This window comes from Rossellomorea vietnamensis (assembly GCF_008180615.1).
Classification (GTDB): Bacteria; Bacillota; Bacilli; order Bacillales; family Bacillaceae_B; genus Rossellomorea; species Rossellomorea vietnamensis_D.
Window position 1 is genome coordinate 115,344 of the sequence record NZ_VTEH01000004.1, and the last position, 227,324, is coordinate 342,667.

General features: G+C 43.3%; 201 protein-coding genes, 2 tRNA genes, 1 other RNA gene, 3 pseudogenes and 4 riboswitches (1 of these 211 only partly in view). Of the genes and pseudogenes, 152 read left to right on the forward strand and 55 right to left on the reverse strand.

Going from position 1 to position 227,324, the window contains the following annotated elements:
- Together FZC79_RS07715 and FZC79_RS07720 are read left to right on the forward strand one after the other, a co-directional pair.
- A protein-coding gene (locus FZC79_RS07715; protein ID WP_148946231.1) for a hypothetical protein crosses the window boundary here: on the forward strand, window positions 1-2,180 show its 3' portion. The gene continues 25 nt to the left of window position 1, outside the view; 2,180 of the gene's 2,205 nt are visible here — the last part of the coding sequence; its start codon lies beyond the left edge, outside the window; its stop codon occupies window positions 2,178-2,180.
- A 147-nt stretch (window positions 2,181-2,327) separates the two neighbouring features.
- The gene (locus FZC79_RS07720; RefSeq protein ID WP_148946232.1) at window positions 2,328-2,855 is read left to right on the forward strand and encodes a hypothetical protein; all 528 of its coding nucleotides are present in this window, start codon (window positions 2,328-2,330) and stop codon (window positions 2,853-2,855) included.
- Window positions 2,856-2,874: 19 nt separating this feature from the next.
- Here FZC79_RS07720 and FZC79_RS07725 read toward each other — a convergent pair whose 3' ends face one another.
- Entirely contained in the window at window positions 2,875-3,561 is a 687-nt protein-coding gene (locus FZC79_RS07725) for a hypothetical protein (RefSeq protein ID WP_148946233.1), read from the reverse strand.
- 242 nt (window positions 3,562-3,803) lie between these two features.
- On the opposite strand from FZC79_RS07725, the gene FZC79_RS07730 reads away from it, so the two are divergent.
- Complete coding sequence (locus FZC79_RS07730; protein ID WP_148946234.1) at window positions 3,804-6,365, forward strand: S8 family serine peptidase; 2,562 nt, start codon at window positions 3,804-3,806, stop codon at window positions 6,363-6,365.
- A 179-nt stretch (window positions 6,366-6,544) separates the two neighbouring features.
- Complete coding sequence (locus tag FZC79_RS07735) at window positions 6,545-10,606, forward strand: S8 family serine peptidase (RefSeq protein ID WP_148946235.1); 4,062 nt, start codon at window positions 6,545-6,547, stop codon at window positions 10,604-10,606.
- A gap of 102 nt (window positions 10,607-10,708) precedes the next feature.
- On the opposite strand, the gene FZC79_RS07740 is transcribed toward FZC79_RS07735, so the two are convergent.
- Both FZC79_RS07740 and secA2 read right to left on the reverse strand, forming a co-directional pair.
- Window positions 10,709-11,602 carry an accessory Sec system S-layer assembly protein gene (locus FZC79_RS07740; RefSeq protein WP_148946236.1) on the reverse strand — a complete coding sequence of 298 codons (894 nt, stop codon included), beginning with the start codon at window positions 11,600-11,602 and terminating at the stop codon, window positions 10,709-10,711.
- A gap of 12 nt (window positions 11,603-11,614) precedes the next feature.
- A complete protein-coding gene (secA2, locus tag FZC79_RS07745; RefSeq protein WP_148946237.1) occupies window positions 11,615-13,978 on the reverse strand; it encodes an accessory Sec system translocase SecA2 in 2,364 nt (787 codons plus the stop codon).
- Between the two features lie 406 nt (window positions 13,979-14,384).
- On the opposite strand from secA2, the gene FZC79_RS07750 reads away from it, so the two are divergent.
- Window positions 14,385-15,431 carry an MraY family glycosyltransferase gene (locus FZC79_RS07750; protein WP_148946238.1) on the forward strand — a complete coding sequence of 349 codons (1,047 nt, stop codon included), beginning with the start codon at window positions 14,385-14,387 and terminating at the stop codon, window positions 15,429-15,431.
- A 52-nt stretch (window positions 15,432-15,483) separates the two neighbouring features.
- On the opposite strand, the gene FZC79_RS07755 is transcribed toward FZC79_RS07750, so the two are convergent.
- Entirely contained in the window at window positions 15,484-16,515 is a 1,032-nt protein-coding gene (locus FZC79_RS07755) for an LCP family protein (RefSeq protein WP_148946239.1), read from the reverse strand.
- Between the two features lie 379 nt (window positions 16,516-16,894).
- Window positions 16,895-17,527, reverse strand: coding sequence for a YigZ family protein (locus tag FZC79_RS07760; RefSeq protein WP_148946240.1), 633 nt, complete (start codon window positions 17,525-17,527; stop codon window positions 16,895-16,897).
- A gap of 516 nt (window positions 17,528-18,043) precedes the next feature.
- On the opposite strand from FZC79_RS07760, the gene FZC79_RS07765 reads away from it, so the two are divergent.
- Both FZC79_RS07765 and FZC79_RS07770 read left to right on the forward strand, forming a co-directional pair.
- Window positions 18,044-19,159 (forward strand): sensor histidine kinase, encoded by a 1,116-nt coding sequence (locus tag FZC79_RS07765; protein ID WP_435873934.1) that lies wholly within the window; start codon window positions 18,044-18,046, stop codon window positions 19,157-19,159.
- A gap of 32 nt (window positions 19,160-19,191) precedes the next feature.
- Window positions 19,192-19,869 (forward strand): response regulator, encoded by a 678-nt coding sequence (locus FZC79_RS07770; RefSeq protein WP_148946242.1) that lies wholly within the window; start codon window positions 19,192-19,194, stop codon window positions 19,867-19,869.
- A 582-nt stretch (window positions 19,870-20,451) separates the two neighbouring features.
- Here FZC79_RS07770 and FZC79_RS07775 read toward each other — a convergent pair.
- A complete protein-coding gene (locus FZC79_RS07775) occupies window positions 20,452-22,143 on the reverse strand; it encodes a methyl-accepting chemotaxis protein (protein WP_148946243.1) in 1,692 nt (563 codons plus the stop codon).
- A gap of 203 nt (window positions 22,144-22,346) precedes the next feature.
- Entirely contained in the window at window positions 22,347-23,066 is a 720-nt protein-coding gene (treR, locus tag FZC79_RS07780) for a trehalose operon repressor (protein WP_148946244.1), read from the reverse strand.
- Window positions 23,067-23,179: 113 nt separating this feature from the next.
- Between treR and FZC79_RS07785 the strand changes: the two genes are divergently transcribed.
- A complete protein-coding gene (locus FZC79_RS07785) occupies window positions 23,180-23,764 on the forward strand; it encodes a nuclear transport factor 2 family protein (RefSeq protein WP_148946245.1) in 585 nt (194 codons plus the stop codon).
- Between the two features lie 518 nt (window positions 23,765-24,282).
- Here the strand turns inward: FZC79_RS07785 and treC are convergent.
- From treC to FZC79_RS07805, 4 genes are all read right to left on the reverse strand, one after another.
- Window positions 24,283-25,977, reverse strand: coding sequence for an alpha,alpha-phosphotrehalase (gene treC, locus FZC79_RS07790; RefSeq protein WP_148946246.1), 1,695 nt, complete (start codon window positions 25,975-25,977; stop codon window positions 24,283-24,285).
- Between the two features lie 180 nt (window positions 25,978-26,157).
- Entirely contained in the window at window positions 26,158-27,831 is a 1,674-nt protein-coding gene (locus tag FZC79_RS07795) for a glycoside hydrolase family 13 protein (RefSeq protein ID WP_148946247.1), read from the reverse strand.
- 126 nt (window positions 27,832-27,957) lie between these two features.
- Window positions 27,958-29,373, reverse strand: coding sequence for a PTS system trehalose-specific EIIBC component (treP, locus tag FZC79_RS07800; protein WP_148946248.1), 1,416 nt, complete (start codon window positions 29,371-29,373; stop codon window positions 27,958-27,960).
- A gap of 459 nt (window positions 29,374-29,832) precedes the next feature.
- Entirely contained in the window at window positions 29,833-30,687 is an 855-nt protein-coding gene (locus tag FZC79_RS07805) for a MurR/RpiR family transcriptional regulator (protein ID WP_148946249.1), read from the reverse strand.
- A gap of 160 nt (window positions 30,688-30,847) precedes the next feature.
- Between FZC79_RS07805 and gnd the strand changes: the two genes are divergently transcribed.
- The 7 genes from gnd to FZC79_RS07840 all read left to right on the forward strand — a co-directional run bounded on the left by gnd (window position 30,848) and on the right by FZC79_RS07840 (window position 42,507).
- Window positions 30,848-31,750 (forward strand): phosphogluconate dehydrogenase (NAD(+)-dependent, decarboxylating), encoded by a 903-nt coding sequence (gnd, locus tag FZC79_RS07810; RefSeq protein WP_148946250.1) that lies wholly within the window; start codon window positions 30,848-30,850, stop codon window positions 31,748-31,750.
- Between the two features lie 592 nt (window positions 31,751-32,342).
- The gene (locus tag FZC79_RS07815; protein WP_148942308.1) at window positions 32,343-33,686 is read left to right on the forward strand and encodes a GntP family permease; all 1,344 of its coding nucleotides are present in this window, start codon (window positions 32,343-32,345) and stop codon (window positions 33,684-33,686) included.
- Window positions 33,687-33,760: 74 nt separating this feature from the next.
- A complete protein-coding gene (gntK, locus tag FZC79_RS07820) occupies window positions 33,761-35,296 on the forward strand; it encodes a gluconokinase (RefSeq protein ID WP_148946251.1) in 1,536 nt (511 codons plus the stop codon).
- A gap of 297 nt (window positions 35,297-35,593) precedes the next feature.
- Window positions 35,594-37,387 (forward strand): methyl-accepting chemotaxis protein, encoded by a 1,794-nt coding sequence (locus FZC79_RS07825; protein ID WP_148946252.1) that lies wholly within the window; start codon window positions 35,594-35,596, stop codon window positions 37,385-37,387.
- A 1,203-nt stretch (window positions 37,388-38,590) separates the two neighbouring features.
- Complete coding sequence (locus FZC79_RS07830; RefSeq protein ID WP_148946253.1) at window positions 38,591-39,496, forward strand: DMT family transporter; 906 nt, start codon at window positions 38,591-38,593, stop codon at window positions 39,494-39,496.
- 237 nt (window positions 39,497-39,733) lie between these two features.
- Window positions 39,734-41,437: a methyl-accepting chemotaxis protein gene (locus tag FZC79_RS07835; RefSeq protein WP_148946254.1), complete on the forward strand. Its 1,704-nt coding sequence runs from the start codon at window positions 39,734-39,736 to the stop codon at window positions 41,435-41,437.
- 224 nt (window positions 41,438-41,661) lie between these two features.
- Window positions 41,662-42,507: a DegV family protein gene (locus tag FZC79_RS07840; protein WP_148946255.1), complete on the forward strand. Its 846-nt coding sequence runs from the start codon at window positions 41,662-41,664 to the stop codon at window positions 42,505-42,507.
- Window positions 42,508-42,624: 117 nt separating this feature from the next.
- Here FZC79_RS07840 and FZC79_RS07845 read toward each other — a convergent pair whose 3' ends face one another.
- Together FZC79_RS07845 and FZC79_RS07850 are read right to left on the reverse strand one after the other, a co-directional pair.
- Entirely contained in the window at window positions 42,625-43,125 is a 501-nt protein-coding gene (locus tag FZC79_RS07845) for an AAA family ATPase (protein ID WP_148946256.1), read from the reverse strand.
- Between the two features lie 209 nt (window positions 43,126-43,334).
- Window positions 43,335-43,610 carry a hypothetical protein gene (locus FZC79_RS07850; RefSeq protein ID WP_148946257.1) on the reverse strand — a complete coding sequence of 92 codons (276 nt, stop codon included), beginning with the start codon at window positions 43,608-43,610 and terminating at the stop codon, window positions 43,335-43,337.
- A gap of 178 nt (window positions 43,611-43,788) precedes the next feature.
- Here FZC79_RS07850 and FZC79_RS07855 point away from each other — a divergent pair, with 178 nt between their 5' ends.
- The 13 genes and pseudogenes from FZC79_RS07855 to FZC79_RS07915 all read left to right on the forward strand — a co-directional run bounded on the left by FZC79_RS07855 (window position 43,789) and on the right by FZC79_RS07915 (window position 53,304).
- Window positions 43,789-45,243, forward strand: coding sequence for a DEAD/DEAH box helicase (locus tag FZC79_RS07855; protein ID WP_148946258.1), 1,455 nt, complete (start codon window positions 43,789-43,791; stop codon window positions 45,241-45,243).
- Window positions 45,240-45,950, forward strand: a complete 711-nt coding sequence (locus tag FZC79_RS07860) for a ComF family protein (protein WP_148946259.1) — start codon at window positions 45,240-45,242, stop codon at window positions 45,948-45,950. Before FZC79_RS07855 ends, FZC79_RS07860 begins: the two co-directional genes overlap by 4 nt.
- A 69-nt stretch (window positions 45,951-46,019) precedes the next feature.
- Entirely contained in the window at window positions 46,020-46,424 is a 405-nt protein-coding gene (locus tag FZC79_RS07865) for a TIGR03826 family flagellar region protein (RefSeq protein ID WP_148946260.1), read from the forward strand.
- A gap of 97 nt (window positions 46,425-46,521) precedes the next feature.
- Complete coding sequence (gene flgM, locus FZC79_RS07870) at window positions 46,522-46,785, forward strand: flagellar biosynthesis anti-sigma factor FlgM (protein WP_148946261.1); 264 nt, start codon at window positions 46,522-46,524, stop codon at window positions 46,783-46,785.
- Between the two features lie 18 nt (window positions 46,786-46,803).
- Window positions 46,804-47,295, forward strand: a complete 492-nt coding sequence (locus tag FZC79_RS07875; RefSeq protein ID WP_148946262.1) for a flagellar protein FlgN — start codon at window positions 46,804-46,806, stop codon at window positions 47,293-47,295.
- A gap of 33 nt (window positions 47,296-47,328) precedes the next feature.
- Entirely contained in the window at window positions 47,329-48,924 is a 1,596-nt protein-coding gene (flgK, locus tag FZC79_RS07880; protein ID WP_148946263.1) for a flagellar hook-associated protein FlgK, read from the forward strand.
- A 15-nt stretch (window positions 48,925-48,939) separates the two neighbouring features.
- Window positions 48,940-49,845, forward strand: coding sequence for a flagellar hook-associated protein FlgL (gene flgL / locus FZC79_RS07885; RefSeq protein WP_148946264.1), 906 nt, complete (start codon window positions 48,940-48,942; stop codon window positions 49,843-49,845).
- A 75-nt stretch (window positions 49,846-49,920) separates the two neighbouring features.
- Window positions 49,921-50,511, forward strand: coding sequence for a DUF6470 family protein (locus FZC79_RS07890; RefSeq protein ID WP_148946265.1), 591 nt, complete (start codon window positions 49,921-49,923; stop codon window positions 50,509-50,511).
- A gap of 17 nt (window positions 50,512-50,528) precedes the next feature.
- Window positions 50,529-50,972 carry a flagellar assembly protein FliW gene (gene fliW, locus FZC79_RS07895; protein WP_148946266.1) on the forward strand — a complete coding sequence of 148 codons (444 nt, stop codon included), beginning with the start codon at window positions 50,529-50,531 and terminating at the stop codon, window positions 50,970-50,972.
- A 4-nt stretch (window positions 50,973-50,976) separates the two neighbouring features.
- Window positions 50,977-51,198 (forward strand): carbon storage regulator CsrA, encoded by a 222-nt coding sequence (gene csrA, locus FZC79_RS07900; protein ID WP_148946267.1) that lies wholly within the window; start codon window positions 50,977-50,979, stop codon window positions 51,196-51,198.
- Between the two features lie 145 nt (window positions 51,199-51,343).
- Window positions 51,344-52,588: a flagellin gene (locus FZC79_RS07905; protein WP_148946268.1), complete on the forward strand. Its 1,245-nt coding sequence runs from the start codon at window positions 51,344-51,346 to the stop codon at window positions 52,586-52,588.
- 340 nt (window positions 52,589-52,928) lie between these two features.
- A pseudogene (locus tag FZC79_RS07910) lies at window positions 52,929-53,042 on the forward strand (flagellin); the annotation flags it as partial.
- Between the two features lie 67 nt (window positions 53,043-53,109).
- Complete coding sequence (locus tag FZC79_RS07915; RefSeq protein WP_148946269.1) at window positions 53,110-53,304, forward strand: hypothetical protein; 195 nt, start codon at window positions 53,110-53,112, stop codon at window positions 53,302-53,304.
- Between the two features lie 580 nt (window positions 53,305-53,884).
- Here the strand turns inward: FZC79_RS07915 and FZC79_RS07920 are convergent.
- Window positions 53,885-54,526, reverse strand: a complete 642-nt coding sequence (locus tag FZC79_RS07920; protein ID WP_148946270.1) for a hypothetical protein — start codon at window positions 54,524-54,526, stop codon at window positions 53,885-53,887.
- A gap of 411 nt (window positions 54,527-54,937) precedes the next feature.
- Between FZC79_RS07920 and FZC79_RS07925 the strand changes: the two genes are divergently transcribed.
- The 6 genes from FZC79_RS07925 to FZC79_RS07950 all read left to right on the forward strand — a co-directional run bounded on the left by FZC79_RS07925 (window position 54,938) and on the right by FZC79_RS07950 (window position 59,414).
- Window positions 54,938-55,804, forward strand: coding sequence for a methyltransferase domain-containing protein (locus FZC79_RS07925; protein ID WP_148946271.1), 867 nt, complete (start codon window positions 54,938-54,940; stop codon window positions 55,802-55,804).
- A gap of 188 nt (window positions 55,805-55,992) precedes the next feature.
- Entirely contained in the window at window positions 55,993-56,352 is a 360-nt protein-coding gene (gene flaG / locus FZC79_RS07930) for a flagellar protein FlaG (protein WP_148946272.1), read from the forward strand.
- A gap of 15 nt (window positions 56,353-56,367) precedes the next feature.
- Window positions 56,368-57,924: a flagellar hook-associated protein 2 gene (locus tag FZC79_RS07935; RefSeq protein WP_148946273.1), complete on the forward strand. Its 1,557-nt coding sequence runs from the start codon at window positions 56,368-56,370 to the stop codon at window positions 57,922-57,924.
- A gap of 334 nt (window positions 57,925-58,258) precedes the next feature.
- Window positions 58,259-58,663, forward strand: coding sequence for a flagellar export chaperone FliS (gene fliS / locus FZC79_RS07940; RefSeq protein ID WP_148946274.1), 405 nt, complete (start codon window positions 58,259-58,261; stop codon window positions 58,661-58,663).
- Window positions 58,664-58,770: 107 nt separating this feature from the next.
- Window positions 58,771-59,010, forward strand: coding sequence for a hypothetical protein (locus FZC79_RS07945; protein ID WP_187442689.1), 240 nt, complete (start codon window positions 58,771-58,773; stop codon window positions 59,008-59,010).
- An 8-nt stretch (window positions 59,011-59,018) separates the two neighbouring features.
- On the forward strand, window positions 59,019-59,414 hold the full coding sequence (locus FZC79_RS07950) for a hypothetical protein (protein ID WP_187442690.1): 396 nt from the start codon (window positions 59,019-59,021) through the stop codon (window positions 59,412-59,414).
- A 171-nt stretch (window positions 59,415-59,585) separates the two neighbouring features.
- On the opposite strand, the gene FZC79_RS07955 is transcribed toward FZC79_RS07950, so the two are convergent.
- Both FZC79_RS07955 and FZC79_RS07960 read right to left on the reverse strand, forming a co-directional pair.
- Window positions 59,586-59,819: a hypothetical protein gene (locus FZC79_RS07955; protein ID WP_148946277.1), complete on the reverse strand. Its 234-nt coding sequence runs from the start codon at window positions 59,817-59,819 to the stop codon at window positions 59,586-59,588.
- Between the two features lie 167 nt (window positions 59,820-59,986).
- Window positions 59,987-60,072, reverse strand: a riboswitch (cyclic di-GMP riboswitch).
- Between the two features lie 237 nt (window positions 60,073-60,309).
- Complete coding sequence (locus tag FZC79_RS07960) at window positions 60,310-62,865, reverse strand: EAL domain-containing protein (RefSeq protein WP_187442691.1); 2,556 nt, start codon at window positions 62,863-62,865, stop codon at window positions 60,310-60,312.
- Between the two features lie 465 nt (window positions 62,866-63,330).
- Between FZC79_RS07960 and hpf the strand changes: the two genes are divergently transcribed.
- Both hpf and FZC79_RS07970 read left to right on the forward strand, forming a co-directional pair.
- Entirely contained in the window at window positions 63,331-63,906 is a 576-nt protein-coding gene (gene hpf, locus FZC79_RS07965; RefSeq protein ID WP_148946279.1) for a ribosome hibernation-promoting factor, HPF/YfiA family, read from the forward strand.
- A 931-nt stretch (window positions 63,907-64,837) separates the two neighbouring features.
- Window positions 64,838-65,671, forward strand: a complete 834-nt coding sequence (locus tag FZC79_RS07970; RefSeq protein ID WP_148946280.1) for a DUF1028 domain-containing protein — start codon at window positions 64,838-64,840, stop codon at window positions 65,669-65,671.
- 130 nt (window positions 65,672-65,801) lie between these two features.
- On the opposite strand, the gene FZC79_RS07975 is transcribed toward FZC79_RS07970, so the two are convergent.
- The 5 genes from FZC79_RS07975 to FZC79_RS07990 form a co-directional block, all read right to left on the reverse strand.
- Window positions 65,802-66,365 carry a hypothetical protein gene (locus FZC79_RS07975; RefSeq protein ID WP_148946281.1) on the reverse strand — a complete coding sequence of 188 codons (564 nt, stop codon included), beginning with the start codon at window positions 66,363-66,365 and terminating at the stop codon, window positions 65,802-65,804.
- 99 nt (window positions 66,366-66,464) lie between these two features.
- Window positions 66,465-66,854 (reverse strand): M67 family metallopeptidase, encoded by a 390-nt coding sequence (locus FZC79_RS07980; RefSeq protein ID WP_286365360.1) that lies wholly within the window; start codon window positions 66,852-66,854, stop codon window positions 66,465-66,467.
- A gap of 7 nt (window positions 66,855-66,861) precedes the next feature.
- A complete protein-coding gene (locus tag FZC79_RS23025; protein WP_187442692.1) occupies window positions 66,862-67,017 on the reverse strand; it encodes a hypothetical protein in 156 nt (51 codons plus the stop codon).
- Between the two features lie 19 nt (window positions 67,018-67,036).
- Window positions 67,037-68,359, reverse strand: coding sequence for a hypothetical protein (locus FZC79_RS07985; protein ID WP_148946283.1), 1,323 nt, complete (start codon window positions 68,357-68,359; stop codon window positions 67,037-67,039).
- A 122-nt stretch (window positions 68,360-68,481) separates the two neighbouring features.
- Entirely contained in the window at window positions 68,482-69,645 is a 1,164-nt protein-coding gene (locus FZC79_RS07990) for a hypothetical protein (protein WP_148946284.1), read from the reverse strand.
- 162 nt (window positions 69,646-69,807) lie between these two features.
- Here FZC79_RS07990 and FZC79_RS07995 point away from each other — a divergent pair, with 162 nt between their 5' ends.
- The 11 genes from FZC79_RS07995 (at window position 69,808) to FZC79_RS08045 (ending at window position 85,737) form a co-directional block, all read left to right on the forward strand.
- Window positions 69,808-71,001 (forward strand): hypothetical protein, encoded by a 1,194-nt coding sequence (locus FZC79_RS07995; protein WP_148946285.1) that lies wholly within the window; start codon window positions 69,808-69,810, stop codon window positions 70,999-71,001.
- Between the two features lie 366 nt (window positions 71,002-71,367).
- On the forward strand, window positions 71,368-72,714 hold the full coding sequence (locus tag FZC79_RS08000; protein WP_148946286.1) for a hypothetical protein: 1,347 nt from the start codon (window positions 71,368-71,370) through the stop codon (window positions 72,712-72,714).
- Window positions 72,715-73,074: 360 nt separating this feature from the next.
- The gene (locus FZC79_RS08005) at window positions 73,075-74,130 is read left to right on the forward strand and encodes a YecA family protein (RefSeq protein WP_148946287.1); all 1,056 of its coding nucleotides are present in this window, start codon (window positions 73,075-73,077) and stop codon (window positions 74,128-74,130) included.
- 190 nt (window positions 74,131-74,320) lie between these two features.
- Window positions 74,321-75,790 (forward strand): methyl-accepting chemotaxis protein, encoded by a 1,470-nt coding sequence (locus FZC79_RS08010; protein ID WP_148946288.1) that lies wholly within the window; start codon window positions 74,321-74,323, stop codon window positions 75,788-75,790.
- 348 nt (window positions 75,791-76,138) lie between these two features.
- The gene (gene secA, locus FZC79_RS08015) at window positions 76,139-78,658 is read left to right on the forward strand and encodes a preprotein translocase subunit SecA (RefSeq protein ID WP_148946289.1); all 2,520 of its coding nucleotides are present in this window, start codon (window positions 76,139-76,141) and stop codon (window positions 78,656-78,658) included.
- A gap of 298 nt (window positions 78,659-78,956) precedes the next feature.
- Window positions 78,957-80,058, forward strand: a protein-coding gene (gene prfB / locus FZC79_RS08020) for a peptide chain release factor 2 (protein WP_148946290.1) whose coding sequence is annotated in 2 segments (ribosomal slippage) — window positions 78,957-79,028 and window positions 79,030-80,058 — 1,101 coding nt in all. Because the reading frame shifts where the segments join, the coding sequence is not laid out codon by codon here.
- A gap of 488 nt (window positions 80,059-80,546) precedes the next feature.
- Window positions 80,547-81,422, forward strand: a complete 876-nt coding sequence (locus FZC79_RS08025) for a YitT family protein (protein ID WP_148946291.1) — start codon at window positions 80,547-80,549, stop codon at window positions 81,420-81,422.
- Window positions 81,423-81,478: 56 nt separating this feature from the next.
- A complete protein-coding gene (gene cccB, locus FZC79_RS08030; protein ID WP_148946292.1) occupies window positions 81,479-81,835 on the forward strand; it encodes a cytochrome c551 in 357 nt (118 codons plus the stop codon).
- Between the two features lie 927 nt (window positions 81,836-82,762).
- The gene (gene ftsE, locus FZC79_RS08035) at window positions 82,763-83,449 is read left to right on the forward strand and encodes a cell division ATP-binding protein FtsE (RefSeq protein ID WP_148946293.1); all 687 of its coding nucleotides are present in this window, start codon (window positions 82,763-82,765) and stop codon (window positions 83,447-83,449) included.
- A complete protein-coding gene (gene ftsX, locus FZC79_RS08040) occupies window positions 83,439-84,323 on the forward strand; it encodes a permease-like cell division protein FtsX (protein ID WP_148946294.1) in 885 nt (294 codons plus the stop codon). Before ftsE ends, ftsX begins: the two co-directional genes overlap by 11 nt.
- Before the next feature lie 31 nt (window positions 84,324-84,354).
- A complete protein-coding gene (locus tag FZC79_RS08045) occupies window positions 84,355-85,737 on the forward strand; it encodes a murein hydrolase activator EnvC family protein (protein ID WP_148946295.1) in 1,383 nt (460 codons plus the stop codon).
- Between the two features lie 442 nt (window positions 85,738-86,179).
- Here FZC79_RS08045 and FZC79_RS08050 read toward each other — a convergent pair whose 3' ends face one another.
- From FZC79_RS08050 to FZC79_RS08060, 3 genes are read right to left on the reverse strand one after another with little or no spacing between them, the layout of a single operon-like run.
- Entirely contained in the window at window positions 86,180-87,403 is a 1,224-nt protein-coding gene (locus FZC79_RS08050; protein WP_187442693.1) for a Ger(x)C family spore germination protein, read from the reverse strand.
- Window positions 87,400-88,497 (reverse strand): GerAB/ArcD/ProY family transporter, encoded by a 1,098-nt coding sequence (locus FZC79_RS08055; RefSeq protein ID WP_148946297.1) that lies wholly within the window; start codon window positions 88,495-88,497, stop codon window positions 87,400-87,402. Before FZC79_RS08055 ends, FZC79_RS08050 begins: the two co-directional genes overlap by 4 nt.
- Window positions 88,494-90,023 (reverse strand): spore germination protein, encoded by a 1,530-nt coding sequence (locus tag FZC79_RS08060; RefSeq protein WP_148946298.1) that lies wholly within the window; start codon window positions 90,021-90,023, stop codon window positions 88,494-88,496. Before FZC79_RS08060 ends, FZC79_RS08055 begins: the two co-directional genes overlap by 4 nt.
- A 159-nt stretch (window positions 90,024-90,182) precedes the next feature.
- Here FZC79_RS08060 and FZC79_RS08065 point away from each other — a divergent pair, with 159 nt between their 5' ends.
- The 6 genes from FZC79_RS08065 (at window position 90,183) to FZC79_RS08090 (ending at window position 97,383) form a co-directional block, all read left to right on the forward strand.
- Entirely contained in the window at window positions 90,183-90,770 is a 588-nt protein-coding gene (locus tag FZC79_RS08065; RefSeq protein ID WP_148946299.1) for a hypothetical protein, read from the forward strand.
- Window positions 90,763-91,347, forward strand: coding sequence for a peroxiredoxin family protein (locus tag FZC79_RS08070; protein ID WP_148946300.1), 585 nt, complete (start codon window positions 90,763-90,765; stop codon window positions 91,345-91,347). The genes FZC79_RS08065 and FZC79_RS08070 overlap by 8 nt, the downstream gene beginning before the upstream one ends.
- Window positions 91,348-91,527: 180 nt before the next feature.
- The gene (locus FZC79_RS08075; protein ID WP_148946301.1) at window positions 91,528-92,661 is read left to right on the forward strand and encodes a trans-sulfuration enzyme family protein; all 1,134 of its coding nucleotides are present in this window, start codon (window positions 91,528-91,530) and stop codon (window positions 92,659-92,661) included.
- A gap of 571 nt (window positions 92,662-93,232) precedes the next feature.
- A riboswitch (SAM riboswitch) is annotated at window positions 93,233-93,346 on the forward strand.
- A 105-nt stretch (window positions 93,347-93,451) separates the two neighbouring features.
- Window positions 93,452-94,750 (forward strand): O-acetylhomoserine aminocarboxypropyltransferase/cysteine synthase family protein, encoded by a 1,299-nt coding sequence (locus FZC79_RS08080; RefSeq protein WP_148946302.1) that lies wholly within the window; start codon window positions 93,452-93,454, stop codon window positions 94,748-94,750.
- A gap of 3 nt (window positions 94,751-94,753) precedes the next feature.
- Entirely contained in the window at window positions 94,754-95,794 is a 1,041-nt protein-coding gene (gene metX, locus FZC79_RS08085; protein ID WP_148946303.1) for a homoserine O-acetyltransferase MetX, read from the forward strand.
- 146 nt (window positions 95,795-95,940) lie between these two features.
- On the forward strand, window positions 95,941-97,383 hold the full coding sequence (locus tag FZC79_RS08090; protein WP_148946304.1) for a S41 family peptidase: 1,443 nt from the start codon (window positions 95,941-95,943) through the stop codon (window positions 97,381-97,383).
- 35 nt (window positions 97,384-97,418) lie between these two features.
- Here FZC79_RS08090 and FZC79_RS08095 read toward each other — a convergent pair whose 3' ends face one another.
- Complete coding sequence (locus FZC79_RS08095; protein ID WP_148946305.1) at window positions 97,419-97,961, reverse strand: DUF402 domain-containing protein; 543 nt, start codon at window positions 97,959-97,961, stop codon at window positions 97,419-97,421.
- Window positions 97,962-98,157: 196 nt separating this feature from the next.
- Here FZC79_RS08095 and FZC79_RS08100 point away from each other — a divergent pair, with 196 nt between their 5' ends.
- From FZC79_RS08100 to FZC79_RS08165, 14 genes are all read left to right on the forward strand, one after another.
- The gene (locus FZC79_RS08100) at window positions 98,158-99,363 is read left to right on the forward strand and encodes a PDZ domain-containing protein (protein ID WP_148946306.1); all 1,206 of its coding nucleotides are present in this window, start codon (window positions 98,158-98,160) and stop codon (window positions 99,361-99,363) included.
- 142 nt (window positions 99,364-99,505) lie between these two features.
- Window positions 99,506-100,021, forward strand: coding sequence for a BsuPI-related putative proteinase inhibitor (locus FZC79_RS08105; protein WP_148946307.1), 516 nt, complete (start codon window positions 99,506-99,508; stop codon window positions 100,019-100,021).
- Between the two features lie 166 nt (window positions 100,022-100,187).
- Window positions 100,188-101,060 carry a GNAT family N-acetyltransferase gene (locus tag FZC79_RS08110; RefSeq protein WP_148946308.1) on the forward strand — a complete coding sequence of 291 codons (873 nt, stop codon included), beginning with the start codon at window positions 100,188-100,190 and terminating at the stop codon, window positions 101,058-101,060.
- Window positions 101,061-102,159: 1,099 nt separating this feature from the next.
- A complete protein-coding gene (locus FZC79_RS08115) occupies window positions 102,160-102,930 on the forward strand; it encodes an alpha/beta fold hydrolase (RefSeq protein ID WP_148946309.1) in 771 nt (256 codons plus the stop codon).
- A 56-nt stretch (window positions 102,931-102,986) separates the two neighbouring features.
- Window positions 102,987-103,637, forward strand: coding sequence for an HD domain-containing protein (locus tag FZC79_RS08120; protein WP_148946310.1), 651 nt, complete (start codon window positions 102,987-102,989; stop codon window positions 103,635-103,637).
- A 64-nt stretch (window positions 103,638-103,701) separates the two neighbouring features.
- Window positions 103,702-103,935, forward strand: coding sequence for a CsbA family protein (locus FZC79_RS08125; protein WP_148946311.1), 234 nt, complete (start codon window positions 103,702-103,704; stop codon window positions 103,933-103,935).
- A 248-nt stretch (window positions 103,936-104,183) separates the two neighbouring features.
- Entirely contained in the window at window positions 104,184-105,173 is a 990-nt protein-coding gene (locus FZC79_RS08130) for a serine hydrolase domain-containing protein (protein ID WP_148946312.1), read from the forward strand.
- An 83-nt stretch (window positions 105,174-105,256) separates the two neighbouring features.
- Complete coding sequence (locus FZC79_RS08135; RefSeq protein ID WP_148946313.1) at window positions 105,257-106,105, forward strand: alpha/beta fold hydrolase; 849 nt, start codon at window positions 105,257-105,259, stop codon at window positions 106,103-106,105.
- Between the two features lie 551 nt (window positions 106,106-106,656).
- The gene (gene uvrB, locus FZC79_RS08140; RefSeq protein ID WP_148946314.1) at window positions 106,657-108,639 is read left to right on the forward strand and encodes an excinuclease ABC subunit UvrB; all 1,983 of its coding nucleotides are present in this window, start codon (window positions 106,657-106,659) and stop codon (window positions 108,637-108,639) included.
- 6 nt (window positions 108,640-108,645) lie between these two features.
- Window positions 108,646-111,525 carry an excinuclease ABC subunit UvrA gene (gene uvrA, locus FZC79_RS08145; RefSeq protein WP_148946315.1) on the forward strand — a complete coding sequence of 960 codons (2,880 nt, stop codon included), beginning with the start codon at window positions 108,646-108,648 and terminating at the stop codon, window positions 111,523-111,525.
- Between the two features lie 279 nt (window positions 111,526-111,804).
- Complete coding sequence (locus FZC79_RS08150; protein WP_148946316.1) at window positions 111,805-112,119, forward strand: DUF4870 domain-containing protein; 315 nt, start codon at window positions 111,805-111,807, stop codon at window positions 112,117-112,119.
- Window positions 112,120-112,139: 20 nt separating this feature from the next.
- Window positions 112,140-113,282 carry a DUF4097 family beta strand repeat-containing protein gene (locus FZC79_RS08155; protein WP_148946317.1) on the forward strand — a complete coding sequence of 381 codons (1,143 nt, stop codon included), beginning with the start codon at window positions 112,140-112,142 and terminating at the stop codon, window positions 113,280-113,282.
- A 35-nt stretch (window positions 113,283-113,317) separates the two neighbouring features.
- The gene (locus tag FZC79_RS08160; protein ID WP_148941204.1) at window positions 113,318-113,500 is read left to right on the forward strand and encodes a PspC domain-containing protein; all 183 of its coding nucleotides are present in this window, start codon (window positions 113,318-113,320) and stop codon (window positions 113,498-113,500) included.
- Window positions 113,501-113,517: 17 nt separating this feature from the next.
- A complete protein-coding gene (locus tag FZC79_RS08165; RefSeq protein WP_148946318.1) occupies window positions 113,518-113,880 on the forward strand; it encodes a phage holin family protein in 363 nt (120 codons plus the stop codon).
- 514 nt (window positions 113,881-114,394) lie between these two features.
- On the opposite strand, the gene FZC79_RS08170 is transcribed toward FZC79_RS08165, so the two are convergent.
- The gene (locus FZC79_RS08170) at window positions 114,395-115,069 is read right to left on the reverse strand and encodes an N-acetylmuramoyl-L-alanine amidase (RefSeq protein WP_353733603.1); all 675 of its coding nucleotides are present in this window, start codon (window positions 115,067-115,069) and stop codon (window positions 114,395-114,397) included.
- A gap of 244 nt (window positions 115,070-115,313) precedes the next feature.
- On the opposite strand from FZC79_RS08170, the gene hprK reads away from it, so the two are divergent.
- The 5 genes from hprK to FZC79_RS08195 all read left to right on the forward strand — a co-directional run bounded on the left by hprK (window position 115,314) and on the right by FZC79_RS08195 (window position 119,443).
- Entirely contained in the window at window positions 115,314-116,249 is a 936-nt protein-coding gene (gene hprK / locus FZC79_RS08175) for an HPr(Ser) kinase/phosphatase (RefSeq protein WP_148946320.1), read from the forward strand.
- 162 nt (window positions 116,250-116,411) lie between these two features.
- Window positions 116,412-117,233: a prolipoprotein diacylglyceryl transferase gene (lgt, locus tag FZC79_RS08180; protein ID WP_148946321.1), complete on the forward strand. Its 822-nt coding sequence runs from the start codon at window positions 116,412-116,414 to the stop codon at window positions 117,231-117,233.
- A gap of 82 nt (window positions 117,234-117,315) precedes the next feature.
- The gene (locus tag FZC79_RS08185; protein WP_148946322.1) at window positions 117,316-118,263 is read left to right on the forward strand and encodes a nucleoside recognition domain-containing protein; all 948 of its coding nucleotides are present in this window, start codon (window positions 117,316-117,318) and stop codon (window positions 118,261-118,263) included.
- On the forward strand, window positions 118,260-118,913 hold the full coding sequence (ppaX, locus tag FZC79_RS08190) for a pyrophosphatase PpaX (RefSeq protein WP_148946323.1): 654 nt from the start codon (window positions 118,260-118,262) through the stop codon (window positions 118,911-118,913). The genes FZC79_RS08185 and ppaX overlap by 4 nt, the downstream gene beginning before the upstream one ends.
- Complete coding sequence (locus FZC79_RS08195) at window positions 118,910-119,443, forward strand: acyltransferase (protein ID WP_148946324.1); 534 nt, start codon at window positions 118,910-118,912, stop codon at window positions 119,441-119,443. Before ppaX ends, FZC79_RS08195 begins: the two co-directional genes overlap by 4 nt.
- A 568-nt stretch (window positions 119,444-120,011) precedes the next feature.
- Here the strand turns inward: FZC79_RS08195 and FZC79_RS08200 are convergent.
- Complete coding sequence (locus FZC79_RS08200) at window positions 120,012-120,254, reverse strand: hypothetical protein (protein ID WP_148946325.1); 243 nt, start codon at window positions 120,252-120,254, stop codon at window positions 120,012-120,014.
- Between the two features lie 346 nt (window positions 120,255-120,600).
- On the opposite strand from FZC79_RS08200, the gene FZC79_RS08205 reads away from it, so the two are divergent.
- The 15 genes from FZC79_RS08205 (at window position 120,601) to FZC79_RS08280 (ending at window position 134,641) form a co-directional block, all read left to right on the forward strand.
- Window positions 120,601-121,788 carry an ATP phosphoribosyltransferase regulatory subunit gene (locus tag FZC79_RS08205; RefSeq protein ID WP_148946326.1) on the forward strand — a complete coding sequence of 396 codons (1,188 nt, stop codon included), beginning with the start codon at window positions 120,601-120,603 and terminating at the stop codon, window positions 121,786-121,788.
- A complete protein-coding gene (gene hisG, locus FZC79_RS08210; RefSeq protein WP_148946327.1) occupies window positions 121,785-122,420 on the forward strand; it encodes an ATP phosphoribosyltransferase in 636 nt (211 codons plus the stop codon). Before FZC79_RS08205 ends, hisG begins: the two co-directional genes overlap by 4 nt.
- Window positions 122,421-122,435: 15 nt before the next feature.
- Window positions 122,436-123,704: a histidinol dehydrogenase gene (gene hisD / locus FZC79_RS08215; RefSeq protein ID WP_148946328.1), complete on the forward strand. Its 1,269-nt coding sequence runs from the start codon at window positions 122,436-122,438 to the stop codon at window positions 123,702-123,704.
- 112 nt (window positions 123,705-123,816) lie between these two features.
- A complete protein-coding gene (gene hisB, locus FZC79_RS08220) occupies window positions 123,817-124,410 on the forward strand; it encodes an imidazoleglycerol-phosphate dehydratase HisB (protein WP_148946329.1) in 594 nt (197 codons plus the stop codon).
- Window positions 124,411-125,040: an imidazole glycerol phosphate synthase subunit HisH gene (hisH, locus tag FZC79_RS08225; protein ID WP_148946330.1), complete on the forward strand. Its 630-nt coding sequence runs from the start codon at window positions 124,411-124,413 to the stop codon at window positions 125,038-125,040.
- On the forward strand, window positions 125,037-125,762 hold the full coding sequence (gene hisA / locus FZC79_RS08230) for a 1-(5-phosphoribosyl)-5-[(5-phosphoribosylamino)methylideneamino]imidazole-4-carboxamide isomerase (RefSeq protein WP_148946331.1): 726 nt from the start codon (window positions 125,037-125,039) through the stop codon (window positions 125,760-125,762). Before hisH ends, hisA begins: the two co-directional genes overlap by 4 nt.
- Window positions 125,756-126,514, forward strand: a complete 759-nt coding sequence (gene hisF, locus FZC79_RS08235) for an imidazole glycerol phosphate synthase subunit HisF (protein ID WP_148946332.1) — start codon at window positions 125,756-125,758, stop codon at window positions 126,512-126,514. Before hisA ends, hisF begins: the two co-directional genes overlap by 7 nt.
- Complete coding sequence (gene hisIE / locus FZC79_RS08240; RefSeq protein WP_148946333.1) at window positions 126,511-127,152, forward strand: bifunctional phosphoribosyl-AMP cyclohydrolase/phosphoribosyl-ATP diphosphatase HisIE; 642 nt, start codon at window positions 126,511-126,513, stop codon at window positions 127,150-127,152. Before hisF ends, hisIE begins: the two co-directional genes overlap by 4 nt.
- A 184-nt stretch (window positions 127,153-127,336) precedes the next feature.
- On the forward strand, window positions 127,337-128,851 hold the full coding sequence (locus tag FZC79_RS08245; protein WP_148946334.1) for a tetratricopeptide repeat protein: 1,515 nt from the start codon (window positions 127,337-127,339) through the stop codon (window positions 128,849-128,851).
- A gap of 201 nt (window positions 128,852-129,052) precedes the next feature.
- A complete protein-coding gene (gene trxB / locus FZC79_RS08250) occupies window positions 129,053-130,000 on the forward strand; it encodes a thioredoxin-disulfide reductase (protein WP_148946335.1) in 948 nt (315 codons plus the stop codon).
- 676 nt (window positions 130,001-130,676) lie between these two features.
- The gene (locus tag FZC79_RS08255) at window positions 130,677-131,135 is read left to right on the forward strand and encodes an NUDIX hydrolase (protein WP_148946336.1); all 459 of its coding nucleotides are present in this window, start codon (window positions 130,677-130,679) and stop codon (window positions 131,133-131,135) included.
- Between the two features lie 17 nt (window positions 131,136-131,152).
- Window positions 131,153-132,046 (forward strand): RNase adapter RapZ, encoded by an 894-nt coding sequence (rapZ, locus tag FZC79_RS08260; RefSeq protein ID WP_148946337.1) that lies wholly within the window; start codon window positions 131,153-131,155, stop codon window positions 132,044-132,046.
- Window positions 132,043-133,017 carry a gluconeogenesis factor YvcK family protein gene (locus tag FZC79_RS08265; RefSeq protein WP_148946338.1) on the forward strand — a complete coding sequence of 325 codons (975 nt, stop codon included), beginning with the start codon at window positions 132,043-132,045 and terminating at the stop codon, window positions 133,015-133,017. Before rapZ ends, FZC79_RS08265 begins: the two co-directional genes overlap by 4 nt.
- Window positions 133,018-133,407: 390 nt before the next feature.
- Window positions 133,408-134,355: a DNA-binding protein WhiA gene (gene whiA, locus FZC79_RS08275; RefSeq protein WP_148946339.1), complete on the forward strand. Its 948-nt coding sequence runs from the start codon at window positions 133,408-133,410 to the stop codon at window positions 134,353-134,355.
- A gap of 28 nt (window positions 134,356-134,383) precedes the next feature.
- Window positions 134,384-134,641, forward strand: coding sequence for an HPr family phosphocarrier protein (locus tag FZC79_RS08280; RefSeq protein WP_148941227.1), 258 nt, complete (start codon window positions 134,384-134,386; stop codon window positions 134,639-134,641).
- Window positions 134,642-135,039: 398 nt separating this feature from the next.
- On the opposite strand, the gene clpP is transcribed toward FZC79_RS08280, so the two are convergent.
- A complete protein-coding gene (gene clpP / locus FZC79_RS08285) occupies window positions 135,040-135,639 on the reverse strand; it encodes an ATP-dependent Clp endopeptidase proteolytic subunit ClpP (RefSeq protein ID WP_148941228.1) in 600 nt (199 codons plus the stop codon).
- 645 nt (window positions 135,640-136,284) lie between these two features.
- Between clpP and FZC79_RS08290 the strand changes: the two genes are divergently transcribed.
- Window positions 136,285-136,356 (forward strand) — tRNA-Arg (locus tag FZC79_RS08290).
- 158 nt (window positions 136,357-136,514) lie between these two features.
- Here FZC79_RS08290 and FZC79_RS08295 read toward each other — a convergent pair.
- Together FZC79_RS08295 and FZC79_RS08300 are read right to left on the reverse strand one after the other, a co-directional pair.
- A complete protein-coding gene (locus FZC79_RS08295; RefSeq protein WP_187442694.1) occupies window positions 136,515-136,949 on the reverse strand; it encodes an STAS domain-containing protein in 435 nt (144 codons plus the stop codon).
- A 21-nt stretch (window positions 136,950-136,970) separates the two neighbouring features.
- Window positions 136,971-137,543 (reverse strand): hypothetical protein, encoded by a 573-nt coding sequence (locus FZC79_RS08300; RefSeq protein WP_148946341.1) that lies wholly within the window; start codon window positions 137,541-137,543, stop codon window positions 136,971-136,973.
- A gap of 563 nt (window positions 137,544-138,106) precedes the next feature.
- Here FZC79_RS08300 and FZC79_RS08305 point away from each other — a divergent pair.
- From FZC79_RS08305 to eno, 9 genes are all read left to right on the forward strand, one after another.
- Window positions 138,107-138,766 carry a DsbA family oxidoreductase gene (locus FZC79_RS08305; protein ID WP_353733604.1) on the forward strand — a complete coding sequence of 220 codons (660 nt, stop codon included), beginning with the start codon at window positions 138,107-138,109 and terminating at the stop codon, window positions 138,764-138,766.
- A 682-nt stretch (window positions 138,767-139,448) separates the two neighbouring features.
- Complete coding sequence (rpoN, locus tag FZC79_RS08310; protein WP_148946342.1) at window positions 139,449-140,735, forward strand: RNA polymerase factor sigma-54; 1,287 nt, start codon at window positions 139,449-139,451, stop codon at window positions 140,733-140,735.
- The gene (locus tag FZC79_RS08315) at window positions 140,728-140,985 is read left to right on the forward strand and encodes a glutaredoxin family protein (protein ID WP_148946343.1); all 258 of its coding nucleotides are present in this window, start codon (window positions 140,728-140,730) and stop codon (window positions 140,983-140,985) included. Before rpoN ends, FZC79_RS08315 begins: the two co-directional genes overlap by 8 nt.
- Before the next feature lie 141 nt (window positions 140,986-141,126).
- On the forward strand, window positions 141,127-142,149 hold the full coding sequence (locus tag FZC79_RS08320; protein ID WP_148946344.1) for a sugar-binding transcriptional regulator: 1,023 nt from the start codon (window positions 141,127-141,129) through the stop codon (window positions 142,147-142,149).
- 53 nt (window positions 142,150-142,202) lie between these two features.
- On the forward strand, window positions 142,203-143,210 hold the full coding sequence (gene gap / locus FZC79_RS08325) for a type I glyceraldehyde-3-phosphate dehydrogenase (protein ID WP_148941232.1): 1,008 nt from the start codon (window positions 142,203-142,205) through the stop codon (window positions 143,208-143,210).
- Window positions 143,211-143,400: 190 nt separating this feature from the next.
- The gene (locus FZC79_RS08330; protein WP_148946345.1) at window positions 143,401-144,585 is read left to right on the forward strand and encodes a phosphoglycerate kinase; all 1,185 of its coding nucleotides are present in this window, start codon (window positions 143,401-143,403) and stop codon (window positions 144,583-144,585) included.
- Between the two features lie 16 nt (window positions 144,586-144,601).
- Window positions 144,602-145,363 (forward strand): triose-phosphate isomerase, encoded by a 762-nt coding sequence (tpiA, locus tag FZC79_RS08335; protein ID WP_148946346.1) that lies wholly within the window; start codon window positions 144,602-144,604, stop codon window positions 145,361-145,363.
- Window positions 145,356-146,891 (forward strand): 2,3-bisphosphoglycerate-independent phosphoglycerate mutase, encoded by a 1,536-nt coding sequence (gene gpmI, locus FZC79_RS08340; protein WP_148946347.1) that lies wholly within the window; start codon window positions 145,356-145,358, stop codon window positions 146,889-146,891. The genes tpiA and gpmI overlap by 8 nt, the downstream gene beginning before the upstream one ends.
- Window positions 146,892-146,917: 26 nt before the next feature.
- Window positions 146,918-148,210 carry a phosphopyruvate hydratase gene (gene eno, locus FZC79_RS08345; RefSeq protein ID WP_148946348.1) on the forward strand — a complete coding sequence of 431 codons (1,293 nt, stop codon included), beginning with the start codon at window positions 146,918-146,920 and terminating at the stop codon, window positions 148,208-148,210.
- Between the two features lie 426 nt (window positions 148,211-148,636).
- Here eno and fni read toward each other — a convergent pair whose 3' ends face one another.
- Genes fni through FZC79_RS08360 form a run of 3 tightly spaced genes read right to left on the reverse strand, consistent with a single transcriptional unit; the run spans window position 148,637 to window position 151,280 of the window.
- On the reverse strand, window positions 148,637-149,683 hold the full coding sequence (gene fni / locus FZC79_RS08350; RefSeq protein ID WP_252183285.1) for a type 2 isopentenyl-diphosphate Delta-isomerase: 1,047 nt from the start codon (window positions 149,681-149,683) through the stop codon (window positions 148,637-148,639).
- On the reverse strand, window positions 149,628-150,173 hold the full coding sequence (locus tag FZC79_RS08355) for a glycosyl-4,4'-diaponeurosporenoate acyltransferase (RefSeq protein ID WP_148946349.1): 546 nt from the start codon (window positions 150,171-150,173) through the stop codon (window positions 149,628-149,630). The genes fni and FZC79_RS08355 overlap by 56 nt, the downstream gene beginning before the upstream one ends.
- Before the next feature lie 3 nt (window positions 150,174-150,176).
- Window positions 150,177-151,280, reverse strand: a complete 1,104-nt coding sequence (locus tag FZC79_RS08360; protein WP_148946350.1) for a glycosyltransferase — start codon at window positions 151,278-151,280, stop codon at window positions 150,177-150,179.
- Window positions 151,281-152,156: 876 nt separating this feature from the next.
- Between FZC79_RS08360 and FZC79_RS08365 the strand changes: the two genes are divergently transcribed.
- The 4 genes from FZC79_RS08365 to FZC79_RS08380 are packed head-to-tail and all read left to right on the forward strand — an operon-like array spanning window position 152,157 to window position 157,063.
- Window positions 152,157-153,662 (forward strand): phytoene desaturase family protein, encoded by a 1,506-nt coding sequence (locus tag FZC79_RS08365; protein WP_148946351.1) that lies wholly within the window; start codon window positions 152,157-152,159, stop codon window positions 153,660-153,662.
- The gene (locus tag FZC79_RS08370; protein ID WP_148946352.1) at window positions 153,655-154,464 is read left to right on the forward strand and encodes a carotenoid biosynthesis protein; all 810 of its coding nucleotides are present in this window, start codon (window positions 153,655-153,657) and stop codon (window positions 154,462-154,464) included. Before FZC79_RS08365 ends, FZC79_RS08370 begins: the two co-directional genes overlap by 8 nt.
- A complete protein-coding gene (locus FZC79_RS08375) occupies window positions 154,464-155,591 on the forward strand; it encodes a glycosyltransferase (RefSeq protein ID WP_148946353.1) in 1,128 nt (375 codons plus the stop codon). Before FZC79_RS08370 ends, FZC79_RS08375 begins: the two co-directional genes overlap by 1 nt.
- Window positions 155,588-157,063 carry a phytoene desaturase family protein gene (locus FZC79_RS08380; protein WP_148946354.1) on the forward strand — a complete coding sequence of 492 codons (1,476 nt, stop codon included), beginning with the start codon at window positions 155,588-155,590 and terminating at the stop codon, window positions 157,061-157,063. Before FZC79_RS08375 ends, FZC79_RS08380 begins: the two co-directional genes overlap by 4 nt.
- Before the next feature lie 204 nt (window positions 157,064-157,267).
- Here the strand turns inward: FZC79_RS08380 and FZC79_RS08385 are convergent, their stop codons facing one another.
- From FZC79_RS08385 to FZC79_RS08395, 3 genes are read right to left on the reverse strand one after another with little or no spacing between them, the layout of a single operon-like run.
- Window positions 157,268-158,098 carry a phytoene/squalene synthase family protein gene (locus FZC79_RS08385; RefSeq protein ID WP_148946355.1) on the reverse strand — a complete coding sequence of 277 codons (831 nt, stop codon included), beginning with the start codon at window positions 158,096-158,098 and terminating at the stop codon, window positions 157,268-157,270.
- A complete protein-coding gene (locus tag FZC79_RS08390; RefSeq protein WP_148946356.1) occupies window positions 158,095-159,540 on the reverse strand; it encodes a phytoene desaturase family protein in 1,446 nt (481 codons plus the stop codon). Before FZC79_RS08390 ends, FZC79_RS08385 begins: the two co-directional genes overlap by 4 nt.
- Window positions 159,537-161,030 carry a phytoene desaturase family protein gene (locus FZC79_RS08395; protein WP_148946357.1) on the reverse strand — a complete coding sequence of 498 codons (1,494 nt, stop codon included), beginning with the start codon at window positions 161,028-161,030 and terminating at the stop codon, window positions 159,537-159,539. Before FZC79_RS08395 ends, FZC79_RS08390 begins: the two co-directional genes overlap by 4 nt.
- A gap of 745 nt (window positions 161,031-161,775) precedes the next feature.
- Between FZC79_RS08395 and secG the strand changes: the two genes are divergently transcribed.
- The 15 genes from secG (at window position 161,776) to FZC79_RS08470 (ending at window position 176,109) form a co-directional block, all read left to right on the forward strand.
- Entirely contained in the window at window positions 161,776-162,009 is a 234-nt protein-coding gene (gene secG / locus FZC79_RS08400; protein WP_148941247.1) for a preprotein translocase subunit SecG, read from the forward strand.
- A gap of 513 nt (window positions 162,010-162,522) precedes the next feature.
- Window positions 162,523-162,840: a helix-turn-helix domain-containing protein gene (locus tag FZC79_RS08405; protein WP_148946358.1), complete on the forward strand. Its 318-nt coding sequence runs from the start codon at window positions 162,523-162,525 to the stop codon at window positions 162,838-162,840.
- Complete coding sequence (tnpB, locus tag FZC79_RS08410; protein WP_148946359.1) at window positions 162,813-163,952, forward strand: IS200/IS605 family element RNA-guided endonuclease TnpB; 1,140 nt, start codon at window positions 162,813-162,815, stop codon at window positions 163,950-163,952. The genes FZC79_RS08405 and tnpB overlap by 28 nt, the downstream gene beginning before the upstream one ends.
- Before the next feature lie 293 nt (window positions 163,953-164,245).
- Window positions 164,246-164,992, forward strand: coding sequence for an alpha/beta hydrolase (locus tag FZC79_RS08415; protein WP_148941441.1), 747 nt, complete (start codon window positions 164,246-164,248; stop codon window positions 164,990-164,992).
- Between the two features lie 24 nt (window positions 164,993-165,016).
- Window positions 165,017-167,347: a ribonuclease R gene (rnr, locus tag FZC79_RS08420; protein ID WP_148946360.1), complete on the forward strand. Its 2,331-nt coding sequence runs from the start codon at window positions 165,017-165,019 to the stop codon at window positions 167,345-167,347.
- A 133-nt stretch (window positions 167,348-167,480) separates the two neighbouring features.
- The gene (smpB, locus tag FZC79_RS08425; protein WP_113926842.1) at window positions 167,481-167,954 is read left to right on the forward strand and encodes an SsrA-binding protein SmpB; all 474 of its coding nucleotides are present in this window, start codon (window positions 167,481-167,483) and stop codon (window positions 167,952-167,954) included.
- A gap of 179 nt (window positions 167,955-168,133) precedes the next feature.
- Window positions 168,134-168,496: a transfer-messenger RNA gene (gene ssrA, locus FZC79_RS08430) on the forward strand.
- Window positions 168,497-169,141: 645 nt separating this feature from the next.
- Entirely contained in the window at window positions 169,142-170,194 is a 1,053-nt protein-coding gene (locus FZC79_RS08435) for a phosphatidylglycerol lysyltransferase domain-containing protein (RefSeq protein ID WP_148946361.1), read from the forward strand.
- A 22-nt stretch (window positions 170,195-170,216) separates the two neighbouring features.
- Window positions 170,217-170,537: an MGMT family protein gene (locus FZC79_RS08440; RefSeq protein ID WP_148946362.1), complete on the forward strand. Its 321-nt coding sequence runs from the start codon at window positions 170,217-170,219 to the stop codon at window positions 170,535-170,537.
- 824 nt (window positions 170,538-171,361) lie between these two features.
- Complete coding sequence (locus FZC79_RS08445) at window positions 171,362-171,715, forward strand: hypothetical protein (protein ID WP_148946363.1); 354 nt, start codon at window positions 171,362-171,364, stop codon at window positions 171,713-171,715.
- A gap of 11 nt (window positions 171,716-171,726) precedes the next feature.
- Window positions 171,727-172,044: a DUF3784 domain-containing protein gene (locus FZC79_RS08450; protein WP_148946364.1), complete on the forward strand. Its 318-nt coding sequence runs from the start codon at window positions 171,727-171,729 to the stop codon at window positions 172,042-172,044.
- Between the two features lie 143 nt (window positions 172,045-172,187).
- Window positions 172,188-172,397 (forward strand): hypothetical protein, encoded by a 210-nt coding sequence (locus tag FZC79_RS08455; RefSeq protein ID WP_148946365.1) that lies wholly within the window; start codon window positions 172,188-172,190, stop codon window positions 172,395-172,397.
- Between the two features lie 126 nt (window positions 172,398-172,523).
- Window positions 172,524-172,907, forward strand: a complete 384-nt coding sequence (locus tag FZC79_RS08460; RefSeq protein WP_148941449.1) for a MerR family transcriptional regulator — start codon at window positions 172,524-172,526, stop codon at window positions 172,905-172,907.
- The gene (locus tag FZC79_RS08465) at window positions 172,907-174,430 is read left to right on the forward strand and encodes a class I adenylate-forming enzyme family protein (protein ID WP_148946366.1); all 1,524 of its coding nucleotides are present in this window, start codon (window positions 172,907-172,909) and stop codon (window positions 174,428-174,430) included. The genes FZC79_RS08460 and FZC79_RS08465 overlap by 1 nt, the downstream gene beginning before the upstream one ends.
- On the forward strand, window positions 174,427-176,109 hold the full coding sequence (locus FZC79_RS08470; RefSeq protein ID WP_148946367.1) for an acyl-CoA dehydrogenase family protein: 1,683 nt from the start codon (window positions 174,427-174,429) through the stop codon (window positions 176,107-176,109). The genes FZC79_RS08465 and FZC79_RS08470 overlap by 4 nt, the downstream gene beginning before the upstream one ends.
- A 37-nt stretch (window positions 176,110-176,146) precedes the next feature.
- Here FZC79_RS08470 and FZC79_RS08475 read toward each other — a convergent pair whose 3' ends face one another.
- Both FZC79_RS08475 and FZC79_RS08480 read right to left on the reverse strand, forming a co-directional pair.
- A complete protein-coding gene (locus FZC79_RS08475; protein WP_148946368.1) occupies window positions 176,147-177,349 on the reverse strand; it encodes an MFS transporter in 1,203 nt (400 codons plus the stop codon).
- Between the two features lie 150 nt (window positions 177,350-177,499).
- Window positions 177,500-178,039, reverse strand: a complete 540-nt coding sequence (locus tag FZC79_RS08480; protein ID WP_148946369.1) for a DUF6944 family repetitive protein — start codon at window positions 178,037-178,039, stop codon at window positions 177,500-177,502.
- A gap of 144 nt (window positions 178,040-178,183) precedes the next feature.
- On the opposite strand from FZC79_RS08480, the gene FZC79_RS23030 reads away from it, so the two are divergent.
- The 4 genes and pseudogenes from FZC79_RS23030 to FZC79_RS23035 all read left to right on the forward strand — a co-directional run.
- Window positions 178,184-178,327 (forward strand): hypothetical protein, encoded by a 144-nt coding sequence (locus FZC79_RS23030; protein ID WP_187442695.1) that lies wholly within the window; start codon window positions 178,184-178,186, stop codon window positions 178,325-178,327.
- Window positions 178,328-178,714: 387 nt separating this feature from the next.
- Window positions 178,715-179,107, forward strand: coding sequence for a hypothetical protein (locus FZC79_RS08485; RefSeq protein WP_148946370.1), 393 nt, complete (start codon window positions 178,715-178,717; stop codon window positions 179,105-179,107).
- A gap of 366 nt (window positions 179,108-179,473) precedes the next feature.
- Window positions 179,474-180,256 (forward strand): SMI1/KNR4 family protein, encoded by a 783-nt coding sequence (locus FZC79_RS08490; protein ID WP_148946371.1) that lies wholly within the window; start codon window positions 179,474-179,476, stop codon window positions 180,254-180,256.
- 175 nt (window positions 180,257-180,431) lie between these two features.
- A pseudogene (locus FZC79_RS23035) lies at window positions 180,432-180,598 on the forward strand (transposase); the annotation flags it as partial.
- Window positions 180,599-180,650: 52 nt separating this feature from the next.
- On the opposite strand, the gene FZC79_RS08495 reads toward FZC79_RS23035, so the two are convergent.
- Both FZC79_RS08495 and FZC79_RS08500 read right to left on the reverse strand, forming a co-directional pair.
- Window positions 180,651-180,959 carry a hypothetical protein gene (locus FZC79_RS08495; protein ID WP_148946372.1) on the reverse strand — a complete coding sequence of 103 codons (309 nt, stop codon included), beginning with the start codon at window positions 180,957-180,959 and terminating at the stop codon, window positions 180,651-180,653.
- A gap of 178 nt (window positions 180,960-181,137) precedes the next feature.
- Window positions 181,138-181,211 (reverse strand) — tRNA-Arg (locus FZC79_RS08500).
- A gap of 157 nt (window positions 181,212-181,368) precedes the next feature.
- On the opposite strand from FZC79_RS08500, the gene FZC79_RS08505 reads away from it, so the two are divergent.
- Together FZC79_RS08505 and FZC79_RS08510 are read left to right on the forward strand one after the other, a co-directional pair.
- Window positions 181,369-182,379 carry a permease gene (locus FZC79_RS08505; RefSeq protein ID WP_148946373.1) on the forward strand — a complete coding sequence of 337 codons (1,011 nt, stop codon included), beginning with the start codon at window positions 181,369-181,371 and terminating at the stop codon, window positions 182,377-182,379.
- A gap of 14 nt (window positions 182,380-182,393) precedes the next feature.
- Complete coding sequence (locus tag FZC79_RS08510) at window positions 182,394-183,296, forward strand: TIGR03943 family putative permease subunit (protein WP_148946374.1); 903 nt, start codon at window positions 182,394-182,396, stop codon at window positions 183,294-183,296.
- A 367-nt stretch (window positions 183,297-183,663) separates the two neighbouring features.
- On the opposite strand, the gene FZC79_RS08515 is transcribed toward FZC79_RS08510, so the two are convergent.
- A complete protein-coding gene (locus tag FZC79_RS08515; RefSeq protein ID WP_148946375.1) occupies window positions 183,664-183,969 on the reverse strand; it encodes a hypothetical protein in 306 nt (101 codons plus the stop codon).
- Between the two features lie 308 nt (window positions 183,970-184,277).
- Complete coding sequence (locus FZC79_RS08520; RefSeq protein WP_252183286.1) at window positions 184,278-185,294, reverse strand: DUF3231 family protein; 1,017 nt, start codon at window positions 185,292-185,294, stop codon at window positions 184,278-184,280.
- 174 nt (window positions 185,295-185,468) lie between these two features.
- On the opposite strand from FZC79_RS08520, the gene FZC79_RS08525 reads away from it, so the two are divergent.
- The 4 genes from FZC79_RS08525 (at window position 185,469) to FZC79_RS08540 (ending at window position 189,293) form a co-directional block, all read left to right on the forward strand.
- A complete protein-coding gene (locus tag FZC79_RS08525) occupies window positions 185,469-185,807 on the forward strand; it encodes a metal-sensitive transcriptional regulator (protein WP_148946377.1) in 339 nt (112 codons plus the stop codon).
- Between the two features lie 15 nt (window positions 185,808-185,822).
- Window positions 185,823-186,029 (forward strand): copper chaperone CopZ, encoded by a 207-nt coding sequence (gene copZ, locus FZC79_RS08530; RefSeq protein ID WP_148946378.1) that lies wholly within the window; start codon window positions 185,823-185,825, stop codon window positions 186,027-186,029.
- A 69-nt stretch (window positions 186,030-186,098) separates the two neighbouring features.
- Window positions 186,099-188,522: a heavy metal translocating P-type ATPase gene (locus FZC79_RS08535; RefSeq protein ID WP_148946379.1), complete on the forward strand. Its 2,424-nt coding sequence runs from the start codon at window positions 186,099-186,101 to the stop codon at window positions 188,520-188,522.
- A 120-nt stretch (window positions 188,523-188,642) separates the two neighbouring features.
- Window positions 188,643-189,293 (forward strand): nuclease-related domain-containing protein, encoded by a 651-nt coding sequence (locus FZC79_RS08540; protein ID WP_187442696.1) that lies wholly within the window; start codon window positions 188,643-188,645, stop codon window positions 189,291-189,293.
- Window positions 189,294-190,047: 754 nt separating this feature from the next.
- Here the strand turns inward: FZC79_RS08540 and pepF are convergent.
- Window positions 190,048-191,859 carry an oligoendopeptidase F gene (gene pepF / locus FZC79_RS08545; protein ID WP_148946381.1) on the reverse strand — a complete coding sequence of 604 codons (1,812 nt, stop codon included), beginning with the start codon at window positions 191,857-191,859 and terminating at the stop codon, window positions 190,048-190,050.
- A gap of 198 nt (window positions 191,860-192,057) precedes the next feature.
- Here pepF and FZC79_RS08550 point away from each other — a divergent pair, with 198 nt between their 5' ends.
- The 5 genes and pseudogenes from FZC79_RS08550 to FZC79_RS23830 form a co-directional block, all read left to right on the forward strand.
- Window positions 192,058-193,590 (forward strand): BCCT family transporter, encoded by a 1,533-nt coding sequence (locus tag FZC79_RS08550; protein WP_148946382.1) that lies wholly within the window; start codon window positions 192,058-192,060, stop codon window positions 193,588-193,590.
- 360 nt (window positions 193,591-193,950) lie between these two features.
- Window positions 193,951-194,760: a zinc transporter ZupT gene (gene zupT, locus FZC79_RS08555; RefSeq protein WP_148946383.1), complete on the forward strand. Its 810-nt coding sequence runs from the start codon at window positions 193,951-193,953 to the stop codon at window positions 194,758-194,760.
- 562 nt (window positions 194,761-195,322) lie between these two features.
- Window positions 195,323-195,458, forward strand: a riboswitch (cyclic di-AMP (ydaO/yuaA leader).
- 140 nt (window positions 195,459-195,598) lie between these two features.
- Window positions 195,599-196,255 carry a potassium channel family protein gene (locus FZC79_RS08560; protein ID WP_148946384.1) on the forward strand — a complete coding sequence of 219 codons (657 nt, stop codon included), beginning with the start codon at window positions 195,599-195,601 and terminating at the stop codon, window positions 196,253-196,255.
- 2 nt (window positions 196,256-196,257) lie between these two features.
- Window positions 196,258-197,601 carry a TrkH family potassium uptake protein gene (locus tag FZC79_RS08565; protein ID WP_252183287.1) on the forward strand — a complete coding sequence of 448 codons (1,344 nt, stop codon included), beginning with the start codon at window positions 196,258-196,260 and terminating at the stop codon, window positions 197,599-197,601.
- Window positions 197,602-197,757: 156 nt separating this feature from the next.
- A pseudogene (locus tag FZC79_RS23830) lies at window positions 197,758-197,835 on the forward strand (YjcZ family sporulation protein); the annotation flags it as partial.
- A 100-nt stretch (window positions 197,836-197,935) separates the two neighbouring features.
- On the opposite strand, the gene FZC79_RS23040 reads toward FZC79_RS23830, so the two are convergent.
- The 3 genes from FZC79_RS23040 to FZC79_RS08575 all read right to left on the reverse strand — a co-directional run bounded on the left by FZC79_RS23040 (window position 197,936) and on the right by FZC79_RS08575 (window position 198,952).
- Window positions 197,936-198,094 (reverse strand): hypothetical protein, encoded by a 159-nt coding sequence (locus FZC79_RS23040; RefSeq protein ID WP_187442697.1) that lies wholly within the window; start codon window positions 198,092-198,094, stop codon window positions 197,936-197,938.
- Window position 198,095: 1 nt separating this feature from the next.
- The gene (locus FZC79_RS23045) at window positions 198,096-198,248 is read right to left on the reverse strand and encodes a hypothetical protein (protein WP_187442698.1); all 153 of its coding nucleotides are present in this window, start codon (window positions 198,246-198,248) and stop codon (window positions 198,096-198,098) included.
- 386 nt (window positions 198,249-198,634) lie between these two features.
- Window positions 198,635-198,952: a thioredoxin family protein gene (locus FZC79_RS08575; protein ID WP_148946386.1), complete on the reverse strand. Its 318-nt coding sequence runs from the start codon at window positions 198,950-198,952 to the stop codon at window positions 198,635-198,637.
- A gap of 1,065 nt (window positions 198,953-200,017) precedes the next feature.
- On the opposite strand from FZC79_RS08575, the gene FZC79_RS08580 reads away from it, so the two are divergent.
- Window positions 200,018-200,398 carry a hypothetical protein gene (locus tag FZC79_RS08580; RefSeq protein ID WP_148946387.1) on the forward strand — a complete coding sequence of 127 codons (381 nt, stop codon included), beginning with the start codon at window positions 200,018-200,020 and terminating at the stop codon, window positions 200,396-200,398.
- Window positions 200,399-200,414: 16 nt separating this feature from the next.
- Here the strand turns inward: FZC79_RS08580 and FZC79_RS08585 are convergent, their stop codons facing one another.
- The 4 genes from FZC79_RS08585 to FZC79_RS08600 form a co-directional block, all read right to left on the reverse strand.
- On the reverse strand, window positions 200,415-201,509 hold the full coding sequence (locus tag FZC79_RS08585) for a Ger(x)C family spore germination protein (protein WP_148946388.1): 1,095 nt from the start codon (window positions 201,507-201,509) through the stop codon (window positions 200,415-200,417).
- On the reverse strand, window positions 201,506-202,600 hold the full coding sequence (locus FZC79_RS08590) for a GerAB/ArcD/ProY family transporter (RefSeq protein ID WP_148946389.1): 1,095 nt from the start codon (window positions 202,598-202,600) through the stop codon (window positions 201,506-201,508). Before FZC79_RS08590 ends, FZC79_RS08585 begins: the two co-directional genes overlap by 4 nt.
- Before the next feature lie 17 nt (window positions 202,601-202,617).
- A complete protein-coding gene (locus FZC79_RS08595) occupies window positions 202,618-204,123 on the reverse strand; it encodes a spore germination protein (RefSeq protein ID WP_148946390.1) in 1,506 nt (501 codons plus the stop codon).
- A 228-nt stretch (window positions 204,124-204,351) separates the two neighbouring features.
- Window positions 204,352-205,329 carry an ABC transporter substrate-binding protein gene (locus FZC79_RS08600; RefSeq protein WP_148946391.1) on the reverse strand — a complete coding sequence of 326 codons (978 nt, stop codon included), beginning with the start codon at window positions 205,327-205,329 and terminating at the stop codon, window positions 204,352-204,354.
- Window positions 205,330-205,549: 220 nt separating this feature from the next.
- Between FZC79_RS08600 and FZC79_RS08605 the strand changes: the two genes are divergently transcribed.
- The 5 genes from FZC79_RS08605 (at window position 205,550) to FZC79_RS08625 (ending at window position 209,513) form a co-directional block, all read left to right on the forward strand.
- A complete protein-coding gene (locus FZC79_RS08605; RefSeq protein ID WP_435873935.1) occupies window positions 205,550-206,524 on the forward strand; it encodes a FecCD family ABC transporter permease in 975 nt (324 codons plus the stop codon).
- A 3-nt stretch (window positions 206,525-206,527) separates the two neighbouring features.
- Entirely contained in the window at window positions 206,528-207,583 is a 1,056-nt protein-coding gene (locus FZC79_RS08610; protein ID WP_148946393.1) for a FecCD family ABC transporter permease, read from the forward strand.
- Window positions 207,584-207,667: 84 nt separating this feature from the next.
- Complete coding sequence (locus FZC79_RS08615) at window positions 207,668-208,486, forward strand: ABC transporter ATP-binding protein (RefSeq protein WP_148946394.1); 819 nt, start codon at window positions 207,668-207,670, stop codon at window positions 208,484-208,486.
- A complete protein-coding gene (locus FZC79_RS08620; protein WP_148946395.1) occupies window positions 208,483-209,265 on the forward strand; it encodes an IucA/IucC family C-terminal-domain containing protein in 783 nt (260 codons plus the stop codon). Before FZC79_RS08615 ends, FZC79_RS08620 begins: the two co-directional genes overlap by 4 nt.
- Entirely contained in the window at window positions 209,265-209,513 is a 249-nt protein-coding gene (locus tag FZC79_RS08625) for a DUF2573 family protein (protein WP_148946396.1), read from the forward strand. The genes FZC79_RS08620 and FZC79_RS08625 overlap by 1 nt, the downstream gene beginning before the upstream one ends.
- A gap of 816 nt (window positions 209,514-210,329) precedes the next feature.
- Here FZC79_RS08625 and FZC79_RS08630 read toward each other — a convergent pair.
- Together FZC79_RS08630 and FZC79_RS08635 are read right to left on the reverse strand one after the other, a co-directional pair.
- Window positions 210,330-210,671, reverse strand: coding sequence for a spore coat protein (locus FZC79_RS08630; RefSeq protein WP_148946397.1), 342 nt, complete (start codon window positions 210,669-210,671; stop codon window positions 210,330-210,332).
- A 16-nt stretch (window positions 210,672-210,687) separates the two neighbouring features.
- Window positions 210,688-210,954 (reverse strand): hypothetical protein, encoded by a 267-nt coding sequence (locus FZC79_RS08635; protein ID WP_148946398.1) that lies wholly within the window; start codon window positions 210,952-210,954, stop codon window positions 210,688-210,690.
- Window positions 210,955-211,225: 271 nt separating this feature from the next.
- On the opposite strand from FZC79_RS08635, the gene FZC79_RS08640 reads away from it, so the two are divergent.
- Window positions 211,226-212,143, forward strand: a complete 918-nt coding sequence (locus tag FZC79_RS08640) for a proline dehydrogenase family protein (RefSeq protein ID WP_148941483.1) — start codon at window positions 211,226-211,228, stop codon at window positions 212,141-212,143.
- A gap of 573 nt (window positions 212,144-212,716) precedes the next feature.
- Here the strand turns inward: FZC79_RS08640 and FZC79_RS23050 are convergent.
- Together FZC79_RS23050 and FZC79_RS08645 are read right to left on the reverse strand one after the other, a co-directional pair.
- The gene (locus FZC79_RS23050; RefSeq protein ID WP_187442699.1) at window positions 212,717-212,869 is read right to left on the reverse strand and encodes a hypothetical protein; all 153 of its coding nucleotides are present in this window, start codon (window positions 212,867-212,869) and stop codon (window positions 212,717-212,719) included.
- Between the two features lie 48 nt (window positions 212,870-212,917).
- A complete protein-coding gene (locus FZC79_RS08645; protein WP_148941484.1) occupies window positions 212,918-213,049 on the reverse strand; it encodes a YuzL family protein in 132 nt (43 codons plus the stop codon).
- 195 nt (window positions 213,050-213,244) lie between these two features.
- Between FZC79_RS08645 and FZC79_RS08650 the strand changes: the two genes are divergently transcribed.
- The 14 genes from FZC79_RS08650 to FZC79_RS08715 all read left to right on the forward strand — a co-directional run bounded on the left by FZC79_RS08650 (window position 213,245) and on the right by FZC79_RS08715 (window position 225,944).
- A complete protein-coding gene (locus tag FZC79_RS08650) occupies window positions 213,245-215,629 on the forward strand; it encodes a 3-hydroxyacyl-CoA dehydrogenase/enoyl-CoA hydratase family protein (RefSeq protein WP_148946399.1) in 2,385 nt (794 codons plus the stop codon).
- A 35-nt stretch (window positions 215,630-215,664) separates the two neighbouring features.
- Window positions 215,665-216,843, forward strand: a complete 1,179-nt coding sequence (locus FZC79_RS08655) for an acetyl-CoA C-acetyltransferase (protein ID WP_148946400.1) — start codon at window positions 215,665-215,667, stop codon at window positions 216,841-216,843.
- Between the two features lie 69 nt (window positions 216,844-216,912).
- Complete coding sequence (locus FZC79_RS08660) at window positions 216,913-218,697, forward strand: acyl-CoA dehydrogenase family protein (protein WP_148946401.1); 1,785 nt, start codon at window positions 216,913-216,915, stop codon at window positions 218,695-218,697.
- Window positions 218,698-218,830: 133 nt separating this feature from the next.
- A complete protein-coding gene (locus FZC79_RS08665; RefSeq protein ID WP_148946402.1) occupies window positions 218,831-219,613 on the forward strand; it encodes an SDR family NAD(P)-dependent oxidoreductase in 783 nt (260 codons plus the stop codon).
- Window positions 219,614-219,652: 39 nt separating this feature from the next.
- Window positions 219,653-219,955, forward strand: coding sequence for an ArsR/SmtB family transcription factor (locus FZC79_RS08670; protein WP_148946403.1), 303 nt, complete (start codon window positions 219,653-219,655; stop codon window positions 219,953-219,955).
- 114 nt (window positions 219,956-220,069) lie between these two features.
- Complete coding sequence (locus FZC79_RS08675; RefSeq protein ID WP_148946404.1) at window positions 220,070-220,426, forward strand: arsenate reductase family protein; 357 nt, start codon at window positions 220,070-220,072, stop codon at window positions 220,424-220,426.
- A gap of 69 nt (window positions 220,427-220,495) precedes the next feature.
- Window positions 220,496-220,879, forward strand: coding sequence for a glycine cleavage system protein GcvH (gene gcvH, locus FZC79_RS08680; RefSeq protein WP_148946405.1), 384 nt, complete (start codon window positions 220,496-220,498; stop codon window positions 220,877-220,879).
- A 93-nt stretch (window positions 220,880-220,972) separates the two neighbouring features.
- Entirely contained in the window at window positions 220,973-221,212 is a 240-nt protein-coding gene (locus FZC79_RS08685) for a DUF2553 family protein (RefSeq protein WP_148946406.1), read from the forward strand.
- A gap of 253 nt (window positions 221,213-221,465) precedes the next feature.
- Complete coding sequence (locus tag FZC79_RS08690) at window positions 221,466-221,822, forward strand: toprim domain-containing protein (protein WP_148946407.1); 357 nt, start codon at window positions 221,466-221,468, stop codon at window positions 221,820-221,822.
- 9 nt (window positions 221,823-221,831) lie between these two features.
- Complete coding sequence (locus FZC79_RS08695) at window positions 221,832-222,155, forward strand: thioredoxin family protein (RefSeq protein ID WP_148946408.1); 324 nt, start codon at window positions 221,832-221,834, stop codon at window positions 222,153-222,155.
- A gap of 181 nt (window positions 222,156-222,336) precedes the next feature.
- The gene (locus tag FZC79_RS08700; RefSeq protein ID WP_148946409.1) at window positions 222,337-222,690 is read left to right on the forward strand and encodes a hypothetical protein; all 354 of its coding nucleotides are present in this window, start codon (window positions 222,337-222,339) and stop codon (window positions 222,688-222,690) included.
- 424 nt (window positions 222,691-223,114) lie between these two features.
- Window positions 223,115-223,222: riboswitch (SAM riboswitch) on the forward strand.
- Between the two features lie 177 nt (window positions 223,223-223,399).
- Window positions 223,400-224,419 carry a methionine ABC transporter ATP-binding protein gene (locus tag FZC79_RS08705; RefSeq protein WP_148946410.1) on the forward strand — a complete coding sequence of 340 codons (1,020 nt, stop codon included), beginning with the start codon at window positions 223,400-223,402 and terminating at the stop codon, window positions 224,417-224,419.
- Entirely contained in the window at window positions 224,412-225,080 is a 669-nt protein-coding gene (locus FZC79_RS08710) for a methionine ABC transporter permease (RefSeq protein WP_148946411.1), read from the forward strand. Before FZC79_RS08705 ends, FZC79_RS08710 begins: the two co-directional genes overlap by 8 nt.
- A gap of 27 nt (window positions 225,081-225,107) precedes the next feature.
- A complete protein-coding gene (locus tag FZC79_RS08715; RefSeq protein ID WP_148946412.1) occupies window positions 225,108-225,944 on the forward strand; it encodes a MetQ/NlpA family ABC transporter substrate-binding protein in 837 nt (278 codons plus the stop codon).
- Between the two features lie 1,099 nt (window positions 225,945-227,043).
- Here the strand turns inward: FZC79_RS08715 and FZC79_RS08720 are convergent.
- Window positions 227,044-227,324 (reverse strand): transposase (locus FZC79_RS08720; RefSeq protein ID WP_148946413.1); only part of this gene is annotated, 281 nt, incomplete at its 5' end.

The window sequence follows — 227,324 nt, forward strand, 5'->3', positions numbered from 1 at the left end:
TACTACTTTTGGGATTCGGATTTTTAGTTGCACCCACAACCTCTGCTGCACCTAAAGATGGAATATACATAGGGGGAGAGGTAAATAAGTATTACTCAATAATTGAATTTATTAACAGCAAGACAAAAACAGAAGAAATGAATAAAGCTGGGTTGGCAAATGTTGTTCTATTCCAAGATGACATGATGGCAAGTGCAAGTAGTATCCTTTCAAAAGGAGGATTCACAAAAGCGCAAGTTCCTCATGAACATGGGAAGTTGCCTGGAAAATATAAAAAGGTTAATGGTGATTACATAATCCCGGAACCAGCTTTCACAAGCGGTCTTAATGGAAGCACAGATACTGTTTTCATTAATGAAGAACAACAGGTTGTTTTCCGAGTAGGCATTGAGGGAATCGCCGAGACAGTTGAATTGGTTAAAGTTGGAGAGAACAATAAGATAGAAGTTCTAACTGATTTAACGGACGATGGAAATGTATCCTCAGGGGATGATATTAAAGACGACGGAGTATACAGTGGTGTCTATGATATCATCGCAGGAAGCGAAGGGACATTGGGTTATAAAGTTGTGGTAGATTCCGAGCTTTATAGTGACTCTTATGAGATATCTGCTCTTAAACATCTAACAAATGAAGAGATAACTACTGCATCTGCACAGTCAGGTGAAACTGAACAAAAGTTTACAGAATTAAGTACTTCTTTATCAAAGGAAGAAGCGCAGGCGAAAACGGTTGAGTGGCTGAACTCTAAGGAAGAAGTAGTTTCTGCGGGCATTTCTGAAGACGGAGAGGGAATTTGGTATGAGTTAGACTCAGGTGTCCTTGGAGGAACGTTAATTAATGAGGATTCATCCAAGGGAGGCCGTAATGCTGCTACTTTAACAGAATCTCTTAACGATGCACCAATTGACTATAAAGAAAATATTGCAAACTTTGCTGCTATGAGTACTGATTCCTTAAGCGTAGGAAGTAAAAGGGCAGCAATCATTTCATCGTTTGCTTCTCAAGGTGGAGGTTTACAGCTTCCGAATGCTTCTTATGATAATGTTTCAAATTTATTTACTGCCACAGGCTTTAACGCAGATCGTTTAACTGATGGTGAGTCAGATATTGACCTGTTTAAAAACTTAGAGAATTATGGAGTAGTAGTAATAGATACGCATGGAGGAACTTTCTTTGCGCAAGGTGTTGGAGAGTATAACTCATCTCAAGTTATCTTTTTAACTGGTGAAAAAGCGACTCCGGAAAAAATCCAAATGTATGAGGCTGATCTAAAGAAGGGACGTCTGGCAGTAATTGCAGATTACTTTGCTATCACACCTTCATTTATTTCTCATTACAATGAATCGTTACCTGGAACGATCGTTTTCAACGGTTCTTGCCAAAGTACAAAGAATGACACTATGTCTAACGCTTTCTTAAATGATGGAGCTCAGACCTATTTTGGATACTCAGATAACGTCCTAGTTTCCTATGATAATAATGTAGTAAGTACGTTGTTTAATTCTTTAGTTGCTAACGGTATGACAACCGGAGAATCATTTGACCATGTTATCAATACTCATGGAACAAGTGATGGTTATGGCGCTTATTTTCAAATGAAAGGAAATAACAATGTAGTCATTTCCGTTGAAGGATTGGTTAATGGTAAATTTGAAGAGGGTAATCTCAATGGGTGGTTTGGAAATGGAGATGTAAGGCTTATTTCTAAATTAGGCCCTTTGTACTCGCCAGAAGGTAAATACATGTCCATTATAAGTACGGGATTGGGATCTGTTGGTGAGTCAGACAGTTATATCTCACAAACTTTTAATATTCCTGCTGGTATGACTACATTGTCATTTGACTATAATGTTATTTCAGAAGAACCAGATGAATTCTTAGACTCTGTATATGATGACAAATTCCAAGTAGTAATTGATCCATCATTTGGAGGCTTTGAACCCCAAACTCTGGTATATGAATCTGTGAATACCTCAGCTTGGCTCTTAGACTTTCCTATTGATATTGATTTCTATGGTGGAGATGACACTTCCTATGAAATTGGTTGGAAACATGTTGAATTTGATGTCAGCCATTTAGCCGGAAAAGGGTCAGTAACTTTAGACTTCCGAGTTTGGGATGAAGGAGATAGTGCTTATGATACTGCAGCATTAATCGATAACATCAGTTTAAATTAAATGTTTCTCTAGAATAAAACCCTCCTCGAGCTGGAGGGTTTTATTTTTAAACTATTTCATTTATATTCAATCCCCTTAAGTAAACTGGTAGTATAGGATTTAAGTGAAATTCAAAGTAAATAAAAACTTCAAGTCTAGAGGTAGCAAATGAAGAAACTAGCTATGATATATTTTCTGAATCTAATCTTATTAACAGGATGTGGTTTAATGTATTCAAACAACAATAATGCACCGAATAAAGAAAAAGATGAAGATTTAATAAATCATTCAATTACAATTTATTCAAATGGAAAAGAGCTAACCGTGGAAGAGCCCGCAGAAATATTAGAAGATTTAAAAGTAAGGATAGAAGACTATGCTTATAACTCTGATGATTCTTATAAGTTACTTATAGGGGAAGCAGAGTTAGAAGATTTAAAGTTAAGAGGAGAGTCTGTAGAATTAATTTATTTACAGTCAAAATTGAAAGAGATAAAGTATATAAAAGAATACTTTGGAAAAGAAGCAATTGAGGTGAAAATGATTCTAATTCCTCTATCAGAATCAATTTTGCCCAATAACTCTGTAGTTATTTACACAGCTGAAAACGAAAAGTATATTCTTGCAAATACAAAAGAAGAAAAACAACAATTAAAAGAAATCATAAGAAACCACGTGGAAAAAAGCAAGCACTGAAAAAGTGCTTGCTTTTCAATTAAAAATTAACTGAAAACTTATCAACTTCTTCATTGTTTTGTCCCCTGAGAATGATTTCCATTTGATCGTATTCTCCGTCTACTGCTTTTTCAAAATTTAGTTTTCCATTAGGAATTTCCTGTTTAAAAGACTTAGTTCCGATAATAAATTCAACTGATTTTACGGAAGAATCCAAGTTTGCAGAAACGGCATATAGATAGGTTTCCCCCATAAATAGAGCTCTTAAAGCCTCTAAGTCGGTCACTGGGGTGTTCGGTGACTGATTTTTCGCCTTTCCTTTTTGGGGTTTATCATCTTTTACCTTATCAATTTCTTTTTTTTCTTCTTCATTTGTCACTGAATTTTTAGGAAGAGCAGGCGTCTCTGTGGTATTTGTCTCAGTGGTATTGCTGTCTTCAGTTCTTTTGGTTTCTGATGGGCCTTTATCTGTCGTCTCCTCCTCATTTGAATTGGCTTGATCCTCACTTTCAGGACTGTCAGTAATACTGCTGTCTTTCTCAGAATCACTGTCGCTCTTGTTATTTGGACTGCCTGGACCAGACTCTTGATTATTAGCGACTGCTACAGCAGGCTTAACGTCCTCTGCTTTATCAATATTTCTACTTGATAGTGTGAACAGGATTACTATCGATACAATAAGTAAGCTGCTTAGAATCCCGATAACCCATTTCTTCCTTTTATTCATATAAAAAATCCCCCGTTTTTGGACTAATGCTTCCCTTAATTAGCCTCATAGTTTACTAGAATAGTTTCTACATCTCTATAATTTAAATTTTAACTTGTAAAAATATTCAAATCAATAGGAATTAGGAATAATAAATAATTTTAGTGAATTTGGCATGATGCTTTTGAACAAAATATTTACACTTAGTTGAATTGTGTCTAAAATTAAGTTATCAATAAACAGTGAAGGATAGGGGTAGAAAAATGAACAAAATTATAAACGCAGGAATAATATCTGTTACTTTCATCTTAGTTGTACTTACTTTATCTTCTGGAATAGCTGAAGCTAAACAAAACCATGGTGATAAAATTAAGTTCGCAGTTGACGAGGGTAATGAGGGGATATCCTATGGTAAAGATGAAATCATTGTCAAATATAAAGAGAAAACAACATTTAGTACTTCTGCTGTAAAAGTAAAACACAACCTTAACATAAAGAAAATAGATAGCAAGAATAATATTGAGTTATTAAAAGTTCCTTCAACAGTTTCAATAAAAAATCTGATCAGTGACCTGGAAGCGCATCCCGATGTTGATTTTGCGCAACCCAATTATATCTATAAGCCGGCCGATTTGCCCAATGACCCTTTACTTAGTATGCAATGGGGATTACATAATATTGGACAAGTTATAAACAATCAACCTGGGGTCGCCGGGATGGATATAGGGATTCAAGAGACGGGCAGGTACATGTCTGGTTTAAATGAGACAGTGGTTGCCGTTATTGATACAGGAATAGATGTAAACCACCCAGATTTACATGGGAATCTATGGGTTAATGAAGGTGAAGTACCCAATAACGGTATCGATGATGATGGAAATGGGTATGTGGATGATATTCATGGCTGGGATTTCGCTAATAATGATAACACCGTTTTCGATTCTTTTTCTGATGATAGGCACGGGACACATGTTGCAGGAATCATTGCAGCACGGAAAGATAATATGTATGGAGTAAAGGGCGCTGCACCTAATGTTAAAGTTGCAGCTTTAAAATTTATTAGCGGCAACAGCGGCAGTACCATGGATGCAATTGAGGCGATTAATTATGCTAAACATATGGGCTTTAAGATTTCTAATAACAGTTGGGGAAGAGAAATGTTAAATGAACATGATCATGCGCTTAACACAGCAATTAAGGATTCCGGAATGTTATTTGTTGCTGCAGCAGGTAATAACGGCAAAAACAATGACCTTATAAACTATTCACCAGCAGGACTGCCAGCTGAAAATATTATCAGTGTAGCATCAATTAATAACTCGGGTAATCTATCAAGTTTTTCAAACTTTGGAGTTAAAACAGTAGATGTAGCGGCTCCCGGAAGTTCAATCCTTAGTACAATTCCATTCATTAAGGCTCCTGCGAAAACTTCAGCGGTCTTTAATCAAGCAGAGAAGTATAGGACCATCTCACTAGGCTTCTGTTTTGAAGATATTTTAAGTGAAAATAGTAGGCAAAGGGTCATGAAGGATTTGGTTGGAAATCTAGGTTATATGCACGCTGACAGCTACTCTGTACTACTTATTAATGATACTGCATCTGAGAACTCATTGGGTTCTGATGAATCTCAGCTATATATAGAGGCCTTGAAGGCGCAAGGGTTGCCTGAAGGGAAGGTAGATCGGATTACTCTTACCATGGATCAAGATGGTCCTTCCGCCAGTGTTTTGAAAAATTATGATGTTGTTATCTGGTTTACTGGAAAATCATTCGGTTCTTATGGTATTTCTCCAATTAACGAAAATGATCAAAGGGAACTAGAGGTGTATTTATCAGGAGGGGGTAATCTAATTACTTCTGGCCAAGATACCTTCTACATGATGGAAGACACTTATTTTGTCAAAAATGTATTGGGAGTAAAGTTTGCAGGGGAAATGGAGGATTCTGAATTTCAATATGATAACATAAATCCTTCTAATTCAACGGACGGAATTAGGCATGAGATACAGACAACTGGCAGTAATGATTTTTTAGAGCCTTATATCCCTGTTTCTACAGCAAAGGGCTTGTTTGAATATTCAGGCTATCAAAATGATTTCGGATATTTAAGCGGCACTTCTATGGCGGCACCATTTGTCAGTGGAATCGCAGCAACGCTGATTGGAGGGGCAACAGATGTTATTGATGAGACTAAGAGGCTGATAATTGATAATGGAAAAACGTTGGATTCTTTAACTTTGAAAATTGCTTCAGGAAAACTCGTGAATCTGGAAAGCTCCTTAAAAGATGGAATGAAGCTGAGTAGTGGACTTATTTTACATGAAGATATATACAATACAACTAAATCAATCAAAGGAACTGCAATCCCCAACTCTTCAATCATTGTGAAGGTGGGAAAGAATACTATCGCAACTGAACTAGTGCAATCTGATGGAAGCTTTTCAATCACCATCCCTGATCAAGAAGTGGGTGCTACTATAAAAATTGAAAACATATATAATGAATTGGTTGTTGGTGACCCCCTAGTACTTGAGGTGAAAGGACCTGCTTACTCAAAACCCTTTGATGGTATATATATAGGAGGTTCAATTAACAAATATTATTCACTGATACAATTCATCAGCCAGCCTTCCAATATATCAGCAGAAGAAATGAATATAGCGGGTCTAAATCAAGTTTTCTTAGTACAAGAAGGTGAGATAGCATCTGCAACTGAAATATTAACATATTCTGGATGGAACAATGCCAGAAGAAATTATCATTATGGTGATTTAAATGAAAAGATTCATAAACAAGGAGGAGGGATTTTTTACTTAGTAAAATAGAATTAAATAGATTAGCAGAAAAGACCAAATCATATGATTGATGGTCTTTTTTAGGTCATAATATTTACTATCTATGTATTTTATGGTAAATTTAGAAAGTAATAATATTCTAAAAATTAAAGGAAGGGGGATTATTTGGAATTTTGTTTTAAAATAATAGGAGAAGGAAGGGTAAAAACTTGAATCTGAGAAAAAGTTTTATTTTTGTAGTAATGTTTTTCATGTTGCTTTCGAATGTTTCTCTAGCCAATGGACTGCCGGAAAGGGAAGCTCAACCAAACAATAAAAAGAATAATTCTACTATCAAGGAAACTAGTGAAGAACAATATGAAGATAATGATATTGTTCGAGTAATAGTTGAGTTGGAAAGTGCTCCTGCTATTGAATATGCTCAAGAAGCAGGGTTGTCTTATAGTGAATTAACAAGTGAAAAAAAGGGAAGTTTGAAAAATTCACTATTGAAGGAACAACAAGCTGTTAAATCCCAATTAAAATCTAAGAATATCAGTGTTGAGTATAAAAACAACTTTACTACTGTATTTAATGGATTTAGCGGGGAGACTGAATTCGGTAATCTAACTGAAGTTAAAAGTTTACCACAGGTTAAGGAAGTACATATTTCTCATGAATATGAGCGTCCTGAAGAGCAGCCTGACATGGTTTACAGTAAAGAACTAGTTGAGGCTCAAAAGACTTGGCAGAATTATGGTTATGATGGAGAAGGTATGGTTGTAGGAATCATTGACACGGGTGTAGATCCAAGTCATAAAGATATGATTCTTAGCGCTGATACAACGCCTGAAATAACTGAGCTAGCAGTGAACAAGTTTGTCGGTCAAGCACATATAGAGGGAAAATACTTTACTGAGAAAGTTCCATTTGGTTATAACTATGCTGACCAGAATAATGAAATTTTAGATTTAGGACCTGGAGCTTCTCATCATGGAATGCACGTTGCTGGTACAGTTGCAGCAAATGGTGATGAAGAAAATGGCGGTATAAAAGGTGTTGCTCCAGAAGCTCAGCTTCTAGCTCTTAAAGTATTTGGCAATGATCCTGAAATGCCTTCTACTTGGAGTGACATCTATGTAAAAGCTATTGATGATTCGATAGAATTAGGAGCAGATGTATTGAACATGAGCTTAGGTTCAACTGCTGCATTTGTAAGATCTGAAGATCCAGAGCAGCAAGCCATTGCAAGAGCTGTAGAAAATGGCGTTCTTATGGCTATCTCTGCAGGTAACTCCGCACACCTTGGTAACGGATGGTCAAACCCTTATGCTTCAAATCCGGATGTTGGGGTTGTAGGTTCTCCTGGACTTTCTACGGATTCTTTACAAGTTGCTTCTCTTGAAAATCAAAAGATCCAAGTTGATGGTTTCCAAGTTAAGTTAGATGGAGAAGTATATAAGACAATCGGGTATAAAAAGCAAGATACACCACTAATGTTGGATCTTTTCAAGAATAAAGAAATGGAAGTAGTTTATGTTGGCGACGGACAACCAGATAAGTATGAAGATAAAGATGTTGAAGGTAAAATAGTATTTGTAGTAAGAACCGGAGGCTTCTTCTATGCGCAAATTGAAGCTGCTGCTGAGGCAGCAGGAGCCGCAGGTGTTATTGTCAGAGGTGCGGAAGGTCACGGGGATTATGTAAGTATGGCTTTAGACAGCCCTACTATTCCTATGGTTTCATTAAGCATCTCTGATGGAAATGATTTGTTGGAAAAAGTAACAACGGAAGGTAAAGATTTTTCTGTGATTTTTGATGGTTCGATGATTGCGGCTAATAACCCTGCAGCTGGAACACTGTCTGCTTTCACTTCATGGGGAGTTACGCCTAACTTAGACTTCAAACCGGAAATCACAGCACCAGGTGGGCAGATTTATTCCACACTTCAAAATGATCAATACGGTATTATGAGTGGTACATCAATGGCTGCTCCGCATGTTGCTGGTGGTTCAGCCCTAGTAACACAACGTGTTGAAAAAGACTTTGCTGGAGTAACAGGTTTTGATAAAGTTCAGCTCTCTAAAAATATTTTAATGAACACTGCCGCTCCTGTTATCGATAAAGGATTGGTGAATGACTACTTCGGATGGGACCTTCCTTATTCTCCAAGACGTCAAGGTGCAGGTGTAATGCAGCTACATGCCGCAATGAGCACGCCTGTAGTTGTGACTGAAACCGGTTCTTCTGAAGGTAAAGTAGCACTTAGAGAAATTGGAAATATTACAACATTTAACCTGAGTGCAGAAAACTTTAGCTCTGAAGCAGTAAATTATGATTTAACAGCTAACGTTCAAACCGATTTTGCTGCAGAAAGTCTCCTTGGTTATGCGGCCGACGGTTTGGAAGCACAAAAAATTATTGATTCAACTGTGAAGTTCACAGTTAATGGTGAGGAAGTAACTTCAGTAAATATTCCTGCTAATGGCTCTGTGGATTTCCAAGTTGAAGTAGATGTGACGAATGCTAAGGTTCTAGCTGATGATTTGGTAACACCAGTAGCAATTGATGAAGTATTCGAAAATGGATACTTTGTTGAAGGATTTGTTTCATTAACTTCTAATGAATTGGTTTCTACGATGAATACAAATGCTACAGAAGCTAATTCTGTTTCAGAAGGAATTTATATCGGTGGAGAAGTAAACAAATATTATTCTTTGCTTGAATTTATGAACAGTTCTAATAAAGCAGAAGAGTTGAACGCTGCAGGGCTTGAAAATGTTAAGTTGTATCAAGAAGGTAAAATTGCTTCTGCATCTGATATTCTTGTTGATGGTGGATGGATTGCTGCTCAAGAAGATTATCAAGTAGGTGATCTGGCTGGAACATATACAAAGGTTGATGGTACTACTTACCAACCTGAACAGCCTGAATTTGTTGAAAAAGAAATTCACCCTGAACTTACAGTACCATTTGTTGGATTTAAAGGTGATTGGGGCGCGGCACCAATCGTTGATGGATCTGTTTATGAAGGAGCAGATAGTTTCTATGGGGCTACAGGCCTAGTAGCAAGAGATGGTGTAGCAGAAAATGGATCTCAAAATTATAGTTACCTAGGTTACAACCCTGCAAATGGTAACTTCAGCGAGGACGTTATAGCTATTTCACCTAATGGGGATGACGTTCAAGAAGAAGCAATCCCAATTGTTTCTTTCTTGAGAAATGCTAGTCTTGTAGAGTATAACGTACTTGATGAAAATGGAGAATTCCTGCGTAAACTGCGTAGTGAATATGATGTTCGTAAGCATTATTACGATGGCGGTGCTGCAAGCAACTATTCATTATCTCCTGTTAGAGAATGGGATGGAACAATCAAAGGTGAATTAGTGGAAGATGGTACTTACTACTACGAAATCAAGTCTACTTTAGACTTTACTGGAAAAGAAGCTCAATCTAAGAAATTCAAAGTAGTTGTCGATACAGTCGCTCCAACTGTAAGCGCGACTTTTGAGAATGAAACTTTAAACATTGATTACCAAGACCAAGGTATCGGTTCTGGTTATATTGATGTCCTTGTAAATGGTGAGTCTGTTCTTGAAGCACCTCTATCAAGCGAGACTGATGAGTACAAGATGTCTGGTATTTCTCCTTATGGTGCAATTGTTGAAGTTGTAGCATATGACTTTGCTGGTAACACTTCTTCATACACAATTGAAGGTGCTGGAGATACAACGATCCCTGCGATTATTGCAACGACTCCAGATGCACTTGGTGTATATGGGACTAGTGAAGTAGAAGTAGCTGGTTACGTAACAGATGGAAGTGAAATCACTTCTTTTACTATCGATGGTGAAGAGGTAACTCTTACAGAAGGCGAAGATGGGAAATGGTTATTCTCTAAGACGTTGACACTTCAAGACGGAGTTCACAAAATCTCTATTGCTGGTGAAGATCAGAAAGGTAACAAGATTGAATTTAAGAGGACAATTTTTGTTGACACAACTGCAGCAGAAATCACTGTAAACTCTGCACTAGAAGTAGCTAGCGATGCTACTACTTATGAATTGGATCTAACTCTTTCTGATAACTTTGAAGAAGTACGTCTATTCATTGATGGCAGTGAAGAGTATTACAATGCTCTGGCTGAGCCTTATGTAATGGAAGGTTTCACTCACAACTTCACTAAAACTGTTGAGCTTGAAGAAGGAACTAACACGTTTGTTGTAGAAGTTGAGGATCTTGCAGGACATGTAACAACAAAAACTGTTACTGTAACAAGAGCTGCTGAATAATTAAGGAAAGACAGGAGAATTTAATTCTCCTGTCTTTTTTATTAATAACCTAAACTTAATCGCACACCCCAATAAAAAAAGCAACTGCGCAGCTGCCTTTTTTCATTTAATGATTTTTATGCCCCATACACTATAATCAGGGTTGGATTTTTTTTTCATGTCTTTTGGAAATACAAAGGACCAAGGGGTAGAAGCATTTGCTTCAAGTTCAAAGTCACTTAAATTAAATACTCCTTCTGCCACCACTTCTTTTTTAGCATCCAATACAGCAATTGTTAATTGTCTTATCAGCAGATTTTTTCGCTGGCCATTTCTTAACAATCCTGTTATATGAAGGGACCCATCTTCTAAATCTTTAGCGGCTAAACCAATAACATTAAACTCTTTTTCTTTTAAAGGTGGGAGACCCTCAACAATTTGCTCAAGTTGCTCCTGCTGTTCACTAGGCATTTGTTTTTTCCAAGATTCATCTAAAACCAAGCGATGTGTTTGGAATCTTTGTATATTAAAAGCTAGTGTCCATTTTTCACTAGGAATATCGTGAGTCCTAAAGCTATCTTTTTCGAATATAAACTGCCAAGGTCTGCTGCTTCTGGCAGGTATTTGACCAATGGCGTTCAAATCAAATTCTTGGGTGGCAAGAACATTCTTCTTTTCATCTAGGAGAAAAAGTTCAACCTCTTCAAAGACGATAGGAGCAGGGAGGCCGTTCCTAACAAAAGAATTCACCAATACCTTCTCTTCTGTCTGTACTAATTCTACTCCAGAGAGGACGACCTGATTTGATTTAACGGGTGTTAAATCGTTATTCAAGAAGCGATATACATATTCATCTTCTTTGGATAAATTCCATGAGGGATGGAATGACAATTCTGTTTCTATTTCTCTAATTTCACCTTCATTCTTAGTGTTGAATAATTCCTCAGATGACACCGCACTGTCCTTGCCGTATTTCTTAATTTGCCCTCTTTTTTTATTTCGAAAAAATGGAAGCATGCTAGTCACTCCTTATTCTGATATTGTTGAAGCTTGTTTAATATAAGAAACAGCGTTTATTGAAATTTCATATTCTAGCGAATGGTAAGCATCTGTAAATAGCTCAAGGCCCTCTCTTTGATAAATTCTCATTGGGTCTTCTTGTTGATAGTACCTTAAACCTATACCTTCTTTTAATCTATTCATATTTTCAATATGTTTGGTCCAGCGCTTATCAAGGGCCCCAATCATAAAGTGCTTTACGAAGTCTAGAACATTTTCAGTATCTAGAGCTGCAGTAATGTTCTCTATCGTTGAATTTAGAGCAGGCGTTATCGGTTCCAAGACATCTTCTTTGGTTAGAAGCTCAGTTTTAAAGGTTACGATGTTATCAGTCAGTAATTCATTCACCTGGTTAAGTATCCGCTCTATTTGCCATTCCTCAGGCAAAAGTTCTTCTGAACAATTACTATTCACTATGTTATCGATCGTACTCGTAAGCATAGACCTTAATGTATTGAGAATGACCTTCTTGTTATTTGTGAGCAGCTTATTTCTTAAGTCATAGATAATATTACGCTGCTCGTTGATAACATCATCCAGTTTCAGGTTATACTCCCGGTAGGAATAATTAGCTCCTTCAACAATTCTTTGGGTTCTTTCGACAAACTCTGAGATATTATTGTTGAGAACGAGGGAATGAGAATCTAACTTTAATTTCTTTTCCATCTTATATAAGTCATCTTTAGCGTATCTCCTGAACATATCATCTTCTAAAGAGATAATGAACTGGGTAGATCCCGGATCACCTTGTCTTCCAGACCGGCCCCTTAGTTGATTATCAATTCTGCGACTTTCATGTTTTTCAGTTCCGATTACATGCAGCCCGCCCAGTTCGGGTACCCCTTCTCCCAGCATAATATCTGTGCCTCTTCCGGCCATATTCGTGGCAATAGTTATTTGCCCTCTTTGACCGGCATTCGAAATTAATTGGACTTCCTGTTCAACACTCTTTGCATTTAGAAGTTCAAAGGGCAGTCCCGCTTCTGTTAAATATCCTGCTACCTGCTCTGACTGAAGGATAGATGTTGTTCCAATTAATACAGGCTGTCCTTTTTTGTAAGAGGAATTGACTTGTTCAATCAACTCTTTATATTTTTCAGCTTTATATTTATAAACTTTGTCTTTCAAATCAGTGCGTATTTTTGGTTTGTTTGTTGGAATTTGTACTACTTCCATTCCATAAACTTCCCTAAACTCTTTCTCCTCAGTTTTTGCAGTGCCAGTCATCCCTGAAAGGGTGGGGTACATTCTAAAATAGTTCTGTATAGTAATTTGAGCCTGTGTTTTATTCTCTGGAGTAATTTCAACTCCCTCTTTAGATTCAAGGGCCTGATGCAGTCCATCACTTAAAGACCGGCCTTCCATTATTCGGCCTGTGAACATATCAACTAATTTAATTTCACCATCTTGAACAATATAGTCTACGTCTTTATGAAACATGACATTTGCTCTTACCGCTTGTATAACATAATGATACAAGGTCTGGTGTTCCAAGTCATACAGATTATCGACCCCAAAAGCCTTTTCAACCTTCTCAATACCTGTATCGGTCAAACTGGTTGCTTTAGTTTCTTCATCATATTCAAAATCGACTTCAACTTCAAAGCGCTTGGCGAGCTTCGAGGCAATAAAATACAGGTTTTTGCTTGACTTTACTTTTCCTGCAATTATTAAAGGAGTCTTGGCCTCGTCAATCAAAACACTGTCGATTTCATCGATGATTGCATAGTGGTAGGGGCGCTGAACTTTATCGGCTGAATTCCTGCACATATTATCACGAAGAAAGTCAAATCCAAACTCAGTTCCTAAACCATATGTTATATCTGCTAGATAGGACTGTTTTTTCTGTTCTGGTTCAATATTGGGGACATTTAGGCCCACTGAAAGACCAAGAAACTCATGGATTTTACCGATTTTTTCTTTATCACGTCTTGCCAGGTATTCGTTGACCGTAATAACATGAACACCTTTGCCTTCTAAAGCCCGAACATACGTAGGAAAAGAGGCTACTAGTGTTTTTCCTTCTCCTGTAGCCATTTCTGAGATATTTCCTTCAACAATCGCAAGTCCTCCTATTAGTTGAACATCATAGGGCCTCATGTTTAAGACTCTCTTGGAAGCTTCTCTTACTACAGCAAAGGCATCAATTGTAATATCCTCTATAGATTTACCGCTCTGTAAAAGCTCTTTAAATACGTTGGTCATATTTTGTAGTTGTTGATCAGTAAAAGACTTATATTTATCTTCTAGACTATTAATCTCATTTACCATCTTAAAGTAACGGCGTAAATATCGATATGAGTTATCCGTGGCTCTTGTTAGTAGTTTTATCATTGTGTCTTCTCTCCTTATTTATAGCCAAAATAAGACATTATTAGTTAATTCTATCATTTAAAACTTAAAAAAACTATACGGGTTATAAGATGTAAAAAATTGCATGTGTATAAAATAAGACTCATAGTCTCTCTTTGTAAAAATGTTTTGCTCCTTTTTAGTATTCGAATAAAATTTCTATAAATTACATAATTGTATTTTTAATTTGAAAGTCTGGGGTTTTTCTGACTTCTTAGGCATTTCATAAGCCTTGGTGCAATTGTTTAAATTCTGTAGTTAAGTCCAAAAAGGTATTTGGGTGGTTTTGCTATTAAGAATACAGGTTAAATACAAATATAAATGTGCCATAAAGTGACATCATTAAAATACACTGAAGAGGATAAATTATAAATGGAGGAGGGGTTACATGATTTACATCACGTTGGCGGTAACATTTATTGCCTCTATACTATTAACTCCTTTAATCAAGAGGTTGGCTGTGAAGGTTGGAGCAACTGATAAGCCAAACTATAGAAAGGTTCATGAAAGAGTCATGCCTCGTTTAGGAGGATTAGCCATATATTTGAGCTTCTTGCTTGGCATATTTTTAGTAAACCCTTCCAGTGAATACAAGTGGAGTTTGATTTTGGGTGCTTCCATAATAATTGTGACTGGAATCATTGATGATACAAGGGAATTATCTCCAAAAGTTAAGTTGGCAGGCCAGCTTTTAGCAGCTGTGGTGGTGGTCGTATTAGGAGATATTCAAGTTCAAACTGTAAATTTACCCTTTGGAGGCCAGATTGAGCCTGGGATATTCAGCATTCCGTTAACCATTCTTTGGGTGATTGGTGTTACAAATGCCATTAATTTAATTGATGGTCTAGATGGTTTGGCAGCGGGAGTATCCGCAATCGCTTTGTTTACTATAAGTATTATGGCTATGCTGATGGGCAATACATTTGTCATTGTGACAGCTTCCATCCTTCTGGTCAGTACAATCGGCTTTTTGTTTTACAACTTCCACCCAGCTTCCATCTTCATGGGAGATACAGGATCACTCTTCCTGGGTTTCATGATATCGGTGTTATCTTTATTGGGATTCAAGAATATAACGTTTATTTCTTTAGTCATACCGGTTATTATACTCGGTGTTCCACTTTCTGATACATTCTTTGCCATTATTAGAAGGTATGTAAATAAACAGCCTTTATCTGCACCAGACAAATCCCACTTGCACCATTGCCTGCTTAGGATGGGCTACTCACACAGGCAGACGGTATTGATTATTTATGCCATAGCCGCCATGTTCAGTTTGGCAGCCTTGATGTTCTCGCTTGCTACTCTATGGGGAGCACTTTTGATTGCACTGATTCTGCTTATTGCGATTGAGCTGTTCGTGGAAAGCATTGGTTTGGTTGGTACAACCTATAAGCCCTTGTTAAGATTTTTTAAAGAGAAGAACTCAAGCTGATATAGAATAAAACACCTTACAGGTAGTGATTGATAACCTGTAAGGTGTTTTATTAATTACTTCGTTCGTCAGATTCTGGATCATTTTGAACAAGAGGGTCCAATTCACTTTTTGACACTTCAAGATGACTCTTCAGAGTGGCTTTTACTTCTTCCAAAGCTGTTTCGTCTAAAGCGTAGTAGTAAACACCATCGATGTAATCATCCTGGCCTTCCAAAGTAACCGGATCAATTTTCACTTTACCGCTCGTACCATACTTCAAGAATGATTTCATTTCTGAAAAAGGAATATCTGTAGCCATGTTGTCGCCGATTGCTTCAATGACTTCATCATATTTGGAGATACCGCCTGCAGTAGTTGCCTTTTTCATGATAGCCTGCAGAACTTCTTGCTGTCTTTTTCCTCTTTCGATATCATTATCCTGTTTACGTGTGCGTGCATAAGCAAGTGCTTCCTCTCCATCCAATGTTTGTTCTCCAGGATCAAGTTGGATGGCGCCTTGTTCGTCCTTGGAATTTTGTTCGGTAATCTCATAAGGTACATCCACTTCAATGCCGTTGAGCGCATCAATTACGTCAATGAAGGCATGAAAGTTCATCTTGACATAATAATCCACTGGAATATCAAACAGGTTCTCAACTGTCTCAATGGTTGCTTTTGGTCCTCCAAAGGCATGGGCATGGTTAATCTTTGTATTGTACCCCACTTCAGGGATGTAAGTATAGGAGTCACGGGGAATGCTGACTAATTTAACCGACTTAGTATCATTATTCAATGTGGCAAGCATTAATGCGTCGGAACGTGTGGTATCCCCAAAGTCTCTAGTTTCACTCTCGTCTACACCAATAAATAGAATCGATACGTTATCGATATTCGGATCAACTTTTTCATCTCTCAAGGCGGATTTATCTCTTCCGTCTACCTCGTTATATGAACCGCTTAAAGCTTCTTCGGCCTTTTTATATAAATATGTCCCATATACGGTAAGGGATAAAGTGATAAGCAGCAGAGGGATGATTAAGAAAAAGATAATTCTTCTGCGGCGCTTTTTCTTCCTTTGTGATTTTATATCAATTCTATCCATATTTTATGTTTTGCTCCTTTGCTGACTTAAATTTATCATCTACAAAACAGTAAGACTTTAAGTGTTGAATTTCCCAGTTTTTTTCGACAATTAACACTAAGGTTTATTGTACTATTTATAGTATAGTTACGTAAAATAAATTTTTTATTACAATTTGTTTCATAGTGGTGATAATTATATTTTATGCCCATTCAATTGGTGGAAGAATGAGCATTCAAAAAATATATTAGTTTGCAGGAGGGATATGATGGAACCATTCGCAAAATTATTACTAATCGTTGAGTGGTTCTTAAGTTGTCTGATTATTTGATTTTAAAAAGAAGACCGTTTATGTCATTTTCGGAGGTTTACCGGATGCACTGCAATTGGCTTTTTATGGTTATGCATTTTCTTCTAGATACTCCGGTTCTCCTGCCGTAATTACTCCCTGTCCATTGGTCAACTCAGTCATCCACTCGACAAATTCCTCTTTCTTATCTTCTTCGACATACGTCTCGATTTCGACAGTGTCGAGGTAGTGGATTTCCTTCAAAGGATAATTCGACGTCCGCACTTCGTTTTCGACTTTTCCGAGCAAGGTATATTCGATTTTAGTCTTCATCACCCGCATCAGGGTTCTTTTGACAATGCCAACCGCGTTAAGTCCCTCTGAGACAGATTTACCGTAGGCTCTGATCAAACCTCCTGCCCCAAGCTTGATTCCGCCAAAATAACGTGTGACAACGACGACAGTGTCTTTCAAGTCACGCTTCTTAAGAACCTCCAGCATCGGTACTCCTGCGGTGCCGCTCGGCTCACCGTCATCGTTGGCTTTTTGTATAAGATTATGTTCGCCGATCATATAGGCAGAACAGTTATGGTTCGCGTTCCAATGTTCTTTTTTAATGGTATTTATGAATTCCTGGGCTTCTTCTTCAGATTCTGCCCTTTTTATATGAGCGATGAAGCGGGAGCGTTCTATGTTGATTTCGTGCTGTCCGGCTTCTTTCACAGTCAGATACTTCTGCAACAAAATCATTCTCCTCTCGTAGGGTTTATCTATGGTAAAATCGGGTATTGTTCATAATTCGACAAAAACAGCTTAATCTCTATTCTACTATACGAGAAGAGACAAAGCATTAATATTGTGTGTGTGCTTTAGTGCTTTAAAGTACGAAGAGGGACTGTCCCTTTTTTTGCTTTAGAGTGCTAAAGCGGTACAGGGTAATATGTAACGAAATTTTAATATCCGACAAAATATGACATGGTATAATAGATGTGCCTTTAGATGCTATTCAAGCAAAAATATGCCTAGATGAATAAAGGAATTTACTTATTACTGTTGAATTCTTACACTAACCGATTAAAACGGGGAAAGCTATATAGTAAATTGGATTCAGAAGCAGATGTGCAGTATGTGTCTTTTTATCTAAATTTGGCCTTTGTGCCGACTTTTAACTATTTTGAAATAGTGATGAAATATATTCCATGTACAATAGGCTTGGTATTAAGGAGGGTCCCCGTGTCTATTAGAAAGGTGAACACCAAGATGCTGGATAATATCTTAGAGCAGATGATCGACACGGTCGGCCGCAGTAAAAGTGATGTTTTTGAAATCGGCGAACAGTGTCGACAGGATTATGAATCAATAACAGAAGAATTGAAAGTGATTAGAGAGTCAGTATTCAAGGTCATCCAAGAAGGTGATGATCTTGAGAGGAAATCCAGGTTTGCTAGGAAAAGGCTCTCAGAAGTCAGCCAGCACTTTCAGGATTTCTCTGAAGAGCAGGTAAGGGAAGCTTATGAGCAGGCGCATGATCTGCAGATGAAGCTTTCCCTGAACAGACAGACAGAGGCCAGGCTCCGGGAACGCCGGGATGATATTGAGCGGCGCATCAAGAATCTTCAGGATACGATCGACCGTGCCGAACAGTTGAATTCGCAAATCTCGGTTGTGCTCAATTATCTGAGCAGTGACCTTAAGCAGATGGGTGCTGCCCTGGAGGATGCAAAAGAAAAGCATGATTTTGGGCTGCAGATCATTGAAGCGCAGGAAGAAGAGCGTAAGAAGCTGTCCCGGGAAATTCATGACGGTCCTGCTCAGATGCTGGCGAATGTGCTCCTGAGATCGGATCTGATTGACAGGGTATACCGTGAGAGCGGTCCTGAAGCGGCTTTAGGAGAGATCAAGGATCTGAAAACCATGGTCCGATCCGCGCTATATGAAGTCCGCAGGATCATTTATGACCTAAGGCCGATGGCACTGGATGACTTAGGATTGGTTCCGACCCTCACAAAATACTTAAGTACTATCGAAGAGTATCATATGAGTACTTCCATCAGGTTTGTGAACGTCGGGCAGGTCAAAAGGCTGCCATCCAAGTATGAAGTCGCGCTCTTCAGGCTCATCCAGGAATCAGTGCAAAATGCTCTGAAGCATGCTGAAGCGAAGGAGATCAAAGTGAAGCTGGAGATTTCCAAAAGCAAAGTAACAGTTATCATAAAAGATAACGGAAAAGGGTTCAACGCTAAAGAGAAGAAAAGCGGATCCTTTGGAATCATGGGAATGAGAGAACGGGTGGAGCTCCTTGAAGGGGAGATGAGCATCGATTCAAAAGCCGGCTCAGGTACCGTCATTCTTGTTCAGGTTCCATTAACAGCATAAATTTTTTCTCGTACACATAGGGGGGCGAAATCATGGCAACGAACATTGTCATTATAGACGATCATCAGTTATTTCGTGAAGGGGTCAAACGCATCTTAGAATTCGAACCAAGTTTTAACGTACTGGCAGAGGGAGATGACGGTTCTCAAGCCATTCGATTGGTTGAGGAACATCATCCTGATGTGGTATTGATGGACATCAATATGCCGGAAACTAACGGTGTTGAAGCCACAGCGCAGCTGGTGAAGAAGCATCCGGATACAAAGGTGATCATTCTTTCCATCCATGATGATGAAAATTATGTGAGCCACGCGTTGAAAACAGGTGCATTGGGATACCTTCTTAAAGAAATGGATTCCGAAGCTTTGGTTGAAGCTGTGAAGGTTGTTGCTGCAGGAGGTTCTTATATTCATCCTAAGGTCACGCACAACTTGATCAACGACTACCGCCGTCTGGCGAATTCCCAGGATACAGGCGGTTTCAAACAAACAGAAGTAAGGCGCCCTCTTCATCTGCTGACGCGCCGCGAGTGTGAAGTGCTTCAGATGCTTGCAGACGGCAAAAGCAACCGTGGGATTGGTGAAGCATTGTATATCAGTGAGAAGACGGTTAAAAATCACGTGAGTAATATTCTTCAGAAAATGAGTGTGAATGACCGTACTCAGGCTGTTGTTACTGGGATTAAGAATGGCTGGGTAGAGGTTAGATAACTTGAGAGCGGGTCCTTTATTGGGCTCGTTTTTTTGTTGTTTTGTTTGTGACCAAAGCAGTTTGATCTTCGTACATGAGTAGGTGGGAAATCGGTGCTCGAGACCGAAGCTTAGGGCATGTGCGGCATGAGTGTGGGGGAAATCGCGGTGCGAGACCAAAGTTGTGGACACATTATAAATGAGTGGATGGAAAAATTAAGCTAAAAAGATAAATCTAGATGATTATAGGGCAACTAAGAGCAAATACCATGCTAAAAATTCTGAAGCGCGGGGGATTATACATAAACGAGATCCAGAATTAGTGAATCCGAGCAATTAAACGGAATTCATAATCCTTAGTGAGCGGGTTATACATATATACGAGCGCTTTATTCATGTTTATGAGCGGGATATACAGTTATACGATCGAACTATGCATAAATGCGAGCGAAAATCAGAGAATACGAGCGGAGGGCTACACCTCCAAGCGGGTGACCGTCACTGATTAGTTTTTTAAAAGAAAATAAGCCAGGACACGTTCCCTTGCGAGCGGCTCCTGGCTTTTATGTCAGAAATAAACTGCTGGTATTTCTTAATCGTATTTTAAAACTTAAATCTTTCGAGCTGCTCCTGCAAATCTTGAGCCAGCTTGCTCAGTGACTCTGCGGAAGCTGTGATTTCTTCCATAGAAGCGGATTGTTCTTCGGCTAATCCAGCTACCGTTTGGGTGCGGGCGGAAGCATTTTCCGAGATGGAACTGAAGGCTTCAAAGGAGGCTGAAACCTGCTGTGCGCTTGCGGCCATCTGCTCGGATACGCCGGTTACTTCTTGAACCTGGCTGGCTACATTTTGAGCAGATTCGAGGATATCTTTAAACGTTTTGCCGGTATGTTCAATAAGTTCGACACCGGTGTTCACATCCTCTGTAACCTGGTTCATCTGGTCGACTGTCGTAAGAGTGTCAGCCTGGATGGAGTGAATCAGGCTCGTGATCTGCTGTGCTGAGTTGTTGGACTCTTCGGCCAGCTTTCTGACTTCATCAGCAACGACGGCAAATCCTTTGCCATGTTCACCTGCGCGTGCAGCTTCAATGGCAGCATTCAGTGCCAGGAGATTCGTCTGTGAAGAGATGTTAGTAATGGCGGCCACGATATTTTCGATTTCTTTCGAACGGTCGTCCAATTTCTTGATGGCATGAGCTGTTTTGCTCACATTCTCTTCTATGGTTCTCATCTGGCTGAGAGCTTGTGTGATATTATCCTCACCTGTCTGCGATTTTTGAGAGGTTTCATCGGATGATTTTGCCACAGAAGCGGACGTGTTAGCGATCAGTTGGATGCCGCCGGCGACTTCAGTGATAGCTTGAGTGCTCTCTTGAACTTGTCTGAGCTGATGTTCTCCTCCCGATGCAATTTCATCGACGGAAGCAGAAACCTGCTGTGTTGCTGTATTAGTTTGTGCAGCGCTGGCAAGTAATTGCTCAGAGGATGCAGCCACATTTTCACTCGCCTGATGAACGGACTGCAAAAGAGATTTCAGGTTGTGTGACATTTTATTGAAGGATTTTGTCAGAACAGCAACTTCATCCTTGGATTTTATTTCAAGTTCCTCAACATTTAAGTTCCCCTCGGCAATTTGCTGTGCAAGATGGGAAAGCTTTGATAAAGGCTGGATTCTTTTGAACAGAATGATGAATGTTGTAATAACCGAAGCCAGTACAAGGACGGCAGAAGCGATCATAATTATGTAGCTTGTCATAACCTTGTTTGCGGCTTGATCGACTTTATTCCCGGTCCACTTATCCAAACCGGACTCGAATTGTTCTAGTGGTTTGGCGATCATTTCTTTTCCATTATCATACTGGCTGCCGAAGACAAGTGACCTGGCAAGTGTCAAATCTCCATTTTTTACATACTCTATCGCTTCTTCTTCCAAAGCCACGAGGGTGTTTGATTTTTGCTGTGCTTCTTCTACCAGCTTCAATAGCGAGGCTGGTACATTTATTTGCTGAAATTCAGCGACAACTTTATCCCTTGTTTTTGTTTCATTGACTTCTTCCATGTAATTATCATAGAATTCTGTTTCTCCATACTGGGTATAAGCCCGTACCTGATTTGTTAAATAATCAGAAGCAGCTTGAAGTTCTACAGATAATTCGGATGATCTCTTTTCAAGCTCCATCGCTGCGTTTTGATTCTCCAGGCTGCTATCCAATGAATAGATACTCCATGCCAGAAAAATGAATAGAACAGTAATCCCGATAGCGGTGCGTTTCAATAATGTGTTTATTTTCATGTTTTCGTCTCCTTTTCTAGGTTGCAATGTAGCCACTATTTTAATATCGGTTTTGAAATCAGAAAGTTAATGAGAGTTGTTGTTTTCTTTGAAGAGGCTTAGTGATTAAAAAGAGGAAGCGGTCTAATCAGCCCGGATAGGGGAATGTTGCGATGAGTGAAATTCAAAAAAAAGGCTGCTCCTGATAAGGCGCAGCCTGTTCATCAATGCTTTCTGCGGGCAAAGTCAACGAAACGAAACTTATCGAGCCTGTGCCGGGATTCTGTGTATTGAAAGAGAGTCGTATCTTCAAGGTGTACATAGTTTTTGACGACAACCACATGGTCATAGCCGGACAGGTCCAGGTAGGAGCGGTCTTCTTCTGTACACTGTTCGACGACGATTTCTTTTTTGGCATAGGAGATTGGAAGCTTCAATTCGTTCTCCAGGTATTCATAGATGGATTTCTCGCAGATTTCCTTGGTCAGGAGAGGGACATTCTTTTTTAAAAAGAAGTCTTTATCCAATATGATGCGCTCTCCTTTAATATTTCGGGCACGGACGACCTTCCATACTTCATCATCCAGCTGGCATCCGAGCTGGTGGGCAAGGGTTTTATCAGGTTTGATCAGGCCGAAGTCATAGACAATTGTTTGCGATTCGCCCCCGAGCGAGCCTTGGAGTTCCTTGAAGCTGACGAGCCCCGATATGGGAAAGCTTAATTTTGATACATCTAGCACTAGCGACCCTTTTCCGCGGAGTTTTTGGATGAATCCGCGCTGTGAGAGGAGGGTGAGTGCTTTTCGTATCGTTTCCCGGGAAGTCTCGTAGAACTCAGAAAGTTCATTTTCAGATGGAAGTGTTTCGTTTGCGGGGAAGGTCCCATCCTGGATTTTATCTGCAAGTTCCTGGTAAATCTGCATATATTTATTGTTTTTTGTCATAATATCACCATATTTAGTTTACCATACTCCGGTAATTTCAATAAGAGGTTGAGAGTTTTGGGATTTTTCAGGTAAAATGGAGTTATCGCATATTTTAGAAAAGGGTGAAGGATTTGACTACACAGCTTTGGAAAAAATTCATGATAGGTCTTGGGGTAAGCAGTCTCCTGCTGGCAGGTTGCAGCAATAATGAGGGTGCGGACGAAACGGACAAGCCTGAAGAGAATACAGAAGAGCAGGCTGAGGAAGCTGATGCTGAAGATCAAACAACGGCATTGCTGGAAGAAACGTCAGAGCTGAAAGAGGCTGAGGATGTTCCGGAAGAGGAAAAACAAGCGATTCTGGATGCATTTAACGAATATATTGAGTCATTCAATGATGAAGATGTTGAAAGATATATGGCTTCTCTATCCGAAACTCCAGTGAACTTCGATCTGGAAAAGGAAGAAGAGGCAGTAAACAATATTTTCTCTAAGCTGGATGTGAGAAGAGAAGCTTCCAATGTGAAGATAGTAAACTACTCTGGTAAAAAAGCAGATGTTTACGCTGATCTGGAAGTTGTCACTTCAGACCCTGAAAGTGACAGGGAAGCTACGACGACTGGTAAGCAGCTGACGATTTTCCAGAAGACGGATGATGGCTGGAAGGTTTCAATGATTAAAGTGAAGCAGAATGTTGAACAGTCTGCTGAGGAATAGGTTATGGAAGTGTTACTAGATTAAAGAGACTCGTCTATTGGCGGGTCTTTTTGTTTTGTTTATATTTCGTTTGGGAGCGAGTGCATTTGCGTCGACTTTTGTATGGGGCTCGGGTTGCTTTGGTTGGGAAGGGGTGCTTTTAGAGGAGATATGTATGAAGTTGGAGCAGCTTCGGTCGGGAGGGGATGCTGTTTCGAGGAGATGTTTACGAAGTGAGGGCAGCTTCGGCCGGGAAGGGTTGCTTTTCCGATGACATGTGTATGAAGTGGGGGCAGCTTCGGCCGGGAAGGGTTGCTTTTCCGATGACATGTGTATGAAGTGGGGGCAGCTTCGGCCGGGAAGGGGTGCTTTTCCGAGGAGATATGTATGAAGTTGGGGCTACTTCGGTTGGGAAGGGGTGCTTTTCCGAGAACATCTGTATGAAGTACAGAAGCTTCAGCCATTACTGAAATCCAGAACTAGATGGGGGTTATTTCTAAACAAAAAAACACCCGCTGAAAATCAGCGGGCACCTCAATTTATTTCGTCAATCGATAAACCACAGACTCATACGGTCGAAGCTTAATCAGCTCAAGGTCCGTCTGGCTGTCTTCATAGTTGGAGAGCAGGATTTCGCTGTTCCAGCCGGCCAGATCCACCTCATCATTCGGCAGGTCAAAGATGGTTTTGTTGCCGTAGAAGTTATTGACGACAAGCAGCTTTTCGTTCTCGCCGTTGCGCACGTAAGCGAAGACATCGGCGTGTTCGGGAGTCAGCAATTGGTAGTCGCCGTCCGTGATGATGTCGTATTCCTTGCGCAGTGAAATCAATTTTTGATAGTGATAGAACACGGAGTCCTTGTCCTGCAGGGCTTTTTCGGCGTTGATTTCCGGATAGTTGCGTGCAACCGGAATCCAAGGTGTGCCGGTTGTGAAGCCGGCATGCTCGCTGTCATTCCACTGGACCGGTGTTCTTGAGTTATCACGAGATTTGTGGCGAAGGATTTCCAGAATTTCATCCTCGGATTTTCCTTGTTCTTTTAAGATATTGAAAATGTTGATCGACTCAACATCGCGATACTCCTCGATGCTGTTGAATTTCGGATTGGTCATCCCGAACTCTTCACCTTGGTAGATATAAGGCGTTCCCTGCATCATGTGAATCGTGGTTGCCAGCATTTTTGCTGACTGGTTCCGGTATTCACCGTCATTTCCATAACGGGAAACGATGCGCGGCTGATCATGGTTGCACCAGAACAGGGCATTCCAGCCGCCGCCTTTGTGCATTTCACTCTGCCAGGTTGAGAGGATATCCTTCAACTGCAGAAAATCAAAGTCTGCCACGGTCCATTTTTCACCGTTCGGGTAATCGACTTTAAGATGATGGAAATTGAACGTCATGCTGAGCTCGTTGCGTTCAGGGTTAGAGTATTCTATGCAGTTCTCGATTGTCGTCGAGCTCATTTCGCCGACGGTCATGATGTCGTAGTTTGAGAAGACCTCTTTGTTCATTTCGTTCATGAATTCGTGAACACGAGGGCCGTCTGTGTAAAATTTGCGCCCGTCTCCCGGTGCCACAGAGCCGTCATCATCAGGGAAGTCCTGGTTTTTGGAAACAAGGTTGATGACATCAAGGCGGAATCCGTCGACACCTTTATCGAGCCAGAATTTCATCATGTCGTATACTTTGGTGCGAAGTTCTTCGTTTTCCCAGTTAAGGTCAGCCTGTGTGACGTCGAACAGGTGAAGGTAATATTGGCCGGTTGCCTCATCGTACTGCCAAGCATTGCCGCCGAATTTGGACTGCCAGTTGGTCGGCTCGGAACCGTCTTCTTTACCGTCTCTCCAGATGTAGTAGTCACGGTAAGGGTTGTCCTTCGATTTGCGGGATTCGATGAACCACTCGTGTTCAGTCGATGTATGGTTGACGACGATATCCATGATGATCTTGATTCCTCTGTCGTGGGCTTGAGATAAAAGCTCATCAAAGTCTTCCATTGTGCCGTACTCTTCATGGATGTTGAAATAGTCGGCGATGTCATAGCCGTTATCGCGCTGAGGCGATTTGTAAATCGGTGTCAGCCAGACGACGTCGACGCCAAGCTCTTTCAAGTAATCTAGTTTCTCCGTGATTCCTTTGATATCACCGACTCCGTTGCCTGATGTATCGTTGAAGCTCTTTGGATAGATTTGATACACAACCGACTTCTTCCACCAAGGTTGCTGTTTCTTCATATTATAAACACCTGCCAATTCAGAATTTGTTTGTCATTTCGCTTTCGTCCTTTACCGTGCTAAGAGGGACAGTCCCTCTTCGTGCTTTAACGCGTCAACGCGGGATAGGGGACAGTCCCTTTTAGCACTGTAACGCGTCACTTCGCTATGAGGGACTGTCCCTTTCAGTGCTGTGGTGCGTTAAAGCTTGTAGACGATGGCTTGGTACGGCTGCAGTTTCATTTGTTTAGCCAGTTTGGTTTCGCCTTTATAGTTGGTGATGAGGGTGCTGGCGTTTTCGCTTACGACTTCCTCTGGAAGGTCGATTTCCAGGTCTTCGTCGTAGAAATTGCAGAGAACAAGCAGCTTTTCATCTCCCAGTGTTCTTGTGTAAGCGTACAGTTTTTCATGATCACCTAAGATCAGCTCGTATCTTCCGTACACGATGACTTCATGCTGTTTGCGCAGCTCTATCAATTTTTTATAGTAGTGGAAGATAGAGTCTTCATCGTTCACCTGGGCTTCTGCATTGATTTCCTTGTGATTCGGATTGACCGCAAGCCACGGTTCGCCTTCAGTGAAGCCTGCATTTCTGGAAGAATCCCACTGCATCGGGGTACGCGCATTGTCACGGCCTTTTACATAGATGCTTTCCATTGTCTTCTGGACCGGCTCGCCGGCTTCCATCTGCTCGTTGTAGAAGTTCAGTGTTTCGATATCCTCATACTCCTCAATGGAAGAGAAGCGGACATTGGTCATGCCGATTTCCTCTCCTTGGTAGACATAAGGAGTTCCTTTCATCATGTGAAGGATGGTCGCCAGCATCTTCGCGGATTCGCGGTGGTACTTGCCGTCATCACCGAATCGTGAAACGACACGAGGCTGGTCATGGTTATTGAAGTAAAGCGAGTTCCAGCCGTCTTTTTCGAGTGCTGTCTGCCAGTGTGTCAGGTTTTCTTTTAAATCAGGCAGATAGAGGGGCTTTAAGTCCCATTTCCCGTTTTTGCCGTTATCCAAGCTCATATGTGAAAATTGGAAGACCATATTCAGTTCATCGCGGTCCTTGCCGGTATACAGGCGGGCCTGCTCCGGGTTAACGCCAGGCATTTCCCCGACTGTCATGACATCGTAGTTGGAAAGGACTTCTTTGTGCATTTCCTTAAAGTAATCATGAATTTTCGGGCCGTTACGGTAGTACTTGCTGCCGGACGCATATTTTTTGCCGGGCTTCACTTCATCATCAGGAAGGCCTTCTACCTTGGAAATGAAGTTCACGACATCCATGCGGAAGCCGTCGATGCCCTTATCGAGCCACCATTTCATCATGCTGTAAACGTCTTCGCGAAGCTTCGGGTTTTCCCAGTTGAGATCCGGCTGTTTTTTTGAAAAAAGATGAAGGAAGTATTCGCCTGTCTCTTCATCATACTCCCAGGCAGATCCTCCGAAATTGGACCCCCAGTTGTTCGGTTCTTTGCCGTCTTTTGGCTTACGCCATATGTAGTAGTCACGGTATGGGTTGTCTTTTGACTTGCGAGATTCGACAAACCATTTATGTTCATCCGAACTGTGGTTCACTACGAGGTCCATGATCAGCTTCATGCCGCGGTTGTGCATCTCTTTTAAAAGTTGATCCCAGTCGTCCATTGTTCCGAATTCATCCATGATGTCCTGGTAATCGCTGATATCATAGCCGTTATCATCATTGGGTGATTTGTAGACAGGGGAGAGCCAGATCACGTCAATCCCCAGTTCTTTCAGGTAATCCAGCTTGGAGATGATTCCCGGGATATCCCCGATTCCGTCTCCGTTCGAGTCCATAAAGCTGCGAGGATAGATTTGATAAACGACGCTTTCTTTCCACCATTGTTTTTCCATTTTTCTCATCTCCTGTTCTTCATAGTGATAGTATGTATTGTTTGACTAGTTTTAGTATCTATAAAAACAAAAGAGAAGAGCCGGCGCTGAGGTTACTCAGCACCGATTCTTCTTCATTAAGATGTCTTATTTCGCTTTTCCTTTTGAAAACTTGGAGAATACCAATGTTAACAAGATCGGAACGACAATTGCTACACCCATTCCGATAAAGAAGACTCCCCAATAATTAGTTTCAATAGAGAAGAATGCCGGGATACCGCCTACACCGATAGATGGAGCGATGACATCTCCGAGAGTGATGATCAAGCCGGCAATTGCTGAACCAATGATAGCTGCGATGAATGGATATCTGTAACGAAGGTTCACCCCGAACATGGCAGGCTCTGTAACTCCAAGCCAAGCAGAAACACCAGAAGATACGGCAAGTCCTTTTACTTTTTCGTTATTTCTCTCCACAAACATCATTGCGAAAGCGGCTGCCCCCTGTGCAATATTAGAAAGTGCAACCATAGGCCATAAGAAGGTTCCGCCAAGTTGAGATCCGATTAACTGCAGGTCGACTGCAAGGAATGTATGGTGCATACCTGTGATAACCAATGGTGCATAAAGTCCGCCATAGATAAGACCTCCGATAGCAGGAACAGTATCAAAGATGCCTCTAACGCCTTCCACAAGCCATTCGCCGATTGTGAATGTAACAGGCCCGATAATTGTAAATGCCAAGAAACCAGTAATCAATAGTGAAATCGGTGCGACTGTAAGCAATTGGAATGCATCCGGAATTCGTTTGCGAAGCCAGATTTCTATTTTAGCGAGTACCCAAGATGCTACAAGGATAGGAAGGACCTGCCCTTGATATCCTACTTTTTCCACCGTTAGCCCTAATATGTTCCATGTTGGAATGTCATCCGCGCTTCCATAACCCCATGCATTCAAGAGATCAGGATGGACGAGCATCAAACCAAGAACCATACCGAACAGCGGGCTTCCGCCAAATCGGGTGAGGGCACTCCAACCAATTAAACCAGGAAGGAATACGAAGGCCGTGTTCGCAATCAAGTTAATAATAGAAGCGATGTCTGCCCATTGCGGGAAGGCTTCGACTACACTTTGATCTTCCATAAAAATGCCCTGCTGGGTAAGGATGTTATTGATACCCATAAGCAAACCGGCTGTAACGATTGCCGGCAGAATCGGGATGAAGATATCTGCGAGCGTTTTAACCGCACGCTGAAGCGGATTCATTTTATCTGCGGCAGCATTCTTTACATCATCCTTGGATGCTTCCTGCACACCAGTTTCTTCAGCAAGAATTTTGTAGACTTTGTCAACCGTTCCCTGGCCGATAACGATCTGGAATTGTCCGTTAGTCGAGAATGAACCCCTGACAAGGTCGATATCCTCCAGACGTTCTTTGTCTACCAGACCTTCATCGTTCAATACAAGACGAAGGCGGGTCACACAGTGCGTGGCAGTATTGATGTTCTCTTTACCGCCGATTGCTTCAATAATTTTGAGTACAGATTCTCTGTTTACACTCATGCCTTTCCCTCCCGTGGGGGCTTGCTTTCCCCTTATTTTAAGCCGTTATTTTCAAAAGAATGTTTGTGCTAGCCAATCTTGTCTTTCTGCAGCCTATGAAAAAATAATGTCAATTACTAGTGTGTGAAAAAAGAACTAATCTATCCACTTTTCAAATATTCCCCTGTGGCTGCGGTTTAAACAAAATAACGCTTACAAATAACCGCTTACATTTCCTGTGAAAATAATAACTAGCTGTATATACAAGTTATGAGTTCATTGTATTCCTGTATATACAAGTTGTCAACACATTCGTGACAGTCACGCCCCGTTTTTTGTCGAATGCATAGTTGCCAATATTAAAAAAGCCAGTGAAAACCCTTTATTCCAAAGGGTTTTCACTGGCTTTAGTTATTAATAATTTCCAATTTCAATCGACATATTTCGGGGCGTGACTGTCACGAAGCACAGCACATATAATTAGATTCTTTTCACAGAAATCGCATTCCGCATCTTTTTCAACGCATTCTGGCCTTCTTTATCACGCTTCAGCATGATGCTGACATACAGAGCATCGAATATGGAGAGCTGGGCGATCCGGGAAGAGAGGGCTTCAGAGCGGTAGTCCGTTTCTTCTGAAACAGTATATAAGGAAATATCCGATTTTTCGCTCAAAGGTGATTTAGCGAAGTTCGTGACTGCAATCGTTTTCGCTCCGCTTTCTTTTAACACCTTCATGACCTGCAGCATGTCCTTCGTCGATCCTGAATGAGAGATGAGGACCGCGCAGTCTTTTTCTGTCATTTGTGACGCGGTCATCAATTGTATATGGCTGTCGGTTGAAGCGTGGACTCTCAGGCCGGTGCGGATGAACTTATGGTAGGCATCCATGGCAACAATTCCGGAGCCGCCGCTTCCGAAGAATTCTATGTTATCTGCGGAGAGCATGGCATTGACTGCTTCCTGGAACTGAATTTCTTTTAAGACCATCAGCGTATCTTCAATTGTTTTCATATTAGAACGAAATACTTTGGAGGCGATGGTTTGCGGTGAATCATTTTCTTCGATATTTTCGTGGATATCCCTCATGGGGGTCACGATTTCTGCCGCCAGGGCGATTTTCATGGATTGGTAGCCTTTGAAGCCGATTCTTTTGCAAAAACGGAAAACGGTTGAATCGGCGACACCGAGTGTATCGGCAAGCCCGTTAATGGTGGAATGTATAATATCGGTCGGATTGTTCAAGATATAATTGGCAATTTTTTTCTCTGTATCACTGAATTGGGAGTAATGTGACCGGATGCTCGCCAAACAGTGCTGGTGTTCTTTCTTCATGTCTCCACTCTCCTGAAAGGGTTTTCATGATTTCATTATACTAGAAAACAGAGAAAGAAAAAATATTTTTCTGAAATCGCTTGCAAAAAGAAAAATATTTTTTATAATAGGGATATCAAGAAAATAAATTTCCACAAAATTTTCAACTGAGGTGTTACAAATGCAAATCGGCATGATTGGGTTAGGAAAGATGGGGTATCAGTTGTCACTGAACCTTTCAGATCATAAACATAATGTTGTTGCTTTTGACTTAAACGAAGAAGCGATGAAAAAAATTTCCGCAGAAGGTGTTGATACAGCTTCTACGATCGAAGAACTGGTTGGTAAATTAGAAAAACCAAGAACGATCTGGATGATGGTACCGGCAGGAGATGCAACAGAATCGGTCTTTCATCAAGTGCTTTCTTTCCTTGAAGAGGGCGACCGCATCATTGACGGAGGAAATGCTCATTACAAAGATTCGTTGAGAAGAGATGAGCTTTCTGCTGAAAAAGGAGTTTACTTCTTCGACTGCGGAACGAGCGGTGGAGTGGATGGTGCCCGTCATGGCGCCTGCACAATGATCGGCGGAAATGCAGAAGTATTTAAAGAAATCGAGCCAATCTTCTCTGATATTTCTGTTGAAAATGGTTACCTTTACGCAGGCAAAGCCGGAAGCGGCCACTTCTTGAAAATGGTACACAACGGCGTCGAGTACGGAATGATGCAGGCCATTGCCGAAGGGTTCGATATTTTGGAAAAAAGCCCATTCGACTACGAGTACGAAAAGGTTGCCCGCGTTTGGAACAACGGATCAGTTATCCGCTCATGGCTGATGGAACTAACAGAAAACGCGTTCTCTAAAGATGAGAAACTGGAAGGCATCAAAGGTGTTATGCACTCTTCAGGTGAAGGAAAGTGGACGGTTGAAACGGCCCTTGATCTGCAGACGGCAGCTCCAGTTATCGCGCTGTCACTAATGATGCGCTACCGCTCATTGGAAGATGACACGTTCACAGGCAAAGTCGTTGCCGCTCTACGAAACGAGTTCGGCGGACATGCTGTGGAGAAGAGCGGGAAGTAAGGTTACAAAGATTTCTTGAAAGATGTTGATTGGAGCGGAAATCCAATCAGCCCTCTAAAGATTAAGATGGGTATTTATCTTCGACGAGTATAAGTTTTCAAAACAGCCTGGTACAAGATGCAGTGTTGTGCCAGGCACTAAAACAGGACGAAAAGCAAGCGTTTACAACATAAACTGATCGACGTAGTTTATGTGAAATCTCTTATTCTATTAGACTATTTTCTATGATTAATGCTTTTACGTAAGAGGATTGGAGCGGAAGGCGTACGACCTCCTGCGGGACTAGCGGGCAGGTGAGACCCCGCAGGCAAATCCAGCTCCAGCGGCCAGCGACTAGCAGATTTCGGTCTCTCTCCTTGCGATAAGTCATCATCGAATCGCTACAGCTCTTCGTGATTCCTTTATCTCATGCGAGAGCCCTAAAATCTGTACGTCGCTGAACGGCCGCTTCCGCTTTTTACAAAGCCGAGGAGGCTCACCGCCCGCCCCGCGGAGTCGTACGACTGGAGCGGAAATCCATTACATTTCAACGGCAAAATCTTTGCGAAAAGAATTCTCTATTAAATTCATAAACGAAAGGCTGGTATGCACCATGTCAGATTCAATGTTGATTCTCGTTGCGGTAGCTGGTATTTTTCTTCTATTATTCTTGGTGATTAAAACCAAGCTTCATGCTTTTGTAGCTTTATTGCTTGTCAGTTTGATTGTTGGTATCGCGGCAGGAATGCCTCTTAATGAAGTTGTTGCCTCCATACAAAGCGGTATGGGAGGGACCCTCGGGTTCGTCGCAGTTGTTGTTGGTTTAGGTGCGATGTTCGGCCGTATGCTTGAAGTGTCAGGCGGAGCTGAGCGTCTGGCGCAGACAATGATCAAGAAGTTTGGCCAGGACAAAGCGCAGTGGGGACTGGGTATCACAGGTTTCCTTGTGGCAATTCCGGTATTCTTTGATGTTGGTTTCATCATTTTAGTTCCGATCGTTTACGGTTTGGCTAAGAAAACAGGCAAGTCTCTTCTATATTATGGTATTCCATTGCTTGCAGGTCTTGCGGTTACGCACAGCTTCATTCCGCCGACACCGGGTCCGATCGCGGTTGCAGATTTGATCGGCGCGGATCTAGGCTGGGTTATCCTGTTCGGTTTCCTTGCTGGTATTCCATCCATGATTATCGCGGGACCTCTTTTTGCAAAATATATTTCTAAAAAGATTCATGTAGTTGTACCTGATTACATGAACGCTGAAGAAAAAGAGTATGACAAGGATCTTCCAAGCTTTGCGCTTATCGCATCTCTTATCTTCATTCCATTAGGATTAATTCTTTTGAACACGGTTTCAGGCGTTCTTTTAGAAGAAGGAAATACAATTCGCGAAATCTTGACATTCCTTGGACATCCGTTTGTTGCATTGACAATTGCGACATTGATGACATTCACATTCCTTGGAACAAAACGCGGATACTCTCGCCAGGAAGTAGCAGAGATTGCTACGAAAGCTCTTGAACCTGCGGGAATTATCATCCTTGTAACAGGTGCCGGTGGAGTATTCAAGCAAGTCCTGATAGACTCTGGTGTAGGTGATGTTCTTGGTGAAATGATGGCTGGATCTGCGCTTCCGCCGTTAGTGTTGGCGTTCTTAATTGCGACAGTGGTTCGTGTGGCGCAAGGGTCTGCGACAGTTTCAATGGTAACAGCAGCAGGGCTTATGTCTCCGCTGATTGCGACACTTGGCATGGAAGGGCCGATCCTTGGCTTGATGGTTATCGCAATTGCTGCCGGTTCGACCGTCTTCTCCCATGTTAACGATTCAGGCTTCTGGCTTGTGAACCGTTACTTCGGATTGGATGTAAAAGACACCTTGAAAACATGGACTGTGATGGAGACGCTGATCGGTTTCGTTGGATTCGGAGTGGCGATTATTCTATCATTCTTTGTAGCATAATAATATAATCAATTAGGTAAAAGGAAGGGCGAGCAATCGCCTCTTCCTTTTCTGCGTACAGGAGGATTTTTAACATGGCAAATTATTATATTGGCGTTGATATAGGGACAACAAGTACAAAAGCAGTCGTTTTTGATGAAAAAGGGAAGGCAGTCAGCCGCTTCGGCGTCGAATATCCGCTGCATACCCCGGTTCCCGGTACAGCCGAGCAGAATCCGGAAGAAATTTTTCAAGCAGTACTAACGGTCATCAAAGAAAGCATGGTAACAGGCGGTGTCAGCGGCGAGGACATCCGTTTTGTTTCCTTCAGTTCTGCGATGCACAGCTTGATCGTGGTGGATGGCGAAGGCCAGCCTTTGACGAATTCCATTACCTGGGCAGACAACCGAAGTGCCGCCTGGGCAGATAAAATTAAAAATGAAATGAACGGACACGAAGTTTATTTACGTACAGGTACGCCGATCCATCCAATGTCACCTCTTGTCAAACTGGCCTGGTTAAAAGAAGACCAGCCGGAGCTTTTGGCAGCAGGAAATAAAATGATCGGAATCAAAGAATTTGTTTTTCACCGCCTGTTCGGCGAGTATGTTGTCGATTACTCAATCGCCTCTGCCATGGGAATGTTCCATCTGGAGAATCTCGATTGGGACAAAGAGGCACTGGAAATCGCAGGAGTTACCCCGGATCAGCTTTCCAAGCCGGTGCCGACGACACATCCGCTCTCAGGGTTGAAGGCAGAATTCGCAAAAATGATGGGGCTGCCTGAAGACGTGCCATTCATAGTCGGAGCAAGTGACGGTGTTTTATCCAATCTTGGAGTCAACGCAATTGAGCCTGGCGTTGTGGCTGTGACCATCGGAACAAGCGGAGCCATCCGTGCTGTCACCGATCGTCCGGTTACCGATCCAAAAGGCCGGATTTTCTGTTATGCGCTGACGGAAAACCATTGGGTAATCGGAGGACCGGTTAATAATGGAGGCATGATCTTCCGCTGGCTCCGTGACGAGCTGGCGTGGGCAGAGGTTGAAGTAGCGAAACGCCTCGGCAAAGATCCGTATGAAGTACTGACGGATATTGCGGATAAAATCCCTGCTGGGTCGAACGGATTGCTGTTCCACCCGTATATGGCAGGTGAAAGGGCACCTCTTTGGAATGCCAATGCCCGCGGGTCATTCTTTGGGCTTGGTATGCATCACAAAAAAGAACATATGGTCAGGGCGGTTCTTGAAGGAATCGTCATGAATCTTTACAGTGTGCTTCTTGCGCTGGAGGAACTGATCGGGACGCCAACGAAGATCCAGGCAACTGGCGGCTTTGCCCGTTCGACTCTGTGGAGACAGATGCTTGCAGACATATTCGACGGAGAAGTCAGCGTGCCAGAAAGTTTCGAAAGCTCCTGCCTGGGTGCCGTCGTACTCGGAATGTACGGCCAGGGCGAAGTGGATTCTCTGAACGTCGTCAGTGAAATGGTCGGGTCTGTCCATTCTCACCAGCCGAACAGAGAAGCATCCGAAATCTACCGCGAGCTCATGCCCATCTTCATCCGGATTCCAAGGCTGCTCGAAAGCGAATACGAAGCTATCAGTGAATTTCAGAGAAAACACTCATAAACCAACGGGGACTGTCTCTTTAGTGCGCCACCGCACTAAAAGGGACAGTCCCTTTTAGTGTTTTAGCACTTTAAAGCAGTGCAAGGGACAGTCCCTATTCGCGCTTTAAAGCGTTGAAGCGTTTAGGTGAAAAAGTTTAAGAAATTTCGTAAAGCTTATGTAAATTCTGTGAAAGTTGTCGAAATAATTAGTAAGACAATTCGTTTAGTGTCCTTCTCTATTTTCTGGAGGGCTCTATTTAGCACTAATACTAGTTCTATTATCACAGTCTTAATTACATAAGTGAGGGGTCGGGAGATGAAGAAACTGGGGAGCAAGTTCAAACGAAAACCTAAGAGCGGGGAAGAAAAACCGAAGAAAGCGATAAAGGCAGGGGGCTTATTCACTGGTCTGAGCGTTTGGAAAAACATGAAAATCGGCCAGAAGTACATCATGGCCTTGAACGTCACAATCGTTCTCTTTTTGATTTCATCTGTCATTATATTTATGCAATTCAACAAAATCCAGGATAATATCGAAAAGGTCGATGTCAGCAACGTCCGTTCCGTGCAGCTGACAGAAATGGGAAGCATCTTCAGGGATAAGGCATTGCTGCTGCAGCGCTACGCCAATGAGAAAAACCCGCAGATCGTGGAGGATTTCAACAGTCAGGCTGAAAAGTTCAGTACCTTTGAAAAAGAGTTATCTTCCCAAATGAAAACGAAAAAGGAACAACAGTTGTTCAGCTTCATATCTGAAAGCGACAAGGAGCTTAATACCCTGTTTCGCGATGAGGTAGTACCAAGTGTCGACATGAATTCAACCGTTCTTTTAGAAACTACCCTGAAAAAAGCAGGAATCATCGCGCCTAACACAGTCTTGAAACTTGATGAACTCAGGGCCATCGTAATGGCTAACAAGGATGCAGCGCTGGATGAAGCATATGACGGAATCAGTGGAAGCAAAATCATCATGATTGCCGCAATTATTGTATCAGCCGTTCTGGGCATCGCAATTCTTTTAATCATCAACCGCATGATTTCCAGCAGCCTAAACCGAGTTGTTAAAACAGCCAATTTAATTTCTGAAGGAAAACTAAACGCGGACGAACTGACCTACTTAGGAAAAGATGAAGTCGGCCAGCTGAGCTTGGCGATCAATAACATGAAAAACAACCTGGCGTCCATGGTCAGGGATATGCGAAAAGTATCCGAAACCGTTACAGAGCAAAGTGCGACCCTCTCTCAATCTTCACTTGAAGTGAGAGAAGGAAGCTCACAGATCGCTGTCACGATGCAGGATCTTTCGGCAGGATCGGACCAGCAGGCAAACTCAGCTTCAGAACTCAATGAAATGATGATGAGTTTTACAAAAGCCGTGGAAGAATCCAACCGCTTCGGACAGGAAGTCAGCGAATCATCCAAAGTGGTTCTGTCAAAAGCAGAAGAAGGCTCCTTGCTGATGTCGCAGTCAGTAGAGCAAATGAAGAAAATCTACACAGTCGTTGAAAATTCTGTTGAAAAAGTAGAAACGCTTAAAACCCGTTCTAATGAGATTTCCAGCCTGGTCAATGTCATCCAGGGCATCGCAGACCAAACAAATCTGCTTGCACTTAACGCAGCGATTGAAGCAGCGCGTGCTGGAGAAAGCGGAAAAGGTTTCGCGGTTGTAGCGGAGGAAGTCAGGAAGCTCGCCGTCCAAGTGTCGCAGTCTCTTGAAGGAATCTCCAAAGTGGTTCACGGAATTCAAAGTGAATCCAATACCATTGCCGCTTCACTGAATGACGGCTACACAGAAGTGCGAAGCGGAACGGAAAGCATTGAAAGAACGAAGGACAGCCTGACAGCCCTTGGCGATCAGATTTCATCCATGGTGAACAACATTGACAGGATTTCTCACAACCTGGTTGAAATCAACAGCAAAGGCTCAGAGATGAATGAATCTATCGAAAACATTGCATCGATCTCTGAAGAGTCCGCTGCAGGGGTTGAAGAAACTTCAGCAACCGTGCAGCAGTCGACGAGTGTCATGGAAGAGGTTGCGCGCAACGCAGAAAGCCTCAATGACCTCGCAGATAAGCTGGATGTGCTGATCCGTAAGTTTGAGGTTTGATAGTTCTATAGGAAAATCCGGTGGGGGAAACCTTGCCGGGTTTTTTATTTATGCTCTTTCTTGGTGACAGTCACCACCCGGTTTTTGTTGGTTTTTGTCGAAGGAAAAGGAAGAGGAATAGGAATCTTACTCAAGAGTAAAAATGGCAGTCATTTACTTCTGAATATTGTATGATGAGAAGAGTTTATTTCTTAATAGAAGAGTCATAGTTAAGTTATTGCTTTGAAAAGTGAAAATTTTAATCGGAACTTAGTATAGTGCTCTCTATACATAAGTTGTGGATACATGAGTGGGCGTATTGCGAGAGAGATAGGTATTCAGAGGCGAGTTGTGGGTACATGAGTTGAAGTTTTGCGAGGGATATATGTACCCAGAGGCGAGTTGTGGATACATGAGTTGAAGTTTTGCGAGGGATATATGTACCCAGAGGCGAGTTGTGGATACATGAGTTGAAGTTTTACGAGGAAGATATGTATCCAGAGGCGCGCTGTGGATACATGAGTGGAGGTTTTGCAAGGGAGATATGTATCCAGAGGAGAGATGTGGGTACATGAGTTGTAGTTTTGCGATGAAGATATGTATCCAGAAGCGGGTTGTGGGTACATGAGTTGTAATTTTACGATGAAGATATGTATCCAGAAGCGAGCTGTGGATACATGAGTCGGAGATTTGCGAGGGAGATATGTATCCAGAGGCTCGATGTGGATACATGAGTTGGGCATTTGCGAGGAAGATATGTATCCAGAGGCGGGATGTGGATACATGAGTTGTAGTTTTACGATGAAGATATGTACCCAGAAGCGGGATGTGGGTACATGAGTTGTAGATTTGCGAGGGAGATATGTATCCAGAAGCGGGAAGTGGATACATGAGTTGTAGATTTGCGAGGGAGATATGTATTCAGAAGCGGGAAGTGGATACATGAGTTGTAGTTTTATGATGAAGATATGTACCCAGAAGCGGGATGTGGGTACATGAGTTGTAGATTTGCGAGGGAGATATGTATCCAGAAGCGAGAAGTGGATACATGAGTTGTAGATACATGAGTTGAAGTTTTGAAAGGAAGATATGTATCTCAGAAGCGAGCTGCAAGTACATAAAATAGAGCTTGGAGAGAAATACATGTATCAAGGAGTAGGTTATGGGTGCAAGAGTTAGACTTTTAATTTGATAGAAGATCATAGATAGAAAGAAGGAATACACATGGCAAGACTGTACGCGGCCCTCATCACCCTCAGCTTAATTTGGGGCCTTTCATTTGTGTTTATCAAAGTTATCGTCGACCCGGCCGGTGTCTGGGGAACGACCTTCCTGCGGTGCCTGGCGGGTCTTTTGATACTGCTGCCGCTTTTTATAAGAAACCGGAGAAAAAAGCAAAGGGGTCCGCTGCCGATTGGCAAGCTGTTCATCGTCGGGCTCATCAACGCAGGTCTTCCGTGGTCACTGATTGCCTGGAGCGAAACCCAGATCAACAGCAACACGGCATCTATCCTGAATGCGACGACTCCATTATGGACAGCGCTCATCGGGTTCGCTCTCTTTTCAGTTGTTCTAACCGGTTTCCAATGGATGGGGATCGTGGTCGGATTTCTTGGCATCCTGGTGCTGATGGATTTCCAGGTTGCCGGGTTGTTCTCCTCTAATTTTATAGGGATTGGTACGATGCTCCTCGCGACGGTCTGCTATGGCTTTGCCGGACAGTACACCAGACGGGCGTTACAAGGAGTGAGTATGGTCGCCATTTCCACTTTTCAGCTGCTTGTCGGAATGGCAACCGGACTAGTCGGAATGATGTTCACGAGAGGAATCGAATGGAACGCACTTCTCGATATGGAAATTCTCTTGTCCATCATCGGGTTGGGCTGTTTCGGGTCAGGAGTGGCGGCCCTTCTCTTTTTCTATGTGCTGACAAAAGGAAGCCCGGAATTTGCTTCAACGGTCACCTATTTGATTCCAGCCTCGGCTATGGTATGGGGATTCGTCCTGCTGGGAGAACCCATCACCTCGAACCTCATCCTTGGGTTGATCATTATTTTTGCAGGCGTCTTCCTGTCATCACGAAAAGGGAAGAGGCGGGATAAAGCAGGGAAAACCGCTGTACAGCAATAGTTTCAACCTCTTAATCAAACGTTTGATTAAGAGATTATTCATAAAAGGGACAGTCCCCTATCGCGCTTTAACGCGCAAAAGGGGACTGTCCCTTTCACTGCTTTAAAGCAATAAACCACTCCTGTGTAAAAATAGTGTTAAGGTTCAGTTCTCTTTCTGTTAATGAGCTCGAAAACCTTTAAAGGTTTTATATAATTAAATAGTCCTATAAAAATAGCAGAAATTACAGGAGGAGAAATGAAGAAATTTTGGCGAAACACAAAAATCGGTGATAAATACATCATTACTGTGTCCATTACGACTGCATTATTTTTAGCTTCAGCCATCATTATCTTTTTACAATTCAACGCTATGGAAAAAAATATTAAGCATATGGATGAGAAAAGCAGCCGGGCAGCGGCCATGACGGAAATGGGAAGTCTTTACCGTTCTAAGACCATCCGTTTCCTGGATTATGCCAGAGATCCGGAACCCAGCCTAATAGAAGAGTATGAAGCGCGTGAAAAAGAATTTAACCAACTTGAACAGCAGGTTACAGGGGAAATGAAGAGTACTAAGGAGAAAAAGCTGTTTCAGGAAGTGATCAAGAATGATAAGGAATTGAATGCCCTTTTTTATGAGGAGCTCATTCCCGCAGTGAATTCGGAAAAGACAATTGCCATTAATGCTGTGCTGAAGAAAATAGATATTCAAAGGCAATATGCCCTCGAGAAACTGCAGCTTTTAAAAGATACCGCTGAAGAGAGTAAAGAAGAAGCCATTTCCATGACTTTTGCAAACATAGGAAGCAGCAAAACCATTCTGTTTCTTTCTGTAGCTGTATCCATTTTTACAGGTATAACACTAACAATTCTGATCAATCGTTTGGTTTCCAGGAGCTTAAAAAAAGTAGTGGAAGCATCCAATCGAATTGCAGAAGGAAACCTTCAAGCTGAGGATCTTACCTATCAAGGAAGGGATGAGATTGGGCAGCTGAGCATCTCAGTCAATTCTATGAAAAACAGCCTGCGGTCAATGGCGGCTGATATCCTGAGAGTGTCCCACACAGTTACTAATAGAAGCAATGAATTATCTCATTTTTCCTCCGAAGTAAAGGAAGGCAGCAAACAGGTGGCAGCCACTATGAATGAGCTTTCCGGCGGTATGGATGGCCAGGTGCTGTCAACCAATGATCTTGGAGAAAGAATGCTGATGCTCTCTCAAGCCATCGGGGAAACAAATGAATTAGGGAAAAAGGTCAGCAGTGACTCGGATAGAGTGGCAGAACAATCAACTCAAGGCTATGAACTTATGGCTGAATCTGTTCAGCAAATGAAGACCATCTACCGGGGAGTCCGATCCTCTGTAAAAAAAATAGATTCTCTTAATGTTAAAACAGAACAAATCTCCCATTTCGTCAAAGTCATTCAAGGCATATCGGAGCAAACAAATCTTCTTGCACTGAATGCAGCCATCGAAGCAGCGAGAGCAGGAGAAAGCGGAAGAGGGTTCGCTGTTGTGGCGGCAGAAGTGAGAAGGCTTGCTGAAGAAGTTTCTCACTCTTTGGTAGAAATCACTCATATTGTCGATGGAATTCAACAAGAAACGAAAGAGATTGGGGCATCTCTTCATCAGGATTATCAACAGGTGAGAAATGGAACGAAGACAGTTGAAAAAACACAGGAAAACTTCGCTGATCTTGGGGAATCCATCACAGCCATGGATGATAATATCAGGGTCATAACCAAAAACCTTATGACTGTCACAGAACAAAATCTTCAAATGAAAGAAGCGATAGAATATATATCCTCCATTTCTGAAGAATCTGCGGCAGGAATTGAAGAAACAGCTGCAACAGTACAACAATCTTCTATCGTCATGGAAGAGGTAAGCGGAAACGCAAAAGAATTATTCAAGCTTGCCAAAGAACTCGAGGATAGAGTGCAAAGGTTTAAAATTTAATATGCTCTTCATAGTGCGGCCGTACTAAAAGGGACAGTCCCCTATCACGCTTTAACGCGCAAAAGGGGACTGTCCCTTTTACTGCTTTAGAGAGGTAAAGAGGTTTTTTCTCAGATAGTAATGCAATCCATTCCTTTTTCATATAAAATGAGTTCTATACATAGATTGAAGGAAGACAAGTTATCGGCCCGTCCGATAAAATAAAAGTTAAGGCAGGTAATTTAATGAAAACTGCAATTGTTACGGATAGTACCGCCTACATCCCCAAAGAATTGCGTGACCGATATAATATTAAAATGATTCCGCTGAGCGTGATTCTCGGCGGCGAAACGTACCGCGAGGAAATTGATATTTCTGCAAGCGATTTTTACCAGGAAGTCAAGAATGAAGAGAAGCTTCCGACCACTTCACAGCCTTCACTTGGAAGCTTCGTCGAACTGTATGAAGACCTGGCAAAAGACTATGATGCTGTCATTTCCATTCATCTTTCAAGCGGCATCAGCGGAACCTATCAAGGTGCCATCCAGGCAGGCGATATGGTCGAAGGGATCAAAGTGTTCCCTTTCGATTCAGAAATCAGCTGCATGATCCAGGGGTTTTACCCGATTTATGCCTCCCAGCTCGCAGCCGAGGGAATGGATCCTGAAAAAATCATTGAAAAACTGCATGAAATGAAAACTACCGTTCACGCCTATTTCATGGTCGACGACTTGGCGCATCTGCAGCGCGGAGGACGGTTATCTGCAGCGCAGGCCATCATCGGCAGCCTGCTGCAAGTCAAGCCGCTGCTTCATTTTCAGGATAAAGTCATTGTTCCATTCGAGAAAATCCGGACACGCAAAAAAGCGATGAAGAGAATCGTCGAAATGCTAGGAAGAGAAGTTGAAAAAGGCTATCCTATGCAGGCCGTCATCATCCATGCCAACCGTGAAGAGGAAGCGCACCAATGGAAGGACGAGCTGCAGCAGCAATACCCTGACGTTGAGTTTTCTGTCAGCTACTTCGGCCCCGTCATTGGAACCCATCTTGGCGAAGGTTCGATGGGAATGGGCTGGTCGAGAAGAATGTAACGAATCCAATAATGAAGCATTGTTATTTGTTAAGTAAGGACTACAGAAAAACGCAGAGTCGCCTCTGCGTTTTTAATTATGTAATCATCTGTTCTTTCTACTGTTCTAAACTGTTTATTATTCTTCTCTACTATACTCCAAAATATTTAAACCCTCAGAAGCTTTGGGTGCTTCAAAAAATTTAGTAACATGAAAAAACATCTCTTCTGTGTCAAAAGCTGCTCTTTCGGGTTGTTCATTGCGTCTTATAGAAATGTGATGTAAGCATTGCTCGTTGTTCAGATTAAGGAAAATCAGTTGATGACTAGCAGGGACCTCTGACGCTATATCATAAAACCACTTTCGCAGTTTCGGAGTGTTAGCTGGAAAATCCATCACTACATCTGTACCGGCCCTTAATATGTTTTGGACATGCTTTTTCACTAACGGTTTAAGTTGCGATGAGAATTTTAGATAGTCCTCAAATGATGTTATCTGATTGGGATAAAGGGATGAAAGCCATTCATCCTCAGACAAAAGAACAGCATTTTTTCCGCTCGCCAGCTGCTTTGATTTAGTTGACTTTCCCGCGCCCATTTTTCCGCAGAAAAAGTATAGGGTCCCCATTGGATTTTTCATCCTTTTTTCCTCCAAAAGCGTATCATAGTGGCTGCTGTTCCACTTATGTAATGCTTTCCTAATGAGTCATATTGGTTTGTTTATAATTTATACTATTCCCGTTAGTGTAGCAGCATACCCTGATTATATAGTTGATGATGGACATTTATTTCTCCTGTAATTATTCTTTTAAAACATTAGAGTCAGATGAAATGATTAGCCATACCTGATCAGCCCTTACGCCTCTTTATCTGCTCGAGAATGAAAACTATCAAAAAGCCAATGAGGCTTATTCCCGTAACAACCAATCCGTAAGTCAAAGCGCCAATCCCTTCCCGGTCCTTTGAATGACTTGGTTCAAGAATCATCATCCCGGATCCTATGCCAAAAACCATAATTGGAATTAAATACCCGCTATTTCTTTCAATTAATGAACGTCCTTTTGTCGCCAGCCAAATCAACGATACTGACAAATATAAAACTGTAACTACTGTGTGTCCTGTCACCTTCGTCCTCTCCTTGCTGCCCGCGATAAACATAATGATTTAGTGCTAAGGACCTAATCTGTACCAGTTAGACGATTTTAATATAAAAATAGTTTCAATAAAAGTAATAACACCTAGAGGCGCCTGGCAGGAATCTCTCCCGCAGAAGAGAATATAACAATAGAAAGGAGTGATATTCTTGAGATTTCACTATGATAATGAAAAAATCCCCCCTGAAGCCCTTGCAAACTTACCCGGCAATCTTTCCCCAAACCTCACATTTACACTCAACCCAGATCTTCAATTCCTTTTAGAAGGAAAAGCCCTCCTCCTGGACGAAATTCCCCACACACTCGAAGAAATCCAAACTCACTACGAAAATGGTCACATCTCATATTCAAAAGGAATCCAGCTTCTAAAAACCAACCCACAATGCACTCGCTGCGGAAATCAGGACCAGTCACTATTCGCCAGTTTCCCTTGCAGCCGCTGCAACGAGCAATGCACCTACTGCCGTAAATGCATCATGATGGGGCGGGTCTCCCAGTGCACTCCGCTCATACAATGGACCGGACCTTCGCAAAACACCACCATCGACTCTCTGCAATGGAAAGGAACCCTTTCGCAAGGACAGCAAACGGCATCCGATAAAGTCGCAGCAGCCATTCAAGGAAACACCGACCTTCTGGTATGGGCGGTATGCGGGGCAGGTAAAACAGAAGTGCTGTTCCACGGCATCCATCAAGCATTAAAAACGGGAAAAAGAGTCTGCATCGCCACTCCAAGAACCGATGTTATCCTGGAACTCGCTCCCCGCCTGAGAAAAGTTTTCCCGGAAGCCCATCCTATCGCCCTTTACGGAGGAAGCGACGACCGGCACAAGTACTCCCAGCTCGTCCTCTCGACCACCCACCAGCTCTATCGGTACAAAGAAGCCTTCGACACCCTCATTGTCGATGAAGTTGATGCCTTTCCTTACTCCTTCGATAAAACCCTGCAGTACGCTGTCGAAAAAGCCCGAAAACCAACGTCATCTCTCATTTACCTTACCGCCACTCCCAACAGAGCCCTGCAGAGAGAATGTTCCCGGGGAAAAAGAAATCACGTCACCATCCCGGCAAGATACCACAGACACCCTCTGCCGGTTCCCGCACTACAGTGGGGAGGAAACTGGAAAGCCGCTCTGGAAAAAGGAAAACTCGCACTTCCCATAAAAAAATGGACTGAAAAGAGAATCACAACAAACAAAAAAGCACTCATCTTCCTGCCGTCCGTCACAACCATGGAAAAAGCACTGCCTCTTTTTCAAAAAATACACCCTGATATCCTATCAGTTCACGCAGAAGATCCCGAACGAAAAGAAAAAGTTCAAAGAATGAGAGACGGAGAGATTCCCATTTTACTAACCACCACCATCCTGGAAAGAGGAGTGACCATCCCGAATATCGATGTCGCCGTTATGGGAGCCGAGGAAGAAATCTTCACAGAAAGCGCCCTCGTCCAAATCGCAGGGCGTGCCGGCAGAAGCGCAGAGCATCCAACAGGAGACATCACGTTCTTTCATTACGGAAAAACCCGCTCCATGATAAAATCCGTTCACCATATAAAAGAAATGAACCGGCAAGGAGCAAAAAGGGGACTGTTAGACGCATGAATACCCATTGTCTCGACTGCCACAGTGAAATCGAGTACCACATGACATGGAATTCGTTTTTGTTCACACCAAAAGAACGCTGGCTCTGCGGAAAATGCGAATCACAGCTCCAATCCATAACTGGAGAGAGATGCCGCACCTGTTCCCGCCCGCTTTCCCTCTTAGAACCACATCACATAAAAGAAGGAATCTGCCTCGACTGCACAAGGTGGGAGCGGGATCCCCAATGGAGTGGAGTTCTCACAAAAAACACCTCGCTTCTTCTATATAATGAATACCTGAAATCATACCTGGCGAGATTCAAATACCGAGGGGACTATATTCTGGCAAAAGCCTTCTCCGCAAGCATCAAAGAAGCCGCCTCAGCAATGAACACAAGTCTCATCGTCCCGATACCGCTAAGCCCAGAGCGGCTCCAAGAACGAGGCTTCAACCAATCAGAAGCCATAGCAAAAGAAGCCGGCCTCCAAACCCAGCACCTGCTCATCCGCAAGCACTCTGAAAAACAATCCAAAAAATCACGCCAGGAACGTATCCACAGCGAAACGGTTTTCGACTTGTCTCCCGATCAACCAAACATCACCAACCAATCCATCCTCCTCATCGATGACATCTACACCACCGGCACCACCCTCCGCCACGCGGCCCAATGCTTGAAACAAGCTGGGGCAAAGCAAGTGAGCTCCCTGACGCTCGCAAGGGGCTGATAAAGCTAAACAGTCCCGCTGCCCTGCCGATATAAGTAGCAGAGAGCAATCACGAGAGGTGGAAGGACCATGTCAGAACTAATGAATTGTCCAGAATGCAACGGACTATATGTAAAAAATATGTTTAAAGATACATGCGATAAATGCTTTAGAGAAGAAGAAAAAAAGTTTGAAGAGGTTTATGCGTTTTTAAGAAAGCGAGAAAACCGTGCAGCTTCAATCGAACGTGTGGTGGAAGTCATCGGAGTTAGAGAAAAATTGATTCATAAATGGGTACGTAAAAAACGATTACAGCCTGCTCATTTCCCGAACATGGGTTATCCATGTGATAATTGCGGGAAGATAATACCGAAGGCGAAGCTTTGCGACGAGTGCACAAGTAATCTGACACAGGATCTGCAAAAACTTGCCGCTGAGAACGCATTCCAAGAAAAGAAAAATAAAGACCAGCAATCTACCTATTATTCAAAATAGGAAGAAACACCCACAGTGTAAATACTAAACAAATCCCGCCCCCGTCCGATATAATGGATAGAAGACTTGAGCGGAAAAAGAAAGCGAGGGAAGCCTCATGAAAATCAATAACATAAATAATTCAGGAATCAACCCTTATAAGCGCCAGATGAATAAAGTCGATCAAGCAGCTAAAACAAACCTTCAAAAAGCTGACAAAATTGAAATCTCTTCTGCGGCCAAGGAAATGCAGGGAACATCTAAACTTGTGAAAGAAAGACAAGCGAAGGTGGAGGAACTGAAAATCAGTGTCGAAAACGGCAACTACAAACCAGACCCGCAAAAGATTGCTAAAGGGCTGATCAATTTTTATCGCAATTAATATAAAGGAGAGAGTCCCATGCAAGCAGAACAGCTTTTAAGCACATTAGAAAAAATATATACCTTACACCGCAGCCTGTATGACCTCTCCTTGGAAAAAACAGACTTCATCAAAAAGGGCGATACGGAAGCCTTAAATGATTTTATAAAAAAAGAACAAAATCATATTTCAGCGATCAATACACTGGAGATGCAGCGCCAAAAGCTTGCAGCGGAATTCCTACTGCAAAAAGGAATCCACACAGAGTCACCAAGCCTGGCACAGGTCATTGAACACGCTGATGAAGCTGTACAAAAAGAGTTCAAAGAAAAGAAGAAAGAACTCCTGGAGCTGACAGTCAAACTAAAAAATCAGAACGAACTGAACCAAAAGCTTGTCTATCAATCTCTTCAGTTCGTCAACATGAATTTATCAATGCTGCAGCCCCAGTCCGAGCAGACCAACTACAGCCGTCCAGCCGGTAATAAGAGGCAGGCAGCCGGAAAGTCCATGTTTGATTCCAAAGCTTAATGAGAGAAAAAGATTTGAAACGGAGGCCACACCATGCGTTCCACTTTTATGGGGCTTGAAACCGCCAAGCGGGGGATGTACACCCAGCAGGGAGCCCTGCACACAACAGGACACAATATTGCCAACGCCAATACACCGGGATTCACTCGCCAGCGGGTAAACTTCGAACAGACCGAACCATATCCTTCACCCGCCATCAACCGTCCGCAAATTCCCGGTCAAATGGGAACAGGGGTGGAAGCGGGATCCATTCAGCGTGTACGCGAAAAATTCCTCGATGTTCAGTACCGCGGAGAAAACAATAAACTCGGTTATTGGGAAAACAAAATGGAAGCGATGAAGAAAATGGAAGAAGTCATGAATGAACCATCAGATTCCGGCTTGTCTAAAACGATGGACATGTTCTGGCAGTCGCTTCAGGATCTAGCCGTCAACCCAACCAACTCCGGTGCCCGTTCAGTAGTGCGCCAGCGTGGTGTCGCAGTGGCTGAAACCTTCAACTATGTTTCTTCATCTCTATCAAGCATCCGGACTGATTTGAAAAATGAGATAGATGTGACTGAAAACCAAATTAATTCGATGACAAGGCAAATTGATAATCTCAACAAAAGAATCGGGGACGTCGAACCGCATGGCTACCTTCCGAATGATCTCTATGATGAACGTGACCGCCTGGTAGACGAACTCTCCAAAATTGTTGATATTCAGGTTACATACAAATCTAGCGGCGGCGGAGCACTTGATATCGCAGACGGACAGGCGACTGTCAAACTGATGAATGAGAATGGATCGGCATCTGCAATCCTTGTCGGAGCGGGCGGTGCCAATACCCTTAAACTGGAAGCGGAAGGCCCGAATGGAGCTATCAGTAAAGTGAAGGTAGGCACCATGGAAGTCAGCCCGGAAAAGTTCACTTCTCAAGGGAAACTGAAAGGCCTAATGGAAATGTACGGTTATCAGGATTCCTCAGAAGGTGAGACAACAGGCGTCTATACCGATATGCTTTCCGAACTGGACAACCTTGCTTATACATTCGCAAAAGAATTCAATGAAATTCATGCAAATGGAATGGGAATAAACGAAATTAAAGCAGAAGAAAATGTGAAGAATGTTTTCTTTGTAGATCCGAAACAAGGCACAAACGGCGAGCCTCTAGCTAATGAAGAAGACCCTCTGACAAATCACCTCGGTTCAAGAGAAGGCTTTGCCAGCAGAATCGGAATTTCAAAAGTCGTCCAGGATGACCTAGATCATATAGCATCTGCAGACGGAACAGACCCTGCCAAGGCAACAGCCGGCGACTCTTCTGTCGTCCTAAAGCTTGCAGATGTAATCAACACTGCCTTCGAATATAAAACAGGAAGCGGCGAAAAAGCAGACTTCCGAAATTACTACGAAGGTGTTATCGGTGAAATGGCGGTTACTTCCCAGGAAGCAGTCAGACTGACCAACAACAGTGACACTCTCAGGCAGGCAGTTGAAGAACGAAGGATGTCTGTCAGCGGCGTCTCGCTGGATGAAGAAATGACGAACATGATCAAATTTCAGCACGCTTACAATGCCTCTGCAAGGATGATCACACTGCAGGATGAGATGCTCGATAAAATCATCAACGGCATGCTAAGATAAGGATGGTGAACGAATATGCGCGTAACACAAAGTATGCTGACCTCTAACTCTATGAGAAATATGAGTTCATCTTATAACAGAATGGGCAAGCTGCAGGACCAGCTCTCAACAGGCAAAAAAATCACAAATCCATCCGACGACCCGGTCGTTGCGATGAAAGGGATGTTTTACCGCTCCAACCTCACAGGGATCGAGCAGTATAAGCGAAACCTTTCCGAGCTCTACCTTTGGATGGAAAACTCTGAAGCCGGAATTGATCAAGCTAATCAGGGCCTGCAGCGTGTCCGGGAATTGACGATTCAAGGTAAGAATGGCTCAATGAGTCCAGAGGATCGAAAAGCGGTTGCCAAAGAGATCGACCAGATTAAACAAGACCTTGTAAATACAGCAGATACCCAGGTTGCCGGACGCTACATATTCCACGGAACGGATGTCAGCAGGTCACCAATTGCTGACAAAGGAACTGGAGGCGAAACCGCTCCTCAGGTAGCACCCAATCTTGCTGACGGTGCTATCGATAGCTACAATATTGAAGTCTCACGAGGTGTATCTCTTAAAGCAAATGTGAACCCAAACAATGTGTTCAGCCAGGACATGTTTGACACTGTCCACAACATTCAAAGGGCTTTAGAAAGTGGCGACACTTCAACGCTGGATGAGGAACTTGGAAAACTAGATGGGGTCATGGACAAGCTTTCTGCAGAACGTTCTGAATTGGGCGCTCGTTACAACCGTCTGGAAATGGTAGATGACCGTCTCATGCAGCAGGAAATCACTGCAAGCCGGGTGCTATCAGATAATGAAGATGCAGACATTGAACGAGTCATCACAGATTTAAAAACCCAGGAAAGTGTTCACAGAGCGGCGCTTGGAGTGGGAGCCAGAATCATCCAGCCAACTCTGATGGATTTCTTAAGATAAATTACGCTGAGGGACTGACCCTTTAAGGTGTACTGTCACCTTGGGGTCAGTCCTTTTTATTTTGGAGGTGTACCTATGAACTTTCCGCAAATCCGCTTGCAATCCTCACCCGCGAGCATCACAATCGAAACTAGACCGGGCAGAATGGAAATCGAGCAGCTTCCAGCCCAGCTTGATATCCAGCAGCCAAAAGCTGTACTGGACATAGAAACGACTCCAGGCAGGTTAACGATCGACCAGACAGAAGCATGGGCAGACATGAACATCAAAAGTGTTTTTCGAATGGCTGAAGAGAATGCTCAAGAAGGGCAGCAAGCTGCATTGGAAGCAACAGGCTCAGCTGCTCAAGACGGTGATGAATTGATGAGGATTGAAAACGGTGGTGGAGCAATTGCGTCTCAAGCCAAACGTAATGGAGAACCACCTCAGTATGAATTTAATATAGGATGGATACCGAGGTATGGAAGTGTCAAGATTCAATATGACCCTTCCTCAGTGAAAATAAATGCACATCCTCAAGAGGTAATCAATAATACGAGAGTTCAAAAACCAATTATAGAACATGTGAGTTCCCAAGTTGATGTCAGATTAAAACAACATCAAACTCTGGATATTGATTTTGAAGGACTAAAATTTGTCGGCATCAATTATGAACAAGAAATCTAATAGAAGGAATGTGTGTTATGAAAATATTTACGAAGTACCATGGTGAAATAGACATCAGTCAAGAAGATATATGGACTTTTGAAAGCGGAGTTCCTGGATTTCTCGAAGAAACACAATTCGTCATCTTGCCGCTAGAACAGATTGATGGGTTTTCGGTGCTGCAATCTACCAAAACAGACGAACTGGGCTTTGTAGTCAGTGATCCTTTTCAGTTTTTTGCAGATTATGACTTTACACTAAGTAACTCAACCGTGGAACTATTGAGCTTAAAAGAGGAAAAAAACGTGAAGATCCTGTCCATACTAACCGTAAAAGATCCAATAACAGAAACAACAGCAAACCTGCAGGCGCCATTGATCTTAAACACGAAAAACAAAAAAGGGAAGCAAGTCATCCTCAACGAAACAGATTACAAAACTAAGCATTTCATCTTTACAACAATACAAGCTGTGAAGGGGTGAGACGATGCTTGTACTGACAAGAAAAACAGGAGAAGCTATTAAAATTGGCGATGGCATTGAAATCACGGTTCTGAGCATAAAGGGAGACCAAATCAAGCTGGGTATTGAAGCTCCGAAAAATATAGATATCCACCGCAAAGAAATCTACCTATCCATCCAAGACGAAAATGCAGAAGCATCACAAGGAGTAGACAACCTGTTCTCGCTGCTCTCGAAAAATCAATAAAAATTTTTTCAAAAACTATTAAAAACCAAAATCTCCTGACGATATAAATAGTGTAAAGAGAAACAAAGGGCGGCCGACCTTTCACTCTCTAAAACAAAGAAGTTCACAAGGATGTGGACTCTACATTCAAGGAGGAAATTATACAATGAGAATTAATCACAACATTGCTGCGTTGAACACCTATCGTCAGTTGAACAGTGCTAATAACGGTATGAACAATTCTATGGAAAAATTGTCATCTGGTTTACGTATTAACAAAGCTGGAGATGATGCTGCTGGTTTATCTATCTCTGAAAAAATGCGTTCACAGGTTCGTGGTCTTGAGCAAGCGTCAAGAAATGCGCAAGATGGTATATCTATGATTCAAACAGCTGAAGGCGCATTAAATGAAACCCATAGCATCTTACAGCGTATGCGTGAATTATCTGTCCAATCTTCTAATGACACTAATACACAGGATGATAGAGATGCACTCCAAGAAGAAATGAACCAATTAACTTCAGAGATCACTAGGATTGGTAACGATACAGAATTTAATACTAAGAAAGTATTAAATGGTTCATTAGACGCTAATAACTCTGTTCAGCAACAACAAGATACTTTATCTGATGTAGACACTTTAATTGGTGATGGTACATCAGCTTCTTTTGAACTTACTTTTGGTAATACAGCTATAACAATCCAGGGTGATGGTGGAACTGTTGTACCTGGTTCAACTCCAGTTGTTTCAAGTAATACAATTACTGTAGGAACTGATGGAGCAGATGCTACTGCAGACGACATTATTGCTGGTTTACAGCTATATGCAGCGCAGAATCCAGATTCAGAAGTTGCTCAATTTGATTTTGCGAAAAGTTCTGGAACAGAATTAACAATTACAGCTAAAGCGAGCGGTGAGTTTGCTGGAGCAGATGCTAATAATAATACTGTAAGAATGACCGCAGGTGATTCTAGTAAATTAACTGACTCTAACGCTGGAGCTGATGGAGGAGCAGCGCAAATTCAAATCGGTGCAAACCAGGATCAACAATTCTCAGCTTCTTTTTCAGATATGCGTTCGCTATCTTTGGATATATCAGGAACTTCATCCGGTGGAGCAAATGCGGGTGGTGTAACAGGTGCAGCCTTTACAACTACTCAGTTAACTGATGCTAGTGACACAACTGGTTCAACAGCTGAGTATGCACTAGATATCACAGATGCTGATAAAGCTACAGCTGCAATCAAAGTACTGGATAATGCTATAAAAGATGTATCAGAAGAACGTTCTAAGCTAGGTTCATACCAAAACCGTTTAGACCATACAATTAACAACCTAGGAACATCTGCTGAAAACCTAACTGCTGCGGAATCTCGTATCCGTGACGTAGATTATGCTCTAGCTGCCTAAGCAGCGACGAGCACAGTCGTCCTGACTAGTAACGGTCAGAGATCATTATCGGGTGAATTGCTGGAAACCCCTGAAGCTTTTCTTGCCACAACGCAACTGGAAACAGTAAACGTGAGGGCTAGAAAAAAGAAAAGATTGGGCAATCAGCAGCCAAGCTCCTGTCTCGAAAGAGTGGAGAAGGTTCAACGACTAGGATAAACCATCTAAGGCGAAAGCTATGGTGATGAAATCCGTAGGTGAAACAATGTACATCAGCATTGTGAATCCGAAGTGCCCGGCCCCTACCAATTTGGAGGGTGAAGATATAGTCTAGTCATTTATGAAAGTAAATGTTCGCACGATGGCGAAAGAAATGATGAACCAAACAAAAGAAAGTATCCTTGCTCAAGCTTCTCAAGCAATGCTTGCAAAAGCGAACCAAAACCCACAAGGTGTACTTCAACTTCTACGTTAATTTTAGATTTTTTAAGGGACTTTGGCTTCGGCTGGGGTCTCCTTTTGCATTTGAGGTGGTGATTTTAATGAATATCGTTGAAGAGTACGAAAAAGAAATAGCAGGAAGACTTATAAACATAGTGGTTAAGCATGAACAAGGTAAACCATTCCCTTACTATGCAATCAGCTCACTTAATGTTGATGGTTCTGGAGAGACTTTAGAAGAAGCAAAAATGAAATGCGAAAGTGCAACTAAACTGGAAATAATCATGAATAAGTAGATTTCAAAGGGACTCTAGTAATACTAGGGTTTCTTTTATAACTTACATTTATGTATTTATTAGGAATAAATCTTATAGGGACAAAGGGACTAGGTTCATCGTCCAACTAATCTGTGGCACAAAGAGAGAAGTAGTGACAGGTTTTAGGTATCACCTAAATTTTACAGTGATTATTGATGACTCGCTAGACGAATTGTGTAAAGTTAAATAGTGCTCTTTCATTTGAAGGGACACAGGGACAGGTTCTGCATCCACCAAATATTTACATTTTTTATTTTTTGTAACTCGGACAAAGATTATAAAGGCTCTAGTTATGGTAAACTCTCTTTTTATTGAACATTACCCTGAAGAACACATAAGCTGGCAAGTGTACTATAGTTCAAGCCGGTCTCATTCTTAAGAGAATCAAGTAAACGAACATCGTGTTCATTAACAACTATCTGATACGGTTTTGTCCTCTTCTGTTTTATTGCACAAACCCTTTCTAATAACTCCTTACTATAAAAATTGTTCCCACGATACATCTCCCATAACTCTTTCAGAAAGGTAAGTTCATTATTAATCTCCAATGTCGGTGATTTTAAAGAAATCTCTTCAGATAAATAGATAGTTGTCCTTTTGGGTTTAGTTGAAAGAGGCAACGTGCATGAGCTTTTAGTTTTCCTTCTTTGAAAGGATGCATATACGAGGATACAAGATGTAAGAAGTAATGAATTTGAAACTGATCATAAAAGATTATGCGATTTTGTTTATCTGTGGAGAATTGTAAGCAGAATTTATCTTTTAACATTTTGCAATGCAGCAGGTTTGCATGAGGAGTAAAGCTTTCAGTAGAGAAGATGATTTTTTGCACTGTATTTCCTTTTTTCTTTAGATGGCAACCATCTTGATACCACCAGGCAAGAGATAATGGAGTTAAGTAGTCATGTATGTGATCAAAAGGTAGTCTTTTCTTTCTGTCTTTATACCATATTGCTTCCAGTGAGGTAATGATGGGATGAGTTTTTGATTGAACATAGTAGCCTTCTGTGTAGCCATCCGCTATTCTTTTATCGTTAACTTTTTTATAATGAGGACCAGTTAGAGGGATGTACATGTCAATTTCCCGAAAACAGTGATCACACCATTCCCTGTCTTTAGCACAGTGAATAAATTGAAGCCGTGGTTTTCTGCCGGGTTGTTTGATTAAATACCCATCGCCTAGGAGCTTTCCTGTCAACATATCAAAAAATTCAAATCATCGTTCTCGCCTTCACCTCCGAACATACCTTTTCTTTTCTTTTATCAAATATCTCAACGAACAGATAACTTCATAGCCTGCAAACTTAAGGGAACCTCAAAGTTACTCCATGAAATATGTGGAACGAATTTAATTATAAGTTGCATGTAGAATATAGGCTGCATTAATGTTTTTATCTAGGGTAGAAGTCCCTCTAACCGGAAAAAACCTGCATTTTCCATAATTTCTTTATAGTGAATTTCATATAAACCCTTAATCACACTAAGTTTTTTGGTATAATTCAAGACGGTTTGAATTAATTGTATTTATTCTAGTGTGGAATTCCTGGAACTATTGCTGCAATCACTAGTGATACCTTTTCTGCCAAAAGCTTAAAGATTAGGAAGTGAAAATATGTCATCTCAAGAAAAAGATCAATTAGGTCAGTTCATACCCTTGCATTACCATTATCAAATGCTGTCTGATCATGATAGAGTCCAGGCGTTTAAGACGGCTATTGAACGAATTGTTAAACCCGGACATAGAGTGGTCGAGTTAGGAAGCGGCACAGGAGTATTGTCCTTTTTCGCTGCCAAACAAGGTGCGAACGTTCAGTCTATTGAATTCAACCCTGCCCTAGTAGAAAGAAGTAGAGCTCTAATTAAACAAAACGGGATGGGAGACCGTGTAGACGTGATCGAGGCAGATGCTTCTCTATGGGTTCCATCAGAGCCAGTCGATATAGTAGTTTGTGAAATGTTACATAGTGCTCTTTTGCGTGAAAAACAGGTCGAGGTAATTGAAGCGTTTCGGAAAAATCATAAAGAAAAATTCGGTGAAATTCCTGTCATGATACCTTCAGCAACCTTGCTCGGTGTCCAGCCGGTATTGCAGGAATATTCCTTCGAAGGTTATCATGCACCGGTGCCGCTCTTTCAATCACCATATGTAGTCTCACCGGAGACGCAAGATGTCCATAACCCGGAAGTGTATCACATTATTGATTATGATCATGCCGAAGTGGAACCCTATTCTTGTCATGTTTCTTTTTCCTTTCAACAAGTGGCTGAGTTTAATGCTTTCCGGTTTATTACAAAGAATCTGCTAGCGAGTGTTCCGCAGGGTGAGGATATGGTTGATTGGCACAATCAATATCTGATTCTTCCTACTGAAAAAAACATATCGGTTAAAGCAGGACAAACAGTTTCAATCTCCTTTTCTTACACCCCAGGTGATTCAATTGAAGTTCTATCTCAATCTCTTAAGGTTTTTGTTCAATAGGAGGCCTTTAAGCAGTTCAGCTCAATCTCTCGAGCATTTAAGCCAATAGCCCCTAACCTGATTAAGAGACTTCATATTTCTGGAGTCTCTTTGTTGTTCGCAAAATGCTGCACTAAACGCTCTCTATAACTAAACAATTCTGTTTCTCCAACCGATATAACCCATATAACCCTTAGGAGGATCAGAACATGATCGAAAAAGTGACAGGTGGTTCATCGGCTTTTCAATCAATATCTACTAGTCAAAGCAGTGAAACGAAAGAAATAGAAAAAATACATAAAGTGCAGGATGATCGGCGGGATTCTACTACACAAGAGCCTGTCACAAAAGAAAAAGTAGAAGAAGTCGTAACAGGAGTGAATGAATTCCTGAATGCCTCTGACACTTCAATTCAATTCCAATTTCATGAAAAATTAAAAGAATACTATGTAACAATTGTGGATAACAACTCAAAAGAAATCGTCCGGGAAATTCCGGCAAAGAAGATGCTGGATATGTATGCGGCGATGACTGAATTTATAGGATTAATGGTAGACAAGAAGATTTAGAAATGAGGTGGCACTATGAGTGACATGCGTATTGGCGGTTTGGCGACGGGAATGGATACGGACCAAATCGTGAAGGATTTGATGAAGGCGGAGAAATTGCCTTTGGATAAAATGGAACAGAAGAAGACCTATACAGAATGGCAGCGGGATGACTACCGTGAGATCAATAAAGAGCTGTTTGATTTCAGTAACTCGATTTTTGATGGAGTTATGAAGCAGAGTACATATACACAGAAAACGGTGAATGTATCCAATCCTAATGCTGTTTCTGTTAAAAATATCAGTTCTACTTCTGATTTCACCGGGAGCATTAAGGTTAACCGGCTGGCAACTGCTGCGACGATGTTTGGTTCTGGCCAAATCACAGACCCGGATGAACCTGAAAAGCCAGCCAGTCCTTCCGCGAAGCTTAGTGACTTATTTGAGATAACCGAAGACCAGTCAATTACAATAAAGGCTGTCAACAAGGAAGGAATCCTGGAAGGGAAAACATTAACCATTCCAAAAGATATGACACTACAGGGCATGATTAATAAAATCAACTCTGAAACGGGAGTATCTATGTTTTATGATCCTCACGAAAAGGTCATGTCGGTAACGGCTAAGAATACCGGTAGCAATGAGAACGGACCGGAGATTGAGTTTTCGGAAGGTTTCCTGACTACCCATTTGAAGTTAGATACTACTAATGTAATAGCAGCTGCAGCTGATGCGGATGGTAATGCAGAAACAGAGGGCAAAAGGGGTTCACTTGGAGAAAATGCATCTTTCATGTATAACGGCTTAACGACAGAAAGAGCCTCAAACACATTTCAGATTAACGGTTTCGAGCTTTCGCTTAAAGAGGCAGATAGTGATAAAGCAATCACCTTCAGTTCGGCACCAGACACCGACAAAATTTTAGAAAAAATCGTCAAATTCGTCGATGACTACAACAAACTCATCGAAAAAGTAAACGGAGAACTAGGAGAAAAGAAGTTCCGTGACTTCCAACCGTTAACGGCTGAACAAAAGGAAGCGATGGAAGAAAAGGAAATCGAGTTATGGGAAGAGAAGGCCCGCAGCGGCACCCTTCGTAATGACTCTGTGCTTTCTTCTGCTATGAACAAAATGCGGACAGATTTGTATACCCCGATTTCAGGAGGAACATCAGAGACGAATCAACTAGCCCAAATCGGTATTAAAACATCAAGCAATTACCTTGATCGTGGTAAATTGATCATCGATGAAAACAAGCTGAAAGAAGCTATTTCCAAAGATCCAAATGCGATTTATGAGCTTTTTTCCAAGAACGGAGAAACAGACGGCGAAAAAGGTATTGCTCGCCGCTTAAGAGACACGATTAGTTCAACAATGGACAGCATTGAGCAGAAAGCAGGAAAGCTGACCAGCACAAACTCAACTTTTACATTGGGAAGAAATCTCGACAGTATTGATAAGCAGATGACTCGTTTCCAAGATCGTCTTGGACAAATCGAAGACCGCTACTGGCGCCAATTCACAGCCATGGAAAAAGCGATTCAGCAGGCGAATTCTCAATCATCGTACTTGATGCAGCAATTCAGTATGTAAAGGAATGTGTGATTACTTAAGACTTTCTCATTTATACAACATTCAAGGCACTCAATTGCAGTGCAGTGGAATCTCTATAATAAAGATGTAAGTATAAGGTTCTTTTCATATAGATTTTTGTTGTTTTTATAACATTATAGACATGTGTTGATTGTAGCGGAAGGCGTACGACCATCTGTGGGAATAGCAGGCAGGTGAGACCCCGCAGGCGAAGCCGAGGAGGCTCACCGTTCGCCCCACGGAGTCGTGCGACTAGAGCGGAAATCAACTACTCGTTAATAGATTACAAGATTTAAGGAAGTAGCCAAGTAAAACCAACCAAAGGAGTGTCATTATGGCAATCAACAATCCTTATAAAGCCTATCAAAATAACTCGGTTACAACAGCATCTCCAGGTGAATTGACCCTGATGCTTTATAACGGAAGTTTAAAGTTCATTCATATAGCAAAAAAAGCCATCCAAGAAAAAAATGTAGAAGTAAAAAACACCAATATTCAAAAGGCACAGGCTATCGTTCAGGAGTTAATGGTTACGTTGAATATGGATATTCCGATGTCCAAGAATATCCTTCCTCTTTATGACTACATCAACCGCCGCCTCATGGAAGCCAATATCAAGAGTGACGTCGCTATTCTTGATGAAGCGGAAGGGATGCTGACAGAACTGCGTGATACATGGAAGCAGGTCATTCAAATCAACCGCCAGCAGCAGCACGGCGGCCAGCGTGACCAGGCGTAATGAGTAACGTTCAACAGTGCTACAACATCACAGAGAAGCTGGTAAAGCTGGTAAAAAGCCCATATGAAACGCAGCGTGATGAGGTTATAGCTGAGGTGGAATCTTTATTGGAGCAACGACAGGCAGTCATGACCGGCATGAAAGGGCCTTACTCCGAAGAAGAGAAGGAGCTTGGGAAACAAATACTTGCTTGGAATTCAGAAATCGAAAGAGGCCTTGCGAATCTGCGTAACGACATCAAGCGGAACATGAACGGTGTGGCCAAGAAGAAAACATCAGCCAAGAAGTATACGAACCCATATGAATCCATGCAGTTTGATGGCATGTTTTACGATAAAAAGAAATGAGTGATTTTTTGACTAACAAGGTGATACTAGACGAAACACAGCATACGTTCGTTGGGGAGTACAGTGAGATGCTTTCCACCATCGAAGAAGCCTTTCATTATGTAATCGCCAGCTTCGAGGACTACGAAAAAACAGAAGGTGACACCGTCCTGACAGACATCTTCCAAGCTTTTGCTCAAATCGCTGAGAGCAACACTCTTCTAAAGAGTCTGTTCACAGACCAGCCTTCAGTCACCGCGGCAATCGATCAATATGAAGAAGTAACAAATCAAGCAATGAAGCTTGATGGCAGTTTCGCTGATCAGAATTTAAAAGGAACGGTTATTAAAGAAAACCTATATCCAGCTTTTGCTGCTTGGCACGGAGAAGTAAGCAGAGAGCTCGATCCATATACGAACAGTTAAAGACGAAGAAGCCGGCATCTATTGGATGTCGGCTTCTTTCTAAGCAAATTCAGGCAGTTAGTCACACGAAAGGCACTAAAAGAGAGACAACAACACACTGCAAGACAGATGATCTCTGCAGCAGTTCGATATCCATGTCGAAAACTTCTTCTCAGGGATTGCTGAACACAATCAATTAGGGACACATAAAGAGAGGCTAACCTTATTGTAAGCTTTAATTAGATTGTTCAGGCACTCTTCACGAAAGGAGTCACTGCAGATGAAGTTATGGGCAATATCCTCTTTTACCGTGGCATAGGTCACTTCTAATTTCTGACCAATAGATAAATGACTTAACTCCTGATGGGCTAGATAATCGTTTAACTCTCTTTCAAAATATTCAACAGAACCAAATAAAACCGTCATGGTATAACCACTTTCCTTTCTATATTGATTTCCAACAATATCAATTATTCAGCTTGCCGGATTTCCTCCTTTTACAGGCAATAAAAAAATCCACCAAAAAGAAGGTGGATAAATAGAAAGGAAATGGACATGTAAGCAATCCATAACATTTATTTATCACAAAACTTTTTGGCAGCCCGGCTGTCATGGTTTCTGTCACTTTAGACCCGTGGCTTTGCGTCCTTACCTTTCGATAAGTTTGCCTTTTTCAATTTTGTCAATAGACTATTTAAACTAATTCAATAATATAATATTAGGAATTTTTATTCAATAAAATTCGATAAATATCTAAAAAAATTGCCATAATATGAGCTTTTTAGATCAGTATTTTACTGATATCATTATTTATAAAAGCATTCCTCCACAAAAAGGAGGTGCTTTATATCTATTGAATAAGCATTATTTAAAATGTTCATTCAATAGATAGGTGCAAGGCAGTGCCTATTGTTACTCAATGCTTCCCGTCCTTCAAAAAAGAAAACAAATCTTTCTCTATCAATTCAGTATTCAGGGGAGTACCGTCTCTCTTGAACGCCATCGAGAGTGAAGTTAGGGTTTCACTCAGGGATTCCCTGTCGATTTCAGACACCTGGAATTCCACTCCATACCGGCAAAATTCATCGTCGAATTCTTCTTTCCAGACAATTTTTCCGGTGAGGACTACTTCTTCTCCAAGTATTTTCATTGAGAAGTGAAGGAGGATATCCTTGTTTTCCGGAAATTGAATATGAGAGATGAACGCCAATCCTCCCGGACCTATGTCGGTGATAGGGACTCGAGTTTTACCAGTCGTGACGGTCTTTTTATTCATACTGGAGATCGTCACATAGCCTTGCAGCGGAACCGGCGGCTGAAATCGGAAGTGGCCGCAAGGAGTTTGTTTAAGGTTTTTGGTAGAGGTTGAGATTGGCTTGATGGTACTGCCCTTAAGCATGGACTCGAATTCAGTTTCTGACACTGGCTTGCTATAGATGTATCCCTGTATCAAATGACAATGAATTTCATGAAGGAATTTCAGTTGTTTTTCCGTTTCGATTCCCTCGATTGTGGCTGACATATTTAAGTCAGCGGACAGGTTTGCCAGGTTCTTAATGATGGCCCTGCTTTTCGGATCATGAGCCAGGCTCTTCGTGTATGAGCGGTCAATTTTAATCCCGTCGACGGTCAGGTCCTTCAGATAAGCGAATGACGTGTATCCTGTTCCAAAATCATCTATGAGGATTTTCATTCCGCTTTCTCTCAATTCTTCTATGGTCTGCTTCACGATCTGAGCTTGTTGAAGAAAGACGGCTTCTGTTATTTCCAGCCTAATCAGTCTTGGCGGTATCTGATACTTTTCCAAAACGGAGAGGAGGCTGGTTTTTAAATCTTTGACAAGAAAGTGCTGCGGAGAAAGATTGATTGAAATCGGTACAAGGGGAATCCCTCGCTTTCTCCATTCCTCCAGAGTTTGACAGGCTTTTTCAAGAACCCATTCGCCGACTGGTATGATAAAGCCATTTTCTTCTGCATATGGGATAAATTCATTAGGTGAAACGATTCCCCACTCGGAATGTTCCCAGCGCAGAAGTGCTTCTGCTCCAACTATCTGATTCTGGCGGGAATCGACTTGTGGCTGAAAGAAGAGCTGCAGTTCCTCCCTCATCAAGGCAAGTCTAAAGTCTTTTTCCAAGACGAAACGTTTGTAAGCATCAATACTGTTTTCCGGAGAAAAGATATGGAAAGAGTTCCTGCCGTTTTCTTTTGCCCTGTTCATTGCTGCGATACTATTTTGAAAAAGCTCGGTGATTCCGTTTGAATCGGAGGGATAGAGGCTGACTCCAACCGATATGGTCAGAAGCAGTTCAAATTCCTTGATTTCATAAGGATCCTTGAGGCAGTCGATGATCTCTTTGCACAAGCTGGATACATTGGTCAAAGTGCCAAATTCCTTTAACAATAGCACAAAGTCATCATTTGAAAATCGGGAGACGAAAATTCCCCTTTCCTGAAATCTTTTCAGTCTGCGTGCAGCCTCTTCCAGAATTTCATCTCCTATGACTGGACCCAGTGTTTCGTTCATATATTTGAAACGGTTAAGATCAACGTAGATCATGGCGAATTCCGCATTCTGTTTGATGAGAGAGGTCATTTCCGTTTCAAGAGTCTTCCGGTTAGGCAAAGCGGTCAGGGAATCATGGTGAAGAAGATGCTCTACCCGGTCTCCCAGTTCTTTATCTTTGGTGATATCGGTGATAATGCCGTGATACCGGATAATCCTATCATTATCATCTTTGATGGGGATGATTTTATCATTCAGCCATTTTATTTTTCCAGAAGGGGTGATAATGCGGTATCGATGGCAGATTGTTTCACCATATTTCAAAGGGTTTCGGTCTTCATCAAACTTTTTCAGGTCATCTAGGTAAACTAATTCTCTCCATTTGGTTTTTCTTTTTATAAATTCCTCTGCTTCCATTTCGGCAATGAAGTTAATTCCCTGGGTACAGAAGGTTACGGATTTTGTAAGATTATCGTAGGACCAGATCGCTGCCTCCAGAGCTTGGGAAACCTGTTCCATTTCTTCATCTTTCGTCTCGAGTGCGGACTGAAGGGCGATTTTATCTGATACTTCATGGATAATCGCATAAACCCCTGCTGTTTCTGTGTTCTCCTTAATAGGGATATAGGTAATATCCAAGTTTAAAAGATGTCCATCTTTATGGTAAGCCTGGGAAGAAAAGTTCTCTATATTACCATTCAAGGCAGCTTGAAAGTGGCTCCTTACCCGGCCTTTCAATTCATCCGGAGTAAAATCGGTAAGAGATGGATTCTGATCAGGAAAATGATGTCCGGTTAGGCAGGTAGTGGCTTTATTTATATTTAATAAATTCCCATTGCAATCAAAATGTAAAATGATATCGGGTGAATGCTCAAAAAGAAGCTTGAAATATACCAGCTCTGTTATTTTAGAATTCTTATGTACGGACTGGTTATTATTTTTAATGGAAATCTGCGAAGATGACAAGATACCACTCCTTTGGTAAAACATGCTGTCTTTTTAGTATAAAAGTACCACTTTAGTACAGCAATAGAAAATTAGACAAAATAGTCTAAAAATCTTGGTAATTCTTTCTTTTTTTGACGAAAAACGTCGCTTGGTGACTGTCACGCCCCGGAATTTGTCGAATGGGAGTGAGGAGGCAGAATTTGGGTTGGAGAAATGTCTACTTCGGGGGCGTGACAGTCACCACCCGAAATATGTCGAATGAAGAAATTGTGAATTAATTCACAAATAATTCATTAATAATATGCTTACAAAAAGCATAATCATGAGAAAATAATAATAGAAATATATTTCTCGAAACCCAGTCCTGACAGTCTTCTACACGATTTTCGAAAAGTTGTCAAAATTTTTAGAAAGATTAAGAAGGAATATTGAAGGGAATAGAGAAATATATAAACATAGCTTTATCTAAAAGGAGGAGTTTACATGTTGAACTACAACATTCGAGGCGAGAACATTGAGGTAACTCCAGCGATTCGCGAACATCTGGAGAATAAGATTGATAAGATGAATCGTTACTTCAATGAAACTCCTGATGCTGACGTAAATGTTAACTTGAAGGTTTATCCTGATAAGAAGACAAAGGTCGAAGTGACAATCCCGATGCCGCACTTAGTACTGCGGGCTGAGGAACGCCACGATGATATGTACGCAGCAATTGACCTGATCGTAGATAAATTGGAGCGTCAAATCCGAAAACACAAAACTAAAGTAAACCGCAAAATGCGTGAAAAAGGAAGCCCGAAAGAATTCTTCGCCGCTCAAGAAGGTTTGACTACAGAACAGCTCAATGAAAAAGCTCAGGAAGATGAATCCGATGTTCCTAACGAAGTCGTAAGAACAAAGCAATTTAACCTGAAGCCGATGGACAGCGAAGAAGCGATTCTTCAAATGGACCTTCTCGGCCACAGTTTCTTCATCTTCACAGATGCTGAAACAAATGCGACCAACATTGTTTACAAACGAAGAGACGGTAAATACGGTTTGATTGAAACAACTTAATGGTGAAATGAGCTCCCTGCAGGTTTACTGCAGGGTGTTTTTTTTTATAGCCCTGAAAACCTCTGGATATGCTGGGACTTCCAGAGAGCTTATAAGCTGGTTTCCGTATCACTTCCTTCCTTTTTTTGGCAGGAGTATAGTCTGTAAAGGACATGGATGAACTTATTTAAAGTCTCTTTTCCTAAACTTTGTTGCTATTTGATACTAATTCCGAAGAAATATCAATACCAATAAAGAAAAGTACGGTGATATCGAAAAGTAAAGAGCTGCTCTTCCCCGATAAGAGATAAAACTCTTAGTATCCGGGGGAAAATCCGACTCCAGGGGTTTTTCCGAAAGCATCAATATATGCGAAAACAGCCTATTTAAAATAAGCGGAAATTTTCCGGTTAAGCTTCGGAATAGAGCTCGATATGAGGTGAATAAACGGAATTTTTCCGCTTAAGTACACCGAAATGAACCAAATTCACATTTTTCAAGCAAATAAGCGGAATTAATCCGTTTAATTTATCTATTTTTTGTTCTTTTTAAGAAATAAGCGGAAATTCTCCCCTTATTTCTTAAAATTTTCAGTGGAATTAAATTGCTGGGGAAAACCATTCAGTGGGCCTCTTAAACAGAGCCGCGTAAGAGAGACTTTCAGCCGCAGAGCAAATCTTCAATTCACATAGGTAGTTTTAAAAAGAATCGACTGAATTACCTGATTGTCGAAGTTTGCACTGCGCAATTTACAGGTTCATAGAGAGAAAGTATTGTGCAGAGTAAGAAGGTTGCTTTTCAATGAAAAGGTTGACTCAATTACAGTCTCGGTTGATTGGAGTCGTACACCTGAAGCGGAAATCTACCGATACCTACTGTATTAAGAAAAAAGGATTTATCCTTCGTGTGTCGAAATTAGTCTAATAGAATATTTATCAGGGAGGAAACGAGCATGACATTCAGTATCGTCGGGTTTGATCCAAAAGAGAAAGAGTGGGGGATCGCTGTTCAATCGAAGTTCATTGGGGTTGGGGCAGTGGTGCCGTTCGCCCGGGCAGGTGCGGGAGCGGTTGCGACACAATCTTATGCAAATACAGCTTACGGTCCACAGGCTTTGCAGCTCATGGAAGAAGGGAAAACAGCAGAAGAAGCGTTGGAACTTATTATGAAGGATGATCCGGAAAGGCATTTGCGTCAGGTTGGGTTGATCGATGCTCAGGGCAATGCGGCCACTTTCACAGGAGAAGGCTGCTATGATTGGGCAGGCGGCATGACGGGGGAACATTTTGCCGCTCAGGGAAATATCCTTGTTGACCAGCGGACAGTTGAAGCGATGGGTGAAACTTTTACTGAAGCGGAGGGCACCTTGGCTGAACGCTTGCTGAAAGCGCTGGATGCTGGCCAGGAAGCTGGAGGTGACTCACGCGGTAAGCAGTCGGCGGCCATCTATGTCGTCAAGGAAGCAGGCGGATACGGCGGATTTAATGACCGCTTGATTGATTTAAGGGTAGATGATCATCCTGATCCGATTAAGGAGTTAATCAGGATTTTCAACCTTCATCAGCTTTATTTTGCAGCGTCTAAGCAGGGAAGGATTGTTCCGGTGGAAGGCTCTGTGCAAGAAGAGCTGAAGGCCGAATTGGAGCGCCATGGCTATATGAAAGCCGACAAGACTGTGAGTCAGGCCCTGCGGGATTATCTTCATACCGAGAACTTTGAGATGAGGGAGCATGAGGGAAGTATTGACCTCGATGTTCTGGAGTTTATGAAGAAGCAGGGGAGATAAAGGGGGAAGGCTGTCGTTTAGATAGCCTCTTTTGCTGTTTGAGAACGATAGTTGAGATGTCTAGCTTGTCCCATTTTAGCTTATACTCACCTAAGAAAAGGCTAAAGGGGCAGGAACATAGATAGAAGGATTACCCCATTAATTGTTGCTTTAACTGTGCTATCTCTTCTGTTAATTCTTCAAGGTGCGTTTCTAGCTCATGGATTGTCTGTTCGCTTTTCTCAACCTGCTCACCATACAAGTGCAACTGCTCAATTAATTTCATTACATCATGTGACTCTGTTTTACTTGTTTGCTTTTCTTTCGAGCGGTTAACCGCCTCACCTTTAGGTGTATAAGAAAATTCATCACTTAGGGACTCGATCTCTTTAAAAAGAGTTGAATTTATTTCCTCGTACGCTTCTGCTTCGATCGTATAGAGTTTTAGTCTTTCTTCAAGATATGCATTGGATTTGGTTGCTTCTTCCAGTTCTGCTTCTTTTTGAGCAAGTACTTTTTTATAGTCAGCCAGTTCTGCCGCCTGTTGAGCAATCGTCTTCTCCTTTTTATTTATTTGATATTTCAGCCTTTGGGTTAAATGATGTGAATGATCTTGTTGCGAAAGGTTAATTTTCACTATTTCAACTGCAAATTTTAACTGTTTTAATTTCTGTTGAAGCTTTTCTCTTTTTTGCTTGTAATCGTCAGTTTGCATAAGCCTAACCTCCATTTGAATGGAACCCTTTATACATAAATATGAAAAAAATAAAAACAAGTGCACTGATTGATGCACTTGTTCAGACTTAATGAATAATTAAAATGCTCTTACAGAAATGGGAAGGGCTCTCCTGCCTTTAATGGAGTAGCATCTGACGGCAGGTTCCTTTCCTTTTAGGGACAGGATAAAATAAGCTGCTTCTGGATACGAAGCGTATTTTATGTCCGTTTTTGAAGGGAAAGGCGCTGCCGAAGGATGTGAATGGTAGATGCCATTAAATTCTTCCCCTTTCTGTTTCATCTTTTTGAAAGTTCTCTTCATTTCCTCGATATCTATAGCAAATTCTGTTTTGCTTTTTTTCATATTTTTCATTTTCCAAAGTGTTAGTACCTTACCGTTCTTTCCGGATAGAAGACCGCAAGCTTCAAAAGGAAATTCCCTTTGACAGTGTTTTATCATGCCGGATATAACCGTTTGTTTTATCAAGATAATATTATCTAGCTTTTTTGCCGCAGCAGCCGCCTTTTCTGGGGGAACTGGTTGCAGGTCTAACTCTTGAGGATGGACTGGATGATTTCACAGTCCGTTTTTTTGCAGCTGCTTTGGTTTTATTGATTCCGTAAGCCTTGCTGATTTGATCAGGTGTCATGGATTTTTCACTCCTAATATTATTTATAAGGGTTTTGAGAGTATTTTAGGGGGTTAAAAACGGTCGCCCCTTTTACATTTTGAAAAGGATAGGCATCCTTCGCAGATGTTGTCTTTTTTTGATTTAAGTTGGGGGAAGGTCTTTGGTTTCTTATGTTACTATTTTGTTCACGGGTTTTCCCCAGCATCTTTTGAAAATGTTCGTTAGGGTTTCGTTCCATTTGCTGTTCATTTTTCATTTGATTTTGACGCTTCTTCTTTTGCTGAGAATTTTGTTTGTTCAAGCGGGTGATCTGGCTTTTGTAGTTTTCTTCCTTAGATTCGAGCATCTGGATTATACGATTTAATTCTGTTTTATGAGATTGCAAATTTTGGTTATCCGCTTTGACTTTTTTTAATTCTGCTTCAATTGATGAGAGCTTAGAGGTAAGATCCTCTTCTCTCCTGATGAATCCTTCCAGGTTTTCTAAAATCTTTTTTATATCCTTACTAGTGCCTTGTTCAATCTGCTCGCGGTTCTGAAGGTAGGTGTGCACCTTTTGAAGTAAAGCTTCATATTGATTAATTCCTTCGGATAAATCCTTGTTTCGGTTCTTCAATGATTCAATCGTATCTAAATACTCCTCTTCTTTTGAATCATTCCATAGGTTCCATCCCATTTGGAACCACCTCCTTTTTTTCGGGTGGTTATTTTTTTTAGATGTATTTATGGAAGGGCTGATATCCTCGGTTAATAGAAGATTTTGCTCTTCTTCATGAGGCTTTAGTATAGAACTGCTTTCATATAGAGAAATTTTAATGGCCTTCTGTTCTTTAATAAATTCCTCTTGAAAATTAAGAGAGTCATCCTTGTGCTTCTCTATGCCATTCAGGAACTCGGATAGCTTAGCTATTTCATGGTTGAACTTCAATTTATTGAAATTCAGGGACTTATATTGCTTTATTTTTTTCTGAAGAAGTGAATTGATAGTATAGAGATTTTGATTTTTTTTATTGTTTTGAATCTGGTTTATAAAGTGGTTTTTTTGAAGAATACTGTGTTTTGTACTTAACTCCAGCTTTTCCTGTTGAACTTTTTTTAGTTCGACTTGAACACGAGGATAATCAGAAGCATTTGTTTTCAGTATCGCTAAAAATTGTAATGAAGGTTGCAGCTGTTGTTTCATACTGTCGATTTTGAAATGAAAAACCAGATCATTTTTTAACCGGCCATATTGGTCTTGAAGGTTTTTCAACCTGATATGTTCTGTTTGAGCTAAATGTTTGTAAGTGGAGATTTTGGTTTCAATGGTTTGAACCTGAAGAAGTTGCTCCTCATTCAATTGAAAATCCGCCTGTGTCATGATTAACCCACCTTTATCATGGCTTTATTCATAATATGTGGGTTTTTTATCAAAGTGATAGGTTTTATAAGGCAATAAAAAGAAGGGTTGCCCCTTCTTTTTATTGAGCATGGAGATGGTTATTAACCGTTGTTAATTTCATCGAAAGTTACGCAGTTTGTGACAGTAAGTTCATCTTCTTCTACCATAACAGGTCCAATTGCATAAACTCCTGAGGTGGAAGTTACTGTAAATGTGTACTCGTTTGCAGCTGCATCTAACAATAATGTGAAGGTTGCATTTGGATCATCAGCACCCACAGTAGGCATGAATGTTCCTTCACCAGACACTGTCAAGGTAGTAGGTGTACAAACAAAAGTTTCAGGTTCGAATTCATTAGGGTCTGCAACAAACATAAAGCTTCTATTAAGCGTAGGATCAACAAGTACCCTTTGATCTAAGAAGTTAAACACAAGGGAACTGTAGTCTAGGTTACAGTTATCACATATAGTCGCATTAATGGTAGCAGTGTTAAGTGGGTTAGTTGTTGGTGTACCACCCACCGTTATTGCAACGTTAGTATCCATAGCAGATACATCACCTTGACACTCACAGTTAGGCTCTGGGAATACCGTAGGACACTGCTGCGGGTATTCAAACGGCGGACAGAAGCCATTAGTAGGAATCTCGATATCGTTTGCACGCGGGAAGCAGAATTTCCCTTCGATTTCCAACTTTACTTCCGCTTCAATTTGAACATCGAAGCAAATATCCAGCGTGACTTGCAGACCTAAATCAGGATTAGCAAATTCATTATAGTTAACATCACAGCCTAACGAAATAACACGACACATTGCGTTATCGTTTGTTAACTCTTCAGGGATACAAACTACAAGTTGGCGGGAAGTAGATATAGTAGGTCTAAATGAACAGATAGTAGCCCCTGTATCATCCATTACTGTAATCAACGGTCTTACAGTAATGATCACTTTTATTATGCCTAAACCCTCTGCCAGGTCATCATTTCTTACAATATTAGCGGAAACTACGCAAGAAACATTTCCAGTTGGATCGGGAGTGTGATCCAGCGGGAAAAATCCGCCTACTGTCGGTGCTTCACACTCAACAGTTAATGGTGTACGGCCTTCTGCGACGGCTGCTGCAATGGCCACTGCACATTCAGGTGGAACTGTAACATTAGTATCCGGGCTTAGAGCATCGAATACCCAGTCATAAACTTTCGGTACCCGGATACATTCCAGCTGGACATTATTGGGGTTCAATTGTGAACCTCTGATTTGCTTCATTCAAATCATCCTTTCGAGAGTTGTTGTTTCATTAGTATCCTATGTGACGGACATAGGACTGGTAATAGATAAATAGCCTTTTTTTGTAAATAGGTTTGTGTTCATATTCATCCTCTAAATGAATATATTTACTATGAAGCCAAAAACCTACAGAGGTGAAGTATGTATTGGTCAATTTTTTTTGAAGGAGAAAAGCTAGGGGAGCTGTCTTATGAATCTCTTGCAGCATTCGGCCTGTTCTGTGAACGGCATGGACTTAATAGGGATGTGGTTAATTCAGAAAGAAAGCTGGAAGTTTATCATAAGAAGCACAGGGATCATCTGATTCTAGAAAACATAATAAAAAATGACCTTAATAAAGAAGTCTATGAAAAGTTAACAACAATTTTAAAGAGCAGCGGCATTGATCTACAGGCAGATGCAGAGTCACCAACCAAGATTAGCATCAGGGCTTTTGAAAGAACGGGTGTAACTGATGATTCCGTGAAGGTGTCATTTCCGATGGGTTCTAATGAAAGATTGAAAAACCTTCTTCTCCAAGAGTTCAACAAATCGAAAATCAACTACGAAATGAAGGAGTACACTTCAAAAGAAGGTACTGGGGAGAAAATTATTGTGGCTTGGGAATTACCAGCAGGCACAAAAAACAGTCAAGCGAAGGAGAAACTAATTACTGCGTTATCGAGAATAATGATCCGTTTCCATAAACAAAGTGATCAAAACCAGCTTTTTTCTTTCATGCCCAGTGAAATGATCAAAAACTGGCTAAGTTCTGTGACAAATCCATCTCAAAAGACTAATGTGAATGAGGTAGCGGACTCCCAAAAAATACAGCCGCAGAAACAAAAGGAACCTGCCAAGGAGAAAGTGACGAGTTTAGTAATAAATAAAGCTGATGTTTTTATGGCATACAATGTGATTCCGCCAAAAGCTCATAAGGAAGATAAGGAATATTTAATATTTGCTGAAATGATTGTAAAAAATACGGGAACAACACCTTTGGGAAAACCGGTTTTATGCTTAAAGGTAAGTCCGGCTAATTATATGCAGATACAAGGCCAGGCAATACCGGAAAAAATGATTGACGTTCTAGCTACTCATAGCAGCAGCGGGGGAGAAAAAGGATGGAAGTATGTGTATTCGGATTGGCAAAGGAGAATTAAAGAAAAGGGGGAGTATTGGATTACTCCCATTCAGGAGGTTAAGATTCCCCCCAATGAGTCCTTGACCTATTCATTTAAAATGTTTTTTACAGAACCGATAGAGAAAACTGAAATCAATGTGAGCGGTTTTGCTTATTTTAATGAAGGAAAAGATCAATTTGCAGGAAACAACCAGATAAGCTTCTCTTTCTAATTAGTAGCCTGGAAGAAGAAAGTCACTAATATTAGTATGGGCCCAATAGATAAATTAAGAGGACAATTAATGTCTCAGCTGGATAACTGGCTGAGATTTTTTTTGAAAGAGCAGAAGTGAGCCGAGAGATTAACTTCCTTTTTACCCCTCTTGAGAGGCTCACTGCCCGGTCCTGTTCAGTTTTTTATAAAAGATTAATTGGCCATTTAACAGCCTCTTCTCAATGTTAAGGAGTATCAAGTTTTACCGAAAGAAGTGTAGGATAGGAACTTCCGATTGTGACATATCTTCTATCTAGGCACCAATCCCTCCATGGTACATATAGATAATGTAAAAGCCGGCCGGGTGCCGTAGGAGGTTGCAGATTTGAAACGTAGAACACCTGAATTGGATACATTAGTCAGCCAGGATGTTTTTCAGCTTCAGCAGATGATCATTCATTATAAAGCGGAGCTTGTTAAACATAAAAATATATTGGAAGATTTTCAGAGTGAATATGACTATTCGAAGATTGAAGAGCTTAAAAAGATAAATCAGGAACTTATGGGGCAGAAAGAGGAACTGACGAATGAGTTAAACAGCGTTAGAGAGTCGGAGAAAAGGGCTGCTCGATCCGAAAATGAATTCAAAGAAAAGCATCAAGAGCATGTGAAGGTGATTCAAAAGCTGAGAGAAGAGTTGGATGATTTTCAAAGCGAGCATGAGGGCCTCTTGTTGGAATTAGAGTCTGTTAAGGAAGAAGCAGCACGCTCTGCTGCGCATGAGGAGGACCTGCAACAGAAGAACAAAGAACTGCTGGCGAAATTGGATGAAATGCAGGCAGAGACAGAAGAGCTTATCTCAAAGCAAACTTCAGAGAGGAAAGCGGTGCTCTTTGAAAATGAAGCTTTGAAGCGTGACCTTAAAGAGGTGGAAGACGAAAGAAATGTTTTGAAGGTCAAGCTGACTAAACAGGCGGAGGACCTGGAAAAAGCCAATAAAGCCCACAAACAGGTGGCAGATGCGGCCGGGAAAGAGCGCGAACATTATAAAGCATTGGCTGAGATATTAGAGAAGAAGCTTCATGGGCTTAATGAAACTGTTCAAGAGAAAAGAGCGGAAGCTGAGGAGTACCTTAAAGATGCGGAAGAGCTGCGGGTTAAATTCCAAAGGGTACAAGAGAATTCTGCTAAGACTATAAAGAATCTTAAGGAAGAAAAGGCAGAATTGATCAAGCAAATTCAGAAAGGCGAAGAATCTTTAGAACTTCTTAAGAAAGATGTTGAGCACGGTGCAGCTCTCGAAGAACAGATAGAAAAGTTTCAAGAAGAAAATGCTGCTTTGTCAGGTCAAGTGAAGGAGCAGGAAGAAAACATACGAACCTTAATGGAGAAGCAGTCAGAAAACAATGAACTTACAGTAAAAATAGTGGCTTTAAATGACGAGAACAGTCTTCTTCAAAAAGAAAATGAAGCATTAAGAAGTCAGTTAGATACACAGGCGGAGGAAATGCATGATTTGCGAGAAGAGATAAAGAAGGATGAGGGAGAGGGGCTGTCTGATGAGTTGTCTCAAATGGAAAACAGTATTTTTCAACTCATGATCAATACGTTGCATTCAGCAGGCGATCCAGCTCAAACCTCCTCGCTTATTCATGAACTGGAAGGGAAAATTGATCAGCTAACAAAAGAAATCGGAGTCCTTGAAGATACGAATCGCCGGGAAGAAGAGTAATTGCAAAGCCGCCTAAAGACAATTTTAGGCGGCGGTTTTCTGTTGGAAGAATTTTTCACCTAAACAATTAGTTTATAAAAAGAAGAAAGTTCACTATAATAGAAGTTTGAGTGTTTATTTTAGGCTCTTTTTGTAAACTTTGTTGCTATTCGATACTAATTCCGAAAAAGTAACCATATTAAGAGGCGGAAAATCTGGTTAGACCGAAAAGAAAAGAGCTGCTCTCCCCGATAAGAGATAAAACTCTTAGTATCTGGGGAAAAATCCGGCTCTTGGGATTTTTCCGAAAGCAACAATATATGCGAAAACAGCCTTATTTCAAGAACGTACTAGCAAGTAAGCAACAACAGGAGGTACATAATGAAAACGATCGGACGAAACGAACCGTGTGAGTGCGGAAGCGGTAAAAAATTCAAAAAATGCTGTGGAAGAAACGCAGCTGTGAATATTGATGGTTTAGTGCTGGGAGAATTGGAAGTCCTTCAGGCGCAGCTTTATGACTTCATCGCCGTACATAATAGCGAAAAGCTTGAAAATGACTATCAGGATTATTTTTCCAAAATGAAGATGATGAAGAAGGACCAGGATATATTCGAAATGGCTTTCCTCAGCTGGTATGGAGTGACGGAAAAGCTTGAAGAGGGTTTGACGCTTGCCGAGCAGTTTGTTGAAAAACAAAGCAAGACTGTCGGAAGGCCGCAAACGCTGGCAAGCCTCGAGATGTGGAAAACTCCGCGTCTTGCAGCCGGCATAGTGACATCCGCCAAGGGTTCAGAGCTTGTGATCCAGGATACCGTCGAAGGTGAGACATTCAATGTTAAAGGAGCCAACTCGGAAATTGTTGAAGGCTGCTTCTTTATTGGGATCCTTCTGCAAAACGGAACCACTTATCTTCCGTTTGCGCAGTACTTTGTGTATCCGGGGATTGCCGAAATCTGCAGGGATGCCATGATTGAAAAGATGAGAGAAGCCGGAAAAGATTCTGTCGAAGAATATCTTGTGTCAGATTATCTTTATTTGGCCGATCATTGTTTCTACCTCTTCACAGGAAAGGGAGAGCAAAGAGCGGTTGAGACGGAGCCTGTGACTGAAACAGAAGAGAAGGAGAGCGTTGATAACCCTGCTTATACTGAAGCGGTTGAATCCATGCAATCCTTCTTGAAGGAACAGGGAGAAGCGCCGAAAAGCATTGAAAAAGCTGCAAAACTGCTGACTCAATACTTCGAGAGCGAGTCTCCGAAAATCCGCAACCCGCAAATCTATTCAGCTTCGATCGTAGAAGTCATCAAAGCGGATACCGACTTAAAAAAGGACTATCTGCAGAAAGACCTGGCCGAAGCGTTTGGCGTATCCGCCAACAGCATTTCCAGAAGGTCGAAGGAAATGAAGAAAATCCTGCTGGCCGCAGTAGTTTAATACATCACAGCGTCACCGTGTGAAAAGGGACAGTCCCTTTTAGTGCTTTAGAGCATTAGAAGGGACAGTCCCTTTTAGTGCTTTAAAGCGTTCATATTTTCTCCAAAGCACAATGTAAAGATTTTGTCGAAAGCGTCGATATATAAGTTAAGCAATTATTTTACATTTTGTAAGAAAGTAGGAATATTTTATGAATGCAGTAGAGCAGCTTAGATTGGGCGATGTGAAAAAGAAAAATCTTCTCATGTTTATTACGTTTTTAGTTTCGCTGGTGGCAGCGGGGAGTTCATCGGCGTTGTCAGGGGAATTTTCTAAAACCCTGTTATATTTGACAGAGTCGGTCGTTTTCACTCTTATTTTTATCACTTTTCAATTTGTAGTAAAGAAGTACAGGCTGTTTCCTTTAGTAAGCATCGTTGTCATCCAGGCATTTACGTTCTCGGCACTTTTTATCCTGACTCCTGCCTGGGATATGGTACCGGTCATTTTTGTGCTCGGGCTAATCTCTGCGCTTCATTTTAACAAGGCCGTTTTTGGCATAGGGTACCTGTTAGGGCTGGCCATATTGATCACCAATTTTACTCTTATTGAAAAAACAACTTTAATGGAGAGTTTCATTCCGACTGCTCTGCTGGCGTATGTGCTGAGCGGTGTCATGTTGGGAGTGATGATTTTCCTCAACGTGAAGCAGGATGAAAAGCTGCAGGAAATGATGATGACGGCCGAGGAAGAGGCGGAGAGGCAAAAAGATCTCAAACTGACTCTTGAAGAAAAGGTGAGCGGTATCATTGGAGATTTATCTGCAGTAAATCAGCAGGTGCAGACAAACCTTGCTTCACAGGAAGAAATGAAAACGGCCATCAGTGAAGTAGCCTCCGGAAGCCAGGTGCAAACGGAGCAAATCACGGACATTACTGAGAATGCGCTCAATACGAAGAGTTCGATGGAGCACTTGCATTCTGTTTCAGGACAGCTGCAAGAAGAAACAGATAAAGCCAACCGCCATATTTCAGACAGTGAAGAGAAAACAACTGAGCTGAACGAGGATATCCAGGAGCTTGCTGTTTTGGTCACAGAGCTGAATGAAACCTTTTCTGTCCTTACCGAAACCATCAAGGAAACCAATACCTTTACAGGAACGATTAAAGCAATCACCGATCAAACAAACCTTCTTGCTCTCAATGCTTCCATCGAAGCCGCACGTGCAGGTGAAGCGGGGAAAGGCTTTGCCGTTGTGGCCGAGGAAATTCGAAAGCTTGCTGAGATGAGCAGCCGGACAACAGACCGAATCAACGATAATTTAGTGAAACTGAACCAAAACAATGATGAAGCTCTTTTAAAAGTTAAAACAAGCAGTGACTTCATAACGAAAGGCATTGAGTCCACCAAGCATGTGACCAATTCATTCGGCCAGACGTCGCTTGTTTTCGCCAACCTGCAGGAACACGTAGGAACCCTTCTGCAGCTGTCAGAAGAAGTCAGTTCCCAGTCGGAAAAAACTCAGGGATCGACAGCTGAATTGGCAGCGATCATCGAACAGTCTTCTGCAAGTCTTGAAGAAATGAGTGCTACTGTTGAATGCTTAACAAACGACAACCATTCGATAGCGGAATTGATGGGTGAAACAAGCGAAAAAGCGAACTCGATCCTTAATAACTGAAGTCCTATGAATAGTGGCGTACGGAAACCCGTGCGCCGCTGTTTTTATTTAAATGCTTTAATGCTTTAAAGAGCTGCAAGGGACAGTCCCTTTTCGCGCTTCACAGCATTAAAATCCCACTGCTTTGCCGGTTGTTGTCACTACTTCGCGATAGTGGTAATATTAATAGGGAATATTGCGTTTTTTTATTAAAGGATTTTGCACTTAAATAGAGAAGAATTACTAGTGAAGATTTATCCGGTTTGTGACGGCAGTATACTCTGCCTTTTGATATAACAATTAATTCACTGGCTGCAGGTCTATGCAGCTTTTTTACAATACTATTTCGACTAGAAGGAGCGCTCATAGATGATTGGAATTTTGAATAAAGTGTTCGACCCCAACAAACGCGAGCTGAAAAAACTGGAGAAGTATGCAGACCAGATCGAGGCTCTTGGTCCGGATATGGCCAAGCTGTCTGATGACGGCATCCGCCAAAAAACAGAAGAGTTCAAGAAGCGCTACCAGGATGGCGAGCCCCTGGACAGTATGCTTGTCGAAGCGTTTGCGGTTGTCCGTGAAGCAGCAAAGCGCGTCCTTGGTCTTTATCCTTACCGCGTGCAGCTCATGGGTGGGGCTTCCCTTCACGAGGGGAACATCTCCGAGATGAAAACAGGTGAAGGTAAGACACTGACATCCACGATGCCTGTCTACCTGAACGCTTTGACGGGCAAAGGCGTTCACGTTGTCACGGTCAATGAATACCTTGCCAGCCGTGACGCCGAGGAAATGGGGAAGTTATATAACTTCCTTGGTCTTTCTGTCGGCCTTAACCTGAACTCCTTGTCGAAAGAAGAGAAGCGTGAAGCTTATGAGGCTGATGTTACTTACAGCACGAACAATGAGCTTGGCTTTGACTATCTGCGTGACAATATGGTTCTTTATAAAAATCAAATGGTGCAGCGCCCGCTTCACTTTGCCGTCATCGATGAAGTGGATTCCATCCTGGTTGATGAAGCACGTACACCGCTGATCATCTCAGGGCAGGCACAGAAATCGACTCAGCTTTACATGCAGGCGAATGCGGTGGTCCGTATGCTGAGCAAAGAAACCGATTTTACTTACGATGAAAAAACAAAAGGTGTTCAATTGACAGAAGAAGGAATCACGAAGGTGGAAAAAGCCTTCAATATCGAAAATCTCTTCGATTTGTCTCATGTCACACTGAATCACCATATTCTTCAAGGCTTGAAGGCCCATGTCAGCATGCACAAGGATGTTGACTATGTTGTCCAGGACGATGAAATTGTCATTGTCGATTCCTTCACCGGCCGTTTAATGAAAGGACGCCGTTACAGTGACGGCCTTCACCAGGCGATTGAAGCCAAGGAAGGCGTGGAAATCCAAAACGAAAGCATGACAATGGCAACCATCACATTCCAGAACTTTTTCCGTATGTATGAAAAGCTTTCCGGGATGACTGGTACAGCAAAAACGGAAGAAGAAGAATTCCGTAACATCTATAACATGAATGTAGTCGTGATTCCGACGAACAAACCGATTGCCCGTGATGACCGTCCTGATTTAATTTTCGCTTCCATGGAAGGCAAGTACCGTGCTGTGGTGGAAGAAATCGCAGAGCGCTATCATAAAGGCCAGCCGGTGCTGGTTGGTACGGTTGCCGTTGAAACGTCCGAGTTAATCTCAAGGCTTTTGACGAAAAAAGGCGTGCGCCACAACGTATTGAATGCGAAAAACCATGAACGTGAAGCGGAAATCATCTTGGAAGCAGGTCAGCGCGGCTCAGTGACCATAGCGACGAACATGGCCGGCCGTGGTACGGATATCAAGCTGGGAGAGGGAGTCCTTGGCCTTGGCGGTTTAGCCGTCATCGGTACAGAACGCCATGAATCCCGCCGTATCGATAATCAGCTTCGAGGCCGTTCCGGACGTCAGGGTGACCCGGGTGTGACTCAGTTCTACCTTTCAATGGAAGATGAATTGATGCGCCGCTTTGGTTCCGATAACATGAAATCCATGATGGAACGCCTGGGCATGGCAGATGACCAGCCGATCCAGAGCAAGATGGTCAGCAGAGCGGTTGAATCTGCGCAGAAACGTGTTGAGGGTAACAACTTTGATGCCCGTAAACAGCTTCTATCTTATGATGACGTTCTTCGCCAGCAGCGTGAAATCATCTACAAACAGCGTTTCGAAGTGCTTGATTCTGAAAATCTTCGTGAAATCGTCGAGTCTATGATCAAATCGGTCATTGCCCGTTCGGTGGAGGCACATGCGCCGATTATCGAAGAGGAAGAAAAGTGGAACCTCAAAGGCATGGTTGATTACATCAATGCAACTCTCCTGCAAGAGGGTGACATTACGGAAGCTGACTTGAAAGGCAAAGAGCCTGAAGCCATTATTGAACTGATCTATGCGAAGGTTCAAGAAAGATATAACCAAAAAGAAGAAGAGCTGACATCTGAGCAGATGCGCGAGTTTGAAAAAGTAGTCCTTCTTCGTGCCGTTGATACTAAATGGATCGACCATATCGATGCAATGGATCACCTCCGCCAGGGTATCCACCTGCGTGCCTATGGCCAGACAGATCCGCTTCGTGAGTATCAGCATGAAGGATTCGCGATGTTCGAAAACATGGTGGTTGCCATCGAGGAAGATGCTGCCCGCTATGTGATGAAAGCCGAAATCCGCAACAACCTTCAGCGCCAGGAAGTCGCAAAAGGCCAGGCAGTCAATCCAAAAGAGGATACCAGCGGGAAAACCAAGAAGAAACAGCCTGTACGCAAAGCAGAAGATATCGGACGGAATGATCCATGTCCTTGCGGAAGCGGACAGAAATTTAAAAACTGTCATGGGAAAGTAGAGTAGATTCTAATTTACATTTGAAATTCTGCTTTCTTTTGAAGAGGGACTTATTGTGAGCGGCGGCTGCCTAATTTTGCAGTACTTTACTGGGCGCAGGCCCCTCGGAGTCGTACGCCTTGAAATTGTATCCCAGAACAACAATACGTAAGAATAGAGTCTTTAAAAAACTACCTGATATCTCTACAGCCAAAAGAGTGTCAGGTAGTTTTTTACATAAAGAACAACCATGAAACTTTGCTAATACCATGAAATAAACGTTATAATAAAACTTATGCTTACTAATTAAACAGAGGTGAATTTGATGGAACTTTTTGAAGTGAAATCACAATTGGAAAATACAGCTAGGAAACTTGCGGACTTCAGGGGGTCTCTTTGACCTCGAGAACAAAGAAGCGCGCATAGCTGAATTGGATGAAGTCATGCTGCAGCCGGACTTTTGGAATGACCAGCAGTCAGCCCAGGGTGTCATCAACGAAGCGAACGGATTGAAAGAACTTGTTAATGAATATAGAGATATGCAGGAGATGCAGGAAAATCTTGAAGTGACGCTGGAACTTGTCAAAGAGGAAAACGATGCAGAGCTCCAGGAAGAACTGGTGGAAGAGACAATTGATTTAAACAAACGTTTGAATGAATATGAACTTCAGCTTCTGCTGAGCGAACCTCATGATAAAAACAACGCAATCCTCGAACTCCACCCAGGTGCGGGCGGAACAGAATCACAGGATTGGGGCTCAATGCTGCTTCGTATGTACCAGCGCTGGGGAGAGAAAAAGGGATTCAAGGTGGAGACACTGGATTACCTTCCTGGAGATGAAGCGGGAATCAAAAGTGTGACCCTTCTCATCAAAGGCCATAATGCGTATGGTTACCTGAAAGCTGAAAAAGGTGTCCACCGCCTTGTCAGGATCTCACCGTTTGATTCATCAGGCCGCCGCCATACTTCATTTGTGTCTTGTGAAGTAATGCCGGAGTTCAATGAAGAAATCGAGATTGAAATCCGTACCGAGGATCTTAAGATTGACACGTACCGTGCGAGCGGTGCCGGCGGACAGCATATCAACACGACTGACTCTGCTGTGCGTATCACTCACCAGCCGACTGGAGTTGTCGTGACGTGCCAATCTGAACGTTCTCAGATCAAAAACCGTGAGCAGGCAATGAAAATGCTAAAAGCGAAGCTCTATCAGAGACGGATTGAAGAGCAGGAGCAGGAGATGCTGGAAATCCGAGGCGAGCAAAAAGAGATCGGCTGGGGAAGCCAGATCCGTTCATATGTATTCCACCCTTACTCGATGGTTAAGGACCACCGTACCAATACAGAAGTGGGGAACGTGCAAGCGGTCATGGACGGAGACATCAATAACTTTATCGATGCCTATCTTCGTTCCCGCATAAACTAAATCAGTTCAACACCCAAACCTTCCTTATTAATAAGGAAGGTTTTTTGTGAATGGAGATATAAAACATTTGAACTGAGAACTGGATGTCCGGTTTGAAACCAGCTGCAGCGCCCAGCCTCACGGGGTTTAATAACGCGAATCGAATAAAAGGGAAGATCTCCTGAATTCTCTTCGGAACATTTACCTAATGGGGTACTTAGCTACCTAATTGCTAGAAGGGACAGTCCTTCTCGCGCGGTGATGCATTAACACGTTAAAGTGACAATATTTACAGTACCTATCCCTCATGCTATACTCTCAAAGGCTGAAGCATAAGCGACAAGGCCGACAACCGTTGACTGTGAAACAAATGAGCGCTTTAACGCTTTAAAGTGCAAAGAGGGACAGTCCCTATTCGTGCTTTAAAGTGCTAAAACCCAATTGTCTATAAGTGAATTCAAGGTTGTTGGCTATACTAACTACTACTACATCAAAGGAGATTGACTGAGATGGGAAAGAAGGAAAGAAGACGCCGAGGGAATCATTATAATCCCGGGCTTCATAAGTTTTTGGAATATGTTTATGTACTTGTTGGATCGGCAATCGTCGGGATTGCCTTCAACGTATTTTTACTCCCGAATGAAGTGGCATCCGGAGGCGTGAGCGGGATTTCCACTATTACAAAAGCAGTCTTTGACTGGAAACCGGCCTTTGTTCAGTGGGCCTTCAACGTTCCTCTGTTTATTGCGGGACTAATTTTCCTGGGGTATCAGTTTGGCTTCAAAACCGCTTTAGGAACCATCTTCCTTCCGTTCGTCGTTTATCTGACAGAAGATTGGGAAGCTTGGACGATGGATCCGCTTCTCGGGGCACTTTTTGGAGGAATCGGGGTTGGCCTGGGGCTTGGAACGGTATTTAGAGGAAAAGCTTCAACAGGCGGCACCGATTTGGCTGCACAGATCATCAACAAATATTCCGGGCTGACACTCGGTACATGTGTAGCAATAATAGATGGAATGATCGTGTTGGCAGCGGCTATTGTTTTTGATATCGAAAGAGGGTTGTACGCCCTGATCGGTTTGTATGTTACAAGTAAAACCATTGACCTGGTCCAAGTCGGATTCGGCCGTTCCAAAATGGCGTTGATCATCACCAACCGCCAGGAAGAAATCCGGGAAGGCATCCTGAATAAAATTGACCGTGGAGTGACAAAACTATCTGCATACGGCGGATATACAGATGATGAGCGTCCGATCCTCATGGTAGTAGTCGATCAAAGAGAGTTCACAAGATTGAAACAACTGGTCAAAAGCATTGACCCGTCTGCATTCGTCGTGACTATGGACGCCTCCGAGGTTCTGGGAGAAGGTTTTAAAAGGGCGTAATCCTGGTATAATAAGGTATGAGAGGAAATTCATTTCTCACTCGGGGAGGAATTATTATGAAAAAGACATTAATGGCTTTTTTGCTGGGTTCGACCTTGGTATTAGGAGCTTGTGGAGACAACGGTGACAATGTTTCGGAAGAAGCCAGTGATGCTAACAATCCGCAGGAAGCTGCTGATAGTGCACTTGGAAATGACATTGATCCAGAAAAAATTGTTAATCAGAAGTGCTCCAGCTGCCACGGCGGCGACCTGTCAGGTGGGATGGGCCCAGCTTTGAAAAACATCGGCTCTGAATTAAGTGAAGATGAAATTCTATCAGTCATACAAAATGGTAAAGGCTCAATGCCGAAAAATATTATTGAAGGCGCCGAAGCAGAAGCGGTTGCTGAATGGCTAGCGAATAGGAAATAATAAGAGAGAAAAGAGAGTCTTCGGGCTTTCTTTTTTTGATAAGCCTGATTTCGCAAGTATTGCTGCTTTCGGAAAATATTAAAAGGCTGCTCTCTAATTAGAGGAAGCAGCCCTTTTCCTTTTTTAAAGAATTTTTGGGCCGTACAACCTGAAACATAGTTAGTCTCTCAATTGAATGTACCTTGAAGGAAATGCGGGATTCCAAATCACGCTAACTTCCTTCACATATGTCTTGATGAAATCCCGTCTGCAATAGCAAAAAACATTCAACTCCCGACCAAAGTAAGCCCAACATCATACAAATCACAAACGGAAATAGCACACTCCCGGCCGAGGTAAATCCACCTCCATAAATTCTCATCGTTTTTTAGATTGAATCACTATGGCGCTATCTTTCCAAGTTAATACCACATAGCCACAAAGTTTACGAAAAACCCCTTTATAATAAAAGATAAAATCTAATCAAAAGCAAGTAAATTTTTATTAAAAACAGCATCTTTATGGTTTAAGGCTTTTCTGCCGAGGGTAATTACTAAGAGAAATTCCCTCTCTTTCACTTTATATCAATAAAATATTCCTCTTATATTCCGACAACATCAGCCTTTAAGCATTGCGGGCTGACTATCGCGAAAATCAACATAAAAATCATATAGTGATATTCTCCTATAATAAATCTTCCTCATTCTCTTAATTTCGTTAAAATTTCCCATTGTAATTCCGACCAAAAAACCCAATTCCTTAACTATTTGATATCAAACTGTAATATAAATTATCCTTAACTTCCTAGGCAATGATGTTATAATACTTTTAGAAACTTTTTATTTCGAGTTTTTTCTACATTATATTCTTATAGTTTATTTTCTAATCCATGTGAAAAATAACATCTTCGCTAGAACACTATAAATGTTTAACTTGGGTGGTTTAAAAATGATCAAAATGAAAGACGTATATAAGCAGTACCCGAATGGAATTATGGCTGCAAACGGATTCGATGTACATATTAAACAAGGTGAATTCGTTTATGTAGTTGGACCGAGCGGGGCTGGCAAGTCGACCTTCATCAAAATGATGTACAGGGAAGAAAGGGCGACAAAAGGGGAGATCGAGGTTAACGGCATTGACTTGGTCAAGCTTAAAAACAAGCGGGTTCCGTACTTAAGAAGGAACATCGGTGTGGTCTTCCAGGATTTCAAGCTCCTGCCTTCTCTAACAGTCTTTGAAAATATCGCATTCGCTCTTGAAGTTATAGAGGAAACTCCAAAAAACATCCAGAAGCGCGTTATGGAAGTCCTTGATCTTGTAAGGCTGAAACATAAAGCAAGGATGTTTCCGGATGAATTGTCCGGCGGAGAACAGCAAAGGGTTTCACTTGCACGCTCGATCGTCAACAAGCCGCACTTAATCATCGCGGATGAGCCGACGGGTAACCTTGATCCTGAAACTTCATGGGAAATCATGAATGTCTTTGAAGAAATCAATACACAGGGAACTACCGTAGTAATGGCGACACATAACCGTGAAATAGTAAATACAATCAAGCACCGGGTAATTGCCATAGAAAATGGCAGAATTGTCCGGGACGAACAGCGAGGTGACTACGGTTATGAAGCCTAGAACCATTGTAAGGCACTTTCGTGAAAGTTTAAAAAGCCTCGGGCGTAATGGCTGGATGACTTTTGCCTCGGTCAGTGCCGTTACAGTCACGCTGCTGCTTGTGGGTGTGTTCGTAGTGCTGATGCTCAATATGAATAAACTCGCTTCGGATATCGAGAAAGATGTTGAAGTGAGGGTTCTTGTAGACATAGGTACAGAGCAGGCGCAAGTTGAAGAATTACAGACAAAGATAGAGCAGATTAATGGAATAGACAGCATTGAATTTTCCTCTAAAGAAAATGAGTTGAGAAACTTAATGGAAGATATGGGGGAAGAATTTAGTCTGTTTGAACAGGATAATCCCTTATACGATGTGTATGTTGTAAAAGCGGTCAATCCGGTGGAAACACAAAGGATTGCCAATACAATTAAAGGCTTTGAAAATGTTAATGATGCCTTATACGGTGAAGCAAAGATTGAAAGACTATTCAGCTTTCTGCAAATGAGTCGCAATGTTGGTTTGGTATTGATAATCGGACTTCTTTTCACCGCAATGTTCTTAATTTCCAATACAATTAAGATAACAATCATTGCACGTCGAAAAGAGATAGAAATCATGAAGCTTGTCGGCGCTACAAACTGGTTTGTCCGCTGGCCGTTTATATTAGAAGGTCTGTGGCTGGGAATTCTCGGCTCTATTGTACCGATAGCAGTAGTATCATCTGGATATTATTACGCCCATCAGTTCATTGAACCAAAATTGCGAAATCATTTTATTCAGATACTGGATTATACCCCGTTCATATATCAGGTAAACTTCCTGATCATCCTTATGGGCTGCCTGATCGGTGCCTGGGGAAGCTTTATGTCCGTCAGAAAGTTTTTGAGAGTTTAAAAGGTTGAGAGAACCGAAAGGAGCATGTCGCTTGAAAAGGAAAACATTACTCACTTTATCAATTGCTGCAACACTAACAATCGGGGGTCTTCAAACTACTGGCAGTACTGCCAGTGCTCATTCTTCAGTTTCAGATTTGAAGAATAAACAAGAAGAGGTCAAGAGCAAGAAAGAAAATGTTAATCAAGAGATCGATAAAAAAGAAAGCGAGATCTCTAATAATATTTCCCGTCAGGAAAAAATCAAAAACGAAATTGCAGAACTGGATAATAAAACGCGTGATACAGAAGATCGAATAAAAGAAAAAACAGCAGAAATCGCAAAAACAAATGAAGAGATTGAAAAGCTAAAAGCTGAGATAGAAGAACTGAAGAAAAAAATTGCCGAGAGAAATGAGCTTCTTAAAGAACGTGCGCGTTCCATGCAGGAAAAAGGCGGTTCTGCGAGCTATATGGACGTTTTGCTTGGAGCGGAAAGCTTCGGGGATTTCATTAACCGCATCACAGCTGTCAATGCGATTGTAAGCGCGGATAAGAAAATCATTGAAGAGCAGCAGGCTGACCAGGCTTCTCTTGAAAAAAAGCAGGCCGAGGTAGAGGACAAGCTGGCACAGCTGGAAGGCGCCAAAGCAAAGCTTGTGTCTCTTAAGAAAGACTTGGAAAGCCAAAAAGGCCAGAAGAATGAGCTGTTCAAGCAATTAGAGAAAGAGCAGTCTCAACTGAAAGTCGAAAAGACTGAGCTCGTGGCTCATGCAAATGAGCTTGAAGAAATGGAGAAAGAAATCGGCGGCCAAATCCAAGCTGAGCAAGCAAGACTTGCTGAACTTGCACGCCAGAAAGAAATTGAGCGCCAGAAACAACTGGAAGCACAGCGTAAAGCAGAAGCAGAAAGGCTGGCGGCACAGCAGGCAGCTCAACAAGCGGCACAAAAAAGTTCCGGCGGCAGCAGCAGCGGCAGTTCAACAGCTGCAACACCTGCGCCTGTACAGACTGCTCCAGTTTCAGAAAGCAGATGGACCAGGCCTTCAGCAGGTTATATCACAACTGAATTCGGTCATGATATGCTGAATGGCAAGCCTCGTTTCCACTACGGTACAGATATTGCAGCAGGCGGCAATGTTCCTATTGTTGCAGCTGCTGATGGATATGTAATCAAAAGCCATTACAGCTCCAGCTATGGAAACGTGGTATATATGACGCACTCCATCAACGGCCAAATGTTTACGACTGTGTATGCCCATATGTCAGGGGCAGGCGTGAGCAGTGGACAGTTTGTTGAAAAAGGGCAAAGAATCGGTACAATGGGTAATACAGGTTACTCCTTTGGGCAGCATCTTCATTTCGAATTGCATGCAGGACCATGGAATAACAGTAAATCCAACGCGGTTAACCCTCGTAAATACATCAATATGTAATGTTGCCAAAACGGCGAAAAGGAAGCTTCCTTTTCGCCGTTTTTTTACGCTAAAGAAGTTTTGTACATTATCCAATGTGGATAACCAGCACCCATGTTATGCTTATCAAGTTACAGCGCCTGAGGGCCCTTACTAGTGGAACGGACTTATTAGCTATTCGGGGACAATCAACCCGAAGAGTATAAGTGCAAGACCCCTTCTTTGTCTCTTCAGAAAATAGCCTGGCTGGTTGGGCCATGGCGTTTACACTTTTCTTCTTTATTTGTCCAAAAACAACCAAAAGTTAAGGAAAGGCATTGTGAATAATATGACTGCCAATAGTCCGACCATGGAAGCTCCAAGTTTATTTTTGTTTTTCCAGACAAGTCTTGCATAACGAAGTGAGTAATAGCTTAAATAAGCACAAAGTATTAGTGTTAACCAGAACATAATATCACCCCTTTTAATCAATAATCGCCTCTTTTGAACGCGGGCGTAGTATTTTACCGAAGCTTTCAATATTTGTATGGACTTTTATTTTCACCTTGGCATCCGGATAGGAGTGCATCCAATCATATTCCTGGTATTCTTTAACTGTAAAGAACTTTTTGCGCGCAGCAAGAGACCAGTTGAATGCCTCTGCTTTTAATTCAGTTTGCGTTTTTTCTACCAGTTCGTCTGCCCGTTCTTTAAACCTTTTTTCAAGTGAATCATCGAGGACCTCTTGTTTTTGTGAATCTTCAACGTAGTTGATCATACTGGGGATTCCAAGTATCTTTACACTAAGCCAAACATCCACTGTTATATCAGGTGTTGGATTGCTGACATCGACTTTAACTTTGGTTTTTGTATTGGTCAATTTTCCTGTAACTCGAAACTCCTCATTCAATGGGTCTGGAAAGGTAAAGGTCACTTCTTTTGGCTGCAGGTGTTCAGTCAGCATGGCTCTGGCTCTGACAGCCTCACCAGTCAGTGATCCTACCATTTTTCCGTCCCTGAAGGCAGCTGCGCCAATTATTTGGACAGGTGTACCGCCTTCTTTGAGCATCTCGCCGGGCAAATAGTTGTCTTCATTAGTTTTTAGATTCACATTCTCTTCAGTAGTTGCATATATGGCCAATGCCAGTCCCGCATCCGCTTCTGTATCATGGATGATCGTATGAAGGGTGGCTCTGGGGACTAGTGAGTTGTTTTCCCACCTCCTGGTAACAAAGTCGTAAAATTTATGCGGACTTGCTTCGAAAGCGGGATGATTATGATTGAGGAACTTATTCGCTCTCTCTTTGGATACCAGGAGATTCATATCTCTTCTTGACTGAGTATCCCGGGCAATAGTCGATAGCACCTCAAGAAATTTATCAGAACGCGCCAGTTCTTCACTGATAATAAGTGCTTTCGTATGGTAAAAGTTGATGTTCCTTGTTTCTGAGATATTTAACATATCCCGGGCAGCAATAAGGTCCGGTACACGGATCATGAGGGACTTGAATTCTGCGGAGCCTGGCTGGCTGCCCGGATTGCCCGCCTGAGGATCCGCCATTTGAAAGGTAATATCATAACCTGTTCCTCCCTCCTCAGGCAGGTCCACTCCAATCACCAATACGAATCCTTCTTCTTCCACTTCTATTTTGTCTGCGCATCCAGCCAATAGCAATATGGACAAACAAAGTGCAACTCGTAATTTCACCTGTTTAATTCCCCCTTAAGTTTAGCAATCAACAATAATGCCACTGGAATGGTGAATATGAGAATGGAGGTTACCATTAAGATGGCCTGGCTTCTTAAAATAAGGACGTTCTGGACGACATTTTCCGGTATTAGGCCTAGCATGATCGTCAACCCCGCAAAGGGCAGGATCAATGGTTCAAACTCCTTGATTTTTACTGTATAAGAAAAAATCGCAGTAGAGATATACAAATAAAGAGCAAACCGTATCAAACTGGCAACGCTCCAAAATGCAAAGAATAGAGCTTCTATATTAGAGACATACCTTCCGAAGGTGACCATACGGGTAATTTCATGAAATGGGTAAGCGATATATTTGATTAATGGGTAGTCAAAAAAGGCAATGTATACAGCAAAAAAGACCGCCAATTCTAAACTGGCCACAATAATTCCTAAAATGGTCGCTTTTTTAAAAGATTTATAACTTTTGAAGAATGGATAAATAACGGTCAAGAAAAGTAAGTCACTGGTAATGGAAGCGTAGCTTACTCCATTATAGGCAATTTCTTTAAGACCATATCCTCCAAAAGGAAAGAGATAGCCAAAAAACAGCTCATTCCAAATTAGTACTATGATAAAGAATAAGGAAGCCTTTATATATGGAAGCGATATCCATGCTGTCCTGCCGATAGCGAGCAATCCCCTGTTGGCCAGGAAGTAGCTTGCCCCTACCAGGATGAAATAAATCTGTGACGTACTGGTCGATGTGAAATACATTGTATTAATGATGTCGATGTAGCTTCTGCTATCAACGACAGTTGCAGAAAATGAAATATAAAAGAGGACCATTCCAATAATAAAACCTATATACTTTCCAGTAACCTGGTAAGTAATATCGATAATGTTTTTATCCTTGAAATTTTTAACTAATTTGAGCAGGCATATTAACGGAATGATCATGACCGCACCTGAAAAAAGAGGGATCATCCAAGCAGCCTGGGCTGTTTCTTTGAATAGAAGGGTAGCGGTCATATCAGTAAATTTGATGCCAAGCGTAATGGTCACCAGGGCAAACAGCTCCCGGGTTCCAAGTCTTCTGTCTGCAGGAGAAATCATTTATTGTTCTCTCCTTCCGGTTCTTTCATCTTTTCCTTCTCAATCGGGAAAATATTCATTGGGCGCAGCCACTGTTTCCATATTGGAGGCCGGACTATCAAATCCTTTGAAGAAGGATAGTGAGGGGCCATTGGTGAAAGGTATGGAACGTCAAAAGAAGTGACTGTAGATAGATAGCCGATGCATAAAGTGATACAAATACCTAAGCCGAGAAACCCCCATAAACTGCCAAACAAAAGAAAGATATATGTCGACAATCTGATCATGTAATTGAAGGACAGATTGGGGACTGCGAAAGAGGCCAGTCCCGTCACTGCAATGACAATGACAAGAATCGGGCTGATGATATTAGCCTCTACTGCAGCCTGGCCCAGGATCAAAGCTCCTACAATTCCGATTGTCGGACCGATTGGGTTAGGCACCCTGACTCCCCCTTCTCTTATCAGTTCAAAAGCAAGCAGGAGCATAATCACTTCAAAAATAGCCGGAAAAGGAACTTCTTCCCTTGTGGCCGCGATAGCCAAAACTAGATCAGTTGGCAGCATTTCGATATGATAATTTGTCACTGCGATATAAATTGCAGGAGTCAAGATAGTAATAAATATAGCTGCAATTCTTAGAAGTCTTGTGAAGTTTCCATAAACCCATCTTGCATAGTAATCCTCTGATGTATGGAAAAATGACCAGAATGTCACAGGTGCAATCAGGCTGCTGGGTGAACTGTCCATTAATAAGACTACATGCCCTTCATTAATAAAGCTGACTGCTCTATCCGGCCTTTCGGTGTACAATACAGTCGGAACCAGCGAGTAAGGACGTTCCTCAATATGCTGTTCTAGAAGACCGAGATTCTGCACTTCATCAGCTTTGATTTCCTTTAAGCGTTTTTTCATTTTTTCAATCAGAGTGGGGTTTGCTACATCTTTTAAGTATAGAATTGCTATTTGGCTCAAGCCTTTTTCTCCAACGGTCACATACTCTGTAGTTAGTTGGGGTGAACGAAGCTGCTTGCGGACAAGCGAAATGTTAACGGCTATTGACTCGATAAATGCTTCTTTGGGACCTTTTAAAATGTTTTCATCTTCAGCTTTTTCTACTCCGCGCTTTTCAAAGCCTGATGTTCCAAAGATGAATGCTTCCTTTTTCCCATCAATTAATAGAATGGCATTGCCCAATAATAATTGGTTGACCACCATGCTGTATGTGTATTCTTCTTTAATGTCACTTAGAGGAACATGATTTGAAATGAACTCTAAATCCAATTCGGCGTCCGTCCCATTGAGTGAGAGCAAATTAGGAATCAGCACTTTTTCAATGATGTCTCCCTCACACATACCGTTGAGAAAATATAAGACTGCCTTTCGGTTGCAGCCGGAAAGAGTCAATTTCCTTACTGAAAAGTCTTGATTAAGAGGAAAGTTGAAAACAGTTTGAATTCTTTTAGCTTTCTCCTCTAAAGAAACGGGAATTTCTTTTCCGTCGTGTTGTTTTTCTTCTTGTATTTCGCGCCGCTTTGATTTAAACATGCTACCACCTCCTCTAGTCCTTAGAATGTACAATAATTACTTTGTTATGTAATTCTTGGCACCAGAATGTTTTTGAGTTTGTTCATAAAATACTGGCCGGTTCAAGTCCTCCTGCTGGTATGATGATATAAAGAAATTAATTGTTAGGAAGGTGTAAGTTTGAAGTGGTACAGTATAGGGGCGTTCACATTTCCTTCGACTTGGGGAGCGCTCGTGGCAGCGTTTATTATAACAGGTATTTTTATATGGCTTCATTATGGAAAAAATAGCGGAGAATGGTTTGGGAATAGTGTGTTTTGGTTTATCATCACCTGGAAATTCAGTGTGATATTGTTCGACTTTTCCGGATTCATTCAACAGCCTTTGACGGCTCTTTATTTTAATGGTGGTTATAAGGGATTTTGGCTTGGTGTGACAGTTGCTTTGGTGTACATATATTTCAAAGGTGCGAGACAGCAATTGATCAGCTCTTGGCTGCTGGTTGTTCTCGTGTATGAGGGGGCTTCTGAATTTCTTGCTGACAGCAGCTCGATTCTGAGCGCAGTAAATGTTCTGGTCGGCTTCTTTCTGTTTTATCTTCTTTTATACAAAGGAAAAGAGAGAATATGGCTTTCGATATTCATAGGCATGCAGCTGCTGGTCAATTTCCTGCAAGGGAGCATAGCCTCTGCAGAAAGTATGGCTTATATAGCGATTACGATTGCTGTGCTCGGCATCAGCAGTTTAAGGAGGGACTCGAATGAGTAAAAGAATTGTAGGAATCGGATTAGTTGCTGTCCTTGGGGGGCTTTTTGTATTTAATATCATTCAAAATCAAGCTTCCCAAAAGAAGATTGAAGAGCAGGTATCAGAGCAATTGGAATCAGGGCTTGATGTTGAATTTGGAAGTGAAGGCCCGGGTGAGGGGGATGCAGCTCCTGACTTTACATTGACTACATTAGCGGGAGAGGAAGTGTCGTTATCGGATTTTAAAGGGCAGAAGGTGATCCTTAACTTCTGGGCGACATGGTGTCCCCCATGTAAAGCGGAAATGCCGCATATGCAGGAATACTATGAACAATACCATGAGAAAGCGAATGTCGAAATGCTTGCTGTGAACTTGACCACTATCGACAATGGGAAAGAAGCTGTTGAAAAATTTGGCGAAGAATACGGATTGACCTTCCCGATTCCTTTGGATGAGGATGGAGTGCAGGGGACCGTTTACCAGGCCCAAACGATTCCAACCTCTTATATGATCGACACTGATGGAATCATCCGGCATAAAATCCTCGGGCCGATGAACAAAGATATGATGATTCAGCTAGTAGAGAATATGGATTAATAGGTGCGCTTTATCCCGGTAAAGTACTGAAAGGGACAGTCCCCTGTGCTGCTTTAAAGCAGCTCAAGGGACTGTCCCTCTTCGCACGCTGATGCGTTAAAGTGATAAAGACTGACAGGCTTAAAACGTTGTCGTATAATGGGGAAAAAGGTGTTTCTATCGAAGAAGGAGTTTTTACAGATGAAGTTTGACACAAAAGTCGTGCACAGCACATTGCATAACCGCAGCATAAAAAGTAAATCCACACCGATCTATCAAACCTCTGCGTTCACCTTCTCCTCCCTGGAGGAACTGGAAGGCTTCTATGAAGGAAAATCTCCATACCTTTATTCACGATCGGGCAATCCGAATACTGATGAATTAGGCGAAATGGTGGCTGCTCTTGAAGGTGCACCGTCAGGAGTGGCGGCTGCTTCGGGACTGGGAGCGATCCTTGCCGGAATTTTGGCTGTCACTGAAAGCGGGGACCATATCATTGCCGCCGAGGATATATACGGCGGAACCTATCAGCTTTTAAGCGAAGAGCTGAAAACCTTTGGCATCACCGCTAATTTTGTTGACTTCAGCAACCCTGAAGAAATCGAAAGCAGTATCACACCGCAAACGAAGCTTCTCTATAGTGAAAGCATTACAAATCCCTTTTTAAGGGTGGAAGATATGGAAGCTATGGTTTCAATTGCGAAAAAACATGGCATTTATACAATGATCGATAATACATTTGCAACTCCATACCTGATGACTCCATATAGTAATGGAGTGGATATTGTCGCACACAGCGCTACCAAATATATCGGCGGCCACAGCGATGTGACGGCTGGCGTAACAGTCGGCAGCGAAGAAGTGATCGCTAAAGCTAGAACGAAGGTCATCAATCTGGGCTTTAATCTTAGTCCGCACGAAGCGTGGCTGACGGTCAGGGGCTGTAAAACTTTATCGCTGAGAATGAAACAGCAATGTGAGAATGCTGCTGAACTAGCGGAAGCCCTTACTGGATATGACGGAATAAAAAAAGTCTACTATCCTAAGGATGCGGCGGAAAAAGGCAGCGGAGCGATCGTGACAATTGAGCTATCAGAACACAATGATATCCACAGGTTTTTCACAGGGTTGAGCTGGGTTAAAATTGTCCCGACCCTTGCCGGCGTGGAAACAACTGTCTCCTACCCGCAAGGAACCTCACACCGCGCCTTGTCAACTGAAGCAAGAGAAAAAATCGGCGTAAACCAGCAGGTTGTCCGGATTTCTGTCGGAATTGAGGATTCAGAGGATATCATTCAGGCGTTTAAGGGTGCTGTAGATTCTTCCAGGTTGTAAGAAGCTGGCTTGTTAGGAACCTAGTGGAGCGTTTTGTATAAGGATACACCCCGCTGCTTCAGCCGCAGAGTGGATACATGAGTTACTCTTTTCGGGTAGAGACGTGTATCCACTCAGGGCGTGTGGATACATGAGTTGTCTATTTTGATGGGAGATGTGTATCCAGCCAGGGCGGTTGGATACATGAGTAAGTCTTTTTGATGGAGATATGTATCCAGCCAGGGCGGTTGGATACATGAGTAAGTCTTTTTGATGGAGATATGTATCCAGCCAGGGCGGGTGGGTACTTGAGTTGTCTATTTTGATGGGAGATATGTATCCAGCCAGGGCGAGTGGATACATGAGTTAGTCTTTTCGGGTAGAGACGTGTATCCACTCAGGGCGTGTGGGTACATGAGTTGTCAATTTTGTGGGGAGATGTGTATCCAGCCAGGGCAAGTGGATGGCAAAATGCTTTAATAATCCCAAATCGAATCAAGAAAATAAAAAATTCAGAATAATCATTGACCATACAATAATAGTCAGTTATAATCCAATTCATACGACATATATTTTCATAAGCAATTCGATACTCTTATCGAGAGCGGCGGAGGGAATAGGCCCGATGAAGCCCGGCAACCAACAGGCAGTTACTGCTTGGAAAGGTGCTACATCCTACAGGCTCGTGCAGTCTGGAAGATAAGAGGAGGAGCATTGACCTTTCAAGCCCTCTTCTTAGCGGAGAGGGCTTTTTATATTGAAAAAACCTCTTCGCGTCAGGCTAAATTAAAAATTTGAGGAGGAACTAATTATGACAAATCATCAATTCGACCCGGAAACTTTATTATTGCATGGAGGCCAGGAGCCGGACCCTGTCACGGGTTCCCGCGCTGTACCGATTTACCAGACTACTTCTTATGTTTTTAACGATACGGAGCACGCACAGAATCTCTTTTCCTTGAGTGAGCCGGGAAATATCTACACAAGGATCGGCAACCCGACCGTGGATGTTTTTGAAAAAAGGATAGCGCTTCTTGAAAAAGGAGTCGCGGCAGTGGCGGTGTCGTCAGGAATGGCGGCGATCTCGCTGGCGATTTTAAACATAGCGGGAGCGGGAGATGAAATTGTCGCCTCTTCCAAGCTTTACGGAGGTACCTACAATTTATTTGCGGTCACCCTTCCACGCTATGGCATCAAAGTGAAGTTTGTGGATAGTACAAATCCGGAAAATATTCAGGACGCCATCACAGAAAAAACAAAAGCGGTGTTTGCAGAAACCATCGGAAATCCCAGCCTGAATGTGCTGGACATTGAAAAAGTGGCAGATATTGCCCACGCCAACGGTATTCCATTGATCATCGATAATACATTTCCATCGCCATATGGCTGCCAGCCAATCCAGTATGGAGCGGATATTGTCATTCATTCGGCCACCAAATGGATCGGAGGACATGGAACAGCGATCGGCGGAGTGATTGTGGATGGAGGAAAGTTTGATTGGGACAGCCCGAAATTCAAGGATTTCACTGAACCGGATCCAAGCTATAACGGCCTTCGCTATGTGGACGTTGGGGAAGCGGCTTATGCAGTCAAACTGCGTGTCCAGCTGCTGCGTGACCTGGGAGCCTGCATCAGCCCGCATAATGCTTTCCTTCTCCTTCAGGGACTTGAAACATTACATTTACGAGTGCCGAAACATAACAGCAACGCATTGGAAATCGCCCGTTATCTTGAGAATCATCCATCAGTAGACTGGGTCAGCTATCCCGGACTGGAAAATCATCCTGCGAATGCCATTGCGGAAAAGTATCTGTCACACGGCCACGGCTCCATCGTGAATTTTGGCATTAAAGGCGGAAGAGAAGCAGGCAGGAAGCTGATCGACAATATTACGCTGTGGTCGCATGTGGCCAATGTGGGCGATGCGAAGTCACTGATCATCCATCCAGCGTCCACCACCCATCAGCAGTTAAGCAGCGAGGACCTGAAAACGACAGGCGTGACAGAAGAATTGATCAGATTGTCGATTGGACTGGAATCTGTAAAAGATTTGCAGGCTGATCTCGATCAGGCAATCACCAAAGCGACGGCTGCCGCTGCTTCTGTATAAAAGATGAGTGAATACATCTATGAAACGGGGACTGTTCCGACAGGCTGTCTGAAGCTTGAAAATGGCAAGTCCCTGGATGAAACCCACCTTAGTTATGAACTGTGCGGAAGGAAGGACGGTCCTGTCATTCTTGTGTGCCATGCATTGACAGGGAGCCACCTCAGTGTCGGCACGGAAGAAAATCCTGGCTGGTGGAGGGGGTTGATCGGCCTTTCTGCTCATATCGATACTGACAAGTACTTAGTTGTCACATTTAATGTTCTGGGAGGCTGTGACGGTTCAACTGGTCCTGCATCTCTTAATCCGGAAACAGGGGAAGCTTACAGGACCTCTTTTCCGGAGGTGACTGTCAGAGACATCGTCCATTCTCAATATAAGGCTTTGAAAGTACTGGGTATTTCCTCTTTAGAAGCAGTCATCGGCGGTTCGCTGGGAGGAATGCAGGCTCTGGAATGGGGCCTGCTTTATCCTGCTTTTACGCAGAAAGTGTTCCTGCTGGCGAGCACACCTTATTTTTCTGATTATGGTATTGCATTCAATATGATCGGCAAAACGGCGATTACGTCAGATCCCCATTGGCGGAATGGACATTATGAAAGAGCTGAAGAGGTTTCTGGAATGAAAGTCGCCAGGATGGCCGGGATGGTCACCTATCGCTCTCCGGAACTCTTTGAAAAAAGGTTCGATCGCAGTAAGGCCGATAATAGATTATTTCAGGTGGAATCCTATCTTGCTTATCAGGGTGAGAAGCTGGCCAAACGGTTTGATCCCAACAGCTACCTGTATCTGATGGGAGCAATGAACAGCCATGATATCGGCAGGGGGCGCGGAGGATGGAGAGAGGCTGCTTTAGAGTTCCAGCCTGAACTGATCTCCCTTGCCTACAGGGGCGACTTGATTTACCCTCCGTCTGTAATCAGTGAGTTTGCCGGCCTTGTCCCTGGTGCGACCTTCTATGAAGTAGATACGCTCTTCGGCCATGATGGCTTTTTGACCGAATTTGAAAAATGGGGAAGTTTTATCAGGCAGCATTTAGAAATTTAGATAACGAGACTCATAACTTGTCCCTCACAGGCATATAGTTTCAATAGCAAAGACATCGCACCGCTTTTAAGCATTTTTTGTGTGGTGTCTTTTTTATCCGGAAATTGGGATGGATGCTGAGAAGCTTAACTATAGGAGGGAAAGTAATGGAGCAGCGGAAAGGACTGATCATAATCGCGGCCGCCTCTCTTTTGGCAGGGGCAGGGGGGATGTACGGCGGCATGAGTTTGCTGGATGCCTTTGAACGGGATACTGAGGACGGAGTGGCAATGGAAGGCGGTCCATTGAGTGACAGACTGCATAAAGTGGAAGTCGCCTATGACCTTATAGCGGATAAATATGTGGAAGAAGTGGACAAGGGAGAGCTTGTGGAAGGGGCGATCCAGGGAATGCTGGATACACTCGAGGATCCGTACTCAGTGTATATGGATGCCCGCACCGCTTCACAATTCAATGATTCTCTGGGCTCTTCTTTTCAAGGAATCGGAGCGGAAGTCACCGTCATGGACGGGAAACTGCTGATTGTGGCACCTTTCAAAGATTCGCCCGCTGAAAAAGCAGGTCTGCGTCCTAATGACCAGATTCTGAAAGTGGATGGTGAAACTATTACTGGTCTTGATTTATATGAAGCTACCTTAAAGATCCGAGGTGAAAAAGGCTCCAAAGTGGAGTTGGAGATCATGAGAGAAGGGCTCTCCAACCCAGTGAAAGTCAGCGTAAAAAGAGATGAGATCCCTCTAGAGACCGTCCATTCCGATATAAAGAATGAGAACGGAAAACACTATGGTGTAATTGAAGTTTCTTCTTTTTCAGAGAATACCTCCAAGGATTTTAAAAAGCAGCTGAGTGAACTTGAAGAGCAGGGCCTTGCAGGGCTTGTAATCGATGTACGGGGCAATCCCGGCGGCTTGTTGTCCAGCGTCAATGAAATGCTTGATGAACTGGTGACGAAAGACAAACCATACGTACAGGTTCAAGAGCGGAACGGCGACACTCTGAAGTATTTTTCTGAGAACAAAGAGAAGAAGGCCTACCCGATCACCGTACTGGTGGATGAGGGAAGTGCTTCCGCTTCAGAAATACTGGCAGGGGCACTAAAAGAAGCCGGAGACTATCCGTTGATCGGAACAAAAACGTTTGGAAAAGGTACAGTCCAGCAGCCGGTGCCAATGGGGGATGGAAGCAATATCAAGCTGACCATGTTCAAGTGGCTTACTCCTGAAGGCAACTGGATCCATAAAAAAGGAATTGAGCCCAATATTCACGTGAAACAGCCTGCCTACTTCTATGCTCATCCTCTCCAAGCCGAGAAGCCGCTCGTCCGGGAAATGAACAATGAACAGGTTAAAAATGCCCAGGAGATGCTCCAAGGCCTCGGCTATAAACCTGCCCGCAGCGACGGCTATTTCAATAACTCGACAGAAACAGCTGTAAAGAGTTTTCAAAAGAAACATGGACTTGAAGCCAGCGGAAAAATTGACAGTGAGACAGCCTCCAAACTTCAGGAGGAAATTTATAAAGCTGTAAAAGATGAGAAGAATGATGTGCAGTTGAAGGCTGCTTTGGAGTATTTAAAGAGAGTGAATTGATAAGCGACCCGGAGGCATTGAAGCTCCGGGTTTCTTTAATAGTACTGGCTCTTTATTTCTTCTAGGGTTCTCCCCGGGAAATTTTTCTGGTTCAATTTATGAAGAATGTGCGATAACGCGTTTAAACTATGCTTCACCTGCTCTTCAGAAAGGACTCCCAATCGATACGCCTCATGAAACTCATCCATATCAATCACATGATAGCTTCCGTCCTCGAACACCCGGATATCAATCAATAAGTCATGTACACAGACCAGACCAGGAGCCTTTTGCTCAAACTGGACGATGTCGATCAGCCATTCGTCATGGGAGCTTTTAAAACCATAGGAAAATTGAAGCCCAAGATCCAGCATATAGATGATGATAAACTTTTTATCGGAACTTTCGTGGGGCAGTTCGATGATAAGTGATTCTTCTAACACCAGAAAACGGTGGCCGTTCTCATTTTTCAATGCATATTGTTTCTTTAAAGAAAGGGCTTTAGTAATGACTTCTTCGCTGTTTTTCCGTATATCTTTCGTGTATTTTAATCCGCCATGCTCTCTTCCGACATGGTTCCAGTAAACTACGACATTCATTTGACATTCCTCCTGACAACAATCACCTAATCTTTCGCCAGTTCTTTGCAATTTCCTTTATATTTCCCGGGAAAATATATAAATGTCGAGTGCTGGAAAATTTAGTAGGGGAAGAATGACAAATATAAATAGGTTTTATAGAGTCTATTTGTTAAAATAATAGAAAAGGTTAACACGTTGAGGATGGTGAATACCATTGGTACAGCTTTGGCTTACGGAGGTTTTGGAAGCGGCAGGAAAACTGTTTCTGAACCCGATGCTCTACTTTTCTATTATAATCGCTTTGTTCGCCGGCTTTTTTCGTATTAAACGGGAAAGACGGGAGCTTAAAACCAGAATTTATGATATGTATCACGAGCTGCGATTTTTATTTCCGATGGGAATTCTGCTTGGACTGGGGTTCTCGCTGCTGACTGTCGGAGCCGGTCTTGTCATTCCATTTGGCGGAATATTGTTGATAGGCGCCGTCACGGTCCTGTTGGCGTTGACATTCCAAATCAGGCTTCTAACACCTGCGCTCACTGTCGGAATTGGCTATTTTAGTCTGCTGGTTATGCGGTATTTTAAGGTGGAAATGCCATATTTCAATACATATTTCGCGCAGCTGAATGAGGGTTTGCTGAATGCTGTTGTCGTTTTACTGGGACTGCTTCTTTTGATAGAGGGAGTGCTGATCAATTTAAGCGGATGGAAGAAAACTTCCCCCAGGCTGATAAAAAGCTCCCGGGGACTTAAAGTGGGTGCCCAAGAAGGAAAGAAGCTTTGGGTGGTGCCTATGTTCCTTCTTATCCCAATCGGATCATTGGAGCTGCCCTGGGGTTGGTGGCCCGTCTTTACATTAGGGTCCAACACCTACTCTCTTATTCTATTTCCCTTCCTGTTAGGGTTTCGGCAGCTGGTTAGAAGCACTCTTCCACAAATCAGCATCAAGGAAACCGGGAACCGTGTCTTCTGGCTGGGTGCCCTTGTACTGACGGTAGCTGTTGCCGGCTATTATGCTCCCTATATTTCGATTGCGGGAGCGGCTATGGCCATTGCCGGGCGCGAATGGATTTCTTACAGACAGCGAAAGCAGGACAGTGAAAAATCCTATTTTTTCTCAAGGAAATCTCAAGGCATTATGATTTTGGCAATACTGCCTGGTTCTCCAGCTGAAAAAATGTCGCTGATTTCCGGAGAAATGATTACCAAAGTAAATGGATTCCGGGTACAGACAGAGGAGGAGTTTTACGAAGCTCTTCAGCAGAACCGTGCCTATTGTAAACTTGAAGTCTTCGATACCAACGGGCAAATCCGCTTTTCACAAGGAGCGCTTTACGAAGGTGATCACCATGAATTGGGAATCATTTTTGTGGAAGAAGACCGTGAATGGTCATCTGAAGTCGGGTATCATTTTGTTTAAAACAGAGCCTTATGGGAGAAATGCTTCTCATAAGGCTTTTGTTTTATAACAGCCTATTTTCAGAAGTTTTTGTAACTTTATTCTTTTTATAGCGTCCACTTCTATAAGAAGGTTTTCTAAATAGGAAGGAGTGTAAATATATATGATAAAGCGTTTCTTTGCATTAATGATGCTCCTCTTTATGATCTCCATGACAGCAGCATGCGGTATGAGCGTTGAGCATGGAGAAGATTCAGGAGTGGAAGAAGTGAATAATGAATCACAGAATGATGAAGAAGATAGCAAAGAGGATAGTAAAGAAGATGGGGGGCAGGGCATAGTGGCAGGTGAGGTCGAACCAAGCATTACTAAAAATGAGAAGGGCCAGTTTGTTTATACAGTAAAGAACCAGACGGAAAAAGAAGTGACTTTCGAGTTTTCGAGTTCCCAGCGATATGATTATGCGGTGAAAAATTCTTCAGGCGAAACCATTTTTCTCTACTCAAGCGCTGCAGCTTTCATGCAGGTTTTAGGCTCAGAGACATTGGCACAGGGAGAAGAGCTTTCTTATACAATTGAGCTTCCGCCGGGTGAAGATTTTGAAGGCGCAGCGTCCCTGGAAGTGTGGCTGACACCTAAAGGCGGCAAAAAAGCACCTATTTCAACTTCACTGAAATAAACTAAAACCGCAGTCTTGGTAGAAGGCTGCGGTTTTGTTTGTGAAAAGCAGCAAAGGCAAGGAGACTTTATAACTCTGCCAAACTAAACGGGGCAGTCCTTTGCATGGAGTTAATATGCTAAAGTAAAACGAACTAACTGACTTTATATGATTGGGGAGAGCAGTATTGGATGGATACACTTTTGTTAAAGGTTATCGAGACAACATGTCTTTGAGAAAGAGCTTTAATGCCCTGTCTTCTCAAGTTTTTGGAATCGATTTCGAAAAGTGGTATGAGAGGGGTTTCTGGACCGGCAAGTATGATCCATACTCCCTTGTCGACGGCGATAAGGTCATTGCCAATGTCTCGGTGAACAAAATTAATCTGATCATTGAGGGTGAGCGGAAAAGTGCTGTGCAGCTCGGTACCGTTATGACTCATAAGGATTACCGCGGTAAAGGTTTTTCCGGAGTTTTAATGAAAAAAGTTTTGGAAGAGTTCAGGGGTGTGGACTTGATATACCTTTTTGCCAACAGCACTGTTTTGGAGTACTATCCTAAATTCGGCTTTCATGCTGTGGAGGAGCAGCAGCCTGTCATGGAGCTTGCCGGAAAAGGACAAAGAGTTACATTGAAAAAGCTGGATGGACAAAGTGATGAGGATATCAAATTTATCTTTCATTTGGCGAAGAGTAAAATGGCTTTAGCTGATCGTTTCAGCACAACAGATACTGCTGAACTGCTGATGTTTTATTGTACATATGTGTTTCCTGAGAACATCTACTATTGGCCGGAGAAGGATATGATCATCCTTATGAACATCGAAGGAGAAACTCTCCATATATATGATGTGATCACCTATAAAAAGGTGGATTTGCAGGAGACCGCAGCCAGAGTTGCTCCTCCCACAGTAAAAAAGGTGCGTTTCCACTTCACCGTCCCTGTCTCATCACGGATAACTACAGAGGATTTTCGGGGAGATGAAGTGCTGTTTGTGAGACCTGCTTCAGGCTTGGTGCTCCTGGACAATTTCAAGCACCCAGTTACTTCGCAAGCATAATAGTATAACTTAGAGGTCCAGGCGGTGCCAGGTAAAGAAATAACCTCTGCGCCTAAAGGGTCTGTACTCAAGGGGGCGGACTTAACTCAGGGGTTTGGCTGCTCTCTGAACTAAGTAACAGCAGCCTTATAAATGCCTTGATAAGAAATTCGCCTCTCCCAACCGAAGCGGCCACAACTTCGTACATATTTCTGCGAAAATACATTTCTCCCGAACGAAGCCGCCTCATCTTCGAACATATCTCGCGCCGCTAATTGGCCTCTCCCGACCGAAGCCGCGCCGACATCATACATATCTCAACGAAAATTCGCTTCTCCCGACCGAAGCGGCCCTAACATCATACATATCTCAGCGAAAATCTGCCTCTCCCCACCGAAGCGGCGCCAACATCATACACATCTCAGCGGAAATTCGTCTCTCCAGACCGAAGCGGCCCCGACATCATACATATCTCAGCGAAAAAGCGCTTCTCCCGACCGAAGCGATCCCAACATCATACATATCTCAACAAAAATACATTTCTCCCGATCGAAGCGGCGTCAACATCATACACATCTCAGCGGAAATTCGTCTCTCCCGACCGAAGCGGCCCCGACATCATACTATCTCAACGAAAAAGCGCTTCTCCCGGCCGAAGCAGCCCCAGCTTCGTACATATCTCGCCGTTAATTGGCCTCTCCCGACCGAAGCGGTCCCGTCTTCATACGTATCTCAACGAAAATTCACTTCTCCCGACCGAAGCGGCCCCAACATCATACATATCTCAACGAAAATTCGCTTCTCTCGACTGAAGCGGCCCTAACATCATACATATCTCAGCGAAAATCTGCCTCTCCCGACCGAAGTCGCTCCATCTTCATACATATCTCAGCGAAAATCCGACTCTCGACAAATAACTCCTGGATAATAAAAGACAAGAATGCCTTTTTCTTCAAGGAACAATGTTACCTGTCAGGACTAAAAGGGTCCTTGTGCTTTTTTACACTAATTAGAGAAGCTTAAAATGCAGTAATTCAGCGCTCTATACTACTAAAGCTTGTATGTTCTGAGTTCCTTCTGCCAAAGCTAAGAGTATTGCAAAGGGTAGGAGGAGAATGGAATGGGGTATTGTGACTTTAAGGACAGGGAGCTGTATTTTGAAGATTACGGGGAAGGGACACCGATTCTAATGATTCATCCGCCCGGGCTCGGCAGGAAATCATTCATCTATCAGAACCCTTTGAAGGAACAGTTCCGCTTGATCATTCCCGATCTCAGCGGACATGGGGACTCTTATAACGAAGAGGATTATGTCAGCATTGATACATATGTCGAGGAAGTTAAAACCATCCTCGATCATCTGGCTATTTCGGAATGTGTTCTTCTCGGCTATTCGGCCGGGGGAGTGGTTGCCCAGGAATTTACCTATAAGTATATGGAGAAGGTGGACCTTCTCATTCTTGCGGGAGGGTATCCGAAAGTGCAGACTGTCCGGCTGAAGGTGATGCACCTCCTTGGGATGAGAACCATTAAAGAGAGGCCGCAGCTGATGATGTCGATTTTATCTAAAGCTCATGCTAAAACGCCTGAAGCAGAGCAGGAACTATATAAACATATGGAGAAAGCGAACCGCAGCATTTGGTATCACTTTTACAAACAATCGTTGTATTATAATTGTACGGACCGCATCCTTGATCTGAGAGTACCGCTCCTGCTCATCTATGGAGCCAAATCGGATTGGATCAACAACCAATACAAGCTGTACAAGGAGCATCCTCTGCATGAGCTCGTCATTATTGAAAAAGCCAAGCACCAGCTTCCGACCCTTTTCTCTAATTCCTTCAACAAAGCCGTCTTTTACTATGTTAAAAAAATGTTGAACAGGGAATGAAAAGGGGTATAATGAATAATCAAAATAGAGACTAGTTTCACAGGGAGGAGGATTTTATGGGGATTCATCATTATTTTAAAAGTCTTTCAGACGTGGAGAAACTTGTCCGTTGTCCGGGAAGATTTAAATATCAGGATCATAATGTTGCAAGCCACTCATTCAAAGTCACCAAAATTGCACAATTCTTAGGGACGGTCGAAGAGCATAAAGGCAATGCCGTTAATTGGAAGGCATTATATGAAAAAGCATTGAACCACGATTACGCAGAGCTTTTTACAGGAGATATCAAAACACCTGTAAAATATGCTTCAGAGGAACTGCGCAGGCTGTTCAGCGAGGTAGAAGAAGAAATGATCGGCAAGTTTATCAAACAGGAATTCCCTGAAGAGTATCAGGATGTTTACCGCGACCGGTTTAAAGAGGGGAAAGATTCGAGCCTCGAAGGACGAATTCTCTCGGTAGCCGATAAAATTGATTTACTGTATGAATCGTTCGGTGAAATTCAAAAAGGAAATCCCGAACCGCTGTTTTTGGAAATTTATGAAGAAGCACTCGCCACGATCTTGAAATTCCATGAAATGGACAGTGTGCAATACTTCTTGAATGATATCCTTCCAGACATGCTGTCTGAAAAAAACATCCCTCATGAGCAGCTCAGCGAAATGACGAAAAAAATCGTTGAAGGATTTAACTCCCCGAAAGAATAAGTATCTCTTCCAAATCGAAATCTGTTAAAATGGAAGTAATGGATTTTCTGAGGAGAGAGTTGAAATGATTTCAAAATATATATTAGGCCTTTTTCTGCCTGGTTTGCTTGTTGTTCTATTTACAAGGGTAACCTATAACCATATTGTCGGGTTAGTGCTGACGGTTGCGTTGATAGCGGCATCCGTGTATAAAGGGTATACCGACACATGGGCACTGATCGTTGTGGATGCAGCATCCCTGACAGCCGGCTTTTGGTACAGCAACCGAATGAGAAACAAAGCAAAAAATCAAAGCTGAAGCCCTGATTTCATCAGGAGCTTTTTTATTTATCTGAAAAGTGGATAACTATCGTTAAATCGTGGATAACAAATGGTTATTCACATTTTTTTTATATAAAAATGAATTTAACCACAACTTATTAACAATATGATAAAGTTATTCACAAACAATCCACATAATCAACAAGTTATCAACAGAGTTATTAACAAGGTGTGGGGATTTCTTTATAGAACAAAGTATGTATCGCTAAAAAGGGGAGATCACCTATGTATGAAAAACTTATTTCGTGGGTCGAGCATATCAAAGAAAAAAATCACAGCTCTGGAGCTGCATTATTGATTATAAAAGATAACCAGACGGTGCTTGAGCATTATAGCGGCACTCAATCTAATTTTCCAGGTGCGAAACAAGTCACCAGCAAGACGAGATTTAATATCGCTTCTGCCCGTAAAAGCTACCTGGGGCTTGCAGTGGCATATGCCGTACATGAGGGTAAAATCGGAAGTCTCGATGACTTTGCGGTGGATTATTTTCCAGAATGGGACCCCGATTTGCTTGGAAGTACAACCATCCGGCACCTCCTCACCCATTCACATGGACTGAATACTGCACAGGAAGGAGTGCCTTTCCGTGAGTTTTCACCTGGCCAAAACTGGGCGTACAGGGGCATCAACATTAGGATGATGACTGAGCTGGTGAATAGATTGTATCAAAAAAGCTTTCCGCAGCTGCTGAAGGAAAGAGTCTTTGATCCAATGGGGTTTTCAGAGACAGGCTGGGAAATAGAACCCCATGAAAATCTGGCCGAAGTGATTGTGGAGCCTGAGGAAAGAGCTGATTCAAGCCTAGGCTCGACAACGGATGGAATGGACAAGAACCTTTTTGTATCAGCAAGAGAATTGGCGCAGTGGGGAAATCTTCACTTGAATATGGGGAAGGCAGCTGGAAAGCAGATTGTACCTGAAGAAGTAGTAAGGCTCGCCACGGCCATTCAAAGTCCTGTCTATGAAAATAAGGATCTCCCGCAAAACGGATTTTTCTGGTTTGTACAAGGAGAACCTGCCCTTCAAAGTGAACTCGGTGAGAAGGTGCCAAGAGGTTCCTATCAAATACTTGGTGTAACGGGACCAACAGTACTTGTCATCCCCAAACATAATATGGTGATTGTAAAAATGTATAACAAACGATACAACTACGGAGACGAAAACTATCTCCACTACTTAAGGGAATTCAGCAATTTGGCGGCAGAGCTTTAATACTAAGAAGTGCAAAAAGGACAGTCTCTCTTAGTGCTTTAAAGTCCTAATGTAAAGAGCCTTTCAAAAAAGGAGGAAGCTAAATGAAGAAGTGGGAAAGGAATCTCATCCACACGGGAAGGGGCACATTCGAGATTTTCAGCGCAGGAAAGGGAGAACCGTTATGTGTCACTCATCATTATTCCATCTTCAATGAAACCGGAGATTACTTTGCTGATGAATTCACAAAGACCCACAAGGTCATATTAGTCAATTTGCGGGAAGCAGGAGGGTCGGAAAAAGCCCATGAACCTTATCAGCTCAGTTTACTAGAGTCCATCTTTGATCTGGAAGCGGTTCGAAAAGCGATGGGCTATGAACAATGGATGTTTGCGGGCCACTCGACGGGCGGGATGCTTGGTATCATGTATGGAATCTATTTTTCCAGCAGCCTCAACGGTTTGGTAATTGCCGGTGCATCTGCCCGAGAGTATTATACCTTCTCTAAGGAGTGTATCTATCATTCCTCACATCCTCAATTTCAAATCATGCAGAACTATAATGAAAGACTTAAGCGGCCGGACTTGTCCTCAGAAGAGAGAAAAGAAATTTCGGTATACAGGACGAAGCTTTCACTTCATAAACCAGAAAAGTATGAAGAATACTTCAGAAAAAGCATACATAAAAAGTTGTCCGCAATCCGTATGAATTTCATGAACAGGGAACTTCAGGTATTTGATGTGACAAGGAAACTCCCGCTGATCAGTGCCCCAACCCTGGTGATGTGCGGCAGGCATGATGTTCAATGCCCTTTGGAATATTCAATTGAAATGGCAGAAGGGATCAGAGATGCTGAACTGACCGTTTTTGAGAGAAGCAATCATTATCCTTTCCTAGAAGAGAATGCACTGTTTCATGAAAAGCTGACTCAATTTTTAAAGAGAATTTATTAGACTCATCGAATTTTAGTCAAAGGATGAAGTATCAGTCTTTCTTATAGGTTCATTTCTTTGAATGCTATATTATCCACCTCCCTCTTTACGTAGAAGGATTGGAGTGGAAATCCATTAAGAAACCACATTCTTAGCAAAACAGCCTTCTTATAAGTCCTTCAGAGAAAGAACAGCAGCAGCCTAGCAATAAGCAGGGAGGTTCCTTTTCAGCGAAATTATTCCGGTAACAAAGAATCTTCTTAATCACGCTTGAAAAACTGCGGAGTAAAAAACACGAACTTTTGTTCGCTTATTGTTGGTTATTTTTACAGAGCCTGTGGTAGAATGAGAGTAATGGAAAAATGAGTAATCCTTACGGAATTCATGCGTTTACCATCCTAGTAGCAAAGCTATAGTGAACGCAAATTGAGTATGGATAAAGTCTATAATATATAAGGAAATGCACCTAAAAATATACTGTGCGGGAGCTTATTTTTAAACGAAAGCTTTAGAGTAGCTGTTTACAGGGTATATTTTATATATATAAGTTTAGTTGAACGGGAGGCAGGATGGTGAAAGATCAATTTCAGTTAAAGTCTCATTATGAACCGCAGGGGGACCAGCCCGCGGCAATCAAAGAAATCGCCCAGGGAATCCGCGATGGAAAAAGGCATCAAACCCTTCTTGGCGCGACAGGAACAGGTAAAACCTTTACCGTTTCCAATGTCATCAAGGAAGTCAATAAGCCAACGCTGGTCATCGCCCATAACAAAACGCTTGCAGGTCAGCTGTACAGCGAATTTAAAGAGTTTTTCCCTGACAATGCGGTTGAGTATTTTGTCAGTTACTATGATTATTATCAGCCGGAAGCCTACGTTCCGCAGACAGATACATTTATCGAAAAAGATGCGAGTATCAATGATGAAATCGATAAACTCCGGCATTCGGCAACCTCTTCTTTATTTGAACGGAAGGATGTCATTGTCATTGCCAGTGTTTCCTGTATTTATGGCCTGGGTTCTCCTGAGGAATACAGAAATCTTGTCGTCTCATTAAGAGTAGGGATGGAAATCGAACGCAATCAGCTTTTACGAAAGCTTGTCGATGTTCAATACGCCAGGAATGACATCGACTTTAAACGTGGTACCTTCAGGGTCCGCGGAGATGTTGTCGAAATATTCCCGGCATCAAAAGATGAGCATTGCATTCGAATTGAATTTTTTGGAGACGAAATCGACCGCATCAGAGAAGTAGATTCACTGACAGGCGAAATCATCGGAGAACGAGATCATGTCGCGATTTTCCCAGCTTCCCACTTCGTTACCCGTGAAGAAAAAATGAAAATTGCCATTGGGAATATTGAGCAGGAACTTGAGGAACAGCTGAAAGTGATGAGAGATGAAAATAAACTTCTCGAAGCACAGAGGCTCGAGCAAAGAACAAGGTATGACCTCGAAATGATGAGAGAGATGGGCTTCTGTTCAGGAATCGAGAACTATTCCCGCCATTTGACTCTTCGTCCTGCCGGATCAACTCCTTATACGCTGCTGGATTATTTTCCGGATGACTTCATGATTGTCATTGATGAGTCTCACGTGACGCTCCCGCAAATAAGGGGGATGTTCAACGGTGACCAGGCGAGGAAAAAAGTATTGGTCGATCATGGGTTCAGGCTGCCTTCAGCGATGGATAACCGCCCGCTGCGGTTTGAAGAATTTGAAGGGAAAGTCGATCAGCTTGTATACGTTTCAGCAACACCGGGACCTTATGAGGAAGAGCACAGCCCAGAGATGATTCAGCAGATCATCCGTCCGACAGGCCTGCTGGATCCGACGATCGATGTCCGTCCGATTGAGGGGCAGATTGATGACATGATTGGAGAAATCAATGAGCGGATTGAGAAGAATGAAAGGGTACTGGTTACGACTCTGACGAAAAAAATGTCTGAAGACTTGTCGGCTTATCTGAAAGAAATCGGAATCAAGGTACAGTATCTTCACTCTGAAATCAAAACACTTGAGCGGATCGAAATCCTTCGCGATCTGCGGATGGGCAAGTATGACGTTCTTGTCGGAATTAACCTGTTAAGGGAAGGGCTGGATATACCTGAAGTCTCGCTTGTCACAATTTTGGATGCAGACAAAGAAGGGTTCCTCCGCTCGGAACGCTCCCTAATTCAGACTATTGGACGTGCAGCCCGTAATTCCAACGGACACGTCATCATGTATGCAGATAAGATCACTGATTCCATGAAAAAGGCGCTTGATGAAACAAGCCGGCGCCGTGAAATCCAAACAGCTTATAATGAGAAGCATGGGATTACACCTCAGACAATCAAGAAGAATATTCCTAATCTTATCCGTGCCACCTATGCGGCAGAAGATCAGGCAGAGTACGAAGGAACGCCGAAGAAAATGGCAAAGCTTACAAAACCAGAGAGAGAAAAGCTTATTGCAAGCTTAGAAGGAGAAATGAAGGAAGCAGCGAGAGCGTTGGACTTCGAACGTGCCGCACAGCTGCGTGACACAGTTCTAGAGTTAAAAGCGGAAGGATGACCAGTAATGGCTAAAGATCAAATTGTAGTACAAGGAGCTAGAGCTCATAACCTGAAAAATATAGATATTACCATTCCAAGAGATAAGCTTGTCGTGTTGACGGGCTTGTCGGGTTCGGGGAAATCCTCCTTGGCCTTCGATACCATTTACGCTGAAGGGCAGCGAAGGTATGTCGAGTCCCTGTCTGCTTATGCCAGGCAGTTCCTCGGCCAAATGGATAAGCCTGACGTAGACGCCATCGAGGGGCTGTCTCCGGCGATTTCGATCGACCAGAAGACAACAAGCCGAAACCCTCGTTCAACCGTTGGGACGGTAACGGAAATATATGATTATCTCCGTTTGCTGTATGCCCGTGTCGGCAGGCCGATCTGCCCGGTTCACGGAATCGAAATCAGTTCCCAGACGATTCAGCAGATGGTCGACAGAATCATGGAATATGAAGAGCGGACCAAGCTCCAGGTATTGGCACCGATTGTATCCGGCAGAAAAGGGACCCATGTCAAAACGCTTGAGGATATCAAAAAGCAAGGATATGTCAGGGTCCGCGTTAACGGAGAAGTCCTCGATCTTGGAGACGACATCGAACTTGAGAAAAATAAAAAACATGACATAGAGGTCATCATTGACCGGATAGTGGTGAAAGAAGGCGTGGAGGCACGTCTTTCGGACTCTCTCGAAACGGCTTTGCGGCTGGCTGATGGGCGGGTCCTAATAGATGTGATGGGTGAAGAAGAACTTTTATTCAGTGAACACCATGCCTGTCCGATATGCGGATTTTCCATTGGTGAACTGGAACCAAGAATGTTTTCATTCAACAGTCCTTTTGGCGCCTGCCAAAGCTGTGATGGGCTGGGTTCCAAACTGGAAGTCGACGAGGACTTGATCATCCCGATCTGGGACAAGACGCTTAATGAACATGCGATTGCTCCGTGGGAACCGACAAGTTCTCAATACTATCCTCAGCTGTTAAAGGCGGTCTGCAATCACTTTGGCATCGACATGGACGTCCCAGTGAAGGACCTGCCGAAGCACCAGCTTGATAAGGTGCTTTACGGGTCGAAAGGCGAAGAAGTCTACTTCCGTTATGAAAATGACTGGGGACAAGTGCGTGAAAACTATATCGAATTTGAAGGTGTCGTCAGTAACGTGGAACGCCGTTACAAAGAGACCAGTTCCGATTACATCCGTGAGCAGATGGAAAAATACATGGGACAAAGACCATGCCCTAAGTGTAAAGGCCATCGTTTGAAAACAGAAAGCCTGGCTGTAAAAGTAGACTCTCTCCATATTGGTGAAGTGACTGCTTTTTCCATTGAAGAAGCAGAAGGATTTTTCGCCGGGTTGGAACTGTCAGAAAAAGAAATGAAGATTGCTAAATTGATTCTCCGTGAGATCCGAGAGCGCCTTGGTTTCCTTAATAATGTCGGACTGGATTACCTGACTCTCAGCAGGGCCGCCGGAACCCTTTCAGGAGGGGAAGCCCAGCGTATCAGGCTTGCAACCCAGATCGGTTCGCGCTTAACAGGGGTCCTGTATATCTTGGATGAGCCGTCAATCGGCCTTCATCAGCGTGATAACGACCGCCTGATTTCCACTCTGCAGAACATGCGTGACATCGGAAACACCCTGATTGTCGTAGAACACGATGAGGATACCATGCTTGCAGCAGATTATTTGATCGATGTCGGTCCAGGAGCGGGAGTCCATGGAGGAGAAATCGTGTCTGCCGGAACACCGCAGGAAGTCATGGATGACTCCAAATCCCTGACAGGGCAATATTTAAGCGGTAAGAAGTTCATTCCGCTTCCAGTGGAACGAAGAAAACCGGACGGCCGCTTCATTGAAATTATGGGTGCAAAGGAAAACAACCTGAGGAATGTGAAAGTGAAGATTCCTTTGGGGATTTTTACATCTGTAACGGGGGTATCAGGTTCTGGGAAAAGTACACTGATCAACGAGATCCTGCACAAATCTCTTGCACAGCAGCTTCATAGAGCCAAATCGAAACCGGGTGAGCATAAGCAAATCAAAGGGGTCGAGCATCTTGATAAGGTTATCGATATCGACCAGTCTCCTATTGGAAGGACGCCAAGGTCTAATCCAGCTACCTATACGGGAGTGTTTGACGATATCCGTGATGTTTATGCGACTACCAATGAAGCGAAGGTGCGCGGCTATAAGAAAGGCCGTTTCAGCTTCAACGTAAAAGGCGGACGCTGTGAAGCTTGCCGTGGAGACGGAATCATTAAAATTGAAATGCACTTTCTTCCAGATGTGTACGTGCCTTGTGAAGTTTGTCATGGCAAACGGTATAACCGTGAAACACTGGAAGTGAAATACAAAGGCAAAAATATTGCCGATGTGCTGGAAATGACGATTGAAGACGCTCTTCAATTCTTTGAAAATATTCCGAAGATCAGCCGCAAGCTGCAGACCATTGCGGATGTAGGCCTGGGATATATTAAGCTTGGCCAGCCTGCGACAACCTTATCAGGAGGAGAAGCTCAGCGTGTGAAACTGGCATCGGAACTGCACCGCCGCTCAACCGGACGTTCGCTTTACATTCTTGACGAGCCGACAACCGGTTTGCATGTCGATGACATTTCCCGTCTGCTGGTCGTTCTTCAACGCCTGGTAGAAAACGGAGATTCAGTACTTGTTATTGAACATAACCTGGATGTCATCAAAGCCTCTGACTATCTTATTGATCTCGGTCCAGAGGGCGGGGATAAAGGCGGAACGATCGTTGCTTCAGGCACACCGGAAAAAGTGGCCGAAGTACCGGAATCCTATACAGGAAAATACCTGAAGCCGGTTCTGGAACGTGATAGAGCCCGCATGGAGAAGAGAATCAAAGAAAAAGAAGAAGTCGGCAGCAGCCGATAAGAAGAAAAGCAAGCCCTCCGAAGCGAGGGCTTGTTTTTTGATATAGTGCTTCAATGCTTTAAAGCACGGAGAGGGACTGTCCCTTTTAACGCTTTAACTTGCTAAAGTTTAAATCAGCAAAACACATCCTGGTACTTACCGTTTATCAGCCTGTAGATGGAGGGAGGAATGGTGAATATATGGGATGATATTTTAAGAGGAAAACAAAATTTGCTTTCAGAATGAAACCTTTGGGCAGGCGAAACGTAAATATTAGTATCAGAGAGAGGAGTGACATCCTTGGATACCAACAGATTGCTTTCATCTCTTAGTTACTTCAGCATCTTCTTTGCAGGGTTTATTTTTCCGATCATAGTGTATTTCCTGGTGGATGACCCTGAAACAAAGAGGCATGCAAAGTCTGCTTTTCTATCTCACTTGCTTCCGTTGATTGCGGTGCCGCTTGTGATTGCCGGCGTCTTTTTCGACATCGGGGTTTTAGCGGTCGGAAGCGGTATACCGATTTTCATTTTTATAACTATAGGTTTTTCGCTGCTCATATCACTGGTCGTTGTTATATGGAATGTTTATAAGGGAATAAAAGTACTGTTATAACTTTGAAGGAGTGAAGAAGTATGAATGAAGAACGCAAACGAATTCTCGAGCTGGTTGAAAAAGGCCATCTGTCTACAAAGGAAGCCCTGACATTGCTTGAGGCCTTGGATAAAGAAAGCGCTCCTCATAAGGAGAAGGAACCGTATAAAGAGAAAGAAACAGATCTCCTGGATGAACTGGCGAATCTTTTTACAGGAGAGAAAACCAATCATCAAAGTGAGAAAACAACCTATTCTAACAATAACGGCAAGGATAAGCTGATTGACTTTTTCCAATCTGCTTTGAATAAGGTTAAAAATTTCGACTTAGATTTCGAATTTAATAAATCCATAGAACTTTCACATGTTTTTCAAGAAACGGAAGTGGGATTACTGAAAGAAGTTGCCGTCGATGTAGCAAACGGCAAGGTGGACGTCCTGCCTTGGGAGCAAGATGAGGTAAGAGTGGAATGTCAGGTGAAGGTATACCGGACTGACGATATCGAAGAAGCACGAAGATCTTTCCTAGCCAATACTGATTTCTATATTGAAAATGAGAAATTGCGCTTGTCCACAGAGTTGAAGTGGATGAAGGTCAATACGAAAGTGTATATCCCTGCTTCACAGTACGAGAAAGTTTCGATTAAAGTATTGAATGGAGCCGTTAAATCCGAGAGGCTGAAGACAGACTCTTTTAAAGTGCGGTCTGGGAATGGAAAAGTGGAATTGAATGACATGACAAGCAAGAAAATCGAAGTGGATACTTCCAATGGTGCAATTCACTTGGCCAATATTTATTCCGACAGTGTGGAAGCAGAGTCTATAAACGGAAAAGTGTACTTGGAAGGTGATGTGGTCGAGACCGATCTTCAGTCGCTGAACGGAACGATCGTCTGCAGCCTGAGAGGCGAGAGGGCAGACACGCTTCATGCCAAGGCTGTGACAGGCGGAATCGACCTTTATGTACCGGATTCCATAGGCATCAAAGGTGAAGCGAAGTCCAATCTCGGCAGTTTTAAAATCGAGATGGAGGGTATAAATGTAGTAGAAGAAAAAAATGAAGTGGTACAAAAGCATGTTCACTTTTCTAAAGAAAGTGATTCAGAAAAGAAGCTTCATATCTTTGCTCACACAAAAACAGGTTCTGTTCTCATAAAAAAATCAGAAGTGAAGAATGATATATAGGACAGAACATAAGCTTTAAGAGAGGATGATAATGAATGGCATTAGCTCGTTCACGAACAAATAAGGTCTTGGCAGGAGTGCTTGGCGGTATCGCTGAAAAAACCGGCATGAGCGCAAACCTATTGAGGATCATCTTCGTCATTTTGCTTTTCCCGACAGGATTTTTCCCGTTAGGTCTTGCTTATATTATCGCTGCGTTTGTACTCCCTAAAAGTTAAGAAGGGGTAAAACTTGAATGAGATGGCTGATCGGTATTTTAATCAATGCGGTGGTCTTTGTCAGTCTTGCCGGATATTTTGATGGGTTCGAAGTCTCCAGTTTCGGGGCGGCTGTCATTGCCAGCTTCATTCTGGCAATCTTGAATGTGCTGGTGAGGCCGATCCTGATTCTGCTGACCCTGCCCGCCACAATTTTAACACTGGGGCTGTTCTTGTTTGTCATTAATGCCATTACACTATGGTTGACTGACGGCATAATGGGCGGCAGCTTCGAAATGGATGGGTTCGGCATGGCCTTATTGGCCGCTGTTATATTGTCCATCGTCAATATCGCGATTCAAAAAGTGATTATTGAACCGATGAAAAAGAAAAAAGAGTGAGAGGCAGGAAAAACTGCTTCTCACTCTTTTTTTTTGTGCTGAAACCTCGGCTGTGCGGGCGCAGAGAGCTATATATGAAAATTCTCCCTCCTTGATAGGGAATACGTTTTCCTCACTCCATTTCATCCAGCAGGAGGTATAATAAACCAAGCTGGAATAAGCGGAAATTTTCCGGTTAAACTGCGGTATTAAAGTCTATGTGGGGTATATAAGCGGAGTTTTTCCGCTTAAGCACCGCGAAATGTATAATTTTCTCACCTTTTCAAGAATTAAGCGGAATTTCTCCGCTTAATTCTGCAATTTGTTGTGCTTTTTCTTAAATAAGCGGAATTTCTTCCCTTATTTCGTCAGTGAGAATAAATGGCTGGAGAAAAGTGAGCCTTTTAAGCTGAGTCGGTGAAAAAGGCTTCGAGCCGCAGAAAAACCACCAATACTCACTGGTGGTTTTGATTTGTTACCTTTATTGGTTTCCTCACCGGATAATGCATGCCTTCCGGGGCAGTCATGGGACTGCTCAACCTCTAGATATAAATCCATCAAAGCCGGCGCCTTTTAACCTGCGGAGCAAAGCTTCGGCGTTTTCCTTTTTTGAAAAAGCCCCGGCCTGAACCTTATACAGACTGCTCTCTTTTTTAGAGAGCTTATAGTGCTCAGCTAATGCGAGTGCGACCGCCTGTCCACAAACTTTGCGGTATAAAGGTGTCTTGAGAAGAGCCGCCTCTTTTGGGTTGGTCATAAATCCGCATTCCACGAGAACGGCGGTCATCTTTGTTTCCCGGAGAACATGGAAATCTGCCGCCTTAACTCCTCTGCTTGCAAGTCCTGTCCTGGCTGCCAGCTTTTTCTGGATGATGGCTGCCAGACTCAGCGCTGCAGCCGGTTTCGTTTGGTGTACATATGTTTCCACCCCATGTGCCTCGTTCCAGGCGCTGCCAAAAGCATTGGCATGGATGGAGATGAACACATCAGCTTTGATTTTGTTCGCCAGACCGGTTCTCCTCATTAAACTCACATCCTCCTTGTCCGAATGGGTGAAATACACTTCTGTTTTTTCATAAGAAAGGAGTGTCTCTTTTGCCGCCAAAGCTGCCTCCCTGTTGAATTCATACTCCCTCATTCCAGATGGGCTCCGCTTTCCTGGTGTGCTGTAACCGTGTCCTGCATCAATTATGATTTTCAATTTTTCCACCTCTTTTCTTTATTTTCAATCTCTATATAGGAGTTCAGGCCGGTATGAGACACCTGCTCCTTAAAAAGAAGGTCTGCCAAGGTGGTAGTGCGCCGTTGAAAAGTGCTAAAATGGGTTAGAATAATTTTTTTGCGGCTGCGCCTTCGGAAAGTTGATGGAAGTAACCGCAGCTGGTAAAAATAAATCTGAGGGAAAACGTTCGATACATATAAACGTTTGAGGATTAAAAAAGGAGGACTTCTTTTTGGCAAAAGTACGCGCAAAAGATATTGTTGAGAAGTTTAATCTTGAATTGGTAAGCGGTGAGGAAGGCCTTCACCGCCCAATCGTCACGACCGATATCTCGCGGCCGGGATTGGAAATGGCCGGTTATTTCGATTATTATCCAGCAGAGAGAATACAGCTTCTTGGTAAAACCGAATTGAGCTTTCTTGAAAAACTGGATGATACACAACGGAAATCTAGAATGGATCAGTTGTGCACGGATATTACACCCGGCATCATTATAAGCCGTGACATGGAAATTCCTCTTGAACTTATTGAAGCATCCAACCGGATGGACGTGCCAGTCATGAGAACCCCGTTAAAGACTACAGGGTTTTCCAGCAGGCTGACAAACTATCTTGAAAGCAAGTTAGCGCCTACTACTGCCATCCACGGCGTCCTTGTTGATATTTATGGCGTCGGTGTCATGATCACAGGAAAAAGCGGTGTCGGTAAAAGTGAGACTGCGCTTGAACTTGTTAAAAGAGGCCACCGCCTTGTTGCTGATGACTGCGTGGAAATTCGCCAAGAGGATACGGATACACTTGTCGGAAGTTCCCCGGAGCTGATCGAACATCTGCTGGAGATCCGCGGCCTCGGCATCATCAATGTCATGACGCTGTTTGGAGCAGGAGCAGTCCGCAGCTACAAGAGGATCACTCTTTGCATCAACCTTGAGCTATGGGATAAAACGAAGCAGTATGACAGACTTGGCTTGGAAGAAGAAAAGATGCGGATCATTGATACCGATATCACGAAATTGACAGTTCCTGTCCGTCCCGGGCGAAATCTTGCTGTCATCATTGAAGTGGCAGCCATGAACTTCCGCCTGAAAAGAATGGGAGTCAATGCCGCTGAACAATTCACGAACCGCCTGAGTGACGTCATCGAAGACGGAGACCAGGAAGATTTCTAAAAATGGCTTTACTCCTTTAAAGTGCTGAAAGGGACAGTCCCTTTCAATGCAGTAACGCGTTGCAGTGTCGAAAGGGACTGTCCCTTTTAGTGAGACAGCGCGTTACTGGCCTTCAGGAGCATTAAGTAATGATTTGATATGTAGAATGGGAGTGTTTAAGGTATGGAGTCTACGATTACACCGATTAACCCGGTTGCGTTAGATCTTGGTCCGATTCAGGTTCATTGGTACGGGCTGATCATCGGGCTGGGCATTGCATTGGCATTATATTTCGCAGTTAAGGAAAGCGACCGGATGGGATTTCCGAAAGATACATTCATCGATTTGATTGTGTGGGCGATTCCGATTGCGATTGTTTGTGCCCGTCTTTACTATGTCGCCTTTGAATGGGAGCACTATTCCCAAAATCCGGGTGATATCTTTAAGATTTGGAACGGCGGGATAGCCATCCACGGAGCCTTGATTGGTTCAGTGGCGACCGCTTACTTTTTTGCACGGGCTAAAGGATTGTCCTTCTGGAAGCTGGCTGATATTGCAGCACCAAGCATCATCCTTGGCCAGGCTATCGGCCGCTGGGGGAACTTCATGAATCAGGAAGCCCACGGCAGGGAAGTCAGCCGCCAATTTCTTGAAAACCTGATGCTGCCTGACTTTATCGTGAATCAAATGTATATTAACGGTGCGTACTATCACCCTACTTTTTTATATGAGTCGCTCTGGAATATTGCCGGATTCATTCTGCTGCTGGTCATCCGCAGGAAATTGAATCTCAGAGTCGGGGAACTCTTCCTGTCTTATGTTATTTGGTATTCAATCGGCCGTTTCTTTATTGAGGGAATGCGTACGGACAGCTTGATGCTGACGGAAATGCTCCGGATCGCCCAAGTGATTTCCATTGTATTAATTTTGCTTGCGGTAGGCTTATGGATTTTCAGAAGAATGAAAGGTTATGCTGCCAAGCCTTATAATGACGTGGAAGCCTAGAGAAATTTAACAAGAGCTGTTTTTTATTCAGCATGTCACCAGACAAACTTGATGAAAAACAGTTGTAAGGGGAGTAAGGAGAATGCTTGGAACATCTGTAAAAAATGGTTGGATCGCCGGTTTGAAGACGACCTGGTCACTGGGGAAAGTCATTTTTCCCATCACCATGATTGTCGTGCTGCTACAGCATACACCGATTTTACCGTGGATCATCGATAAGATTTCTCCATTCATGCGATTGTTCGGCCTTTCCGGGGATGCGGCGATTCCGCTCGTTCTCGGAAACTTCCTGAACCTTTATGCAGCCATTGGAGGTATCCTTTCCCTGGACCTCACCGTAAAAGAGGTATTCATCGTCGCAGTGATGCTCAGCTTCTCTCATAATCTGCTGATTGAATCGACGGTCGCTGCTAAAGTAGGAGTGAAAATCTGGATTATTGTCTTGGTCAGACTCGGGCTGGCCATCATTTCAGCCATTGTGATCAACTTGGTCTGGAATGGAGGCGGGGAGTTGGCTCAGTATGGTATGGTTCCTCCACAGGGAGCTGATCCGGAAAACTGGGGTGAAATCCTCCTTCTCGCTTTTGAAAAAGCAGGGTATGGAATCCTGCAGCTGGCTCTGATTGTCATTCCGCTGATGATCGCTCTTCAGATTATGAAAGATAAGAAATGGCTGGCGGCCTTCTCGAAGTGGATGTCGCCGTTCACCAGAGCCATGGGAATGAATGAAAACACATCAACCACACTGGCAGCCGGATTGCTGATCGGCCTTGCGTACGGAGCAGGGGTCATGATCCAGGCGGTGGAAGAGGATGGAGTAAGCAAGAAAGACGTCACCATTGCGTTTATCTTCCTTGTTGCCTGCCATGCGGTGGTGGAAGACACTCTCATCTTCATCCCGCTCGGCATCCCTGTGCTGCCGCTTTTGATCATCAGGGTGGTGACCGCCATTCTGCTGACACTCGCCGTCGCCTATATTTGGAGACGAGTCGAAGTAACTAAAGCCAAAGGAAAGGAAGCAACTCTATGAGCAAAAAAATCACAACAGTACTATTTGATCTGGATGGAACGTTGATCAATACAAATGAATTGATCATTTCTTCTTTCTTGCATACCATGAACACCTATTTCCCTGACCAGTACAAACGGGAGGATGTCCTGCAATTCATGGGTCCTCCGCTCGAAGAATCTTTTATAAAAGTGAATCCGGATGCGGTTGAGGATATGGTCAAAACCTACAGAGCCTATAATCTCGAAAAACATGACTCTCTGGTGACAGAATTCGAAGGCGTTTTTGAAACGGTTCAAACATTAAGCCAAAACGGTTACAAGCTGGCGATCGTTTCAACCAAGATCCGCGATGTGGTTATAAAAGGCTTAAAGCTCACCAATCTGGATCAGTTCTTTGATGTCATCATCACGCTCGACGAGGTAGAAAACGCTAAGCCCGATCCGGAACCGGTACAAAAAGCATTATCAGCCCTTGATTCAATGCCGGAAGAATCGATCATGGTTGGAGATAACCATCATGATGTCCTTGCCGGGAAAAATGCCGGTACACTGTCTGCAGGGGTTGCCTGGAGTGCGAAGGGTCGGGAGTACCTGGATCAGTATGAGCCTGATTTCATGCTGGAAACGATGGCTGATCTTTTAGATGTAGTCGGGCTTGAAAAACGATGAGACGGACGACCCGTTATCGAGTTGACGGGGCTAATTCTCTCTGGCATGTGTATAAGACGGTTCCATTTGTAAAGGTGGTCAAGAACTTCGCTGTCATTCAGCTGGCAAGATACACGCCTTTCTTGGGCATGAAAAACTGGATGTATAAAAATTTCCTGCGGATGGAAATCGGCAAAGAAACATCATTCGCACTCATGGTCATGCTCGACGTCATGTTTCCTGAAAAAATATCCGTCGGGCGCAACACCGTAATCGGATACAATACCACCATTCTTGCTCATGAATACTTGATAAAAGAGTACCGTCTCGGTGATGTGGAAATCGGCAGTGAAGTCATGATCGGTGCCAACACCACGATTCTTCCTGGTATAAAGATCGGCGACGGGGCCATTGTATCTGCGGGTACCCTTGTCCATAAAGATGTTCCGGCGGGCGCTTTTGTCGGCGGCAATCCTATGAAGGTTATTTACACAAAAGAAGAACTTGCGGACCGATGGAAAGATGACGAAATATACGGAAGCAATCAATGAGATAAACCCCCTTGGCTTTTGCCCTGGGGGTTTATTTGTGGTTTATGAGATTGCTTAACAATTATATCTCCACGTCCGGCTGATCTGTAACCGCTTGAACGGACTCTGCCCTTGAGGCTGAATAATCTCTGGAGAAAAAAAGGAGGAGACCGCCTCTTCTGAGAAACCTCCGCCTGCGCTGTTTCTAGTAAACAACCGTAAGTTGTACATTTTTAGACGCTAAAAAAAGTTTGAACAATAAGGGGAGAAATTCCTCTTATTTAGAAAAAAGCATTAAAACCACACACGAATAGAGGGAGAAATTACCGCTATTTACTTAAATAACGAGAAAATGGCTCACTTTTATTTGAATAAGGGGAAATTTTCCCCTTAAATACCCGCATTTGAGTTGGATTTTTACATTTAACGGGAAATTCTCCCCTTATTTTATTGGAACTGGTTACTCAATTAAGGATAAGCCCTTTAAAGGGTTACACTTCTAATGTAAACCCATTAGGCTTTTGCCCATAATATTTTTACTATAGAGGACTCTTCCACTTATCAGCCTGGTCTATTTTTCATAAAGCAACTAAAACAGGGAAAGAACGAGAATAATAAAAATTGCTATACTTACGGTGAATATAATGAGGCTGGTGATTTTTCTACCTGCCTGGTGTGCTTCAAGCCCTCTAATGATAGTCATTAAAATAAAGGCCGACAACATGACTTCACCAGAATAAACCATTTCAGTTAATCCAACTAGTAACAGATATATCAATAATGAGATAGCAACTAATAGACCAATATTACTTAGAGTGATAAGTTTTTTCATATTTTCCTCCACAGACATTTGAATTCATACTCATTGTAATGGAATGTTTAAAACTTTTAAACTATTCTTTCTAGTATCCAAGGGTGATTGTAACTAGAACGGAAATCATCAAACTAGTCAAAAGCAATAAACTTTTCTTCGCAACCCACAAATTCCTTTCCCTTATTAAGCACAAACTATCCAAAGAAGTTTTTCGGTTGACGGAACATGGGGAAGGCGTTACACTACATATAACTTTAACTTATTAGCACATTAGCGAACTAAAGGATTTTAAATATTTTCAATAAAATGATTGCAGTGGGATAATGAATAGATACAGTAAAAATTCAGATAAAAGGTGGTTGTCATGTCAAAGCTGTTTATGTTTGAAAAACCGTTGGGGATGAGAGATACATTCCCGAATCTCTATCAAGCGAAAGCATCATTGAAAACGAAGATGGAAGAAACAATGAAAGCCTGGGGCTATCAGTTTATTGAAACTCCTACTCTTGAGTATTTTGAAACTGTTGGCGAGGCATCGGCCATCCTGGACAGGCAGCTATTCAAGCTATTGGATCAGCAGGGCCACACTCTTGTGCTGCGTCCCGATATGACAGCTCCGATTGCGAGGGTGGCTGCTTCTAAGCTTCTGCAGAACAAGCAGCCATTGAGGCTTGCGTACTGTGCGAATGTCTTCCGCGCTCAGCAGAGAGAAGGCGGACGTCCCGCAGAATTCGAGCAGTTCGGAATTGAATGCATCGGAGATGAAACCATTTCTGCGGATGGTGAAGTGATTTCCTTGATGATTTCTTCGCTGAAAACAGCCGGTCTGAAGAATTTCACCATTTCCATCGGACATATCGGGTTTGTCAGAGAACTTTTTAAAGAGATTTTAGGAACAGAAGAACGGGCCAATACATTGAGCCGTTTCCTCTATGAAAAAAATTATGTCGGATTCCGAGAACATGTCAATCAGTTGTCTCTTTCTTCGATTGATAAGCAGCGCCTGCTTTCTTTTTTGAAGATAAGAGGAGGGAAAGACGTGCTGCAGGAGGCATATCCTTTGATGGAGGGCCAGGCTGGCAGGGAAGCGATCGGGCAGCTGGAAGAATTGTCGGCGCTTCTTGAAGATTACGGCTTGGCTGAGTTTGTAAAGTTTGACCTCAGTCTTGTCAGCCATATGAGCTACTATTCAGGGATACTGTTTGAAACGTACGCCGAGAATGTCGGTTTTCCGATAGGGAACGGCGGACGATACAATAAATTGATGGAAAAGTTCGGCAAGGAATCAGGTGCGACAGGATTTGCCCTTAAGCTGGATCATATTTTGGAAGGCTTGGGGTTTCCGGAAAGTCCTGTCACCGACCATTGCGTGCTCTTCAGTAGAGAACGAAGAGGCGAAGCGATTTCCTTTGCACAGGAATTGAGGAGCCAGGGGAAAAGTGTCGTGCTTCAGGATTGGAAAGGGATCACGGATGTTGACGAGTTTTCTAAGGAATTCACAGAGGTGAGTTATTTTATCGGAAAGAATGGCAAAGGCGGTGAAGAACAATGACAGACTTAACGATTGCGATGCCGAAGGGGCGGATTTTTGACGAAGCACTGGAACTGATGAGGCGTGCAGGATTTAATCTTCCTCCTGAATTCGATGATTCCCGTAAATTGATCATCGAGGTTCCTGAAGAAAAGCTGACATTCATCCTCGCCAAACCAATGGACGTTCCTACCTATGTGGAGCATGGGGTAGCTGATCTTGGCATTGCCGGGAAGGATGTCATGCTTGAGGAAGAGAGAGACGTTTATGAGCTTCTCGATTTAAAAATTTCTGCATGCTATCTGGCGGTTGCCGGGCTGCCCGGAACGAAAATGAATGAGGTGGCACCGAAAATCGCGACAAAATATCCAGCTATAGCATCAGGGTATTTCCGTGAACAGGGTGAGCAGGTTGAAATCATAAAGCTGAACGGTTCCATCGAACTTGCGCCAATGATCGGGCTGGCGGACAGGATCGTTGATATTGTTTCCACTGGCAGGACCTTGAAGGAAAACGGGCTGGTCGAGTATGAAAAGATTGTAGGTATTACCTCCAGGCTGATTGTGAACCCGGTGAGTTATCGGATGAAGGATGAACGAATCGATGAACTGGCAGAGAGATTAAGAGAAGTCGTCAGCAGCATCAGCGTGTAAAAGGAGGGGATTTCCATGAAGATTATAAAGGCAGAAGGAAACTTATCGATTAAGCGCTCAATCGACAGCGGCACAGAAGAACAGCGGAAAACGGTTCAGGAAATTTTGCGGGAAGTGAAATCGCTAGGCGACAATGCGCTCTTAAATTACACCGAAAAATTTGACCGGGTAAGGCTGAAAAATTTGCGTGTTTCTGCAGAAGAAATCAATGCGGCGGTAGAAGAAGTTGGGCCTGAAATGATGGAAATTATTGAAGAGGCAGCCCAAAATATTTCGAGCTTTCATGGGATGCAGCGGAGAAATTCCTGGTTTGATACCGATGAGAATGGCACTCTTCTCGGGCAGAAAATCACCCCGCTGGATTCTGTAGGAGTTTACGTTCCGGGCGGCACAGCGGCTTATCCTTCCTCAGTATTGATGAATGTCCTGCCTGCCAAGGTTGCGGGTGTGGAACGGATTGTCATGGTGACTCCTCCAGGAAAAGACGGCCGGATCCCTTCAGCTGTACTGGCAGCAGCCAAAACAGCCGGAGTAACCGAGATCTGGAAGGTCGGCGGCGCCCAGGCGATCGGTGCCCTCGCTTATGGAACAGAGAGTGTGGAGCCTGTCGATAAAATCGTCGGGCCGGGAAATATCTATGTAGCTCTTGCCAAGCGTGAGGTTTTCGGCGATGTGGCCATTGATATGATTGCCGGTCCGAGTGAGATCGTCGTTCTGGCAGATGAGACGGCGCGAGCGGAAGAAGTTGCGGCGGATCTGCTATCGCAGGCAGAGCATGACACGAATGCCTCGGCTGTCCTGGTCACGGACTCAGAGCAGCTTGCGGAAGAAGTGTCGAAGAAGGTTGAAGAGCAATTGAGAGACCTGCCGCGTAAAGAAATTGCAGGAGAATCGATTGAGAGGTTCGGTGCGATTTATCTTGTTGAAGATATGCAAAAAGGCGTGGAAGTTGTCAACGACCTTGCACCGGAGCATCTTGAAATCATGACGAGCGATCCGATGGAGACAATGGCGAAAATCCGCCATGCGGGGGCAATTTTCCTTGGAAGATATAGTTCTGAACCTGTCGGCGATTATTTCGCAGGACCGAATCATGTTCTTCCTACGAACGGGACGGCCCGATTCTCATCGCCATTAAACGTCGATGACTTCACAAAAAAGTCATCGGTCATTTCATACAGCGAGAAAGCTTTACAAGACAACTACAGTAAAATCGCCAAACTGGCCCGCCTTGAAGGACTGGAAGCTCACGCGAGAGCGGTTGAAACGCGGTTCAAGAAATAAATGAAGACTTTAACGCATTAACGCAGCGCAAGGGACAGTCCCTCTTCGTACGGTAACGCGTTAAAGCGCAAAAAGGGACTGTCCCTTTTAATACGGTGAAGGAGTGAAGAGCATGGAGAACAGCAGGAGAGCGGAGCTGGTCCGCAAGACGAATGAGACCCAGATTGAACTTGATTTTACGATAGATGGAACCGGAAGTGGAAAGATTGAGACAGGTGTGCCATTTATGTCGCACATGCTGGATCTGTTCACGAAGCACGGCCAGTTTGATCTTAATGTGAATGCCAATGGAGATGTTGAAGTGGATGACCACCATACAACAGAGGATATCGGGATTTGCCTTGGGCAGGCGCTGCAGAAAGCCCTTGGAGACAAGAAAGGCATCAAGCGCTACGGAAATGCTTTTGTTCCCATGGATGAAGCGTTGGCACAGGTGGTCGTCGATTTGAGCAACAGGCCGCATCTTGAAATGCGCGCAGAATTCCCAAGCCAGAAGGTAGGCACGTTTGACACGGAGCTGGTTCATGAGTTTTTATGGAAGCTTGCTTTGGAAGCCAGGATGAACCTCCATGTGATCGTCCACTACGGCCACAATACACACCACATGATCGAAGCGGTGTTCAAGGCTTTGGGGCGCGCCCTGGATGAAGCGACAACCATTGATCCGAGAATTCAGGGAGTGCCATCTACGAAAGGAATGTTATAAATGATCGGAATCGTCGATTACGGGATGGGGAATTTGTTCAGTGTCGCGAAGGCTCTTGAGCGGCTGGATGTTCCTTATTTTATCAGTGAGGATAGAAGCGAACTGGAAAAAGCGGACGGTCTTCTCCTTCCCGGAGTCGGATCATTCCGCGATGCCATGACTCTTCTGGCAAGGCAGGAGCTCGTTGGATTCATAAAAGAGTACGCCGCGGGCGGCAAGCCGCTGCTGGGTATCTGCTTAGGGATGCAGCTTCTTTACGACGAGAGTGAAGAGAATGGCTCTACAGAAGGGCTGGGGCTGTTAAAAGGGCGTGTCATCCGCATTCCGAGACAGACGGAGGAAATGAAGATTCCTCACATGGGCTGGAATAAGCTCAAATTCCTTCATGATTCACCGCTGCTGGAAGGGCTGGAGGAAGATCATGTGTACTTTGTTCACTCTTACTATGTTTCTGATGAGGACCCAGAGGAAGTAGTGGCTGCAGCTCAATATGGAGTGAAAGTTCCGGCGGTTGTTGGAAAAGAAAATGTTTTCGGTATGCAGTTTCACCCTGAAAAAAGCAGTGAGCTTGGCATGAAGCTGCTTCGAAATTTTACAAAACTGGCGTTAGAACGGGAGGGAGTTCAATGAGTTTCACTATTTATCCGGCAATCGACATGAGGGGCGGCAAATGTGTCCGCCTTCTGCAGGGAGATTACAGCAAGGAAACTGTGTACGGAGATTCTCCTTTTGAGATGGCGAAACGGTTTGTGGACGAAGGTTCTGAGTGGATTCACATGGTCGATTTGGACGGAGCGAAGGAAGGCAGCCGTGTGAACGATCAGTTCGTTCTGGCTGTGGCCAACGACCTTGGTGCGAAAGTCCAGATTGGCGGCGGCATCCGTACCGAAGAGGACATTGAGTATTACCTCAACAACGGTGTTCAGCGTGTCATCATCGGCAGTCTCGCTGTTTCAGAGACAGAATTGGTGAAAAGCTGGCTCGCGAAATATGGAGACAGAATTGCCATTGGGCTTGATGCGAAAGACGGATATGTGGCAACGCATGGCTGGATCGAAACGTCGGAAAAGAAGGCAGTTGACTTAGGGATTGAACTTGCGAATGCTGGTGCGGAAACGTTCATCTTCACGGACATCGCAACAGACGGAATGCTCTCGGGCCCCAATGTGAAGGCAGTTGTCGAACTCGCTGAAGCTACCGGTAAAGAAGTGATTGCATCCGGAGGTGTCAGTTCGATGGAAGATCTTCGTCTTTTAAAAGAAAGCAGTGTAGCCGGCGCGATTGTTGGAAAAGCAATTTACACTGGGAAATTTTCAGTAAAAGAAGCTGTGGAAGAGGTGTCGTCATGCTGACCAAACGGATCATTCCATGTCTCGATGTGAAAGAAGGCAGAGTCGTTAAAGGAGTCAGCTTCGTGGAGCTTCGCGATGCGGGAGATCCGGTTCAGCTCGCAAAGTTTTATGATGAGCAGGGAGCAGATGAATTGGTGTTCCTCGATATTTCCGCTTCCCATGAAGGACGGAAAACGATGATTGATGTGGTCAAAGAAGTGGCTTCGGAACTGGCGATTCCTTTCACCGTAGGCGGCGGCATCAACTCAGTGGAAGATATGAAAAATATTCTGCGCTCAGGTGCCGATAAGGTTTCCTTGAACACGGCAGCTGTTTTGAGGCCGGAACTGATTTCTGAAGGTGCTGCTTACTTCGGGTCGCAGTGCATCGTGGTAGCGATCGATGCCAAGTATGAAGAAGAAAGTGACACGTGGAAAGTGTTCACTCACGGCGGCCGGAAAGTCACGGAGAAGGATGCTGTTTCCTGGGCAAAGGAAGCCGAAAAGCTCGGAGCCGGCGAGATTCTTTTAACAAGCATGGATAGTGATGGCGTGAAGAACGGCTTCAACCTTCCGCTCACAAAAGCTGTAAGTGAAGCCGTATCGATTCCGGTGATTGCGTCAGGCGGAGCCGGAAATGCAGAACACTTCGAAGATATTTTTAAAAATGGAAAAGCAGACGCTGCTCTGGCCGCTTCTATTTTTCATTACAAGGAAACCAGTGTCGGGCAGGTAAAAGAGTTTCTGCGCGGGAAGGAGGTAGTGGTGAGATGAACGATATTATAGAAACAATTAAGTTTGATGAAAATGGACTAGTTCCGGCAATTGTTCAGGATGCCTCCACGAAGAAGGTGCTGACGCTTGCCTATATGAACGCGGAGTCCTTGAGGCTGTCCATAGAGAAAGGGGAAACGTGGTTTTACTCTCGTTCGCGCCAGGAGTTATGGCATAAAGGGGAAACCAGCGGAAATACCCAGAGAATCATTGAAATGAAATACGACTGCGATCAAGATGCTCTCTTGGTGGAAGTGGAGCCGAAAGGACCTGCCTGCCATAAAGGAAGCGAAAGCTGTTTTGAAGAGAGCATTTACAGAGCAGAAAATGGAACTTCCAAGGCTGGAAGTGAAGGCAGTTCGATACTGACAACACTTGAAAAGCTGATCTCCGAGCGTTTTGATGAAAGGCCGGAGGGAGCTTACACGACCTATCTCTTTGAGGAGGGTGTCGACAAGATCCTGAAAAAGGTCGGGGAAGAAGCATCCGAAGTCATCATTGCTGCTAAGAACCGCGATAAAGAGGAATTGAAATGGGAAAGCGCGGATCTGCTTTATCATCTGCTGGTACTGCTGAAGGAGCAGGACCTCCCGTTAAACGAAGTTCTGCAAACGCTGGAAGAGCGCCATAATAAATAATAGCTTAGTGCTTTAAAGCACTAAGAGGGACAGTCCCCTTTCGCACGGTAATGTGTAAAAGGGGACTGTCCCTTTTAGCGGGCTAAAGGATTTATTTCCAGCAAATATCCTCTAGCGGTGGTTTAGCAACTGAAATATGTGTGTTATACTACTGTAGTTAATCTATACGTTTCGGAGGACTTTCATGAGAAAAGGTTCAAATGCAAGAAACGATAAAAGCAAAATTTTATCATTTGTCCCTACTGGCGAGTACTATTTCAACAAAGGAATCAAGGCTTACCACCGCCGGGAATTAAATAAATCAAAAAAATACCTTAACCGTGCTCTGCAGCTTGAACCGTTAGAGCCGATGATCGCCTGCCAGCTTTCGATTGTGCACACGGAGATGGGCGAATATACACAATCCAACCAGCTTCTTCACCTCATCATCGACAGCCTGGATCCGCATATGACAGAATGCCATTACTTCCTGGCTAATAATTATGCTCACCTGGGCCTGTTCAAGGAAGCTTATACCCACGTGTCAAGTTATCTGGAGAAGGAAGAATACGGCGAATTCAGCGAGGATGCTGAAGAATTGCTGGAGATTCTTGAACTGGATTCAGACGAAGCGCTGGATACGCTATATGAACATGACGAGTTGATTGCCAATCAGGACAAGGCGAGAAACCTGCTGGAATCAGGCAATTTCCAGAAGGCGGTCGATCTTTTGCAGGAAGTCATCAAGGACTTCCCTGAATACTGGTCAGCCTACAATAACCTTGCGCTGGCTTATTTTTATCTCGGTGATACAGATAAAGCAGCGGCGACGCTTGAGGAAGTCATGGAAAAAAATCCGGGCAACCTTCATGCGTTGTGCAACACAGCTGTATTTTATTTTTACCAGCGCAGAAATGAAGAGCTGCAGGAACTGGTCGAAGGCCTGGAAAAAATCCGTCCGATCCATTATGAGCAGCGTTACAAGCTAGGCGCGACATTCGCTTTGATCGGCCGCAGCGAAAAAGCCTATGAGTGGCTGAAATCCCTCCAAAAGCTGGGGTTCCAGGGAGATGCCAGCTTCTATTACTGGCTCTCACACTCGGCTTATCATACAGGTCATGAGCAGACAGCCCAGCAGGCTTGGAAAAGAGTCCTGGAAGAAAATCCGGAAAAAGCCGGAATGGAACCATGGAGTGATGAAAATCCGCAAAGCGAAGGATTTGAAAACCATGTATCATCCATCCTTAAAAAATTGAAAAGCGAATACCCGGAGGAGAGAATGTTCGGTCTGTTCCTCATTTCAGTGTCAAGGCACCAGAAAGAAGTGCTGACTCATAGTGATTTTGGCGCAGTCGATGACTTAACTCTCTCTGAAAAGCTTTACCTTGGAGAGATCTTGAAGGCGGATTCCAGAAAAGCAATCAAGATCAGCAAGGAAATCAAGCATATTCATGAAACGGCATTGGAGCTTTATCAGCTGCACCATCCAATCAGTGCAGTGGACTCCGGTTTGTTCCTGACATGGTTCAGCATCGCCTGTAAACTGCTGGAGGCAGAAAAGTCTTTGAAGAACGCCAAAGCTTGTGCCGCGGCAACGGAATATATCTGGCACAGGCTGCGGGGGGAAAAGAAAACGAAAACCCTGATTTCAGGAAAATATGGAATAACCACAGGCACTCTGAATAAGTATCTTGAGACAGTAGAAGTCTACCTGCCTTAAAACGATTGAATGAGCATATTCTTGGACGAATATGCTCTTCTTTTTATAGGATATGGGTAGATAGGAAATACTACAGGATATCACGATTTACAGAGATGGACGGATCTGAAGGATAGAGTGACAGGCTGCTCTTTCCTTTTTTTAGGGAGAAACCGAACTGCTTCTCTGCAAATTAAGACCTCGATTAAAGGAGTGTTCATTATGTCAGAAGAAAAAATTTATGATGTCATTATCGTCGGCGCCGGCCCAGCCGGAATGACAGCTGCTGTATATACGTCCCGTGCGGCGCTTTCCACATTAATGCTGGAACGCGGTATCCCGGGCGGCCAAATGGCCAACACGGAAGAAGTCGAAAACTACCCGGGATTCGATCATATCCTGGGACCAGACCTTTCCAACAAAATGTTCGAGCATGCGAAAGCATTCGGTGCTGAATATGCCTATGGCGATATCAAAGAAATCGTAGACGGTGAAGAGTACAAAACGATTAAGGCGGGGGCCAAAGAGTATAAAGCCCGTGCTGTAATCATTTCTACCGGCGCAGAGTGGAAAAAACTTGGTGTGCCGGGCGAGAACGAACTTGGCGGCCGCGGTGTCTCCTACTGTGCAGTGTGCGACGGCGCATTCTTCAAAGGAAAAGACCTTGTGGTTGTCGGCGGAGGAGACTCTGCAGTTGAAGAAGGCGTATACCTTACACGCTTCGCCAACAAAGTGACAATTGTCCACCGCCGTGAAGAGCTTCGTGCGCAGAAGATCCTTCAGGACCGTGCGTTCAACAACGATAAAGTTGATTTCATTTGGAATCATACGGTAAAAGAAATTAATGATAAAGACGGAAAAGTAGGAAGTGTAACATTGGTTTCCACGGCAAACGGCGAAGAAAAGCCATTTGATGCAGACGGTGTGTTCATTTACATCGGTATGCTGCCATTGACTAAGCCGTTCAGGGAATTAGGCATCACAAATGATATGGGCTACATCGAAACGAACGACAGAATGGAAACAAAGATTCCAGGAATCTTCGCTGCCGGAGACGTTCGTGAAAAAATGCTGCGCCAAATCGTGACAGCAACTGGTGACGGAAGCATTGCCGCCCAAGCCGCACAGCATTACGTTGAAGAACTCGTGGAAAAGCTGGAAGGAAAGTAAGAAGCAGCTTTGACAAAAGTCTGTCGAAAAATCCGTAAGACGACATATAGAAAAAGGAAGAGAGCCTTAGAAATACAAGGCTCTTCCTCATTCGACAGCCTTTGTCTAAAATTACGGAAACTTGTTTAGAAATAATTAACAATCCGTAATCGTGTCTTAAACGTACTGTAACACTAGTGCAACACATTCCGGGTAATATAGATAATAAGAAATTGACCCCCTTTTAAGAAATAAATCCCTTTAGGACACAGGAACCGCCTGTGTCCCCTTTTTTTGTTAAGTCCCTTTACCACACTAACGTGTTAAAAGAAACAGTCCCTATTCACGCTTTAAAGCACAAAAGTTACTTGCAATAATTAATACAGAACATTTGCATGTTGGTGCTGACGGGCACTTTCACTTTTTATCAATCCAGTTCCAGCGGCCGAGAGTCCGTACTCGCTGGAACGGACTTAGCTCCTCGGGGTCAAATAACCCTCAGCGAATAAAAGGAAGAGCGCCTTTTTTTCACTGAGGAACATTTGCCTGTCGGAGCTGAACGGGCCGCTTCCACTTTTTAGACACACATGGTAAATGTTCGAACATTGTGGGGGAGGTACAATCATAGTATAATAAGGAGCATGACAAAACCGAAAATACGGTAATCCGAACAGAAGTAAAGCTTGAGGTGAAGTTAATGCAGCGAGTGACGAATTGTTTATATATGAAAGAAGATAAAGTTCTTCTGCTTCAAAAGCCGCGCCGTAACTGGTGGGTAGCACCAGGCGGGAAGATGGAGCAGGGCGAATCGATCCGCGATACTGTCATTCGGGAGTATCGTGAAGAAACAGGTATCTACCTGCGCAACGCTGATGTTAAAGGGATTTTCACTTTTATTATAAAAGACGGCGATAAAATTGTTTCAGAGTGGATGATGTTTACCTTTTTCGCTACAGAAGCAGACGGAGTCAGCCTGAAGGAAAGCGAAGAAGGCATCCTCGAATGGCACGACCTTGAAGAAATCAAGAACCTGCCAATGGCAGAAGGCGACCGCCACATACTGGAATACATGGTGCATGGCAAAGGGACGATTTATGGAACCTTTACATATACACCGGATTTCAAATTGCTCGCCTACAAACTGGATCCAAGTTAACCAAGGGGGAAGAGAACATGAGTACAGGTGCAACTAACGATGGTCAATTGGTGATCATAACCGGAATGTCCGGAGCGGGAAAGACCGTTGCCATACAGAGTTTTGAAGATTTAGGGTTTTTCTGTGTAGATAACCTGCCGCCCACTCTCCTTCCAAAATTCCTTGAATTGATGAAAGAATCAGGGACCAAGATGAACAAAGTCGCATTGGGAATGGATCTGAGAGGCCGGGAGTTCTTCGACCACTTGATCCAGGGGCTCGATGACCTGGGGGAAACCTCCTGGGTGAACCCGCAAATCCTTTATCTTGATGCAGACGACTCATCCCTGGTCAGGCGCTATAAAGAAACGAGGCGTTCCCATCCGCTTGCTCCATCCGGCTTACCGATGGAAGGGATCAAGCAGGAAAGGATGCTTTTGGAAGAATTGAAAGGCCGTGCCCAGACCATATACAATACTTCATCCATGAAGCCAAGAGAGCTGCGGGAGAAGATCCTGAAGGAATTCTCCGTGAACAAACGGTCCATTTTTACCGTAAATGTGATTTCCTTCGGTTTCAAGCACGGCATCCCAATTGATGCCGACTTGGTGTTCGATGTAAGATTCCTGCCGAACCCTCATTATATTGACCATATGAGGCCGCGGACAGGCTTGGAAGAGGATGTATCCAAATATGTTCTGAAGTGGAGCGAAACACAGAAGTTCCTTGAAAAAGTAACGGACCTCCTCACCTTCATGCTGCCGCACTATAAACGGGAAGGCAAGAGCCAGCTTGTCATTGCCATCGGCTGTACAGGCGGCCAGCACCGTTCCGTCGCGCTGGCTGAATATCTCGGCCGCCACTTCGAGAATGAGTACACCACCAAGATCACACACAGGGACATCCAGAAGAAACGGGAACCTCTGGCATGAAGAAAAACATTGATCCCAAGGTAGTAATCATCGGTGGCGGAACAGGACTGCCTGTTCTTCTCAGAGGACTTAAGTCATATCCTTTAGATATAACTGCTATCGTAACAGTAGCCGATGATGGAGGAAGTTCAGGCCGCCTGCGTGATGATCTTAATGTTCCTCCTCCCGGTGATATCCGAAATGTCATTGCGGCTTTGTCGGAAGTGGAGCCGCTTATCGAGCAGATGTTTCAGCACCGGTTTGAAACGTCCAACGAATTATCTGGCCATTCACTCGGAAACTTAATCCTGGCAGCTTTCACCTCGATAACAGGCGACTTTGTCCATGCCATCCAAGAAATGAGCAGGGTCCTGAACGTGAAAGGAAAGGTGCTTCCCTCCGCTAACCAGAGCGTCGTTTTGAATGCGGAAATGGAAGACGGCACTATTGTTACCGGCGAATCGAAAATCCCGTTCTCTGGTAAAAAAATCAAGCGAGTCTTCCTGACGCCGGGTACTATTGTCCCGGTTTCAGAGACCATCCGTGCCATTCGTGAAGCGGACCTGATTGTGATAGGCCCGGGAAGCTTATACACCAGCATCCTGCCAAATTTGCTGGTGCCTGAGATCGGCAAAGAAGTCAGCAAGGCAAAAGCTCAAAAAGTGTATATATGCAACCTGATGACACAGGCCGGAGAAACGCTCGATTTCACAGCCAGCGACCATGTGAAAGCCATCTATGATCACCTCCATGACGGTTTCATTGACACCATCATTGTGAACAATGAACAAGTGCCTCAGGAAATTGAAGCCCGCTATGAAGAAGAAATGGCGAAACCGGTTATCTTTGATTTTGAAAAATTATCTTCAATGAGATTAAGGGTCATAGAGGATGAAATCATTTCCTACTTTGAAGGTGTCATCCGCCATGATACCGGTAAAGTGGCAGAAATCATTTTTTCACTAATCGATAAACCCCATCGAATAAAGTAAAACATATCCTCTGTACCTGACAGAGGAATAGATTGACATAGCTTGCGCGGTGAGTGCAAGCGTTTGTCCTGGTTTAGGACAATAGATAAACCCAATTTGTGGATGCTTTAACTGTGTTATCCACGTCGAGCTTCAGCGGCCAGCCCCTCGGGGTCAGATAACCCTCAGAGAATAAAAGGAAAGGTCGCCTTTTTTTCTCTGAGGAACATTTGCCTGTCGGGGCTGATCAAGGCGCTTACGCTTTTGTTTCGTCCAGCTTCAGCGCCTAGCCCCTCGGGGTCAAATAACCCTCAGAGAATAAAAGGAAAGATCGCCTTTTCTTCTCTTCGGAACATTTGCCTGTCGGGGCTGATCAGGCCGCTTACGCTTTTGTTTTAGGGAGGTGAAGAGATGTCGTTTGCTTCAATGACAAAAAAAGAGTTAACCAATCTGGACTTGAAAGATTGCTGCTCGAAGGCGGAACTATCCGCTCTTATCAGGATGAATGGTTCACTATCCTTTGCCAATAAATCCCTGATCGTCAATATCCAGACGGAAAACGCAGCAATCGCGAGACGGATTTACTCTTTGATCAAGAAGAATTTCGACACACCAGTGGAATTGCTGGTCCGCAAAAAAATGCGGCTGAAAAAGAATAATGTGTATATCGTACGATTGAATGAAGACACGAAGGAAATCCTCGAAGACCTTCATATTCTTGGAGAGGGATTCACCATCATCCATGATATCTCTGCACAGCTTGTCCAAAAAAAATGCTGCCGCCGCTCATATCTTCGCGGCGCCTTCCTGGCTGGAGGATCAGTCAATAATCCTGAAACCTCATCCTATCACTTAGAAATTTTCTCCTTATATCAGGAGCATAACGAGGCACTTTCCGAACTTATGAACAGTTTCGGATTGAACAGCAAAACCTTGGAACGCAAAAAGGGATTCATCACATATCTTAAAGAGGCGGAAAAAATCACCGAATTCCTGAATGTGGTTGGTGCCCATGGTGCCTTATTAAGATTTGAAGATGTGAGGATCGTCAGGGATATGAGAAATTCAGTCAACCGGCTTGTAAACTGTGAGACAGCCAACCTCAATAAAACAATAGGTGCTGCTCTAAGACAGGTTGAAAACATCCGGTATATCGAACAGACAGCGGGCCTTGGGATACTGCCCGACAAGCTCAGGGAAATCGCCGAGCTGAGAGTCACCTATCAAGACGTTACTCTGAAAGAACTTGGGGAAATGGTTTCAGGGGGGAACATCAGCAAGTCAGGCATCAACCATAGACTCCGTAAAATAGATGATATCGCAGAAAAACTGCGTGCTGGTGATAGAGTTAAATATTAACTAAATATGAACAAAGGGGAGAAGGAGCATGTTTGAACAAAAAGTAGAGGTAAAATTAAAAACCGGCTTGCAAGCCCGCCCGGCAGCTTTATTCGTACAGGAAGCCAACCGCTTTTCATCAGAGGTTTTCCTAGAGAGAAACGGTAAGAAAGTCAATGCCAAAAGCATCATGGGCCTGATGAGCCTTGCCGTAAGTTCCGGCACTGAAATCAGCTTGATTGCTGACGGTTCAGACGAAGAAGAAGCTGTAAAACACCTCGCTCAATTTGTACAGAAAGAAAGCTGATTAGGAGAACCCGGCCTTTTAAAGGCTGGGTTCTTTATTTTTGAGAGCATGCGTGCTGCTGCGGTGAGAAAGCTGTTATGGAAGTCGTGCTATCAACGATAATGGAGATTCTATCAACGATATAGCTTGTCCTATCACCGATATGGCAGTTCTATCAACGATTTCTGCGCTCCTATCGACGAAAAACCACATTCTATCAACGAACCTCAACTACTCAATTAAACTTTTAAAGATCAAACCATAGTTTGTCCTCCAGCCGAGCTGGGGCTTCTGACTGCTTGCCTGTTAAAATGAAACGGGTGTGGTCACGGGTAAAGGGGATTATCGTATTCAGCTCAGTAAGAAAATGAACAAAGAAAAAAGAGCACCCGAGTTAACGGATGCTCTTTAAAACTTTATTACTTATTTTCATTCATATCATTTCTTGTGATGATGCGGTCAATCAAACCGTACTCAAGTGCTCTTTCGGCTGTCATGAAGTTGTCACGGTCTGTATCTCTTGAAACTACTTCTAGAGACTGGCCAGTGCGGTCAGCAAGGATTTGGTTAAGCTTTTCACGCAAGAACAAGATGCGTTTTGCGGCGATTTCAATTTCTGTTGCTTGACCTTGTGCTCCTCCAAGCGGCTGATGAATCATGACTTCAGCATTTGGAAGGGCAAGGCGTTTGCCTTTTGCTCCTGCAGCAAGAAGGAATGCACCCATTGATGCAGCCATACCGATACAGATCGTTTGTACATCAGGCTTAATGTATTGGATTGTATCGTAGATAGCCATACCAGCAGTGATGCTGCCGCCAGGGCTGTTGATGTAGATAGAAATATCTTTTTCAGGGTTTTCTGATTCAAGGAAAAGCAATTGCGCAACGATGGAGTTGGCAACATTATCATCAATGCCGCTTCCCAGCATGATAACGCGGTCTTTCAAGAGGCGGGAATAAATGTCATACGCACGCTCGCCGCGGTTTGTTTGTTCAATAACTGTCGGAATTAAGTTCATCTTATTTCCTCCTTCGATCAATTAATGTTATGTTTGAAACATACAAATACTTTATGTACTGATATAATACACCAGTTGGTCAATAAAGGTCAAACGATTCAACCTCTCATGGCATAAAAATCCTTCGACAATCCTTTCTACATGATACCCATCCATTCCTTTTTTAAACTATGCTTATTATTATAAAAAAATTATTGTTTGTTTCAGTTAACAAATAATTTTCGAGATGATTTCCGCTACAGGTACCCGACTCCGCGGGGCGGGCGGTAAGCCTCCTCGGCTTCGCCTGCGGGGTCTTACCTGTCCCGCTAGTCCCGCAGGAGGTCGTGCACCTTCCGCTCCAATCATACTAATATCTGCGGATAAACGAAGACAATAAGCAGTGATGAGAAAAACTATTTGCGGGCCGCGACCCGCTCCCATTCCGTACTTCATCAAAGTATAGTCTCGTCTTGCAGACCACGAACTAACAATATGATTAATTCCTTGATCATCGTAAGGATTCATTGAGCGATAATTGGCAGTCAGGAGTAGGAAGCACAGCTTGAATCTTCCACAATATCTTATCCTCCATTCCTCAAAACCTATTGCATTTCCACTGCTTCTGGACTATAATAAGATTTCGTACGCTTGTCGTACAAGCTTGCCCTCGTGGTGCAACGGATAGCACGTAAGATTCCGGTTCTTAAAATGGGGGTTCGATTCCCTCCGAGGGCGTACCATAACAATAATAATTACACGATGCTTCTACGTTTTATATACGTAGGGGCATTTTTTTATTGGGTTTTAATGAGACTGATGCTCTATTTCCAAGCGCAAAAAAGACGGCGTTACCTGCCGCCTTATCTGTTGCTTATTTTACAAAAAGAAGGCGTTTACTCCTTCTTTCTCTTGATTTCAAAACCGTTTTGTTCTACGGCAAATTCTACTCCATGCTGTAACGTAGAAAATGTATGTATATTTTTTAATTGAATGTTTGATTTCGATATTTGTATTGCTTGATCCGCGGAGATACCAACTATAAAGCATTCCCCGCCTATTAATCGGATAGAAAGGATAAGCTTTTGTATACCATCCATCGTGTAGGTGTCCAACCCTTTCACACCTGTTAGGTCAATTAATAGATAATTTGCTTTTTGTCTGGAAAATTCAAGTAATGATCGTTCAATGAAATTGGACACACGCTCATCACTAAAATTACCAATAAGTGGAACAACGAGAATACCACTTAAAACTGGAATAATAGGGGTGGATAATTCATTTACAAGTATGGAAAGTTCTTCAGTTCTCTCTTTGACCTTTTGCTCCAAATCGAGGATATTTTCTGTCTCTTATTGCCTTGCCAACTCGAAAATGTTTCTTGATGGTGTCACATCTGAAGGGAATATCTCGATTTCATCATACTCATTTCCATCCAACTGACTTTTGTTGATTTTGTACCAAACCTTTTGTTCGAATAGACCTGTGAAAACGCCTGCCCAATGGCTGGGCAATAATACCCCGGCAGTTTCCTTATCTGTATTCTTAAAAATTCTATGCTCCCAACTGTTGGTCAACTGAACGACTGCTCTCTTTTCCTCGAAATTGTAGTAGGTAATATTTACATTACCCCAGCCTGCGTTTCTGTAAATGTCGCGATATTCTTCAAGGAGCTGTTCGAAGTCCCTTCGGCCGCTGTAATAAGAAGATACTAAATGACCCATCCGATACCCTGTTGCTTCGTAAACAGTTTTAGATACATCTTTACCAGAAACTTCTTCTATTGTATTCAAAAATAATTCTATAGCTGAATCCCAAAACAAAAGTGCTGGTGCACCATCAAAGGTAAAGAGCCCGCTCTTGGGGTTCCATATAAATTCATTACTATTTACCTTGACCGTTACTTTTTCATTTGTCGTTGTCACTATAACCACTCCCCGCTATTCATACTCCTGTTAACATTAATGTATTGCCTGCTTTTATTTCATTAATTTAATAAGTACTGTTCTAACATCTGTTAAGTTCCCCCTTGGTTTGGCTAATAGGCTATAGAAGGAACTAGATGTCCTTACTATACCACCTATAACCATAACTTAGAGAAAATAATAGAATAGAATAGCCCATTCTTTCAGTTATTTCTCTTGCGTCGTCACTCATCGGTGCAACTAGGGGTGACAAGTTTTTGCTTTTTGTAGAAGGTCCTGTAAAACATAAGGCTTGGTATCGTACGTTATAATACGTACTAGCTCTAAGAAAAAAACTATAATGTCACTGCTTCTCAATAATTACTGTGTGAGTGGTGATCCCCTCCAAGGGCGTTGCCAAGGCTCCTGCGCATTTGCGCGGGAGCTTTTTTGCTGTCTATCCACAGAGCAAATCACGTGTAAAAATCAACGTTGCACTCTATACTAAAGGAGAAAATAGATTTGGAGGGATTAACATGTTGCACATCGAAATGTGGACAGACTTTGCTTGACCATTCTGCTATATTGGCAAAAGGCGTCTGGAGGACGCCATTAAGCAGATTGACCATCCGATTGAAGTGACTTACAGGTGCTTTGAGTTGGATCCAACAGCAGAGCGGGATATCAAAGATAATATATATGAGAAACTGGCCAAGAAGTATGGCATGAGTATAGAGGCAGCAAAAGCCAATACTCAAAACATGGTGAATATGGCAAAAGAAGCAGGGTTGGACTACCACATGGATACGATGGTGCTGACCAATACGTTTGATGCCCACCGTTTGACGATGTATGCCAAAACCAAAGGCCTGATGATAGAGATGACCGAGCGGATTTTACATGCGTTATTTACTGAATCCAAACATATCGGTGATCACGAAACATTAACAGAATTAGCGGCAGAGGTAGGACTTGACCGGGATGCTGTAGCTGAAATGCTTGCCAGCGATGCAATGGCGGATGAAGTCCGTGCTGACGAGAGGGCTGCTCAGCAAATTGGTGTATCAGGTGTTCCTTTCTATCTTATCGATAAAAAATATGCTTTAACAGGTGCCCAGCCAACTGAGGTATTTGTTCAAGCGCTGCAAAAAGTAATTGCAGAAAGTCAAATCACGGTATTGAACAGCGACAGCAGTGACGGAGTTGTATGTGACGAAAACGGCTGCGAGATTCCGAAAAAATAATGTTCATTTAACTAATAAAAGAAAAACAACTAAAATAGATAATAAACCCACGAAAAGCAGGCCGATTGAGGCCTGCTTTTCGTGGGTTTATTGAAGGGATAACAAAATTTTTAGTAATCGTAATAAGATAAATCGTATGATAGACTTTATTTATTAAAATTTCACCATATACCGTTGCACCGGAAGGAAAGCAATAAATAATAGGGAGTGAACTCATATTTTCAGAGAAGGGATAATTTTTATTATTTCAGTATTTACCGTGTTTGAGCTAATAAGAAGGTACTTTTCTAAAAGTGACACTTCTATAAAAAAATCTATACTTAATGTAGTAATCCCAAGTGTTTTAGTGTATTTTTTATCATTCTTTTTAATGTGACAATTGCTAGGAAACCGTATTTGAGAACCTCTATCCTGGCATAATTATAACAGTTTAAAAAGGTACTGAAGTGCAAATCAATATGCTGGAAGATAGGCTGTCTTATGTCCTCTGCCTTTCACTTTAAATGTTAACAGCCGATTTATCTCATAACCTGTCAAGGCAGTGGACGAAAGGTTTATTGATCCTTCCGCTGACTTTCTGCCCCATTAATAAAAACAATCAAACCGGACCGCACGCCCACCTACTTATTTCCATACACTGAACCCGCTTTCTGTTGTAGAATAAGAGAAGGAGGGATGCGGAATGAAGCTCAATACCGGATTATGGCAGGGGCAGTCATTAAAATTGAATATGACCCAGCAGCTGACACAGGCGATTGAATTGCTGCAGTATTCCTCTCAGGAATTGAATTCTTATTTGGAAAACAAAGCTTTGGAGAATCCGCTTCTTCAGCTTGAGCCTGTTTCCCATGAGGAACGGAAAAGAAGCCGTGAGAACAGCGGTATGAGTATCGATTGGATTGAAGAAGTGGCAGTACCTCAGTCCACGCTTTGGGAACACTTAATTTCGCAGTTTGACTTGAAAACGCTTACCAATGAGGATCGTAATGTACTGTCTCTTTTGGTCGACAGTATGGATGAAAACGGATATTTACCATCTAATGTAGACAGTATTTTTGAAGTGGGAAATTTACCTCGATATATAGAAATGATTCATGGGTTGGAGCCGGCTGGGATTGGCGCCAGGAATTTGAAGGAATGCCTCCTGCTGCAAATTGGCAGGGATCCAGATGCTCCTGAGCATGCCTATGTCATTATAGACGAACACTTTGTAGACTTTTGTGAAAAAACGTGGAAGAAGATTGCAAATGAGAAGGGGATTTCTTTAGCTGACATCCAAGTGACCGCCGATTATGTGAAGACGCTTAATCCGCGTCCGGGTGCCAGGTTCTCGGTTGATCTTTCTCATTATATCCGCCCTGAAATGGTTGTCACCGCCAACAGGGATGGCCTGGATGTTGCTTTACTTCATGGAAATGTAATGAAAGTTTTATATAATAAAGGATATGAATCACTGATCTCTGCTTCGGAGGATGAAGAAGGTTTAAAGTTCCTCCGTGATAAACGACAGGAATTTCAGTGGATCCTCAGGATGCTGGATCAGCGCCGGTCTACTCTACTGAAAGTCGGCCGATCCCTGGTCGAAAGGCAGGAGGATTTTTTCAGGTTTGGACCGAAGAGGTTGAAACCTTTGACTCTAAGAGAAGTTGCGGAGACAATAGGGGTCCATGAATCCACCATCAGCAGGGCAGTCAGAGGGAAGTATATCGGTACTCCTTTTGGCACTTTTGAAATGAAAGCCCTGTTCGTGAGCGGTGTAGGAAAAGATGAAGATTCCTCATCGTCTGAGGGGATCAAGGCGGAAATCATGAGTTTGGTAAATAAGGAAGATAAACAGAAGCCTTTATCAGACCAGGCGATTGCTGTGATGCTGAAAGAACACGGAATGAGTGTTTCGAGAAGAACCGTGGCAAAGTACAGGGATCAATTGAATATTCCCTCATCTACAAGGAGAAAGAGATATGAATGAAGAGAGATTACCCATCATCACCTTCTATACGAGAAGCCGGTGCCCTCTATGTGAAGACGCGAAGCTCATGCTCAATCTGGTTAAGGATGATATTCCTTTCGCTCTAAAAGAGTATGATATTGATGAAAGTGACGAGCTGACCGAGCGTTTTGGATTAATGATTCCGGTTGTGGAAATGGACGGAGAAATCATCCAATATGGGCAAATTGATTATTTTACAGTTAGTAAACGGTTACATGAGAAATCTTGAGTTTTAATAGTTGAATTTTCGTTCATCCCTTGCTAAACTTAGCTTTGAAAGCAGGGATGAATTTTTTTTGCGCAGAGTGGGACATAATATGTCTATGATGGACATAATGAGTCCAGCTAAATAACTTTAAGGGGCTTTTCGATGGAATCAATCATTGATATACAAAAACGATTATTACCAGACCTGCTCCAAGTTATGCAAAAAAGACATCTCATTCTCAAATCGGTACGATTGATGCAGCCGGTCGGAAGAAGAAGCCTTGCCCATTCACTCGGCATGACTGAAAGAGTCCTGAGAAGCGAAGTTGAGTTTCTCAAAGACCAGGATCTGATTGAGATCAAGTCATCAGGCATGATCATAACCGCCGAGGGTGAGCTGCTGCTAAAGAAGACCGCTGACATGATGAGAGAGATCACAGGCATCGATTCTATGGAAAAGAAGTTGAAGTCTTTACTCAATCTTCATGAAGTTTTTATCGTTCCGGGGAATAGTGATGAGTCTCCCTGGGTAAAAGAAGAATTAGGCAGATCTGCGGAAGCGCGTATGAAAAATCTTCTGGATGGAGATAATATCATCGCGGTAACCGGAGGATCGACTATGGCGGCAGTGGCTGAAAAGCTGACGCCGGAATTCTCTGAAAACCAGGTGCTTTTCGTCCCGGCCAGAGGCGGGATTGGCGAGGATGTTAAAAACCAGGCCAATACGATCTGTGCCAAAATGGCGGAGAGGACGGGCGCCAAACATAAGGTGCTGTATGTCCCGGATCAGGTGAGTACAGAAGTGTACAAGTCTTTCATCAAAGAACCGGATATCAAGGACGTGCTGGGCCTGATCAAGTCGGCTCATATCGTGCTTCACGGAATTGGCGACGCAGTCACAATGGCCGAGCGCAGAAGAACCAGCAAAGAGGTTTTTGATAAAATCCTTGCGGGGAAAGCGGTCGGGGAAGCATTTGGCTATTACTTCGACGAAGAAGGCGAGGTCGTACATAAAGTGACGACTGTAGGCTTGCAGCTGGAAGACCTGAAGAACAAATCGAACGTCATTGCGGTCGCTGGCGGCCGTTCAAAGGCGAAGGCCATAAGAGCCTACTTCAAAAGCGTCCCTCATTCGACGATCCTGATCACGGATGAAGGCGCGGCAAAAGAGCTTTTAAAAGGGTAATACCTTTTGAAATATAAAAATTTCCTTAACCATTTTAAAGGAGGACATTATTCATGACAGTAAAAGTTGGAATTAACGGATTTGGACGTATCGGACGCGTAGTATTCCGCGCAGCACTTAAGAACGATAACATCGAGGTAGTAGCAGTTAACGATTTAACAGACGCTAACATGCTTGCACACCTTTTACAATATGACACTGTACACGGAAAGCTTGACCAGGAAGTATCTGTAGATGGTGATTACCTGGTAGTAGGCGGCAAGAAAGTAAAAGTATTGGCTGAGCGCGATCCTGCTCAACTTGGATGGGGAGACCTTGGAGTAGATGTTGTTATTGAATCTACCGGCCGTTTCACAAACCGTGCAGACGCTGCAAAGCATCTTGATGCAGGCGCTAAAAAAGTTATCATCTCTGCTCCTGCTAAAGATGAAGACATCACAGTCGTTATGGGTGTTAACGAAGACAAATACGATGCTGGAAGCCACCATGTAATCTCAAACGCTTCTTGTACAACTAACTGTCTTGCTCCTTTCGCGAAAGTACTGAATGACAAATTCGGCATCAAACGCGGTATGATGACAACAATTCACTCTTACACAAATGACCAGCAGATCCTTGATCTTCCGCACAAAGACTACCGTCGTGCGCGTGCAGCTGCTGAAAACATCATCCCGACAACAACTGGTGCTGCAAAAGCAGTTTCCCTTGTTCTTCCTGAACTTGAAGGCAAATTGAACGGTGGAGCAATGCGTGTACCGACTCCAAACGTTTCTCTAGTTGACCTTGTTGCGGAACTAGACAAAGACGTAACAGTTGATGAAGTGAACAGCGCTCTTAAAGAAGCGTCTGAAGGCAAATTGAAAGGCATCCTTGGTTACAGCGAAGAGCCGCTTGTATCCACTGACTACAACGGCAACCCTGATTCTTCCACTATCGATGCCCTTTCTACAATGGTAATGGAAGGCAGCATGGTTAAAGTAATCTCTTGGTACGATAACGAAAGCGGATATTCCAACCGTGTTGTAGATCTTGTTGATTACATCGCTTCTCAAGGTCTGTAAGAGATATATTTTAAAAAGTGATATCCTAAATGATGCAATGTGACCTAATTTATCGTGCAATTGTTGGATAAATTATGTCCCAGCATCTATAATGAAATGGGATGAAGGGGAGCGGGGAGGATTCCCCGCTCTTCTTTTTTCATAAATAACGGGATTATTATCCCGATTATCCAGAAGGAGGCCTTTTGAAATGAACAAACAAACAATCAAGGATCTCGATTTGAAGGGTAAACGCGTATTTTGCCGTGTTGACTTCAATGTACCGATGAGTGAAGGGAAAGTGACGGATGAAACGCGCATCAAAGCCGCGCTTCCAACAATCCAATACTTGTCCGAGCAGGGGGCAAAAGTAATTCTTGCCAGCCATCTTGGGCGTCCAAAAGGCCAGGTTGTTGAAGAGTTAAGATTGACTCCTGTTGCGAAACGCCTTTCAGAACTGCTTGGAAAAGACGTAGCAAAAACAGACGAAGCTTACGGTGATACCGTCAAGGCTGAAATCGAAAAGATGAGTGAAGGCGATGTCCTTCTGCTTGAAAACGTCCGATTCTATCCAGGTGAAACGAAAAATGATCCTGAGCTTGCCAAAGAATTCGCGGCACTTGCGGATGTATACGTGAACGATGCATTCGGAGCTGCCCACAGAGCGCATGCTTCCACTGCTGGAGTAGCGGAACATCTTCCAGCAGCAGCTGGATACCTTCTTGAGAAAGAACTGGAGGTTCTTGGCAAAGCACTGACAACACCGGAAAGACCTTTCACTGCGATTATCGGGGGAGCAAAGGTAAAAGATAAAATCGGTGTCATCGATAACCTGCTGGATAAAGTAGATAACTTAATCATCGGCGGAGGACTAGCTTACACATTCGTGAAAGCACAAGGCCATGAGGTTGGAAAGTCCCTGCTGGAAGAAGATAAAATTGATTTAGCCAAACAATTCATGAAAAAAGCAGAAGAAAAAGGCGTCAAATTCTATATGCCTGTTGATGTAGTGGTCGCTGACGATTTCTCTAACGATGCGAACACGAAAGTTGTTCCAATTGAAGAAATTCCTTCTGACTGGGAAGCATTGGACATCGGTCCTAAGACACAAGAGCAATATGCCAGTGTTATCAAAGATTCCCGCTTAGTCATCTGGAATGGACCAATGGGTGTATTTGAAATTGAAAAGTTTGCGAATGGCACAAAGGCCGTTGGTCAAGCTTTAGCCGATGCTGCAGATACATATTCTGTCATTGGCGGAGGCGATTCAGCCGCAGCGGTTGAAAAATTCGGCCTGGCTGATAAGATGAGCCACATCTCCACTGGCGGCGGTGCTTCCCTTGAATTCATGGAAGGAAAAGAACTTCCGGGAGTATCAGCACTAAACGATAAGTAAGGAAAGGATGATTAATATGCGTAAACCGATTATTGCAGGAAACTGGAAAATGAATAAAACAATGTCAGAGGCAAAAGCCTTTGCTGAAGAGGTAAATGGTCTTGTACCTTCCTCGGATAAAGTGGAATCAGTGATCTGTGCACCAGCATTGTTCCTGGACCGTTTAGTAGAAAGCACTGCTGACTATCAAGTGGAGGTCGGCGCCCAAAACATGCACTTTGAGGAAAGCGGCGCATTCACGGGAGAAACAAGCCCGAAAGCGTTGCAAGACCTAGGTGTGAAATACGTGATACTAGGCCATTCCGAACGCCGTGAACTTTTCGGTGAAACGGATGAGTCTGTGAATAAAAAGACTCTTGCCGCATTCAACTATAATCTAACTCCAATCGTATGTGTCGGAGAGACGTTAGAACAGCGCGAAGGTAATGAAACAAAACAAATCGTCGGCAGCCAAGTGAATAAAGGACTTCAAGGCCTGACAGAAGATCAAGTAAAATCAACTGTCATTGCTTACGAGCCTATCTGGGCAATCGGAACAGGCAAATCTTCTACAGCAGAAGATGCCAATGAAGTCTGCTCTCACATTCGCCAGACGGTCGCTGAGCAGTTCTCACAAGAAGCAGCAGATGCGCTTCGCATTCAATACGGCGGAAGCGTTAAACCTAACAACATCGGTGAATATATGGCACAATCAGATATCGATGGAGCGCTTGTAGGAGGAGCGAGCCTTGAGCCGCAATCTTTCTTGCAGCTATTGGAGGCAGGTTCCAATGAGTAAGTCTCCTGTTGCTCTTATCATCTTAGATGGATTTGCACTGCGTGAAGAGGACAAGGGAAATGCTGTCACACAAGCAAAAAAACCGAATTTCGACCGTTACTGGAACAAGTTCCCGCATAGCACTCTGAAGGCGAGCGGCGAAGCTGTCGGCCTGCCTGAAGGGCAAATGGGCAACTCCGAAGTCGGCCACCTGAACATCGGTGCTGGACGTGTGGTCTATCAAAGTTTGACGCGCGTTAATGTTTCCATCCGTGAAGGCGAGTTTGAGAAGAATCAAACTTTCGTTGATGCGATCGAACATGCAAAAAGCAAAAACAAAGCTCTGCATATTTTCGGACTGCTGTCTGACGGCGGTGTCCACAGCCATATTGAGCACTTGTTTGCTCTGTTGAAAATGGCGGCTGCCGAAGGTCTTAAAAAGGTGTATGTACATGGCTTCCTTGATGGCCGTGACGTATCTCCGAAATCAGCTGAGACATATATTATGCAAACCGAGGAAGTTATGCGTGAACTGGGTGTGGGTGAATTTGCAACCATCTCGGGACGTTACTATTCTATGGACCGCGATAAGCGCTGGGACCGTGTCGAAAAAGCGTACCGTGCCATGGTATATGGTGAAGGCCCGGAATACTCGAACTCATTGGAAGTCATTGTTGATTCTTATAACAATGGAATCTTTGATGAATTCGTTCTTCCGTCAGTTATTAAAAGAGAAAATGGTGAACCGGTTGCGACGATTGATGAAGAAGATGCAGTCATCTTCTATAACTTCAGGCCGGACCGTGCCATCCAGATTTCAAATACATTTACAAATGATGATTTCCGTTCCTTTGAGAGAGGTCCGAAACATCCAAAGAACCTTCACTTTGTGTGTCTGACACACTTCAGTGAAACAGTTAATGGCTATGTCGCATTCAAATCAGTGAATCTGGATAACACGTTAGGTGAAGTTCTTTCACAAAACAATTTGAAGCAGCTGCGGATTGCTGAGACTGAAAAGTATCCTCACGTAACCTTCTTTATGAGCGGCGGACGTGAAGATGAATTCCCGGGTGAAACAAGGATCCTGGTTAATTCTCCTGACGTAGCGACCTATGACCTTAAGCCTGAAATGAGTGCTTACGAGGTCACAGAGGCTTTATTAGATGAAGTTCAAAATGACCGGCAGGATGCCATTATTCTCAACTTTGCCAATCCTGATATGGTCGGACACTCCGGAATGCTTGAACCGACCATCCAGGCGATTGAAACGGTTGACGAATGCCTTGGAAAAATCGTCGATCTGATTTTGGAAAAAGGCGGTACGGCTATAATCACTGCCGATCATGGAAATGCTGATGAAGTGGTCACAATGGAAGGCAACCCAATGACCGCCCATACAACAAATCCCGTACCAGTCATTGTGACAAAAGAAGGAATGTCCCTTCGTGAAGACGGAATCCTTGGAGATCTTGCTCCAACGGTGCTCGACCTTTTAAACCTAAACAAGCCGGTTGAAATGACAGGCACAACACTATTAAAAAAATAAACCAACCATTAAAGGAGAGAATTTACATGCCATTTATCACAGACGTATATGCACGCGAAGTATTGGATTCCCGCGGAAATCCTACAATTGAAGTAGAAGTTTACACACAATCAGGTGCTTTCGGACGCGCTTTGGTACCAAGCGGAGCTTCCACAGGTGAATACGAAGCAGTAGAACTTCGTGACGGCGACAAAGACCGCTACCTTGGAAAAGGTGTTCAAAAAGCAGTCGAAAACGTAAACAACGAAATCGCTGAAGAAATCGTTGGTATGGACGTAACGGATCAAGTTGCCATCGACAAAGCGATGATGCAGCTTGATGGTACAGAGAACAAAGGTAAATTGGGCGCTAACTCAATTCTTGGTGTATCCATGGCCGTTGCACGCGCTGCAGCTGACTTCTTCGGCGTAGAACTTTATCAATACCTTGGAGGCTTCAACGCTAAGCAGCTTCCGGTACCAATGATGAACATCGTCAATGGCGGTGAGCATGCTGATAACAACGTGGACATCCAGGAATTCATGGTAATGCCTGTTGGTGCTTCTACATTCAAAGAAGGCCTTCGCATGGGTACGGAAATCTTCCACAGCCTTAAGAGCGTTCTTAAATCTAAAGGGCACAACACAGCAGTTGGTGACGAAGGCGGATTCGCTCCTAACCTTAAATCCAACGAAGAAGCACTTTCTACTATCATCGAAGCAATCGAAAAAGCTGGCTACAAGCCTGGCGAAGAAGTTCTTCTTGCTATGGATGTTGCCGCTTCTGAAATCTACAACAAAGAAGACGGCAAATATCACCTTTCTGGTGAAGGCGTTGTCCGTACTTCTGCAGAAATGGTTGATTGGTACGAAGAAATGTGCAATAAGTATCCAATCGTTTCAATCGAAGACGGTTTGGACGAAAACGACTGGGATGGTTTCAAACTTCTTACTGACCGAATCGGCAGCAAAGTCCAGCTTGTTGGAGACGATCTGTTCGTTACAAACACAACTAAGCTTGCTCAAGGTATCGAGCAGGGAATCGGTAACTCAATCCTGATCAAAGTAAACCAAATCGGTACATTGACAGAAACATTCGATGCTATCGAAATGGCTAAGCGCGCAGGCTACACAGCTGTTATCTCCCACCGTTCTGGTGAAACAGAAGACAGCACAATCGCTGACATCGCAGTAGCGACAAATGCAGGCCAAATCAAAACAGGAGCTCCTTCACGTACAGACCGTGTGGCGAAATACAACCAATTGCTTCGCATCGAAGACCAATTGGCACACACTGCACAATACCTTGGAGCGAAAACGTTCTACAATATCAAGAAGTAATTTTGGTGAGAAATCCGTCCACACTTTGTGGGCGGATTTTTATGTTGTGCGGGGAGCTTAATCTAGAGGAGGGGGAGTCGAAATATGTCGAGTGGTCGATAGAAGGGCAAAAGTAGTTGATAGAACTGTCAAACTGGTTGATAGAACCTTAGCTACTTGGAAAAAACCTAGTAAGCAAGAAAGATGAGGGCTGCTCAGCCTGTTTAGAGAGAAAACCTCCAATTTCCGGAGGGATTCGTCCCTTGGGAATTATCTGTAAGCAACAATTTAAGAGAAAATAGACTTTCTAGAAGGATGTTGCTTTTAAAAACATTCACATTCTTTGCGATAACAACAAAAAAAAGACCGAAATCATTATCTGATTCCAGCCTCATTTATTTCAGTAACAGTTTTATAAGGGCAAGGGAGTCCTCAAACAAATTCCTCTTAAATCCTTTTTAACGCGTCAGTCCTCTTTAACTGTTCGATCGAAGCAGCTCCGATTCCAAACATGGCAGCGCGCAGTTCGAATTCGATCCGTTTAAACTGTCTATCCAGTGCTTCTTCATCAGAGGCAGCTGCATTGGGGAGGAGTGCTCTGCCAAAGCCGGCAATGTCTGCGCCTAACTTGATTGCCTTCGCCGCAGCCACACCATTCTTTAATCCACCGCTGGCATACAGAGAGACCTCTGGGAGCTCTTTCTTAATGTCGATCAGGCTTTGAGCCGTAGAGATTCCCCAGTCCTGGAAAGCTGCTGCCGCTTCAGCTCTTAGAGGGTCCTTTGAACGATAAGCTTCGACTCTGATCCACGAAGTGCCTCCAGCACCGGCCACGTCTATGAAAGAGACGCCGGCTTCATACAAACGTCGTGCTGCACCACTGCTGATTCCCATTCCTACTTCTTTTACACCGACAGGAACTGAAAGAGACTTGGCAACTTTCTCGATCTTGGGCAGCAAGTCTTTAAAGTTTGTATCTCCTTCAGGCTGGAAAACTTCCTGCAGGCTGTTGAGATGGAGGATAAGGGCGTCTGCTTCAATCAAATCGACAGCACGCTGGCATTGTTCCACTCCATAGCCGTAATTGAACTGCACAGCCCCAATGTTCGCCAATACAGGAATCGTCGGTGCATGCTTGCGTACGTCATAAGAATAGGCGGTCTGTTCCTTTTCGATAGCAGTCCTCATCGAGCCGACTCCCATTGCCCAGCCCCGCTTTTCGGCTATTTTTGCAAGTGTCTCATTGATCCTGGCTGCGGTTTCTGTTCCTCCTGTCATTGAACTGATCAGAAACGGTGCTTTCAACTGCTTGTTAAATAGAGAGGTGCTGAGATCTATCTCGCTGAAATCGATTTCCGGCAGAGCGTTATGCTGAAACCGAAATGCTTCAAGGCCGGTCGTCATCTCATTCGATTCCACTTCTTGTGTTAAGCAGATATCAATATGCTCTGTTTTTCTCTTTTCTGTGATACTGCGATTCTCCTTGTCGATCAAGCAAATTCCTCCTCTGTTTTCGTTGCTGCAGGATCCGTTGAAATCGGAACCGGTTATACCGTTGAATGATAACGAAAGGGATATTGGCTATCACTGCATAAGCGACCATGATCCATCCTACAAGCGCTGTATTCCAAATGAAAAATAGCAGGGCGGGAGGAATCAAAATCAGGTGGGTAAACTCTGCCCGTCTTGTTTCAACGATAAATGTTTCAAAGTAATCGCTGTTTCGGTCCACTAGTTTTTTCTTTCGAAAGCCGCCGGCAAAGACACCGCCGCCGTCAGGAAGAATGGTTTTCCAGCGTTTGATCCCAAGTTTCTCATAAAACTTTCCGGCCGACTCCCATCGTTTTTCTTGGTAAAGCCATGAATTGTTTGTGAAATAACGATCATCAAGGTGTAGGCATATGTAAGAAAAGGACAAATGGATCACTGGCCATAACACGATATTTAGAAGTAAGGTCCACCAGAACGGAAGTGTCACCAGCATAATTTAACGTCCTTTCTTTTTTGCTAAAGAAATACTGCGCCCTTTCCAGGCGACTTTTTTCGTTAAAAACGTCCTCACGACTGAGTGAGTAAATACGGAGATAAAAAACAAAGTTAATAATGGAAAAAAGAGGGCCGCTGCCCAGCTGAAATTCCCGATTGTTTTTAACATAAACAAGATCTGGATGCAATACAGTCCATAAAGAAGGAGTATATTCGCCGTCTGTATCCCAGAAGATCCATTCAGCTCTAGAAGTGAAAATGCTGCAGAAATTCCTCCGGAAATCCAAAAAATAATCAGGATGAGCAGCAGCCGATTCGTTGCTCCTGCTCCTGAAGCAAAGCTTTTGCTCCATCCTTGAGTTAGTTCTTTTACACTCTCGGGATACATCCTCATGGACACAGCGTGTTTTCCAATGTAATTGCGAAGGGGAATTCCGTGCTCAAGGAACACTTTTCCCAGTTTCATATGTTCAAGGATTTCATTGCTGATTGCACTATGGCCGCCGACTTTTTCATAATCTTGTTTGGTGCAGATAAAGCATTGGCCGAAAGCACCCGCGGGAGGGATCCACCTTGAAAGAATATGAAAACTGCCCATTCCCATCACCGCGATCAAGTTGAACATCCCTGACAGGTTTTCGTATGCTGAGTCGATTTTGTGATAAGGCTGGATTGTCATAGCGCCGCCGTTTTTTTGCTGCGTGGAAATGATGTTCCTCAATCCGCCCGGCTCGATTGTTGTATCGGCATCAAGGAACATGAACAACTCGCCTGTCGCCTCTTTGGCGCCGTTCCAGCATGCCCATGACTTCCCGAACCAGCCGGGAGGGAGGGGAGGCGTCTTGATGACTTTCGCGCCATACCTTTCAGCAATGTCTGCTGTCCCATCTTCAGAGTGGTCATCAACAACGATGATTTCATGGACATAGGATGATTCCGATTGAAGAGAAGATAAGAGAATGGGCAGGTTTTGCTCTTCATTTCGTGCAGGAATGATGATTGAAAGTCTGGCAGCTTCCTGATGTGAAGATCCCTGCTTCAGTGGTATCGCAATCTTCCAAAGTATCAAGCTGCCGATTAACAGATAGATCCATTCAAGATTCATTAGGACACCTCATTACTCATTACTTGTATTTCCAAGTCAGGGCCTTTTTAAGCCAGTCAGCGGTGTTCTGTTTATAAGGAAACGAGTTCACTTTTGCTGTGTTTTCTTTTATGTATCATTGTAAATTTGATGCTGGAGAAAGCGTGCAAGCCTTCTTTCCCTTGATATCGGCCAAAACCGCTCTCTTTTACACCCCTGAAAGGAAGGTGCAATTTGTGATGATATCATTAATCATACAATTTCCCATTTGGAGCCGGCCAGCGATTTTCTCCGCCTTTTCCAAGTCAGTGGAGAAGCTGAGAAATAGAAGTGAATCTCCTTGAAATGGAACACGGCTCCTTTTTGTCCCGCATCCTCAAGATGTTCCCGGGCTGTCTGCCATTCCATTGAGGTTCCCTGTCCTGTCTGCTCAGTGCACCGCTCTTTGTCTTATTGACTCAGTTCACCAGAGGTTCTGTCCATTCATCCATTTTTGATACAATTATCTTCCGAAGTACCCTCGGATGGTTTAATGTTGCCGAGATAGGGGTATTCCGCCATTGTAGGGACGCATGGCGGACTGTTTTCAGCTTCAGGTTGATATCATCTAAGACTGTACGGCGGAAAGTCAATAGCTCCTTCCTTTCTACATAACTGTATAATTCCTTTACAAATATTATATTTCAACTATACAATGAGGCTAAGCAAAAGTCGAAACATAACCTTCACCAAGAGCCTTATCCTTTTATTTTCGCTCCTTTTACAAAGGAATTCCGCACTCCCTTCTGTTCAGTCCCTTTTAAATGGGGAGGAGGGGTGATCAGTATCCACACAGCAGCAACACTTTAGAAAAAGCCATTTTTACAGTAACATCAACCAATCTTAGGAGGAGATCTCATGAGTAAAAGTGCAGTTGTTATCGGCGGGGGCCTTGGAGGCCTGTCAACCGCAATTTCCTTGGCATCTAAAGGACATAAGGTGACAGTCTATGAAAAAAATGAACGTGCGGGCGGTAAACTCAACATCCGTAAAGGAAAGGGTTATTCCTTCGATACGGGACCTTCAATCTTGACAATGCCATGGGTACTGGAAAACCTGTTCGAACGTGCAGGAAGGAATGTACATGATTATCTGGACATCCAGCGGGTTGAACCGCAATGGAGAACATTCTTTGAAGATGGAACTTCATTGGATGTGACGAGTGATATTCCGACGATGCTGGACCAAATCAGATCACTCTCGCCGGAAGATGCATCAGCTTTTTATGAATACCTTAATTACTGCGGAAAAATGTACGACCTGAATCTTAAGAGCTTTTATAAGAAAAGCCTTGCGGGCCTGGGAGATCTGCGCTCTTTACATAATTTTAAAGAACTGATGGCGATGGATCCCCTTAAAACGATGGACCAGGCAACGAAAAAGCACTTCAAAGACAAAAGGATTCAGCAGTTATTTAACTTCTTCATCATGTACATCGGTTCCTCGCCTTATCATGCGCCGGCTGTGCTGTCACAATTGATTCATGTCCAGCTTGGGCTCGGAATCTTTTATGTGCAGGGCGGCATGTATAAGATTGCCGAAGCAATGCTGCAGCTTTGTGATGAACTGGGTGTTGAGGTCATAACGAACAGCCCGGTTGTGGAGATCTTGACGGAAGGCAGCAAAGCAAAGGGCATCCAGCTTGAAGACGGCACAAGGGTTAAAGCGGATATCGTCGTGTCCAACCTTGAAGCACTGCCAGCTTATAAAAAATTATTGAAAAAGCATGGGCAGACCGAGCAGACAACACAATCCCTGGAAAAGTTTGAACCGACCGTGTCCGGTCTCGTGATGCTGCTTGGTGTGGATAAGCAGTACGACCAGCTTCAGCACCATAACTTTTTCTTTTCAAAGGATCCCGAAAAAGAGTTCAAACAGATTTTTGATGAAGGACGCCCGGCGGATGACCCGACTGTCTATATCGGCGTATCGGCAAAAAATGATCCCGGACAGGCACCGGCAGGAAAAGAAAATCTATTTATTTTAACCCATGTTCCGCCTTTAAAAGAGGGAGAGAGCTGGGAAAGCTACCGTAAAGATTATCGCGATCTTGTGCTGGATAAGCTTGAAAGAATGGGCCTTGAGGATATCCGTTCTCATATTGAATTTGATTATGAGTTCATTCCTGATGATATTCAAGGATTATATGGGTCAAACGGAGGATCGATTTACGGCGTGAATACGGATAAGAAGAAGAATAGCGGTTTCAAAATCCCGGCGCGAAGCACAATGCTTGAAAATATGTATTTTGCCGGCGGCTCTACCCATCCCGGCGGCGGTGTGCCGATGGTAACCCTGTCAGGCCAATTGACAGCTGATTTAATTCAGGAAGATCTTGCGGCTAAGGGACAGAAAATTGGCTAGGTCCTTAAACGGAGAAAATCTTCTCTACTATTTTTTCTTATTCTGGTATGCGTGCGGCGTTGTGCTTCTTTCCTTCGACTTGCTGCCTGCTTCTCTTCAATGGGCGAACGCAGTCTTCCTGATGCTGGCGGGGCTTGTCGGAAGTCTGTATTTCCTGTCAGCCTACGGCAGGATTACCGGCGCGGCATTTATCGGAACCATTTTTATTATAAGCATGCTGGCGGAAGGCCTCGGGGTTCACTTCGGCTTTCTGTTCGGCAGCTATAATTACACATCAGACTTCGGCTGGCAGCTATTCGGGGTGCCGGTCGCAATAGGCTTTGCCTGGCTTCTTGTCATTTCGACCTCCCATGTGATTGCCGTCTGGCTGACCCGGACATTCTACAAGAAGAACGGTGCTGTTCACAGCATCCTTTATATTCTGACAGGTGCGGTATTCACAGTAGGGATGGACCTTATCATTGATCCAGTGGCTTTCCACGTTAAGCAGTATTGGATCTGGGATGAGGGACTTTCCTTTTATTATGGTGTTCCGCTGCAAAACTTCAGCGGCTGGTTTTTGCTTGCTTTATTCTTTCATCTGATCATTTACATCGTGCTTAGGCTGCAAAACAATTGGCCAGAGGCAATAAGCGGTTATCGCAGCAGGCGAATCGTGCTGCTCTATATTTTGGTGACAGGGATGTTCATGCTCCTGGGCTTGCTGAACGGGCTCTGGCTCGCAAGCTTTTTAGCGCTGGTTTTTATCCTGTCAGCCGCTTTTGTTTACTTTGGCAGCGCAACTGAAAGGGAGGAAACATAATGCTTATTTTATATAGTTCCATACTGATGGTTTTTCTTATTTGGACAGTCATCAACAGCTTTTTTCTCCCTTCACTGCCTGGAAAGAAAGATAAAAGTCTGGACCTTGAAGAAAAGGTATCGATTCTCGTTCCGCTTCGTAATGAAGAAAGAAATGCATCCGTACTTGTACATAATCTGAAAAAGTTGACATATCCAAGGCTGGAGGTTCTGCTTCTTGATGATAACTCGACCGATGATACAAGAAAACTGCTTCAGGAGGCCATCGGGGATGACAGCCGGTTTGAAATTCTAAACGGTAAGCCCCTTCCTGCGGGCTGGAGCGGGAAAGTCCATGCCTGCTATCAACTTAGCGAAAAAGCGAGGGGGGATTACTTCCTCTTTTTAGATGCAGACGTACAACTGCATCCACAAACGATTCAACAAGGGCTGGCGCTTCTGAAAAAGAAAAAGGCCGGCATGATCACCGGTTTTCCAAAGTTTCCTGTTAAGCCGCTGCTTGAGCAATGGTTTGTTCCGCTGCAGCAATTTTTTGTCATTTTTCACCTGCCGATTTGGCCGGCAAACCACACGACGAGAGAAGAGTTTACCGCTGCTCACGGAGCTTTCTTGTTTTTTACCCGGAAGGCCTATGAAGCTTCCGGCGGCCACGAAGGCATTCGTGATTCAATAGTGGATGATGTTCATCTCACCCGCAAGGTTAAGTCTGCCGGACAGCGCGTAGTTTTATGCAATGTGACCGAGTATGTTACCTGTAAAATGTACAGCAGCAATAAAGAGGTATGGGAAGGATTTTCAAAAAATCTCTTCCCGGGATTGGATCGGTCGGTCGTATTTGTCCTCGCAATCAGCCTTTTTTACCTTTCATTTTATGTCATCCCGCTTCCGCTTGGGGTTTTTGGCCTCTATAGCGGAATCCTTCATGGAAATTGGAATCTCTGGCTCTTCCTCCCCCTATTGCTGATTGTCCTTCAGAAGCTGTGGGTGAACTTCGTTATAAAACAAAGACTGGTCCTTTCACTCTGGATGCCAGTGGCGAGTGCAGCATTCATTGTTTTAATATTTAACTCGATGCTGTACGGACTGAGAAATAAGGGGTACAGCTGGAAAGGAAGGACTTATTCATGAAGAAGATCGTCATTATCGGGGGAGGCCTGGGAGGGCTTGCCGCAGCCGCTACTCTTGCAAGCAGCGGCTGTTCTGTTGTTCTCTTTGAAAAAAATAAGCATCTCGGCGGTAAGCTTAAGCCTGAAACACTTGGCAGCCACAGGTTTGATTTTGGACCAAACACTATCACAATGCCGCATGTATTTGATTCTGTCTTTTTCGAAGCCGGCGATGATCCCCGTCATTATTATGACTGGGTGAAGCTCGAAGATCATACTGCTAACTGGAGTGCAGAAGGCGAGCGGTTCTTAATGTCAACAAGCAAAGAAAAGGTGATGCAGCAGCTGCAAACGTTGGATCCCTATGCTTATCAGCGTTATGAATCATACCTTTCAGAAATCGAGAAGCTCTACCAGTTATCAGAAAAAGCCTTCTTTTACCGAACTTTTTCATCCTGGAAAGATTATCTGTCGCCGAGCCTTTTTTCAGCCTTTACTAAGGTGAAACCGCTGGAAACGATGGACCGCTTTCACCGCCGCTTTTTTAAAGATCCGTTTCTATTGCAGGTGTTCAATCGCTATGCGACGTATATCGGTTCTTCTCCATTCACTAGTCCAGCCACCTTTTCGATGATTGGCTATCTGGAAATGGTTCAAGGTGTTTTTTACGTAAAGGGCGGAACGGTGAAGCTTGCTGAGAGTCTGGCGAAGCTTGCTGAAAAACATGGAGCGGAAATACATAGGGAAACAGAAGTGACGGAAATTCTTACGAAAAATAAGCGGGCTGTCGGAGTGAGGACTGGAAGTGGAGAGAAGGTTGCAGCCGATGATGTGATATTGAACGGTGACCTGCTGCAGGCACTTCCTAAATTACTGAAGAAGGAAGAGAGAAGGGTAATGACCGATAAAAAAATCGGTAAGACGTCTCCCTCGATCTCAGCCTTTGTGATCATGGCAGCACTTGATCATCATCATGATTCATTGATACACCACCAAGCTTATTTTTCCAAAGACTATGGAAGAGAATTTTCAGAGCTGTTTCAAGGGCGCTGGCCGGATGATCCAACAATTTACATAAGCAACTCATCCTATACGGACCGGGATGCATCTCCTGAAGGAAGCAATTTATTCATTTTGGTTAATGCTCCTCCTCTGGGGATGAACGGTGAAATGAACCTTGATGTGGACAAGTATAAAGAATTGATCTATAAAAAACTGGAGAAGCACGGTGTGGTTATTAAGCCCTATCTACAACAAGAGAAAATTGTTACGCCGGCAGATATCCAGAAGCGATTTGGAGCCTACCGCGGCGCATTGTACGGTGTTGCTTCCAATACAAAGAAAGACACCTTTTTAAGGCCGTTCAACCGCTCGCAGGATATAGAGAATCTGTACTTTGCCGGAGGAACGACACATCCGGGAGGAGGGTCACCGATGGTCGTGATCAGCGGGAAGAATGTGGCTAAGAAGATTTTGGAGGGGAAGATGAGCTGAATTGGATTTACACTCGGCGGGAAAGGCGTTTCGCCGATAAATTAGTGTTTTTCGCTGATAAAATGGACAGAAGCGCCGATAAACTCTCCGCTTCCGCCGATAAGCACACAAAATCCGCCGATATCTTGATTCTGGACACGAAAAGAAAGTAAAAAAAGACCCGGCTATTCTGTCGCATGGACATGGCCGGGCTTTTTCATTTCTTCATCCCAATCGTTCTGCGAGCAGTTTCTCTTTTTGCCCTTCTGTAACATAAGCCCTTTTCGAGAAGACGTTATGTCCGTTGGAGCGGACGCTGTCCAGAATTCCTCTGTAAAAAATGGCGGCTGACTGGACGGGGATCTGTGAATAAGAAGGGTAATGCGACATGGTGTCCATCGCTTCCTGATAATAGGAATCGGCTCGTTCTGCAAGGCTTTCCCACATTGAGATGAATGAGCTGTTCACTACATTTTCTTCGAGAAGATCTGCTGAATAACCATGCTGCATCATTGTTTCTCTTGGAAGATACAATCTGTTGCGCGTAAGGTCCTCTCCGATATCCCGCAAGATATTGGTATACTGCATGGCAATGCCCAGGGATATTGCGCCGTCTCTCAGCTTCTTTTCCTTATCGGGAGCTAGTACCGGCAGCAGCATAAGGCCGACTGTTCCCGCGACGTGGTAGCAGTACGATTCTAACTCATTAATAGAGTGATAGCTTCGTCCTGAAAGGTCCATTTCCTGTCCTCTAATCATGTCTTCAAAGGGTTGAACCTCCATTTGGTACCGCTGAAAAACGTCATGCAAAGCTGTCCAATAAGGGGATTCTGATAAATGCTCACCTCTGGCAAAGCGGGAAAACTCTTCTTTAAAAAGGTTTAATTCAACTTCCGGGTTTTCGCCTTCGTCTACAATATCATCTACTCTTCTGCAAAAAGCATAAATTGCCCACACGGCGTTCCGGTTCTCCTCCGGCAGAAATGAAAACGCCTTGTAGAAAGTTTTTGAATGCTTTTTTATTATGTCTTCACATGCCTGGTAAGCTTCCTTCATCTAGTCATCACCCTTTCCATATAATTTGAAAGCAGCTTTGCTCCTTGCATTACAATCGGAATGCCTCCTCCTGGATGGATGGATGCGCCGACGCTGTATAATCCTTCATAGGCAAACGGCTTTACTTGCGGGCGAAAGACCCCGGATTGACCTAGTGTCGGAGCGATACCGAAGCTGCCTCCTTGATACAAGCCATCCTGCTGGTCATCCTGAGGTGTGCGGATTTCCATCCACTCAATCGCATCCCTGAGGCCGGGAAAGCCCCTTGTTTCAATTTCATCCAGGATCCGTTCGATAAATTCCTCTTGCTCCTTCCAATTGACCTTATCACCTGAAGGCACTGGAATAAGTGAATACAACACGCTTTTTCCCGGAGGAGCGAGACTGTCATCAATTCTGGATGGGTAAAAGGTGTAGATCGAAGGATTATCCGGCAGCCGGCTGCTGGTAAAGACTGCATCCATGTGCTGCTGGAAATTGTCCGGCATGAAAAACTGGTGAACATCTGCCTCGTCATACTGCTTGTTTAAGCCGAAATAGAGAAGAAGACAGCCAGAAGATGCTTTGTAGCGTTTTTTCTGGGGTTTCTCATTGTTAACCAACCGGTGGATCCCTGGAAAGTCTCCGTTAAAAACTACATTATCAAAATTTTCCGCTTTACCACTAGTAATAAGGCCTGTGCAGCGTTTTCCGCTAAATTGAAGTCCGGTTACCTCAGATTGTAAGTGAACAGGTATTTCCTGATCCTCGATATGTTTCGTTAAAATGTTTACCAGCCTGCCATAGCCGCCTTTTAGATACCAGATTCCATGGTCATGTTCACTGTAAGGGATTAGTGAATAAAGAGCGGGTGCATTGTTCGGAGAACCTCCGATGTAAAGGGTTTGAAAAGAGAATGCCTCCTGCAGACGCGGGTGTGTAAAGTAGGCTTCAGCACTTTTTCTCACGCTGTGGAATGCTTTGAGGTTCAATAGGATTTTCATATTTTGATAGGAAAAAAAGTCCCTCTTATTGACAAAATCTTTATCGAGAAATGCTTGCTTTCCTTTGTGAAATCGTTCTTTCATTTCTGTTAAATACCTTAAGTAATTCTGCTGCTCTCCTGGGAAGACCCGTTGAATCTCCTCGAGCTGCTTTTCAAGGTTACTGGATTTATAGAAATGGCTGCCATCAGGGTAATTCAGCTTATAAAGAGGATCAACCTGGATTAATTCCAGTTCCTCCTCTGGGATTCCTGCTTTATTCAGGACATCCTTTAACATATCCGGCAGCAGCACGATGGTTGGTCCTTTATCGATTCTAAATCCGTCCCGTTCGATAAAACCCAGCCTGCCCCCGAGACGATTGCTTTTTTCATAAATCGTGACATCATGCCCTTTCTTCTTGAGTAAAAGGGCTGCTGTCAGGCCGCCGACTCCGCCGCCGATAATTGCGGTTTTCATACAGACACCTCCTGGACAGCGTGTTTTTCTAAAATCATCGAACTCGTGATCCGCGCTGATTCAATGATTGTAGGCAATCCGCTGCCCGGATGGGTGCCGCCGCCGACCAGCCAGAGCCTGTCAATTTCTTTTACTTTATTATGAGGCCTGAAATACATCATCTGAGGAAGATTGTGAGCCAGGCTGAATGTGGCTCCTTTGTAAATGTTCAGGTCATGTTCCCAGTTGTATGGGGTGAAAACGACTTCCTCTTCAATATGGTTCTCGATTCCTTTGAATTCAGTACGCTCTTCTAACTGCTGCAGAATCAGTTTCCTGAATTGATCTTTATTCTTTTCCCAGTCAATTTCACTGAAATTATTTGGGACCGGCGCCAGCAAATAAATTGCGGATTTTCCCGGCGGTGCCAATGTTTCATCCGTCACAGAAGGATTGTGAATATAGATGGAAGGATCCTCGGACATGGTCTTGGTGCCGGTGATTTCCTCGACATTCTTTTTGTAATCCTTTGAAAAGACGATGGTATGATGAGGAAGGTCAAAACGCTTATCCAATCCGAGATACATCATAAAGGCCGAGCAGGAATATTTTTTCTTTTGCAGCTTTTGCGGTGTATATTTTTTTGTCGATCCTTCTTCAAGCAAATTTTCCATCGCGTAGCCAAAATCGGCGTTCATCACGATTTCATCTCCGTAGAGAGTTTCTCCGTTCTCGAGAAGCACGCCTTTCGCCTGGTTTTCTTCGGTCAGGATTTTCTTAACGCCGGAGTTCGTGATGACCTTCCCGCCGTATTCTTCTATTACAGCGGCCATTGCCTTCGTAATTTGATTGACTCCGCCAATTGGATGGTGAACCCCATAGGCATGCTCCATGTAGGACAATATAGTAAATGCTCCCGGACATTCCCATGGCGACATCCCGAGGTATTTAGACTGAAACGTAAAGGCAAGCTTTAACCGCTCATCTGTAAAATAGTCAGAAAGCCTTCCGTACAGTGATTTTCCCACGCTTAACTTCGGAAGGGCTTTAATGAAACGCCATTTCGTATAGTCAAAAAGAGAGTCATGCTTATTTCGTAAAATCGGCAGTAAAGCCTGAAGTTTGGCATCCTCTTCCTTCATAAATCGCTCGTAACCATCTACATCGTCCGGGAAAAGCTGCTGAATCTGCTTCTTCGTCTTGTCTTGGTCCGTACTTGGGCTGAAGGCCAGACCATCGAAACGAAGCTCATACATTGGGTTAATTTCTTTAAGGGTTATGTAATCGTGAAGATTCCTGCCTGAAGCAGTGAAAGCTTCCTCTAGTATATGGGGCATATTCAAAAAAGTCGGTCCTCTGTCAAACACATACTCACCAACCTGCATCGATGACGTACGGCCGCCGATAAAAGGCTGCTTTTCTACAACTGTTACATTCAATCCCTGACTTGCCAACAGCATCCCGGCGGTCAATCCACCTGGACCGGATCCAACTACAATGACTGTTTTCATCTACTCACCTCTTCCTGTTTAACTATACAATTATTATACGATAATTATACAAAACTTGAAAGAGATATGTACTTCTATTAATGGATGTTGAGCCCTCACGACCCCAGGGACGCCCAGTAAGGCAGTTTTACACAAGCTGCCGGCACTGTTCAACATTGGATGGATTCTTTAGTCTAATGAGTAGAGGACTATTAATAAAAGCTGGTTTCATATTGATCTTTTCCCTGATGACCAGGGCTTTTCTTTCTGGGTGTTTCTGGTGTATGACAGCAATATTTTTTTAAATTCGTAACAAGTAGCGGCAAAGTTTACGAGAAGAGCCTTAATAAAAAAAGGAGCAGGAACCAGTGGACATTTGATTACCCCGGAATCTTTTCGATGTATCACCGGGAATCTCACTTTATCCTTCTTTGTGCCTGTGGAAAATTCCACCTTCTTAATGAGCTACCCACTTTTAACTAGTTATAACCCTGCTTTTATGAAAGTGTATAGTGGCTGTTTAGCGACACAACCAATAGAGAAGAAGGGCGGCGGTTGATAGAACGGCGAAATCGGCTGATGAAATTGACAAAGCGGCAGAACTGGAAAAGTTATTGATAGAAACAGAAAAAGGGTTGATAGCCAGAAACTCCGGCTTTAGACTGTCCACAAAACCGCCAAAAATTTCAAATCTTTATTGTGGCTGGCTGACAGGTGTGATAAAATTAAAAATATTGCTTAACGTTCGTTTCAGGAGGTGGGACTCGTGCATACATTATTGATCACTTTACTAATCATTGTTTCAATCGCTCTTATCGTCGTTGTATTATTGCAATCTGGTAAAAGTGCAGGACTATCAGGTGCCATCTCAGGTGGTGCAGAGCAGCTGTTCGGCAAACAGAAAGCGCGCGGACTCGATTTAGTGCTGCACCGCGTTACAATCGTTCTTTCTGTTTTATTCTTCATTTTGACTCTGGCAGTAACATACTTCGGTTTTTAATCATAGAAAACCCGGTCATTACGGCCGGGTTTTTTTATTTGCCGTAAAACAGATTTTTTTAAGGTTCTCATAACGTACTTTTCGTAAGGATTGTGGCTGTCTACCGCTCCAATCCTCCTGTATATAAGTGAAAGAGGGTAAAATAGCGTTCAAAAGCAACAATCCTTTAGAAAAGAGCCTTTCATAAACTTTGTGGCTATTTGTTTTAAATTGCGAAAGATAGCGCCGTAATTCAACTGTAAAATCCTGTTTAACAAGAGAGAAAAGAGCTTCTCTCTTCGTTTAGAGCAAAAAAGCTTAGTATCTTAGAAAGCAGCAATGTATGCGAAAATAGTCTTTTTTATCTAAAAATGACGAGAAAACTCCCTCTTCAAGCGTGTGAAGGGCATAGCCCAACGGTAAGTGGGAGATGAATCGCCTGCCTTTGGTCTCTACTAAAAAAACTTTGAAAGAAACATACGTTCCCAAGGTACCATCTTTCTTGGTATAATTACTACAAGGAGGTGAAACCATTTGAATGTTAAAAAAATCTTTAAATTCAGGATCTATCCAAATCACCAACAAATTGAATTAATCAATAAAACGTTCGGTTGTTGCCGGTTCATCTACAACTATTTTGTTGGGAAACAAAAGAACAAAGACGCTTATTGGTCTATCGTAAATGAAATGGTACAGAATGGGCAGCTTTTACAGAACAATTGGAAAGGTGAATTTTTCAACAAGTACCAATCCATTAAAGCTGTTCGAGAGCTCAAGAAGACCTATTCATTCTTGAAAGAAGTCGATAGTATTGCCCTTCAGAAATCAGTNATCACCAACAAATTGAATTAATCAATAAAACGTTCGGTTGTTGCCGGTTCATCTACAACTATTTTGTTGGGAAACAAAAGAACAAAGACGCTTATTGGTCTATCGTAAATGAAATGGTACAGAATGGGCAGCTTTTACAGAACAATTGGAAAGGTGAATTTTTCAACAAGTACCAATCCATTAAAGCTGTTCGAGAGCTCAAGAAGACCTATTCATTCTTGAAAGAAGTCGATAGTATTGCCCTTCAGAAATCAGTTGAAATCGTTCATGATTCCTACAAACGGTATTACAAGAAACAAAATCGTTTACCTCGCTTCAAATCGAAGAAGAACCCCGTTCAATCCTATACCACAAAGTTTGTGAACGGGAATATACAAGTGAAAGATCAACACATCAAATTGCCAAAACTCGGCCTGGTTCGGTTTGCCAAGAGTCGAGAGGTGGAAGGCCGAATAATGAACGCCACCATTAGACGAAACCCTTCAGGTACGTTCTTCGTTTCGATTTTGGCTGAATCAGAAGTTCAACCCTATAAGAAAACTGGCACCTCTGTCGGAATCGACGTAGGTTTGAAGGATTTCGCAACTCTTTCAGATGGCACAACCTATAAAAACCCCCGCTTTTTCCGTACACTAGAAAAGAAAATAATTAATGCCCAATGCATTCTTTCAAGGAGGCAAGTGGGTTCTTCGAATTGGACTAAACAAAAAAAGAAAGTTGCCCGGCTGCACGAAAAAATCGCTAATGCAAGAAAAGATATGTTGGACAAAATCTCTACCGAAATAGTCAAAAACCACGACATTATCGGCATTGAAGATTTGTCTGTCAAAAGTATGTTAAAAAACAAAGATCTTTCAAAAGGAATCAGCGAAGTAAGCTGGGCCCAATTCAGGTCTATGTTGGAATACAAATCATTATGGTACGGCAAACAGGTGATAGCCGCAGCGAAAAATTTCCCTTCCAGCCAGCTATGTTCTGTATGTAATCATAAGTATAAAGCCGTTAAAGATCTTGCGTTGCGTGAATGGACCTGTCCAAACTGTAAAAGCAACCATCAAAGGGATCTTAACGCAAGTATAAATCTTCGCAATGAAGCATTGCGATTAACCGCAGGGACTGCGGAGATAGCCTAACCAAAAACGAACCAACAAGGTTTGTGTTCTTAGGAATCCCCCACTTCAAGCGACCTGTAAGGGCGGTAAGTGGTGGGTAGTTCAAACAGCAGGCTTCATTACTGGATTGTTTTGCCTCTGATTGCTTAGAATATAGGGTAGGGTATTGGTTAATCAAACGTTTGATTAATAAGTCGATTCCCTTAAAGGACCGCTCTCTTTGCAGTATTAGAGAGAGGGTGCGCATTGCAGCCACAAACTACAGGCTCTATCAAGCCCTGACTATATTTATGAATAAAGGAGTTTCAACAATCATGAAAACAGTTTTACCAAAACCATTTACGTTCCAAGCTGGAAAACGTGCGGTTCTGCTGCTGCACGGTTTTACAGGGAATTCCGCTGATGTCCGCATGCTCGGCCGCTTTCTGGAGAAAAAGGGCTACTCATCGCATGCCCCTCACTATAAAGGCCATGGAGTTCCGCCCGAAGAACTGGTCCATACAGGTCCGGAAGACTGGTGGAAGGATGTCATGGACGGCTATACCCATTTGAAGAGCCTAGGGTATGAGGAAATAGCTGTTGCGGGTCTCTCGCTCGGAGGGGTATTTTCACTAAAATTAGGTTACACTGTTCCTGTAAAGGGTATTGTACCGATGTGTGCGCCTATGTACATAAAGAGTGAAGACGTCATGTATGACGGTGTTGTTGAATACGCAAGGGAATTTAAGAAGTTTGAAGGAAAAGACCCTGCGCAAATTGAAGAAGAAATAACAGAGTTCAAGAAAACACCAATGAATACATTGAAAGCACTCCAGGAACTGATTGCAGATGTCCGGGGAAATGTAGATATGATTTACAGTCCGACTTTTGTCATCCAGGCGCGGAATGACCACATGATAAACACAGATTCGGCCAATATTATTTATGATGCGGTTGAATCTGATAATAAAAAAATTAAATGGTACGAAGAGTCCGGCCATGTCATCACGCTCGATAAAGAGAAAGAGCAGCTGCATGAAGATGTTTATGCCTTTCTCGAAGGGCTGGACTGGACTGTTTAAACGACGACTTAGGAGGTTTAAGAAATGGATGATTCTATTCGCGGAAAGATAGACAAGCTTCTTTCATACATGAAAGATGAAGCTTATAAACCATTGACGGTGCAGGAACTGGAAGAAGCTTTTGGGATTGAAGGTTCTTCCAATTTTAAAGATTTTGTAAAAGCTCTTGTCATCATGGAGGAAAAAGGACTTGTTGTCCGCACGCGCAGCAACCGTTACGGCCTGCCGGAAAAAATGAATCTTATCCGGGGGAAATTATCGGGTCATGCGAAAGGCTTCGCTTTTGTTCTTCCTGACGAACCGGGATTAGATGACATTTTTATTCCGCCAAATGAAACCAATAATGCCATGAATGGCGATATCGTGCTGGCGAGGGTCTCCTCGGAAACTTCCGGAAGCAGAAGAGAGGGTTCCATCGTCCGGATTTTGGAAAGAGGCGTTACACAGGTAGTCGGGACCTATACGGAAAGCAAGCATTTTGGATTTGTGATCCCGGATGACAAGAAATTCTCCAGTGATATTTTCATCCCGAAATCTGCCAATATGGGAGCTGTCGAAGGACACAAAGTGGTCGTCGAACTGACCTCCTATCCTGAAGGCCGTAAAAGCGCGGAAGGAGAAGTCACTGAAATCCTCGGGCATAAAAATGACCCTGGTGTGGATATCCTGTCTGTTATCCATAAACACGGAATAACCGTTGAATTCCCCGATGAAGTGATGGAGCAGGCCAACAATGTGCCGGATGAAATTGATCCATCCGAGCTTGAAAACCGCCGTGATCTGCGTGAAGAAACCATCGTGACCATTGATGGAGCAGATGCGAAGGACCTTGATGATGCGGTTACCGTAAAGAGGCTCAACAATGGAAATTACAAGCTTGGCGTTTATATCGCGGATGTCAGCTACTATGTGACAGAAGGTTCCCCGATCGACCAGGAAGGTTTTGAAAGAGGGACGAGTGTGTACTTAGTGGACCGAGTCATCCCGATGATCCCGCACAGGCTTTCAAACGGAATTTGTTCCTTGAACCCAAAAGTCGATCGCTTGACTCTTGGCTGTGAGATGGAAATCAACGCACAGGGCGAAGTCGTCAAACACGAAATCTTCCAAAGTGTTATCAAAACGACAGAGCGGATGACTTACTCAGACGTGAACAAGATCCTTGTGGATAAGGACGAACAGACACGTGAACGGTACGAGCCGATTGTCCCGATGTTCGAGCAAATGGAAGACCTTGCGCAGATTCTGAGAGAAAAGCGTATGACCCGCGGAGCGATCGATTTTGATTTTAAAGAATCAAAGGTGCTGGTGGATGACGAAGGCAAGCCGACTGATGTGGTGTTAAGGACCCGCTCGGTGGCAGAGCGCCTTATCGAGGAGTTTATGCTTGTTGCGAATGAAACCGTGGCAGAGCACTTCCATTGGATGGATGTTCCTTTCATCTACCGTATCCATGAAGACCCAAAAGAAGAAAAGCTGCAAAAATTCTTTGAGTTTATCACGAATTTTGGTTTATTCGTAAGAGGAACAGCCAATTCCGTCCACCCTCGTGCCCTTCAGGAAATCGTTGAAGCGGTAGAAGGGAAGCCGGAGGAAGTGGTTGTATCGACCATGATGCTTCGTTCCATGCAGCAGGCGAAATACTATGCTGAAAGCCTTGGGCACTTTGGACTTTCAACACAGTACTACACCCATTTCACATCGCCGATCCGCCGTTATCCTGACTTAATCGTTCACCGCCTCATCAGGACGTACCTGATCGAAGGCAAGCTGGATGAGACCACAAGAGCGAAATGGGCAGCACTGATGGATGAAATCGCTGATCACACTTCAAGCCGTGAACGCCGTGCGGTTGACGCAGAGCGTGAAACGGATGAGCTGAAGAAAGCAGAATACATGCTTGATAAGGTCGGAGAAGAATATGAAGGAATCATTTCTTCTGTCACGAACTTTGGTATGTTCGTCGAGCTTTCCAACACAATCGAAGGCCTTGTCCATGTGAGCTACATGACGGATGACTATTACCGCTTTGATGAAAGATCCATGGCGATGATTGGTGAAAGAACGGCCAATGTTTTCAGAATCGGAGATGAAATCACCATCCGCGTTGTAAATGTCAACAAAGATGAGCGTGCCATCGATTTTGAAATCGTCGGAATGATTAGCAACCAGAGACCGCGTGAAGAACGCCCGACCGTTGTCAGAACGAGGCAAAAGGACCGCAACGGCGGCGAAATGCCGAAGAAAGATTCTGGCGAATGGTCAACGCGCCCTCCGCAGAACAAGAAGAAAAAAGGCAGCAAGAAGTTTGAGAATGCGCCGAGAAGCAAAAGAAAGCCGAAGAAACGCAAATAAGCTGTTTAAGGAGAAAAGAGTCCTTCTTTTCTCCTTTGCTTTCAGCTAGTATAATGGTCTATACTATTGTAAAATGAGGGCCGGTAACCATAAAGAGAATCTCCGGCCAACAGAGAAAAAGGGGGAAGCTCCAATGCCAAAGGGTGAAGGAAAGTTAATTGCACAGAATAAAAAAGCGCGCCATGATTTTGCCGTTGAAGAAACATATGAAGCTGGACTTGTTCTGCAAGGAACCGAAATCAAGGCAATCAGGGCAGGACGGGTAAACCTGAAAGATTCGTTTGCCAGAATCCAGCAGGGTGAAGTTTTTGTCCACAATATGCACATCAGCCCATACGAGCAGGGCAACCGGTATAATCACGAACCGCTCAGGACGAGAAAGCTGCTGCTTCACAAAAAGCAGATATCACAGCTGATCGGACAAACAAAAGAAGCGGGATATTCCCTGGTACCGTTGAAGCTCTATATTAAAAATGGAGTCGCCAAGCTTTTAATCGGTCTTGCTAAAGGTAAAAAGAAATTCGATAAGCGTGAAGACCTGAAACGAAAAGATGCGAATCGTACTATCCAGCGTGAACTTGCTCAAAGGCAGAAAGGGAATTACTGATTAACGTAATTTACCATAAGCCTATTCATTGCAAAATACCACAGATTTGTTATAATAAGAATTGTCGCAGGGTAATTAAGCGGCAGCAAGGACAACTGAATAAGTAACCGAGCACAACTTATTCTGCCCGTTCTTCCCTTTAGGTTTTTTTTGCTAAAGCGAAAATAACCAACTATCATGGGGACGTTACGGATTCGACAGGGATAGTTCGAGCTTGAGTTGCGAGCCGTGGGGATCGTCCACGATAAAACGTCAACGCCAATAATAACTGGCAAATCTAACAACAACTTCGCTTTAGCAGCGTAAGCTAGCTTAGCGGTTCCTCCCTCCATCGCCCATGTGGTAGGGTAAGGGACTCACTTTCAGTGGGCTACGCCGGATTCCACCGTCTGAGGATGAAGGAAGAGATCAATCAGACTAGCTGCACGGACGCCCGTCGATAGGCAGATGTTGCAGCGAACTCGCGAATGTATCGACTACGCTCGTAGACGCTTAAGTGGCGATATGTCTGGACGTGGGTTCGATTCCCACCGTCTCCACCAAATACATATTTGGTGGTTTTTATTTACTAAATTCCAATTTACCACATAAAATTTATCTCTTAAAAAGCCATTAACTGCTTAGCAAGGAGTTAATGGCATTTTTATTTATTCAAGTAGCAGCTTAAGATTACATTAATCAGATCGACTGCAGGGATTCAATGAGATGATTTCTTGCTTCTCAACAGCGCGTAAACTGGATTTGCAGTCCAATATCTGGACGTTGTTTTGATCTCACCGGCCCGTAAACTGGACTTACGGGCCAACACCTGGTTGTTTTATTGATCTCACCGGCCCGTAAATTGGACTTGCGGGCCAATATCTGGTCGTTTTATTGATCTTACTGGCCCGTAAGTTGGACTTGTGATCCAATATCGGGTGGGTCTCTAGATCTCAACGGCCCGTAAACTGGACTTGCGGGCCAACACCTGGTTGTTTTATTGATTTCAGCGGCCCGTAAACAGGATTTGCAGCCCACTATCCGGTGATTCACCCTGCCTCAATGCCCCTCAAAACCCCCGTTTACACCTCACAACCCACTCCTGCTCAACTTTTTTAAATCTCATAAAAACATTTCTCTAAAAAATTCTTCAATCAACATGCACCCTGTATGGTATTATTTATTTAACGTTATCAGGAGGCCAATACATGTACATCAAAATTTTTAATTCCTTAATGACAACGAGAAGGACAAGGAATGAAATCCCTTCATGTAACTTAGAGGGTCATATTGCCCGGATGACTTCCCTTTTGCAGGAAAAAGGGGGAAATCATCTTACGCATTTAACCTTTTTAAAAGATAAAGAAGTATTTTGGAATGAAGAACAAACTGTTTTTATACTATATAAGCGTTTTGCCAATAAATTGATTGTGCTGGGTGATCCGGTGGGGGAAGAGGCTCATATTTACCAAGCCATTAAGGAGTTTTCCGACTACGGCAGGGATAAAGGGTTAAAACCGGTTTTTTATCAAATCAGTCCTAAGTTCATGCAGCATTACCATGATTCAGGGTACAGGTTCGTCAAGCTGGGAGAAGAAGGGATTGTGAACCTTCAGCTATTCAGCACAGAAGGTAAAAAGAATGGCAAGCTGCGGACAAGTTTGAATAAGTTAAGCAGAAATGGTTACTCCTTTGATGTCATGCTGCCCCCTTTTTCGGAGGAAGTGCTTTCAGAAATTACTGCGGTTTCAAGCATGTGGCTTGGTGATCAAAAGGAAAAAGGTTTTTCGGTTGCTGCATTCAGTGAGGAATACGTTTCCCGCTTTCCTGTTGCCATGATAAGAGATTCCCAAGGCAAGTTAATTGCCTTTGCAACTTTGCCGACCAATTATAAAGGGACGATCAGCATTGATTTGATGAGAAAAGTGGCCGACAGTCCCAATGGCACAATGGATGCGTTGTTTGTCCATATCTTCAATTGGGCAAAAAGCAATGGCTATAAAGCCTGCAGTCTGGGGATGTCCCCACTGTCCAATGTGGGAAACTGCCACCATTCCTTCATGACTGAAAAACTTATACATTTAGCTTACCTGCATGGAAATTCCCTATACAATTTCAGGGGCCTCAGGGAGTTTAAAGATAAGTTCTCCACGGATTGGGAGCCTAAGTATCTGGCTTACAAGAAGACCGCTCTTCCTATTGCATTCGTTCAGTTGCTGCTGCTGATCAACCAGAATCAGAAAACGAAGAACACCTTTTAAATCTACGCGAAAGGATGTTTCCGTGACACCTTTTACAGAAGACGTAATAAAAATTATTAGAAACATCCCTGCAGGAAAAGTCATGACCTATGGACAGATTGCGGGACTGGCTGGAAGTCCGCGTGCTGCCCGCCAGGTTGTCCGGATTCTCCATTCCATGAGCCGTAAACACGAGCTTCCCTGGCATAGGGTCATCAATGCTCAGGGCCAAATTGCTCTTCGTGATGAAGAGTCTTTTGAAGAACAGCGGCTGAACCTGGAAACGGAGGGTGTAGATGTCGGCCTGCAAGGGAAAATAGATTTAGAGAGATTTCAATGGAATCCTGAAATAGCTGAAACATAAGGGACACTTCCAAAGGAGTGTCTTTTTTATGCCTGTTAGCAAAAAATGTGTCCGCTTTACACGAAATGGATTTCCGCTCCAGGCGGACGACTCCGCGGGGCGGGCGGTGAAGTAAAAGCGGAAGCGGCCGTTCAGCGACGTACAGATTTTAGGGCTCTCGTATGAGATAAAGGAATCACGAAGAGCGTAAGCGATTCGATGATGACTTATCTATAAAAAGTGAAATGGCCCCGCTCAGCGGCGTACGGACTGGACTGACTCCGCATGAGATAAAGGAAACACAACGAACATAGTGAGTTGATGTTGACTTATCGCAAGGAGGAGGCAGGGAAGTACGCTAGCCGATGGGGTCATGCAGCTAGATTAGCAAGGAGAGAGACCGAAATCTGCTAGTCGCTGGCCGCTGGAGCTGGATGAGCCTCCTCGGCTGCGCCTGCGGGGTCTCACCTGTCCCGCTAGTCCCGCAGGAGATCGTCCGCCTTCCGCTTCAATCATCCTACGTAAATGGGAAATAGTAATATCAACATTCTAAATCAGCAATCAAACTAAAAATCTTTTAAATAGACTGTTGGCGCATTATAAATGTTTTCGGAATTATACCCTTTCAAGTACTAAGATTTTCATCTGTAAATGCCCAGAATATATAGCCGTTATCTTACAAAGTTAATATAAAAAGCAACAAAATTTATAAAAAGCGCCTCTTTATACTTTAACCTCTCTAATGCTTTTACCGTGAGAGAAAAATTTGCTGCATAGTCCTCGCTCTAAGAAATGATGTGTTAAAATATTCTAAAAACTATATTAACAAGAATTGGGGAGCAGGGATGGATGCGTTAGGAATTTCGGTAGCTGTGTTGATGATTGTCATTGTGGTTTTCTCGAGTAAAAAGGAATATAACAAAATGAGTACCGCTGAAAAGGAAAAGCTGAAGGAGGAGTTGAGAAACCCGCTGATCCTCGTAGCAGGATTGATACCGGCAGGGTTCCTCTTAGTATTTATTTCGATTGCTTTGCAGTCAGCCACTCTCAGGAATATTGCTTTTGCTTTAATGGGCCTTGGCATGATCATTGAAGGCGCGATGTTGTCCAAGGAGTCATCGAGAGGTACTTTACTCGTTGTTCTTGGGTCCTCTGCCATTCTTGTGCTTGGTTTACTGGCCACTCGGCCGTTCTGGTAAGGAGGCATTACATGATTGTTCATCTACTCATTATAGGTTTGTTTGTTATCCTGGGCATATTTCTGATCAATGGAAAAGGAGCCTTTTTGATTGCAGGATATAATACACTGCCTAAGGAAGAGAAAGAAAAGTATGATACCGAAGCACTGTGCAAGTTCATGGGCAAGATGATGTTTGCTCTATCGTTCAGTATCTCGCTCTGGGCATTAAGTGAGGCACTCGATATGCAGTGGCTGTTCATAGCGGGAATGGTTTTATTTATGGCCTTAATCTTTTTCATGCTTGTTTATATTAATACCGGCAGTAGATTTAAGAAAGGCGATGGCTGAAAGAGGGTTGGCGAAGTGACAAAATGTTCAAGTAGGTATCTGCCTGAATTTTCCTCAGGGCATTAGATTAACGTGAATAGTCTGGGTTGGGTGTTTGTCCATTTGGTTTCAATTCTTTTTGATTTGGACCAGGAAAAGCTATAATGGCGACAAGCACTTATGAAAGGAAGATGAGAATGTCCGAGTTCTTAAACCTGGTCTTTGGGTATGTTATATTGGCGATTCCAGCCTTGATCATTGTTCTGTTATTCATGCGAAAGTCAAAAAAGGACCTGAAGGATTTTGATGAAAGTAAATATCATATTCTTGATCATGATGGAGATAAAGATAAAGATAAAGAAAGAGAAAAATAAAATACTCAAGAAAAATCCACCTGCGGCAAGTTGTCCCTGGTGTTTTTTTTTTTATAAACTATTGAAGTTAACGTTAACGTCAATGGTAAAATAGTGTTATCTAAAAATTCAGACACAGGAGACCTCATGAATTATTCCATTTCACAACTTGCCGAAGAGTTTAGCCTCACTACCAGGACAATAAGATACTATGAAGAACTGGACCTTTTGACACCTGCCCGGGATGATGGCGGCAGGAGGGTGTATTCAAGAAAAGAATATGCCCGCCTGAAGCTGATTCTGCGCGGAAAGCGTTTCGGCTTTTCGTTAGAAGAAATTAAAGAAATGATCCATCTGTTTGACAGTGACCGCAGCGGCAGAGCTCAGCTGGAAAGGACGATTGAGTATGGCAATCAGCGAATTGAGGAGGTGAGCGGCCGGATCAGGGAACTCCAAAGTATGAAGCATGACTTAGAGATGCTGCGTGATGATTTTGTAAAAAGACTTGAACAGTTGGGGAGCGATGAATGATGAATATTTCAAATTTGCTGGAAAGAAATGCCCGTAAATACCCATATCAAGAAGCCATCATCTCAGGTGAACAGCGTGTGAATTATTTTGAGCTGAATCAGCAAGTGAATAAGTTTGCCTCAGCTCTAAAACAGCAGGGAATATCGGCAGGGGACAAAGTAGTTCTTTTCATGCCGAATACACCTGAGTTCGTGATCGCCTATTTTTCTGTGCTTCGGCTCGGTGGGATCATTGTCCCGGTCAATGCCAAGCTGACAGGAAAAGAAGTTCACTATATTCTGGAGCATAGTGATGCACGTGCCCTCATTGCCCATGAACTGCTGTTTGATGCTGTTTCAGGAGTGGGAGATGAAGACCTCCTGCTAATTAAAACCGGCAAGGGAAGAGACTCATGGAAAAGCTTTGAGCAGCTGCTGGCAAACGGAAAGACGGAATCGATTGCCTGCACCCTCTCTGAAGATGATGAAGCCACGATTTTATACACTTCGGGAACGACCGGAAAGCCAAAGGGTGTCCTGTTTACTTACCGCAACATATTGAGTGCGGCAATCATGATGTGTGTGGAGATGGAAATGAAACCGGAGAGCCGGATCCTCCATATGATGCCTTTGAGCCATTCAGCGCCTCTTCACTTATTTCTGGTGGCAGGAACCTATGTGGGAGCTTCCCATGTTCTGTCCCCGACGTTCACCCCCGAAGCCCTGTTGAAATTAGTGGAAGGCGAAAAGGTGACTCACTTCTTCGGCGCACCTGTTGCGTATCTTTTTACAGCTAAAATGCCAACGATCGAATCCTATGACCTTTCCTCTATGAAATTCTGGGTGTACGGCGGAGCACCGCTTTCCCAGCCAGAAGTGGCGCTTATCAAAGAGAAATTTAATACAGACAGGTTGTGCTGTGTCTATGGATTGACAGAAGCAGGGCCGACGGGAACGTTGCTGCTCTCGGATGAGCATAGTAATCATGCGGGCAGCATCGGGAAAAGAGGTGCATTGGGGACGGAAATCATGATTGCCGATGATCAAGGAAATGAACTCCCGCCAGGTGAAGTGGGTGAAATCCTGCTCTATGGAGAAGGAAATATGAAAGGGTACTATAAAGACTCTGAAAAAACAAACGAAGCTTATCACAATGGCTGGTTACGGACGGGTGATCTTGCCAGGAGAGATGAAGAAGGATACATCTGGATTGTTGACCGGAAAAAGGATTTGATTATCTCCGGAGGGGTCAACATTTATCCGAAAGAGGTGGAAGAAGCTCTCATGGCTCATCCTTTGATCTCAGAGGCGGCAGTCATCGGGGTCCCTCATCGGGAATGGGGAGAAACTGTGAAAGCCTATATTGTTTCAAACGAAAAATTTGAAGATGTCAAAGAAACCTGCCAGACGTTTTTATCTGGGAAACTTGCCTTCTATAAAATTCCGAAATTGTATGAGGCGGTAACGGAGCTTCCGCGCAACGCGACAGGAAAGATTCTGAAGCAGGTATTAAGAGATGAGAATAAGAGCGGTGTTGCAAAATGAAGTACATCGAAAACTTTTACAAAGAGGATACCCATTTTATCAGCGTCCTGAAGCGATATCTCGATGAAGAAATGGGAGAATGGGCCGATCGCGAGCTCATGGATTTCGGCAGGATGTGCGCCGGCGAAATCGATGAACGTGCCGCTCATACAGACCGAGAAGGCCAGCCGAGGCTCATTAAATATGACCGGATGGGCGAGGATATCTCTGAGGTTTGGGTCAATGAAGGATACAAGCAAACGGTAAAAGATACTTATAACAAAGGGATTGTTGGCTATATCCATAAACAGATTCCGGAACTCGGCCGAAAAGGCAATTATGTATATTCTTACGCTCAAGGGTATCTGCTGTCACAGTCCGAACCTGGCTTCTATTGTCCTGTCACCCTAACGATGGCAACAGCCTATCTCATGGAACACTATGCCAGCGATGAAGTCAAAGAGCGTTTCCTTCCTCACGTGCTTTCTACCGGGGAAACCGAGTTATACGAAGGAGCGACCTTCCTGACTGAGCGGCAGGGGGGATCGGATGTAGGCGCGAACGAAACCAAAGCGGTTAAAAATGGTGACAGCTACCGTCTTTCCGGGGAGAAATATTTCGCGTCCAATTCAGGAATGTGCGGAGTCGCGATGGTACTGGCAAGGATGGATGGAGCACCGCCTGGCACCAAAGGACTGAGCCTGTTTGCAGTACCTTGGAGAAAGGAAAACGGCAAGCTAAATGGTATTAAAATCAGAAGGTTGAAAGACAAATTGGGTGTCCGCGCCGTTCCATCTGCTGAAGTCGAATTTGAAGAAGCCGAAGCCTATCTGGTCGGAGAGCCATCTAAAGGCATCCATTATATGATGGAGGCACTCAATCTTTCCAGGGTCTGCAATGCGATCGCCTCCATCGGGATCATGAGGCGCGCCTATATGGAAGCCAGGAATTATGCCTTCCACAGAGAGGCCTTCGGAAAGAAACTGGCAGACTATCCGATGATCAAGGAAACCCTGACTCATTTGGCGGTGAAGCAGGAAATCGAAACAAGCGCGGTATTTTCTCTTATCGATCTTTTCGATAAAGTGATGTCACACGAGCATCCAGTTTCAGAAAAAGAAATGGTCTTGAACAGGCTGCTCATTGCTCTTTTAAAAAAAGAAACAGCCGAACAGGCCATCCACTTCTCTCACGAGGCAATTGAAATGCATGGAGGAAACGGCTTTATTGAAGACTTCGTTCTTCCCCGTCTCCTGCGAGATGCACAAGTTTTGACCGTGTGGGAAGGAACAGCGAATATCCTCGGGCTTGAAATTCTGCGGTTAATGAATAAGCATAATGCCCATCAGCTGTTTATCGAGGAAATGAAGGGAAATCTGGAGGGCATCCCCTCTTCTTTGGAAGGATTAAAAGGGCTTGTAGAAAAAGGCTTGAAGGAGCTCTCGGAACTGACGGAGTATGTGGCCGGTGCGGAGCAAGATGTACAGACCTATCATGCCAAAAAAATTGGTAATCTCATGACAAGCATTTATGAAAGCTGGATCAGTTTAGAAGAAGCAGCGAGCGGCGGTGAACGAGAACGGGTGAAAGCTGAAATTTTTATTGAAAAAACATGGTGCAATCATTTGCTGGATAAAGAGATGAAACCGGTAGCCCACTTTGATTTGATATGCAATCCCCAGCTTACCCCTGTAAAATGAGCAAAAACCACACTGAATTTCAGTGTGGTTTTTGCTGTCAGCCCGCCTTCTCAGCGAGAACAGTTCCTTTTAATTGACGGTACTTAGAGTAAAAGAGTGCCGTAGCCGCAAGGGAAACAATTCCGAACATGAGCGTCATATACTGCAATCCCATTATATCCAGAAACAAGCCTGTCATCAGGAGGACCACCTGGAAGATCAGTCTGTCCAGCATATTCCGGAATGAAAAGAACCTTCCATGAAAGTCTTTTGGAATCCTTGTCTGGAAAATAGTTGCGGCTGTAGGGAAGAAGCAGCCGACTGCAAATCCGAAAATCGCAAAGGCTATCACCGAGATTACGGGCTGATCAGCGAAAAACAACAGCATTTGAGCGGCTCCGATGACAAATGAGAACAAAAATAAAATCGAGTAAGGAGAGCGCTTGCCGCTGATCTGCTTTACAAAAAAGGCTCCCAGCATGAAGGCGATCCCTTCCGCTGTATAAATCCAGCCTTTAATAGCCGAGCTGTCCTGCAGTTCACTGATATTGATGACCATCAAATTGAACCCGCCGATAAATAAAAGAGGAATGAGTGTCATAACCAAGGTCATCATGACAATCGGAAGCCCTTTGATAATCGGAAAGACTTCTTTGAAACTGCCAGCTTTGGCTTTCCCTTTTTCAAAGACGCCGGCATTAGGTTCCTCCAGCTTTAAGAAAAACGTTATGAAAAATAGAAGCAAATAAGCAATCATTGAAAGAAGATACAGCATGGATAGAGACATGACGACGAGGAAGATTCCTGCAAGAGCCGTTCCCAATATCCTTGAAAGTGTCGCCACATTCATATGGACTCCGTTCAGCTGAAGCAAGTCTTTCTCCTTGACCACCATGGGGATTGCCGCTTGTAAAGCAGGAAAATAGAAAGCGGCTGAAACCTGGATGAAAATCATGAACACAACCATCCATAGAACGGATCCAGTATAGATGGCAGCAAACATGAACAGCACGCTGACTGCGCGTCCGAAACCGGAGAAAAGCATGACTTTCTTTTTATCCACCTGGTCCGTAATCCTGCCAGCAAGAGGACCAAGAAGCAGACCGGCCAGCAAACCGATGGCCAGGATGACGGCTTTCAAAAAGTCGGAGGGCACCTTGTCCTGCATAAATTCAAGATTTCCAATGATTCCGAGCCAGAGTCCCAAGCCGGCAACGAACTCGCCCATTAAGATAATCCAGACATTTTTATTTTTCCACATAATAGTACCTCGCACAGTGTGTAATATATTTCGTTTCTCTAAATATACTACAGCAGAAAGGTCTTAGGTATCTTTTTCTTTGAATATTTGAGTTTGGGTAATCTTACCTTTCTATTTCAAAAGCAGCAATGAGTAAAGAAATCTCCCGCATTATAAAGAATCTTCGACAGATTCGCTCAGAGCACTGAGAATGGCACCGACTGCTTGAATCCAGCTTCCGACTGAATCGAGGGTGCTGCGTTGCTGCCCCCGCAATGAGAGAATCCCTGATAGGGCTTGCAAGCTATTGCCGATTACTTGAAGCAGGTTGCCATAAAGAGAAAGAGCGGCTTCCCGCGATGGAGAAGAATCCAAATCATCTGCAAAAGCTGAAGCTCCTCCTACTGCTTGAAATAAATCCCCTTTAATCTGCAGCTGGGTTTGAAGATCTCCTTCCGTCAGCAGAAAGGCTCCTACCTCAATTGAGTTTCCGATTGCCTGTACCATATTTCCGATTTTAGTCAGAGTCACTTTGTCTGTACTGTCTGCTGCCAAAGCATTCCCGGTACCCTGCAGCAGATTTCCAATAATATTAAGATCTTCTGCCTGCTGTTTATTGACAAACTTCGGCGGTGTGCTGCTTATGGCGGATAGAACCGTACCTATGGCTTGAATCCATCCTCCGGTAAAACTCTTCTCGTGATTTTCCATTGTACACACCTGTCCTCTTTCTTGCCGAATTTACCATTAGTATATGAAGACAGGGATTAGCTTGGAACAAAAGTGTTTAATGGGGTGGAGAATGCAGGAATCCAAAGGTGAATGTCGAATTGTCATAATATGGAGGTGGTGAGAGTGGAGCAGGTTAAGAAAAAATGGATTTGCTCTAAATGCAGTAAGGATATTTGGGATGAAGTAGAATTCATAGACAACGGCGGCATCTGTGACGACTGTTACAGCATCCCGGTCAAGAAGAGAATCGGAAGGATCAGAAGATAAAACCTTAGACACGGAAGGAAAATGCTAGTGGCTTTTCAAAAACCTATAAAAGAAAAATGAGTATGACAATCCCGGAAACCTGGATGTCATGCTCTTTTTTAGGTTGTTTTCGTAAACTTTGTTGCTATTTGATATAAATTTCGTAAGATAACGCCTTAATTCATCGAATTTATCTTGGGAAGAAAGAAAAGAGCAGCTGCCTCCAATTAGAGAGAAAAACCATAGTATTCGAGGGGAACGCAGGTAAATCAGCCCGTGGAGTATTGCGTCTGGAGCGGAAACACACTCTTTGCGAAAACAGCATTACAAAAAGAAATAGTGCATATGTCATCTTTATAGTTTTAATCCAAACCCGATAAAAAAGGTAAGCCAATGAGGAGGTCCACAATGAAGCTGAAAGAACTAGCCTTAAAGATTAACGAGGAAAGTGATAAATTGGACTTAGTCAGTACTAGGAAGTATATCGAGAGCAATCTCGATCTCTTATATGAGAATAAACAGCTTTTGAATAGGAATGCACGGGAACTGCTGGATTTTTTGAGAGATAGAAAGAATAATGGAGAAAAGCCTCTCAACAGAACGGAAATGGCAGCCATTCATGCTATGAATACCTATGCTCTCAGGTTTGATGTTCAAGGATTAAAAATGACGGTGAAGAATAAAAAAGAATTGCTGCTTAAGAAAGAGACCCTGGGATTTTTAAATAGTGATGCCAAAATCCTTCTTGAAGGAATGGGAGCAATTGAGAAGCAGCAAAAGAAAAGAGCGGAGAATCCTTGAAATAAGGAATCTCCGCTCTTTTACATTAACGTCCCAGGCAAGAGTCGAACTTGCGACCTGCAGCTTAGGAGTCGGTCCTGCTGGGTTTGGATCGTTCTGGATAAGATGGATAACCCTTGTTAAATTAAATCAGCATGAACGGATTGCTATTTTGAATATTATCGATTTTAATTGAGCGTAGAGGATGAGTTTTTCCACCCGAGGATAGGGTTGTTATTAAGTTAAAACCAACAATAGTAATTTTCTTATCTGTAATTAAATCGACAAACACCAGGTGTTTGCAGAAAATTCTATTTGAGGCACTGCCATAGATTACCTTAATGGATGTTAAGTAATAAGGATATTTGTAATGGGAGGCAGAATTAGATGAAAATTTGGTCAGAAGAAACAGAAGATATTTATCGATTACCTGAAATCGGTCAAGAGGAAATCCATCGTATTGAAAAAGAAATAAAGAAGAATCTCCCTGAGAGTTATAAAGAATTAGTTTTACAACAGAATGGCGGCTATTTAAACGTTAATTCAGTTTTAATTGAAAAAGGAAATCCAGAATGTATAGGTATAGATCATATTTATGGTGCAGGAAGTCCAGGGATATTAGACAGCCCTAGTATTGTTAAAGAGTGGGGTTTAGCCGAAAATCTTCTTATTTTTAGTGGCGAAGGGAATTATTGGTTTGCCTTAGATTACTCAGCAAATACTCCGAGTGTAATCTATATTGAGCAAGAATCAAATAAATTAGTTAAAGTGGCAAACAGTTTTGATAGCTTCCTAAAGAATCTTTCTACCACTGCCTTTACTGATGATGAACTAGAGATGGAATGGTCTCAAGAAGAAGCGGACAAGATATTTTCAGGAATAGATTATGCACTTATAGAAGAGGTATTATTAAGTTTTCAGTATGCTGAGAACTTGGATATGAAATGGTATTTGACTAAAGCGCTTGAACTGTCGACTCATCCTAACTCCATGGTTAGGGAAGTTGTGGTAAGTATTTTGAGAAATAATGCAGAGGAGGTATTAGCTGAGGCAGACTTTACAACCCAAGAGTTACTACTTAAAGCATTAAGGAATTTACTTGAAGATCCTAATCATGATATAAAAAACGAGGCTGAAGACATTAAAGAGAGTAATAATATTAATAGTTGAAAAGGTAGGCGTTGTAAAACTATGCATTTTGTTAATTTTACAACTGACCTATCTTTTTTGAACTTTATTAAAAATTAAATATTCAAAAAGTGAAACAAGTTTATGTCATGGTATATTTTTTACAATAAAATACAATATTTTGTAGAAAGAAGTATAAAAAGAAAGGTTAATTTAGAAAACTGGAGCCGTCTATCGAAAACGCAAGGTCGATGTGGAGCCAGTTATGGATTGTTGAAAGCTAATTTGCGTTTCACTCGATTTTCCGTACGAGGAAAATCGAAGGTCGAAAATGAAATGATTGAATTTGAGAAAATTCATTGCCAACAATTAATCTACAGATGAATTTACACGAGAAGATAAAAAAAGCTAGTTTTGTCCCAGCCTCTTTGCGAAGTTAACATGTGACACATCTTATATTATTCTCATCATCAAGCTTCCAACCATCTTCCTTGACATTTAGGCTTTTAGAACATTTAATACAGCTATTTGGCCACCCGAAATAACGAAAATTAGCCAAGGCTTCAATATCAACAGACCAAACAACAATAGCTGTATACTCCTCTTGACTCAATTTTAGTTCGCTAGCTATATCATTCTCAAGCAAGCTTTCATGAAACTCTTCTACCGTTTTATCAAACAGTTCCATAGCTTTTTCATCGCTTAAATTTTTATAGAAAACTTGGTATAAAAGGTCATTTTTCATTGTTACCATCCTAGAATTTAAGAGTAGGCCCTTTTACTGGGCCTTTATACATCTCACATTAAAATTTCTGGATGAGGATCCACTACCAGAACCACCCATTAGAATTCATCTAAAAGAAGCAAAATAAAAAAGAGCGAGAAATCCCTTTCTTATAAGGGTTCCTCGCTCTTTTAATTAACGTCCCAGGCAAGAGTCGAACTTGCGACCTACAGCTTAGGAGGCTGTTGCTCTATCCTGCTGAGCTACTGGGACACAGGAATTCATTATAAGGGATTTTATGAGAAAGGTCAAACAGTGTGCTTCATTCTGAATATAAACTCTTAGTAAAAATTGAAATTATCATAGATTTAGAGGACAAGCATAGTATATAATATAAAGCGAAATGATTACGATTGTTAGGAGATTTTACATGAATACTATGCGGACGTGGAGTCAGGAACTCCTTGGTATCTTGCTTTTTATTCTTTTTATTGGACTGTTTTTGGCGGGAGACAGACTCACACCATTTTTACCGGATGTGATGGAGAACTCCAGTTTTACCAATATGGTGACCATATTCTTAAGTATATTGCTTGAGGCTGTACCGTTCATCTTAATCGGGGTGTTTGCTTCAGCAATCATCCAGGTGTTTGTTTCAGAAAATATGCTGCAAAAACTTGTCCCAAAGAGATTTCCGTATCTTGCCCTCTTTCCTGCGGTTTTTGTAGGGGCTTTGCTGCCGATCTGTGAATGTGCAATCGTGCCGGTAGCCCGGCGGCTGATCAAAAAAGGTGTTCCGGCCCACTTGGCGATGGTCATCATGGTGACGGCACCCATTCTTAATCCGATCGTGCTTGCTTCTACATACTATGCGTTTCAAAATAACCTCACGATTGTGTTCGGGCGCATGGGGATTGCTGCTGTCGCGGCACTGTTGATAGGAGCTCTGCTCTATAAGCTTTTTGGAAAGAAAGATCCACTGCGTGTTGAGAAAAAAGAAGGACATCATCACCATCATCACGAACATCATCAGGGATCAAATAAAATCTTGGAAACGATTGTCCATGCAAGTGATGAATTCTTCGATATGGGAAAATATTTGATTATCGGTGCCCTCATTGCGGCAGGATTTCAAACCTTCTTGGACAGGGAAATATTGAACGCAGTAGGGTCAAATGAAATATTTGGACCGGCAGTCATGATGGTCTTTGCTTATGTGGTCTCGCTTTGCTCAGAAGCGGATGCGTTCGTTGCGTCTTCATTCGGAAGCATCTTTACATCAGGCTCTCTCCTCGCATTCCTGGTATACGGCCCGATGATCGACTTCAAAAATACCTTGTTAATGCTGGCATACTTTAAGAAACGTTTTGTACTCTTGTTTATCGGAGTCGTAACGGTTGTCGTTTATGTCTGCACATTGCTGTTTCAAATTCTGTTCTAAAAGGAGGCGTTATCATGAAAACGGTCCAATTTCACACCTACTTGCGGGGCATCATCTTAATCGGATACGCCCTGCTGATTCTGAAGCTGTTCCTTACATTTGATATGGTGAATTTTGTAGCGGAGAAGATGCATGGATATATGTATTTCGCTTTAGGTGTATTCATTTTTCTTGGGGCAATCCAAATAATCAGGGGAACGTCTTCTAAAAGCGAGACAAGCAGCTGTGGGTGTGAAGCCCATGAACTGCCAAGGGGTTTCTTCAAAACAACCTTGATCTACAGTCTGTTTGTCGTTCCGATAATATTGGGATTCTTGCTGCCGGATAATCTGCTGGACAGCACGATCGCCTCCAAAAGAGGGGTAAACATCGGAAGCGGCATGTATACGGCTCCTCCTTCTACAGGAGAAAAAGCTGTAACGGAAGCGGAAGAGGACTCCTCTGGCACTGAAGCCCAGGAGAATGTATCTCAACTAGGAAACTATGAAGAATTTCCGGTCGAAAAGGATTTCGATAAACTGAAGGAAATCGTTCAAGGGAAAGATAAGATTTTCGTAAGAGATGAACAATTCATTCAAACACTGAGCATCATTGATGAAAACCTTGATGCTTATGTCGGGAAGGAAATCCAGCTGACAGGATTCATTTATAAAGATGAAAGCTTTGTAGAGAATCAAGCAGTCATTTCCCGCTTCACCGTCACTTGCTGTGTGGCTGATGCAGGTGTATATGGGCTGCTGACAGAGGATGAGGAGCTGGCTTCCCTGGAGCCGGACACTTGGGTGAACGTCAGCGGAATTGTGGATAAAGTCGACTTTAACGGATATATGATGCCCGTACTGACCAATCCTGTTTACGAAGTGGTGGAAGCTCCTGAAAATCCTTATGTTGAAGAGTTTTTTATAAAAGTTGAATGAAGATAAATAAAGGCTGTTTTCACAAAGATTGTGGCTAAGTAAAAGTTATGGATTTCAATCCAGCTGTAAGACTCCCCGGGTGCTGGAACTAGATTTGGGGTCTCACCTGTCATAAAAAGCGGAAGCACCTTGGTCAGTCCCGACAGGAAAATAACCCCAAGGGGCTGAGTGCTGGAACTAGACGCCTGCTAGTCCCGCAGGAGATCGCACATCTTCCGTTCGAATCTCCTTAAGTTAAAGGGAGGAAGGTATCGTAATTAAAAGCAGCGATATTCTAGAAAAGATCCTAAACAAAAAGCACCGGCGGACAACTGGTCTGCCGGTGTTTTTTGTTTAAGGGTTTCATATATCTGATTTCAATGCTCTATTAAAATTCTTCTGCATCTTCATCTGTATCAAGATCAGGCTCATCGGTACCTTCACCATAAGGGTCTTCAGGTACTTCATTCAACATGCCTTCATTATCTTCGTCTGAACCTTCGTCATCAATGCTTGCGTCAGGATCTCCAGTATTGTCCTCGCTGTTTTCTGTATCATTCATGTTCTCATCTGTTTGTTCCGAGTTATCTTCTTCCATAATCGTGGTATCCTCTTGGCTTTCCTCATCACTGCAGCCTGCCAGAGCAATTCCTGCTGCTAGAGGGACTGATAGAAATAAATTTTTCTTATTCATACCTAACACTCTCCTTTTGAAAATTGATCTAGCTGCATATAAAATGTTTACCACATTCATTTTTTCATAAACAAATCGATGAAATTCAAAGTATGATTGAATGGTACGATGCCTGATCATGGTGCATGGCAGGTGGGTGAAGGAGGTTTGCGGCCCACTATCCAGAGTCAATCTCAATAGCGCGTGAAAAGACATGTAGATTCCTGTGCTCATGGATAGAATTTAGGTAATTGCAGGCCCCCATAAAGAGCCCTCTTAACATAAAAATAGACATACTCTTCATGGAATAAGAAGAATATGTCTCTAATTTAATTTTCCCTCACAAGCTTCTTGCGGTCAGGAGACTGGGGCGGCTCCTCCAGCCAGCCGTATTTCACCATAATGTCGGCTCCGCTTTTTCCGAGTCTGCCGGCTTCAACAGCCATCCGCAGATAATTGGAGGCAACATCAAATCTCATGCTTGCTGAAGCCGAAGTGCCATAATTTCCGATTCCTGCATTCATCACAAGTACAACTGTAAACATCATCAGTTTTTCGGAAAAGACCGGTGTGGTGGAGTCCTGTACATTGGTATCCCAAGACATAGGTGCCTGCATGTCATTGTCTACCAGGGTTTTGCCGAAAATTTTAATGTGCTTCTGGGCAATCTGCTGGGCGCGCACCATAAAATCCTTCACATCAGGAGTTTCAGCCATTTGAGCAAAGCTGGTAGTGAGCATGTTTCCGAGCAGGTTTGTTTCAGTATTCATAAATAGGTGTGAAATTTCAATAGCATTCAAAGGCCGCTTTTCAGTGAAAGGATTTAAACTGCCGCTGAAATAATTTTTTTCTTCGACAAAACCAATTCCTTTGGGATAAGGCATATAGGGAGACCTGACCAGGATGCCCATATCCAATGTAGCTTCGGTTGTTTTTTGATATAAGTCGCTGGTGAACCTTAAACACCCTTGATAGAAATTGATGATATCTTCACGGACCGCCAGAGACAGGGCACCGCTATAGGTTAACATTCCTACTTTCGACATTTGCCTCATGAACATCAAAAAGAAAATATCCTCATACATTCGTGGTGTGTCAGGATTAACATCTTGTTCAAGAGTAAAACCAGCAGGCTGGGGAATCTGCTCCTTCTCATACAGCTTCTTTAAAAAGGTAACATGATCTAATGAAGCTTGCTGGGTTAAAAGAAGAAGGTCTTTGATTTTAGGATCCTCACACTTCTCTAAAAAATATTCAATCATACATAGGGAAGAAGTATCATTTTGGTAGGTAGTCCATAAAGTCGCTAACTCACCGGATGTAAGTTTTGTTGAATGGTCAGACATAGATCGCCCTCCTGAACGCTTTAACATATAGGGTTATTATCTGCCAGGCGGTTAAATACATGTACATATTTATGGTTTTTTTAAAATGGGGGAAAAACAATGATAAGTATCACAATTCATTCTCTTTACATACTATAGGGGGGTATAGTAATATGACGATAAGGAGGTGACGCAATGGTATCGAACCCTGAAGAAATGATTGAAATCGATTCATGTTGCTCATCAGATGAAGAAAGAAAAAGTCACCATTCAGATAAAGTGAAAAGCAATCTGGTTACCAGGTTGAACCGCATTGAAGGACAAATTCGCGGGATAAAAAGATTAATTGAAAATGATACGTACTGTGATGATGTCATTACCCAGATTTCAGCCACACAATCGGCGATGAACAGCGTCGCAAAACTCCTTCTTGAAGGGCATATGAAAACGTGTGTGCTCGAGAGGATCCAGGAAGGCGACACAGAAGTCCTGGATGAAGTGCTTGTGACAATACAAAAACTAATGAAGAAATAAAGGAGATGTATAAACATGGAAAAAATCACTCTGAATGTCAGCGGAATGTCATGCGGGCACTGTGTCAAAGCAGTAGAAGGCAGTGTTGGTGAACTGAAAGGGGTCCAGTCGGTTGGAGTAAACTTGGACTCAGGGCAAGTGGACGTCACGTATAATTCTGAAGAAGTAACAGTGAAAACAATCAAAGAAACCATTGACGATCAAGGATATGATGTTCAATAAACGTGCCTTCATGGCGCGTTTCTTTTGATGAAAAATATACCCCATATAGGTATGAGAGGAGGACTTGAAATGAGTGAAAACGCACGAGAGGTCAATTATAAGGTGACTGGAATGACTTGTGCTGCCTGTGCTTCGAGAATTGAAAAAGGATTGAATAAGATGGAAGGCGTCGAGGATGCAGCGGTTAATTTTGCTTTAGAACGTGCTTCTGTAAAATTTGATCCCTCTTCAGCTGCTCCAGAAGTCCTTCAGAAGAAGATAGAGGACCTGGGTTATGGTGTCGTTACCGAGAAAGCTGAATTTGACATTACCGGAATGACCTGTGCAGCCTGCTCTGCCCGAATTGAAAAGGGGCTTAACAAAACAGAGGGCGTCACTAAAGCAAACGTGAATCTTGCTTTGGAAAAAGCAACGGTTGAATATAATCCAACTCATATTTCAGCTGCCGAGCTGGTTAAAAGAGTTGAAAAGCTGGGATATGGCGCACGGGAAGCTGCCGATAAAAATTCTGAAGAAACAGCGGATTACAGGGAGAAGGAAATCCATAAGCAGCAGCGGAAATTTATACTTTCACTGATTCTGTCCCTGCCGCTTCTCTGGGCAATGGTCAGCCATTTTGAATTCACCTCATTCATTTATCTTCCAGAGTTCCTGATGAATCCATGGGTTCAGTTCGCATTGGCAACACCAGTGCAATTTTATGTCGGAAAGCAATTTTATGCAGGTGCATATAAAGCATTGAAAAATAAAAGTGCGAATATGGACGTCCTGGTTGCATTGGGAACATCAGCCGCATATTTTTACAGCGTGTATTTATCCATTGAATTGCTGGGGACGAACGAAGGAATGACGGAACTTTACTTTGAAACCAGTGCGATTTTAATCACGCTGATCATTCTTGGTAAATTGTTTGAAGCACGGGCGAAAGGGAGATCCTCGGAAGCAATCAAAAAGCTGATGGGGCTTCAGGCAAAGACGGCCACTGTCCTTCGAAATGGAGAAGAGACTGAAATTCCACTAGAGGAAGTGGCTGCCGGGGACATCGTTTTTGTAAAACCCGGTGAAAAGGTGCCTGTGGATGGAGAAGTATTGGAGGGCCGTTCCGCTCTCGATGAATCCATGCTTACAGGAGAAAGCGTGCCGGTCGACAAGACAGCCGGAGATGAGGTCATTGGTTCTACCATTAATAAAAATGGATTTTTAAAAATCAAAGCTGTCAAAGTAGGAAGAGACACCGCGCTTTCCCAAATCATCAAGGTTGTAGAAGAAGCACAAGGATCAAAAGCGCCGATTCAAAGGATGGCAGACCGGATATCAGGTATATTTGTGCCAATTGTTGTGGGTCTTGCTGTCATTACTTTCTTAGTATGGTTCCTGTGGATCACTCCGGGCGACTTTGCCGAAAGTCTTGAGAAGTTAATCGCTGTACTTGTCATCGCCTGTCCATGTGCACTGGGACTCGCGACTCCTACTTCCATCATGGCTGGGTCCGGGCGTTCCGCAGAATTCGGAATTCTATTTAAAGATGGAGAGCATCTTGAAACGGCACACACCGTCACAACGGTTGTTCTTGATAAAACAGGGACCGTCACGAACGGCAAGCCTGTTTTGACGGATGTGATGACTCGTGAGGATATGAATGAAACGGAGTTCATGGAACTGGTCGCAGCAGCCGAGCGTCCGTCCGAGCATCCCTTGGCCGTCTCCATTGTGGAGGGCATCAAAGAAAAAGGAATTGACACAAGTACTAACGCAGACTTTGAAGCCATTCCAGGCTTTGGTGTTTCAGCCCTTGTGAATGAGCGTCGAGTGCTGATCGGGACAAAGAAACTGATGGATCGTGAATCCATTGACGTGGATGAAGCTATCCTTCAAATGAAAACCGACTTGGAAAGCAGCGGAAAAACAGCCATGCTAGTAAGCATCGATAATCAGTATGCCGGTTTGATTGCCGTTGCGGATACAATTAAAAACACTTCAAAAGAAGCAGTCAACCGATTGAATGACATGGGACTTGAGGTCATCATGATGACAGGAGACAACCGGCGCACCGCAGAAGCCATAGCAAAAGAAGCGGGCATCGAGAATGTCATTGCAGAAGTTCTCCCTGAAGGCAAAGCAGAGGAAGTGAAAAAGCTTCAGAAGCAGGGCAAGAAAGTGGCTATGGTCGGAGACGGAATCAACGATGCTCCCGCATTGGCGGTTGCTGATATCGGGATGGCGATTGGAACAGGTACTGATGTGGCCATGGAAGCAGCCGATATCACCCTGATACGCGGGAACCTGAACAGCATAGCGGATGCCATCTTCATGAGTAAGAAAACCATCCGCAACATCAAGCAAAACCTGTTCTGGGCATTTGCCTATAACACATTGGGCATTCCGATAGCGGCTGTTGGACTTCTTGCACCTTGGCTCGCAGGTGCAGCAATGGCCTTCAGTTCAGTGTCAGTTGTGTTGAATGCGTTAAGACTGCAGAGGGTGAAGTTGTAGAGATTTGATTTACATTTAAAAGTGTGGGAAAGGCACATGGGCTTAGCCTGTGTGTCTTTTTTTGGTTTTGAAGGGAAATACAGCTTTGAGTCGAATGTATTGTTCAAAAGGAGTGATGCAATGATTATTAAAGAACGTACTGTGCCAAGAGAGATTGTAGTACTCCAAGCCTTGTTAGATAGGATTCTGGACACTCATAAGGCAAAGGAGTCCGTCTGTCGGGAGTTTGATAGACGCTTGGCTGGTTATAAAGGAGAAATGTTCTTAAATTATCCTCTAAGCTTTCTCCCCTCAGATGACTTTTTGATTCTCCACAACCTGCGTCTTTTTGACGGCACTCATTATTTCCAAGTTGATACCCTCATTATTAATACTAAATTCATTGTCCTTGCGGAAGCGAAAAATATGGCTGGTACTCTTTATTTTGACCCTGGCTTCAATCAACTGATCAGACGAAATGAAAAGGGAGAGGAGGCTTTCTCTGACCCCTTGCTGCAAATCAAGAGACATAGAATCCAGATGAAAAAGTGGCTGGCCCGCATGGAGTTATCTCACCTGCCGATCGAGACTCTTATTGTCATCAGCAACCCCCGTACCATTCTTCAATCTTCCTCGGACAGCGTCCACAAAAAAGTGATTCATACCGGCCAACTTCCATTTCACATTGAAGCACTCAATGAAAAATATAAGCGGGAACACCTTGGGGCAAATGAAGCGCTTGAACTGGCTCAGAGCTTGGTGAAAAATAATTATCCCGTAAAACAAATGTGAAAGAAAAATACGGTGTTCAGCCTGCTGATCTAATCAAGGGTGTAAAATGTCCAGACTGTGGCTTCCTCCCTTGTAAAAGAGAGCATGGAAAGTGGGTGTGTAAGCATTGCGGTATGGAATCAAAGGATGCTCATGTTTCTGCTTTGAGGGATTACGCCCTGCTGATTGACTCAAAGATAACGAATAGAGCTGCCAGGGATTTTTTAATGGTGAATTCAAGAGCAGCTATCAATCGGATGCTACCTCACTGAACTTACCTACACAAGGGACACGCCGGTGGAGGGTATATTCTTTAGATACACTACTAGAAGGTGAGCAAACCGTCATCGTTGATAGAAAGGGAAAATTAGTCGATAGAAGAGCAAAAATTGTTGATAGGAACCTTTAATTCGTTTATAAAGCAGTGTAATTCGCTGATAGACCCACCAATTGCGTTGATAGCGCCAATCGTCAGGCAAAGTGACAGCTTCATTCTAAGACGCAAACAGCCAGAAGCCCCAGCCTAGGCTGGGGGGCAAACTAAGGTTTGATCTTTCAGTAAAAAACGAAGATCGTTGATAGAAAGGGGAAATTCGTTGATAGAGAAGCCGTAATCGTTGATAGAACCTATATTTTCGTTGATAGGCAAGTAGTTTTCGATGATAGAACTGCTATTTTCGTTGATAGCGCAAAAATTGAAGTAACAGCCCAATCTCATTCCCATGCAGGAAAACCAAAACCCCCAGGCCAAGGCCTGGGGGGCAGACAAACTAACTTATTCGTAACTTTCTTCTAATTCATCAATAAGAGATCCTACATAGGCCACGGCTTCGCGGATGTTGTCCGGGTTTGTCATGTCGATGCCTGCTTTCTTGATGAGCTCAAGCGGCTCTAATGTTCCACCTGATTTCAAGACATCCAGCCAGCGGTCGACGGCAGGTTTCCCTTCCTCGATAATTTTTTTGGAAACCAGGGTAGAGACAGTCAAGCCTGCTGAGTAGGTGTATGGATACAGCCCCATATAGTAGTGAGGCTGGCGCATCCATGTCAAGCTGGCACCCTCGTCGATCTCCACGGTGTCTCCCCAGAACTTTTTGAGGATATCCGCCTTTTGTTCAGACAGGACGCTGGCTGTCAATGGCTCGCCATCTTCGGCCAAATTATAGACTCTTCGCTGTAATTCGCCTTCCAGCAGGTGGGTCACGAAGTTATGGAAGTAAGTGCCCAGCAGCTGCAGGACAACCCAGCGCTTGGTGCGTTTGTCGTTGTCTTGAGACAGCAGGTGATGGCCCAGCAGCATTTCGTTCATGGTCGATGGTGCCTCAATAAAGTAACGCGAAGGGCGTGTGTTGGTCATTCGCTGATTTTTTCCGGACAGGTAAAAGTGCCCGGCATGCCCCAGTTCATGGGCAAGCGTGAATGTTCCCCTCATTGTATCCGGCCAAGTCATAAGTACATAGGGATGAGCTCCATAAGGGCTTGAACAGAAAGCACCTGTCGATTTTCCAACATTGTCGGCATAATCGATCCATCTTTCAGACAGCGCTTTGTCAATCATTTCGTTGTACTCGTCTCCCATGATTTTGAGTGCTTCCTTTACTGTTTCTGCACCTTTATCATAACTGGTTTCAATTTGGAAATCAGGATCAAGGGGCGCATGCAGGTCTGCAAAAGTAAGTTTTTCCAAACCGAGTTCCTGCTTTTTCAGCTTTGCATATCGTCTCATATGCGGGGTGAGTTCCTCTTGGATGATATCCAGCTGGTTATTGTACATCTCTTTTGTAACCTGCTGCGGTGCCAGAAGCATATCGGTTACTGAATCATATTTTCTGAGACGTGCCGTAATGGTCTCCTGGTTGACTTGCGTTGCATAGGCGGCTGCGAACGCATTTTTGTATTGTTGAAGTGTTTTAACGAACGAGTCATAAGCATTTCTTCGCACAGTAGCTGAAGGGGAAGAACTGTATTTTCCCTCATAGAGAGCAAAGGAGAGCGGCAACTCGTTTCCTTCATCGTCAGTAAAAGAATCGAACTGCATGTCGGAAAGCTTCCCGCGGTTATAGATATTGTAAGGAGCCGAGAATACGGAGCCCAATGCCGCAAGTGTCTCTTCGGTTTCCTCACCTAGTGTATGAGGCTTTTTGTCCTGCAGGTCTTTAAGGTATTTATGGAAAGACTGCAGACCTTTTTCTTCTTCCATAAATGAATGCAGCGTTTCTTTAGGCAGCGAGATTATTTCGGTTTCTACAAAAGCAGTTGAAGCATTAATGCGCGAACCTGCTTCTTCTACTCGTACAGCATCTTTTTGGCTGGTTGTGTCGGTGTGGTCTACTGTCTGTTTCAGTGAAGCATAAGCGGCTGCCAGGTTAAAGCGCTTCAGTAGTTCTTCTTTAGCTTCCAGGCAGCGAAGGAGCAAGGTACTGCTTTCCTGAAGGCGGCCTTTGTACTCTGTTACTTCTGCTACATCGTTTTGGACTGCCTTCAATTCTTTTTCCCAGTCTTCCCTTGTTTGAAAGATATCACTTAAATCCCATGTTTGTTCCTCTGGCACATCTTTGCGTTCGATACGGTTGCTTTGAGTTCCCATAATTTAGCCTCCCAGCATAGTATTTTTCCTAAGTGTCCAGTCATTTTGGTTTATACCACTTTTGGAAATGGGTAATCATAAGGAGAGAGTAAGGCAGATGGTTAGAAATGAAAGTCGCTTTATGTTTATAATTATATAGAAGTTAGAATAATGCAACTATTTCATCAAGACAGCGTTACATAGAAAGGAATTAAAGTCATGAATTTCAGTCCGATTAAGAACCCCGTTTTTATCGTTTCTGCAGTAGCGGTTTTTGCCCTGGTCTTATTGGGAGCCCTCCTCCCTGTAAAATTCGGGGAAGTGGCAGAAACACTCTTTTTATTCACTACCACAAACTTTGGATGGTTTTACCTCCTGGCCGTTTTCATCTTTTCAATTTTCCTCATTATCATCGCCATCAGTAAATATGGAAAAGTACGTCTTGGACCTCAGGATTCGAGACCGGAGTACCCCTTCTTTACATGGGTAGGAATGTTGTTTTCTGCTGGTTTTGGAGCCGGCCTGGTTTTCTGGGGAGTGGCAGAACCAATGAGCCATTTCTTCACGCCGCCATTTCAATCGATGGAGCCTATGACAGAAGGTACAGCCAGAGTGGCAACAGGATATGCTTTCTTTCACTGGGGCATAAGCCAATGGTCTGTCTTCACTCTGGTCGGCCTTATGATCGGGTTCCTGCAATTTAGAAAAGGGAGGGACGGCCTGATTTCTACCGCTGTTGAATCGGTTACCTCCAAGAGAAAAGGAGTCAAGAATACAATTGATTCTTTCGCTGTCATCGCGACAGTTATGGGGATCGCGACGTCCCTTGGTCTGGGTGTGCTCCAGATGAATGGAGGCTTGAAGAGTGTTTTTGGCGTACCGAACTCTGGCGGTGTTCAGCTATTGATCATGGGGATTCTCCTTGTGCTTTATTTATTGTCTTCAAGTACGGGACTTAATAAAGGAATCAAGTGGCTGAGTAACTTGAACCTCGGTCTCTGCCTTGTGCTATTGGTTTTTGTCTTCTTTGCAGGGCCTACAGTATTCATTTTGAATACTTTCACCCTTGGTTTAGGTGATTATCTGAATCATTTTGTTGAATACAGTTTGAGGCTGACACCTTATAAAGGAGGAACCTGGGTCAGGGATTGGACAATCTTTTACTGGGCATGGGCAATTGCTTGGTCACCTTTTGTTGGTGCGTTTGTAGCACGTGTATCAAAAGGAAGGACGATCCGCGAGTTTATTCTGGGGGTCTTGATCATCCCGCCATTGATTGCCTGTCTATGGATTGCAGTGTTCGGAGGTACAGCGCTTTACAGTGATTTGAACAATGGAACAGCTATTGCTGAGGCAGTAAATAATGATGTTACTGTAGCTCTGTTTGAAACGTATGCTCATTTGCCGTTCACGGAAATCCTGTCGGTTCTGTCAATCCTGCTTATCTTTACGTTCCTTGTCACTTCGGCGGATTCTGCCACCTATATACTGGCGAGTATGACAACAGGCGGAAGTCTTACCCCTTCTACCCTGGTCAAAATTATCTGGGGTGTACTGATGGCTGCGATTGCCGCTGTCCTGCTGCTCGCCGGCGGACTGGGTGCTTTGCAGACCGCATCGCTCATATCAGCACTGCCATTCACCGTTATCATCTTCATGATCATGTATGCTTTCCTCAAGATGATACGGAAAGAACCACTGCCGGAACGTGATCCAAATCGATATAAACCTAGAAGGAAGCAAAGTGAGTAAGCCTTTATTAAATGACTGAATCATTCCTGGAATGGTTCAGTTTTTTAATTTTTTTAAGCATGCGTGTAACAAACATCACACGAGATTTATATAATGTTGGCACAGGGAAACTTTAGGTTTGAAGGATACGTGCTCAAATATTAGAAAAAGTTTGACTAAGAAGTTGTATGTGGAGTAAAATGTTTGCCAAAGGAAACTTTTGTTGTTTAAACCATATCATCGAAGGTTATACAGATGAACATGGTATTCCTTCTCTTATAACCAATCTAATAGAAACTTTATAAGAACACCACCTAACAATAAATATAGAATGGGGAAGCTAACAACATTGAAATTCACAGAGAAAAGAGGAGAATGAAAATGGATGGAAATCTGCTGCTTGCTTTTGGGCTAACGTTGATGGCAGGACTTGCAACCGGAATAGGAAGTCTTCTGGCCTTCTTTACTTCATCAACTAACACCCGATTTTTGTCAGTGTCTTTAGGATTCTCGGCAGGTGTCATGATCTATGTATCAATGGTCGAAATTTTTGTGAAAGCTAAGGATGCATTGACAGGTTCCCTGGGCTGGGACCTTGGAAACTGGATTACCGTCATCAGTTTCTTTGCCGGTATGCTGTTGATTGCCCTGATCGATAAGTTGATTCCGAAACAAGGAAATCCCCATGAATTGAAGAAAGTGGAGGAGATGAGCGGTCCTAGAAAAGCGATTGGCGACCCGGCTTTATTAAAAATGGGTACCTTTACAGCCTTAGCGATTGCGATTCATAACTTTCCAGAGGGAATTGCCACTTTTACATCTGCCCTGCAGGATCCTGGTCTGGGAATTGCCATTGCAGTTGCGATTGCCATTCATAATATTCCCGAGGGAATTGCTGTTGCTGTGCCGATTTATTTTGCCACTGGGGACAGAAAGAAAGCATTCAAATTGTCTTTTTTGTCAGGTTTGTCAGAACCGGTCGGGGCAGTAGTCGCTTTCTTGATTTTGATGCCATTCCTAAATGATGTCATGTTTGGGGTCATTTTTGCAGCTGTAGCAGGAATCATGGTATTCATCTCCTTGGATGAACTTCTTCCTGCGGCAAAGAAATATGATGAAACACATTTACCGATATATGGCTTGATCGCAGGTATGGCTGTGATGGCCTTGAGTTTGCTGCTGTTTATATAGGAAGACAAAACCTTGAGTTAAATACGAGAGCCTGAAAACTAACGAATTTTAGAATCTACTGGGTATGAACAAAGAAAAAGTCAACTATCCTTACTAAATTAGGAAGGGAAGTTGACTTTTTTCTTTGAAAGCAATGTATCTGCTGCCCTCTTTACTTCATTAGCTTTAGAATCCGTTGATCCTTTTTGGAACATTTGCCTGTTGGGGCTGGAAGGGTCCTTCTTCAACAGATCTAAGGAAAGGTGCTGATTGTTGAAGTGGCCGGTGGTATTTATCAATGGGGTTCAGTTTTTTGGATAGTAATTAGAGGAAAAAAATTCCCTTATTTTCCCCGCTGGGTACTTAATGAAAGGTACGATTTTGTAATTTTGTTGGACTTTTTCAAGTGTCCTCGTTACATACTAGAGTTTTTTGATGTGTGAGAAGGGTTGAAAATGCAGCGTTGCCGTTAAGCGTTGATAGAGGCTGAATTCTCCCATTCTCAGCATCAATATGACTAGGAAAAGAAGCTTAAAAAAAGCTCTTTACTTTTTGAAAATGGAGGAGTAAGATATCTCTCGTAATAGAATAATCGCTGAATCATTTTGAGCGGGGGAACCATTCTTTTGGGGTGAGTCCTTTAGGTTTTTTTAAAGGTAGGGTTAACTTTCATGACCCGAATCCGTCAGCTAACCTCGTAAGCGTTGTGAAGGAGATATCTTGTGTTCTGACCACAGGCTTATTTCCTGGTGGTCTTTTTGTTGTGGATTTTTAACAGAAGCCCGGCAAGAAAAGAACCTAATGAAAACGAACAGCAGAGGTTATTCTAATTAACATCAGGTCATTGGAGGAATTATTGATGAAAAAGCAATTTGCGGTAATCGGTCTGGGGCGCTTCGGCGGAAATCTTGTCAGGGAACTGGGCGAGATGGGAGCCGATGTGCTGGCGATTGATATTAATGAAGAAGTAGTGGAAAAGTATCGTGATGTAGCAGAACATGCTGTCCGGGCAAATGCCATGGATGAAAATGTTATCAGGGAGCTAGGCCTGAGGAACTTCGATCATGTCATCGTTTCTTTTGGAGAGAATATCGAAGCCAGTATACTGACGACGCTTCTCCTAAAAGATCTTGGAGTAAAAGAAGTGTGGGTAAAAGCGTCCAGCACTTACCATCAAAAGGTCCTTGATAAAATCGGAGCAGATAAAGTCATTCATCCAGAGAGGGATATGGCGAGAAGGATTGCCCATCATATAACTTCTGAGAAAGTCATTGATTATATCGAGTTATCAAAAGAACATAGTATTGTGGAACTTGTGGCGTCGAACAAGGTATCCAATAAAACTCTGATCGACCTGGATGTTCGTGCCCGTTTCGGCTGTAACATTATTGCGATTCAAAGAGGGGAAGATATTATCGTATCGCCTGCTGCCGATGAGGTAATCCAGAAAGACGATTTGTTAATTGTGATTGGTGATAACCGCGACCTTAACAGATTTGAAAAAGAGGGGATCTAATTGTGGGAAGAAGGGCCTCAAAACTAAGGAGGACATCGATACAGCTTAGTCCGCCGCAGCTTCTTTTAGTAGTCTTTATATTTTTTATTATGCTTGGAGCAGCGTTATTGAAACTGCCTTTTGCCACAACGGAAAGTGTCTCGTGGCTTGATGCTTTATTCACTTCCACTTCGGCAATGACTGTTACAGGCTTGGCGGTTGTTGATACGGGTACAGCCTATACCACATTCGGTCAAGTGGTCATCATGGGTCTTATTCAAGTCGGCGGGCTCGGGATTATGTCCTTCGCCATGCTGATCTATCTCATGCTTGGTAAAAAAATAGGATTCAAGGAGCGGCTGATCGTTCAGCAGGCGCTTAACCAAACCTCTCTGGGCGGAGTCATCAGGCTTGTAAAACATTTATTCGTGTTTTCTTTTATAGTAGAGGGTTTCGCAATGATTCTCCTTGCAGCTGAATGGGTCCCGGAATATGGTTGGAAAGATGGTCTTTATTATAGCTTGTTCCATTCTATTTCAGCCTTTAATAACGCCGGGTTTTCCATTTGGTCAGACAGTCTAATGGGATACGTAGGGAATCCTTTAGTGAACTTTGTCATTTCCGGCCTGTTCATTCTAGGGGGAATCGGTTTTACTGTCTTAACGGATCTGTGGTATTCGAAGAAGCTGCAGAAACTGTCTCTCCATACAAAGCTCATGCTGTTAGGTACTCTGGTCATCAACGTAGCAGCCATACTTATCATCTTTGCTCTGGAATTCAATAATCCTAAGACTCTCGCAAACCTGCCGGCAATGGATAAAATTCTTGGAGCCTATTTTCAGGCTGTAACACCTCGAACCGCTGGATTTAATTCATTGGACATCGGCAGCATGGAAGATTCAACGATAATTTTCACAATTCTCCTGATGTTTATTGGGGCAGGAAGTGCTTCAACAGGAGGAGGCATTAAGCTGACGACTTTCCTGGTCATTACCTTTGCTGTTATTGCTTTTTTAAAACAAAGAAAAGAGATTTTTATTTTTCGCCGCAGAATTGCAGAGACATATATTTATAAGTCTCTGGCCATATCAATGATCAGTGTCGTACTCGTTTTCACGGCGATGTTTCTCCTTTCCATGTCGGAAAAAGGGGTACCTTTTATCCATATCCTTTTTGAAGTGGTATCAGCCTTTGGTACCGTGGGATTATCTATGGGGCTTACAGGGAACTTGACCGAGTTTGGAAAAGGAATCATCATCTTTGTTATGTTCGTCGGTAAGCTTGGTCCTCTTACACTTGCATTTTCACTGGCCAAGCCGGGTAATGACAAAATCAGCTATCCGAAGGAAGATATATTAACAGGATAATAGGTACTCAAGATTGGGCTGGGTCCGCCTAAACATTTTCCCGGAACCTTCATAGGATATTATTGAGTGATGAAAGCTCAATAATCATTCTGGAGGTGTCTGATTATGTATGGATACGGATGCGGCGGCTACGGCTATGGCGGCGGTGGCGGCTACGGTTACGGCGGCGGTTTCGCGCTAATCGTAGTATTGTTTATTTTGCTGATTATTGTTGGAGCTGCTTTTGTTTACTAAGAGCTCTCAATGGACACTTTAATAAAATGTTTAAGGAGTTTCTCCCCGAGGGGCGAAACTCCTTTTGCATTTAATTTTGCTTTTGTTCTTTAAAGGATTTCTATTCATCATCCCCGCTGATCCGAATGGCCGGAGCATTATTGTAAGCGTAGGAAGGAACGACTTCTTCCTGGATGTTGTCTTTATCTCTGTAGAAATCCTCCTGGATCTTCATGTTGGCTCTGGTTGCTTCTTCGTCAATATGAATATTATCTTTCATGTCAATCTCTATCCGTTTTATCATTTTGGTCTTTGTTATGTTTGTTTCCTTTGCTGTTATCTCCTGCAGCAATTTCACGTGAGAATTCTGCCTGGTTGTGTCCGGCACGCGGTGAGTTTTGGTTCATACTTCCCTTGTTATATTTCTTCGTCAAGTTGAACACCTCTTTGAAGTTTTTTTCCTACAGCAATAGTGTGCTCTTTAAGGCTTAGTTTATTCTTGGGCAGAGGCTGAGTAAAGCATAGTTGGAAGTGCGGCTCTGGGCAGCGGAAAGTAATTGATAAACGGGGCGGCGCTTTATAAATGGCTGTTTTAACATAATTGTTGCTTGCGGAAAAATCCTAGGAGCCTGATTTTTCCCCGGGTACTATACTAAGGGTTCTCTCTCTAATCGGGGATAGCAGCTCTTTTCTTTTCATGTTAACCAGGTTATTCCGGTGAATTAAGGTCTCTTTTTCGAAATTAGTAACATATAGCAGCAAAGTTTACGAAAAGAGCTTAAATTGAAGAGCAGCCTCTCTAAGAAGCTGCTCTGTCTGCTTATTTATTATTTTGCAGGAACTCTCTTACTTGATCAGGTGTTTTGGCGTTGGCACTGTGGAGATGTGCTGTTTTCTCACCGTCTTTAAAAATCAGCAGACTGGGGATTCCCATTACATCATAGCGGTCTGCGATTTCAGGCAGTTCATCCTTGTTCAGTTCATACCACTTATACTCGCTGTTTTCTTCAATAATTTCATCAATGAACATATTCATCCTTGTGCAGTCTGGACACCAGTCTGCGAAGAACTTGATAATAATCGGCTGAGACCCGGAGATAAGCTCCTGAAAGGTTTCTTTATTTTGAATGGATTGCATATAAGTGACCTCCTCTATTTAGTATTATTGTATTGCAGTGAGGATCTTTTCGTAAAATTTTGTGCTTAGGGGGGAGGCCATACGCCAAGCCCGAAGCTTTATTTATAAGATGATAGGGAAGAGACTAACCGCCGCACACCAAGCGTATGAATTTCTGTGTGTTTGGAAATGAAGTGAGAGAAAGTTCCGTTTTGAAAAAAGCTTTCTCAGGTCTATTCCTCTTGGGCTCTATAAGTTTTCTAGACGCCCATTAAGAGCAGATTTCCAAGCGAATGGGTCTCAAGGGTGATTCTAGAGACCCATAAAGAGTGGATTTCCGGTTTAATGGGCCTCAAGGATCCATCTAGACGCCCATGAAGAGCGGATTTCCGGTTTTAAGGGTCTCAAGGATCATTCTAGACGCCCATAAAGAGCGAATTACCGGTTTAATGGGCCTCAAGGATCTGTCTAGACGCCCATAAAGAGCAGATTTCCGGTTTTAAGGGTCTCAAGGGTGAGTCTAGACGCCCATAAAGAGCGGATTTCCGGTTTAAAAGGTCTCAAGGATCCCTCTAGACACCCATAAAGAGCGGATTTCCCGTGTAAAGGGTCTCAAGGAGCTACCTAGACGCCCATAAAGAGCAGATTACCGGTTTAATGGGCCTCATGGATCCTTCTAGACACCCATAAAGAGCGGATTTCCCGTGTAAAGGGTCTCAAGGAGCTTTCTAGACACCCTTAAAGAGCTGATTTCCCATTTAGAGGGTCTCAAGAAGCTTTATAGACGCCCATCAAGAGTGGATTTCCCAGCGAATGGGTCTCAAAGGTCTTCCTAGACACCCATAAAGAACGGATTTCGCGTTTAAAGGGTTTCAAGGATCTTACTGGACACCCATAAAAAGCGAATTTCCCAGCGAATAGGCCTCAAAGATCTTCCTAAACGCCTTTTCCAAGTACATGTATTAACCAAAGGGTCTCAAAGAATTCTTAACGATATTAATAATCTAAACCCACTTCCTGCACACTAACATTTGACTTTTACATTATGCTAAAATAAAGAAAACAAGCAGTACAAGGAGGGATTCGATGTACCAAGCCCGTATTCTTGAGCAGCATGAACTCATCGATGAGTTGGTGTCTGAAATTGCACAGAACGTTTTTTTAAAACATCCTGAGATTCTAGAGAAGTTTGGAGAGAAAGGGCGCAGCCAGACATTCTCTGATCTGCAGAAACATTTTCTTCACTTGCAAACAGCCTACAAGCTCCAAGCACCCGAGCTGTTCATGGATCATGTTAAATGGCTTCATAATGTATTGATATCCAGGGAAATCGATACCCGTTTGGTTCTGACCGGCTTGTCTATCATGAAGGATAGTGTGAAAAAGCTGCCTCCTGAAAAGGCAGCATTCTACCATAAATGCATAAATGAAGCGGTTCAGTGGTTAGATGAACACCATCCCCTCTGAGAAAGGGACGGCGGCCTTATTCCACAGTACCTGATTCCAGGATAAGGACATCAGCCTTAACATTTATATCAGCCTGAGGATATTCCTCTTCCTCCCACTTTTTGAAGTCCATTTTTCGGACACCGTGCTTTTGGCGCTGTCCGAACCCCACTGGGTCTATACCTTTTTCTTGAAAGTTTTTCAGCATCTTCAGGCATCGAGTTTCAATATCCTGCTCCATTTTTTCCTGAACCTTTTTTATTTTATCAGGAGATAGTCTTTTCCCTGTATACTCTTTTATGATTCCCTCGATCTCAATGATGACATTGATCTTTACAGGGCTTGCGTTATGCTCTATCCGGATTTTATGTTTAGATTTCAGGCTGGTCACGGATGCCTCTATACTGTCTTTTAGGCTGATGCCTTTATCCGAAAGTTTGACGACTTGGTTACCTTCGCTGTATTTATCAGCAAGGAGCTTAAAATAAAACATATCCTCTTTGTTTATCCTGTCGATCATTTTATCCTTTTTAAAGAGTGCTACTCCCGTAAGGTCCAATGTTTTATCATCGTCCTGCTGAATTATAGGCAAGTAGGGGGTGTGCCCTTCTTGAAAAAAGGTGAACAAAAATAAGTGTAAGTTGGACTTTGCCAAATCGCCGCGCCGGATATTGTGATTGACGAGAGTGCTGATGTAATCTGAAGTCCCTTTATTGCCGAAATCTCCTTTTAAAATCTCCTCTGCGGGCCCATCACTGACCAGGAGCATGACTCTTGCTCCAACGCTCGCGTCACGCTGAAGGGAGTCCGCTATATGAAGCATCCCTCTTTGGGCCATCTCTTCAGAAATCAGGACGTTTTCCAAGCTTCCCCTTACTAGAGGCTGATCAGATTTCTTTTCTAGTAAGTTCAGTACTTCCCTGGTTGATTTAGCTTCTGCTGTCAGAGTGACATTTTCAATTTGTTTATCTGCAGAATATCTTGGGTACAAAGAGGTGCCTCTGATTAAATCTTCGCCCGCCGTATCGTACCCTTTCGCTGTTTCAATGTTAAGGTCATCCAGGATTTCCCGCTCCACACATCCAGATAAAAGGATGAGCAGGCCAATCATCAGTAATTTGAATTTTTTCATTGTTTTTTTCTCACCTTCTTCATTAGATAGATCATGAAGAGAAGAAACGGCAGGTAAACAAAGTTCAAATAAAAACCGACTTTGCTGGTAATATCATTTAATAAATTGATTTGGGCGCGGTCTTTTATAAAACTAACAGCTATGACGCAAATCACGGAAAGGATAATCAATGTCTTTCTCTGATTGAACTTAAATGACCTCTTCGCTATTCGGCTTCCGCACCATAAAGCGATACATACATTCGGCAGGATGATTAAGCACCAGTTGGCAATCCCGATATATTCGAAGCGTTCGACAAAGGGCATTTGAACAATCTTCCACATTGAAAGCGTCGCCCAGACTGTTTTTTCAAGCTGTCCTTCGCTGAAGAAAGCAAAGCTTATCAGAGTTAAAATAGTAAAAAAACCGGTAGTGATAAGGAGTCCGCCATGGGCCCACTTTTTTGACTTGCTTCCATCCTTAAGATATGGATAAAAAATCAGGAGAGTTTCATAACCCAGAAAGCTCAGGGTCATATCCCGTGTAGACTTAACTATATCTAGAAGGGTATGGTCCCAGATGGGAAGCAGATTTCTGAAATCGGAAAATGGGAAAGTGAATCCGAATGTCAACACAAGGTAGGCCGGCAGTACAGTTCCAAAAAAAGCAACCCCCGCTACGGCCCTAAATCCTCCAGTCACAACATAGACGACGAGCAGGAAGAAGGGGATGGCGAAAGTCCAGGCGGCCAGGCGGGGGTACATCCATACTTGTACGACTTCCACATACGTGCGGCAGACCGTCACAGCAATCAAAGAGAAATAGATAATATACACTCCGTCAACTGCTTTACCAATCCACTTTCCAAACGCAGTTCGATTGGCTTCAATAAGATCTCCGCCGCCGGTCTGTACAATTTTAAAAATCAGGAATACGATGCCATTGGTTAACAGTCCGGCAATGATAACGGAAACCCAGGCATCATATCCAGCGCTTTTAGCAATGATTCTCTGGTAGCCCAATACACCGACGCCGACCTGGACAGAGTGGATGAGGAAGAGTACGATAAATGGCGATATTTTTCTATTTTCAGGAACATGAACAGACTGCATAGCAAAACCTCCGCCAATTATTCATCAATATCGAGTTTCTTCCGTCCCTCTTCAGGTTTGAATCTGCTTGGTTTCTTGGTCCGCATGAAAGCTGGCCGCTTACTTTGAGTATGAAAAGGAAAGCGGATAATCGCATCCTTCAGGTCATACAGCCTCGGAGGATACAAGGGTTCAAGGAACGGGCGGCCAAGGGAAGTCAGTTTTATGAGATGAGTCATCAGAATGCAAAAACAAAAGACGATACCGAGCATTCCCCAAATTTGGGCAAATAACAAAAATGGAAAACGCAGGATCCTGATAGTGTTGCCCATTTTATAAACTGGTGTTGTAAATGATGCTAGTGCTGCAAGGGCAACCAGGATAAGCAAAACATTACTGGTCAGACCGGCTTCTACAGAAGCTGTTCCGATAACGATTCCTCCTACGATACCAATTGTCTGGCCGACCTTGGTCGGGAGGCGGGCTCCTGCCTCCCTGAGCAGTTCTATCGTCAACTCAAGAAACAAGGCTTCCAGTATGGGAGGAAGCGGGATTTCCTGGCGTGAAGTGATCAGGGTGGCCATCAGGTCTTTAGGAATCAATTCATAGTGATAAGTCAGCGCAGCTACATAAACAGGTGTAATTAAGATGGAAAAGGCAACCGCAAATACACGGACCAGCCGGAAAAAGGAAGCGACGATATAGTTTAAAAAGTAATCTTCATACGCACTGAAAAATTCAACGAGAGTGGTAGGCCCGATCAATGCATGCGGCGAGCCGTCTGAAAGAACGACCACTTTTCCTTCCACCAGGACGGAGGCTGCACGGTCAGGCCGTTCCGTATCCAGAAGTTGAGGAAAGGGAGAATTGGCATTATCCGCAATCATCTGTTCAATGAAGGAGCTGTCATTGATTTGATCAAAATCAATCGCTTTCAACCTCTGCCGCATCGTCTGGACATTATCCTGGTCTGCCAATCCGTCAATATACAATAAGGAAGTCTTAGTATGAGTCATCCGACCGATATTAAAATCTTCAATGATTAATTCTTTGATAGGGACCCGCTTTCGAAGCATGTTCAAGTTTTGGTCAATTGACTCGACGAATGCCTCTTTTGGTCCCACCACACTGAACTCTACCTCAGGCTGAGATACCTGGCGGACAACTTCTTTCTGGGCTGCTATGAACGCAAAACGGTTTTTTTCATTTTCCGTTTTGAGGAGAACATATCCGTTCATCAGCTTTTGCTCTATGTTGCTTTCATCTTCAGACAATTGAATGTCAATGATGGGAGCAAGCTTCTTCACGTCGTCTAAGGTGGTGAAGTTTTTTCCCAGTAAAGATGGAAGCAGGTCCTTCTGCAATATGTCCTCATCAACCAAAGTCGATAAGAAGTTCAACCCAAAACGCAATCCTGTATGCTGGTTGTAATAGAAAATCTCTTTATAATCAGTTGATTTCCGTGCAAGTTTCTCAAAAGATTCCTGTGTGCGTTTCTTTTTAGTTTGGTCGGTTCCTTTTTTTCGTTTAAATAAAGAAAACATCTCATTCACCACTTTTATAATTACTCTGATGGTAGTGTTTCCGATTTGCGGAGAATTATGAAAAAAATGGGGGAGGAAGAAGAAAGGGAGAGGACTTACCCAGAGTGCAGTCAAGGCAGCATCTGCTTTGGCAGCTCGCTGATAGTTGCAAGACTTAGGCATCAGCTTAGCAAGGGGAAAGTTTGCAGCATAGAAAAAAGCCCGTCAGCTGACGGGCTTTTTCTTTCATTACTGTTCTAAAAAGTATTTCTCAATATCATCAAGCATCAGATTGGCAGCCATAACTCCGCCGGCAGTGTTCCAAATTGGATCACTTACTTCGTGGACATTGCCTTCTTGGGCAACTTCAAGTTTTTGGAACAACGGGTCGTTAATCCACTCTTCAGCCACTTTATTTCCTTCACCATCACCAGTTTCGTATGCGAAATAGAAAAGGATATCTCCATCCATCGCTGGGATGCGTTCTTTGGTGACACCAGTTTCAGCAAAGTCCTCTACATCCTGGCCTTCAGGACGGGCAAGACCTAATTGATCCAGAATGACTCCGGAGAAAGAATCTTTATGGTAGATACGAACGTCTGTAGGCATGAAGCGTACCATTGAGACTTCCATTTCCAATTTATCGCCAAGTTCGGCTTTCAGGTCTTCAATACGCTGATCGTATTCTGCGATGACTTCCTGGCCTTTTTCTTCTTTATTAAGAGCTTTTGAGTAAAGCTCGAAGTTTTCTTTCCAGTTGCCGCGCAGTGTTTCCGCAAAAACAGTCGGTGCGATTGCTTTAAGCTTGTCGTACTGTTCTTCTTGACGCATTTTGTTGCCGATGATTAAATCCGGTTCCAATTTTGCGATGGCTTCCATATTTAACTCACTTTCAGTTCCAACAACTTCAACATCCGCCATTTTATCAGCGATATGCTCATACCAAGGGTCACCGATCCATGATTGAACAGCTCCTACAGGTGTCACATCCATCGCAAGAAGGGCCTCAGTGCCTTCATTTGTCAAGATGACTACACGTTCAGGATCTCCTTCGATTTCAGTTGTACCCATTGCATGCTCCACTGTATAGCTTGTAGTTTCTTCAGCTGTGTCGCTGCCATTGCCAGCCGCTTCTTCCTCTTGGTTTTCATTATTTGTTCCGCAGGCCGCAAGAACAAGGATTGAAGCAAGAATGAATAAAGACATTAAATAACGTAATGGACGCATATGTAATTCCTCCTGATTTGTTGATAATGATTTTCATTTGCGTTACTTCCAAAAACTATATTAGAAGATAACGATTACAAAGTCAACCATCAATTGATAATGATTTTCAAAGTCATTGACTGACAATCTTTTATTCTCTAAAATGGGAAGTGGAGAAACCGTTTTTAAAATCAAAAATGAATGTTTTAACAGAAGGGTTATATATATGAGAAGATCAGGTATGCAGGCATTGCTTTTATTAACAGCACTATTAATCTTTGCATTGTTCATCGGCATGAGCATTGTATATGGCTATACAGAAACGACATGGAAGATGGCCTATCAGGCACTGACCAGCGGAGATGACACTACGGAACATCTTGTCATCCAAACGGTCAGGCTGCCGAGGGCTCTCATTCCGGCTGCTGTAGGAGCATCGCTGGCCATCTCGGGAGTACTGATGCAGACATTGACAAAGAATCCTCTTGCTTCTCCGGGTATTTTCGGGATTAACGCCGGAGCGGGCTTCATGGTCGTCATTGCTGTCACACTCTTTAATATCTCAAATTTACAAAGCTTCACGTGGCTTTCCTTCCTTGGTGCGGGTATAGCTGCTGTAGCGGTGTATGTCATTGGTTCTGCGGGAAGAGAAGGGTTGACTCCTATGAAGCTCACACTTGCCGGAGCCGCTATCACAGCGTTATTTTCCTCGTTTACACAAGGATTTCTTGTACTGAATGAAGCGGCTTTGGAGCAGGTGCTTTTCTGGCTTGCCGGATCGGTACAAGGCAGGAGCCTTGATATCCTTTATGGTGTCTTTCCTTATCTTCTCATCGGCTGGGTCCTGGCTATTATCATAGGAAACAAGTTGAATGTCCTGGCAATGGGAGAAGATGTAGCGAGAGGGCTGGGACTTAAGACAGGATGGATCAAATTGATTTCATTAATTGTCGTAGTCCTGCTTGCGGGCGGATCGGTAGCTATAGCCGGTCCTATCGGCTTTGTCGGCATTGTGGTGCCGCATATTGCCAGAAGGATCATTGGTGTAGACCATAGGTGGCTTCTGCCTTTTGCAGGCTTGACAGGCGGAATCCTCCTGCTGGCTGCCGATATAGGTGCAAGATATATTATTATGCCGCAGGAAGTTCCTGTTGGTGTCATGACCGCCGCTATTGGCGCCCCGTTTTTCATTTACATCGCAAGGAAGGGGTTTTAGCGGATGAAACGATATATTGCCAAACGATTTTTTAAAGATAAGCTTTCATTCTTAATCGATTTGTCAGCAGTAAAAAAGATTTTCTTACTATTGGCTGTGACTGCCTTAATATTTATATTGAGTACTGGCCTTGGTGATATGAACATACAGCCTTGGACGGTTCTAATGGTGTTTTTCGGAGGAGGGACTGAGCTTGAACAGCTGGTCGTTCAATCCTTCAGGCTTCCAAGGATCATTATTGCGCTGCTGACCGGCATGTCCTTGGCGATTGCCGGAGCTTTGCTTCAAGGGATGGTAAGGAACCCTCTTGCCTCCCCGGATATCATCGGGATCACCGGTGGAGCAGGCGCGGCAGTAGTGGGGTTTCTGGCCTTTTTCAGTGATGAAAATAATGCCCTGACAGTGAGCATCCAGTGGCTTCCGCTTGCCGCATTTGCCGGAGCAGCTGTGGTCGCATTCCTGGTTTATTTTCTTGCTTGGAAAAATGGGGTATCTCCAGTCCGCCTGGTACTGATAGGAATTGGGATCTCAGCTCTCATGCAGGCGATCATTACCATGCTGATGATTTTAGGTCCTATTTTCCGGGCCAGCCAGGCGAATATCTGGATTACAGGTACAGTGAATGCTTCCAATTGGAAAGATGTTCAGATTCTGTTACCGTGGACACTGATCCTGATTTTGATTGCCTTTGTTTTGGCAAGGAACGTTAACATTCAAGAACTTGGGGAAGAAATTGCCACTGGTGTGGGAAGCCACATCCAGAGACAGCGGATCATTCTGCTGACCTTGGCGACTGGTTTAGTCGGCGGTGCGGTTGCATTTGCGGGAGGTATAGGATTTGTAGGACTGATGGCACCACATATGGCCCGCCGTCTGGTTGGTTCCTCTTTTGGTGCTTTGCTGCCAGTAGCGGCTTTGCTTGGCGGCACTCTGGTGATGATTGCCGACCTTGTGGGCCGGACCTTATTTTTACCCTTGGAAGTGCCTGCCGGCGTGTTCACTGCCGCTATCGGCGCCCCGTACTTCATCTATTTACTATTTAAGACAAAAAATGCATAACTTTTTTATATAAAAATACTTTAGAATCATAATAGAACGATTTAAGGAACGTCAGCAGTTCAAACCAAAGGAGATGACCCGAGGATGACACAATCTCTTCAAACAGAATCGCTAACTTTAAGTTATGGAGATAGAATAATTATAGATGAATTGGACCTTGAGATTCCAAAAGGTGAAATCACGGTATTCATAGGAGGGAATGGCTGCGGAAAGTCCACACTCCTTCGCTCAATGGCGAGGCTTCTGAAGCCTCAAACGGGTTCTGTGCTCATCGATGGTGATGCGATTGCAAAACTGTCTACAAAGGATGTAGCCAGAAAGCTGGCCATTCTTCCACAATCACCAACTGCACCCGAGGGGTTAACGGTGCTCCAGCTGGTCAAACAGGGAAGATACCCTCACCAATCGTGGCTGAAACAATGGTCTCAAAAAGACGAAGAAATCGTCTCTAAAGCGCTTAAAGCGACCAAGATGGAGGAGCTTCAGCATAGAAGAGTCGACGAACTTTCCGGAGGGCAGAGGCAAAGGGCGTGGATTGCACTGACCCTTGCGCAGGATACGGATATCATTCTACTGGATGAGCCCACCACGTACCTTGACATGACTCATCAAATTGAAATCCTGGATTTATTATTTGAACTGAATGAAACAGAAGAGCGTACGATCATCATGGTCCTGCATGATCTGAACCTTGCCTGCCGCTATGCCCATAATATTGTGGCCATCCGTGACCAGAAAATTTTTGCTCAAGGAAAGCCTGAGGAAGTCATCAGCTGTAACCTTGTGAAAAATGTATTTGACATGGACTGCCAGGTGACGAGTGATCCATTGTTCGGTACACCGCTTTGCATTCCTTATGGGAAGGGCAGATGTATCATCAAAGAAGTAGCTGAAATGGCATGAGCAGAGTGTCCCTGACTGCAGAGGAAAAAGAAATGCTGAGGTCCTTCCGATTTTTAACAGAAAGACCTGAGGAGTGCGAATTAATTTCCGCCAGTCAACTGATCAATGGGGTGGGTATGGAAGCCTTTATTCAAAAGTACTCCGGCAAGATAGGCAGCGAAGATAAAAAAGTGCTGTCATCGCTGCTGCTTAAGAGGTACGCTTTTTCAGCGGTCATTTCGCTTTTTTCTTTCTCGGTTTTTAATAAAAGGCTGAATGTATCACCTGATAATCTGTTTCTTGCAGATGGAGAAAAAAATGGCCTATGGATGCCTGGATTTTATTTTCAAGATCAAGATGCCAGTGAGGTTATAGACAGGGAATCTGAAAGGGAAGAAGTGGCAAAGGAAGTGTTTCGGGACCACCTTTTTCCCCTTATTGAAACGGCGAAGAAGGCTGGAAACATTTCGGACCTGATTACATGGGAAAATGTCGCTATTTATCTGTTCTGGGTTTACGAAGTACTTATTCATCAAGAAGAGCTTGGACATGCCCGGGAGAGGATGGAAGAGGACTTTCGCTGGCTGCTGAAGGAAAGTAATGCAGCTCTGTTTGGACCTTATCAGAAAAACCCGCTTGCCAGATTCCACTCAGAAAAACAATTTGTAGCAGAACAGGACAGTGTGCTGCGTGTCAGGAAAACTTGCTGCTTCTCCTATAAGCTGAGGGGCGGGGAGGCTCTCAGGTGCAGCACATGCCCGCAAACCTGCAATGTGAAACAGCGGAAAGGAGTGAGGTAATGGAGAACTTTGACGAACAATTCGACGCATTGATCGATAAATATACTGAACTGCTTTTGGGTGAAGCCACTCCAGAGCTCAAAAATAAGGTAACGAAATGGGTCATCTACACCTACATTGCCAAGTCCATGCCTCCGCTGGCCAAGCATTGGAACACCGAGTTCCCGGAAGGCAAGGAAGAAATTAAGAGAATCATTGCTGAAATCAAAGAGTTGAATGAAGAACATCGAGCGAAGAAGGATCAATAGAAGCAGCCGGCCCGTTATCAGCCGGCTGTTTTTTGTTTTTTTTACCTTTTTGTTGGAGGCCGCCAGCCGGTTTGGTCAGGGGCGCACTTTTCGGAAGCCGGCCTAAACGAAGTAACAGATCTCTCTATCAACGAGTTTTGTGTGTCTATCGTCGAACTTGCTGGCCCTATCAACGAAAATGCAAGGTCTATCGACGAATTTGCAGATCCTATCAACGAATTCCCAGGTTCTATCAACGATTGTTTATTTACAGTTAGATTACCCGGCCGCGGCCGGGATTCACACTTTTGACGCAAAGAATAAGCTGACCTGGTCTTTATCTTCTGGTTCTATCAGCCGCTTATTGTGAAAGAGGTCTGTCATTTCTTTAATTGGGTATCCAGCCGTAAAAATAAGGGAACTTTTTTCCCTTAATCGCAAATTCAAGTTTATATCGGGGCAAATAGAGGAACTTTTTACCCTTATCTGATAAAAAAGCGAAATTTTCTTTGTGTATCTATTATATAAGGGAACTTTATTCCCCTATTTTAGCTTTTACCCGTGTTTTTTAGTAAATAAGGGAACTTTTTTCCTCTATTTACTATCTGAAATACTGAATCACTTTAATAAGTGCCATCGAACACTGGCTTGAATCAGTGTCTTTCTATCGACTTTATGGAAAGGACCCTTCCAGCCCCGCCAGGAAAATGTTTCAAAAATACAAAAAAAGTCAACAATCTTTTCTCCTGTTTAAGGAAAGATAGTTGACTTTATCTTTGTTCATAACAAGTAGACTCTAAAATTTCAGGGCTCACTTTAAAACAAGGAGCCACTCCATCAATGCACGTTATTATAAGGAAACTGGGAAGCGTATTGCTGGTGCTGCTGATAAGACTGCTGAAGCTTTTGGGCATCTGCCTGCTCAAGTTTGTACCAGCCTTTTTTGAACATGCTGTTATACAGGCTGCGCTGGGTGTTCTGCGTTTCATTGAAGATAGTGAGCAGGTCATTGTAGAGAGCGTCATGGCTTGCTTCATTCAATGCCGTACAGTAAGAGTCAGTCATATATTTTTCCATGCTCAGCATATCATTTACCAGGTCGCGGTCATTCATTTGCGGTGTTTCAGATACTTGTGTCTGCGGGTTTTGAATTTTTTGCTGTGATTGATTTTGGTTCATTATTCACACTTCCTTTCTACATAGTTGTTGTGGATTGCGGAGCACTTCCAGGGTTCAAGTGGGCAAGGATCTGCTCATAATGGCGCTGGTGCATCTGTCCGCACTTATCGATTTCCGCTTTGAGTTCAGGATCCTGGCAGTGACTTGCTGCAAAATGGGCTTTTTTCATGGCCAGCAAGTTCCAAGAAAGCATATCATTTAAGTACATAGAATCTTTGGTGGTTAAGACTTGCGGGGGCTGCTGCATGATGCCCTGCTGTTGATTGCCTTGCTGCTGTTGCATAAGAATTCCCTCCTTTGGATTTAGCAAAGTTATTGTTCCTCTAACACTGACACATATACAACAAATGACAAAAATCGATAAAACTTTTCAAATAAATGTTTGAACTATATTCAAAAACGGTTAAAGGTGATAATATAAATTTATAAATATGGAACCGATTTAAGGGGCGATTAGTCCTGGCAGACCACCTCAGCCACTTGATTGCGGCCATCCAGATTATCTAAAAAGAAACCGCTTTCATAGTGAAGCAAATGTTCAGGGGGTAAATGACATGGAACAAGTAATGCGTAACTTCTTTTTATTCTTATCCAAGAATAAACCATTAACAAAAGTAGCGAAAAAATATGGTTTGCGTTTTGGCGCAGCTCGATTTGTTGCCGGTGAATCCATCGACCTCGCTGTTGAAGCTATCAAAGGGCTGAATAATCAAGGATTATCCGTAACAATCGATTATCTTGGAGAGTTCATTGATAATGAAGCAGAAGCAAATGAGATGGCTGATCAATGCATTGAGGCTGTAAAGGCAATCGGCAGGGAGCGGATTGACTCGCAGCTTTCATTGAAAATGACATCGATGGGTCTCGATCTTTCTGAAGAGATTGTTATGAAAAACATGAGAAGAATCCTTGAAGCGGCCCAGGAGTTTGGAGTATTTGTTACGATCGATATGGAAGATTACTCCCGATGCGGCAAGACCATCGATATTTTCAAGAGGCTGAAATCAGAATATGACAATGTCGGTACGGTTATCCAGGCTTATCTGTTCAGAACCGAAAAGGATATGGAAGTTCTGAATGAATATTCCCCAAATCTTCGACTCGTTAAAGGGGCATATAAGGAATCGCCTCTTGTAGCTTTCCCGGATAAAAAAGACGTCGACGATAACTTTAAAAAAATTATTAAGATGCATCTGCTCAATGGCAACTACACCGCTGTGGCGACACATGACGATGCAATGATTGAATATACGAAGCAGATTGTAGAGGAGTACAATATCCCCCACGATCAATTTGAATTCCAGATGCTCTATGGAATTAGAGTGGAGCGGCAGCTGGAGCTGGCTAAAGAAGGATATAAAATGCGCGTCTATGTTCCATACGGCACAGATTGGTACGGCTACTTCATGCGCCGCCTTGCAGAAAGACCTGCAAACGTCGCTTTTGTACTGAAAGGTGTAATAAACAAGTAATTTGAGAGTTAAGCATAATCATATATGACCGGGACCGCTGCTGGATTTCTATCTTGCAGCGGTCTTTTTGATGGTCTTGAAAACTCCTGGCTATGCAGGGGGTTCCAGAGAGCAGAACATCCTCTTTCTATAGAAAAAAGCCGGTTCCTTATTACTACATGCCATTCCAGCAGGAGGGGAGGTATCCTTGCTGATTGGGATTAATAAAGTCTAAAATAAGCGGAGTTTTTCCGGTTAAGCTTCAGAATAGTAGATGATTTGGGGTATATAAGCGGAATTTTTCCGCTTAAGCACAGCGAAACGAACTATTTTCGCATCTTTTATACAAATAAGCGGAATTTCTTCTCTTATTTGAGCTGTTTTTCGCGCGATGACTTAAATAAGCGGAATTTCTCCGCTTATTTCTCCACGTTTTTTCAGCCGGAATAAATAGCCAGAGAAAATAATTCATTGGGCCTTTTAGGCCGAGGCTGGTAAGGAAGGCTTCCAGCCGTAGAGCAAACCACCAGTTTAAACTGGTGGTTTTGTTTTTGATCATTCATTTGTAATTTGAATTTTTGATCTTCCTGATAATTAGGCAGGTTCCAGAGAAAAAACAGCCAGCCAGAACCTCAACTTGACAGCACCGAATGAAAGTTCAGTGAAATCAATGCTGCCAGATGCCTGACCTGACTTCAAGGAATCTTGGTTTTGCCCATTCAATGCGAGATTTAGTTTGATAGACATATGCAGACATCCCGCCGAGAACTCTAAAAATGAACAGGAAAACAAGTTTTATTTTTTGTACTGATTGTTTTGGCTGTTCACCTTGCCGCCGCCGTCATGTTCCACTGTCGGACCGGCATCACCTTTTACACTAGCCGCGCTGACGCCTGCCTTGGATGGGTTTTTCTTTCTTTTTGCCATAGTAATCACCTCCACTATTAGAATTACCAAAAGGTGCGAAATGATTATTTTTTGAAAATTTATCATTTTTTAAACTTTAAGATATTGCAGTCTGCTGTAAAATCTTATATATTAGAGGTAACAGATCTCATTCGTGATTTTTTTTGAGAAGAAAATGAATGAGTGTTCATTCAAGTAGTAAAAGGGGGAAAAATAGTGGCTCGTAAAATTCAAAAAGCAGCAGTATTAGGATCTGGAGTAATGGGATCGGGTATCGCAGCCCATCTGGCGAATATCGGGATACCTGCCTTGCTGCTGGATATAGTACCGCGTGAGTTAACTGAAGCAGAAAAAGCGAAGGGACTGACTTTGGAAGATAAAGCCGTCCGCAACCGTATGAGTGAAGGGGCGCTAAAGAAGCTTCTTAAGCAAAAACCCGCACCTCTTACTTCAAAGAAGAACCTTGCATTGATTGAAGCAGGTAACTTTGAAGATGATATGGAGAAATTAAGCGATTGTGACTGGATCATTGAAGTGGTTGTTGAAAACCTGGATATCAAGAAGAAAGTTTTTGAAAGTGTTGAAAAGCATAGAAAGAAAGGCAGCATCATCAGCTCCAACACGTCCGGGATTTCAATTGAAGCGATGTCAGAGGGAAGATCGGAGGATTTCCAGAAGAACTTCCTGGGAACTCACTTCTTTAACCCTCCGCGTTACCTGAAATTGCTTGAAGTCATCCCTACTGAAAAAACAGACCCGGAAGTACTTTCTTTCATTAAAACATTTGGTGAAGATGTACTCGGCAAAGGGGTGGTCCTTGCAAAAGATACACCAAACTTTATCGCCAACAGGATCGGAACTTACGGCCTGTTGATCACACTGCAGGAAATGTTGAAAAGCGGTATAAGTGTCGGGGAAGTGGATTCCATTACCGGACCAGCAATCGGACGTCCGAAAAGTGCAACCTTCCGTACCCTCGATGTTGTAGGGCTGGATACCTTCGCCCATGTGGCGAAAAATGTTTATGACCAGGTTGACGGAGAAGAAAAGAAAGTATTTGAGATTCCCGGCTTCATGCAGAAGATGCTGGATAATGGATGGCTTGGATCCAAGAGCGGCCAGGGCTTCTACTTGAAACAAGGAAAAGAAATCCTTGAACTCGATACCGAAACATTGGAATACGGACCGCGAAAAAAGTTAAAAACAACTTCGACTGAATTAAGCAAGCAGGAAAAAGGACTTTCGAATAAAATGAAAGCGCTTGTTTATGCAGAGGACAAAGCCGGCACATTCCTTTGGAACATCCTTTCACCGGTGCTTCTGTATTCAGGAGACCTGCTTGAGACCATTGCCGATGATATCGTTGCGATCGATCAGGCAATGAAATGGGGCTTCGGCTGGCAGCAAGGACCATTTGAAACGTGGGACAGCATTGGCCTTGAGAAATCAGTAAGCAAGATGAGAGAAGAAGGCAGAGAGGTTCCGGCATGGATCACTGAGATGCTTGAAGCAGGCCATAGTTCTTTCTATAAAGAAGAAGATGGAGAAAAGTACTTCTACCATAACGGTGAATATAAAAAGATTGAGAGAAACCCAAAAGTAATAGATTTAAAGCTTTTGAAGCAGCAAGGGAACCTGATCAAGAAAAACTCCGGTGCGAGCTTAATCGATATTGGAGATGGAGTAGCGCTTCTTGAATTCCATTCACCAAACAACTCCATTGGACTGGATATCGTTCAAATGATCAACTTCTCTATTGAAGAAGTAGAAAAGAATTTCAAAGGACTCGTTATCGGAAATCAAGGTAAAAATTTCTGTGTGGGTGCGAACATCGCAATGATTTTAATGGAAGCGCAGGATGACAACATCTTCGAAATTGATATGGTTGTCCGTAACTTCCAGCAGGCGATGATGAATATCAAATACAGCAAAAAACCTGTAGTGGCGGCACCATTTGGCATGACACTTGGAGGAGGCTCGGAGGTATGCCTTCCAGCGGCCCATATCCAGGCATCTATGGAAACGTACATGGGTCTTGTAGAAGCTGGTGTCGGCCTGATCCCTGGCGGAGGCGGAAACAAAGAATTATATATCAAGCATCTTAATATGATGCCTGAAGGGATTGACTTTGATCTGCAGAAGGTTGCCAATAAAGTGTTTGAAACAATAGCAATGGCAAAAGTCTCTACTTCTGGTGACGAGGCAAGGGATAATAATTTCCTGAATAATTCTGATGGTGTAAGTGCCAATGGAGATCACATTTTATATGACGCGAAGCAGGCAGCTCTTGCTTTAAGTGAAAGCGGCTACACTCCTCCAGTCCGCAGAAAGATCCCGGTTGTCGGTGAATCTGGATATGCGGCGCTGATTCTTGGAGCTCAAGCAATGCTTCACTCAGGCTATATATCCCAACATGATTTGGCAATCGCGAAAAAATTGGCGTTTGTACTGGCAGGCGGCAAGCTGCCATTCGGTACCGAAGTAGATGAGCAATATCTATTGGACTTGGAGAGAGAAGCATTCCTGAGTCTTGTCGCACAACCGAAATCACAGCAGCGTATGCAGCACATGCTGGTAAAAGGAAAGCCGCTGCGTAACTAACATACATTGATTTTTACTAGAAATGGGGGAAGAACATGCGAGAAGCGGTATTAGTAGCCGGCGCCCGAACACCGGTCGGAAAAGCAAACAAGGGGACTCTGGCAACAGTCAGACCTGATGATCTGGGTGCGCTGGTTGTAAAAGAAACACTGAAACGCGCGGGAAACTATGACGGAAATATAGATGACTTAATTATCGGATGTGCCATGCCGGAAGCGGAACAAGGCTTGAACATGGCAAGGAATATCGGCGGACTGGCGGGACTCCCGCATAACGTCCCTGCCATAACCATTAACCGTTACTGCTCCTCAGGCTTGCAGTCCATTGCATATGCAGCGGAGAAGATCATGCTGGGCCACTCTGACACAGCAATTGCAGGGGGCGCTGAATCAATGAGCCTTGTGCCTTTAATGGGGCATGTAGTCCGCCCTAATGCAAAGCTTGCTGAAACAGCTCCTCAATATTATATGAGCATGGGACACACAGCAGAGGAAGTCGCAAAAAAATTCGGTATCTCACGTGAAGATCAAGATGCTTTCGCAGTAAGAAGCCATGAGAAAGCTGCCAGTGCGATTGCTGAAGGCAGATTCCAGGATGAAATCGTTCCTGTTGACGTAGTCATGCGTTCAGTCAACAGCCAAAACAAGGTGGTCGAAAAGAATATTACTTTCTCAAAAGATGAAGGCGTAAGACCTGGCACCAATCAGGAAGTCCTTTCTAAGCTGCGCCCGGTGTTCAATGTTAAGGGATCAGTGACAGCTGGAAACTCTTCACAGACAAGTGACGGAGCAGCGGCAGTCATGGTCATGGATCGTGAAAAAGCTGATTCACTTGGCCTTGCACCGATGGCGAAATTCAGATCATTTGCTGTTGCGGGTGTACCGCCGGAAATCATGGGTGTCGGACCTGTCGAAGCGATCCCGAAAGCACTAAAAATGGCGGGTCTTCAATTAGAAGACATCGGCTTGTTTGAATTGAATGAAGCCTTTGCTTCTCAATCCATCCAGGTTATCCGCCAGCTGGGCCTTAATGAAGACATTATCAACGTCAACGGCGGCGCCATTGCCCTGGGACATCCACTTGGCTGTTCCGGAACGAAACTGACTCTTTCTCTCGTGCATGAAATGAAGAGACGTAATGTGCAATTCGGTGTTGTCACTATGTGTATCGGCGGAGGAATGGGTGCTGCCGGAGTATTTGAACTGATAGGGTAATTTCTCGGAGGCTCACACCCGGGCCTTCGGTTTTCAATAACTGTTTTTTAAAACAAGGAGGAAAAACAGATGACAAATCAAACTGATAAGTTGGTAAAAGGCGGCAGCTTCATTATCGAAGATGTTTCTTATGAAAATGTGTTCACACCGGAAGATTTTTCCGATGAACAGATAATGATTGCTAAAACAACAGAAGATTATGTTGTAAAAGAAGTTGTTCCACAAGTGGAACACTTGGAAAATCATGAATTTGACCGTTCTGTAAAACTATTGAAAAGTGCTGGAGACCTTGGTTTGCTTGGTGCTGATGTTCCCGAAGAATACGGCGGACTCGGCCTTGATAAAGTAAGCTCTGCTCTAATTGCAGAAAAAATGTCCACTGCAGGCGGATTCTCCATTACACATGGAGCGCATGTTGGAATCGGATCTCTTCCAATCGTATTGTTCGGTAACGAAGACCAAAAACAAAAGTACCTTCCAGCATTGGCGACAGGCGAGAAAATTGCTGCCTATGCCCTGACTGAGCCGGGTTCCGGTTCTGATGCGCTTGGCGCCAGAACGACAGCCAAGCTGAACGAAGCAGGCACCCACTATGTATTGAACGGTGAAAAACAGTGGATTACCAATGCAGGTTTTGCTGATGTATTTGTTGTATACGCTAAAATCGACGGTGAGCAGTTCTCTGCTTTTATCGTTGAGCGTGATTATGAGGGTGTATCCACAGGTGCTGAAGAAAAGAAAATGGGAATCAAGAGTTCTTCCACTCGTACATTGATTCTTGAAGATGCACTGGTTCCGGTCGAAAACCTTCTTGGTGAAGCAGGAAAAGGGCATATCATTGCGTTCAATATCCTGAATATCGGCCGTTACAAGCTTGGAGTAGGTGCTGTAGGCGGAAGCAAGCGTGCGATGGACGTAACAATCAAATACGCAAACCAGCGCCAGCAGTTCAAGACGCCGATCTCTGCTTTTAACTTAACAAAAGAAAAATTCTCTACGATGGCATCCAAGCTGTATGCCACAGAAAGCTCAGTATACCGTACAGTCGGTTTGTTTGAAGACCGTATGAGCCAATTGACAGATGAAGAAGTCAAAAACGGAACAGAAGTTGCTAAATCCATTGCTGAATATGCAATCGAGTGTTCACTGAATAAAGTTTTTGCAACGGAAACTCTTGATTATATCGTGGATGAAGGTGTTCAAATTCATGGCGGATACGGATTCATGCAGGAGTATGAAATCGAGAGAATGTACCGCGATTCCCGTATCAACCGTATTTTCGAAGGAACAAATGAAATCAACCGCCTGTTAGTGCCTGGCACATATGTCCGTAAAGCACTTAAAGGTGAACTGCCATTATTCCAGAAAGCACAGGCTCTTCAAGAAGAGTTGATGATGCTTATGCCGGAAGAAGTGGGCGATGCACCGCTTGAACAGGAAAAATATCTTGTGAAAAATGCGAAGAAGATCGGCTTGCTAATCGCGGGTCTGGCTGCACAGAAATACGGAAAAGCTCTGGAAAAAGAGCAGGAGATCCTTGTAAACATCGCTGATATCATTTCCAATGCTTACGCGATGGAATCAGCCGTTCTTCGTACGGAAAAAGCCATTAACAAAGATGGCGTTGAAAAAGCAAAGCAAAAGTTATTGTATACACAAATTTTCTGTCAGGAAGCATTCAACGAGATCGAAGCGCATGCAAAAGAAACATTGGTTGCAGCAGAAACAGGCGATTCTTTGAGAATGATGCTGTCAGCGCTTCGTAAATTCACGCGCTATACACCGCTTAACATTATCGCAGTTAAACGTGAAGCATCTGAAAAGCTAATTGAAGCAGAGCGTTATGTTCTGTAAATAGATCTTCAGCCGGACTCATACAATGGGTCCGGTTTTTTTCTGTACATAAATAAAAAACCTTGCAGAAGCAGGTTCTATAAATTATTATATGTTTAAACGTTTAAACATATAATAATTGGAGGTCATTCAGATGAATAACAAAACAGCCGTCATTACAGGAGCATCGAGCGGACTTGGAGTGGAGTTTGCAAAACAGCTTGCGACAAGGGGATATAATCTTGTTCTTACCGCCAGAAGTGAACAGAAGTTAAATGATCTGGCAAAGGATATGGAAACACAGTATGAGATAAAAGCCCATGTCCTTGCACTTGATTTATCACAGCAGGGTGCTGCGCAGGAGTTGTTTCGATTCACAGAATCCATCGGTGTAACAGCGGATATTTTAATAAATAATGCAGGATTCGGCTTGTTCGGTGAGTTTGAAGAGACAGATATGCAAAAAGAATTGGACATGATTCAAGTAAACATTACAGCCTTAACAGAGCTTTCAAAGTTATTTGGAAGAGACATGGTCCACAGAGGAGCAGGGAAAATACTGAATGTAGCATCCACAGCAGCGTTTCAGCCTGGCCCTCTGATGGCTGTCTATTATGCGACCAAAGCATATGTCCTGTCCTTATCGGAAGCGTTGGCAAACGAGTGGCAGGACAGAGGGGTGGAAGTGGCTGCATTGTGCCCTGGAGCGACTGAAACGGGTTTCAGCAGTACTGCAGAACTCGGACAGTCCAAACTCTTTCAGAGCGGTGTCATGAAGGCTGATAAGGTAGTGGAGGAGGCTGTGGTATCTCTTTTAGAAACGAATAAGACAGTGATCATCCCGGGAAGAAAGAATAAATTACTGGCAGGCTCGATCCGCTTTATGCCAAGAAAGATGGTCACTTCCGTTGTCCGCAAGGTGCAGGAACGTATATAATGTGAGGTAAGATGGTAAAAGAGGGAAGGGAATGCTAAAGTGGGTCAAAAAGCAATGGATACATTCCGTAAATGTATACCTTTATTCCAAGCATTGAGTGATCCCTACAGGCAGGATATCATCCTCCTGCTGGCGGAGAGAGAGCCTTTGACAGTCAATGAGGTAACTGAAAATCTTACCTTGTCCAGGCCGGCGGTTTCTCATCATTTGAAAATTTTAAGAGATCAGCATCTGGTGACTATCGAGCAAAAAGGCACTCAAAGATTCTATTCACTTGCGCTTGATCAAGCTGTTGAAGAATTAAAAGAATTGATTGATACTGTAGAACACACATGCATCTGATTTTTATTGATGAAAACTTCTTAAAGTCCTGCAGAATGATTTGCAGGACATTAAGGAATTTTGTCGAACTAGTAGTAGTTGAACAGAAAAACCTCCGGGAAGGGTGGTGAGAAAATGACAATCCAATTTTATTCATATCCCAAATGCGGAACCTGCCGCAAAGCCAAACAATGGTTTGAGGAGAACGGCAAGGAATTTAATGAAATACATATTGTTGAGAATCCTCCCACGAAGGAGGAGTTGAAGGAGCTTCACAAAAACAGCGGAATGCCTTTAAAAAAGTTCTTCAACACAAGCGGCAAGAAATACCGGGAACTTGGCTTGAAAGACAAGGTTAATGATTCTTCTGAAGAGGAATTGCTTGAGATTCTAGCGAGTGACGGGATGCTGATCAAGCGGCCTATATCTGCCGAAGGATCAACTGTTACAGTCGGCTTTAAGGAAGAAACATTCGAGACTGCATGGAAGTAAAAGTTTTCTTGCTTTTATCGTAGTAAATATGTCAATATTGATGTGAATATAGCAATGGAGGGATAGGACATGAGCACACCAAAAGAACTTCGTTTCTCAGAAGAACATGAGTGGGTTAAAGTTGAAGGGGAAAATGTACGTATTGGAATCACGCATTTCGCGCAATCAGAATTAGGGGATATTGTTTTCGTTGAACTTCCAGAAGTTGGCGACGAAATTACAGCTAACGAGCCATTCGGAAGCGTAGAATCTGTTAAAACAGTTTCTGAATTATATGCACCTGTAAGCGGCAAGGTTGTTGAAGTCAATGAAAACCTTGATGACAGCCCTGAGTTCGTAAACGAGTCTCCATATGAAAAAGCATGGATGGTCATCATCGAACCTTCTGATGCTTCTCAAGTGGACAACCTCATGACTGCTGAGCAGTATGATGAAATGATCAAAGAAAACTAAAAATATTTACAAAACCCTCCAGCTGTTCCGGAGGGTTTTGTTTTTCTTTTTGGGTACGCTAGTAATACATACTTGCACAAGGGGGCTTATTACATGTTGAAACCCAAAAAGCTGGATGTTACACAGCGTGTCACTGGAAAACTGATTGACGGACAGCTGCATTTATTCCTTGATGAACAACTGGTAGGAAAGATGGATATTTCCAATTCAGCGGAAAATCTTCAGCTGGAACCAAACTTTGAAACCTTCGGAAACAAGATCATCCAAAATTATATGGCACCTGATGAGTCAGAGCCGCGTTATACAGACTGTGATGAAGGCGGATGGTGCTGAAAAAAGGGTAGATTCGTCTACTCTTTTTCTGTATTCAATTTTGGTTGAATTTCCGGTAAGTAAAGAGTTTTTCTTTGCAATCTTCGTGAATAAGCGGGAAAATAATGGTGAGCTTTACTAGTCTCATGCGGCTGTGTAAATCATATCTTAAAGCAGTGTTATTTTTGAACATGTCAGAGCCAGTCATAGTTATTGAGTTGATTTTTGTTGTTACGACAGACCCAATAGTAACTAAAAGAGATAGGTGATTTCAATGCATATTCACGATGATAAAGTTATTATCGTAGAGGGAACATCTGACAGGAAGAAAGTAAAAGAAATTGTGAAAGAGCCTGTAGAAATTATTTGTACAAATGGTACCATCAGTATTACAAAGATGGATGAACTCGTGGATGAACTTTTTGCCCGTGACGTATATATTCTTGTGGATGCCGACGACAGCGGCGAGAAACTGCGCAAGCTGTTTAAGAGAGAGTTTCCCGAGGCAGAGCATTTATACATTGACCGGATGTACAAAGAGGTTGCGGCTGCACCGGAATATCATCTTGCTTCAATTTTGATTGGTGCTAATATTGATGTTCACACAGAATACTTGGAGAGAAGGACGTAAATCGATTTTATGAAAAAATTATCTTTAGAGCACATCGGGGAAGCAGTACAAGAGCAAACCTATGCAGCACTATACCTCTTCACTCCGCTATGTGGTACATGTTTAGTGGCAGGGAAAATGGTAGACGTAACAGAAAAGCTGTTTCCGCAAGTTACTTTTATCAAAGCTGATTTAAATTATATCCCAACTATGGCAGATAAATACTCAGTTGAAAGTGTACCCTGTTTGCTGCTATTCCATCAAGGCAGGCTTATAAATAAGATTTATGCCTTTCAGTCGGTGCCATATTTACATGAAAAATTAAATCATTTAATACGTGCTGATTCCATTTGAGGAGTCGGTTTTTTTGACTTAATTTTACATATTTCTCGGGAAATTTTTCAGAATAACCCATATGCAGTGAAAATCGACACTAATATTCATTCCCCTTCAGAAGTTGTCGATGAATAACAAGAGGAATCCTGCCTGAAAGGTGGAAATAGTATACAAGAGTACATACTAAGGGGATGAGCGATTGGAAAAAGAGATCTTGAGGATGCTGGATGAATGTAAGATGAGATACCATTTGAAGGCATTAATGCCGGAAAAGCCCTTTATAGTCGCTTTTGATAATGGGTGCGAAATAATGAGGGTTGCACTGGGCCGCCGTGTGGAGCTTGCTATCGTTTCAGAAGAAGATCAAGAAGCGGATTTTATTATTAAAGGCAGCCCTTTATGTATTCAGGAACTGCTAAGTGGTAAAGAGAAGTTATCAGTTCTTTCGAGAAGACAAGAGGTAAATGTGACAGGTACCTATAGAGGACTCCTGTTTATCGAATCGATTTTGACCTTATGCAGAGTCCATAATTCAGAACCGGTGGTCATCTAACAGGCTATGAGTGGCAGCTCGATGGCAGAAAGTTTTTTAGATCTCGCGAATTCTAAGAATTTTCTATACGATTATTTGTAAATGAACACTGTTAATAAGTAATGAAAGAGCATCTATTTCTCTTCAGAATATTATCCTGGCGGTGCTGATAGTTCCGCTTCCAAATTTAATTTAGTGAAGCCGGGGAGGTATCGACATCCGACATGCGATATGTACTTCACGAGTGAAAATCTATTCTTATAAGAAATAATCTTTATAGACAATTACATATACGAAAACAGTTTTAAATAAATAGACTTACACTTGAAACAAAAAGAATAATAAAAAGTTGTTGACAGTTTTTGAAATGCAATGATAAAATCCATTCATAAGTAAAAAAGACTTTTGTCCTTTAAAGGATTAATTGAATAAAGCGATTTTCTTGCTCTTATCGAGAGAGGTGGAGGGATGTGCCCTGCGAAGCCCGGCAACCGTCAACTATGTTGAAATGGTGCCAATTCACACAAAGCCGCTGTGCTTTGGAAGATGAGGGAAAGGTGAATGATGAATTTTCATGCCTTTCTGCTCATTGCGGGAAGGCATTTTATATTTCTTCACTAAAATCACGAGTTTAGGATTGTGGCTGGAGAGAATAATAAAACAGCATGATAATTGCAACGGAGCTAAAACCCACTAGTCTTATGGGTTTAGTGAGGGAGAGGTGAGGTAAATGATAACTGTTTCGAATGTAAGTAAAATTTTCAAAAGCAAGAAAGGGGCCATATCAGCTGTAGATGATGTGAACCTGACGATAGATGATGGTGAAATCTTTGGTGTGATAGGTTACAGCGGCGCGGGTAAGAGCACGCTGATCCGTATGCTGAACGGATTGGAGATTCCCAGTGAAGGGACGATTGATGTGAATGGCCATATCGTCTCCAAAGTGAAGGGCGGAAAATTGAGAAGCGCCCGGCATGAAATTTCAATGATATTTCAGCATTTCAACCTCTTGTGGTCGAGGACTGTACGGGATAACATTGCCTTTCCTCTGGAGATTACAAAAGTTCCAAAGGAAGAGCGCAATAGAAGAGTAGAAGAGCTAATAGAACTTGTCGGCTTGAAAGGAAGGGAAGACTCTTATCCTTCTCAGTTAAGTGGAGGGCAGAAACAGCGGGTCGGCATTGCGCGTGCACTTGCCAATAACCCTAAAGTCCTGCTGTGTGATGAGGCAACTTCAGCACTTGACCCTGAGACGACTGATTCAATTCTGGATTTGCTGGTAGATATAAATAAGCGTTTAGGATTAACAATCGTTCTGATCACTCATGAGATGAAGGTAATCCAGAAAATCTGCCATAGAGTAGCGGTTATGGAAAATGGAAAGGTTGTCGAGTTAGGCGAGGTCCTCGAAGTGTTCAAGAACCCACAGCAGAAAATCACTCAGCGTTTTGTGAGTGAGGTTTCTGAAACCGGCAGCACGAAAGAGGCTATTGAGAATCTTGTTTCTCATTATCCTGACGGAAAGATTGTTAAGCTCACTTTCGTTGGAGAGCAGACAGAACAGCCGCTCATAACGAGCTTAATTAAGAATTTTGATATTAATGCCAATATTCTTCAAGGAAGCATTTCACAAACGCAAGGAGGCTCTTATGGGACCCTGTTCATCCAGTTGACAGGTTCTCAAGAAGAAGAGGCTGTTGAGTATTTGAAGAAGCAGACAGTCGGGATTGAGGTGATGAATCATGATTGAAACTCTCTTTCCGAATGTCGACTGGGAAAAAATGTGGGAAGCAACGGTTGAAACACTCTATATGACTGGGATGTCGGTCGCTATCACGCTTGTACTCGGAATCATCCTTGGACTTCTATTGTTTCTAACATCCCCGAACAACATTTGGGAAAATCGCGGAATTTACACAGTGACGAGTGCTGTGGTTAATATCTTCAGATCCATTCCGTTTATCATCTTGATTGTGCTGTTAATTCCGTTTACTAAAGTTCTATTGGGAACGATTCGCGGAGCAAACGCAGCACTGCCGGCCCTCATTATCGGAGCGGCGCCTTTCTATGCAAGAATGGTTGAGATTGCCTTGAGGGAAGTCAGTAAAGGGGTAATTGAAGCCGCCAAATCCATGGGCGCAAAAACCTCCACTATTATTTGGAAGGTACTTCTTCCTGAGTCTATGCCGGCATTGATTTCAGGCATAACTGTAACAGCGATCGCTTTGATTGGTTTTACGGCAATGGCGGGCGTCATCGGTGCCGGAGGTCTTGGAAACCTTGCCTACTTGGATGGATTCCAGAGAGGCCGCGATGATGTGACATTGGCAGCGACGATTGTGATCTTAATTATCGTCTTTATCATTCAGTTTATTGGAGACATCCTAACTAAAATTACGGATAAAAGATAAATTACTTTAAAGAAAAGAGGAATAACTATGAAAAAGACAATTGCAGGTTTATTTACAGCAGCGAGCATCTTCACTTTAGCTGCGTGCGGTACATCAGATGAGGGCAGCCAAGGAAACGGCGGCGAAGAAACGAAAGAAATAACTGTCGGTGCTTCCAACATTCCGCATGCTGAAATCCTGGAAAAAGCGAAACCAATCCTGGAAGAAGAAGGCATTGAACTGACAATTGATACGTATCAGGATTATGTCCTTCCAAATGAAGACCTGGACAGCGGTGAAATTGATGCCAACTACTTCCAGCATATCCCTTACCTTGAGTCTCAGATTGCTGACCATGAGTATGATTTTGTTAACGCAGGCGGAATTCACATTGAGCCTATCGGAGTATACTCTAAAAAATATGATTCCTTAGAAGACCTTCCTGAAGGTGCAACAATCCTAATGAGTAATTCAGTAGCTGACCATGGCCGTATCCTTACTTTATTAGAAGCAAAAGGTCTTATCAAAATCAAAGAAGGTGTTGAAAAGACAGCTGCAACACTTGATGACATTGAGGAGAATCCAAAGAACTTTGAATTTGATTACGAGTATGAAGCTGCTTTGCTTCCTCAGTTATACGAAAATGAAGAAGGCGACGCAGTAGTGATCAACTCGAACTATGCGATTGATTCAGGATTGAAGCCGCTTGAAGATTCCATTGCGATTGAAGATAAAGAATCACCATATGTAAATGTGATTGCTGTAAACAGCGGGGATGAAGACAATGAGGCGATCCAGGCTCTTGTAGAAGTACTTCGCTCTGAAGAAATCCAAGACTTCATTTTAGAAGAATGGGGCGGAGCAGTCGTTCCGGTACAAGAATAATATTACGAGTCAGCAGTCCTTTTATAAATGAAGGGACTGCTTTTTTGTTCAAGGTTCTGTTAAAGACTATTGTTGTTTTTAAGGGGTATGTTGACTTCCATTCCAGGTGTACGACTCCGCGGGGCGGGCGGTGAGCCTCCTCGGCTTCATTAAAAGTGGAAGCGGCCGTTCAGCGACGTACAGATTTTAGGGCTCTCGCATGAGATAAAGGAATCACGAAGAGCGACAGCGATTCGATGATGACTTATCGCAAGGAGAGAGACCGAAATCTGCTAGTCGCTGGCCGCTGAAGCTAGATTCGCCTGCGGGGTCTCACCCACTGGTTTTGCAAAGATGTAAACAAATTTGCAAACAAGTAAAAATTTACCATCTTCATTAGATCAGGGAAGCAAAAAAGACAATACACAAATAAAAGTGCCGCCTGTTCCCATTTTTTGTAATATATATATTTACTTAATTACTCTCTTAACTTGCTTTTTTCTTTTCTCAACGATTAATGCGACATGACCATATTGGACTTTTTCCTTTGGTTTATCCGGTATCTTCTGCCTGCCTTTTGATGTTTTTTTGGGTTTATATTCTAAGGCATGAGATAAAGGAATCACGAAGAGCGACAGCGATTCGATGATGACTTATCGAAAGGAGAGAGACCGAAATCTGCTAGTCGCTGGCCGCTGAAGCTAGATTCGCCTGCGGGGTCTCACCCACTGGTTTTGCAAAGATGTAAACAAATTTGYAAACAAGTAAAAATTTACCATCTTCATTAGATCAGGGAAGCAAAAAAGACAATACACAAATAAAAGTGCCGCCTGTTCCCATTTTTTGTAATATATATATATTTACTTAATTACTCTCTTAACTTGCTTTTTTCTTTTCTCAACGATTAATGCGACATGACCATATTGGACTTTTTCCTTTGGTTTATCCGGTATCTTCTGCCTGCCTTTTGATGTTTTTTTGGGTTTATATTCTAAGGCAGCTATGAACTCATGCCAATTTCTATCGAGATACGTGCGAATTTCTCTAAGAATCGGTAACATACCTTTTGMGGRTTTCGTTTTCAGCTTTACAATCAGAATTAGAATATACGCAATCATAGTTAAAACATTTGATTCCAAATCCCCTGTGGCTTTGTGCTCCATACTTTCACAAAGCGCAAGGATTGTTTAATCCACTTGAAAAAGAGTTCAATAATCCACCGGTTTTTATAAATTTCAGCAATTTCAATCGCTGATAAGTCCCACCTGGTCGTGGCCACTTTATAGGTCTTTCCCTCTGAATCTTGATATTCGACCAATCTTACAGGCCTCATTTTCTTTTCGGCACCTAGGATCACTTTTGCGTCTCTTAAAATGGTTTTCCCTTCGGGCACTTCGTACT

What these genes read in the sequence shown, in the direction of transcription:
- FZC79_RS07720 (WP_148946232.1), top strand. Translation starts at nt 2,328, where the DNA reads ATGAAGAAACTAGCTATGATATATTTTCTGAATCTAATCTTATTAACA.
- FZC79_RS07725 (WP_148946233.1), bottom strand. Translation starts at nt 3,561, where the DNA reads ATGAATAAAAGGAAGAAATGGGTTATCGGGATTCTAAGCAGCTTACTT.
- FZC79_RS07730 (WP_148946234.1), top strand. Translation starts at nt 3,804, where the DNA reads ATGAACAAAATTATAAACGCAGGAATAATATCTGTTACTTTCATCTTA.
- FZC79_RS07740 (WP_148946236.1), bottom strand. Translation starts at nt 11,602, where the DNA reads ATGCTTCCATTTTTTCGAAATAAAAAAAGAGGGCAAATTAAGAAATAC.
- secA2 (WP_148946237.1), bottom strand. Translation starts at nt 13,978, where the DNA reads ATGATAAAACTACTAACAAGAGCCACGGATAACTCATATCGATATTTA.
- FZC79_RS07750 (WP_148946238.1), top strand. Translation starts at nt 14,385, where the DNA reads ATGATTTACATCACGTTGGCGGTAACATTTATTGCCTCTATACTATTA.
- FZC79_RS07755 (WP_148946239.1), bottom strand. Translation starts at nt 16,515, where the DNA reads ATGGATAGAATTGATATAAAATCACAAAGGAAGAAAAAGCGCCGCAGA.
- FZC79_RS07765 (WP_435873934.1), top strand. Translation starts at nt 18,044, where the DNA reads ATGCTGGATAATATCTTAGAGCAGATGATCGACACGGTCGGCCGCAGT.
- FZC79_RS07770 (WP_148946242.1), top strand. Translation starts at nt 19,192, where the DNA reads ATGGCAACGAACATTGTCATTATAGACGATCATCAGTTATTTCGTGAA.
- FZC79_RS07775 (WP_148946243.1), bottom strand. Translation starts at nt 22,143, where the DNA reads ATGAAAATAAACACATTATTGAAACGCACCGCTATCGGGATTACTGTT.
- treR (WP_148946244.1), bottom strand. Translation starts at nt 23,066, where the DNA reads ATGACAAAAAACAATAAATATATGCAGATTTACCAGGAACTTGCAGAT.
- treC (WP_148946246.1), bottom strand. Translation starts at nt 25,977, where the DNA reads ATGAAGAAACAGCAACCTTGGTGGAAGAAGTCGGTTGTGTATCAAATC.
- FZC79_RS07795 (WP_148946247.1), bottom strand. Translation starts at nt 27,831, where the DNA reads ATGGAAAAACAATGGTGGAAAGAAAGCGTCGTTTATCAAATCTATCCT.
- treP (WP_148946248.1), bottom strand. Translation starts at nt 29,373, where the DNA reads ATGAGTGTAAACAGAGAATCTGTACTCAAAATTATTGAAGCAATCGGC.
- FZC79_RS07805 (WP_148946249.1), bottom strand. Translation starts at nt 30,687, where the DNA reads ATGAAGAAAGAACACCAGCACTGTTTGGCGAGCATCCGGTCACATTAC.
- gnd (WP_148946250.1), top strand. Translation starts at nt 30,848, where the DNA reads ATGCAAATCGGCATGATTGGGTTAGGAAAGATGGGGTATCAGTTGTCA.
- FZC79_RS07815 (WP_148942308.1), top strand. Translation starts at nt 32,343, where the DNA reads ATGTCAGATTCAATGTTGATTCTCGTTGCGGTAGCTGGTATTTTTCTT.
- gntK (WP_148946251.1), top strand. Translation starts at nt 33,761, where the DNA reads ATGGCAAATTATTATATTGGCGTTGATATAGGGACAACAAGTACAAAA.
- FZC79_RS07825 (WP_148946252.1), top strand. Translation starts at nt 35,594, where the DNA reads ATGAAGAAACTGGGGAGCAAGTTCAAACGAAAACCTAAGAGCGGGGAA.
- FZC79_RS07830 (WP_148946253.1), top strand. Translation starts at nt 38,591, where the DNA reads ATGGCAAGACTGTACGCGGCCCTCATCACCCTCAGCTTAATTTGGGGC.
- FZC79_RS07835 (WP_148946254.1), top strand. Translation starts at nt 39,734, where the DNA reads ATGAAGAAATTTTGGCGAAACACAAAAATCGGTGATAAATACATCATT.
- FZC79_RS07840 (WP_148946255.1), top strand. Translation starts at nt 41,662, where the DNA reads ATGAAAACTGCAATTGTTACGGATAGTACCGCCTACATCCCCAAAGAA.
- FZC79_RS07845 (WP_148946256.1), bottom strand. Translation starts at nt 43,125, where the DNA reads ATGAAAAATCCAATGGGGACCCTATACTTTTTCTGCGGAAAAATGGGC.
- FZC79_RS07860 (WP_148946259.1), top strand. Translation starts at nt 45,240, where the DNA reads ATGAATACCCATTGTCTCGACTGCCACAGTGAAATCGAGTACCACATG.
- FZC79_RS07865 (WP_148946260.1), top strand. Translation starts at nt 46,020, where the DNA reads ATGTCAGAACTAATGAATTGTCCAGAATGCAACGGACTATATGTAAAA.
- flgM (WP_148946261.1), top strand. Translation starts at nt 46,522, where the DNA reads ATGAAAATCAATAACATAAATAATTCAGGAATCAACCCTTATAAGCGC.
- FZC79_RS07875 (WP_148946262.1), top strand. Translation starts at nt 46,804, where the DNA reads ATGCAAGCAGAACAGCTTTTAAGCACATTAGAAAAAATATATACCTTA.
- flgK (WP_148946263.1), top strand. Translation starts at nt 47,329, where the DNA reads ATGCGTTCCACTTTTATGGGGCTTGAAACCGCCAAGCGGGGGATGTAC.
- flgL (WP_148946264.1), top strand. Translation starts at nt 48,940, where the DNA reads ATGCGCGTAACACAAAGTATGCTGACCTCTAACTCTATGAGAAATATG.
- FZC79_RS07890 (WP_148946265.1), top strand. Translation starts at nt 49,921, where the DNA reads ATGAACTTTCCGCAAATCCGCTTGCAATCCTCACCCGCGAGCATCACA.
- fliW (WP_148946266.1), top strand. Translation starts at nt 50,529, where the DNA reads ATGAAAATATTTACGAAGTACCATGGTGAAATAGACATCAGTCAAGAA.
- csrA (WP_148946267.1), top strand. Translation starts at nt 50,977, where the DNA reads ATGCTTGTACTGACAAGAAAAACAGGAGAAGCTATTAAAATTGGCGAT.
- FZC79_RS07905 (WP_148946268.1), top strand. Translation starts at nt 51,344, where the DNA reads ATGAGAATTAATCACAACATTGCTGCGTTGAACACCTATCGTCAGTTG.
- FZC79_RS07915 (WP_148946269.1), top strand. Translation starts at nt 53,110, where the DNA reads ATGAATATCGTTGAAGAGTACGAAAAAGAAATAGCAGGAAGACTTATA.
- FZC79_RS07920 (WP_148946270.1), bottom strand. Translation starts at nt 54,526, where the DNA reads ATGTTGACAGGAAAGCTCCTAGGCGATGGGTATTTAATCAAACAACCC.
- FZC79_RS07925 (WP_148946271.1), top strand. Translation starts at nt 54,938, where the DNA reads ATGTCATCTCAAGAAAAAGATCAATTAGGTCAGTTCATACCCTTGCAT.
- flaG (WP_148946272.1), top strand. Translation starts at nt 55,993, where the DNA reads ATGATCGAAAAAGTGACAGGTGGTTCATCGGCTTTTCAATCAATATCT.
- FZC79_RS07935 (WP_148946273.1), top strand. Translation starts at nt 56,368, where the DNA reads ATGAGTGACATGCGTATTGGCGGTTTGGCGACGGGAATGGATACGGAC.
- fliS (WP_148946274.1), top strand. Translation starts at nt 58,259, where the DNA reads ATGGCAATCAACAATCCTTATAAAGCCTATCAAAATAACTCGGTTACA.
- FZC79_RS07955 (WP_148946277.1), bottom strand. Translation starts at nt 59,819, where the DNA reads ATGACGGTTTTATTTGGTTCTGTTGAATATTTTGAAAGAGAGTTAAAC.
- hpf (WP_148946279.1), top strand. Translation starts at nt 63,331, where the DNA reads ATGTTGAACTACAACATTCGAGGCGAGAACATTGAGGTAACTCCAGCG.
- FZC79_RS07970 (WP_148946280.1), top strand. Translation starts at nt 64,838, where the DNA reads ATGACATTCAGTATCGTCGGGTTTGATCCAAAAGAGAAAGAGTGGGGG.
- FZC79_RS07975 (WP_148946281.1), bottom strand. Translation starts at nt 66,365, where the DNA reads ATGCAAACTGACGATTACAAGCAAAAAAGAGAAAAGCTTCAACAGAAA.
- FZC79_RS23025 (WP_187442692.1), bottom strand. Translation starts at nt 67,017, where the DNA reads ATGACACCTGATCAAATCAGCAAGGCTTACGGAATCAATAAAACCAAA.
- FZC79_RS07985 (WP_148946283.1), bottom strand. Translation starts at nt 68,359, where the DNA reads ATGACACAGGCGGATTTTCAATTGAATGAGGAGCAACTTCTTCAGGTT.
- FZC79_RS07990 (WP_148946284.1), bottom strand. Translation starts at nt 69,645, where the DNA reads ATGAAGCAAATCAGAGGTTCACAATTGAACCCCAATAATGTCCAGCTG.
- FZC79_RS07995 (WP_148946285.1), top strand. Translation starts at nt 69,808, where the DNA reads ATGTATTGGTCAATTTTTTTTGAAGGAGAAAAGCTAGGGGAGCTGTCT.
- FZC79_RS08005 (WP_148946287.1), top strand. Translation starts at nt 73,075, where the DNA reads ATGAAAACGATCGGACGAAACGAACCGTGTGAGTGCGGAAGCGGTAAA.
- FZC79_RS08010 (WP_148946288.1), top strand. Translation starts at nt 74,321, where the DNA reads ATGAATGCAGTAGAGCAGCTTAGATTGGGCGATGTGAAAAAGAAAAAT.
- secA (WP_148946289.1), top strand. Translation starts at nt 76,139, where the DNA reads ATGATTGGAATTTTGAATAAAGTGTTCGACCCCAACAAACGCGAGCTG.
- FZC79_RS08025 (WP_148946291.1), top strand. Translation starts at nt 80,547, where the DNA reads ATGGGAAAGAAGGAAAGAAGACGCCGAGGGAATCATTATAATCCCGGG.
- cccB (WP_148946292.1), top strand. Translation starts at nt 81,479, where the DNA reads ATGAAAAAGACATTAATGGCTTTTTTGCTGGGTTCGACCTTGGTATTA.
- ftsE (WP_148946293.1), top strand. Translation starts at nt 82,763, where the DNA reads ATGATCAAAATGAAAGACGTATATAAGCAGTACCCGAATGGAATTATG.
- ftsX (WP_148946294.1), top strand. Translation starts at nt 83,439, where the DNA reads ATGAAGCCTAGAACCATTGTAAGGCACTTTCGTGAAAGTTTAAAAAGC.
- FZC79_RS08055 (WP_148946297.1), bottom strand. Translation starts at nt 88,497, where the DNA reads ATGATTTCTCCTGCAGACAGAAGACTTGGAACCCGGGAGCTGTTTGCC.
- FZC79_RS08060 (WP_148946298.1), bottom strand. Translation starts at nt 90,023, where the DNA reads ATGTTTAAATCAAAGCGGCGCGAAATACAAGAAGAAAAACAACACGAC.
- FZC79_RS08070 (WP_148946300.1), top strand. Translation starts at nt 90,763, where the DNA reads ATGAGTAAAAGAATTGTAGGAATCGGATTAGTTGCTGTCCTTGGGGGG.
- FZC79_RS08075 (WP_148946301.1), top strand. Translation starts at nt 91,528, where the DNA reads ATGAAGTTTGACACAAAAGTCGTGCACAGCACATTGCATAACCGCAGC.
- FZC79_RS08080 (WP_148946302.1), top strand. Translation starts at nt 93,452, where the DNA reads ATGACAAATCATCAATTCGACCCGGAAACTTTATTATTGCATGGAGGC.
- metX (WP_148946303.1), top strand. Translation starts at nt 94,754, where the DNA reads ATGAGTGAATACATCTATGAAACGGGGACTGTTCCGACAGGCTGTCTG.
- FZC79_RS08090 (WP_148946304.1), top strand. Translation starts at nt 95,941, where the DNA reads ATGGAGCAGCGGAAAGGACTGATCATAATCGCGGCCGCCTCTCTTTTG.
- FZC79_RS08095 (WP_148946305.1), bottom strand. Translation starts at nt 97,961, where the DNA reads ATGAATGTCGTAGTTTACTGGAACCATGTCGGAAGAGAGCATGGCGGA.
- FZC79_RS08105 (WP_148946307.1), top strand. Translation starts at nt 99,506, where the DNA reads ATGATAAAGCGTTTCTTTGCATTAATGATGCTCCTCTTTATGATCTCC.
- FZC79_RS08115 (WP_148946309.1), top strand. Translation starts at nt 102,160, where the DNA reads ATGGGGTATTGTGACTTTAAGGACAGGGAGCTGTATTTTGAAGATTAC.
- FZC79_RS08120 (WP_148946310.1), top strand. Translation starts at nt 102,987, where the DNA reads ATGGGGATTCATCATTATTTTAAAAGTCTTTCAGACGTGGAGAAACTT.
- FZC79_RS08125 (WP_148946311.1), top strand. Translation starts at nt 103,702, where the DNA reads ATGATTTCAAAATATATATTAGGCCTTTTTCTGCCTGGTTTGCTTGTT.
- FZC79_RS08130 (WP_148946312.1), top strand. Translation starts at nt 104,184, where the DNA reads ATGTATGAAAAACTTATTTCGTGGGTCGAGCATATCAAAGAAAAAAAT.
- FZC79_RS08135 (WP_148946313.1), top strand. Translation starts at nt 105,257, where the DNA reads ATGAAGAAGTGGGAAAGGAATCTCATCCACACGGGAAGGGGCACATTC.
- uvrA (WP_148946315.1), top strand. Translation starts at nt 108,646, where the DNA reads ATGGCTAAAGATCAAATTGTAGTACAAGGAGCTAGAGCTCATAACCTG.
- FZC79_RS08155 (WP_148946317.1), top strand. Translation starts at nt 112,140, where the DNA reads ATGAATGAAGAACGCAAACGAATTCTCGAGCTGGTTGAAAAAGGCCAT.
- FZC79_RS08160 (WP_148941204.1), top strand. Translation starts at nt 113,318, where the DNA reads ATGGCATTAGCTCGTTCACGAACAAATAAGGTCTTGGCAGGAGTGCTT.
- FZC79_RS08165 (WP_148946318.1), top strand. Translation starts at nt 113,518, where the DNA reads ATGAGATGGCTGATCGGTATTTTAATCAATGCGGTGGTCTTTGTCAGT.
- lgt (WP_148946321.1), top strand. Translation starts at nt 116,412, where the DNA reads ATGGAGTCTACGATTACACCGATTAACCCGGTTGCGTTAGATCTTGGT.
- FZC79_RS08185 (WP_148946322.1), top strand. Translation starts at nt 117,316, where the DNA reads ATGCTTGGAACATCTGTAAAAAATGGTTGGATCGCCGGTTTGAAGACG.
- ppaX (WP_148946323.1), top strand. Translation starts at nt 118,260, where the DNA reads ATGAGCAAAAAAATCACAACAGTACTATTTGATCTGGATGGAACGTTG.
- FZC79_RS08195 (WP_148946324.1), top strand. Translation starts at nt 118,910, where the DNA reads ATGAGACGGACGACCCGTTATCGAGTTGACGGGGCTAATTCTCTCTGG.
- FZC79_RS08200 (WP_148946325.1), bottom strand. Translation starts at nt 120,254, where the DNA reads ATGAAAAAACTTATCACTCTAAGTAATATTGGTCTATTAGTTGCTATC.
- FZC79_RS08205 (WP_148946326.1), top strand. Translation starts at nt 120,601, where the DNA reads ATGTCAAAGCTGTTTATGTTTGAAAAACCGTTGGGGATGAGAGATACA.
- hisG (WP_148946327.1), top strand. Translation starts at nt 121,785, where the DNA reads ATGACAGACTTAACGATTGCGATGCCGAAGGGGCGGATTTTTGACGAA.
- hisD (WP_148946328.1), top strand. Translation starts at nt 122,436, where the DNA reads ATGAAGATTATAAAGGCAGAAGGAAACTTATCGATTAAGCGCTCAATC.
- hisB (WP_148946329.1), top strand. Translation starts at nt 123,817, where the DNA reads ATGGAGAACAGCAGGAGAGCGGAGCTGGTCCGCAAGACGAATGAGACC.
- hisH (WP_148946330.1), top strand. Translation starts at nt 124,411, where the DNA reads ATGATCGGAATCGTCGATTACGGGATGGGGAATTTGTTCAGTGTCGCG.
- hisA (WP_148946331.1), top strand. Translation starts at nt 125,037, where the DNA reads ATGAGTTTCACTATTTATCCGGCAATCGACATGAGGGGCGGCAAATGT.
- hisF (WP_148946332.1), top strand. Translation starts at nt 125,756, where the DNA reads ATGCTGACCAAACGGATCATTCCATGTCTCGATGTGAAAGAAGGCAGA.
- hisIE (WP_148946333.1), top strand. Translation starts at nt 126,511, where the DNA reads ATGAACGATATTATAGAAACAATTAAGTTTGATGAAAATGGACTAGTT.
- FZC79_RS08245 (WP_148946334.1), top strand. Translation starts at nt 127,337, where the DNA reads ATGAGAAAAGGTTCAAATGCAAGAAACGATAAAAGCAAAATTTTATCA.
- trxB (WP_148946335.1), top strand. Translation starts at nt 129,053, where the DNA reads ATGTCAGAAGAAAAAATTTATGATGTCATTATCGTCGGCGCCGGCCCA.
- FZC79_RS08255 (WP_148946336.1), top strand. Translation starts at nt 130,677, where the DNA reads ATGCAGCGAGTGACGAATTGTTTATATATGAAAGAAGATAAAGTTCTT.
- rapZ (WP_148946337.1), top strand. Translation starts at nt 131,153, where the DNA reads ATGAGTACAGGTGCAACTAACGATGGTCAATTGGTGATCATAACCGGA.
- FZC79_RS08265 (WP_148946338.1), top strand. Translation starts at nt 132,043, where the DNA reads ATGAAGAAAAACATTGATCCCAAGGTAGTAATCATCGGTGGCGGAACA.
- whiA (WP_148946339.1), top strand. Translation starts at nt 133,408, where the DNA reads ATGTCGTTTGCTTCAATGACAAAAAAAGAGTTAACCAATCTGGACTTG.
- FZC79_RS08280 (WP_148941227.1), top strand. Translation starts at nt 134,384, where the DNA reads ATGTTTGAACAAAAAGTAGAGGTAAAATTAAAAACCGGCTTGCAAGCC.
- clpP (WP_148941228.1), bottom strand. Translation starts at nt 135,639, where the DNA reads ATGAACTTAATTCCGACAGTTATTGAACAAACAAACCGCGGCGAGCGT.
- rpoN (WP_148946342.1), top strand. Translation starts at nt 139,449, where the DNA reads ATGAAGCTCAATACCGGATTATGGCAGGGGCAGTCATTAAAATTGAAT.
- FZC79_RS08315 (WP_148946343.1), top strand. Translation starts at nt 140,728, where the DNA reads ATGAATGAAGAGAGATTACCCATCATCACCTTCTATACGAGAAGCCGG.
- FZC79_RS08320 (WP_148946344.1), top strand. Translation starts at nt 141,127, where the DNA reads ATGGAATCAATCATTGATATACAAAAACGATTATTACCAGACCTGCTC.
- gap (WP_148941232.1), top strand. Translation starts at nt 142,203, where the DNA reads ATGACAGTAAAAGTTGGAATTAACGGATTTGGACGTATCGGACGCGTA.
- FZC79_RS08330 (WP_148946345.1), top strand. Translation starts at nt 143,401, where the DNA reads ATGAACAAACAAACAATCAAGGATCTCGATTTGAAGGGTAAACGCGTA.
- tpiA (WP_148946346.1), top strand. Translation starts at nt 144,602, where the DNA reads ATGCGTAAACCGATTATTGCAGGAAACTGGAAAATGAATAAAACAATG.
- gpmI (WP_148946347.1), top strand. Translation starts at nt 145,356, where the DNA reads ATGAGTAAGTCTCCTGTTGCTCTTATCATCTTAGATGGATTTGCACTG.
- eno (WP_148946348.1), top strand. Translation starts at nt 146,918, where the DNA reads ATGCCATTTATCACAGACGTATATGCACGCGAAGTATTGGATTCCCGC.
- FZC79_RS08355 (WP_148946349.1), bottom strand. Translation starts at nt 150,173, where the DNA reads ATGCTGGTGACACTTCCGTTCTGGTGGACCTTACTTCTAAATATCGTG.
- FZC79_RS08360 (WP_148946350.1), bottom strand. Translation starts at nt 151,280, where the DNA reads ATGAATCTTGAATGGATCTATCTGTTAATCGGCAGCTTGATACTTTGG.
- FZC79_RS08365 (WP_148946351.1), top strand. Translation starts at nt 152,157, where the DNA reads ATGAGTAAAAGTGCAGTTGTTATCGGCGGGGGCCTTGGAGGCCTGTCA.
- FZC79_RS08375 (WP_148946353.1), top strand. Translation starts at nt 154,464, where the DNA reads ATGCTTATTTTATATAGTTCCATACTGATGGTTTTTCTTATTTGGACA.
- FZC79_RS08380 (WP_148946354.1), top strand. Translation starts at nt 155,588, where the DNA reads ATGAAGAAGATCGTCATTATCGGGGGAGGCCTGGGAGGGCTTGCCGCA.
- FZC79_RS08385 (WP_148946355.1), bottom strand. Translation starts at nt 158,098, where the DNA reads ATGAAGGAAGCTTACCAGGCATGTGAAGACATAATAAAAAAGCATTCA.
- FZC79_RS08390 (WP_148946356.1), bottom strand. Translation starts at nt 159,540, where the DNA reads ATGAAAACCGCAATTATCGGCGGCGGAGTCGGCGGCCTGACAGCAGCC.
- FZC79_RS08395 (WP_148946357.1), bottom strand. Translation starts at nt 161,030, where the DNA reads ATGAAAACAGTCATTGTAGTTGGATCCGGTCCAGGTGGATTGACCGCC.
- FZC79_RS08415 (WP_148941441.1), top strand. Translation starts at nt 164,246, where the DNA reads ATGAAAACAGTTTTACCAAAACCATTTACGTTCCAAGCTGGAAAACGT.
- rnr (WP_148946360.1), top strand. Translation starts at nt 165,017, where the DNA reads ATGGATGATTCTATTCGCGGAAAGATAGACAAGCTTCTTTCATACATG.
- smpB (WP_113926842.1), top strand. Translation starts at nt 167,481, where the DNA reads ATGCCAAAGGGTGAAGGAAAGTTAATTGCACAGAATAAAAAAGCGCGC.
- FZC79_RS08435 (WP_148946361.1), top strand. Translation starts at nt 169,142, where the DNA reads ATGTACATCAAAATTTTTAATTCCTTAATGACAACGAGAAGGACAAGG.
- FZC79_RS08445 (WP_148946363.1), top strand. Translation starts at nt 171,362, where the DNA reads ATGGATGCGTTAGGAATTTCGGTAGCTGTGTTGATGATTGTCATTGTG.
- FZC79_RS08450 (WP_148946364.1), top strand. Translation starts at nt 171,727, where the DNA reads ATGATTGTTCATCTACTCATTATAGGTTTGTTTGTTATCCTGGGCATA.
- FZC79_RS08455 (WP_148946365.1), top strand. Translation starts at nt 172,188, where the DNA reads ATGGCGACAAGCACTTATGAAAGGAAGATGAGAATGTCCGAGTTCTTA.
- FZC79_RS08460 (WP_148941449.1), top strand. Translation starts at nt 172,524, where the DNA reads ATGAATTATTCCATTTCACAACTTGCCGAAGAGTTTAGCCTCACTACC.
- FZC79_RS08465 (WP_148946366.1), top strand. Translation starts at nt 172,907, where the DNA reads ATGAATATTTCAAATTTGCTGGAAAGAAATGCCCGTAAATACCCATAT.
- FZC79_RS08470 (WP_148946367.1), top strand. Translation starts at nt 174,427, where the DNA reads ATGAAGTACATCGAAAACTTTTACAAAGAGGATACCCATTTTATCAGC.
- FZC79_RS08475 (WP_148946368.1), bottom strand. Translation starts at nt 177,349, where the DNA reads ATGTGGAAAAATAAAAATGTCTGGATTATCTTAATGGGCGAGTTCGTT.
- FZC79_RS08480 (WP_148946369.1), bottom strand. Translation starts at nt 178,039, where the DNA reads ATGGAAAATCACGAGAAGAGTTTTACCGGAGGATGGATTCAAGCCATA.
- FZC79_RS08485 (WP_148946370.1), top strand. Translation starts at nt 178,715, where the DNA reads ATGAAGCTGAAAGAACTAGCCTTAAAGATTAACGAGGAAAGTGATAAA.
- FZC79_RS08490 (WP_148946371.1), top strand. Translation starts at nt 179,474, where the DNA reads ATGAAAATTTGGTCAGAAGAAACAGAAGATATTTATCGATTACCTGAA.
- FZC79_RS08495 (WP_148946372.1), bottom strand. Translation starts at nt 180,959, where the DNA reads ATGAAAAATGACCTTTTATACCAAGTTTTCTATAAAAATTTAAGCGAT.
- FZC79_RS08505 (WP_148946373.1), top strand. Translation starts at nt 181,369, where the DNA reads ATGAATACTATGCGGACGTGGAGTCAGGAACTCCTTGGTATCTTGCTT.
- FZC79_RS08510 (WP_148946374.1), top strand. Translation starts at nt 182,394, where the DNA reads ATGAAAACGGTCCAATTTCACACCTACTTGCGGGGCATCATCTTAATC.
- FZC79_RS08515 (WP_148946375.1), bottom strand. Translation starts at nt 183,969, where the DNA reads ATGAATAAGAAAAATTTATTTCTATCAGTCCCTCTAGCAGCAGGAATT.
- FZC79_RS08520 (WP_252183286.1), bottom strand. Translation starts at nt 185,294, where the DNA reads ATGTCTGACCATTCAACAAAACTTACATCCGGTGAGTTAGCGACTTTA.
- FZC79_RS08525 (WP_148946377.1), top strand. Translation starts at nt 185,469, where the DNA reads ATGGTATCGAACCCTGAAGAAATGATTGAAATCGATTCATGTTGCTCA.
- copZ (WP_148946378.1), top strand. Translation starts at nt 185,823, where the DNA reads ATGGAAAAAATCACTCTGAATGTCAGCGGAATGTCATGCGGGCACTGT.
- FZC79_RS08535 (WP_148946379.1), top strand. Translation starts at nt 186,099, where the DNA reads ATGAGTGAAAACGCACGAGAGGTCAATTATAAGGTGACTGGAATGACT.
- FZC79_RS08540 (WP_187442696.1), top strand. Translation starts at nt 188,643, where the DNA reads ATGATTATTAAAGAACGTACTGTGCCAAGAGAGATTGTAGTACTCCAA.
- pepF (WP_148946381.1), bottom strand. Translation starts at nt 191,859, where the DNA reads ATGGGAACTCAAAGCAACCGTATCGAACGCAAAGATGTGCCAGAGGAA.
- FZC79_RS08550 (WP_148946382.1), top strand. Translation starts at nt 192,058, where the DNA reads ATGAATTTCAGTCCGATTAAGAACCCCGTTTTTATCGTTTCTGCAGTA.
- zupT (WP_148946383.1), top strand. Translation starts at nt 193,951, where the DNA reads ATGGATGGAAATCTGCTGCTTGCTTTTGGGCTAACGTTGATGGCAGGA.
- FZC79_RS08560 (WP_148946384.1), top strand. Translation starts at nt 195,599, where the DNA reads ATGAAAAAGCAATTTGCGGTAATCGGTCTGGGGCGCTTCGGCGGAAAT.
- FZC79_RS23040 (WP_187442697.1), bottom strand. Translation starts at nt 198,094, where the DNA reads ATGAAAGATAATATTCATATTGACGAAGAAGCAACCAGAGCCAACATG.
- FZC79_RS08575 (WP_148946386.1), bottom strand. Translation starts at nt 198,952, where the DNA reads ATGCAATCCATTCAAAATAAAGAAACCTTTCAGGAGCTTATCTCCGGG.
- FZC79_RS08580 (WP_148946387.1), top strand. Translation starts at nt 200,018, where the DNA reads ATGTACCAAGCCCGTATTCTTGAGCAGCATGAACTCATCGATGAGTTG.
- FZC79_RS08585 (WP_148946388.1), bottom strand. Translation starts at nt 201,509, where the DNA reads ATGAAAAAATTCAAATTACTGATGATTGGCCTGCTCATCCTTTTATCT.
- FZC79_RS08590 (WP_148946389.1), bottom strand. Translation starts at nt 202,600, where the DNA reads ATGCAGTCTGTTCATGTTCCTGAAAATAGAAAAATATCGCCATTTATC.
- FZC79_RS08595 (WP_148946390.1), bottom strand. Translation starts at nt 204,123, where the DNA reads ATGTTTTCTTTATTTAAACGAAAAAAAGGAACCGACCAAACTAAAAAG.
- FZC79_RS08600 (WP_148946391.1), bottom strand. Translation starts at nt 205,329, where the DNA reads ATGCGTCCATTACGTTATTTAATGTCTTTATTCATTCTTGCTTCAATC.
- FZC79_RS08605 (WP_435873935.1), top strand. Translation starts at nt 205,550, where the DNA reads ATGCAGGCATTGCTTTTATTAACAGCACTATTAATCTTTGCATTGTTC.
- FZC79_RS08610 (WP_148946393.1), top strand. Translation starts at nt 206,528, where the DNA reads ATGAAACGATATATTGCCAAACGATTTTTTAAAGATAAGCTTTCATTC.
- FZC79_RS08615 (WP_148946394.1), top strand. Translation starts at nt 207,668, where the DNA reads ATGACACAATCTCTTCAAACAGAATCGCTAACTTTAAGTTATGGAGAT.
- FZC79_RS08620 (WP_148946395.1), top strand. Translation starts at nt 208,483, where the DNA reads ATGAGCAGAGTGTCCCTGACTGCAGAGGAAAAAGAAATGCTGAGGTCC.
- FZC79_RS08625 (WP_148946396.1), top strand. Translation starts at nt 209,265, where the DNA reads ATGGAGAACTTTGACGAACAATTCGACGCATTGATCGATAAATATACT.
- FZC79_RS08630 (WP_148946397.1), bottom strand. Translation starts at nt 210,671, where the DNA reads ATGAACCAAAATCAATCACAGCAAAAAATTCAAAACCCGCAGACACAA.
- FZC79_RS08635 (WP_148946398.1), bottom strand. Translation starts at nt 210,954, where the DNA reads ATGCAACAGCAGCAAGGCAATCAACAGCAGGGCATCATGCAGCAGCCC.
- FZC79_RS08640 (WP_148941483.1), top strand. Translation starts at nt 211,226, where the DNA reads ATGGAACAAGTAATGCGTAACTTCTTTTTATTCTTATCCAAGAATAAA.
- FZC79_RS23050 (WP_187442699.1), bottom strand. Translation starts at nt 212,869, where the DNA reads ATGTCTATCAAACTAAATCTCGCATTGAATGGGCAAAACCAAGATTCC.
- FZC79_RS08645 (WP_148941484.1), bottom strand. Translation starts at nt 213,049, where the DNA reads ATGGCAAAAAGAAAGAAAAACCCATCCAAGGCAGGCGTCAGCGCGGCT.
- FZC79_RS08655 (WP_148946400.1), top strand. Translation starts at nt 215,665, where the DNA reads ATGCGAGAAGCGGTATTAGTAGCCGGCGCCCGAACACCGGTCGGAAAA.
- FZC79_RS08660 (WP_148946401.1), top strand. Translation starts at nt 216,913, where the DNA reads ATGACAAATCAAACTGATAAGTTGGTAAAAGGCGGCAGCTTCATTATC.
- FZC79_RS08665 (WP_148946402.1), top strand. Translation starts at nt 218,831, where the DNA reads ATGAATAACAAAACAGCCGTCATTACAGGAGCATCGAGCGGACTTGGA.
- FZC79_RS08675 (WP_148946404.1), top strand. Translation starts at nt 220,070, where the DNA reads ATGACAATCCAATTTTATTCATATCCCAAATGCGGAACCTGCCGCAAA.
- gcvH (WP_148946405.1), top strand. Translation starts at nt 220,496, where the DNA reads ATGAGCACACCAAAAGAACTTCGTTTCTCAGAAGAACATGAGTGGGTT.
- FZC79_RS08685 (WP_148946406.1), top strand. Translation starts at nt 220,973, where the DNA reads ATGTTGAAACCCAAAAAGCTGGATGTTACACAGCGTGTCACTGGAAAA.
- FZC79_RS08690 (WP_148946407.1), top strand. Translation starts at nt 221,466, where the DNA reads ATGCATATTCACGATGATAAAGTTATTATCGTAGAGGGAACATCTGAC.
- FZC79_RS08695 (WP_148946408.1), top strand. Translation starts at nt 221,832, where the DNA reads ATGAAAAAATTATCTTTAGAGCACATCGGGGAAGCAGTACAAGAGCAA.
- FZC79_RS08705 (WP_148946410.1), top strand. Translation starts at nt 223,400, where the DNA reads ATGATAACTGTTTCGAATGTAAGTAAAATTTTCAAAAGCAAGAAAGGG.
- FZC79_RS08710 (WP_148946411.1), top strand. Translation starts at nt 224,412, where the DNA reads ATGATTGAAACTCTCTTTCCGAATGTCGACTGGGAAAAAATGTGGGAA.
- FZC79_RS08715 (WP_148946412.1), top strand. Translation starts at nt 225,108, where the DNA reads ATGAAAAAGACAATTGCAGGTTTATTTACAGCAGCGAGCATCTTCACT.